Origin of the sequence: Pedobacter sp. Bi126 (assembly GCF_918698245.1) — a bacterium.
In the GTDB taxonomy this organism is placed as follows: Bacteria; Bacteroidota; Bacteroidia; order Sphingobacteriales; family Sphingobacteriaceae; genus Pedobacter.
In genome coordinates this window covers 57,672-245,673 of sequence record NZ_CAKKMS010000008.1, presented here as the reverse complement: position 1 = coordinate 245,673, position 188,002 = coordinate 57,672, and the positions used below count along the sequence as shown (strand labels likewise).

The 188,002-nt window shown below is 38.8% G+C and carries 151 protein-coding genes, 1 tRNA gene and 1 other RNA gene (1 of these 153 running past the window's edge); 84 read left to right on the top strand and 69 right to left on the bottom strand.

From position 1 onward, the window contains the following. Positions 1 to 489 precede the first annotated feature (489 nt). Together LQ201_RS23770 and LQ201_RS23765 are read left to right on the top strand one after the other, a co-directional pair. The gene (locus tag LQ201_RS23770; protein ID WP_230146153.1) at positions 490 to 7,257 is read left to right on the top strand and encodes an MBG domain-containing protein; all 6,768 of its coding nucleotides are present in this window, start codon (positions 490 to 492) and stop codon (positions 7,255 to 7,257) included. A 21-nt stretch (positions 7,258 to 7,278) separates the two neighbouring features. Continuing rightward, entirely contained in the window at positions 7,279 to 8,163 is an 885-nt protein-coding gene (locus LQ201_RS23765; protein ID WP_230146152.1) for a PorP/SprF family type IX secretion system membrane protein, read from the top strand. A gap of 152 nt (positions 8,164 to 8,315) precedes the next feature. Here LQ201_RS23765 and LQ201_RS23760 read toward each other — a convergent pair whose 3' ends face one another. Beyond that, a complete protein-coding gene (locus LQ201_RS23760) occupies positions 8,316 to 9,020 on the bottom strand; it encodes a response regulator transcription factor (RefSeq protein WP_230146151.1) in 705 nt (234 codons plus the stop codon). Positions 9,021 to 9,032: 12 nt separating this feature from the next. Next, entirely contained in the window at positions 9,033 to 10,466 is a 1,434-nt protein-coding gene (locus tag LQ201_RS23755; RefSeq protein WP_230146150.1) for a sensor histidine kinase KdpD, read from the bottom strand. A 234-nt stretch (positions 10,467 to 10,700) separates the two neighbouring features. Here LQ201_RS23755 and LQ201_RS23750 point away from each other — a divergent pair, with 234 nt between their 5' ends. Continuing rightward, positions 10,701 to 12,110 (top strand): alpha-L-fucosidase, encoded by a 1,410-nt coding sequence (locus tag LQ201_RS23750; RefSeq protein ID WP_230146149.1) that lies wholly within the window; start codon positions 10,701 to 10,703, stop codon positions 12,108 to 12,110. A gap of 138 nt (positions 12,111 to 12,248) precedes the next feature. Here LQ201_RS23750 and LQ201_RS23745 read toward each other — a convergent pair whose 3' ends face one another. After that, positions 12,249 to 13,067 carry an alpha/beta fold hydrolase gene (locus LQ201_RS23745; RefSeq protein ID WP_230146148.1) on the bottom strand — a complete coding sequence of 273 codons (819 nt, stop codon included), beginning with the start codon at positions 13,065 to 13,067 and terminating at the stop codon, positions 12,249 to 12,251. Between the two features lie 478 nt (positions 13,068 to 13,545). Here LQ201_RS23745 and LQ201_RS23740 point away from each other — a divergent pair, with 478 nt between their 5' ends. Continuing rightward, positions 13,546 to 15,159 carry a Na+/H+ antiporter gene (locus LQ201_RS23740; protein WP_230146147.1) on the top strand — a complete coding sequence of 538 codons (1,614 nt, stop codon included), beginning with the start codon at positions 13,546 to 13,548 and terminating at the stop codon, positions 15,157 to 15,159. A gap of 189 nt (positions 15,160 to 15,348) precedes the next feature. Here LQ201_RS23740 and LQ201_RS23735 read toward each other — a convergent pair whose 3' ends face one another. The 4 genes from LQ201_RS23735 to LQ201_RS23720 form a co-directional block, all read right to left on the bottom strand. Continuing rightward, on the bottom strand, positions 15,349 to 17,304 hold the full coding sequence (locus LQ201_RS23735) for a sigma 54-interacting transcriptional regulator (RefSeq protein WP_230146146.1): 1,956 nt from the start codon (positions 17,302 to 17,304) through the stop codon (positions 15,349 to 15,351). 176 nt (positions 17,305 to 17,480) lie between these two features. Then, the gene (locus tag LQ201_RS23730) at positions 17,481 to 19,400 is read right to left on the bottom strand and encodes a sigma 54-interacting transcriptional regulator (protein WP_230146145.1); all 1,920 of its coding nucleotides are present in this window, start codon (positions 19,398 to 19,400) and stop codon (positions 17,481 to 17,483) included. A gap of 6 nt (positions 19,401 to 19,406) precedes the next feature. Continuing rightward, complete coding sequence (locus LQ201_RS23725; protein ID WP_230146144.1) at positions 19,407 to 21,761, bottom strand: histidine kinase dimerization/phosphoacceptor domain -containing protein; 2,355 nt, start codon at positions 21,759 to 21,761, stop codon at positions 19,407 to 19,409. 6 nt (positions 21,762 to 21,767) lie between these two features. Beyond that, entirely contained in the window at positions 21,768 to 23,459 is a 1,692-nt protein-coding gene (locus tag LQ201_RS23720) for a sigma-54-dependent Fis family transcriptional regulator (RefSeq protein ID WP_230146143.1), read from the bottom strand. Between the two features lie 659 nt (positions 23,460 to 24,118). Here LQ201_RS23720 and LQ201_RS23715 point away from each other — a divergent pair. From LQ201_RS23715 to LQ201_RS23645, 15 genes are all read left to right on the top strand, one after another. After that, the gene (locus LQ201_RS23715) at positions 24,119 to 24,751 is read left to right on the top strand and encodes a hydrolase (RefSeq protein ID WP_215130319.1); all 633 of its coding nucleotides are present in this window, start codon (positions 24,119 to 24,121) and stop codon (positions 24,749 to 24,751) included. Between the two features lie 16 nt (positions 24,752 to 24,767). After that, positions 24,768 to 26,147: an alginate export family protein gene (locus LQ201_RS23710; protein ID WP_230146142.1), complete on the top strand. Its 1,380-nt coding sequence runs from the start codon at positions 24,768 to 24,770 to the stop codon at positions 26,145 to 26,147. Positions 26,148 to 26,158: 11 nt separating this feature from the next. Beyond that, positions 26,159 to 26,899: a M17 family peptidase N-terminal domain-containing protein gene (locus tag LQ201_RS23705; protein ID WP_230146141.1), complete on the top strand. Its 741-nt coding sequence runs from the start codon at positions 26,159 to 26,161 to the stop codon at positions 26,897 to 26,899. 26 nt (positions 26,900 to 26,925) lie between these two features. Continuing rightward, positions 26,926 to 28,818, top strand: a complete 1,893-nt coding sequence (locus LQ201_RS23700; RefSeq protein ID WP_230146140.1) for an amidohydrolase — start codon at positions 26,926 to 26,928, stop codon at positions 28,816 to 28,818. A 3-nt stretch (positions 28,819 to 28,821) separates the two neighbouring features. Further along, positions 28,822 to 29,256, top strand: a complete 435-nt coding sequence (locus LQ201_RS23695) for a DoxX family protein (protein ID WP_230146139.1) — start codon at positions 28,822 to 28,824, stop codon at positions 29,254 to 29,256. 22 nt (positions 29,257 to 29,278) lie between these two features. Then, on the top strand, positions 29,279 to 29,752 hold the full coding sequence (locus LQ201_RS23690; protein WP_131032254.1) for a Dps family protein: 474 nt from the start codon (positions 29,279 to 29,281) through the stop codon (positions 29,750 to 29,752). Positions 29,753 to 29,765: 13 nt separating this feature from the next. After that, on the top strand, positions 29,766 to 30,455 hold the full coding sequence (locus tag LQ201_RS23685) for a YoaK family protein (RefSeq protein WP_230146138.1): 690 nt from the start codon (positions 29,766 to 29,768) through the stop codon (positions 30,453 to 30,455). A gap of 2 nt (positions 30,456 to 30,457) precedes the next feature. After that, on the top strand, positions 30,458 to 32,764 hold the full coding sequence (locus tag LQ201_RS23680) for a histidine kinase dimerization/phosphoacceptor domain -containing protein (RefSeq protein ID WP_230146137.1): 2,307 nt from the start codon (positions 30,458 to 30,460) through the stop codon (positions 32,762 to 32,764). A gap of 5 nt (positions 32,765 to 32,769) precedes the next feature. Next, a complete protein-coding gene (locus LQ201_RS23675; RefSeq protein ID WP_230146136.1) occupies positions 32,770 to 33,705 on the top strand; it encodes a ring-cleaving dioxygenase in 936 nt (311 codons plus the stop codon). 4 nt (positions 33,706 to 33,709) lie between these two features. Next, positions 33,710 to 34,015: a GNAT family N-acetyltransferase gene (locus tag LQ201_RS23670; RefSeq protein ID WP_230146135.1), complete on the top strand. Its 306-nt coding sequence runs from the start codon at positions 33,710 to 33,712 to the stop codon at positions 34,013 to 34,015. Position 34,016: 1 nt separating this feature from the next. Then, entirely contained in the window at positions 34,017 to 34,631 is a 615-nt protein-coding gene (locus LQ201_RS23665; RefSeq protein ID WP_230146134.1) for an alpha/beta hydrolase, read from the top strand. Between the two features lie 8 nt (positions 34,632 to 34,639). Continuing rightward, complete coding sequence (locus LQ201_RS23660; RefSeq protein ID WP_230146133.1) at positions 34,640 to 35,257, top strand: TMEM175 family protein; 618 nt, start codon at positions 34,640 to 34,642, stop codon at positions 35,255 to 35,257. Between the two features lie 35 nt (positions 35,258 to 35,292). Further along, positions 35,293 to 36,240, top strand: coding sequence for a D-2-hydroxyacid dehydrogenase family protein (locus LQ201_RS23655; protein WP_230146132.1), 948 nt, complete (start codon positions 35,293 to 35,295; stop codon positions 36,238 to 36,240). Between the two features lie 889 nt (positions 36,241 to 37,129). Then, a complete protein-coding gene (locus LQ201_RS23650; protein ID WP_230146702.1) occupies positions 37,130 to 38,098 on the top strand; it encodes an alpha/beta fold hydrolase in 969 nt (322 codons plus the stop codon). A gap of 412 nt (positions 38,099 to 38,510) precedes the next feature. Then, complete coding sequence (locus tag LQ201_RS23645) at positions 38,511 to 40,199, top strand: sigma-54-dependent Fis family transcriptional regulator (RefSeq protein WP_230146130.1); 1,689 nt, start codon at positions 38,511 to 38,513, stop codon at positions 40,197 to 40,199. A gap of 112 nt (positions 40,200 to 40,311) precedes the next feature. Here LQ201_RS23645 and LQ201_RS23640 read toward each other — a convergent pair whose 3' ends face one another. After that, positions 40,312 to 40,491: a hypothetical protein gene (locus LQ201_RS23640; RefSeq protein WP_215130458.1), complete on the bottom strand. Its 180-nt coding sequence runs from the start codon at positions 40,489 to 40,491 to the stop codon at positions 40,312 to 40,314. A gap of 250 nt (positions 40,492 to 40,741) precedes the next feature. Between LQ201_RS23640 and LQ201_RS23635 the strand changes: the two genes are divergently transcribed. Genes LQ201_RS23635 through LQ201_RS23625 form a run of 3 tightly spaced genes read left to right on the top strand, consistent with a single transcriptional unit; the run spans position 40,742 to position 42,602 of the window. Next, positions 40,742 to 41,074, top strand: a complete 333-nt coding sequence (locus tag LQ201_RS23635) for a phosphoribosylpyrophosphate synthetase (protein ID WP_230146129.1) — start codon at positions 40,742 to 40,744, stop codon at positions 41,072 to 41,074. A gap of 8 nt (positions 41,075 to 41,082) precedes the next feature. After that, positions 41,083 to 42,327 carry an NAD(P)/FAD-dependent oxidoreductase gene (locus tag LQ201_RS23630; RefSeq protein ID WP_230146128.1) on the top strand — a complete coding sequence of 415 codons (1,245 nt, stop codon included), beginning with the start codon at positions 41,083 to 41,085 and terminating at the stop codon, positions 42,325 to 42,327. 2 nt (positions 42,328 to 42,329) lie between these two features. Next, the gene (locus tag LQ201_RS23625; RefSeq protein ID WP_215130350.1) at positions 42,330 to 42,602 is read left to right on the top strand and encodes a UBP-type zinc finger domain-containing protein; all 273 of its coding nucleotides are present in this window, start codon (positions 42,330 to 42,332) and stop codon (positions 42,600 to 42,602) included. A gap of 132 nt (positions 42,603 to 42,734) precedes the next feature. On the opposite strand, the gene LQ201_RS25750 is transcribed toward LQ201_RS23625, so the two are convergent. From LQ201_RS25750 to LQ201_RS23610, 4 genes are all read right to left on the bottom strand, one after another. Further along, on the bottom strand, positions 42,735 to 42,923 hold the full coding sequence (locus LQ201_RS25750) for a DUF5694 domain-containing protein (RefSeq protein ID WP_230146127.1): 189 nt from the start codon (positions 42,921 to 42,923) through the stop codon (positions 42,735 to 42,737). 119 nt (positions 42,924 to 43,042) lie between these two features. Continuing rightward, positions 43,043 to 43,648 (bottom strand): hypothetical protein, encoded by a 606-nt coding sequence (locus LQ201_RS23620; protein ID WP_230146701.1) that lies wholly within the window; start codon positions 43,646 to 43,648, stop codon positions 43,043 to 43,045. Between the two features lie 229 nt (positions 43,649 to 43,877). After that, positions 43,878 to 44,051: a hypothetical protein gene (locus LQ201_RS23615; RefSeq protein ID WP_230146125.1), complete on the bottom strand. Its 174-nt coding sequence runs from the start codon at positions 44,049 to 44,051 to the stop codon at positions 43,878 to 43,880. A gap of 356 nt (positions 44,052 to 44,407) precedes the next feature. Next, the gene (locus tag LQ201_RS23610; protein WP_230146124.1) at positions 44,408 to 45,004 is read right to left on the bottom strand and encodes an RNA polymerase sigma factor; all 597 of its coding nucleotides are present in this window, start codon (positions 45,002 to 45,004) and stop codon (positions 44,408 to 44,410) included. 181 nt (positions 45,005 to 45,185) lie between these two features. Here LQ201_RS23610 and LQ201_RS23605 point away from each other — a divergent pair, with 181 nt between their 5' ends. The 5 genes from LQ201_RS23605 to LQ201_RS23585 all read left to right on the top strand — a co-directional run bounded on the left by LQ201_RS23605 (position 45,186) and on the right by LQ201_RS23585 (position 52,382). Then, positions 45,186 to 46,346, top strand: a complete 1,161-nt coding sequence (locus LQ201_RS23605; protein ID WP_230146123.1) for a FecR family protein — start codon at positions 45,186 to 45,188, stop codon at positions 46,344 to 46,346. 116 nt (positions 46,347 to 46,462) lie between these two features. Next, entirely contained in the window at positions 46,463 to 49,993 is a 3,531-nt protein-coding gene (locus LQ201_RS23600; RefSeq protein WP_371823066.1) for a SusC/RagA family TonB-linked outer membrane protein, read from the top strand. Between the two features lie 19 nt (positions 49,994 to 50,012). After that, positions 50,013 to 51,446 (top strand): RagB/SusD family nutrient uptake outer membrane protein, encoded by a 1,434-nt coding sequence (locus LQ201_RS23595; protein WP_230146121.1) that lies wholly within the window; start codon positions 50,013 to 50,015, stop codon positions 51,444 to 51,446. 513 nt (positions 51,447 to 51,959) lie between these two features. Further along, on the top strand, positions 51,960 to 52,130 hold the full coding sequence (locus tag LQ201_RS23590; RefSeq protein ID WP_230146120.1) for a hypothetical protein: 171 nt from the start codon (positions 51,960 to 51,962) through the stop codon (positions 52,128 to 52,130). 6 nt (positions 52,131 to 52,136) lie between these two features. Next, positions 52,137 to 52,382, top strand: coding sequence for a hypothetical protein (locus LQ201_RS23585; protein WP_230146119.1), 246 nt, complete (start codon positions 52,137 to 52,139; stop codon positions 52,380 to 52,382). A gap of 216 nt (positions 52,383 to 52,598) precedes the next feature. Here LQ201_RS23585 and LQ201_RS23580 read toward each other — a convergent pair whose 3' ends face one another. From LQ201_RS23580 to LQ201_RS23565, 4 genes are all read right to left on the bottom strand, one after another. Continuing rightward, positions 52,599 to 55,580: an ATP-binding protein gene (locus tag LQ201_RS23580; RefSeq protein WP_230146118.1), complete on the bottom strand. Its 2,982-nt coding sequence runs from the start codon at positions 55,578 to 55,580 to the stop codon at positions 52,599 to 52,601. A 247-nt stretch (positions 55,581 to 55,827) separates the two neighbouring features. Continuing rightward, positions 55,828 to 56,193, bottom strand: a transfer-messenger RNA (tmRNA) gene (gene ssrA, locus LQ201_RS23575). Between the two features lie 135 nt (positions 56,194 to 56,328). After that, on the bottom strand, positions 56,329 to 57,528 hold the full coding sequence (locus LQ201_RS23570; protein ID WP_230146117.1) for a pyridoxal phosphate-dependent aminotransferase: 1,200 nt from the start codon (positions 57,526 to 57,528) through the stop codon (positions 56,329 to 56,331). 62 nt (positions 57,529 to 57,590) lie between these two features. Next, on the bottom strand, positions 57,591 to 57,983 hold the full coding sequence (locus LQ201_RS23565) for a DUF1573 domain-containing protein (RefSeq protein WP_057934084.1): 393 nt from the start codon (positions 57,981 to 57,983) through the stop codon (positions 57,591 to 57,593). Between the two features lie 170 nt (positions 57,984 to 58,153). On the opposite strand from LQ201_RS23565, the gene LQ201_RS23560 reads away from it, so the two are divergent. Together LQ201_RS23560 and LQ201_RS23555 are read left to right on the top strand one after the other, a co-directional pair. Next, positions 58,154 to 60,574 carry a thiamine pyrophosphate-dependent enzyme gene (locus LQ201_RS23560; RefSeq protein ID WP_230146116.1) on the top strand — a complete coding sequence of 807 codons (2,421 nt, stop codon included), beginning with the start codon at positions 58,154 to 58,156 and terminating at the stop codon, positions 60,572 to 60,574. 275 nt (positions 60,575 to 60,849) lie between these two features. After that, the gene (locus tag LQ201_RS23555) at positions 60,850 to 63,165 is read left to right on the top strand and encodes a tetratricopeptide repeat protein (RefSeq protein WP_230146115.1); all 2,316 of its coding nucleotides are present in this window, start codon (positions 60,850 to 60,852) and stop codon (positions 63,163 to 63,165) included. 1 nt (position 63,166) lies between these two features. Here LQ201_RS23555 and LQ201_RS23550 read toward each other — a convergent pair whose 3' ends face one another. The 9 genes from LQ201_RS23550 to LQ201_RS23510 all read right to left on the bottom strand — a co-directional run bounded on the left by LQ201_RS23550 (position 63,167) and on the right by LQ201_RS23510 (position 72,213). After that, entirely contained in the window at positions 63,167 to 63,922 is a 756-nt protein-coding gene (locus LQ201_RS23550) for a LytTR family DNA-binding domain-containing protein (RefSeq protein ID WP_230146114.1), read from the bottom strand. 124 nt (positions 63,923 to 64,046) lie between these two features. Continuing rightward, positions 64,047 to 64,655 (bottom strand): DUF1684 domain-containing protein, encoded by a 609-nt coding sequence (locus tag LQ201_RS23545; RefSeq protein WP_230146113.1) that lies wholly within the window; start codon positions 64,653 to 64,655, stop codon positions 64,047 to 64,049. 10 nt (positions 64,656 to 64,665) lie between these two features. Then, positions 64,666 to 65,763, bottom strand: a complete 1,098-nt coding sequence (gene aroC / locus LQ201_RS23540; RefSeq protein ID WP_029275921.1) for a chorismate synthase — start codon at positions 65,761 to 65,763, stop codon at positions 64,666 to 64,668. 95 nt (positions 65,764 to 65,858) lie between these two features. Next, positions 65,859 to 67,148: a 3-phosphoshikimate 1-carboxyvinyltransferase gene (gene aroA / locus LQ201_RS23535; RefSeq protein ID WP_230146112.1), complete on the bottom strand. Its 1,290-nt coding sequence runs from the start codon at positions 67,146 to 67,148 to the stop codon at positions 65,859 to 65,861. 179 nt (positions 67,149 to 67,327) lie between these two features. Beyond that, positions 67,328 to 68,467, bottom strand: coding sequence for a chorismate mutase (locus LQ201_RS23530; protein WP_057934078.1), 1,140 nt, complete (start codon positions 68,465 to 68,467; stop codon positions 67,328 to 67,330). A gap of 126 nt (positions 68,468 to 68,593) precedes the next feature. Continuing rightward, positions 68,594 to 69,427 carry a prephenate dehydratase gene (locus LQ201_RS23525; protein ID WP_108201601.1) on the bottom strand — a complete coding sequence of 278 codons (834 nt, stop codon included), beginning with the start codon at positions 69,425 to 69,427 and terminating at the stop codon, positions 68,594 to 68,596. A 557-nt stretch (positions 69,428 to 69,984) separates the two neighbouring features. After that, the gene (locus LQ201_RS23520) at positions 69,985 to 70,947 is read right to left on the bottom strand and encodes a sterol desaturase family protein (RefSeq protein ID WP_230146111.1); all 963 of its coding nucleotides are present in this window, start codon (positions 70,945 to 70,947) and stop codon (positions 69,985 to 69,987) included. A 1-nt stretch (position 70,948) separates the two neighbouring features. Further along, complete coding sequence (aroB, locus tag LQ201_RS23515) at positions 70,949 to 72,007, bottom strand: 3-dehydroquinate synthase (RefSeq protein ID WP_230146110.1); 1,059 nt, start codon at positions 72,005 to 72,007, stop codon at positions 70,949 to 70,951. Next, positions 72,007 to 72,213 carry an RNA-binding S4 domain-containing protein gene (locus tag LQ201_RS23510; RefSeq protein ID WP_029275915.1) on the bottom strand — a complete coding sequence of 69 codons (207 nt, stop codon included), beginning with the start codon at positions 72,211 to 72,213 and terminating at the stop codon, positions 72,007 to 72,009. Before LQ201_RS23510 ends, aroB begins: the two co-directional genes overlap by 1 nt. Before the next feature lie 93 nt (positions 72,214 to 72,306). On the opposite strand from LQ201_RS23510, the gene LQ201_RS23505 reads away from it, so the two are divergent. Next, a complete protein-coding gene (locus LQ201_RS23505) occupies positions 72,307 to 73,491 on the top strand; it encodes a proline dehydrogenase family protein (protein WP_230146109.1) in 1,185 nt (394 codons plus the stop codon). Between the two features lie 618 nt (positions 73,492 to 74,109). Here LQ201_RS23505 and LQ201_RS23500 read toward each other — a convergent pair. The 3 genes from LQ201_RS23500 to LQ201_RS23490 form a co-directional block, all read right to left on the bottom strand. Next, entirely contained in the window at positions 74,110 to 74,430 is a 321-nt protein-coding gene (locus LQ201_RS23500) for a DUF962 domain-containing protein (protein ID WP_029279495.1), read from the bottom strand. Between the two features lie 8 nt (positions 74,431 to 74,438). After that, positions 74,439 to 75,074: an HAD family phosphatase gene (locus LQ201_RS23495; protein ID WP_230146108.1), complete on the bottom strand. Its 636-nt coding sequence runs from the start codon at positions 75,072 to 75,074 to the stop codon at positions 74,439 to 74,441. A 233-nt stretch (positions 75,075 to 75,307) separates the two neighbouring features. Continuing rightward, a complete protein-coding gene (locus tag LQ201_RS23490; RefSeq protein ID WP_230146107.1) occupies positions 75,308 to 78,019 on the bottom strand; it encodes a PQQ-dependent sugar dehydrogenase in 2,712 nt (903 codons plus the stop codon). A 287-nt stretch (positions 78,020 to 78,306) separates the two neighbouring features. On the opposite strand from LQ201_RS23490, the gene LQ201_RS23485 reads away from it, so the two are divergent. The 5 genes from LQ201_RS23485 to LQ201_RS23465 all read left to right on the top strand — a co-directional run bounded on the left by LQ201_RS23485 (position 78,307) and on the right by LQ201_RS23465 (position 81,101). Further along, entirely contained in the window at positions 78,307 to 78,531 is a 225-nt protein-coding gene (locus LQ201_RS23485; protein ID WP_230146106.1) for a cold shock domain-containing protein, read from the top strand. A gap of 962 nt (positions 78,532 to 79,493) precedes the next feature. After that, positions 79,494 to 79,679, top strand: a complete 186-nt coding sequence (locus LQ201_RS23480; protein ID WP_029279505.1) for a cold-shock protein — start codon at positions 79,494 to 79,496, stop codon at positions 79,677 to 79,679. Between the two features lie 7 nt (positions 79,680 to 79,686). After that, positions 79,687 to 79,884 carry a cold-shock protein gene (locus tag LQ201_RS23475; RefSeq protein WP_215128475.1) on the top strand — a complete coding sequence of 66 codons (198 nt, stop codon included), beginning with the start codon at positions 79,687 to 79,689 and terminating at the stop codon, positions 79,882 to 79,884. Between the two features lie 117 nt (positions 79,885 to 80,001). Then, positions 80,002 to 80,196, top strand: coding sequence for a cold-shock protein (locus tag LQ201_RS23470; RefSeq protein WP_230146700.1), 195 nt, complete (start codon positions 80,002 to 80,004; stop codon positions 80,194 to 80,196). 128 nt (positions 80,197 to 80,324) lie between these two features. Continuing rightward, on the top strand, positions 80,325 to 81,101 hold the full coding sequence (locus tag LQ201_RS23465; RefSeq protein WP_230146104.1) for an AraC family transcriptional regulator: 777 nt from the start codon (positions 80,325 to 80,327) through the stop codon (positions 81,099 to 81,101). 914 nt (positions 81,102 to 82,015) lie between these two features. Here the strand turns inward: LQ201_RS23465 and LQ201_RS23460 are convergent. From LQ201_RS23460 to LQ201_RS23450, 3 genes are all read right to left on the bottom strand, one after another. Beyond that, entirely contained in the window at positions 82,016 to 82,222 is a 207-nt protein-coding gene (locus LQ201_RS23460) for a hypothetical protein (protein WP_230146699.1), read from the bottom strand. 1,005 nt (positions 82,223 to 83,227) lie between these two features. Next, positions 83,228 to 84,496, bottom strand: coding sequence for an Hsp70 family protein (locus LQ201_RS23455; RefSeq protein ID WP_230146101.1), 1,269 nt, complete (start codon positions 84,494 to 84,496; stop codon positions 83,228 to 83,230). Between the two features lie 76 nt (positions 84,497 to 84,572). After that, the gene (locus tag LQ201_RS23450; RefSeq protein WP_230146100.1) at positions 84,573 to 86,666 is read right to left on the bottom strand and encodes an HRDC domain-containing protein; all 2,094 of its coding nucleotides are present in this window, start codon (positions 86,664 to 86,666) and stop codon (positions 84,573 to 84,575) included. Positions 86,667 to 86,892: 226 nt separating this feature from the next. On the opposite strand from LQ201_RS23450, the gene LQ201_RS23445 reads away from it, so the two are divergent. Next, positions 86,893 to 86,966 (top strand) — tRNA-Ile (locus LQ201_RS23445). 26 nt (positions 86,967 to 86,992) lie between these two features. Beyond that, positions 86,993 to 87,193, top strand: a complete 201-nt coding sequence (locus LQ201_RS23440; RefSeq protein WP_230146099.1) for a hypothetical protein — start codon at positions 86,993 to 86,995, stop codon at positions 87,191 to 87,193. Between the two features lie 844 nt (positions 87,194 to 88,037). On the opposite strand, the gene LQ201_RS23435 is transcribed toward LQ201_RS23440, so the two are convergent. From LQ201_RS23435 to LQ201_RS23390, 10 genes are all read right to left on the bottom strand, one after another. Next, a complete protein-coding gene (locus LQ201_RS23435; protein WP_230146098.1) occupies positions 88,038 to 89,471 on the bottom strand; it encodes a S41 family peptidase in 1,434 nt (477 codons plus the stop codon). A gap of 301 nt (positions 89,472 to 89,772) precedes the next feature. Continuing rightward, positions 89,773 to 90,945, bottom strand: coding sequence for a CehA/McbA family metallohydrolase (locus LQ201_RS23430; RefSeq protein ID WP_230146097.1), 1,173 nt, complete (start codon positions 90,943 to 90,945; stop codon positions 89,773 to 89,775). A gap of 74 nt (positions 90,946 to 91,019) precedes the next feature. Continuing rightward, positions 91,020 to 92,423, bottom strand: a complete 1,404-nt coding sequence (locus LQ201_RS23425) for an alkaline phosphatase (protein WP_230146096.1) — start codon at positions 92,421 to 92,423, stop codon at positions 91,020 to 91,022. A gap of 3 nt (positions 92,424 to 92,426) precedes the next feature. Beyond that, positions 92,427 to 93,494, bottom strand: coding sequence for a phosphatidylinositol-specific phospholipase C1-like protein (locus LQ201_RS23420; protein ID WP_230146095.1), 1,068 nt, complete (start codon positions 93,492 to 93,494; stop codon positions 92,427 to 92,429). A gap of 15 nt (positions 93,495 to 93,509) precedes the next feature. Then, on the bottom strand, positions 93,510 to 95,099 hold the full coding sequence (locus LQ201_RS23415) for a RagB/SusD family nutrient uptake outer membrane protein (protein WP_230146094.1): 1,590 nt from the start codon (positions 95,097 to 95,099) through the stop codon (positions 93,510 to 93,512). Positions 95,100 to 95,109: 10 nt separating this feature from the next. Continuing rightward, entirely contained in the window at positions 95,110 to 98,097 is a 2,988-nt protein-coding gene (locus tag LQ201_RS23410) for a TonB-dependent receptor (RefSeq protein WP_230146093.1), read from the bottom strand. Positions 98,098 to 98,528: 431 nt separating this feature from the next. Next, complete coding sequence (locus tag LQ201_RS23405) at positions 98,529 to 99,362, bottom strand: M57 family metalloprotease (RefSeq protein ID WP_230146092.1); 834 nt, start codon at positions 99,360 to 99,362, stop codon at positions 98,529 to 98,531. Between the two features lie 180 nt (positions 99,363 to 99,542). Then, complete coding sequence (locus LQ201_RS23400) at positions 99,543 to 100,082, bottom strand: hypothetical protein (RefSeq protein WP_230146091.1); 540 nt, start codon at positions 100,080 to 100,082, stop codon at positions 99,543 to 99,545. A 9-nt stretch (positions 100,083 to 100,091) separates the two neighbouring features. Next, positions 100,092 to 101,273 (bottom strand): chromate transporter, encoded by a 1,182-nt coding sequence (locus LQ201_RS23395; RefSeq protein ID WP_230146090.1) that lies wholly within the window; start codon positions 101,271 to 101,273, stop codon positions 100,092 to 100,094. A gap of 59 nt (positions 101,274 to 101,332) precedes the next feature. Beyond that, the gene (locus LQ201_RS23390) at positions 101,333 to 102,196 is read right to left on the bottom strand and encodes a chromate resistance protein ChrB domain-containing protein (protein WP_230146089.1); all 864 of its coding nucleotides are present in this window, start codon (positions 102,194 to 102,196) and stop codon (positions 101,333 to 101,335) included. A 342-nt stretch (positions 102,197 to 102,538) separates the two neighbouring features. On the opposite strand from LQ201_RS23390, the gene LQ201_RS23385 reads away from it, so the two are divergent. Further along, entirely contained in the window at positions 102,539 to 102,988 is a 450-nt protein-coding gene (locus LQ201_RS23385) for an SRPBCC family protein (RefSeq protein WP_230146088.1), read from the top strand. Positions 102,989 to 103,152: 164 nt separating this feature from the next. Here the strand turns inward: LQ201_RS23385 and LQ201_RS23380 are convergent, their stop codons facing one another. After that, positions 103,153 to 103,542: a VOC family protein gene (locus tag LQ201_RS23380; RefSeq protein ID WP_230146087.1), complete on the bottom strand. Its 390-nt coding sequence runs from the start codon at positions 103,540 to 103,542 to the stop codon at positions 103,153 to 103,155. Between the two features lie 188 nt (positions 103,543 to 103,730). Here LQ201_RS23380 and LQ201_RS23375 point away from each other — a divergent pair, with 188 nt between their 5' ends. Beyond that, entirely contained in the window at positions 103,731 to 104,699 is a 969-nt protein-coding gene (locus LQ201_RS23375; protein ID WP_230146086.1) for a GlxA family transcriptional regulator, read from the top strand. 4 nt (positions 104,700 to 104,703) lie between these two features. Here LQ201_RS23375 and LQ201_RS23370 read toward each other — a convergent pair whose 3' ends face one another. Both LQ201_RS23370 and LQ201_RS23365 read right to left on the bottom strand, forming a co-directional pair. Further along, positions 104,704 to 106,302, bottom strand: a complete 1,599-nt coding sequence (locus tag LQ201_RS23370) for a solute:sodium symporter family transporter (RefSeq protein ID WP_230146085.1) — start codon at positions 106,300 to 106,302, stop codon at positions 104,704 to 104,706. A 10-nt stretch (positions 106,303 to 106,312) separates the two neighbouring features. After that, the gene (locus LQ201_RS23365; protein ID WP_230146084.1) at positions 106,313 to 107,329 is read right to left on the bottom strand and encodes a GntR family transcriptional regulator; all 1,017 of its coding nucleotides are present in this window, start codon (positions 107,327 to 107,329) and stop codon (positions 106,313 to 106,315) included. A gap of 336 nt (positions 107,330 to 107,665) precedes the next feature. On the opposite strand from LQ201_RS23365, the gene LQ201_RS23360 reads away from it, so the two are divergent. The 9 genes from LQ201_RS23360 (at position 107,666) to LQ201_RS23320 (ending at position 121,503) form a co-directional block, all read left to right on the top strand. Next, the gene (locus LQ201_RS23360; RefSeq protein ID WP_230146083.1) at positions 107,666 to 110,749 is read left to right on the top strand and encodes a TonB-dependent receptor; all 3,084 of its coding nucleotides are present in this window, start codon (positions 107,666 to 107,668) and stop codon (positions 110,747 to 110,749) included. Between the two features lie 11 nt (positions 110,750 to 110,760). Further along, positions 110,761 to 112,416 (top strand): RagB/SusD family nutrient uptake outer membrane protein, encoded by a 1,656-nt coding sequence (locus LQ201_RS23355; protein WP_230146082.1) that lies wholly within the window; start codon positions 110,761 to 110,763, stop codon positions 112,414 to 112,416. Between the two features lie 62 nt (positions 112,417 to 112,478). Further along, a complete protein-coding gene (locus LQ201_RS23350; protein WP_230146081.1) occupies positions 112,479 to 114,464 on the top strand; it encodes a hypothetical protein in 1,986 nt (661 codons plus the stop codon). A gap of 4 nt (positions 114,465 to 114,468) precedes the next feature. After that, positions 114,469 to 115,845, top strand: a complete 1,377-nt coding sequence (locus LQ201_RS23345) for a trehalase family glycosidase (protein ID WP_230146080.1) — start codon at positions 114,469 to 114,471, stop codon at positions 115,843 to 115,845. Between the two features lie 529 nt (positions 115,846 to 116,374). Continuing rightward, positions 116,375 to 116,938 carry a porin family protein gene (locus tag LQ201_RS23340; protein ID WP_230146079.1) on the top strand — a complete coding sequence of 188 codons (564 nt, stop codon included), beginning with the start codon at positions 116,375 to 116,377 and terminating at the stop codon, positions 116,936 to 116,938. A gap of 275 nt (positions 116,939 to 117,213) precedes the next feature. Beyond that, a complete protein-coding gene (locus LQ201_RS23335) occupies positions 117,214 to 117,924 on the top strand; it encodes an RNA ligase family protein (RefSeq protein WP_230146078.1) in 711 nt (236 codons plus the stop codon). Beyond that, entirely contained in the window at positions 117,893 to 119,014 is a 1,122-nt protein-coding gene (locus LQ201_RS23330; protein ID WP_230146077.1) for an AAA family ATPase, read from the top strand. The genes LQ201_RS23335 and LQ201_RS23330 overlap by 32 nt, the downstream gene beginning before the upstream one ends. A gap of 222 nt (positions 119,015 to 119,236) precedes the next feature. Further along, positions 119,237 to 120,163, top strand: a complete 927-nt coding sequence (locus LQ201_RS23325; protein ID WP_230146076.1) for a sugar phosphate isomerase/epimerase — start codon at positions 119,237 to 119,239, stop codon at positions 120,161 to 120,163. A gap of 398 nt (positions 120,164 to 120,561) precedes the next feature. Beyond that, positions 120,562 to 121,503: an ROK family protein gene (locus tag LQ201_RS23320; protein WP_230146075.1), complete on the top strand. Its 942-nt coding sequence runs from the start codon at positions 120,562 to 120,564 to the stop codon at positions 121,501 to 121,503. Between the two features lie 192 nt (positions 121,504 to 121,695). Here the strand turns inward: LQ201_RS23320 and LQ201_RS23315 are convergent, their stop codons facing one another. After that, positions 121,696 to 123,879, bottom strand: a complete 2,184-nt coding sequence (locus tag LQ201_RS23315) for an alpha-galactosidase (protein ID WP_230146074.1) — start codon at positions 123,877 to 123,879, stop codon at positions 121,696 to 121,698. Between the two features lie 496 nt (positions 123,880 to 124,375). On the opposite strand from LQ201_RS23315, the gene LQ201_RS23310 reads away from it, so the two are divergent. The 5 genes from LQ201_RS23310 (at position 124,376) to LQ201_RS23290 (ending at position 135,066) form a co-directional block, all read left to right on the top strand. After that, the gene (locus LQ201_RS23310) at positions 124,376 to 125,602 is read left to right on the top strand and encodes a Pycsar system effector family protein (RefSeq protein ID WP_230146073.1); all 1,227 of its coding nucleotides are present in this window, start codon (positions 124,376 to 124,378) and stop codon (positions 125,600 to 125,602) included. Further along, entirely contained in the window at positions 125,602 to 127,641 is a 2,040-nt protein-coding gene (gene ppk1, locus LQ201_RS23305) for a polyphosphate kinase 1 (protein ID WP_230146072.1), read from the top strand. Before LQ201_RS23310 ends, ppk1 begins: the two co-directional genes overlap by 1 nt. A 190-nt stretch (positions 127,642 to 127,831) precedes the next feature. After that, positions 127,832 to 128,737, top strand: coding sequence for an SdiA-regulated domain-containing protein (locus LQ201_RS23300; RefSeq protein ID WP_230146071.1), 906 nt, complete (start codon positions 127,832 to 127,834; stop codon positions 128,735 to 128,737). A gap of 158 nt (positions 128,738 to 128,895) precedes the next feature. Next, on the top strand, positions 128,896 to 132,498 hold the full coding sequence (locus tag LQ201_RS23295; protein WP_230146070.1) for a BamA/TamA family outer membrane protein: 3,603 nt from the start codon (positions 128,896 to 128,898) through the stop codon (positions 132,496 to 132,498). Positions 132,499 to 132,639: 141 nt separating this feature from the next. Next, on the top strand, positions 132,640 to 135,066 hold the full coding sequence (locus tag LQ201_RS23290; protein WP_215128405.1) for a GAF domain-containing protein: 2,427 nt from the start codon (positions 132,640 to 132,642) through the stop codon (positions 135,064 to 135,066). 256 nt (positions 135,067 to 135,322) lie between these two features. Here LQ201_RS23290 and LQ201_RS23285 read toward each other — a convergent pair whose 3' ends face one another. Then, positions 135,323 to 135,925 (bottom strand): GIN domain-containing protein, encoded by a 603-nt coding sequence (locus tag LQ201_RS23285; protein WP_230146069.1) that lies wholly within the window; start codon positions 135,923 to 135,925, stop codon positions 135,323 to 135,325. A 271-nt stretch (positions 135,926 to 136,196) separates the two neighbouring features. Between LQ201_RS23285 and LQ201_RS23280 the strand changes: the two genes are divergently transcribed. Beyond that, positions 136,197 to 136,553, top strand: coding sequence for a two-component system response regulator (locus LQ201_RS23280; protein WP_230146068.1), 357 nt, complete (start codon positions 136,197 to 136,199; stop codon positions 136,551 to 136,553). A 263-nt stretch (positions 136,554 to 136,816) separates the two neighbouring features. On the opposite strand, the gene LQ201_RS23275 is transcribed toward LQ201_RS23280, so the two are convergent. Both LQ201_RS23275 and LQ201_RS23270 read right to left on the bottom strand, forming a co-directional pair. Then, positions 136,817 to 138,121, bottom strand: coding sequence for an AarF/ABC1/UbiB kinase family protein (locus LQ201_RS23275; protein WP_230146067.1), 1,305 nt, complete (start codon positions 138,119 to 138,121; stop codon positions 136,817 to 136,819). A 7-nt stretch (positions 138,122 to 138,128) separates the two neighbouring features. Then, positions 138,129 to 138,782, bottom strand: a complete 654-nt coding sequence (locus LQ201_RS23270) for a TetR family transcriptional regulator C-terminal domain-containing protein (protein WP_230146066.1) — start codon at positions 138,780 to 138,782, stop codon at positions 138,129 to 138,131. Positions 138,783 to 139,007: 225 nt separating this feature from the next. On the opposite strand from LQ201_RS23270, the gene LQ201_RS23265 reads away from it, so the two are divergent. From LQ201_RS23265 to LQ201_RS23245, 5 genes are all read left to right on the top strand, one after another. After that, positions 139,008 to 139,862, top strand: coding sequence for an HD domain-containing protein (locus tag LQ201_RS23265; protein ID WP_230146065.1), 855 nt, complete (start codon positions 139,008 to 139,010; stop codon positions 139,860 to 139,862). Between the two features lie 168 nt (positions 139,863 to 140,030). Further along, positions 140,031 to 140,171 (top strand): twin-arginine translocase TatA/TatE family subunit, encoded by a 141-nt coding sequence (locus LQ201_RS23260; protein WP_083505447.1) that lies wholly within the window; start codon positions 140,031 to 140,033, stop codon positions 140,169 to 140,171. A 57-nt stretch (positions 140,172 to 140,228) separates the two neighbouring features. Further along, positions 140,229 to 140,441, top strand: a complete 213-nt coding sequence (locus tag LQ201_RS23255) for a hypothetical protein (RefSeq protein ID WP_230146064.1) — start codon at positions 140,229 to 140,231, stop codon at positions 140,439 to 140,441. 247 nt (positions 140,442 to 140,688) lie between these two features. Then, positions 140,689 to 144,246: a PKD domain-containing protein gene (locus LQ201_RS23250; RefSeq protein WP_230146063.1), complete on the top strand. Its 3,558-nt coding sequence runs from the start codon at positions 140,689 to 140,691 to the stop codon at positions 144,244 to 144,246. Position 144,247: 1 nt separating this feature from the next. Then, entirely contained in the window at positions 144,248 to 145,258 is a 1,011-nt protein-coding gene (locus tag LQ201_RS23245) for a type IX secretion system membrane protein PorP/SprF (RefSeq protein ID WP_230146062.1), read from the top strand. A gap of 465 nt (positions 145,259 to 145,723) precedes the next feature. Here LQ201_RS23245 and rpoN read toward each other — a convergent pair whose 3' ends face one another. After that, positions 145,724 to 147,196 carry an RNA polymerase factor sigma-54 gene (gene rpoN / locus LQ201_RS23240; RefSeq protein ID WP_230146061.1) on the bottom strand — a complete coding sequence of 491 codons (1,473 nt, stop codon included), beginning with the start codon at positions 147,194 to 147,196 and terminating at the stop codon, positions 145,724 to 145,726. A gap of 165 nt (positions 147,197 to 147,361) precedes the next feature. On the opposite strand from rpoN, the gene mscL reads away from it, so the two are divergent. After that, positions 147,362 to 147,751 (top strand): large-conductance mechanosensitive channel protein MscL, encoded by a 390-nt coding sequence (gene mscL / locus LQ201_RS23235; RefSeq protein ID WP_230146060.1) that lies wholly within the window; start codon positions 147,362 to 147,364, stop codon positions 147,749 to 147,751. 44 nt (positions 147,752 to 147,795) lie between these two features. Here mscL and LQ201_RS23230 read toward each other — a convergent pair whose 3' ends face one another. After that, entirely contained in the window at positions 147,796 to 148,668 is an 873-nt protein-coding gene (locus LQ201_RS23230) for a ChaN family lipoprotein (RefSeq protein WP_230146059.1), read from the bottom strand. 132 nt (positions 148,669 to 148,800) lie between these two features. Between LQ201_RS23230 and LQ201_RS23225 the strand changes: the two genes are divergently transcribed. The 8 genes from LQ201_RS23225 to tsaB all read left to right on the top strand — a co-directional run bounded on the left by LQ201_RS23225 (position 148,801) and on the right by tsaB (position 154,491). Beyond that, a complete protein-coding gene (locus LQ201_RS23225) occupies positions 148,801 to 149,565 on the top strand; it encodes a LiaF domain-containing protein (protein ID WP_230146058.1) in 765 nt (254 codons plus the stop codon). 23 nt (positions 149,566 to 149,588) lie between these two features. After that, positions 149,589 to 149,936: a DUF4288 domain-containing protein gene (locus LQ201_RS23220; RefSeq protein ID WP_230146057.1), complete on the top strand. Its 348-nt coding sequence runs from the start codon at positions 149,589 to 149,591 to the stop codon at positions 149,934 to 149,936. Next, positions 149,926 to 150,987 carry a sensor histidine kinase gene (locus tag LQ201_RS23215; RefSeq protein ID WP_230146056.1) on the top strand — a complete coding sequence of 354 codons (1,062 nt, stop codon included), beginning with the start codon at positions 149,926 to 149,928 and terminating at the stop codon, positions 150,985 to 150,987. The genes LQ201_RS23220 and LQ201_RS23215 overlap by 11 nt, the downstream gene beginning before the upstream one ends. Next, entirely contained in the window at positions 150,965 to 151,699 is a 735-nt protein-coding gene (locus LQ201_RS23210) for a LytTR family DNA-binding domain-containing protein (RefSeq protein WP_029280416.1), read from the top strand. Before LQ201_RS23215 ends, LQ201_RS23210 begins: the two co-directional genes overlap by 23 nt. Positions 151,700 to 152,375: 676 nt before the next feature. Continuing rightward, positions 152,376 to 152,534: a 50S ribosomal protein L34 gene (rpmH, locus tag LQ201_RS23205; protein ID WP_010601723.1), complete on the top strand. Its 159-nt coding sequence runs from the start codon at positions 152,376 to 152,378 to the stop codon at positions 152,532 to 152,534. 67 nt (positions 152,535 to 152,601) lie between these two features. Next, positions 152,602 to 153,000, top strand: coding sequence for a ribonuclease P protein component (locus LQ201_RS23200; RefSeq protein ID WP_230146055.1), 399 nt, complete (start codon positions 152,602 to 152,604; stop codon positions 152,998 to 153,000). Next, a complete protein-coding gene (gene yidD / locus LQ201_RS23195; protein ID WP_215128375.1) occupies positions 152,984 to 153,214 on the top strand; it encodes a membrane protein insertion efficiency factor YidD in 231 nt (76 codons plus the stop codon). The genes LQ201_RS23200 and yidD overlap by 17 nt, the downstream gene beginning before the upstream one ends. A 581-nt stretch (positions 153,215 to 153,795) precedes the next feature. After that, complete coding sequence (gene tsaB / locus LQ201_RS23190; RefSeq protein WP_230146054.1) at positions 153,796 to 154,491, top strand: tRNA (adenosine(37)-N6)-threonylcarbamoyltransferase complex dimerization subunit type 1 TsaB; 696 nt, start codon at positions 153,796 to 153,798, stop codon at positions 154,489 to 154,491. A gap of 5 nt (positions 154,492 to 154,496) precedes the next feature. On the opposite strand, the gene LQ201_RS23185 is transcribed toward tsaB, so the two are convergent. Then, a complete protein-coding gene (locus tag LQ201_RS23185) occupies positions 154,497 to 155,903 on the bottom strand; it encodes a DUF5723 family protein (protein ID WP_230146053.1) in 1,407 nt (468 codons plus the stop codon). 31 nt (positions 155,904 to 155,934) lie between these two features. Continuing rightward, positions 155,935 to 157,503 carry a hypothetical protein gene (locus tag LQ201_RS23180; protein WP_230146052.1) on the bottom strand — a complete coding sequence of 523 codons (1,569 nt, stop codon included), beginning with the start codon at positions 157,501 to 157,503 and terminating at the stop codon, positions 155,935 to 155,937. 90 nt (positions 157,504 to 157,593) lie between these two features. Here LQ201_RS23180 and LQ201_RS23175 point away from each other — a divergent pair, with 90 nt between their 5' ends. The 3 genes from LQ201_RS23175 to LQ201_RS23165 all read left to right on the top strand — a co-directional run bounded on the left by LQ201_RS23175 (position 157,594) and on the right by LQ201_RS23165 (position 161,319). Then, a complete protein-coding gene (locus tag LQ201_RS23175; RefSeq protein WP_029279875.1) occupies positions 157,594 to 157,980 on the top strand; it encodes a DUF423 domain-containing protein in 387 nt (128 codons plus the stop codon). After that, complete coding sequence (gene priA, locus LQ201_RS23170; RefSeq protein ID WP_230146051.1) at positions 157,980 to 160,460, top strand: primosomal protein N'; 2,481 nt, start codon at positions 157,980 to 157,982, stop codon at positions 160,458 to 160,460. Before LQ201_RS23175 ends, priA begins: the two co-directional genes overlap by 1 nt. A 202-nt stretch (positions 160,461 to 160,662) precedes the next feature. Then, positions 160,663 to 161,319, top strand: a complete 657-nt coding sequence (locus tag LQ201_RS23165) for a protein-L-isoaspartate(D-aspartate) O-methyltransferase (protein ID WP_029279871.1) — start codon at positions 160,663 to 160,665, stop codon at positions 161,317 to 161,319. A 204-nt stretch (positions 161,320 to 161,523) separates the two neighbouring features. On the opposite strand, the gene smpB is transcribed toward LQ201_RS23165, so the two are convergent. Further along, complete coding sequence (gene smpB / locus LQ201_RS23160) at positions 161,524 to 161,973, bottom strand: SsrA-binding protein (RefSeq protein ID WP_208745894.1); 450 nt, start codon at positions 161,971 to 161,973, stop codon at positions 161,524 to 161,526. A gap of 633 nt (positions 161,974 to 162,606) precedes the next feature. Here smpB and LQ201_RS23155 point away from each other — a divergent pair. Then, complete coding sequence (locus tag LQ201_RS23155) at positions 162,607 to 163,086, top strand: redoxin domain-containing protein (protein ID WP_230146050.1); 480 nt, start codon at positions 162,607 to 162,609, stop codon at positions 163,084 to 163,086. Between the two features lie 126 nt (positions 163,087 to 163,212). Here LQ201_RS23155 and LQ201_RS23150 read toward each other — a convergent pair whose 3' ends face one another. Together LQ201_RS23150 and LQ201_RS23145 are read right to left on the bottom strand one after the other, a co-directional pair. After that, positions 163,213 to 165,078 (bottom strand): Nramp family divalent metal transporter, encoded by a 1,866-nt coding sequence (locus LQ201_RS23150; protein ID WP_230146049.1) that lies wholly within the window; start codon positions 165,076 to 165,078, stop codon positions 163,213 to 163,215. Next, positions 165,065 to 165,727: a metal-dependent transcriptional regulator gene (locus LQ201_RS23145; RefSeq protein ID WP_230146048.1), complete on the bottom strand. Its 663-nt coding sequence runs from the start codon at positions 165,725 to 165,727 to the stop codon at positions 165,065 to 165,067. The genes LQ201_RS23150 and LQ201_RS23145 overlap by 14 nt, the downstream gene beginning before the upstream one ends. A gap of 127 nt (positions 165,728 to 165,854) precedes the next feature. Here LQ201_RS23145 and LQ201_RS23140 point away from each other — a divergent pair, with 127 nt between their 5' ends. Then, positions 165,855 to 166,325 carry an Lrp/AsnC family transcriptional regulator gene (locus LQ201_RS23140; RefSeq protein ID WP_025142637.1) on the top strand — a complete coding sequence of 157 codons (471 nt, stop codon included), beginning with the start codon at positions 165,855 to 165,857 and terminating at the stop codon, positions 166,323 to 166,325. A 121-nt stretch (positions 166,326 to 166,446) separates the two neighbouring features. Here LQ201_RS23140 and LQ201_RS23135 read toward each other — a convergent pair whose 3' ends face one another. From LQ201_RS23135 to LQ201_RS23120, 4 genes are all read right to left on the bottom strand, one after another. Then, a complete protein-coding gene (locus tag LQ201_RS23135; protein WP_230146047.1) occupies positions 166,447 to 166,869 on the bottom strand; it encodes a GxxExxY protein in 423 nt (140 codons plus the stop codon). 56 nt (positions 166,870 to 166,925) lie between these two features. Beyond that, the gene (locus LQ201_RS23130; RefSeq protein WP_230146046.1) at positions 166,926 to 167,573 is read right to left on the bottom strand and encodes an alpha/beta fold hydrolase; all 648 of its coding nucleotides are present in this window, start codon (positions 167,571 to 167,573) and stop codon (positions 166,926 to 166,928) included. After that, positions 167,573 to 168,253, bottom strand: coding sequence for a uracil-DNA glycosylase (ung, locus tag LQ201_RS23125; RefSeq protein ID WP_230146045.1), 681 nt, complete (start codon positions 168,251 to 168,253; stop codon positions 167,573 to 167,575). The genes LQ201_RS23130 and ung overlap by 1 nt, the downstream gene beginning before the upstream one ends. 199 nt (positions 168,254 to 168,452) lie before the next feature. Beyond that, the gene (locus LQ201_RS23120) at positions 168,453 to 168,971 is read right to left on the bottom strand and encodes a thioredoxin family protein (protein WP_230146044.1); all 519 of its coding nucleotides are present in this window, start codon (positions 168,969 to 168,971) and stop codon (positions 168,453 to 168,455) included. A gap of 114 nt (positions 168,972 to 169,085) precedes the next feature. Here LQ201_RS23120 and LQ201_RS23115 point away from each other — a divergent pair, with 114 nt between their 5' ends. Both LQ201_RS23115 and LQ201_RS23110 read left to right on the top strand, forming a co-directional pair. Next, positions 169,086 to 169,625 carry a DUF2892 domain-containing protein gene (locus tag LQ201_RS23115; protein ID WP_029280631.1) on the top strand — a complete coding sequence of 180 codons (540 nt, stop codon included), beginning with the start codon at positions 169,086 to 169,088 and terminating at the stop codon, positions 169,623 to 169,625. Positions 169,626 to 169,739: 114 nt separating this feature from the next. Next, a complete protein-coding gene (locus LQ201_RS23110; protein WP_230146043.1) occupies positions 169,740 to 171,761 on the top strand; it encodes a M3 family metallopeptidase in 2,022 nt (673 codons plus the stop codon). Positions 171,762 to 172,138: 377 nt separating this feature from the next. Here the strand turns inward: LQ201_RS23110 and LQ201_RS23105 are convergent, their stop codons facing one another. Beyond that, positions 172,139 to 172,636, bottom strand: a complete 498-nt coding sequence (locus LQ201_RS23105; RefSeq protein ID WP_230146042.1) for a YdeI/OmpD-associated family protein — start codon at positions 172,634 to 172,636, stop codon at positions 172,139 to 172,141. A gap of 164 nt (positions 172,637 to 172,800) precedes the next feature. On the opposite strand from LQ201_RS23105, the gene LQ201_RS23100 reads away from it, so the two are divergent. Continuing rightward, a complete protein-coding gene (locus LQ201_RS23100) occupies positions 172,801 to 173,355 on the top strand; it encodes a pyridoxamine 5'-phosphate oxidase family protein (RefSeq protein ID WP_230146041.1) in 555 nt (184 codons plus the stop codon). A gap of 78 nt (positions 173,356 to 173,433) precedes the next feature. Here the strand turns inward: LQ201_RS23100 and LQ201_RS23095 are convergent, their stop codons facing one another. The 3 genes from LQ201_RS23095 to LQ201_RS23085 all read right to left on the bottom strand — a co-directional run bounded on the left by LQ201_RS23095 (position 173,434) and on the right by LQ201_RS23085 (position 176,095). After that, complete coding sequence (locus LQ201_RS23095) at positions 173,434 to 173,646, bottom strand: hypothetical protein (RefSeq protein ID WP_029275714.1); 213 nt, start codon at positions 173,644 to 173,646, stop codon at positions 173,434 to 173,436. A 136-nt stretch (positions 173,647 to 173,782) separates the two neighbouring features. Then, complete coding sequence (gene lysS / locus LQ201_RS23090) at positions 173,783 to 175,492, bottom strand: lysine--tRNA ligase (protein WP_230146040.1); 1,710 nt, start codon at positions 175,490 to 175,492, stop codon at positions 173,783 to 173,785. A 276-nt stretch (positions 175,493 to 175,768) separates the two neighbouring features. Further along, complete coding sequence (locus tag LQ201_RS23085; protein ID WP_230146039.1) at positions 175,769 to 176,095, bottom strand: MGMT family protein; 327 nt, start codon at positions 176,093 to 176,095, stop codon at positions 175,769 to 175,771. Between the two features lie 231 nt (positions 176,096 to 176,326). Between LQ201_RS23085 and LQ201_RS23080 the strand changes: the two genes are divergently transcribed. Beyond that, a complete protein-coding gene (locus LQ201_RS23080; protein ID WP_230146038.1) occupies positions 176,327 to 177,016 on the top strand; it encodes a DUF2461 domain-containing protein in 690 nt (229 codons plus the stop codon). 73 nt (positions 177,017 to 177,089) lie between these two features. Here the strand turns inward: LQ201_RS23080 and LQ201_RS23075 are convergent, their stop codons facing one another. From LQ201_RS23075 to LQ201_RS23060, 4 genes are all read right to left on the bottom strand, one after another. After that, positions 177,090 to 179,006, bottom strand: a complete 1,917-nt coding sequence (locus LQ201_RS23075; RefSeq protein WP_230146037.1) for a long-chain fatty acid--CoA ligase — start codon at positions 179,004 to 179,006, stop codon at positions 177,090 to 177,092. Positions 179,007 to 179,116: 110 nt separating this feature from the next. Then, positions 179,117 to 179,443 carry an iron-sulfur cluster assembly accessory protein gene (locus tag LQ201_RS23070; RefSeq protein ID WP_025142623.1) on the bottom strand — a complete coding sequence of 109 codons (327 nt, stop codon included), beginning with the start codon at positions 179,441 to 179,443 and terminating at the stop codon, positions 179,117 to 179,119. Positions 179,444 to 179,521: 78 nt separating this feature from the next. Beyond that, on the bottom strand, positions 179,522 to 179,935 hold the full coding sequence (iscU, locus tag LQ201_RS23065) for a Fe-S cluster assembly scaffold IscU (RefSeq protein ID WP_025142622.1): 414 nt from the start codon (positions 179,933 to 179,935) through the stop codon (positions 179,522 to 179,524). Positions 179,936 to 180,048: 113 nt separating this feature from the next. Next, positions 180,049 to 181,260 carry an IscS subfamily cysteine desulfurase gene (locus LQ201_RS23060; protein WP_029275719.1) on the bottom strand — a complete coding sequence of 404 codons (1,212 nt, stop codon included), beginning with the start codon at positions 181,258 to 181,260 and terminating at the stop codon, positions 180,049 to 180,051. Positions 181,261 to 181,377: 117 nt separating this feature from the next. Between LQ201_RS23060 and mce the strand changes: the two genes are divergently transcribed. Together mce and LQ201_RS23050 are read left to right on the top strand one after the other, a co-directional pair. Continuing rightward, a complete protein-coding gene (gene mce, locus LQ201_RS23055) occupies positions 181,378 to 181,785 on the top strand; it encodes a methylmalonyl-CoA epimerase (protein WP_230146036.1) in 408 nt (135 codons plus the stop codon). Positions 181,786 to 182,117: 332 nt separating this feature from the next. Then, positions 182,118 to 182,402 (top strand): hypothetical protein, encoded by a 285-nt coding sequence (locus tag LQ201_RS23050; RefSeq protein ID WP_230146035.1) that lies wholly within the window; start codon positions 182,118 to 182,120, stop codon positions 182,400 to 182,402. Between the two features lie 10 nt (positions 182,403 to 182,412). Here LQ201_RS23050 and LQ201_RS23045 read toward each other — a convergent pair whose 3' ends face one another. Both LQ201_RS23045 and LQ201_RS23040 read right to left on the bottom strand, forming a co-directional pair. Continuing rightward, entirely contained in the window at positions 182,413 to 183,102 is a 690-nt protein-coding gene (locus LQ201_RS23045; protein ID WP_230146034.1) for a hypothetical protein, read from the bottom strand. A gap of 9 nt (positions 183,103 to 183,111) precedes the next feature. Next, positions 183,112 to 183,279 (bottom strand): hypothetical protein, encoded by a 168-nt coding sequence (locus tag LQ201_RS23040; RefSeq protein ID WP_157258143.1) that lies wholly within the window; start codon positions 183,277 to 183,279, stop codon positions 183,112 to 183,114. A 318-nt stretch (positions 183,280 to 183,597) separates the two neighbouring features. Between LQ201_RS23040 and LQ201_RS23035 the strand changes: the two genes are divergently transcribed. The 5 genes from LQ201_RS23035 to murC form a co-directional block, all read left to right on the top strand. Continuing rightward, positions 183,598 to 183,846 (top strand): type B 50S ribosomal protein L31, encoded by a 249-nt coding sequence (locus tag LQ201_RS23035; RefSeq protein ID WP_025142617.1) that lies wholly within the window; start codon positions 183,598 to 183,600, stop codon positions 183,844 to 183,846. 73 nt (positions 183,847 to 183,919) lie between these two features. Continuing rightward, the gene (locus tag LQ201_RS23030) at positions 183,920 to 185,086 is read left to right on the top strand and encodes a putative sugar nucleotidyl transferase (protein WP_230146033.1); all 1,167 of its coding nucleotides are present in this window, start codon (positions 183,920 to 183,922) and stop codon (positions 185,084 to 185,086) included. A gap of 47 nt (positions 185,087 to 185,133) precedes the next feature. Beyond that, positions 185,134 to 185,895, top strand: coding sequence for a triose-phosphate isomerase (gene tpiA, locus LQ201_RS23025; protein WP_230146032.1), 762 nt, complete (start codon positions 185,134 to 185,136; stop codon positions 185,893 to 185,895). Then, positions 185,896 to 186,735 (top strand): 50S ribosomal protein L11 methyltransferase, encoded by an 840-nt coding sequence (gene prmA, locus LQ201_RS23020; RefSeq protein ID WP_230146031.1) that lies wholly within the window; start codon positions 185,896 to 185,898, stop codon positions 186,733 to 186,735. It abuts the gene before it with no gap. Positions 186,736 to 186,823: 88 nt separating this feature from the next. Beyond that, positions 186,824 to 188,002, top strand: partial view of a UDP-N-acetylmuramate--L-alanine ligase gene (murC, locus tag LQ201_RS23015; protein ID WP_230146030.1) — the 5' portion only. The gene runs 174 nt beyond the window's last position; 1,179 of the gene's 1,353 nt are visible here — the first part of the coding sequence; it begins with the start codon at positions 186,824 to 186,826; its stop codon lies beyond the right edge, outside the window.

Sequence of the window (188,002 nt, the reverse complement as noted above, 5' to 3'; positions counted from 1 at the left end):
TTCAGATTTGTCAGGAACAGCCTAATTGAGTTAGTAATGGGATCAAAACTGAAAACAATAATTAAACAGCTAATAGAGCAAATTTCTAAAACTGTAGTTGCGGTAAAGCCAACAAGAAGCTTTCCCAAAATTAAAGTTCGGCAAAATAAAAGCAGGTTGCACCAAACATATAAATAGCTTAACTTAATAGCATTGGAGACGCTAAGACCAGGTGAGGGACAATGTGACGATTGAAATCTGTGTTTATCTGTGCGCATCTGTGGTTAAAAGGGCTTAAGTTAATGACATTTTTGTTCCGTCGACTAACGTTTTTTTGGTGCTATTTTAAGATTGTTGTATTGTATTATAAATATTACAACGCCGCAATCTCTTTCCTGTTTGATATTTTGTTTATTTGTGTCATTTATTTGCCGATACGCTCTACTTCCTTAATAAAACTGACTACCTACAGCCAACCGATCATCTACATTTTAACCAAATATTACGCTCATGAGATTATTCAATCTATTGAAGGGCTCTTTACTGATCTTTTTAGTTTTTGGCCTGTCCCTGTTTTGCCTTGCACAGACCACCTATAATTTTAATGCAGGGGCAACAATAACAACGCCTTCGGGTTCTCCCTGGGCCACACAAGCTGTTATTACTATTGCTGGCGTTAATTATAAACTTACCTCGGGAGGAAACGGAGGTTTTAGCATTAGTGCAACAGGCGGAAGCGGCAATTCTGCTTCTTTGTGGAAAACTGGTGCCGGAGGAGACACCTTCAGATTGGAGCGCGCAGATGGACAGCCTTTTAATTTTTATTCGATGTATGTTAGGCACGAAGGCTATAACAGTTACAACGGCCAGTTTGGTATCGTTATCCCGCCATGGTATATTGTTACCTATAATAAAGTTGCAGGAGCAGCCGAAACGGATCAGGATAATTCTCCTATAGTTGGAGGATCGAACGCAATTACCACTACAACCAATACTTTCACCAGAACATTGGCCGTAAATAGTGTTGATATATATTTTAAAGCAAATAATGGTTATTGGATCGATGATATAAGGGTTGGAATAGCTACCGGAACAGAAGTGGCCCCAACTGTTAGTACTACAGCGGCTACCACTATTCAGACTAATTCGGCTGTATTAGGTGGGAATGTAACTGCCGATGGAGGTGCCACTGTAACCGAAAGAGGTATTGTATGGTCAACCAGTGGTGTTCCAACAACTTCGAACAACAAGGTGCAAAACGGAAGTGGTACGGGTAGTTTTAGTGCTACGATTTCTTCCCTTCCGGCAGGTACCCTGATCAATTATAGGGCTTACGCAATTAATTCAGAAGGCACCAGTTACGGTGCGAACAGTCCATTTACCACTCTGGCTTTGCCAACCATTACTTCAGCAGCTTACAATGCATCAACAGGGACATTGACCGTAACAGGTACAGGCTTACAGGCTAAAGCAGGTGCTGCCAATGATGTCGATATTTCTACCTTAACACTTACCGCTGAGGGCGGTAGTACTTATACGCTCACAAGTCCCGATGTGGAAATTACCAGCGCAACAGCCTTTAGCGTGACTTTGAACGCCACCGACAGATCGGCCTTGGGCATGATTATAAATAAGAATGGTACAACCTCTACAGGAGGTACTGTTTATAACCTAACAGCCGCAAACGGCTGGATGGCCAACGTAAGTTTAAATGCAGATGCAACCAATGCGGTTACGGTGAGTGGGGTAGCCGTACCGGCCATTACTTCTGCAACTTACAACGGAACAACAGGGGTGATGGTAGTGAGCGGAACCGGCTTTCTTATTAGAAGTGGTGCGCTCAACGATATTGATGTCACTAAGCTGACCGTTAAAGGCCAGGGTGGCGCTACCTATACCTTAACTTCGGCCGGCGTTGAAGTCACTTCCGCACAGTTGTTTTCTGTTGCATTAAATGCAGCCGATAAAGCCGCACTTGTTCCTGTTTTAAACAAGAATGGTCTTTCGGCACAGGATGGCAATATTTATAACCTGGCTGCTGCAGACGATTGGAACAGGGGTGCGGATCCGGCATTAACTACAGCAGATCAAACTGGAAATAGTATTCAGGCCACACTTCCAATTTCACTTTTTCCAGTAACATTGCCAAATCCGGTATACGGAGCGGCTTACAGCCAGAACGTTACTGCTTCAGGCGGTACAGGGGGTTATACCTTTATGTTAAGTGCAGGCAGTCTGCCAGCAGGCATGTCCCTGAGCCCAGCGGGTGTTCTTTCAGGAACGCCTTCACAGGCCGGAATTTTTAACTTTACAGTCCAGGCTGCTGATGGCAATTCGGTAACTGGCACACGCGCATATAACATACAGATTGCTGCGCCAACGGTCGTACTCAATCCGGTTACTTTACCCGATCCGGTTCTTACGGTCGCCTATAGCCAGCAACTGTCTTCTACCGGTGGGATAGCGCCATACACCTATCTTGTTGGTGCAGGTGCACTACCTGCAGGCCTGTCGCTCAGCAGCACAGGTCTTATCTCGGGAACACCAACAGCCTCTGGTACCTTTAATTTTTCTATATTCTCAAGCGATATTTCTCCTTTTAATGGGGTAAGGGCCTATTCAGTTACTGTTGCACCGGCTGTGATCACCATCAGCCCTGCTACACTTCCTGATGCGGTGGTTGGATCGGCCTATAGCCAATCTCTGTCATCTACCGGGGGAGTATTACCTTATACTTATTCGATTACTGCCGGTGCGCTGCCTACAGGTATCACGCTGAGCGCTGCTGGAGTACTGTCGGGAAGTGCCACAGCAGCTGGAAGCTATTCCTTTACCGTAAAAAGTACAGATGCATCTTTGGGCAGTAAATCTCAGGCTTATAGCATTAATGTTGCTCAGGCCGATATTACAATAAGCCCTGCTACTTTGCCTAATCCTACTTTGGGCGCCGCATATAGCCAAACCTTCTTATCTGTGGGCGGAACAGCGCCTTATACTTATTCGATTACTGCCGGCGCGCCCCCTACAGGTATCACGCTGAGTGCTGCTGGAGTATTGTCGGGAACGGCCACTGCACCAGGAAGCTATACTTTTACGGTAAAAAGTACTGATGCGTTTTCGAGCAATAAATCAGTATCATACACCATAGCGATATCGGCGCTAACAATTTCTGCCCCTGCCAACTTTCCTGTGGGCTTAAGCACTACTTATGGAACGGCATCCGCTACAACTAGTGTAACTGTATCCGGTACCGGATTATTGGCAGGAATTACGGCTACCCCATCATCAACCACCAATTTTGAGGTGAGTGCCGATGGTACAACTTTCGGTCCTTCTGCCATCATCGGTAGTTCTGGTACGGTGTCCGGGACTGTATATGTAAGACTAAAAGCAACTGCATCCGCTGGTACAAATTTAGGAAATGTGATATTAACAAGTGCAGGTGCAAATAGTGCTACGATAAACATACCCTCGAGTACAGTTTTAAAGGCAACATTAACTTATACTTCAAATGCGATATCAAAAGTTTATGGGGCAAGTGTTCCGGTTTTAACAGGAACAGTAACCGGCTTTGTAAATTCGGAAATTATAACAACCGCAACAACCGGCACTATTAGTTGGTCAAGCTCTGCTACAATAAGTAGTGCTGTTGGTTCATATAATATTAATGGTGGAGGACTAACGGCAGCAAACTATAATTTTGTACAGGCTGCAGCTAATGCCTCAGCTTTAACCGTTACACCAAAACCATTAACTGTATCAGCAACCGGGAATAATAAACTGTACGACGGGACTGCAACTGCAACGGTAACCCTTAGCGATGACCGTGTAGCAGGCGATGTATTTACCGAAAGTTACACAGGAGCTTCATTTGCATCGGCTGCTGTAGGAATAAATAAACCGATAACGGTTACGGGCATTACCATTTCTGGTGGTGCATCGGGCAATTATACATTAGGCAATGCAACCGCATCAACAACAGCAAACATTTCGGTTAGAACAATTACAATAAACCCAACTGTAAATTCGAAAATTTACGGAAACGTAGACCCTGCGCTAAACTTTACCGCTACACCAGCTTTAGCTACCGGTGATAGCTTTAGCGGATCACTTACCCGTGCAGCGGGGGAGAATATTGGTACTTATGCCATTACCCAGGGTACGCTTTCGGCTGGAAGCAATTATGCAATAACTTTTACCGCAGGTACAAATTTTACAATCAATAAAAGAGCAATTACGGTTACGGCTACTGGACAATCAAAAGGATACGGTAATGTTGATCCCTTCCTAACCTATACGCTTGGCGGATCTGGCTTGGCTTTCGCCGATACCTTTAGCGGCAGTTTATCACGCGCACCAGGAGAAAATGTTGGCAGCTATGCCATCACCCAGGGTACCTTAGCACTAAGCACTAATTATGCGATCACCTTTACTCCTGGAATAAATTTTACAATCAATCCAAGGACGGTAACGGTTACAGCTACTGCACAATCGAAAGAATACGGTAGTGTTGATCCCTTCCTTACCTTTACGGTTGGCGGATCAGGCCTGGCCTTTGCCGATACCTTTAGCGGAAGCTTAAGCAGACTGCCAGGTGAAAATGCAGGTGATTATGCCATTATTCAGGGTACCCTTGCATTGAGCAGCAACTATGCTTTAAGCTATGTTGGTGCGGATTTTACCATCGGCAAGAAAACGATAACGGTAACCGCGGTAGCCAAAAGCAAAAGTTATGGTGATGCCGATCCGGCGTTAACTTACACTTTCGCCCCAGCATTAGTTACGGGCGACAGCTTTAGCGGGTTTCTTAGCCGTTCGGCAGGAGAAAACGTGGGCACCTATCCGATCGATCAGGGCAGCCTGGCTTTAAATGCAAATTATAACTTGAACTATGTAGGAGCTGATTTTGTGATAGGCAAAAAGATCATTACGGTAACCGCATCTGCCAAAAGCAAAACTTATGGTGATGCAGATCCGGCACTGACTTATACTTTCAGCCCGACGCTGGTAGGTACTGATACTTTTACGGGAGCATTGAGCAGATTGCCTGGTGAAAATATCGGAACCTATGCCATTAACCAGGGTACACTTACACTGAACAGCAATTATACCTTAAATTATGTGGGCGCAAATCTCACTATTGGCAAAAAAACAATAACGGTAACAGCAATAGCGAAGAGTAAAATCCAGGGCGCTGCCGATCCGGTACTGACCTATACTTTTGCCCCGGCTTTGGTAACAGGCGATAGCTTTACGGGATCCTTGAGCAGAGCAGCTGGTGAAACCACTGGTACATATGCCATTACCCAGGGTACACTGGCATTGAACGGAAACTATATGCTGACCTACATCGGGGCCAATCTGACCATCGAAGCGAAAACCGTAATAACAGTAACCGCGGTAGCGAAAAGCAAAACCTATGGTGATGCAGATCCGGCATTAACCTACACTTTTACCCCGGCATTGCAAATAGGTGATAGTTTTACGGGATCCTTAAGCAGAGCGGTTGGTGAGAATGTTGGTACCTATGCAATTGGTCAGGGTACCCTTGCCCTTGACGGGAAGTATACCATAACTTACGTTGGTGCTGACCTGACCATTGGCAAAAAAACAATAACGGTGACAGCAGCAGCGAAAAACAAAGCCTATGGTGATGCTGATCCGGCGTTGACCTATACTTTCGCTCCTGCACTGCAAACAGGTGATAGCTTTACTGGATCCTTAAGCAGGGCGGTTGGTGAGAATATTGGTACTTATGCCATCAATCAAGGTACACTTGCACTAAGCAATAACTATAGCATAGCATTTAGTAGTGCCGATTTAACTATCGCTAAGAAAACCATTATGGTAACTGCTGCTGCTAAGAATAAAAGCTATGGTGATGCCGATCCGGCCTTGACCTATACTTTTGCCCCGGCATTAGTAACGGGCGATAGCTTTAGCGGATCACTTAGCCGTGCGGCAGGCGAAAATGTGGGCAGCTATCCGATCAATCAGGGCAGCCTGACTTTAAATGCAAATTATACCCTGAACTATATAGCGGCAAATTTGGTAATTGCTAAGAAAACCATTACGGTAACCGCGGCCGCTAAGAATAAAAGCTATGGGGATGCCGATCCGGCGTTGACCTATACTTTTGCCCCGGCATTGGCAACGGGCGACAGCTTTAGCGGATCACTTAGCCGTGTGCCAGGCGAAAATGTAGGTATCTATCCGATCAACCAGGGCAGCCTGGCTTTAAATGCAAATTATATCTTGACTTATACGGGAGCCGATCTGACCATCGGAAAGAAAACCATTACGGTAACTGCCGCTGCCAAGAGCAAAACTTACGGAGATGCCGATCCGGCGCTGACCTATACTTTTGCCCCGGCATTGGGAACAGGCGACAGCTTTAGCGGATCACTTAGCCGTGTGGCTGGCGAAAATGTAGGCGTATATGCTATTGTCAGTAGTACCTTGAGCGCGGGTGCTAATTACACTATAGATTTTAAAACAGCTGACCTGACAATTAATAAGGCGGTGCTAAGCGTAACTGCAGATGCAAAGCAGATGTGCCAGGGAGCCGATCTGCCAGTATTTACTTTAAGCTACAACGGTTTTAAATTTTCTGACAATGCAAACAGTCTAGACACAAAACCATCAGTAAACAGCACCGGAAGCAGGTCTTCTGCGGCTGGAGATTATGTGCTTTCGCCAATAGGCGGCGTATCTGCCAATTATACTTTTAATTATATCAACGGTGTGTTCAAGATCAATCCCCTTCCCCTTGTCACTATCAATAGCGACAAGGGAACCAATATCAGCAGGGGAGAGACGGCTATTCTTACCGTAACAGGAGCTGCAAGTTATGTATGGGCAACCGCAAGCGGCATCTTAAGCGGTCAAAATGCTGCCAGTCTTACCGTTAGACCAAAAGAAACCACTACTTATACCGTTACCGCGACAAACAGCAGCGGATGCAGCCAGAGCCAGGCCATTACCCTGACTGTGGCCGAGAATCTTTCAAAAATCAAGGCGAACAACATTCTTACCCCAAATAATGATGGCTTTAACGATAAGTGGGTAATCGAGAATATCGACTACTATCCGAACAATGAGGTTAAGGTATTTGATAAGGCCGGAAGGATCATTTATAGTAAAAAGGCGTACGATAACAGCTGGGATGGAACAGTCAACGGAACGGCACTTTCGGAGGGTACCTATTATTATATTGTTGATTTCGGTACAGATAAGATGAGGGTAAAGGGTTTTATCACACTGGTAAGGGAAAATTAGTTAAATTAAAGAGAAGATCAAATGAAGACTTTATATAAATTATTGATGTTACTGGCCGTATGGATACCTGCAGCCAGTGTTCATGCGCAGCTGAATCCGCTTTCCTCACAGTATTATACCAACCGTTATGTGATTAATCCCGCATTTGCAGGTGCAAACAATGGCCTGCGCATAAACGGGGCCTACCGTAAACTTTGGGATAACGTTCCGGGTGCTCCGGTAACGCAGAATCTCACCGCCGACTATGGTTTCAGTAAAGTGGGTATAGGACTGAACATGAGCAATGAAAGTGCGGGGTTACAGCGGCAGACCCGCATAGTGGGCAGTTATGCCTACCACCTGCCTTTAAACGCAAACAACCAGCAGCTTCATTTTGGCCTGTCGGTAGGTTTCATGAACCAGCGTCTTGAAAACGCAGATATTTATGGCAATCCGAACGACCCGATGGTGGGGCTTTACAATGACCGGAAAACCTATCTTGATGGGGATTTCGGTATTGCCTATACTTCAGATAAACTGAGTATTGAGGGGTCGCTGCCCAACCTGAAAAGCTTTTTCAAAAAAGATGTGATCAAGCTGGCTGATGTGGCCACTTTTTATACAGCCATAAGTTATAAGATTACGCTGAGCGAAGGAATGGAGGGGATAGCGCTTGAACCAAAAGTAGCCTACCGCGGGGTGAAAGGCTTCGATAATATCTTTGATCTGAGTGCACAGGCCTGGATTGCAAACAAACAGGTGTTTTTGATGGGTGTATACCATAGCAGTGAAAATGCCACATTTGGTATTGGTGTAGACTTTAAAAGAAAATACCTGATCAGCGGGATGTACACCACACAGACCTCGGCCTTAAGTGCCTATACCAACGGCAGTTTTGAGCTGAATCTCCGGTTGAGCGTACTGTAAAATTTTGGCGGAAGGAAAATCTTGGGTATTTGAACGCATGAAGGAAATGGTGGTATCTTCTTGAAGCGTTAGCATAAACCTCTCTATTTTTACATGGAATAATGAGCATCTTTAAAGATCAGCTACACAATTTTGAAGTAATAAATGTGCTATCATTTAACTTTTAGAATGTAGCCCAGGCCATATACGTTTTCTATACTAACATGGCCAGAGGCCTTAAAGAGCCGCCTTAGCCTTGAAATAAAAACTTCAAGGCTTTTTCCATTAAAGTAATCGTCGTTTCCCCATAACGCCAATAAAATATCTTTCTTTTTAACTACCTGATTTATATTGCCAGCCAAATGGTCTAATACTTCCGATTCTCTAACGGTTAAGGAAACTTCTTTGCTGTCGGGCATCCGCAGAAACAGCTGATCTTTTTGGTACCTGATATCACCTATGTTGATAAATCCTGAACTGGATAAAGATTGTGCAGTTGGAGCGCTTGAAAACTTATTGATGATATTTCCTATTCTAAGCACCAGCTCCTCAATTTCGAATGGCTTTGAAATATAATCTATTGCACCGATCTTGAGGCCGCGAAGACGGTCCTGTTTTTCGTTATGTGCCGTTAGAAAGAAAAAAGGTTGATTGGAGTTGATCATTACCATCTCTGAGGCCAGGTCAAAGCCATTCATATCTGGTAGCTGTACATCCACAATAACCAATTTGTTATCAAGCTGGTTTGCGCTATAATATGCCAATGCTTCTGAAGCAGTTTTGAACCATAGCACACTGAATCCCCTCAATTTCAGGTACTCTGAAATTACATTGCCCAGGTCTATTTCATCTTCAATTATTACGATATCATAACTCATAAAATTCTTTGATTAATGATTTGTACTAATTAGGGTCTGCTCCTTAGGGATATGAATCAGAAACTCGGTCCCTTTTCCCAATGTTGTTCTTACATTGATTTCCCAGCTGTGAATATCAATACATTGTTTAACGTAATATAAGCCCAGTCCCAGGCCCGAAACGGTATTGTCTTTGCCCGCACGGAAAAACTTATCAAATATTTTTTCCTTCATCGCGTCTTCAATTCCTTTTCCATTATCTTTAATATGGATGGTATATCCGTCAATATGCTCGGTAATGAAGAGCACAGTCATTTTTATATCGCTATGATTGTGCTTAAAGGAGTTGTCGAGGATGTTTTGTAACATGGTGGTAAACACAAAAGGATCAATCATGATCATTATTTCCGAGCCATGAGGATCAAAAGTAAGACTATTTGGCTCTTGAACTTTTATTTTATAATCATTAACCAAAGTAAGAATGGCATAATTAAGATCTGTTTCCTCCAGGTTAATGTTGCTGTTGATTTCCGAAATTTCCAGCATCTGGTTAATGTGGGAGTGAAGTCGCCGTGCCTGTCTCTCTACAATATTTACGAGTGCATTTACGCGTGTCCTGTCATTGAGCACCTCATCTTCGTGCAGGCTTTTGCTTGCCACTAATATAGTTGTAATGGGGGTGTTAAATTCATGTTTAATACTGTTTAGGAAATCAGATTTAACATCCGTTTCTTTTTTCTGCCGCATCCAGCTGATATAGGTGTAATAATTAATGCCTACAATAATAATAATGCAAAGCGCAACCAATAAAAATGTTGGTAGCATTTGATAGGCAACTTTTAAGGTGCGGCCCGGAGGATCGACAAAAAGATTAAAGGTAACTCTATAATCGTACACCAGTTTGCCACTAACAGAGAGGTTAGTTACCCTATTCTGAACGCTCGGATTAGTCAGTGTACCATCAATGATAACGCCAAACGGTGTTTTTTGGCCTGCTTTGAACAACGTATCGGTACTGGTGTCAAATACGGTGATGTCGCCTATATTGGTGTCGAAGTTAATCTCAATTGACTGGAAAGTGAGCAGATACTGCAGATTGGAATCTAACCCATTCCTTTTAACGATCGAGCGGAAAACACTGTCCATAGTACTTTCTTTTCGCAGGTCTTTTAATAGTGTATTACTAATGCTTTGCGAGCGTTTAACAAATTCTTTCTTGTTGCTTAAGTATGCTTGTTTAAGCGCGGGCATATTTCTCGAGAGGATCGAATCGATAATCTTTCCGCCGCCCTTATAAACTTTGTCTTCGGATATACTGCGCCCATATTCATCATTAATCAGCGTTTTTTCTTTTAAACTATAGTCCCTGTCTCTCAGAACGTAAGAATTATAGGTTAACCTGAGCTGTACCAGAAGCAATATCAGAAAACTGACTAATACTACTGACTTATATATACGATCTTTCATTTTATCCTTTAAAAATAGCCGTATTATTTCATAAATACCATAACGTTAAGCTTTTGTTAGGTTTCTGTTACGTTTTCGTTCGACAAATTCTTTCAATGTCGGCTGTAGCTTTGAATAATTGAAAGCAGATCTCAATGAAAACCAGATCAATTGATCGATTGGAATTAATAAGTATCTGTAACCCAATAAGTCTTTTAAATAAATAACACAAATCACATAACCAAAAAAAGAGAAATGACCTTTAAAAGGATTTTATCATTATTGCTTATCGTTTCGGGAACGATAGCTATTTATCCGGCAATGGCTCAGCAAAAATCGGCCAATAAACCACTGACTGAACTTCAACAGGATTTTGTTGACCTTGGGTTGGGTATGTTTATCCACTATGGGATGCCAACTTTTATGGATCAGGACTGGTCTGACCCTGATGCCGATCTTTCATTGTTCCAATCGCCAAAGCTGGATGCAGACCAATGGGCAAAAGCTGCAAAATCTGCTAACATGACCTATGGTTGCCTTACCACCAAACACCATAGTGGTTTCCCGATCTGGAATACCAAAACTACAGCCTATAACGTAATGAACACGCCACTAAAGCGCGATGTAGTTAAGGAATATGCAGATGCTTTCCGCAAAAACGGATTAAAGGTAATGTTGTATTATTCCATATTGGATACCCACCATGGCATCCGCCCAAACCAGATTACTCCAGCCCACATTAAGATGATCAAAGATCAGATTACCGAACTGCTCACCAATTATGGCGAGATCACAGCGTTGATTATCGATGGATGGGACGCGCCATGGTCGAGGATTTCTTATGATCAGGTACCTTTTGAAGATATCTATTACCTGATTAAATCAATACAGCCAAACTGTTTGGTGATGGATTTAAATGCAGCAAAATATCCTACACAGGCGCTATTTTATACCGATATCAAATCTTATGAGCAGGGCGCAGGCCAGTTTATTTCTAAAGAAAACAACAAGCTTCCGGCACTTGCCTGCCTTCCTCTGCAGGCCAACTGGTTCTGGAAAACGTCTTTTCCTACCACTCCGGTAAAAAACGTACCTGAGCTGGTGAATAAATTCATCATTCCTTACAACGGTGCCTATTGCAATTTTATTCTCAATGTAGCGCCCGGTAAAAATGGTTTAATAGACGATAATGCTTTGGCAGCACTTAAAGAAATGGGCCAGATTTATAAAAAATCTACAGATCTTCCACGTATTCCTGCGCACGCTGCACCGATTATTTCGAGCAACATCGCCAAGCACATAAAAAGCAACAGCAGCTGGGGTGATGATATGAATATCATGGATTTTGCCAATGATGATGATTTTGGTTCGAGCTGGTCGTCCAATCACACCGTAAAATCGCCATGGTATGAACTGAATTTCGAAAAAGCTGTTCCCTGCAATATGGTGGTGCTAACCGCTGGCAATAACAGAAAAGCTACCTACAGTTTACAGTATTATGCAAATGGTAAATGGAATGCTTTAGCTGCCAAAAATGAGGGAGAGAAAAAGGTAAGTATTTTTAGATTCGAGCGCATCTGGTGCGAAAAAATAAAGGTAACCATTACAGACTTTGATAACCCGCCCGCTATTGCTGAACTAGGGGTGTTTAACGAAAGAAAATAAATAGGATAGCCGGATCATTTTTGGCCCGGCTAATTTATTAAACTATTCAGAAAGTATATAAATGATAGCTTGTCGAACGACCTGTTTATAAAATTACAGGCATTTCGACAAGCTTATTGTGACAGATTTATAAAAACTTTACGATTTAATAAAGGCTAAAATATCCTTGTTAATTGTTTCCGCCTCTGTTGTAGGCATACCATGAGGGAAACCTGGGTAAGAGATCAGTTTTCCATTTGGCAACAATTTTGCCGCTCTTGGTGCCTGGTTAAAAGGAACTATCTGGTCGTCTTCTCCATGCAATACCAATGCCGGAATTTCCACACTTTTTAGATCTTCAGTGAAATCTGATTCCGAAAATGCTTTAATCCCCTCATAATGTGCCAATACAGACCCCATCATGCCCTGGCGCCACCAGTTGTGTTTTATTCCTTCCTGAACGGTTTTGCCATCACGGTTCCATCCGTAAAATGCTACCGGGAAATCGTAAAAATATTGGGCTCTGGTAAAACCCGTGCCCTGACGGATTTCATCAAATATCGCCAATGGCACACCTTCCGGATTGCTTTCGTTTTGGATCATAATCGGCGTTACTGCACTGATTAGAACTGCTTTTGCAACGCGGCCTTTTCCATGTTTCGCCACGTAACGGATTACTTCACCACCACCTGTGGAGTGGCCAATGTGGATCGCATCTTTCAGGTCGAGTGCTGCTGTTAGTTCTGCAATATCGGCTACATAGGTATCCATATCATTGCCATTGGCACTTTGACCTGAGCGGCCATGCCCACGGCGGTCATGCGCAATCACCCGATATCCCTGTTTCAGGAAAAACATCATTTGTGTATCCCAGTCATCTCCAGATAATGGCCATCCATGATGAAAAACGATTGGTTGTCCCGTTCCCCAATCTTTGTAATAAATTTCAGTTCCGTCTTTTACTTTAATTGTACTCATAGCTTTTTATGATTAATTTTAATTGTTTAAAGCAGTTTTTGCGAATTACCCCAAATTAATAATTGATGTAAAGGTAATCGTTAAACTGTATATTAAGTTTCGTGCTCACTTATTACAATTTGTGATCCATTTTGTTAAGTATTTGGTTTTTAGGTGTTTGTTGTTTGTTTGTTGATTTTTCATTTGCGCTATTTCGTTAATTTACGTTAGTTGTTTGGAGAAATAAATATCGCTGAATGATTTTTGATTTGTGCTTTGGCGGTGAGATAATCGTATGGATTAAACCAACATCTGGAGCAATAGTTTCCTGCCTTATTGCATTACCCGTTTATTGTTTGCTTAGCGGATTTCAGCAATTATTCCAAGTAAAATTACGTTATATCGTTAATTTTTTTGCTGAAATAACAACCTTTTTAAAGCTCAAATAACTGGTTATTTGTTGATTATATTTGTGGTTTATTCTTTGTGAGAAAAAGCCATGCATTATACCCTTCTTCAGTTCATTATTTTACTTTCGGCAGCTTTCCTGTTGATCATGCTGGCACAAAAGGTAAAAATTTCCTATCCTATATTTTTAGTAATTGCCGGTCTGGGTATCAGCTATATTCCGGGTATCCCGCCAATGTCTATAGATCCTGAAGTTATATTTCTGATTTTTCTTCCTCCGCTGCTTTATGAGGCTGCCTGGTATACCTCATGGAATGATTTCTGGCGCTGGCGCAGGCCGATCAGTTTGCTTGCTTTTGGTCTGGTTATTATCACATCGGTAGCCGTTGCATTTTTAACCTCTTCCATGATTCCCGGTTTTACACTCGCCATGGGCTTTTTACTTGGGGGCATTGTTTCGCCACCTGATGCCATTGCGGCAACATCGGTATTGAAGAATATTAAAGTGCCAAAACGGATTAACACCATTTTGGAGGGCGAAAGTCTGGTTAACGATGCCTCAAGTTTAATTGTGCTCCGTTTTGCCTTAGCTGCGGTAATTACAGGGCAGTTTTCGCTTTCAAATGCAGCAGGTGACTTTTTCTTAAGTACTGTTATGGGCATTGTAATCGGATTGGCCGTGGCTCACGTATTATATCTTATCCATCGGTTTTTACCTACTACACCCAGCATCGATGCTGCCATCACTTTAATTTCGCCCTATTTTATGTATCTGGCTGCTGAGCAGTTCCATTTTTCGGGTGTGATGGCTGTGGTAAGCGGCGGTTTGTTTTTATCATACCGATCGCACGAAATTTTTGTAGATGGGCAAAGCCGCTTGCAGGCCATCAATGTATGGGCAACCTTAACCATGATCCTAAATGCCCTGGTATTTATTTTGATCGGACTGGAATTACCGATCATAATGGCCGGCTTAGAAGGTTATTCAATTTGGGAAGCCTTTAGTTATGGACTGATTATTAGTGCACTTGTAATTGTACTCCGTATCGCCTGGATTTATCCCGTAGCTTTTATACCAAGGTGGCTATCTGCCAGGGTAAGAAGGACTGAAGCCCACCCAGGCTGGAAAGGCCCGTTAATTATCGGCTGGGCTGGAATGAGGGGAGTAGTTTCTTTAGCCGCGGCACTCTCATTGCCCATTACTACTGCTGCCCACATTAATTTTCCACACCGTAACCTGATCATCTTCATCACGTTTGTGGTTATTTTGGTTACCCTGGTTTTTCAAGGGCTTACTTTGCCTTATATCATCAAGGCGATCAACATTTACGAAATTGATCCACTGGTACCTGATGAGCAGCAAGAGGCCAGCATTAAACAGCGACTGTTAAATGTTTCATTAAACCGCTTAAGGGAAAACTACGCACAGGAAATTGAAGGAATCGGATTGGTAAATGGTTTGAAAAATGAACTAGAGAACAGCTTAAACCATACCTCCAGAAGACTCGAATCGATGGAGTGCGAAGCAATCGAAAATGCAGAGATGGAAGTTTATAACCATATCTTAAAAGATATTTATCATATCCAGCGGCAAGAACTTCACAAAATCCGCAAGGAAAAGCAATTTAGTGATGAGATAATCAGGAAGCAGGAAATGCAGATCGATTTATCAGATACCAAAATTCCGCATAAGAAATTGCAGTAAAAAGTAATGGCTAAATGGTTTATATAGCAGTGGCGAGGCGCTGCGAAACAGAATCTTTTACATAGTTTAAAGATCTCTCCTCCAAAGGAGTTCCTTGGAGCACTAAAGTCGATATGACGATTTATCTTAACCTAAATCACAGCGCTTAATCGACTCCAGACTCAAGACTACCGACTAAAACCTAAAGCCCTACTTAACAAATTCAAATTTTATCCCTAGTTTTTTAATTTTAGAATTTAATGTCGTGGAAGGGATATTCAGGATTTCTGCCGCGCCGCCCGGGCCAAATATTTTGCCTTTACACAGCTGCAAAATGCTCATAATATGCTCTCTCTCCATTTCTTCCATGGTTTTGATTTTGAAATGATCATCTCCAGAAAAACCTGTAACGGATGTCGAATTGGGAAGTTCAACTTTAGTAATCATTTCCCCTTCAGTTAACAGCATACTTCTTTCTATCAGGTGCTCCAATTCCCTTACATTTCCAGGCCAGTGATAATCCTGCATTTCATTCAATGCATCCGTAGATATTGAAGTAACTGATGACGATCCTTTTTTGCCATATTTGTCAATAAAATAAGCAGCCAGAGCAGGTATATCTTCTTTTCGGTCTCTCAGCGCAGGTAATTCTATCGGGAAAACATTCAAGCGGTAATATAAGTCAAGGCGGAAACGGCCTTCTGCAACTTCTTTCTCCAGATTTCTGTTGGTGGCTGTAATGATCCTAACGTTTATCTTTTTGGTATAATTTCCGCCCAAACGTTCAATTTCTTTTTCTTGGAGCACCCTTAATAGTTTTACCTGGGCTTCTAAGGGAAGTTCACCTATCTCATCCAGAAAAATCGAACCTCCGTCTGCCTGTTCAAACTTGCCGATGCGTTTTTCGTTCGCGCCTGTAAAACTTCCTTTTTCATGTCCGAAAAGTTCCGATTCTATTAACGTTAAGGGTAAAGCTGCACAGTTTACGGTAATTAAAGGTTTGTTTTTACGGGGAGATAATTTATGGATGGTCTGGGCGATTTTTTCTTTTCCGGTACCACTTTCACCCAAAATAAGCACCGAAGTATCGTCGGGTGCCACCAGTTCCAGTTTCTTAAATGCGGCGTGCAGTAAAGCACTGTTACCAATAATGCCATTAAGATCCTTTTGGAATATTATAGCTTGTTCTTTTTTGATAATTGGCTTTTCAACTACAGGTAAGCCCATAGCTGGAGTTTGAGCTATGCTATCCTTACTTAAAATAATTTTAGCTATAATGAGCTCCAGGCTTTTCTTAAATTGGGCGATAATACCCGAATGAACTTTTGTGTAGATATCTGAAAGCTGGCTGAAAAAAACGAACTGAAATACATCCCCGTCTCTTTCGACTTCGGTAATCAGGGCCGATTCAAGCTTGTAATGGTCTGAAAGCGCCTGTACCGATAGACTTTCCATTCTCAGTTTCCGAAAATCATATCCGTTAAAGATTGGTTTCCCATTATGGGCAAGCGCTGTGCTGTTCCAGGTTTTAAAATCACGATCTGAAATATTGGTTTCTTTCAGTAAAGCGTCGGTGCTGAAGATATTGAACGTTCCATCGAAAGTGCGGCTGATGTAAACATCTTTTGTTGTTGTGCGTGGCTTTGATCTGGTAATCCAGAGAAAATCGAAAGGTACAACGGGGTGCATCGCCGCACTGATCTGTTTCAAACGCTGCGAAACCGGTTCCTGCTTTTGCGCAATATGTTCAATCTGTTTATGTAGTGGTGGCTCTTTATGATGGTTATATTTCAGGTTTTGTTCATGTCTGTAACGGGCAATATCCAACATTACCATCAGGTCTTTTTCGCGGAAAGGTTTAACCAAAAAGCCATAGGGCAGGGTTGCTTTTGCGGCTTCTAAAATCCCCTGATTGGTGTTTGCGGAAATATAAATAAAAGGGATTCCCATTTCGGTAAGCTGGCCAGCCAGATCAATTCCCGTTTTGTCGCCCTGCAAAAAAATATCCAACAGTATCCAGTCGGGTTCTTTCGCTGCGATCAGCTCAAGCGCCTTTACCACCGATGGTGCTATCCCACATACTGTATAGCCAGCTTTTTCGAGCATAATCCTAAGATCGTTGGCTACAATAAATTCATCTTCTACAATTAAGATTTTCTGTTTCATTTTCTATATCGGGCGAGCGTTAGATATAAATCAACGGCCAACAAAGGTCTCTTTTTGATTAATACAGTCTGTTCAAGACAAGAAAAATACCAATCCTTAAGTTTTTGTTTATCAGTGTTTTATTGTATGAGTTGGTTTTTGGAATTCATGATATATCGTCGATTTACTAAATGTCACTAACGTTTTATATCCAGTTTTTTAATTTTAGAACTCAAAGTAGTTGCCGGAATGCCCAATAATTCTGCCGCACCGCCGCTGCCTGCAACCTTACCTTTGCAGAGCTCCAAAACTCTGATGATATGGTCTCTTTCATTGTCAATAATCGTTTTTATTCCATTTTGCGAAAGCGGTTCTTCAATTTTAACTCCAAGTTCCAAATGATCGGGATTAAGTTTTCCATCCGATGAAAGCAGTACACTCCTCAACATTACATGTTCCAATTCTCTGATATTGCCAGGCCAATCATATAACATCAGCCGATCCATAAAATCAGTTGGAATTTCGGTAATGTTTTTACCTACTGCTTTTGCATGTTTCTGAACAAAGTATTCTGCCAATAGCGGGATGTCGGTCTTTCGTCGACAAAGCGGAGGAACGTGGATTGGAAAAACATTAAGACGATAGAAGAGGTCCAACCTAAACCTGCCTTTTGCAATCTCTTTCTCTAAATTGAGGTTTGTTGCAGCAATTATTCTTAAATCGACTTTAATAGGTTGTTTGCCACCAATCCGTTCAATTTCTTTCTCCTGCAACGCTCGGAGAAGCTTTGCCTGCAGATCGAAGGGCATTTCTCCGATCTCATCGAGAAAGATGGTGCCACCGTTTGCCTCTTCAAATTTTCCGATTCTGGTGTTCACAGCACCTGTAAACGAGCCTTTTTCATGACCAAATAGAATGGATTCAATTAAATCTGCAGGTAGTGCAGCACAATTTACGGCCACAATTGGCTTTGCGCTTCTATGCGATAAGCGGTGGAGGCTTTTGGCAACTTCTTCTTTTCCTGTCCCACTTTCCCCGGTTATCAATACAGATGTATCAGTTGGTGCAACAATTTTTATCTTGTCTAAAACACTGAGCAAAGCAGTACTTTTGCCAATAATATTTTCAAAATTTTTTTTCGCTACAGGATAGTTACCGCTTTCCTGATGTAAAACTGTTTCCGTTCCCGCTTTTTCAAGCTCGATAATATGGACCAACTTTTTCTCTAAAGTGCCTGATAAAAAGTTAAGCAGCTCCATGTGTGCGGGCTGGTAAATGTTTTCGGTTCTACTGTAAAACGAAAAGCTGATCTGATCGCCATTTTCCAGGTAGAATGTTTTTACCAGATTGGAATAAAGATGATAAGTGGTGGCGATTAAATTTTTCATGGGGGCAGCCTTTTTTACCCCCTCAAAATCATCACCAATGTAAATGGCGTCGGCTGTTGTTTCGGGTACCAGTTGATTGATGGTATCATATTCTGCCCTGCTTAAACCCGCGTATTTTAAGAACTCATTTGCTGTAAATAAGTCGTACTGGTCAAAATTTTTTCTGGTGATTCCAATTTCGCTATATCGTTTTCCATCTTTTGCAATACCAGAAAGTGCAATAAAATCAAAAGGAATATATGGCTGAAAGGCAGCTGCAATGGCTAAAATTTTCTTTTGCCAGGTTAACGATTTCATCGAAATATCTACAATGAAATCCTGCATAAAGCGCTCACTGCTCATCTTCATGTTATTGCTATTTTCCTTACGGTACCTGGCAATATCAATGCTTAATAAAATGTCCCGCTCACGGTAAGGTTTAACAATAAACCCGTACGGGCAGGTAGATTTTGCAGCCTCCAGCACTTTTTCATTCGAATTTGCAGAGATATAAATGAATGGGATCTGGCTTTTCATCAAATCGTAAGCCAGATCAATGCCGGTTAACCTGCCTTTAAGGTAAATATCTAAAAGAACCAGGTCTACCTGGTGTTTTTCCAGTAGGGCCTGTGCATTTTTAACAGAATCGGCAATGCCAACAACCTTGTAGCCGGCACGCTGCAAAATCATCTGCAGATCGTGCGCAACGATAAATTCATCTTCAACAATTAGAATTTTTTCTGTCCTCATCTTCAATTAATCTTTCAACAGCAATAAATCTTCACCTCTATTTATAAAAATTAAGCTTAACGAAACACCATCTTTGCTTTCCATCGTAAAAACACCATCAATTTGGGCACTCAGTCCCTTCATTAAAATAATGCCCAGTGTGTTGCATTGTTCATAATCAAAATCGGCGGGTAATCCGATGCCGTTATCTTTAATAAACAGTTTATAATGATCTGCCTGGCATTCTTTTAGGCTAATGATCACTTTTCCGCCATGACTATTAGGAAAAGCATATTTGAAAATATTGGTAATTGCCTCGTTAATAATTAAGCCAAGCGGAACAGCTTTCGAAATGTCCAGTTCGAGATTTAAAATATCCAATTCAAAGCTGATCTTTTTATCATCGTTCAGGCTTTCCTTTAAATATTCAACCAATTCTACAATATAAGGCTGAATGTTAATGGTCGCCAGATTTTCTGTTTGGTAAAGCTTTTGATGAATCAATGCAATACTTTTCAGCCGGTGCTGACTTTCTTTTATGGCCTCAATTGCCGATAAATCTTCCAGGTAATAACTTTGGCTGTTCAGTAAACTCATTGTTAACTGCAAGTTGTTTTTAACCCGATGGTGCACTTCCTTAATTAAGCTTTCCTTCTCTTCAATTAGATTATTTTTTTGTTGAATATTTAGCTCGAGTTCAGCGTAGGCAAGATCTATATCTGCTTTTTTCTTTACCAGAGTATCATGAAGTTTCTTTTTTAACCGAAACCTGCCATAGATTAAAACAAGCACGATAGTTAAAAAAGCCAGCCCGGCGATAGTGGCGTTCTTGATCCACTGAATGCGGTTAAGTTCCTGACTTTGTAATTGCGATTTCTTCCTGAGGATTTCATTTTCATTCTCTTTCTGTGAGGCCTGGAATTCAATCTTCAATCGCTCAATGGTGTTTAAATTCTCCTGGCTAAGCATCGAATCTCTAAGCTTATGAAAGGTTTGCAGATGGATAATTGCCTCCGCTGGACGACCTGTAGATAGATCTATTTTGTAAAGAATTTCATTTAAGCGGATCTGCCTTGGCAAGGTCATACTGATCTGGTTTTCCCTTGCTTTTTCTGCAAACTGTAACGCTAGTTCGTATTTGTTCTGGGCAAAGTAAAATTCGCTTACAGAGAAGAAAACTGAAGTTTGGAAAGGGTTAGAGTATGTTTGTAATGTATTGTCTTCTAGTAGTTTGTTGAAATACTTTTTAGCCAGATCGTACTTTTTTAGCGCAGCATAACATTCGCCAAATGCCAGAAACATAAAATATTCATGCCCACTTGATGGATTGTTAACCTCGCTCCAGGTTTTTTCGAGTATGGCCAATGCTTTTTTGGCTTCACCCAGTTTGATCATTTGGCTCGTAATGGAATAAGCCGTAACAAAGCGGAAAGGATCTTTTTTATCGTTAACATCAAGGGTTTTACGGTACCAGGCAATGCTTTCTTTAGCTTTACCCATGGCCTCATAGGCAGAGCCTACCCGGTTTAAATAAGTGCCGAGCACTTCCTCGTGGTTGTTTTGTGCCGTTTTTACACTCAGTAATGCGTAATTCAATGCCTTACTGAGTTCTCCTTTTCTTTCATAAACTGCCGAAAGCAGATCATAGGCCATTGGCAGATCGGGAAGTTTGAATTTTTTATCCAGCGCTATAACCTCAAAAAGCTCTTTTATGGATAAATCAAATTTTTCTTCCTCCAAATGGAAATCTGCCATTGTTTTTAGGAGCGTTGCCTCTCTGTATTTTTCCTGGAATGAGGTGCCAATTTCTTTATATAAGGCATGTGCGGTAGCTGCCCGGTTGTAAAATGTTTTGTTTTTATAATCCGAAACGGTATCGGGAACATTAATGTAATACGAATACCATGCGATGGCTTCAAAGCGCTTGTTGCCGGTTTTTTGTGCAACAGCGATTGCCTTTTCATAGGTGAGTGCCTGCTGCACTCTTAAATGCTTTTTGTTCAAAAACCGGGCGTAAGCCATAAGGGTACGGAATTCCCAGTTTGGGGATTTAAGTTGATCATTTAAAATACGGGCTTTTTGCAGATAAGGCATTGCCCTCGCTAAATTTATGCTTTGGTCTTCCTGTTGATTGATGAAATGATCGGCAATTTTTAGCAGGTATTGGATGCGGTTTGTATCGCGTTTTGAATCAGCCAAAAGTCGCTGTAGCTTTTGAAGAGAATCTGCGGGATTTAGACTGTCTACCTGATTTCTGGCTGAAGTATTGCTGCTCTTAGTGAGCATTAAACTGAAAATCGCAAATAGCATGATGAGCACGATCGTTTTATTGACGTGCTTTACTGCCGCAACTTTTTTAAACAGTTTGTTTAATTCTATCATTAAATGTTACTTATTCAGGATGTGTTCCCGTTTAATCTTAAATTTTTTAATTTTTGAGTTAAGGGTGGTAGCAGGGATATTTAATATTTCTGCAGCTCCACCGATACCGGATATTTTTCCCTTGCAATGTTTTAAAACCGACAGAATATGGTCGCGTTCGTTTTCGTGGATGCTTTTGATTTTTTGCTCATCTGTATGGTTAATTACCTCATTTCTATCTGTTTTAGGTAGGTGGATTTCTTTTAATATGTTGCCGGATGTTAATAATATGCTCCGTTCAATCAAATGCTCGAGCTCCCTCACATTTCCTGGCCAGGGGTAGAGCATGAGTTTGTTCAGCGCACTTTTAGAAATGGCGTTTACCTGCCTTCCTGTTTTTTTTGAAATGCGTTCAATGAAGAATGCCGTAAGATGGGGGATATCATCCAATCTATCCCTCAACGGGGGGATTGGAATTGGAAATACATTCAACCTGTAATATAGGTCGCTCCTGAAACTCCCTTTTTCTACCTCTTTTAGCAGGTTCCTGTTCGTGGCAGCTATAATTCTCACATTTGTTTTAATTACATCCCTGCCGCCAATCCGTTCAATTTCCTTTTCCTGTAATGCACGGAGCAGCTTTACCTGAAGTTCTAATGAAAGTTCGCCAATCTCATCCAAAAAAAGCGTCCCATTGTGTGCCAGTTCAAACTTTCCGATACGCCTGTCAGTTGCACCTGTAAAGCTGCCTTTTTCATGACCGAAAAGTTCACTTTCAGCCAAACTAGCGGGTATTGCGGCACAATTGATTTTAACCATCAATTCGTTGCTACGAAGCGAGGAATTATGTAATGCCCTTGCAATGAGCTCTTTTCCTGTTCCTGTTTCCCCGGTAATCAATACAGTACTATCGGTAGCAGCCACAGCCTCAACCAGATGGAAAATGTCTTTTAACGACTTGCTCTGCCCGATGATTTCTGTATGGTTGTATTTGTGTTGAATCTCTTCCTGCAGGTAACTTTTTTCATCCTCTAATTTTTGTTTGTATGCATTGATTTCTAAGAGCTGTTGCTCAATTTTTTCGTTTGCGCGGATGTTCGATATCGCAATTGAAATCTGCAGTGAAATGCCCTGAAGCAGATCGAAATAGATATTCGATAACGAATTCAGGTTCTTAGTGTAGAGGTAAAAGAAACCGATACATGCTGATCGGTCTACCATTTTCAGACCAATCATTTCTTTGATGCCTTTATTGTGCCAAAATGATAACCAGGCAGGTGCGTCATCCCACTTTAAAACTTCTTCAACGTTAAAAACGATTGGTTTTTCTGAAGAAATCATCGCCCTGCACATGCCATCATCGAGCGTATACTTCTTTGATGATTCTGGTGCAATACCGGCTGTTTTAAGAAAATCCTCTTTTTGATTATAGATGAAAGCACTATGGGTCTCCTGATCGTCATTAATCAAACAGATTACAAAGTCATCAAAATCAAATAATTTTTTAAGCTTCAGGTCTATAACATCGAAAAGATCAAGTTTATTCCTGATGGAAGCAATGGAGTTGCTTAACGATAACAAAACTGCATTTTCCCTTTCTTTTTGTTCGAGTTTTTTAACCAAACGTGCATTTTCGATTTCAAGTACTGTCGCTCCATTAATATTTAGGATGGCATGTTCTTGATTTTGAATTTCAGATAAATTGCCCTTGCTTTCCATGTCGCTAAAGTAGGGTTTATAAATTTAATTAATAACTTTTTGTTTTTTAAATTGGTAACGAAATTTCGTTATTAATTTGTTTTTTATATTGATTTTTAGCTAGTTAGATTGTATTTTAATGTTGATATTTTTTTATTTTTTTTCGTTAATTATTTAGGTGCTCAATTAATTTATCCCGCAGATTTGGGAGATTTCCGCAGAGGTAAATGTTTGGTTGATTGAATGTTGAAATAAATCATTAATCGCAATTCAATAGAAATGTCGTCTTTCCCGCGCAGGCGGGAACCATGAAGTGCTCAGCGAAGCTAATCTTAATACTTGAAGCATTTGTTAGGCATTAGGATTATTCATAAGCTTTCTTCTCTTCAAAGGCATTCATGAGCACTGCGTGGTTCCCAATCAAATTGGGAATGACGATCCGATGAAGGGAATCACAAGTCCCAAATTATGCGCGTTGTGCCTTCCTCCGTTTTCTCTGTGGTTAAAACACACATACTTTTCCCGCTGCGTCCTTTGTGGTAAAAAACAATATTGAAATTCGTAAATCAACGATATATGGTTAATCATATTTCGTGTGTTTTTATGTAAGACTCTCATTTATAGTTATTTGCGAGGTGGTATGTTTCTTGGAACAGTGAGGGAAACAAAAATATTTAATTATGAAACCATCACCAGACTTATTATCTCCGGAAAATCATGCATTAGTATTAATCGATTTCGAGGGACAGATGGCTTTTGCAACAAAAAGCATCTCTATTACCGAACTTCGTACAAATGTTGCCATTGTTTGTGGCGCATCTAAAATCTTTAACGTACCCACTATTGTAACCACAGTTGCCGAAGAATCGTTTGCAGGCCCTGTTTTTCCAGAAATTGAAGAATTTTATCCCCAGGCTACTTCAAATTATATCGATAGGACTTCGATGAATACCTGGGAAGATGAACCGGCTTACAAAGCAATCACGGCAACCGGGAAAAAGAAACTTGTATTGGCCGGTCTTTGGACAGGTGTTTGTATCGTTGGTCCGGCTTTATCTGCCTTATCAGAAGGTTTTGATGTTTTCGTGATCACAGATGCCTGTGGTGATGTAAGTAATGAGGCACACGAACGGGCCATTCAGCGGATGGTGCATGCAGGTGTAAAACCGGTAACTTCTGTGCAGTACATCCTCGAATTGCAAAGAGATTGGGCCAGAACCGGAACTTATGAGCCTGTAACCACACTGATGAAAAAATACGGTGCAGGTTATGGCCTTGGCATCCAGTATGCACACAAAATGGTAAAACACTAATCCTCATTTACATAAAATGAGAACTGATTATCCCCATTTGGCATTTGTTGTTGCAATCTGTTTTTGCTTATCAACAACTGTGGCTTTCGCCCAAGGCATTAAGCTTATGCGCTACGATGAGGATTATAGCAATCTGAAAGATTCGGCCAGGAACCACTACAATACCTTAAAGTTCCTGCCGCTTTCTGCAGATAAAAAAGTTTACCTCAGTTTTGGTGGCGAAATCAGGGAGGAATACGGAGGGAAAATCAATGAAGATTGGATCAAAGATCAGGGTTTCAATTATTCTTTTTTACAGCGCTACTCGCTTTATGCTGATTTAAATGTTGGAGAAAGACTGCGGATTTTTGCCCAGTTAAACAGTGCGCTCGAAAATGGCAGTAAATATGGACCATCTCCGGTTGATGAAGACCAGCTTGTAGTACAAAATCTGTTTGCAGAATACAGGATTCTTAAAGATTCACCCAATAAATTAGCCCTTAGGTTGGGTAGGCAGGAAATTAATTACGGTTCCGGGCGGTTAATTTCTGTAAGAGAGGGGACAACCGTACGGCAGTATTTTACCGGAGCAAAACTAATGTATGCAACACCACGGTTTTCACTGGATGCATTTGTTTTAGCGGCTGATGAAGTGAATTTTGGGGTATTCGATAATCGCCCCAGCCATCAGGCCAACCTTTGGGGTGCTTATTCGAATCTCAATATCCAACAAGGGGGAAACTTCGATTTCTATTATTTAGGCATCAGGCGCGACAATGCAGAATTTGAGGAAGGCGCTGAAAAAGAAATCAGGCATACCGTGGCTACCCGGTATTGGAAAAGTGGCGGTGGTTTTATCTATAATGTAGAAGCTGCCTATCAGTTTGGCAAGTTTGGAAGTGGCAACATCGATGCCTGGACGATGGCTATTGAATTGGGTTATACTTTTGAAGAAACCAAGCTTAAGCCTTCTGTAAACCTGCGGAACGATTATATCTCAGGTGACCAGAAAGCAGGCGATGGGAAACTCCAAACCTTTAATCCCTTGTATCCTAAAGGAGGTTATTTTGGATTTAACCCACTCATCGGACCTTCGAACCTAATTGATCTGCATCCTTACTTAACCCTTAGCCCAACCGATAAATTAAGCATTCAGGCTGATGTAGTTTTTAACTGGAGGTATTCTACAAACGATGGGATCTATCGCCCCAGCGGAAATTTTAATACCGCAGGTTCACTTTCTAATCATCGCTTTATCGGTACCACTTATCTGCTCAGTGCAGATTATAAATTCAATAACAACCTTTCATTCAGTTGTGGGGGGCAATATTTCAGGGTAGGCGATTTTATAAAAGATATCGTACCACGCTGGGACAATTCAAAGTTTTTTAATGCTCAGGTATCATACAAATTTTAAATAATAAGAAAATGAAAAATAACTTCACTAAACAGTCAATAGCTGCTATCCAAAACTTCAGGCTGGCCATTATCATATTCTCTGTATTTGTTACGGGAACAACATTCGCACAAACAACTACCGCAATTGGAACGGCCAAAGTTTGGGGTACGGTTGATGGGATTGCAATCGAAGGGGTAGTTCAGGGGCCATCAGCGCAGGTTAGCGATTTGCAGATTGCCTGTGTTTTTGAGTACACCGAAGGCGATATTTTTAATTCGCCACCTGCACTTCCGCCAGCATTAAATGGTTTGGTACACCTAGATCAGGATATGAAAGGTTTGATCACCGAAATCCGTAAAAGTGGGAAATTTCTTGGTCACGCCAACGAAACCATTTTAATTTCTCCACCAAAAGGTACCATAGGTGGCAAACGCCTGCTTTTAATCGGTCTTGGCGATCGGAATAAATTTACACCAGAATTCATGACCGGAGTAGGCAGCATCGCCATGAGAGAAGCGCTTAAACTTGGTGTAAACAACTTTTCTTTTGCAAGTGATTTAAAAGATGCAGGGATCGACTCGCCAACGGCATTGGTTGCTGGAAACGTTGTAAAAGGCATTTTCGAAGCCTACAGAACCCAAACCTGGTTAAAAGAAAAGAATATGGCAACCTTTAAACCAGTGGCAAAAGTGATCCTTTTGGCAGGACCTGCGTTTTTTACAACAGCCGGAGAAGGCATTCAGGAAGCAATTGCTGCCATTAAAAATTAAGATCTCAAATCTAAAAAGAAGACACCATGACTGCAGATATAATTTTATTCAATGGTAAGGTTCATACCATTGCCAAGCAAAAGGAAGAAATAACAGCCGTTGCCATTAAAGATGGCAAGTTCATCGCCGTTGGTCGTGATAGCGACATCATGAATTTTTCGGGTTCTGCAACAAGACTGATTGATCTGGGTAAAAAACGGGTTGTTCCGGGGATTAACGACTCCCACATCCATTTAATCCGTGGTGGGTTAAATTTCAATCTGGAATTACGCTGGGATGGTGTTCCGTCACTGGCTGATGCTTTACGGATGCTTAAAGAGCAGGTAGATATTACCCCATCACCACAATGGGTGCGCGTAGTTGGGGGCTGGTCTGAGTTTCAGTTTGCTGAAAGACGAATGCCAACGCTGGAAGAAATAAATGCCATTGCGCCCGAAACGCCTGTGTTTATTTTGCATTTATACGACCGTGCTTTTATGAACCGCGCTGCGCTTAAAGCCGTTGGATATACAAAAGATACGCCTGCGCCTCCGGGTGGAGAAATCCAGAGAGATGCCAATGGGGAGCCTACGGGACTGATTATCGCCAGCCCAAACGCGATGATTTTATATTCTACACTGGCAAAAGGTCCGAAACTTTCTTATGAACATCAGGTAAATTCTACCCGTCATTTTATGACCGAACTGAACCGTTTCGGGATTACCAGTGTAATTGATGCCGGTGGAGGTTTTCAAAATTTTCCTGACGATTATAAAGTTGTAAACGAATTGAATGAGCAAAAACAACTTACCGTTCGCATTGCTTATAATTTATTTACACAGCGCCCAAAGCAGGAATTTGAGGATTTTGACAACTGGACCAATACCGTAAAACTTTATCAGGGAGATGATATGTACCGCCACAACGGGGCGGGTGAAATGCTGGTTTTCTCTGCAGCAGATTTCGAAGATTTTCTTCAGCCAAGGCCAGACCTCTCCGATAATATGGAGCCCGAACTGGAACGTGTGGTGCGTTTACTGGTCGAAAAAAGATGGCCTTTCAGGCTTCATGCCACTTATAATGAAAGTATCGGTCGTTTTCTAAATGTTTTTGAAAAGGTAAATAGAGATATTCCTTTTGCTGGCCTGCCCTGGATATTCGACCATGCCGAAACCATCGACGAGCGGAACATTGAACGTGTAAAAGCCCTGGGTGGCGGCATAGCGATTCAGAGCAGAATGGCTTATCAGGGCGAATATTTTACCGAACGTTATGGTGCAAAAGCTGCCTTGCAAACACCACCGGTTAAAAAAATGCTCGAAATGGGAGTTCCTGTTGGTGGTGGTTCTGATGCCACCCGCGTAAGCAGTTACAATCCATGGGTTTCCATGTTTTGGTTAACTGCCGGTAAAACAGTTGGTGGCTTAAAAATCTACAGTGAAGAAACCGTTTTATCAAGAGAAACCGCTTTAGAACTATATACCAGGGGCAGTGCCTGGTTTTCGAACGAGCAGCAAAAAAAGGGTGATATCGAAGTAGGCATGCTTGCAGATTTAGCCGTTTTAAATCACGATTACTTCGAAGTTGCCGATGAGCAGATCAAAAGTATCGAATCTGATTTAACCCTAGTTGATGGCAAAATTGTGTATGCCAAAGGCGATTTCTCTTCTTTTTCTCCACCAAAAATCCCGATTCTGCCAGACTGGTCGCCAACAAACAGTTACAACGGATATTATTCTCCGGCGACGCACAAAACAGATCAACAGGGAAAAACAAAAGGGGCAAAGGGCGCCGGTTCGGTTTTAGCAATGGTGCACTCTTGCGTAGGTAGCTGTAATGTCCATAATCATAATCACGATGCAGTGAGGACCAGCAACCTTCCTGTAAACAATTACACCGCATTTTGGGGCGCGCTGGGCTGCTCATGCTTTGCTTTTTAATCCATGGAAAATATCATTAAATACCTGCTTTATTCTGATTTGGGATCAGACTTTAACAACTGGGCCGTACTTATTTTTAGGCTGCTGCTCATGCTCGAGCTTTTCAGGGTTCATGGCATGAAAAAGTTCCGTGTACAAAACGGAGAGAAAGAACATGTACCCAATCCCCTGGGGTTGCCAGATAAACTGAATGCCCTGGTTGCCACTTTTTCTGATACCCTTGTGCCATTTCTGGTTGCCATAGGTGTCGGAACCAGACTTTTCTTATTGCCATCTATAGGTGTAACGGCCATCGGCTATTTCGTAGTACATCGTAAAGATTCGATTGAAGTGCGTGATGTACCTTACATGTACACATTGGCCATGCTTTTTTTATGGTTAATCGGACCCGGGACTATTTCAATAGATCATTATTTATTCAATACACTTTTTAATTAAAATAAACATTAAATCACAAATTATGGAAGCTAAAATTGGAATCAGCGCAGAAAACCTCGCCGAGGTTGCACATTCATTAAGCAAAATTCTTGCAGATGAATACGTTTTATATACCAAAACAAGAAAAGCGCACTGGAACGTTGAAGGACCAGACTTTTACAACAAACACAAATTTTTTGAAGAGCAATACACCCAACTGGAAGATATTGTTGATGAAGTTGCAGAACGTATCCGCAAGCTTGGTCATTATGCGCCCGCATCGCTTAAACAGTTTCTGGAATTAACTCACTTAACTGAAGACGACCGCGGTAAAAACGATGCACCAACCTACATCAAAATGTTATTGGCAGATCACGAAAGTATCCTGATCCATTTAAGAGAAAACATCGATAATTATGCAGGGGCGCTTAAAGATGCCGGAACAAGCGATTACATCACAGGATTAATGGAAACACACGAAACCATGGCCTGGATGTTAAGGGCTCATTTATCGTAAAATCAAAAACAAAATGGAAGAAAAACAGAACAATATCTGGTTTGTAACCCTTGTATTAACCATTATAGCGGGCTATTGCGATAGTATTACCTTTGTTGCTGCCGATAAGATTTTTTCGGCACACGTTACAGGAAACTTTATCGTATTCGCTTATCAGATGATAAAAGGCTCTGATGGCGATGCATGGATCAAACTGCTAACTTTCCCAATATTTATGCTCTCTGTTATGGCTGGCGGCTGGATATCGGCGAGATTTTCGAACAGGCATTTTCTGCTTTTATGTGAGGGGCTTATTCTTTTACTTGGCGGTGCAATAGCGTATTCTTTAGGCTATATAGACAATGGTGAAGTTACATGGCCAATGTACCTGGTTACCATGATCGTGGTTTTTGCCATGGGGATACAGAATGCCTTTGGGAAACTTTATGCCAAAGAAACCTATGGACCAACCACCATGATGACGGGTAATGTAACCCAGTTTGCGCTTGATATCAGGTCGTTTTGTAATTCGGGTTTCAAAAACGCCGACTTCCTTTCAGGGATAAATAAAGGTTTAATCACATTGGGCGGCTTTTTAATTGGCTGTATCCTCGGCGCCTGGATCGGACAGCTGTTTGGCTTAGTGGGCATCGTGCTGCCTGGTGTTGCCATGTTAATCTGCTATTACAGCACAAAGGCGGATAAAAATGATGCTAAAATTTAAAGATGCCAACCATAAACAAAATAGCTAATTGTTGCTGGCCGGAATTCAGGTTCCTGTTAATTACTTTCATGCTGATCAGTCCTGTCCTTGCAAAAGGGCAGGGCATCAGGACCATCAAGGAAGTTGAGACAGCGGAAATTAAACTCCGCAGGCTTGGCCAAACCGAAAGTAAAGTCGATTTATGGATCGATCTGGGTACCTATTACCTCAATTTACCAGGCGAATTAAAAGCCGACCTTGCCCGGGCGATGCAGCTCCGCGAACAGGCTTTTGCTTTAGCCGGCAAGATCGAATATCCAAAAGGAATTGCCCGAAGTATGGTGCTCAAAGGAAATATCATCCGCGAATCGGGAGATAAGGTTTTAGGGACAAAAATTTATGAACAGGCCATTGCCTACGCCTCGAAGATGAATCTGAAAGATCAATTGGCAGAAGCATATTCGGCCATAGGGAATCTTTTTGGTAATGAAGGAGCGGATCTCGAAAAGAAAATTGCTTACAATGAAAAATCCCTGGCCCTTTACCGCCAGGCAGGAAATAAATTAGAAGAAGCCAATTCGCTTAAAAACCTGGGCGATTATTACAACATAAAAGGGCAGCCAGCCTATGCCATTCAACTAATGGATACCTCGCTTGCTGTTTACAAGGCTATTAGTTTTAAAGAGTTGCAAGGCGTGTACAATAACATGTGTATTACCAATATCAGCCTCGGCAATTTTTCGGAAGCGCTAAAATACGGTTTACTAGCAGAGAAAACTGCCGACCAGTTGGCTGATACAAGTTTGCAAAGAAGTTCTATAAACAACCATTTAGGTTTAACCTATTATTACCTGCGTAACGACCAGAAAGCGCTTGATTATTGGTTAAGGGCAAAAAACATCGCGGAGCGTTATAAAGATCCAGGTTATATGCAAACCATTATTGCCAATGTAGCTACCATTTATGTTCGCATGAAAAGGTTTGAAGAAGGAATAGCTGAGTTGAAAGAGCTGATTAAAAAATATCCGCCAACTGATACCCAGATGAAACTGCGCATACCTTATATTTTGTTCAACACCTACTACGATATTGGACAATATGACAAGGCTGAACCATTTTTCAAAACTTTAATTAAATTCCACCATGATCTGCCCAAAGATGATCCGAACCAGATTTACCTGTACCGCAGTATCATCCGGAAACTGATCCGTGAGAAGCAATTTCAAGCTGCCGACGGTTATTTAAAAGAACATGAAAAGCAAAGTTTAGCGCAGAAAAACTTACTGGCGCTGTCTCAGTTGCACAGGCTTTGGTTTGATGTAGATTCTGCATTGAACAAACCCTGGTCGGCTGTGGCGCACTATAAAACCTATAAAAGATTAACAGATTCCATCTGGAACAACGAAAAGAACAAACAGATTTCGGGATTGGAAATCGAATATCAAACCGAGAAAAAAGATAAGGATATTGCCTTGCTTCATCAGAAAAATCAGTTGCAGCAGGTCAGGATCGGGAATGAGGAACGGGTGAGGTATTTTTTTATCGCAGGACTTATTATCGCGGCGCTGTTTGCAGGCCTCATTTATAACCGTTATCGTTTAAAAAAACGTAGCAATCTTATCCTGGAACAAAAGCAGGAAGAAATCAATACGCAGAACGAACTGCTTAGGAAAATACTCGGCGAAAAAGAATGGCTCCTCCGCGAAATCCATCACCGGGTTAAAAACAACCTGCAGATTGTAATCAGCCTGCTTAATACCCAGTCGGCTTACCTCGATAATGAAGATGCTTTAGTGGCCATTAGAAATAGCCAGAACCGGATGCATGCCATGTCGCTTATTCATCAAAAGCTTTATCAGTCTGATAATCTGGCCGAAATTGATATGAAATGGTACATCAAAGAATTGGTAGAATATATGATCGAATGTTTTGGTACTGATAAGAAAATCCAGTTCACTTTAGAAACAGAGGCGATTAAATTAGATGTTGCACAGGCGGTTCCGCTTGGTTTGATCCTGAACGAGGCCATTAGTAACGTGATTAAATATGCCTTTCCGGATGATAAAAAAGGTAAAGTGCACATTTCTTTCTTGCTCACGGGAGAGGAGCGCTGCGAACTGAAAATTGCAGATACGGGGATTGGTTTGCCAGCAGGCTTCGATCCTGATCATACCGAATCACTTGGAATGAGCTTAATGACCGGCCTTACCGAACAGCTTAACGGAGAAATAAAAATGTGGAATGATGATGGCCTTGTGCTTGATGTCATCTTCAAACGCCACAACGAATTAATTACAGAAAGCTCAGCACTATTAATAAACAAAAATTAAACGATATGAATAATAACATTTTAGGCTTGCACCACATCACGGCGATTGCAGGCAATGCACAGCAAAACTTCGATTTTTATACTAAAACACTGGGTTTAAGGTTGGTGAAAAAAACGGTAAATTTTGATGACCCGGGTACTTACCATCTCTATTATGGCGATGAAAGTGGATCAGCAGGAACCATTCTTACCTTTTTTCCATGGGATGGAATTGGGCAGGGCACTGAAGGCGTGGGGATGGCAACAGAAATCGGCTATTCTGTACCTGTGGGCAGTCACCAGTTCTGGTTGGAAAGATTCGGTGCCGCAAACGTTAAAACAAAGGAGATTACCGAGCGTTTCGGCGAACAGGTACTTGCTTTTAAAGACCCAGATGGTTTATCGCTGAGTTTGATTGTACCTAAAACTACAGATGCCAGAACGCCCTGGGAAACTGCTGATATCAAAAAGGATACTGCAACCAAAGGTTTCCACAGTACCACTTTAACCCTGCAAAGTATCGATGGAACCGCAAAGGTATTAACTGATTTATTTGGTTACCGTTTACTGGGACAGGAAGAAAACCGATATCGTTTTATTACCGATACCGTAGAAAATGCGGCTATTGTAGATCTGTTGGAAGTACCATCTGGCCACAGGGGAAGAAATGCTGCCGGTACCAACCACCATGTGGCATTCCGTGTTAAAAACGAGGATATTCAAATGGAATTGAGGGAGCAGATTTTAAGTAAAAACTTACAGATTACGCCTAAAATCGATCGTGATTATTTCTACTCTTTATATTTCCGCGAACCAGGGGGTGTACTTTTCGAAATTGCAACAGAAAATCCAGGTTTTACCGTTGATGAGCCTTTAAATGAACTGGGGACACATTTAAAATTACCGCATCAGCACGAGCATTTACGCGAAGATTTAGATAAATTACTTCCAAAATTAATTTAAAAAGATGGCAGAGGTAAAATTAAACATTCAGGAAGGCGAACCAAGTTCGTTCGATATTTATGATGAAGACGGAAAAGTTGGCGAAATGATTTTCGATATTAAGGATAACGATTTAACCGTTTACCATACCGAAGTAGATCCTGCAAAAGAAGGAAAAGGATATGCTAAAATGTTGCTCGATGCAATGGTGGCCTATGTCCGCGAAAACCGATTAATGGTTATCCCAATGTGCCCTTATGTTCACATCCAGTTCAAACGGCACGAAGATCTGTATCGCGATATCTGGAACAAAATAAAAGAAGAAGAATAAAATGAAAGAAATTATAAAAGCTGGAAAAAGCCTTGATCAGGCAGGAAAAGTGCTGATCATGATCCACGGTCGTGGAGGAACTGCCCAGGATATATTATCAATGGCAGAATACCTGGAGGTTTCAAAATTTGCATTGATCGCCCCGCAGGCGGAAAATAATACCTGGTACCCTCAATCATTTTTGGCGCCACGGGCAGCTAACGAGCCTTCACTTTCCAATGCGCTAAAAACAATAAACGATATTGTAATTGATCTGGGAAAAGAAGGTTTTACAAAAGAGCAGATCTACTTTTTAGGTTTTTCTCAGGGCGCCTGTTTAACCCTTGATTTTGTTGCAAGCAATGCTGCCCGTTATGGTGGTGTGGTGGCTTTCACAGGTGGCCTTATCGGCGAACAGGTGGATCACCGCAATTATCATGGCGACTTCGACGGTACTCCTGTTTTTATCGGCAGCAGCGATCCCGATATGCACGTTCCGGTATCGAGGGTTAAAGAATCAACTGCTTTACTCGAAGGTATGGGCGCAGAGGTTACCGAGATTATTTACCAAAACATGGGGCATACCATCAGTCATTCAGAAATTGCACAGGTAAATAAGCTGATTTTTAACGGTTAACGGAGCGAATGGAAAAGGAAACAGAAAGAATAGAGGCTTTTAGCGATGGAGTTTTCGCCATATCAGTAACACTCCTGGTGCTCGAACTTCATGTGCCCGAGATAAAAAACGGCGACACTTCCATTCATTTGCTGGAGCAATTAAAACTGCAGTGGCCGGGCTATGTCGCTTTTGTCATTTCCTTTTTTAGCATTTTTATTATCTGGGTTAACCACCATAAAGTTTTTAAACAGATTTACAAACGAAACACGGGGCTGATGTTTGCCAACGGACTCATACTGTTCCTGGTTTCGCTTGTTTCTTTTCCCAGCGCACTACTGGCCAGGTTTTTTCTAACAGATTCCAAGCAGCTTTCAGTTACCATTTACACCGGACTGTTCGTTCTGATTAATCTGGCTTTCAACCTGCTTTGGCAACAGGCTACCTCGGATAAAAAACTGTTGCGTCCCGGAATAAGTGATGCTGCCATTATGCAGCTCAGAAACAACTATCTGTATGGATTCCCGACCTACTTAATCGCTTTTGTCCTTTCGTTCTTTTATCCCGATCCCGCTTTGCTGATCTGTGTTTTGCTTTGGATATTCTGGGCGGTATCATCAAAGAAAATTAACTTTATCCAAACATAGTGGTTGTAATTGCAAAGGATTTAAATTTATAAAATATGTCGAAATATAAAATTGCGGTACTTGATGATTACCAGGATGTAGCGAAATCATTTGCCGATTGGACGGTACTTGCCGAACATGCCGATATTAAGGTATTTACCGATCATCTTCATGGGGAGGATGAACTTGTAGCACGCTTAATCCCTTTTGATATCATTTGTGTCATGCGCGAGCGCACTCCATTAAGCGCTGCTTTACTCATGCAGCTGCCCAACCTGAAACTGATCGTTTCTACAGGTGCCAGAAACCGTTCCATTGATGTTGCTGCAGCTGAAAAATTACAAATTGAAGTGCGCAATACAGGTTATTTAGGTCACGGCGCTTTAGAGCTTACCTGGGCACTCTTAATGGCCATCGCGAAACACATTCCACAAGAAAATGCCAATCTGCGTGCTGGTGGCTGGCAGCATATGGTGGGTAACGATTTAAAAGGGAAAACCCTTGGCATATTAGGACTTGGGAATTTGGGTGCACAGGTTGCTGCCGTGGCAAAAGTTTTTGATATGGATACCATTGCCTGGAGTGAAAATTTAACGCCTGAAAAAGCGATAGCTGGCGGTGCCAGGTATGTAGACAAAAAAACTTTATTCCAGGAATCTGATTATCTAACCGTTCACATGGTGCTGAGTGATAGGAGTAAAGGCATTGTGGGTGCCGAAGACTTAGCACTGATGAAGTCTACTGCCTACCTGATCAATACTTCCAGAGGGCCATTGGTTGATGAAGATGCATTGATCAAAAGCCTCGAAGAAAATAAGATCGCCGGAGCGGCTTTAGATGTTTTTGATAAAGAACCACTCGATGAAGGCCATCCTTTCAGAAAATTGAACAATGTACTGGCTACGCCGCATATCGGCTTCGTTACCCAGGATACTTATAACCTTTTTTTTAATGATATTATTAAGGTTTTGCTGGACTGGATTCCTCAACATCCAAAAAATTAGTTCCATAGTTTCAGATGTTACCATCTGACACGAATAAATTAAGTGCCTCATTTGTCACTCTGAGGGGGTAATTTATTTCATAAAGATCAATATAAATGACGTTGAAATATCAGTCGGTATATAATTCCCCTCTTTTAGAGGGGTGTCCGCAGGACGGGGTGTTTTATTCGTCCTGGCCGGACAGGCCTTTTTCTTTTGGCACCAAAAGACCAGCGTAGCTAGCTTGAATGCCGTTGAAAACATAAAAGCCCGTGAAAAAACAAAAGTGTCGGCTGAAAATTTTTGTATTGAAGTTTCTGCATGGGCTTGGCCTGTGGATTCCCAAAAATTTGTTAGGCCGATTTAAGTAGAACGGGGATACCGTGCTATGGCTTAGCTGGATGGAAATGCGAAAGTAATTAAGGTGTTGATTAGTAATTATTTGTAAAATAACGTCAATGGTAGCGTAGTCGAAGACTTCTTGAATTTATAATCGCAAATAAGCCCTTCGGCTACGCTGCTATGGACGGACTCCAATAGAGTGGTCCGTCTTTCCCGCGCAGGCGGGAATCTTAAAGCGCTTGTATTACGATTATTCATAAGTTTTTCCTTTTTTTTATAGGCATTCATGAGCACTCCGCGGTTCCCAATCAAGTTGGGAATGACGGCCCCCGTAATCTAACATTTGCAAAAAAAATCAGTTATTTAATTGGCTTTTATACAATAAATTAACCCTCAGGGTCACATCTTCTTGAGATTTATTTCCTAACCACAAAAAATAACCGAATCATAAATTAACGAAATAAGGTAAGCTTGAAATGTGTATTATTTTGTTATTTATTTAATAATCAGGTAATTGCATGGTGGCTTTTGTTTTGAATGATAAGAGATGACCACTAAAAATAGTGGCATGATCAATTATTTAAAATACAAACAAATTATGATGAAGTACAATCAACTCATTGCGGTCACTTTATTCGTTTCAGCAATTGGTTTAGGCTCATGTAAGGAACAGTCTAAAGAAAGCAAAGAAGAAAAACAAACAACAGCAGCTACCGAAGGAAGAAAAGAATACTATGAGGTTGCGCCAAATGTAAAACTGCATGTAACTGATTTAGGCAATGGTCCGGCAGTGGTGCTGATCCATGGTTACCCATTAAGCGATGCATCCTGGGAGTATCAGTACCATGCCTTGGTTAAGGCCGGTTATCGGGCAATTGGGATTACTTTAAGAGGCTTTGGTCAGTCTGATAAGCCATTTGGTAAATATGACTATGATCAGTTTGCGGATGATATTAAAAGTGTTTTAGATCAAATGGACATTAAGGACGCTGTAATCGGCGGACATTCCATGGGTGGCGCAATAGTGTTACATTATGTAGCCAAATACAAAGGTGCACATATTAAAAAACTTGGTCTGTTCTCGGCAGCAGCCCCCCGTCACACTAAAACCGCCGATTATCCTTACCCATTGTTTACCAAAGATGATATCAGCCAATGGGTAGCACTTAATAATTCAGATCGCCCGGCATTATTAGCTGCTGTAGGGGCTAAATTTGCGCTAACGCCTAGTTCACTGTCGCCAGGCATTGGCCAGTGGTTATATTCTATTGAACTTCAATCATCAGCCTATGCAATGGAGCAGGCACTTATTTCGCTGAGAGATGAAGATTTGAGGGCTGATCTGGCAAAAATCAAAGTCCCAACTTTAATCATGCATGCAAAAGACGATCACATTGTAGCCTATGCCTTAGCGCAACAAATGAATAAAGGAATCGTGGGTTCTAAACTCGTAACCTTTGATAAAAGCGGTCATGCCTCTTTTCTCGAAGAAAAAGATAAGTTCAGTGAAGAACTGATCAAATTCATTAAAGAATAACCAATTGGTGGATATCTGCACATAACTTTGCGGATATCCACTATTAACACCGTTGGTTTAGCGTCTGGGTAAAAATAACCAAATATAATACTGCCTTGTGGTAATCTTCATCCCATCATCTTCTCACTCATTCTCTCTACTATATTTCGTTTCCAAAATCGCCTTTTAGCGAAATATCGTGAGTCATTTATGGTCATGATATTGATTGCAGTGCATTAACGCCATATTCTTGCCTTTGGCATATTCTTTGAATTCGCGGGTTTGAACATTAACAAAAAAGTCCTTATCGGATCAATCCTCAAACGCTCAGTGATGATGAATAATCATCCGGGTGTTGTTCGTTTTGCGATTGCGTTAAAGTTCATTCATCCAATTCCCGGATAAATATTTTGGGAAAGGTCAATTATAAAAAATGAGAAAGCAGGAATCAGATTATCGCTCCGTAGCCAATGTTTATGGCAATGATGTTCAGCCTCACGCCAATTCTTATTTTGCAGCGCGGGCAGAAATTGTAGGGGAACAAGAAAAGGACTTTAGTTTAAAGGAACTATTTCAAGGTATATTTTCTAAACTAAATCCATTATTTTCTATTGATTGTGCTGCATTGATTCTTTATAACGATGAAATGGACCACATTACAAGAGCATATCTCACAGAGGCTATTTTAGGCAAAATATCCTGTACAGAAATTATTTCCGATCCGACCAGTCTTTCGCTTGTTACAAAAGAAATTTCGGGATTTGATTTTCCGGTGCTTAAGTCGAGGCAAGACTGGATCGCTGATTTTGGCGAGAACCATTGCTTAGCTAACCATCCTACAGAATATCATTTTCATTGTTATATACCTTTAACGCACAACGGCCGCATACTGGGTACTTTCGAACTTCATAATCAAAAACGCGAATTAAGTGCGGAAGGATTGACTTTTTGCTGTAACATTGCCGATTTCATAGCGGGACTGCTCGCTACAATTGAAGAAAAAAATGTAAACGGCCCTGGTTTTGCAAGGTCAGATGCCTCTCAAATTATAAATGGGTCTGAAATATCAGCCTTTGCTGAGGAGAAAATTAAACAGTTAGAAAAGGAAATTGAAAAACTAAGTGCGCAGCTTGCTGAATACCTGATTTTTGAGCCAAAAGAATCATCTGAAATCCTCGCACATCCTGAAATTATTGGCTGTAGCCCTGAAATGAAAGATGTTTACAGACTGCTCAACCGGATTTCTGCTACCGAAACTACAGTTTTAATTTTGGGCGAAACCGGAACGGGGAAAGAGCTGATCGCCAAAGCCGTTCACGATGGGTCTTCAAGAAGCAAAAAAACAATGGTTAAGGTCAACTGTGCCGCCATTCCACCTAATTTAATCGAATCTGAACTTTTTGGTCATGAGAAAGGAAGCTTTACGGGCGCTACAGAAAGACGGATCGGGAAGTTTGAACAAGCGCATAAGGGTACAATCTTTCTGGATGAAATTGGGGAGTTACCACTCGATTTACAAGTTAAATTGCTTCGTGTTTTACAGGAAAAAGAAATAGAACGTGTTGGGGGCAAAACAACTATTGTGACTGATGTGCGCATCATCTCGGCCACCAACAGAAATCTTTTAGAAGAAGTGGAGGCGGGGCGGTTTAGGCGTGATTTATATTACAGGTTAAATGTTTTTCCGGTTTCATTGCCTCCACTTCGAAATCGAAAACCGGATATACCTTTGTTGGCTACTTTTTTCCTGGCGAAATTCGCCAAAAAGTCGAATCGAAATCTTCATGGATTTTCAAAAAAGGCAATTTCCACGATGATGGCTTACAGCTGGCCTGGGAATGTAAGAGAATTGGAGCACCTCATCGAAAGGCAGGTGGTAATGGCAGAGGGTAATGTGATTAAGGATATCGAAATTCCGGAGAATAACAAACAATCCATATCGTCAGCCAGGTCTGTTAAAACCATATTTGAAAATGAACGCGAGCATATATTCACTGTATTAGCGTTATGTAACGGGCGGATTTCCGGTCAGCATGGCGCTGCAAAATTATTGGGTGTTCCGGCAACTACGTTAAATTCGAAAATCAAAAAGCTTGGCCTGGCCAAAAAACACATTTATTGATCATCTTGAAACAATAGTGTTCGTGCTTATTCTTTTGAGCATACTTACTGAAATGGCGATATCTCCTGGAATTTCCAAAGATATCGCCATTTTTCCTGTTATAACGATTGGCCTAAATATCCAATTCGAAAGATGAGCGGGAGGCCTTGTCTGCCTGATCCAACAGATCCGAGTCGTGTTCGGCGGCCCTTTCATCACTAATAATTGTACTTTGATTTAACGCATCTTCCTCGCTGGTTAATGCATCTTCCTTATCGTCAGAAAGTTCTTCTTTATTTGGGTCTATTATCATGGCTTTTTTATTTAAAGATAACCATTTAAATTAGCTTAAGCCGCTCTTTTTTGCTTTTTTATACATTGAATAGCTTATCTTTTGTTCATCTATATTTTAAAAAAAATAAATATGCCGAATTTTATCATAAATTCACTTTATATCGTAAATATTTATTGTTGATTTGTTTTTAAAGTTTTGTTTTACAGTGTGTTGTGTGTTGGTTTGTTTTTTGGTAAATTAACACGTCATTTAAAAAGAACAAATAATTATGGATAACGATTATTTAAAACATATCGGAGAAATGACTTCACTTTCAGAAGTTGTAAATGCCCTCGTTAAACAGGGTTATATTGTCGACTTCAATTTAAAAAGTAGCCAGTTAAGTAGCGGAGAAAACCCAATTCAGGCGTCTCCCGAGCAATTTTTGATCGATAAACATTATCGTTTTGAAGGAGAGTCTGACCCCGATGATGAGGCGATTGTTTATGCCATTTCCTCTATTGATGGTAAAATAAAAGGAATCTTTGTAAACGGTTACGGAACTTCATCTGAAAGCGTCGGTGATGAAGTGATTAAACAATTAAAAACCCGAACTGATTAGGACTGCCCATGAACAAACTTAAACTATATGGTAAACCAGATTCTCCTGAAATTTACCCCATCAGAGATTTTTTAAAACGAAGTGTTATCGATTTCGAATGGTTCGACATTACGCATGATGATTTGGGCTGGGGCCAGGGAATTACCTCATTTAATAATCCGGATAAGCAACCTGTAATAGAGTTCCCTGATGGCAAAGTGATCGTAAATCCAAGCTTAGAACAGATTGCCTGTAACCTGGGCTGGATCACCGAACCCAAATATGCAGAATACGATCTGTCGATTTACGGTGCTGGTCCTGCGGGATTAAGTGCTGCGGTTTATGCTGCATCAGAGGGACTGAAAACTATCTTGATTGAACGTGAAGCCATTGGTGGACAGGCTGGTACCAGCTCGCTGATCGAAAATTATCTGGGTTTTCCTGAAGGAATATCCGGGGCAAACCTTGCTGAAAGGGCCAGGCAGCAAGCGCTAAAATTCGGTGTCGAGATTTTGCTTTTAAAGGAGGGGATCAAAGGCTCGTTTTATGATAATAGAATCCATGTAGATTTTGCTACCGGCGAAAAGCTGGTCGCTAAAACAAATATTTGTGCAACAGGAGTGGAGTATGCCAGATTGAATCTCCCTGATGAGGACCGGTTTTTTCATAAAGGAGTTTATTATGGTGCTGGTGCAAGTGAGGCTTTTTTCTGTCAGGATAAAGACCTTTATATTGTTGGCGGCGGAAACTCTGCCGGACAGGCTGCGACCTATTTTTCTGGCTTTGCCAAACGCGTTTTCATGGTGATCCGAAAAGGTAATCTTGCAGATACCCTATCTGAATACCTGATTCAGCGGATAGCATCGATTAAGAATATTCATGTCCTGTATTATGCTGAAGTAGCGGCACTGGAAGGTGATGATTATTTACAGCGCATCAAAATTGTAAACAGTCAGGATGGAACAGAGGCATGGCACGATACCTCAAAATTATTCATCTGTATAGGTGGGAAACCCAATACCGAATGGGCTGTTGAAACTGCAATCTGCAGGGATAGAAATGGATACCTTTATACAGGTAACGATCTGCTTAGTTTGGATCAATATAAGATGTGTTGGGAGCTGGAACGGCCGCCTTATCATTTAGAAACCAGTGTTCCGGGCTCTTTTGCTGCTGGTGATGTCAGGTTTAATTCGGTAAAGCGGGTTGCATCAGCGGTAGGCGAAGGTGCCATGGCAGTAACTCAGGTTCATCAATATTTATCAAAATTGTAATTATGGAAAACAACAGCATCTGCAGCCACATTGAGGCTGTAAAAGAATTAAAAACTGCAAAAGAACGTGTTTGTGAAACCTGTATAAAACAAGGTACAGATTGGGTGCATCTTCGTACCTGCCAAACTTGTGGCATTACCTTATGCTGTGATTCATCGCCAATGCAACACATGTCTCATCATTGCCGGGCAGAAAAACATCCTGTTATCATCTCATCAGAACCTGGAGAACGGTGGATGTACTGCTTTCTGGATAATGAAATGGTTGAATACTGATTGAATATTATAAAAAAGGCTTTTGGTTAAAGCGTATGGAATTAATGGTAACCTGGCCAGATATAAATAATTAAGAAAAGAAATGCTTTCCGTGGTGACATGGTACATTCGTCCCACTGTTTTCCGGTAAAACTATTTGACCTCATTAATGTTTCTGACAATTACCCCGGGCATCTTTTCGAAAATGTCCTGCATATATTTGCGATGGTTTGCTCCGGCCATTACAACAACCCGCTTAACTCCTTTCTCTTTTGAACGGTTCAGTACGTTGTTGCACATCCCTTCATTTCTCATTAGCCACCAATGTATCTTGGAAAGCATTTCTAACTTATTGATTAAGTGTTAAGATTCAGTTTCATTTTTCATTTCTGCGTAGATTAGTCAACGGAGCCACCTTGAGCCGAATAAAATAATATCGGTGAACAGCAGATCGTAATCAATCAGAATATAATCTGTTTTTTGATAACGCTGGTGCGGAATTTACCGTGACCGCTGTAGGTGAGGGTATCACCAATTTCATTCCGTTCCATGGCTTTAAAATCAATATAACCATAAAGGCTGTCCCCGATGTTATAACTGGATTTGTCAAGGCTAAGTTTTTGATAAACTACCCAATGTAATGGCTCATCCACTTTTCCCTGATAGACCATATCAGAATAGCGGTAGCCTTCAGTATAAAAGCGGTTGTTGTGGTATTTGATTCTGAATCCAGATCCGCCCAAAAGTCCGTTAAGGCCAATGTGGATGTGCAGGGTATCTGTGCCCATAAAGAAGGCTTCGCAGTTATTGTCCTTGGTACCTGGTGGATCTTGCCGGCTCGGGCCTTCCCTGACCAAAAAAGCTACTTCGCTGCTGCGCTTTAGTGTGCTGTCCTGCCCGGGATAAGGCATTATCTCCGGCTGTAAGCCCATTTGAGCAAAGGTTTTATCCTTGGAAAGCGAATGATTAACGGTTACCTCGTCCCATTGCTCGGCAATTTTGTTATTGCAATTGACAAGAATGATGGTGATAAAGAAGAGTGAGCAAGGTAACCTGAAAATGTTCATACGCATTTTTAAAACTGGATGCGGTTTGGGGACCGATTCCAGATTTCTGGTTTTCTATAGGCCTGGCTTTTTGATATCGAAAATACTGATTATTTTTTTTGCAAAATGATGTTTTATTTGTGGCGTTAGTCACTAGTGCCAAATCGATCAACTGAGCATTAGATCCGTTTGCCAATAAGTTAAACGTTTAACATTTTCATCTCAGATTGCCTTTATTTTAGTTGGATCTTTACCTGGAGAGACAACGGTTATTTTTTCTACTTGTAGATATGATCCAAAGGCAGCCAGTCCAGGTTAGTAATGCCGTAGAAATACCCAGCTCTGGATCAGCTAGTTTAAAAGAAGAAAAAATAGCAATAATGGAGATCGCTGTAGCCAGAATATATGGGAATGCCTTTTTCATAATAGGAGTAATCTTCGAATAATAAGTTACCTAAGTCTAGGCAAAAACTAATCCAATGATACTGGAAACATTACTGATGACACTATTATTTCTTTTAACTGACATTTCTACTAAAAAAGTCAGGTTTATATAATTTGACTTTACGCAAAAGCAACTTTAAGATTCAGATCTAAATAATTTATTATATTGATTTCTTGAATATAGGACAATGAAAGATAAAATATTCACTAGGAATCAGTAAGTTTTTTTCCAGAACAGCCTTGGCTGTTCTGGATTCTTCTTTGCACCAAATTAGCTCATCTGTGAATAAAGTGAAGAAACACTCTTAATCAATATATAGCCAGAGCGCCATGCGTCTATCTTTGCATCAGAATCAAAAGAATCCCTGAATATTTGAGGTATTGCCTCAGGTGTTTTAAGGCAGTAGTAAGTTGGTTCTCCACTGTGCGTTTTGAAATATTCAGTTTCACGGCAATCTCAATGATACTCAGGTTTTCCTTTCTGCTCAGCAGGTAAATCTCCCGGCACCTTTTTGGCAGTTCGTTGAGCATTAACATAATCTTTTCATCGAATTCTTCTTGCCCAATTTTTTCTTCTCCTTTATTGGTGGTTGAAAGATTACCCAGCGCAAAAGTATGTTCATTCTGGCTGTAATCCTCGATATAATTTATGGGCACTGCTTTTAGCTCCTGTTTTTTTCTGATCCCACGGTAACTGGCACTGGTGAGTACATAGTTCTTAAATGAGCCGATATTCAACTCATGCCTTCTCTTCCAGATGTTAAGGAATATATCATGGGTAATCTCAAGCGCCGCTTCCTCGTCTTTGACATACCGGTAACACACTGCATACACTTTCGACCAATAGCGATCAAACAGGGCGTTGAATGCTTTTTCATCATCTAAAAGTATAAGCTGCAATAATTCGGGGTCCGTATGATCGCTGGTTGGCATAAGTTTGTTTCAAATAAAGCTATGATTTAAAATCGAAATAAAAAATCGCTGCACACTATGATATTCGACTCTGAACAGCTTGTTTTATTAAACTTTAATTTTTTTATTTTTTTTATGTGTGTGGCAATCACAATCCGTGTCTATATATTAAAGGACCAAATTTAAACCCTACTTGCCCGGTATGACAGAAGACCAATATCTTTCCCTTTGTGAGAAATACCTGAACGGAACAATTACGCCCGAAGAAGAAACTACGCTTTTGGCTTATCAAGATGCTCAAGGGCTTTCAGGCCTTTCCGTTACAGCAGGAGAAGAGGAGCGTTTAGGTAAAATCTTAAGAACAAGGCTTCATCACAGTATCAGCGCGCAGTCACCGGCAAAAACCTTCTTTGGCATCAGAGGCCTAAGCTGGCAGGCTGCAGCAGCATTAGCAGCATCGCTCTTACTGGTAATTTATTTGGGGAGGGGTGTTTTTAAAACAGAAAAATCTAAACAAGGTACCGTACTTGTCAAAAAGAAGGAAGCCAAGGACAAAGATATATTACCAGGTTCGGCAAATGCAGTATTAACGTTGTCGACCGGTGAAAGCATTAAACTCGATGGCTCTGCAAACGGTGTGATCAGCAAGCATGGAAATACTGCGATCTCCAAATCAGGCAATGGACTCATCGTTTCTTCCAATGGCGTAAACCAAAAAAATGGTGTTCTGAACAAGATTACCATTCCGCGGGGCGGTAAATATGATATCACCCTTCCCGATGGTACCCGGGTATGGCTGAATTCTTCCTCATCGTTAAGCTTTCCCACAGTATTTGCTGGTGGGGAGCGTAAGGTTCTTCTTACCGGGGAAGCCTATTTTGAAGTAGCAAAGAACAGAGAAATGCCTTTCAAGGTTGATGTGAATGGAAAACAGGTAGTAGAGGTTCTAGGTACACATTTCAATATTACTGCTTTCAGCGGTGAGGGGGATATTATGACCACCCTACTTGAAGGGTCTGTAAAAATTAATTACAAAAAGTCATCAATTCTGATCAAACCTGGACAGATGGCTGTCAATGACCTGCAGAATAACTTAAAGGTTGTGCCTGCGGACCTGGAAGAGGTAATGGCCTGGAAAAATGATATGTTTATTTTCAATAATGAAAACATCAGCTCGATCATGAAAAAGATATCACGGTGGTATGATGTAGATGTTGAATATAAAGGTGATGTATCGGGAGTTAATTTTGATGGAAATTATTCGCGCTCAAAAGGTCTTAAAAGCCTTCTTAGAAATATTGAATTAACAGATAAAGTTCGGTTTGTAACTGAAGAAAGGAGGATCATCGTTATAGTAAGATAAATACTTTAGCAGATCCAAAAACCGGAAGTGCTTGAGACCACTCCCGGAATTGATTAGTGTAAAACTAATTTGGATCGCAACAATCATTCAAACAACAACTATTTAATCCTAACCAAATGTATAAAATTTTTACTGCACTTCAGTGCGGGGATATCTCTTGCTATACGCAAAAAATCCTTCGAGTTATGAGACTTACAGTCATTTTGATAATGGTCGCCTTTTTACACGCCAGTGCCGGGAGTTTTGCCCAGCAGGTGAGCATAAATGTTAAAGACGCCCCGCTACGGGAAGTTCTGAATCAATTGACCAGGCAGACCGGATACAATTTTATCTGTGATGCAAATGTGATCAGTGGTTCTGCCCCGGTTACTGTAAGATTCAAAAAAACACCGCTTCAACAGGTTTTGGAAGCCTGTTTTTCCAGCCAGTCCGTAGAAATGGTATTTGGCGATAATTCAACTATTGTAATTAAGAAAAAGATCCAGGTTGTGAAACGCCCACTACAGGTTATTTTGGTAAGTGGCATGATTACCGATGCGAAGGGAGTAGGTTTGCCAGGTGTTAGCGTACTGGTAAAGGGGACCAAGACCGGGGTGGTTTCTGATAATGGCGGGGCCTATTCCATTAAAGTAGCTGATCAGAAATCCGTCTTGGTGTTTTCCTTTATCGGGATGGTAAGCCAGGAAATAAGTGTAGGTAGCAGAACAATAATTAATGTGACCATGGCCGATACGCCGCAATCACTCGGTGATGTAGTTGTGGTAGGTTACGGAACACAGTCGCGCACTACTGTTACCTCATCAATTACAAAGGTAGAAGGTAAGAATATAGGAAACCAACCGGTCAGTACTCCGGGTGAAGCTTTGGCAGGACTTGCTGCCGGTGTGCAGGTACAATCTGATCAGGGTGGCAAACCAGGTGCGGCCCCAACCATCAGGGTACGTGGGGTAAGTTCACTTAGCTCATCGAATGATCCGCTTTATGTCGTAGATGGTTATCCACTGGAGACTGCTGCAAACTTTAACCTGATCAATCCCAGTGATATAGAATCGGTGGAAGTACTAAAAGATGCCGCATCGGCTGCTATTTATGGTTCAAGGGCGGCAAATGGAGTTGTTATTGTTACAACCAAAAGAGGAAAGGCAGGGAAAACGGTGTTTTCGGTTTCAGCCTATTCGGGTATACAAGAAGTAAATAAGTATATTGATGTTTTAGGCAAAGAGCAGTATGTGCAACAGGTAAAAGCCTTAAGTCGGATTAAAAATTTGCAGTATCCGGCAATTTTGGATGGTGACATCTCAGCACTCCCTGATGTAGATTGGCAAAAAGAAATCTTCAGAACTGCGCCAATACGCAGCTTCGAATTTAATGCATCCGGTGGTAGCGAAAAAGTTCGTTTTAGTGCTTCTGCAGGGGTGTTTAAACAAAAGGGTGTTTTAATCGGTACTGAGTATACAAGATACAATACCCGTTTAAATCTTGATGCAGACATTGTTAAAAACGTAAAGTTTGGCTTTTCAGTTTCTCCGTCATTTTCAGAGCAGTACAGACAGCCATCTTCAGGTCAGGCCAGTGGTGCGGGAGCAAATCCAAATGATTTTATTATTGGTGTACCGGGACTGCTTGCAGATCTGAATTTGCCCAGCCCGCTTAACCAGGCCTTAACTTTTCAACCAATTGTGCCGGTATATCGGGCCAATGGTGATTTTGCGCAACCCTACGACAGGGAATTAAACTATAATCTTTCTCCAACAGCTGTATTCTCAGCATCCAATTTCTATAATCCGGTGGGCATTCTTAGCCTATCTGTTAACCGGTCGAGAGCTTTTAGGACTTTAAGCAATGCTTTTTTAGAATATACACCGATTACGGGTTTAAAAGTTAAAACATACATTGGTGCAACTTTGGAAAACGAACAGGTTCATGGTTATATTCCGGGTACAATGGCATACAGTTCTGCACCTACAGCATCAGGAGCGAATCCCCAGTTGGCCGGTATTTTTGCCTCAGATAATGTACGAAATAGTTTCGATTGGGTTTGGGAGAACACGGCAACTTATGATAAACAGATCGGGAAGCATCATTTTAACCTATTAGGATTGTTTTCCGCTCAGAAATATGAATCGCAAATCAATTATACTGCGGGTTTGCCGGGTACTTTTATCACTACTTCTGTTCAGAGTCCCTTAGCTTCACCAAATACGGTTGGTACCGAGCTTTTTGATGCTAATACCTTTGTTTCATACGCAGGCAGGTTTACTTACGATTACAATAAGAAATACCTGTTCACCGCTGCGGTACGCCAGGATGGTTCATCCCGTTTTGGTTCAAATAATAAGTTTGCCGTTTTTCCATCTTTCTCAATGGGCTGGAGGCTTGCCGAAGAACCTTTTTTGAAGGAATCGTTACTGAAAATAGGTATCAATGAGTTTAAATTAAGGGGTGGTTATGGCCGTACGGGCAATGCCAATATCGGTAGTTTTACTTACATAAATTCAATCGCCTTAAACCGTAACTATGCCTCGGGTAATTCAAGGATTTTTGGTACACAGCAAACTGGCTTTGCCAATCCTGATTTAACCTGGGAGAAAAATGACCAGACCAGTATTGGAACTGACATCGGCCTATTGCAGAATAAAATCGTTTTAACTTTCGATTATTTTGTCCGTAACTCTAACGGAATGTTGCTTAACAAAGCCTTGCCCTTAGCTATTGGTTATACATCATCATTGCAATCGAGTGTTTACAACTCAACTTACCAGGCCAACTTGGGTAAGCTTCAAAATAAAGGTTTTGAGTTTACGGCCAATACCAACTTTAAGCTTGGGCCGGTAACCTGGACTGCCAACGCCAATTTTTCTACTTACAAAACAAAAGTACTGGATCTAGGTGGGCCTAGCGCATTGCCTGCGGTAAGGGCTATCAATGGCTGGAACAATGTGTATCAGGTTAAAGTTGGTGATCCTTTGGGTATTATGTATGGCTATGAGATTGTTGGTGTGTTCAAAAATGCCGCCGATCTGGCCAATAATGCAAAAGCTACCTCGGGTAATAATATCGGAGATCCAATTATCAAAGATCAGAATGGAGATGGAAAGGTTGATGCCAGTGATGTAACTGAATTAGGGCATGGATTACCGGATTTTACCTATGGACTGACCAATAGTTTCCAATATAAAAACTTCGATCTGAGTATTTTAGTTCAGGGTGTGCAAGAGGTGAATATTATTAATGGTAACAACAGGCAAACCATTACGGGTAATCACAACCAGAACTCATTGGCTAAATATTTTAATAATTATTATGATCCTGCATTTCCTGACAGGGACGTGCTTTATGCCAGTCCTATAGCTACCGGAGCATTGCCAGGACCTGCATTGACCAATTTAGCTGTCGAAAACGGTTCATACTTACGTGTTAGAAACATTACCTTGGGTTACAGGCTTAGTGATAATTTATTGCGTAAGCTATCTATCCAGTCTGCAAGGTTTTATGTAACTGCTCAAAACCCATTTCTGATAACTAAATATTCTGGTTATAACCCTGAGGCGAACATTATGGGGGGAGATCCTACAACACCTGGCGTAGATCAGGGTACATATCCTACTGCACGCACATTTATTTTAGGTATCAATTTTGGCTTTTAACCGCACTAATAAAATGATCATGAAAATTAATAAAATCATCATATGCAGTATATCCGTGCTTATCTTAAGCATGGCCATTACTTCCTGCAAAAAATCCTTTGTAGAATTAACACCTAAAGGAATAGTTCCTGTAAATACTTTTTACACCACCGAGATTGATATAAAATCGGCCCTTACGGGGGCTTACAGTAGTCTGCGCCCTATTTATAATGAACAATATGGTTTTGGCGAACTTCCTTCAGATAATGCCCAGACTTATGGAGAGAGCGAAGTGCTTTACGGTGAACAGGATAAGCTAACCTGGACTGCCAATTCTACCAATTTACAAAATGCATGGGGCAGGTTCTATGCAACCATCGCTTATGCCAATATTGTTCTTGACCATGTTGCTGCACCACCGATGACTACCGCTAACCGTAATGCCTATATTGGGCAGGCAAAGTTTCTTCGTGCTTTGATGTATTTTAATTTAGTTAGGATGTTTGGTGGGGTTCCGTTGGTATTGAATGAGATTACCTCAGAACAACAGGCCTATACCTACAACAGGGCAACTGCTGATGCTGTTTATGCCCAGATAGAAAAGGATTTAACGGAAGCTGCTGCATTACTGCCTGCAAATTATACCGGTACTGATATTGGCCGCGCTACAAGTATTGCCGCCAATGGACTGCTGGGTAAAGTTTATATGTTCCAAAGTAAATTTACCCAAGCTGAAAGCATTTTGGCAACGGTGGCTGCAAGTGCAGGTACTTTATTGCCTTACGATCAGATTTTCGGATTGGGAAAAGATAATAACAGAGATATACTTTTCTCCGTTCAATATCTTGGCGGCGGTTTTGGCGAGGGAAATACTTTTGCAAGAAGCTTCGTGCCGCAACCATCGGGCACAACAATTACTGCTGTAACCGGTAACAGTAACAACAGTGGGACAAAAGATTTATATGATAGTTTTGAAGCAGGGGACAATCGCTTAAATACGGCAATTGGCGTATATAGTGCAGGGACTTTGGTGTATTATTATGCTAAAAAGTTTGTATACCAGAGCGTTGGTGCCAATAGTGAAGGAGATAATGACTGGCCGGTTTTACGCTACAGCGATATCGTTTTATTATATGCCGAAGCTTTAAACGAAAATGGTAAAACCCCGCAGGCACTTACGCAACTAAACCTGGTCCGTACGCGCGCTAACCTAACTGCTAAATCTGGACTATCCCTGGCTGATGCAAGAATTGCTATCCAGCATGAAAGAAGGGTAGAGCTTTGCTTTGAAGGGGAGAGATGGTTCGATTTGATCAGATGGGGGATAATGGTCAATGTAATGCAGGCCCATAAAACCAATTATGTATCGGCAAACGGTTTAATTGGAAATGTAGTGCCAACATTAGCATTATATCCTATACCCACCAGAGAAATTCAGCTCAACCCGAATTTAAGACAGAACCCAGGTTATTGAGCGGGTCGATACACCAATCTCTTATAGATTGAGACCGTTATTTCATATCACAAGGCTGCAATGGATCATTGTAGCCTTGTTGTTTTTTGTGTTTTTCTTTGGCGTTTCGCACATAGACGTCCCCTGCATGACCACTATTGGTAACTGATCAATGCCTTCTATAGGTCACCCAGTTGATCAAATGGTGTATTTACATTCGCTGGAAAACGCATCACGCTGAAAAACATACCGTCAGGCTTGAACATGGTTCGCTGCTCCTGATGAAAGGAGATCTACAGACCATGCGGGACCATAGGATTGCAAAAATCAACCAGACCGATGGGGTCAAGGCTCAATTTGACTTTTAGAAAAATCATTGAGACTTAAAATTCATATGTAATTGCATGATTATCTTTATATCGCCATACATTATAAATACCCAAACCAAAGCACACTGATCTCCTAATAGCAAAATATAAATCAGCGCTGCCCCGAACCTTTCGCAGAATAAATTGTTGAACCATAAAAAGCACTATGGAAACCACAGGAGATCGTGAACAGCCGAAAAAAGAAACGGGAGAGCAAAAGGTTCTCCTGGATCCTGCCATCACCGCAGAGACCGACGAACTGGACCCCAGATTCCAGCAGGATCAGACAATTAATGACAAGCCGGCAGAAGAAAGCAATAATATACCTAATCAATAACAGAAAATGGAACAGTTCAGAATAGAAGTGGCAGTAGAGGATAAGGGTAGGTTTTACGACATCCGCCCTTTGGGAAATGCCCGGTATGAAATATCAGAAAACGGCCAGGTAATCGGCACTATTCAATTGGATGAGAGAGATCATGCCCGATGCGAAAGCCAGGGCTGTGAACTGGATCTTCCGGCATTGCATGCAGTCCGCGAAGGCATACAGGCTCATGAAGGCTGGGATGAGGCTATAGGGCACGCCTAGCAAAGCTTAGCCGTTAAGGTAAAGTGGCTGTGCAACTCTGGGTTAGCTTTCCAAGTTGACTTGCCTAAATAATTTCTTGGTAATGAGTTTCATATTTTCACCAAGCTGGTCTAGTGTGCAGTTCAGTACAGATTTATGAATAAGATTTCATAAATCCTTTTCGGTCAAAATGACTTTCTGATTTTTCCATTCTGTAATCTTCCTATATCTTTCCCATTAGGACAGTTTAGCTGACAGGTAATCAAAGTTATTACAGCTTTGCCACAAGGTCTTGTTGCCGATGACGTAGAAGTGTTTTTTTGCTCTGGTGAGCGCCACGTTAAGCATATTGGGTTTAGCTGATGCCCACCTTCTCGCGCCTTCGCTTTTAGGGTCGCTACCGAGTACGAGGAAGACAGTGTCGGTTTCTTTGCCCTGAAAGGTGTGTATGGTTCCGCACTTTACTTTGGGGTACTTTTTGTTGAGTTCCATACGGCATTTATCGGCTACGGATTTGAATGGGGAGATGACGAAGATATTGTCTGTATCTTGGATGATGGCTAGTTTTTCTTTTAACAGTTCGATTTCTTCCCTGATGACCTGTTTATTTTCAATGGTTTTTCCCGCAATATGGAACCAGGTGGATGGGCCGAGTGCTGTGCTGTTTTTATCATCATGAGTTGCTTTGACCATTTGATCTGAGTAAGCGATATGATTAGCGATGGAGAACATGGGGTCAGCGCATCTGCGGTGCGTACGAAGTGGGAATCCTGTCCAGATTTTCTGTTCGTCGCTCTGTTTCATCTCTGTGCCATAAAGGCTGATGCGATCGGCGAGCTGCTGGGCGGAAGATAGCTGTGGGAACCAGATAGGTTCATTTTTATAGGGACGGTTGAGTATTTCAATGAGCTTTGCCGGACTGGTTACTACAGGTTCGATCTGTAGCGGATCTCCAATAATGATGGATCTTTTTGATCTGTTTATGATTCCTGCTGCCGATTGTACAGTAGCCTGTCCGGCCTCGTCCAAAAGGAGCCAGCCTATGCTGTCCTCTTCGAGGTTTTTAAACAGGCGGCTGACTGAGGCAAGCGATGTGGATACAACAGGAACCAGAAAGAAAAAGGTTTTCCATACACTGGAAGCAATTGTTTTGGAAACAGCGGCTTTGCCATCAAGCATTTCAAGTAGTATATTGATGTTGTTGCGAAACTGTTTGGCATTGCTAAGTACAGCATACTCATGGATCTTGAGGCTTGTTAAGAATATATTGGACCTTAGGGTATTGAGTTTCTCTGATGACCATGGATTACTTTTATGAAAAGCAGATCTGTCTTCGGTATAGGCTTTGTACAGGTTTTCATCAGGTAGGTTGTTAGATGCTATTCCGTAGTCCTGTTGAAGTGTCTCTTTTTTTGTTGTATATGCTTTAATCCTGCTTTCAATTAAAGCAAGTTCTTTCTTAATATCTTTTTGCCCTGCCTCATTTTTATCCAGGTTGGTTCTTAATTGCTGCTCTTCTTTCCCGGTTTCCGAAATGCTTCTACTAACTTTATTGAGATCGTTTAGATACTGTTGTAAAGGCGGGTTCCATCGTTTAAAGGACTTGGTATTGAAAAGCTTTTGAAAGAAGAAAAAGGAAGGCTTGCCTAGCTGGTGAAGGGCGATAAGTTCTTTGGTCTCTTTTAGCGCTGCCTTTAACCTGTTCAAGACTTCTTTTAGATCTTTGATCTGGTTTTCGAAGGTTATGGCTTTTTGCTTTAGATCATTGAGATTGCGTTGTAGTTTCGTTTCTTCCTTTATGTCAGCTAACTGTTTTGGTAGCGCGGCATGGAATGCGCTGGCTAATTTGCGGAAGGCCTCGAATTCCTGGATTAACCCTGTAAGTTCTGTTTTGGTCTGTTCAAATTTTCCACGGTAGCCAAGGGTATGATCGATATCTTCTGGATTATTGTATAAAGAACCCAGGTAATGGCTGAATCTTTTCTCTTCTTTGGAATTGAACCAGAAGTTTGATTTGAAAAATCCTCTGTTCTCTGAATTGCCCAGTGCTACGGCCAGCAGTCCCCAGCTTTCCTTTTCGATCATGGACTTTGTATGGGCGATGAAATATCCAGCCTCGGTAAAGCTAGGGTCTATCTTGTTCCTTTGTGGAAGTTCTTTGGATATATTCTCCACGGCTGCATTGTTGTTGCTGGCCACAACGATCCCTGTGTCCTCAAATAGTGGGGTTTTGATAGGGAAATGGGTAAGGAAATCTGATTCGCGTTGGATGCGTTCACCAGGCATAAACATCAGGATATTGTTTGCTTTGATGAGTTTTTGCGCGCGCTGTACAATAACATCTGCTATTATATCACTAAGCAATGTTGTCTTACCTGTACCTGGAGGACCGTTAATGCCCATGATCCCACCGTCTTTTAAATCTTCAAGAGCGATGTTCATCGCACCTAATTGGGCAGCGTACGCGCCAAATTGCGGATTAGAAGGCCATCTTCCCATCGGCATCTTATTGGGATCTATTGTTTTAAAGAATGCACCGGCTTCTTTTAGAAGATCGGTTCTTTGCTTGGGATTGAGCTCCGGGATCAGGTAGTTGCTCAGTCCTTTGTTCCATTTTTTTGGATGGTTGATAAGCTGGTTTAGATCATCCAGATAAAAGCTGTTGAGGAAACTGGTGTCCGCATTTTTGATCTTTTTCGATATGATAATGCGCTGGCAATAAATGGTAGCTTCACATTCGAGGTCTTGGATGTTTAAACTGTTCAGTACACTGACCTCTCTTTTCAGCTCCTTCCAGCCGATAAAATGCTGTTGCACAGGTTTATCTGGTTCGTCAGAAAATGGCTTTATGGTATGTCTCTCTGTAAAAGCTTCCTGTACTTTTTCCAGCTTTTCTACTACTGTTTCCATTTCTTGACCATTCTGGAGGCATTTTAATCCATGAAGGTAAGAAGCCTGTAGGTATGCGCCCTCCTCGCTCAAGGTTCCCTCTTCTTCTATTACGAGTACAGCCATGCAGGTATCACCGGTAATTTTTTCCATCCAGTCCGGTTTTTCATCGCTTTCGCCAGTAAACTTTTCGATCAGTCCGGTAACATGCAGTTTTTTCTGCTTTCCAAAATATAGGATATACCTTCGTTTGGCATCTTCCAGAGATTCCTGGGGAATTGTCCATGGTAGGGGCGAACCGGCTTCTAGATAATTTAGCTTATCTGGCATGTCTGGGAGATTGAAAATTTCAATGTCCCTCCAGAACTGGAGAATGTTTTTCTGTTTTTCCAAGAGCATAATCTTTATGTGCTTAAAATAACCAAATTTTTCAGACAATTAAATTTTAATACCGCTTGACGCACCTGGCATATGCGTTATTTGGTCAAAAAAGCCACTAAATACCAAAAACAAAAGCCTGCAAATTATTGATTTGCAGGCTTTTATTGTTTTTTTTGGTGAATTTTGTTACTGATTCCAGTGGAGCCGAAGGGAGTCGAACCCTTGTCCAGTTGTGAGATAAATTATACCTTCTACATGCTTATTTTTCAATTGATTTTCGGGAAATAAACGGGCTGAAAACCGACCTTATTTAAATCCTTAGATACTTTATCTCACTTTAAGTCGTATCTCCTTAAAGCCAGCTTTGTTGTTTCGATGCCCCAGATTCTAACCCAACAATGCAGCAGTTAGAGGGACAAAAGCTAATTAGTTCTAAACTAAGCAGCTAAGGCGTAAGTATTTTCGCCAACTAAAATGTGAACGTTCACTTTAAGTGCTCTCCGTACAACGCACTGCATGCTAACATAACCTTCGCCACCCTGTCAAATCCAAGAACGGCCCCTTTTCAGTTTACAGTTTTGAATAATCAATTTGTAAACCGGATACAAATATACAAATAAAATGCCAAATAATAGCTTTAAACTGTTATTTGGCATTTAAAACCGTGAACTGAAAACTGTAAATTGAAAACTGTAAACTATACTGTTCTTCCCGGATATTGTTGCAAGGCTACTTCCAAACAGTCCATAGCTGCATTTAAATCCGAAATATTTAATACATATGCCATTCGTACTTCATTTTTACCAGAACCGGGAGTAGAATAGAAGCCCGTTGCAGGCGCCATCATCACCGTTTGGTTATTATGGGCAAAATCTTCTAAAATCCACTGACAGAATTTGTCAGCATCATCAATCGGGAATTTTGCTACCACGTAAAATGCACCGCCCGGATTAGGACAGAAAACACCTTCGATGTTATTTAACCGATTAACCAAAGTATCACGACGTAAAGTATATTCGGTATTTACTTTTTCAAAATAGCTATCGGGTGTATCTACAGCCGCTGCACCAGCAATTTGTTCAACCATACCCGGACTTAATCTTGCTTGTGCAAATTTTAATCCTGATGCAATAACTTCTTTGTTTTTGGTAATTAAACAACCTAAACGTGCACCGCAAGCACTATACCGTTTAGAAACAGTATCCATAACCACCACATTTTCATCCAAACCATCTAAATGCATTGGAGAAATAAACTCTCTTCCATCATAACAGAATTCGCGATAAGCTTCGTCAGAGAATAAAAATAGATCGTATTTAACACAAAGTGTTTTTAATGCCTCTAATTCTGCCCTTGAATATAAATAACCAGTTGGGTTATTAGGGTTACAAATGATGATTGCCTTCGTTTTTTCTGTTATCAGTTTTTCGAATTCGGCAATCGGAGGCAAAGCAAAACCATTTTCAATGTAAGAAAGGATGGGTTTTACCACTACGTTGCTCATGCAGGCAAAGCCATTGTAATTGGCATAAAAAGGCTCTGGAATGATAATTTCATCGCCCTCGTTTACGCAGGTTTGCATGGCAATGGTGATGGCCTCAGAACCACCAACTGTTACCAATATATTTTCGGGTGTAATATTATAACCCAGTTTATTGTAGTATTCGGTAAGTTTTAAGCGGTATGCAAGTGTACCTTCTGATGGAGTATAGGCCCAAACATTAAAATCAATGTTTTTGATGGCGTTTAACATTCCTTCAGGTGTTTCGATATCTGGTTGACCAATATTTAAATGGAAAACTTTTTTACCATCTTTTTTAGCTTGATCTGCAAATGGAGTTAACTTTCTGATTGGCGATGCAGGCATCTGCACACCTTTTTGTGAAATTTTTGGCATGGCACAAAAATAAAAAAGTCCCGATGAAAATCGGGACTTTTTAAATATTATCGTTTAAATAATTATTTCGAAGCTGCAGCAACCGTTTCACCTTTAATGTAAAGCACTTTAATTGGTGTTTTAGCATTTGACGTAATGGTTACAGCTTTTGAAAAAGTTGATGGACCAGCAGCAGCGTTAAAGGTTACTGAAATTACACCAGTTTCTCCTTTTTTCAATGGGGTAGAAGTGTATTTAGGTACTGTACATCCACAACTTGCTTCAGCTTTGGTAATAATTAATGGCTCTTCGCCAATATTGGTGTATTTGAAATCGTAAGTTACTGGTTTGTTTAAAACGATTTTACCGAAATCGTGAGTTTCCGATTCAAATTTAAACTCTGCAGGTTTAGTTTGTGCATTTACAGCAATACCTAAACCTAAAACAAAAGCGAATAATACTAAGATCTTTTTCATGTTATGTGGTTGTAATTATTTTTTTTAATTCTAAAACAAATTTAATGTTTTCATATTAAAACAAAAACTATTCCAAATATATTTTACAAATCCATATATAATTTTACAATCTAGGATAAAGGCAAACTTTTAATTTTGTATATATTTGCCGCAACCAATCTTTGATTACTATGCCGAATGAAAAATTGATGACCAACACTATTGATGCTTCCGAACTCAGTTTTAATGATTTTAAATCTATCGTTATAAATGACTATAAAATAGCCTTTGAAAGTAGGCAGGCCAGTGTTTTAGGCCGTAGAGAAGTATTAACAGGGAAGGCTAAATTTGGTATTTTTGGCGATGGAAAAGAGGTACCCCAGGTGGCTATGGCGAAAGCTTTTAAAAACGGCGATTGGCGCTCGGGCTATTACCGCGATCAAACTTTTGCCTTTGCAACGGGAATTTCTACCATTAAAGAATTCTTCGCACAGCTTTATGCCAATCCAACTGACGGGGCCGATCCATTTTCAGGTGGAAGGCAAATGAACTGCCATTTTGCAACAAAATCAGTTAATGAAGATGGAAGCTGGAACGACTTAACGCAGATTAAAAACTGTTCGTCAGATATTTCTCCTACCGGTGGCCAAATGGCCCGTTTGGTAGGCTTAGCTTATGCTTCTAAATTATTTAGGCAAAATAAGGAACTGGATTATTTAAAACACTTTTCGGTTAACGGAAATGAAGTTGCTTTTGGTACCATTGGTAATGCCTCGACTTCTGAAGGCGTGTTTTTTGAAGCCATTAATGCCGCAGGTGTATTGCAGATACCCATGGCCATCTCAATTTGGGATGATGCTTATGGCATTTCAGTTCCGGCAAAATATCAAACTACAAAAGAAGATATTTCTGAAGTTTTAAAAGGTTTTCAGCGTGAGCCTGATCAACCAGGATATGAAATTTATAAAGTAAAGGGCTGGGATTATCCAGCTTTATGCGAGGTGTATGAAAAAGCAATAAATGTATGTAGAGATGAACATGTACCTGTTTTAATTCATGTTACCGAACTTACTCAGCCTCAGGGGCACTCTACCTCTGGCTCGCACGAAAGGTATAAATCAAAGGACCGTTTAGCTTGGGAAACCGAACACGATTGCATCCTGAAAATGCGTGCCTGGATGCTCGATTCGGCAGTAGCAACCGAAGAGGAAATTGCAGCGGTTGAAAAAGACGCAAAGGTTTTTGTACGCAATGCACAAAAAGAAGCTTGGAATGAGTTTTTGGATAGCATTAAACCCGAACAAAAACAAGTGGTTGATTTAATTGGTGGTGTAGCTAAACATCAACCGGAACTGGCTAGAATCGCTGCAAATCTAGCCTCAACTGCCGATGCACAACGCAGGGAAGTGTTCACGGCTGTGCGAAAAGCCATCCGTTTATCGGCTAGTTTTAATTCTCCCGAACGCAATGAACTGTTAGCCTGGTATAAACAGCAGGCTAAGGCTAATCACGACCGTTATAACTCTAAACTGCATACTGATGGCAAAGAAAGTCCGGATATGATTGCAGTCGTTAACGCGGCATATGATGAACAATCAAAAATGGTCGACGGTAGGGAAGTGCTTAATGCCTGCTTTAACGAAAACTTTGCCCGCGATCCACGGTTAGTGGCTTTCGGAGAAGATTTAGGAAATATTGGCGATGTAAATCAAGGTTTTGCAGGTTTACAGGCCAAATATGGTGAGTTGAGGATTACCGATACTGGAATTAGAGAAATGACCATTATGGGGCAAGGCATTGGTTTGGCCATGAGGGGCTTAAAACCAATTGCCGAAATACAGTATCTTGATTATTTAATTTTTGCACTAAATGTACTCAGCGACGATTTAGCATCACTATCATACCGAACCAAAGGAATTCAAAAAGCACCTGTTATTGTGCGTACCCGTGGCCATCGATTAGAAGGAATCTGGCATTCAGGTTCACCAATCAGCATGATTTTAGGTGCTTTAAGGGGGATGCATTTATGCGTACCAAGAAATATGACTCAAGCTGCAGGCATGTACAACACCCTTTTTAGGGCTGATGAGCCTGCTGTAGTAATTGAGTGCTTAAATGGTTACCGACTTAAAGAAAAACTACCAACTAATGTTGGCGATTTTACGGTTCCATTAGGTAAAGCAGAGGTTTTAGAAGAAGGAACGGATATAACAGTAGTATCTTACGGGTCTTCGTTAAGAATTGTTCAGGAAGCCGCAGAAGAATTGAGCTTATTGGGCATTTCTGTAGAAATTATTGATCCACAAACATTATTACCTTTCGATACCACTCAGGTTTGTGTAAACTCCCTTGCCAAAACCAATAAATTACTGGTTGTAGATGAAGATGTTCCTGGAGGTGCATCTGCATATATCCTGCAAAAAGTACTCGAAGAGCAAAAAGGTTATTTCCATTTAGATGGTCAGCCGAAAACATTATCGGCTAAAGCACACCGCCCGCCATTTGGATCTGATGGTGATTATTTCAGTAAACCATCGGTTGATGATGTAATTGAAACTATTTATCAGATGATGCACGATGCAAATCCAACTAAATACCCCGCATTTTTTTAATAAAGCAATCGCTGAGGCATAAGATTTAACTGTCTGGATAATTTAAAGGTTTACAAATCAGTTTCTTATTTTGTTTATGCTTAGATGATTGGGATTCTTGATGAAAAGGTAAAAAACTGGTTACCTATTGATCAGTTTTTTAACTACTTTTATAAACCAAATTCTATTTTGTTATTTCAGTATGTTTTATCTCAGCCCGGACATGAAACGCTGTAATTTTCAAGATTTTTTATGCGTATTATATAGAAGAAACAAATCATTGGTTTGATCTGAAAATGAAGCGCTATCTTGTAAATGCTCAGTTCGTTAGTAAAGCGTGTTTTTCTAAAAAAGGCATGCTGTTTCTCTTTTTCTCATTTTTATGCATGGCTAGTTTTAGCCAGGTGAGTGCGCCGCAGAAAAAACTGGATAGCCTTTTAAGTTTAAATCAAAAGAATTTAAAAACAGATTCCACCAAAATCAAAATATTGACGGAAGTTTACCGCCAATACATGAGGATGAAAAATGTAGATAAAGCGGAAGAATATGTGGATAAAACCATTCAGCTTTCGCAAGAGAAAAATCTAAAAAAATTCTCTGCAATGGCTTACTATCGTAGGGGTTTAATGTATCACGGTAGGTCTAATTATCAAAAGGCAGAAGAGAATTATAATCACGCAGCTGCTGAGTTCTCTTCAGTGGGTAATTTAGATATGGTTGCGGGAACTTATCTCAATTTAGGGGCTTTATATGGCAGCATTCCCGATTATGTAAAATCTTTAGAAGTTAACCAAAAGGCAATAAGTATTTACGAAAAAATGGGCAACGAAACCGACATGGCAAGTTGTTATACCAATATTTCTACTATTTACCAAAGTTTGGGTAATCAAAGTCAGGCCTTGGTTTACATGAACATGGCGCTGAAAGTATTTGCTAAAGGAGGCGAAAATACAAGAGGCGTAGCCGTTGTTTACGGCTTGATCGGTACCAATTATTTCGAGGCTTCAGATCGTGAATTAAAGGAGATGGATGTATTGCCTAACCAGAAAATAAAACTGGCCTTAGCGTATTATAACAAATCTTTGCGGGTATCAGAAGCCATTGGAGACATAGGTTTAATAGCCACTGTTAAACGAGATCTTGCCGATTTATACAGTTCAATAGGACAGAAGGATGCGGCGTTAAAATCGTATCAAAAATCAGTTGAGTTAAATAAGTCGGGAGAAGATAAAGAAGCCTATGCCTCAAGTTTATATGCCTTGGGAAACTTTTACCAAAAAGAGAACGATTTTGAAAACGCCACCCTATTACTCAATAATAGTTTAAAAATTGCCGAAGAAAACAGCTTATTGGATATAGAAAAACAAGCTAGTTTAGGGTTGAGTACGGTATATGAAAAACTAAAAGACTATAATAAATCGTTAGCCTATTACAGGCAATATATTACCGTTAGAGATAAGATTTTCGATCAGGAAAAGGAAAAGGAAATTACCCGAAGGCAGATGCAGCTCGATTTTGGTATTAAGGAACGCGACTATTTATTGAAGCAAAAACTTACAGAAGGCGAGTTAAAAAGACAACAACAAGAACTTGAGCTAAAAAGGCAACAATTAGTGTTGAGTGATAAAGAAAAAGCATTGGATCTCCTAACTTTTCAAAAGGCAAAAGCTGATCTCGATATTCAGCGTTTCGCTCAGGATAGTAAATTTGCTAATGCCAAATTTGAGGCAAAGTTGGCCGCCGAGATAAAGGATAAGCAGATTAGTAAACAGGTACAACAGATTAAATTTGATGAACGTGTAAAATTATTCCTCACCATAGCCACCACACTGATTCTGATTATTGCCGTGGTTATATTTTTTAATCAGCGGAAAACAACCAGGTTAAATAAGATTATCAATAGTCAGAAACGGGAGTTGGAGCAGTTAAGTAAGGTTAAAGACCGTATTTTTAGTGTGGTAAGTCACGATATGCGTACCCCTGTAAATTCATTAATTTCCTTTATGCAGTTGTTAGAGGGCGGTAACATAGAACAGGAAAAATTAAACAGATATGCTGCATCACTAAAAAACAACCTCACCTATACCTCTACAATGATGGAGAATCTCCTTAATTGGGCCGCCAGCCAGATGCAGGGGTTTAACCCGTATTTAGAATCGTTGGATATTCATGAGCTGATTAATGAAGTTATACTTTCTTTGCGGGATAACGCCAACGAAAAAAACTTAACTATTCAGAATTTAGTGCCAGCCAAAACATTTTGCAAAGCAGATTCTAATATGTTTATGCTGGTTATTAGAAATATCATCAGTAATGCCATTAAATTTACGCCGAATGGAGGTACAATCATAACTAGTGCCGTTCATAGCAGAAACGTGCTTGAGATTAAAATTTCAGATACAGGGATCGGTTTAACACCTGTACAGGTCGAGCATTTTAATAAGCCAGGCTATTTAGGCGCGGGTGTGAGTACATTAGGAACCAATAAAGAAAAAGGTACAGGTTTAGGTTTATTGCTCTGCAGAACCTTTATTAGCTTGATGGATGGTAAAATTAGCGCCGATATTAATCCTACAGGAGGAAGTTATTTTAAAATAATTCTGAAAAAATAACTTATTTTAAAAATCTCGACAGAATTTTCTTGTCAATTGATTTTTCCAATAATTCCTGCCTGTTAGAAGCACTTATCGGAACAAGAAAGTTATGATCTAAATGAACCTCATGGTTGGTTAAGGTTACAATGTGGTTTATATTAATAATGTACTGTTTGTGTACCCTGGAGAAAATTTTTGAAGGCAACTGCTTTTCTAGATTTTTTAGGCTTACTAAAATAACATGTTTATCGACACTGGTAAACAGCTTTGAAAAATCGCCCATACTTTCAATATAAATTACATCATTATATTTCAGTTTGGTTATGCCTTTGGTCTCTCTAAAAAAGAAATAATCGTCGGCTTTTTTATCGTCGTTGTTTAAGTTTTCGACAGGAAGTTTATTTACCTGTTTCCTTAATTCAATATACTCGATTGCTTTATTTGTGGCTTTTAATATACGTTCGAACGTTGCGGGCTTAACAATAAAATCCAATGCATCCAGATTAAAGCTCTCTGCCGCGTACTCACTAAATGAAGTGATAAAGATAAATAGCGGTTGTTTTTTCAGGCTTTTTAATAAATCCATACCAGAAAGCTCTGGCATATCAATATCAGAATAAACAATATCTACAGAAGTAGTTGATAAAATTTGCGAAGCTTCTATACCGTTACTACAGACAGCGATAATATTTAATGATGGGATTTTTTTTAGATGCATTTCTATGGCATCTCTTTCAATTTCATTATCATCAACAATTAAACAGCTGTACGTCATTTAGGAATAGGTTATATAATTTAGTTAGAGAACACGTATTTTTACTTAATGTTTGTAATTTACGTTAAAATGTGGATTATAATACAATCAGGTATCATTTTGTGGATAAACGTACCATTAACTTTTATTTCTGGTGTTTCTTTTCGCCAGTGTATAATTTCTCGCCAGCTTTTACAGCCAATTGCAGGTCGTTTTCTTCTGGAGGAACTGGGCAACGGTACCCGTCACTGTAGGCACAGTAAGGATTGTAGGCTTTATTAAAATCGATTTCGATGTGATTATCTACAATTTCTTTTGCATCCATATCAATGTACCTGCCACCGCCATAAGTTTCCTTATTGTTGGTTTCATCAGTAAAGGGCAGAAAGAGGTGATCTTTATACACAGGGTTCGTTGATAAAGAAACACTTTTATATAAAGTCATTTGGATTTTTTTGCCATCAAGAACGAAGTTTACATGTGCATATTTATAGTAATCGCTGCTAGAGCCATTAAAAGTAGGCATTTTGAAAACTTTTTCATTCTTCAGTATTTCTACATCGGCCGAGATTTTATAAGCACTGTCTGCCTCATAAAAATGGAGATTTTGCAGGTCGCTCTTCTTAAGTGGTGAGCGTTCATCTTTAATAAAATCCTCTTTATAGGTTTCACGATGTTTGGCGATCTGATCAGCATAACTTTGTGCAAAGCTATTCATGCTGATCAATAGAAATAAGAAGGTGATGATTCTCATTAACAAAAAATTATATAATACTTGCTTTGTTTCTTAGAAACTGATCAGCTAAAACCAATGCAGCCATGGCCTCAACAATTACTACTGCTCTGGGCACTACACAAGGATCATGTCGGCCCTTGCCTTTAATCTCCGAAGCTTCACCAGCAGCATTGATGGTTTGTTGGTTATGCATAATGGTTGCAACAGGCTTAAAAGCTACTTTGAAAGTAATGTCCATTCCGTTAGAAATGCCACCTAAAATACCACCGGCATAATTGGTTGTGGTTTTAAAAACTTTCGAATCGGCTGCTTTTGGCTGAGGAATATCATTGTGTTGCGATCCTCTTAATTCACTTCCGGCAAAACCAGAGCCATATTCGAAACCATGAACAGCATTAATACTGAGCATAGCTTTACCTAAATCGGCATGTAATTTATCAAAAACAGGCTCACCTAAACCTGCAGGGCAGCCTTTTACTACACAACCTATTTTTCCGCCAACGGTATCGCCATCTTTACGAACGGCATCAATAAACTCAATCATTTCGTGTGCAGTTGCAGGATCAGCACAACGCACAATATTTTCTTCCCTAATTTGCAATAAAGCTGATAAATCATTGCTTTCTAAATTAGGGGCTTCTATTGTACCTACCGAAGTTACGTGTGCGAAAATTTCAATGCCCTGTTGTTTTAAAAACAGCTTTGCAATAGCACCAGCAGCTACACGGGCAGCAGTTTCGCGGGCAGAAGAGCGACCTCCGCCACGGTGATCGCGGATGCCATATTTTGCATCATAAACATAATCGGCATGGCTGGGACGGTAAACATCAACATTATGACCGTAATCTTTTGATCGTTGATCCTCGTTTGGAATTAAAAGTGCAATTGGCGTACCCGTACTTTTTCCTTCAAATACACCCGATAAAATCTGAACGGTATCGCTTTCTTTTCTTTGAGTGGTGATTTTGGATTGACCAGGTTTACGTTTGTCAAGTTCTGATTGGATAAAATCCATATCGATATCCAATTGCGCCGGACAGCCATCAATAATTACCCCAATGGCTACGCCATGAGATTCGCCAAAGGTTGTGATGCGAAATAGTTGTCCGAATGAGTTGCCTGCCATTATTTTTGATTGAATTATAGATTGATTAAATTATTGAATGGATTTTAACATCCAATCTTTATACTTGGTTCTTTAAACTTGGTTCTTGATACTTTTTACTTGATACTAATATCAAATCCCGCTTTTTTCAAATCTTCCCAATAATACGGATAAGATTTTTCTACTACCTGCATTTCTTCAATTTCAACTTCGTTAATCAATAAAGCAAGTGGTGCAAAAGCCATCGCCATACGGTGGTCCTCGTAGGTTGCAAAAGTAACTTTATCCGGAAAATGAAGGTTGTCTGTATTTAAGGTATAAACCAGATTATCTTCTGTAAAAGTAACGCCTATTTTAGCCAATTCATTCTGAAGCGCTGCAATACGGTCTGTTTCTTTAATTTTTAAGGTTTCTAAGCCTGTAAAAGACATATTTTTGCCCAATGCGGCTGCAATAACTACAATAGTTTGTGCTAAATCCGGACAGGTTTTTAAATCTAAAACTTCTTTAGTCTCTAAAGAAAGGCCTAAGTTGCTAATAGCGATTCCTTTATCAGTTTTGCTGGTAGCGATGCCAAAAATCTTCATGATATTTTTGATCTGGCTATCACCCTGCAAACTTTTCTCTTTTAATGCAGGTAAACTAATTTCTGCTTCAACAGCTAAAGCTGCAATGCTATACCAATATGATGCTGCACTCCAGTCGGGCTCAACAACCAAAGTACCAGGTTTAAATACCTGTGGTTTGATGGAAATTGAATTTCCGTTCCAGGAATGTGCAATGCCAACTTCAGCCAACATATCTAAAGTCATATCTACATATGGTTTAGAGGTAAGCTCACCTTCAATTTCTAAAGTTAAACCCTGAGGTAGGATAGGAGCAATCATCAGCAAGGCCGAAATATATTGACTGCTGATATCGCCTTTAATTTTAACTTCAGCAGTTTTTTGATTTAAAGGGCCAACAATATTCAATGGAGGGAAACCTTCAGCTTCTGCATAAGAAATATCGGCGCCGATGGTTTTTAAAGCCTCTGCCAAGATACCAATGGGGCGCTGTTTCATCCGTTCGGTTCCGGTAAGTAAGAAATTGCCGTTTTTAGCCGAAAGATAAGCCGATAAGAAACGCATAGCGGTTCCTGCAGGACCAACGTCAACCAGTTCGGAGTTTGCAGCTTTCAGTTTAGAGTCTGCTCCCAACTCACTAGTCTCAACTCCCAACTTGTTTAGGATGCCATTTAAGGTTACCGTATCGGCAGCATTGGAAAGGTTTTCAACTTTAACCAGTTTCTTGCTTAAAGCACTAATAATTAAAGCCCTGTTGCATTCGCTTTTCGAGCCTGTTAATTGGATTTCCGTATTAATATTCTTGGTTCCTTTAAAAGAAACTAAGGCGTTTTTCGACATTTTATTCTGTTTTTATTCTTAAATGTAAGTGTCAGATGGAAACACCTGACACTACATTATATTTGTTTTTAATATCATATTGAGTTAGTCGAAAACTATCGTAAGTCCTTCGACAGGCTCAGGATGACACCACTGTTAAACTTAGCTTTCAGCTTTAGTCTTTCAGCTTATAACCTCAATTACGCTTTAACCTCAGTATGTTGCTCAGCAGCAATACCTTGTTCAGCTTTGCCAGCATTCATAATTTCAGTTTGTTTACGGATTGATTCCCCGTGCATCAATTCTAAGAATTTCTCAGTAAAGTTTAAGTCTAATTTTAAAGCTTTTGCAAAAGCATGACCTTTTTTAATGATGGCATCCCAACGGTTAACCTGTAAAATAGTTACCTGGTTATCGCGTTTAAACTCACCAATTTTCTCTACAATAGCCATACGCTCGCCTAATTTCTGTAATAAGATATCGTCAATTTTATCGATTGATTTACGCAGGTCGGCTAATTTATCAGCGAAAGCTTCATTTGGTGCTTCTGGTTCACGTACAGTTAAACGGTCAACCAATTCAGCTAAAGCAGCAGGAGTAACTTGTTGTTTAGCATCTGTCCAGGCAACTGAAGGATCTACGTGAGATTCGATCATTAAACCTTGCATATCTAAATCTAATGCTTTTTGAGAAATGTAAGGGATTAACTCACGGTTACCGCAAATATGGCTTGGATCGTTGATGATCGGTAATTCAGGGCAAAGTGTTTTTAATTGAATAGCAAGTTCCCACATTGGTTCGTTACGGAAAGAACTTTTCTCGAATGATGAGAAACCGCGGTGAATAGCACCGATTTTAGTAATTCCAGCGCCATTGATACGCTCAATTGCACCGATCCATAACTGTAAATCTGGGTTAACTGGGTTTTTGATCAATACCGGAACATCATGGCCTTTTAAAGCATCAGCAATTTCCTGAACAGTGAAGGGGTTTACAGTAGAACGTGCACCAATCCAAAGGATATCTACACCAGCTGCTAAAGCCTCTTCAACGTGTTTTGCATTTGCAACCTCTACAGCCGTTGGTAAACCAGTTTCTGCTTTAGCACGTTTTAACCACTCTAAACCGATACTTCCGATACCTTCAAATTCTCCCGGACGGGTACGTGGTTTCCAGATACCGGCTCTCAATACCGATACTTTACCGGTAGCAGCCAATAAATGTGCTGTAGTTAATAATTGTTCTTCAGTTTCTGCGCTACAAGGACCAGAAATGATTAATGGTTCGTTGTTTACGTTTAACCAGGTGTTTAATGGTTGGATGTTTAAATTAAGTTTCATGATGATGGGGTGTTTAAATTCCGTAGTTCTTTTTGGAAGTCCGGAGTTATATTTTAATTATTTTATATTATGAGTTGATTTGTTCTCTTATTTGTCTTCGGACTCCCGACTTAGGACTCCCGACTTTTATACTTTATCGTTCTTCTGGTACTCTCCCAGAATATTAAAGTTCGAGGTGTATTTTAATGCCTTTCTAATGGCCTTATCATATTTTTCTGTACTTGGCCATTCTAAGTCGACGTAAAAGTAATACTCGTTTCTTTTACCTAAAACCGGCATAGATTGTATTTTTGTTAAGCTTACATCCTGTTCGGCGAAAATATTTAACACAGTTGCCAATGAGCCTGCTTTGTGCCCAACCTGAAAACAGATTGATGCTTTGTTTATTTTCTTTCCTTCGTCTGTTTTATCCTTTTTAAGGATCAGAAAACGGGTATAGTTTTTCTTGTTCGATTCTACACGGCGTTCTAAAATGTTTAAGCCATAAAGTTCTGCAGCTAAACTGTTTGCAATGGCCATGGTATCCGTTAATTGCTCTTCCTGGATACGTTTTGCACAAGCAGCAGTATCGTTGCTCTCCACGATTTTAATGTGTGGATAATCGTAAAAGAAATCGATACACTGGCGGATGGCGATAGGATGTGAAGTAACCACTTTAATATCTTCAAACTTTACGCCTGGTAGCGCCATCAAGTGCAACTGGATAGGTAAATAAACCTCGCCTACAACCGAAAAACCAAAATCTCTGATCAGTGTGTAGTTTGGCAATAAACTGCCTGCAATAGAGTTTTCGATAGCCATTACTACGAAATCGGCATCGTTTTTCTCTAGCTTGTCGCAGGTTTCTTTAAAAGAATTACACTCAACAGTTTCAATGTCTTTACCAAAGAATTTGTAGGCGGCCTCCTCGTGGAAAGATGCTTTAATACCCTGGATTGCTACTCGTTTTGTCGTTTCCATTTTTGCGTTAAAACAAAAAAGTCCCGGCTGTTTGCCGGGACTTTTTTATACATTTTAATATTGTTATATATCTTTTTGCATATTAGCCCCGGCTCTCACTAAAATAGTAAAAGTAACCAAAGTAATATGTGTTAAAATTTTTCATCCTTTTTTTGTTGAGCCAAATGTAGCAACAAAATTTAATTTGTCAATAGGAAATTGAAAATATTTTTAATAAAATTTAATTTTGTTTAAAATGGACTAATTTCTTGATAGGTCTTTTTGTTTCTGGAAATAGCTTAAAAACGGATTTTTATATGGTTTAGGTATTGTTAACCACAGATGAAAAGGATAAACACAGATAAGTTGTCATGCTGAGGTACGAAGCATCTGCAGGCGAAGAAATACCAGTTTACTGCAGTCAGGGATTCTTCGCTGTGCTCAGAATGACAGAATTTTTTCGAATAAAACATCATCTGTGTTTATCTGTGCACATCTGTGGCTAAAAACAATAGAAAAAGTATATCAAAAAAGGTCTGTGGAGACACAGACCTTTAGATTAAACAAATTAATATTTTTTATCCTGTAGAACTTAATTCCCCCCGGTCGTTAAGCCCTTTTACTTTGTCCTGTTGTAAGACTTCGTATCTTTTCTTTTCCTCCTCACGCAATTCCTGTTGCATAATTTTAGCAATTTTGGTGCTTCCATCATGGCTCCATCCCGGCGGGTTAAAAATGTATTTCACTTTATCTATAAAAGTTGGTGCTTTTTTAACATCAGCACTCAATGCAATAAACTCATGGAAAATAATGTTAACCGCACCAGTATCTTCAGGCTGAGTAGTTAAACCATATTTAACCACATCTTCTGGTAATTCCTCCTGAAAGGTACCGAACCATCTATCCCAAAGAATTAAAACCATACCCATATTTTTGTCTAGGTAACGTACATTGCTGGCATGGTGCACGCGGTGGTGTGATGGCGTTACGAAAATATACCCGTACCATTTTGGAAGCTTAATATTGTACTGTGTGTGCACCAGGTTGCCATAAATTTGGGTTACCAGGTAGGCAAAAAGAATATCAACAGCCGTGAAACCCATAAATGCTAAGGGCAAATAAAAGAAAACACGGTACAAAGGTTCGAAAACGGTTGAACGGAAACCTGTGGTTAGGTTAAAGTGTTCAGACGAGTGATGTGTAACGTGCATCGCCCAGAAAAAGCGTACGTAATGGCCAACTGTATGCAAAAACCAATACAGAAAATCCTGCGCTAAAATCAAAACAAACCAATAAAGCCAAATATTAGGGATTTGGAACAAACGGAATTGATAACAGTACTGCAGTAGAAAAAAAGTACCTGTTTTTGTTGCTAAATTAATCACAATAGCAGCCGTCATCAGATAGATATTGGTCCACGTATCGCGTTTGGTATATAATTTTCTGTCGTGGGCATAGCTGAAATACATTTCAACCAAGGTTAAAACAATTACGAAACCAAATAGGCCAACAACAGAAATATCACTTCCGGTAAAATTCATTTTATAAACTGTTATAGTAATCTAAACTGCTCAAAATATCGGCGGTACTTACACGGCAGTTGAACGTGCATTTACCTGTTGTTTCTAAAAGTGAAAAGAGAATGTTTCCATCTTCATTCTTTTTATCACTTTGCATCAGTTCTAAAAGTGTGTCGAAACTTTCTTTTTTAATGTGGTATTTAGGGTATAAGGATAAAATATATCCACTAATATCCTTTAATTCCTCCTGAGTTAACGTACTGTTTTTGATCGATAGTGCAGCCTCACAAACAAAACCTATGGCAATGGCTTCACCATGTGTTAATGGGTTTTCGTCATTTGCCAAAGAGTAACCCTCTACAGCATGTCCAATGGTATGCCCGAAGTTTAAAATCTTACGCAGGTTTTTTTCATGCGGATCGATGGTTACTACTTCATTTTTAATTTCTACAGATCTGTAAATATCTTGTGCCGAAGGACTTAAGTAATTGCTTTCTTTTAATTTTTCGTAATATGGCTTATCATAAATCAGGCCATGTTTAATCATTTCGGCAAAGCCCGATAAAAGCTCACGTTGTGGTAAAGTTTTTAGAAAGGCTGTTTCGATAAAAACCATTTGTGGTAAGGTAAAGGTACCTACCATGTTTTTTACATTGTCGATATCGATCCCTGTTTTGCCACCTACCGAAGCATCAACCTGCGATAAAAGGGTAGTAGGTACATTGATAAAATCGATTCCTCTTTTATAGGTAGAGGCAATAAATCCGCCCATATCGGTAATTACACCACCACCTAAATTGATCATTAGACTTTTGCGGTCTGCTTCAAAATCCAAAAGCGTCTTCCAGATTCCGATACAAAAATCGATGTTTTTGTTTTCTTCACCTGCCGAAGTTTCGATCAGGTCAAATTCGGCATAATCATCTAAAAGTGATTGAAATAGGGGCAAGCAGATTTCGCTGGTATGTTCATCAGCAAGTACAAAAACTTTGCTGTATTTGTTACTTTCCAAAAGTGTTTTTAGCGCTGCTAAATTACTTTCGAAATATAGGGTGTGACCTGCACTGGTTAGTGGTTCCATTAAATAACTTCTATTTTGTTTTCTCCAAAAGTAATAATATCGCCAACCCTAACCTTATAACGTTTACGGAATTCGACCTCACCGTTAGTTTTTACTAAACCATCTTCTACCACGGTTTGGGCATCGCCGCCGCTCCCAACCAATCCGCTTGCTTTTAACAGTTGGATTAATGGAATAAATTCGCCCTCTAATTTGAATTGTATCATTTTGTGCAAAAATACGATTATTTAAAGGTTTTTAGTTTTAACAACCAATGCTTTTTATAATTTTGCACCAATCTGACTTATTAATAGATAAAAATGGATTTATCCCCCAACAAACAACCAAATTTCGACAATACGGAAATTGCTTTCCGTCAAAAATCTAACAATGAATTAAAAAAAGCATATTGGCTTTTTAAAATGATAGGGAGTAATTTCCTTACCAAAGTTGGTCCTGCCATTACCAATTTCTTTTTAAATATTGGTTTACCAATCCAGGGTGCAATAAAAGCCACTATATTTCAACAATTTTGTGGGGGCGAAACCATTGCAGAATGTGATAAAGCCATTGAACAATTACATAAAGGTGGTGTAGGTACCATTTTAGACTATTCGGTTGAGGGGGAAGAGGAAGAACAGGTTTTTGATGAAACCTGTGCAGAGATTATCCGTACGATTGTTCGCGCGGATGGTGATGCCAAAATTCCGATCACGGTTTTCAAAATTACCGGTATTGGCCGTTTTGCCTTATTGCAGAAGCTTGATGCTAAAGAAACCTTAAATGATGCAGAAAAGGCAGAATACGAAAAAGTAAAACTGCGTTGCGAAATGATCTGTAAAACGGCTTTCGATAAAGATGTGCCGATTATGATCGATGCAGAAGAAACCTGGATCCAGAATACCATTGATGAACTGGCTTTGGATATGATGCGTAAATTTAACCGCGAGCGTATTATTGTTTACAATACCTACCAAATGTACCGCCATGATAAACTGGCCGATATGAAAGCCGACCATTTAATCGCCAAAGCTGATGGTTTTATTCTGGGTGTGAAAATGGTTCGCGGTGCCTATATGGAAAAAGAACGTAAACGTGCAGTAGAAATGGGTTATCCTTCGCCAATTCAACCGGATAAAGCAGCATCTGACCGTGATTATAACGAATCTTTACGGTATTGTGTAGATCATATTGAAGAAATTGCCATCGTTGCAGGAACGCACAATGAAGATAGCAGCCGTTTATTGACTTATCTTTTAGAAGAAAAAAATATTTCCCACAATCACCCTCATGTATATTTTGCCCAGTTGTTAGGGATGAGTGATAACTTGAGTTTTAACCTTGCCGATTCAAATTATAATGTAGCAAAGTATGTTCCTTACGGGCCTATTAAAGCAGTAATGCCTTATCTGTTCAGAAGAGCACAGGAAAATACATCAGTTGCTGGGCAAACAGGTCGTGAGCTGGGTTTGATTGAAAGAGAATTAAAAAGAAGAAAACTGTAGTTCAGCTTTCGGTTAACAGTTGGTGGTTTTCAGTTTTGGGTGGTAATAAATACTGTTAACTGAAAATTGCCAACTGTTTTTGTTTTCGTATCGTCATGCTGAATTTAGTTCAGCATCTCATGTTTTATAGTTTTTTTCATTGTTTTTTGAAATGAACATGCAGCAGTTCTTCGGGGCATGCAGCCTCGCTTTGCGCTGTATCTTTTTGGCTGCCCTTCGACTACGCTACCATTGACGTTATTCTGTAAATAACTATTAATCAATATTTTAGCCGCCGTCGAATTTCCATCCAGCTAGGCCATAGCACGGTATCCCCGTTCTACTTAAATCCGGCCTAACAAATTTTTCGGGCTCCACCGACCCAGCCTACACACTAGCTTTGAAAGAAAAATTTTCAGCCGGTGTTTTTTGTTTCTTTTTGACAGCAAAAAGAAAGAGCCCCATCGGCGGCGGCGAGCCGAGGCAAGGATGAGCCTCTGGGCAAAAAAAGATATGCGTCATTCATATTGATTTTTATACAATAAATTACCCCTCAGGGTGACAGCCAAAAAGGATGCCGCTTCATCCGATAGCTATCGATCGAGTTTAGGCCCAGTGGTCGTTTTTAATTACGCCGAATTATTTCTTCACTACAAAAGATTGTTTCCCGGTCAAGAGATCATAGAACAATATAAAATCGCTTACTAAACTATAACCCGGATATTGAAAAGTAGCGGGTTTGTTTTTTTCGAAGAAAAAGTGACCAACCCACGCAAAGCCGTATCCAAGTACAGGAATAGCCAAAAAGAAATGCCAGTTGTGGAAAAGAAAGCCTGTAAAAAAAGCGAGGCAAACCAATCCGGTACCAATAAAATGTAAAATACGTGATGTAGTATTGGTATGTTCTGACAAGTAAAAAGGGTAGAACTCTTTTAGCGACTTAAACTTTTTTTCTGACATACACTAATTTACAAAATTCCGTTTGCTTTTAAAAAAGTTTCCAGTTGAGCTGGTTTTTCGGTCATTAATAAGGCATTTAAACCTACTTTTTTTGCGCCTTCAATATGCTGTGGACTATCATCAATAAATAAAGTTTCGGCAGGGTCTAAATTATTGTCTTTTAATACCTGTTCGAAAATATTGGTGTTGGGTTTACGCAGTTTCATGTGTTGAGAAAAATAGGCTTTCTCAAAATAAGCATCGTAATTATTGATTTCGAAAGTGGTTTTCAGGTAATTGATAATCCAGTCGTAATGGATTTCGTTATTGTTGCTCAGCAAAAATGTACGGTATTTTTCTTTTACCCGAAGTAATAAATCGTGATTTTCCTGGATGGTACCGATCAATAAGCTGTTCCAGGCATCATCAATCTGTTTATCGGTTAAGTCTGGTTTGCGCGCTGCCTTTCTAATTCCTGTCCTAAATTCGGCAGGAGAAATTGCTCCGGTTTCAAAGTCATCAAATAATTGATTGTGTGCTTTATGGGCAAAGAAATTTTCGATGTCGGTAATGCCCAACTTTTGAAAAGATGCTTGCGCAATTCTGAAATCGATATCAAATATTACGTTTCCGTAATCAAAAATAATGTTTTTAATGTTTTGCATGGAAATCCTTTAGCATTTGTTGCAAAGATATTATTGCTGATTTAATGGAGGGTATTAAACGGCAATTTTTTACAATAAAAAACCCGAAGTACTTAATTGGAGAGTAATATTTTATAGATGCGTCATTCCCAACTTGATTGGGAATCTTAATGCTTTAGTGGTATTTTCTATTCGCATTAAGATTCCCGCCTTCGCGGGAATGACGCAACATCAAAATAATTTTATTTATAGACCTATTTAGGTTCTACCGTAATTGATTGAATAATCGGTCTGTTCTTTTTGTCGCCGGTTTTTAGTTCTTTAAACACAAAATAAATTGAATGGAATTTTCCATCTGAAAGCATGTTGATCGGGATACTTTTCCTAAAGGTAGATTTGCCAATCATAATGCCTTTGCTATCATCTAACCTGATCTCGATTTCACCATCTGATCCGGGATCAAGATTTAAAAATGAAAAACCAAATCCTGAAATGCCAGTTAAATCAACATTTTTAATGGCTATCCAACCATTTTCTTTAGTCAGTATAAGTTTTTCGCCACCATAGATATCTTTTCGCTCAAAACCGCCAAAATCTTTGATATCATCCGCATCAATTACATTACTTTTCAGGTTGATCACCTTTGTTGTGGTTAACGGTTTTTTAAATGCCGTACTTCCTGCATCTGTATAAGTTGCCTTTAAAGTTAAAACTGATTTCTTCTTATCAGCAGCAGCTGGTGGAATGATTTTGCCTGCAGTTGGGAGTGATGCTTTAACTGCTTCTTTATTGCCTAAAGTCATAATCCACTCCGTAATTTTTTTCACTTCAGCTTCTTTCATCGCAGTATGCGCAGGCATGGGTACTTCTCCCCAAACACCCTGACTGCCGCCAATTACCTTCGAAGCCAGATAATCAACAGCTTTACTATCGTTTTTATATTTTGCTGCGATTTTATTAAACGCAGGACCAATGGAAACAGCAGCCTCTTTGTGGCAAGTGCTACAATCAGATTTTAACATAATCGTTTTACCCACAAGGGTTTGTGCTGCTTGTTGGTGGCCCAGTTCTGCTCCAGCTAAATCTGTTCCTTCTGTATAAGTATTTGAAATGTATATGCGATTATTATTCACTTTAGCACCTTTATCGCTTACTAAAACTTTATAATCAACTGGTTTATTCGGAAAATAAAAGCTTTTGTTTCCAGCTAAATCAATAGCTACAGTTGGGTGCTCGTTCCCTGCATATACCGGTACAACCTGGCTTTTTGCAGAAGCTTTACTTTTATCAATTACGGTAACGCTAACCGGATATTCGCCCGCTTTAGTAAAGGTATACTGTAAACTTGGCGTGGTAGTAGTTTTGGTAACTCCTTTTCCCAGGTTCCAAATGTAAGTTAAAGCATCTCCGTCTGGATCTTTAGCCTTAACCGTTGCGGTTAATTTGTAAGGAAGTAATCCACTTGTTTTAGCAATATTTAAACTTTCAACTGATGGTGGTCGGTTACCTTTTAAATAATCGATCCTCGTAATTGCTGCGTCAGGGTTTTTGGTAAACCAGCCTTTGCCATACTCCAGAATGTATAATTTTCCATCAGGCCCCAATTCCATATCAATAGGTGCAGCTAAAGAAACATTAGACATAAAAGGTTCCATGCTCAGGTAATCACCCTGTGCATTCATCGTAACGGCTTTAACCCATCCACGTACCCATTCGTAAATAATCAGTTTTCCATTATAGTAAGCGGGGTATGGTGAGTTTGCAGTTGCATAATAAACTGGTCCGGCCATTGCGGTACGACCGCCCGAACCTACCTGTGGAAATTCTTTCGATTCGCCATACGGATACCAGATATAGGCAGGTTGCGCAGGTGGCAGTTGTTCTAAACCTGTATTGTTTGGCGAATTGTTAATTGGCTTTTCAGGATCAAAAGCGTTGCCATTGGCTCCATTCGTGTAATCGTAAGCTTTATATGGGTAGTTATTGCCTATAAATAAGGGCCAGCCAAAGTTACCAGCCTTTCTTGCCTGGTTTACTTCATCATATCCTCTGGGGCCTCTTAAAGCGTCGTCATTGGAAGCATCCGGACCAACTTCTCCCCAATATAAAAAATTAGTTTTTTGATCTACTGAAATCCTGTAAGGATTTCGATCACCCATTACATAAATTTCCGGTTTAGATTTTGGATCATTTTTCGGGAAAAGGTTACCCTCCGGGATGCTGTAAGTACCATCTTCATTTACCTTGATCCTTAAGATTTTACCTCTCAAATCGTTTGTGTTTCCAGCCGATCTTCTGGCATCGTATTGTTCAAAACCTTTTCTGTTATCAAGCGGCGCATAACCTTTATTTACATATTTCTGTTTTGGGGCATCAAAAGGAGTAGAATTATCACCAGTAGATACATAAAGTAAATTGTCTGAACCAAAAGCAATAGATCCTCCGGTATGGCAGCAGATTTCGCGCTGAGAATAGAATTCTAAAACGATCTTTTCTGATTCTTTTACAATCTGATCGTTTACCAGTTTAAACCTTGATAATCGGTTTACAGATTTATCAAAAGGGCTATAAAAAAGATAAACATAATTGTTTATGGCAAATTTTGGGTCGGCAGCCATGCCCAATAAACCTTCTTCCGCATTAACATTAGGGGTGTTGGTTTTAAAATAAACATCAAGTTTACCAGCTTCTTTGATTTTTTTGGTCTGGTTTTTATAAATCAATACTTCACCTCTGCGTTGTGCTACCAAAATATCCAGGTTAGGGAGGATGGTCATTTCTGTAGGTTCTGTAAATTCTCCTTGAGCAAGGGTCACTTTTACAAAACGATCCTGATCTGGTGTGTCTATTTTATATTTTGGGAAAAAATCGAAAGCCCTGCTTTCGTAAATGTTTTTGTTCAGTGTTGTTGCCGATATTAATACAAATGCAATGGCAGATAACAGTAGCGTAAAAGTTGTTTTCATTTATTTGATTAAGGTATTTTGAATAAATATAGGATATAGTTTTATAGCCTGAAGTATTGTATCAAAATTTATGCGAATAATGTTAAAATAGAATTATTTATTTATAGGGCGGTTGAATTGTATATTGAATGGATCCAAAATGAAATTATAAAACGTTTTTGGTCAAAATACATACATCAACAGATTTATTAAGGTTATCTATTTTTTTGTTAATAATCTCTACTGTTTAATAGGTATTGTACTGGTAATGTTAGCTTTATGTAGGTATGCACGCTAACAATACTACGATGACTGGAGTAATAACAGCTTACAATAAAGAAAGAGGTTTCGGTTTAATCTCTCAATATTTGGTTTTAGAAAGCATCTATTTTGATATAGTAGATTGCAAAGCTAAAGGTTTGTATGTTGGAAGTACAGTCGAATTTGATACTGCTATTACGAAAAGAGGAATAGTTGCTAAAAACATAATGGGTATAGTTAAACTTAAGGCGAGGCCCAAAATTTTAATATAAAGATTTCGATTTTAAAATTCTGCTTAATCTCTTCTAAGAGTGTCCCGTTTAGGCGATTTAAAATCAGTTATGATAAAATAATTGATTTCATACGCATGGCAAAGGGAACCATAGTCGCATTTCATAAGGATAGGCCTATCTGTTTTTTAGAAGATGATCAGCTTAAAAAGCGGGTTCTGGTTCTTAGGCTCAAAGGACTAAAAATTGGTGATCGGGTCAGTTATCAGCTTATCTCATCATCAACCGGACTCATCGGAATTAGTGTGAAAAAGCTATAAAAATTGAAAATCATACAACTTTAAGTTGTTTTTTTAATTATTTTGTGTCAGCCTATTGTCATTCTGATTTTAATCTGTAACTTACAGAATGGGCGATAAAGTAAATTTGATTCTTGGAATAGTTTTCCTTTTGGGTGGTTTTAGTGTTTTCTTTGTGATTTTTAGCGGAAAAAAGGGTTAGTTTCAACTTTCAAATACTTTTTTCAAGAGAAATTTTTCTCTTCGAATGGTTTATTTTGATGATGCGGCAAAAGTCGGTATCCGGATAAAAAAAGAATTCATTTTCTGGTATTCACAACAGCCTTGTAGCATTTAGGGTTGTTTTGCAATGCGCAATAATAATGTAAGGTGAGCGCTTATTAATAGGAGCAGTTTTTACAAATTTCTCTATTAAGGACTTGTATTCCTTATATTATGTCAATCGTAATATCAATTCTGGTAAAGCGTGTCTGTTTTTGTTGGTTTTTTGATCCAAATTCGCTTAGTCAATACTTAGTGTAACGGAATAAAATAGCTAAGTTGCTGATTCAGTCTACGACTTTTTTTTGTTTATATGTGCTTTGTTTGTCTGAATATTAAAATCATCATTAATTGTCGCTTGATCTATAGATTTGGTATAGAAATCTATTTAATTGCTAAAACTTTTTGAGTTTTTGTATGTTTATTGTATTAAATCTAAATTAAATGCAAGGAACAGTAAAATTTTACAATGAATCTAAAGGTTTTGGCTTCATTATAACAGAAGACGGAGAAGAAGTTTTTGTTCATGTAACAGGCTTGGTTGATAAAATAAGCCAGAATGATCGGGTAGAGTTCGAAATAGCACAAGGGAAAAAAGGCCCCAATGCGGTTGATGTAAAACTGATTTAATGGTGCAATGAGATTAGGTACCGTAAAGTTTTATAACCCTAAAGAAGGTGTTGGCAGTATTACTCCGTCAAATGGTGGGCGCGAAGTGAGTGTTTTTGCCCGCGGCGTAATCGATCCGATAAAGCCCAATAATATTGTTCAGTTTGAAATCGAATTTACACAAAGTGGTATCGAGGCCATTAAAGTGATGGTGCTATCTGCATAGGTAGGCCTTACAGTCGGTTCTTTTTATATTATATTACGGTCTATTTATTATTTGGCACAGTTTTTTGGGTTAACTATGTATTAGTTAACGCAAAAGTTCGAAATGGTGACAAAAGAAATGGGAACAATAGATTATTATAATGAAACTGAAGGCTTTGGGAAAATCAGGAACGATATTGGAGAAGAAGTTCTGTTTTATCAAAGCGGCCCAATAAATGGATTTAATCTAAAAAAGGGTTTAAAGGTTTCTTTCGAATTGCATCAAACATTATCAATCGCAATAAATTTGTTAATTATTGAGCCGAAGGAATAATGATTGGTTGATGCTTCGATTCTTATAGCCTGTATTACAGATGGAATTTAATCGTTATAATAGATTATTTTAGCAACTTGTAACCAAATCTGATAACTTTGGTCTTACTGTTGTTTATCCTTAAGTTTATGATACAGCTAGAGCCAATTACCGGTTTTTTTAAAAGAGAACGTGCGTTGCAGGCAATATACCCTATGCGTATGTTGATTGTACGTGAGGGGAAAGGCTTTTTGTGCATGAATTCTGGCGATTACCCCTTGTTAAACGGCAGGATATTTTTTATTCCGGAGGAGGGCCTGGTTAGGCTCGAAGGAGAAGTTACCTCAGGTTATTGGCTCAGTTTTAGCAGTTTATTATATGCAGAATTTTTACTTCAGCACTTGGATCCACAGGCTAAGAATCTCTTCTTAAATTTGTCTTTAAGGGATCTCGATCCGCATAAATCAACTAAAACTTATAGTTTGCTCGATCAGCTAAAAAAAGAAATCAATATTAAAAAAGATATGTCCTTTTTAGCGCAATACTTATCATTATTTCTGGGTTTTACGGCTGGTTTAGACGGTTATCTCGCTGCTTTAACCTTAGATGATTTACAGCAGGTATTGCGGTTTAGGGCTATTTTGGAGCAATTTTATAAGCAAGAAAGGTCAATTCAGTTTTATGCGGAAGGTATGGGGATGAGCCCTGGCAAATTGAATAAATTTTTAGACCGTGTACTTGGGAAAAGCTTAACAGTGCTCATCAAAGATCGGATAATGCGCGAAGCGGAAGAATTGTTGCTTCATAGTGATTATACGGTTGATGAAATAGCTGAATTATTGGGTTTTGAACAAACCACTAATTTTAGCACGAGTTTTAGGCGGCATAAAGGCATATCGGTACTTCAATTTAGCCGCCTGACTTAAATTGAATGAAAAATTGGTGCGTCTGCCAAAGAAATGTTCGGCAGTTCGATTTCATCTCTTCTAGAAAACAGGTTTTCCAGACCTCACTACATTAATTGCTTTCACGCCTAACGCGTAAAGTTTTGCTTACTGCATCTATTTTATCAGCCGCACCAATTTTGCCTCGGCTAAATTATAAAATCTTAGCTTAAAGAAAAAAAATATTCCTAATAATGTTACGAAGTTGTATTTTAGTATTTACAAGCAAGCGTCTGCGATAATCTCGGGCAGGTAAAATAAAAAGTCAAGTAAGTTTAGCAGCTAAAGAACATGAATATTTCTATTGGCAGTTTAACGAAGACGGCCTAAAAGAAGCTGTAACCAAAGGCGACTGGAAGTCGATCCGTTTTAAAAACAAAGGAACTGCCGAAAAGCTGGAACTGTATAATTTAAGAAGCGATATCGGTGAAAAGAATGATATTGCGGCAAAAAATCCTGAAACTGTTAAAGCGCTTTATGCTTTAATGAAGCAGGCCAAAACACCCTCAGAAAATCCACGTTTTGATTGGTGGGAAGTAGAAAAATAAATGAAGATGATTAAGCCAATTCTAATTTTGAGCTGCACTTTGCTTTTTGCCTGTAAAAATGATACGGTAAAGCGCAATATTCAGGTGAAAGTGAAATATAAGCCTGCAGCTTGTTGTTCATCTAACCTGCCATCAAGGTTTGGTATAAAAGCGACTGGTAATGTTCGCCCATTCGGCAATAAGCGGACTAAAAAATCATTATAAAATTAATTTCAAGGTTAGTGTCTCACCAACTTTTTTTTTTGAATTTGATATTGTAGCATAGCGAGGAGATAATTTTTTTATTAATATTAGAAAATGAACGCGCAGTTCTTTTGGCGGATTGCAGCCCCGCTTTACGCTTTATACCTATGAAGAATCGGTATGTCCGCTCCAATCGGGTTTAGGAACAAGGGTTTGTGCGCATCCTGCAACCACAAAAATGAAATACTGTTTTGGCCCAATAGCCCCGGTTGAAGCGTTACCCTGCAGCAACGAGGTACGAGGCAGCGAAGCGTAAAAGCGGAAAACGGGAAGAGACTGAGTGTTTTGCACAGGCGCTGCGCTCCAATCCAAATCAGCATTTCTTCTCCTTAGCCTATGACCTATGCAGACAGTGCTGCTATGTTGCAGATTTATCTTTAATCCTCAAATAAATAACCGCTATATGCCAATCGTTTTATGCTATCGGTTGGTGTCTCACCGACCGAAATAGAAAACTCTTTATTAGGTTTTGGAATTGGGAAATGAATGACTTGTGGTTCTTGGCGGCTGTCAGCCCCGCTTTACGCTTTATACCGATGAAGAATCGGTATGTTCGCTCCAATCTGGTTTAGGAACAAGGGTTTGTGCATCCTGCAACCCTAAAAATGAAATACTGTTTTGGCCCATTAGCCCCGGTTGAAGCGTTACCCTGCAGCAACGAGGTAGGAGGCAGCGAAGCGTAAAAGCGGAAAACGGGAAGGAACTGGGTGGTTTGCACAGATCCTGCGCTCCAAATCCAAATCAGCATTCTTCTCCTCGGCCTATGACCTATGCAGACAGTGCTGCTATGTTGCAGATTTATCTTTAATCCTCAAATAAATAACCGCTATACGCCAATCCTTTTATGCTATCGGTTGGTGTCTCACCGACCGAAATAGAAAACTCTTTATTAGGTTTTGGAATTGGGAAATGAATGACTTGTGGTTCTTAGCGGCTGTCAGCCCCGCTTTACGCTTTATACCGATGAAGAATCGGTATGTTCGCTCCAATCTGGTTTAGGAACAAGGGGGAGTGGAAACCTTAAAAATGAAGGGCTATGGGCTAAACAATTTAATCGTTGTAAACGATTGACTATTCAACGCTCGTTAGAAACGAGCGTTAGCATAAAATAAAGTCATTTAGGTTTATAGGTTTTGATCTGTTAAGATAAAGACCAAAGTGTAATAAAATTAATTCAGATAAACAAAGCGAAAATTGGCACCCAGCTCTGTTCTCTCTGCGCTTTATTCTTTGTGCCCTCTGTGGTTAAAAACCAGTCGGTAGCAAATTTGAACTTGGCTGCTGCAGATTCTTCATTACATTCAGAATGACAAAATGCTAATTTTCAAATAAATAACCGCTATACGCCAATCCTTTAGCCACACTTTTAAAATTATCGCCAGAGTTTAATGGAATGTGCGGGAATTTGGTTTTAAACAAGTTTTGTACGGCCGAAACCATCGATGTTCCTCCGGTTAAAAACAAGCAGTCAATGTCTTCTGGCTTGATTTTGTATGTTTCCATAAACTGATCCAGATAAGCATCGATTTTGTTGATGTCTTTTTCGATAATCGAATTATACTGTTCGAGTGAAATATTTTCATCAATCTCAATTTCCATATTGTTATAGGCAAAGGTAGAAACAGGCTGGCCGGAAAGTTCGATTTTCGTTTTCTCAATCGATCTGAACAAAGAATAACCGAGGTTATTTTCGATCAAGGTGATCAGGTTTTTAAATTTCGGATCGTTGCCTGAGTAATAATAATATTCCTCAATCTCTTTCTGGATTTTTAAACCGTTAAAAAAGTTCATTTTATCCCAGGTGCAGATATTGGCAAAAAGCGATTTCGGCACATTTAAAATTTTGCCGGGTGTAGCCTCATACATCGTGTTTTTTCCAAAGTAAGGAGTGCCTTTATCCCACATAAAAGCAGAATCCAGACTATCGCCACCAATGTAGATACCACCAGAGGCAATCATATCGTTTTTACGGTCTTTGCTGCCAACTTTATCCGGATCGAGAATCAGGTAGGTGAAATCTGTTGTACCCCCACCTAAATCGGCCACTAAAACACGTTCTTTTTTCTTAATTGTTTTTTCGTAGGCAAAGGCGGCCCCAATAGGTTCGAATTGAAAACGCACATCAGTAAAACCCGCGCTTTCGGCAGCTTTTTTTAACCTGGTCTGCGCCAGGGTATCTTTCATCGTATTATCATCATCAAAGAAAACTGGCCGGCCGATAATGGCTTTGTGGCAATCTTCGCCCGTAATCAGATCGGCTTTTTCTTTCAGGTCTTTAAGAATGAGTGTAACCAGATCGGAAGCTGTATATCGTTTATTGTGAATGCGGGTTTCAGTAAAAGTAGTTCTCGAAAGGATCTGTTTAATGGATTTGATAAAACGGCCTTTCATACCATCGTTCAGGTAAGCGTCGATTGCTTTTTCGCCAACAATATGACTTTCACCATCAATAACGCTTTTTACTTCTGTAAAATAGATTAATGAGGGGATAGAAATCGTATCTACAATTTCTTTCTTTTCTTCATCATAAATAGAAAGTGCCGAATTGGTTGTTCCAAAATCGATTCCGTATAAAAACTTACTCATGGCTTGGTATGCTGTGTTTGGCGACTAAAATGGGGTTGCGAAAGTATTAAAAAAAGAGCTATTGAACTAAACTTTTTTAAAATAACTCACTTGTACCCAAATGGGCGTTTACAATGCGTGTAATTTGCTGGCCAAGTTCTTTTGCATTGCCAATTCCTACGCTTTTAAGTGCTGCCAGTTGATCGGTAGTTCTGGGCATTTTTTCGGCAATGGAAAGTAGTGCTAAGTCTGAAAGTACCGCATAATCTTGAGTACCCCGTTGCAGCGCGATTGTTTTGCGCCATTCGACCAGATTTTTATAAACCTGTGGATTGGAAACCTCTTTCGGCTTGATGCTCGATTTAACTGGTTTTTTCTCTGGCTGTTTATTGCCTGCCGCATGTAAAGTATCGATATAATCTTTGATCGAAAATGGATTCCACGAAATTTTAAATAAAGCCAGTTTTATCTGGAGTGCATCTTTACAGTCGTTTAATACCGTAAGGAGTTTGTCAGAGTGGGTATCATTATAAAAATTGATGGCTACAATTCTTGCCATTAAGGTAATGAGCTGTTCAAGTTTTGGAACGAAATAATCAGATGCCTTCTGCAAACGTTCCATAAAAGCACTTTCATTTGCCGGATTTTCATCGGTACTTATTTTAGAAAATTCTTTTGCGATAAAATTCCTGGCCACTTTAAAGATTTCGTGCTGAAGGATCTGGCAGCCTTGTTCGTAAATTGATAAAAAGGCATTTTTCTCGTCCTTGTCGATCAGTTTGGAACGCCCGAGTTTCTCCCAGTCTTTGGCAACCAGTGAAAAATCCAGCAATTCATGGATCAATCCCCAGGCGTATCGCTGCGTATAACGTGCCAGCAGCTCTGGCGTAGGTTTATCCTGGTGAGCGGCCTTTGTGAAACTGATTACCTTGGCATCGGTAATGATGTTTTCGGCAACCACAGGTGATTTTAAGATAAGCCCTTCCAAACTTCTGCAGCGACTGAGTGCTACGTAGGCCTGTCCGTGGGTAAATGCGGTGCTTACATCAACTATCGCCTGATCAAAGGTTAATCCCTGGCTTTTATGTACGGTAATGGCCCAGGCTAATTTAAACGGGTATTGCGAGAATGATCCAGTGCTGGTTTCGTCGATTTTATTTTCTTCGTCACTCAGGCTATATTTAACATTTTGCCAGATTTCTTTTTCTACTTCGATTTCCCTGCCACCGTTGGTAAAGGTTACTTTTATCGAATCTTGACTGATAGCCGTTATTTTTGCCGCTTTTCCATTGTAAAACTGCTTTTTGCCCGAAGAATCGTTTTTAATAAAAATAACCTGCGCACCCAGTTTTAACTGAAGTTTTTCATCGGTAGGGTAGGCATCTTTAGGGAAATCGCCACTTACCTCCGCATTAAATTCGAAAATTTCTCCTGGTAGTTTTTCTAAACAGCCCTGGTTGATTTCGTTAACCAGCTGGTTGTGTGTGGTTAAAGTAATGTAATCATCTTTCCATTCCTGATCTAAAGATGGATCGTAACGCTCATTCAGCTTCGCTAGTAAGCCAGCATCAAGACTGTTTTCGCGCATGCCGTTCAAAATATCCAGAAATATGGGGTCTGATTGGCGGTAAACTTTATCTAAGGTAAACGTAAGCATTGGCGTAGACCTGAAAATCAGACTATCGAAAAAGTAGGGGCTGGAATAATAACTGCCCAGGATATGCCAGGCATCGTGAAAAATAGGAGAGAGCTGGTAAAGATCGCCGATCATTAACACCTGAACACCACCAAAGGGACGGTTAGAGCCTTTAACACGTTTTAAAGTACGGTCGATAAAATCAATTAAATCAACCCTTACCATACTTATCTCATCAATAATCAATAAATCAAGGCAGCGTAATAACCTTGTTTTTTCGTCTGAATATTTGAAATTCGTTTCCGCATTTTCATCAACAACAGGAACCAAAGGACCGAAAGGAATCTGAAAAAAGGAGTGAAGTGTTACGCCACCAGCATTTATTGCGGCCACAGCAGTAGGTGCAACAATGGCAAAATTCTTTTTGGTGGTATCTCTAATCTTGCGTAGCAGCGTAGTTTTGCCCGTTCCAGCTTTACCTGTTAAAAAAACAGGCTGGTTGGTGGTGGCTAAAAAATCTAAAAGAAGTTGGTTGTCCGGGTCGGGCGTATTCATATCAATTACAAAATTAACCTATTCGAAATGGATTTGAGGATAGATTAATCGGCGTTTTATCCACAATTTTTAGTTAGAAAAGACGGCCCGTAAAATGAAAAGTAAAATTAAGCACTTGAAAATGAGTTTATATTCTTTCTTTTTATGAAAAAATGCCGAAAACATTTTCGAAAATTCAATTCAAATTTGTAACATTGCACTCGCAAAAAAGGATAACCTTTTTTCCGGGCCTATAGCTCAGCTGGTTAGAGTAGAAGACTCATAATCTTTTGGTCCCTGGTTCGAGCCCAGGTGGGCCCACTGCTTTAAACCCCTTTAAGGATGACTTGAAGGGGTTTTTTGTTGCTCAAAAAAAATATGCTATAGGTGGTTTAAAGGCTGTTTTCTGTAATAGTAGCAAACTGCTGCAGTTTCAAAATCTAACCAATTCCAGTTACAAACGTAAGGTAAAAGACGGCACAGTCAAATCTGTAAAACTACCTGGTGGCGATCGTTTTTACCTGAAAGATTTACTGACTGCCTACTAAAAAAGCCGGCGAAATGGCCGTATTTGACTACCCCTGCTATACCTGTTCTGTACCCTTTGTTGCTACCAGGTTAACCCCAAGTTAACCCCAGGGTTACCCCGGCTTTACCTTTTCTTTACCTAAAAGGTAAAGCCAGCGCCTGCTTTCGCAGAATGGCACCACCGCTTACGGTTATGCTGCCCTTAAGCAGGCCGCCACCCAATGTCATTATTTAAGCGTTTTTAACCACAAATGCGCACAGATAAACACAGATTTTTATATCTGTGTGCATTCTTTTCTATCTGTGGTTAAATTATTTTTTGTGCCGAATGGTTCAACTTAATGATATTGGGCTGCCATAATGCCTTGGCTTTTGCACCGCCGCCCAAACAGTAACGGTCCATTTTAGCTCAATAACGGTCTAAATTAGCTCAATTTAGCTCATTTTAGCTCAAAATGACATGGCAATGCAGCTAAACCGCTAGGTTTGAGCATGGATTTAAAATATACCGGTATAAACAGAAATCCTTTTATAGAAACATTCTTTCAATAAAAAACAAAAATTATGGCAATGTATTCAAAAGGCGCAAATGACGCATTTTCGGGCAAAGTAGGTAGTGTAATCGGGAGTAAATGGCTGAGTAACACCCAACCAAAGAGGCTACCCTTTTTTTGAGATAGCCTCTTTTTTTTAATTAAGTATCTAAAAAAACAGAATTTTAAAAGATGTATCCGGGTTGAAATGATTTTTTTATCGATGCCGTATTAAAATTGATCACACGACTTCAGGAAAGACGGGGTTACTTGCGAAAAAATTCGTATAAAGCTTACTCCCTAAAGGAATTGCGGAAAAGGGTTATTCATCTTAATTCAGTTTTTCCTTTTTGAGGTCTTTGATAATGTATTCAACCCACTGATCGGCTGATATGTTGAGCTTAACATCTGGACGGAATCCTGTTGCATCAATTGGCTTTTTATCGGTCCAGCTCGATTTCGATACTGGCATCATAAGTATCAGCATTTTGCACGGAAGTGGCGTTTGTGATGTTGGCCCTTCGTAATCCATCATGCCTACACTATTCCTACCATATCGTGTTGTCTTTTTGCTCTGTTTCATTAAATGAAAAAAGTATTCTGTAGAGCTACCGCAAAGTTCATCAGTAATTAGTGCAACTTTAGCAGGACTGCCAAGAACAGAATCAAGAGGGATCGTCAATCCGGGGATCTGATAAAACGTGCTTTTGGCAGATGGGAGTTCTTCGTAGATTTTTTTGAGCTTAGCCACATATTGATCCGGATAGTATTTTTTTAGATCTACAGGTACTGGATTTTTGACGAAATACTCAAGCTCTGATCTTTTGAGCCGGACATTGTCCTGGGAAATCCGAAGTAAAGGGCTGTCCTGTTTGATGGGGTTGGTCATCACGTAGGGTAAGAGAAAGTTCCAACCGGAATTGCCCCCTCCGTTCCCACGCAGATCTATGATCAGGTACTTACTATTCCTGATGGTTTTATCATGGGCTGCAACTAATTTCTCGATTTTACTGTCGTTATTAAAGAAGGTCGGAATTTTGATATAGCTGGTTTCCTTGTCCAATTGATAATAATCGAGTCCATTGTTGCTGTTTTTCCATGTACCTAACTCCTTTTTTTCTTTGGCAGTCATTTCATTCGGAAAAACCCTTCCAAAAAGTGAAAAATTCCACAGTTGTAGCAGGCCACCTCTTTGCTGGGCATAAAAATCTATACTGTTAAATACATTATACTGGTTTAGGAGATAGCCTTTTTGATGCGGTTTTAGTGTGAAATAGACAAGCCCCTTATGGAGCATGCTATCTTTTGCACTAAGTACAATAGCCTTGTATTCATTGCCCGGGAATTTTTTTATGCCCAGCTTAATTGAACTGTCTGCGTTTATCCAAATGCCTTCAGTGCCAATACCTGGTTTCAGTGTTTTAAAATAAGATTCGTCTATAGTTATGGTCTCTTTTTCGTAATCATCTTTGTTGAGGTATGTCAATGAAAAATGTTTGTCTGCAAAAAAACGAACATAATCTTTAATAAGATAATAGCAGTTTTTAGGATTGCTTTCATTCTCTGCCTTTGCGCGGAGACTGGTTACCAGATTTTCATAGGCCGGTTTTGTCTTAGCATATACTTTTTGTGGAAATCCGGCATAGTTGAGCTCAGTTTTAACAATTGCCTCATTTAAATTCTGCAGGCAGTTACATGGTATCTGTTGTGCTATAAGGAAAAAGGGAAAAATAGCGGTAATAAGGAGGATACATAGTCTTTTCATCACAGTAATTTGATTGAACACTAATATATTAAAGTTCTCAGTTTTTTGATAGTATGGCTCCCGATTTAATAGCATAATCAAAATTGCAGCAAATTTATGATTGGCAGGGCAGTATATTATAATGTAAGGTTGGACTTGGCCAGACAGCTATTATTGTGTTGAGGTAAATGTTACCTTGAAGAATCCTTATGTTTTGATTAGCAGATTCTTCAATTGACTTAATATAATTGCATGTTTAACGTTTAATGCATCCATGCTTTTGACAGACTTTAAATAGTCTTTTTAATAATTTTAAAGAAATCTAAAATTTTGGATCGAAGTTAAAATAAATCGGATTTGATAAAGCAACCATATTTTCACTTAAAGCCATAGATTTTGGTACCTGTGGATACGGTGTATTTATGCCCTCAACAGTTACCCGATAATAGCTTCTCCCTTTTGTTTCTGGTGTATCTTCAAATTGAACCATTGGTATTTCGCCTTTAGCATGGTAAGTATTCAATTTCTTTCCATTTTTAATGATGGTAATAGTGTAATCTACATCAGGCAAAGTATTACCAATTAACTGAACCAAAAATTTTACAGGTTTACCTTTCGAAATGGCATTGTCGCCCATCATCATCTCAAATTTCCCATCTTCATTTGCATCTGCATAAAATTCTACTCTTGGTGCAAAAGGATTTGAACTCACAGAAACCTTTCCATGAGTTAGCGCATCAACAATTGCCGTTAAACTTTTTTCCTTTGCAAAAACCCAGGTTGTTGGCGTACCAACATAATTATATTCAGCTTGATAGGTGTTTGCACTTGGTTTTTCAGCTCCTGTAGGTACGCCGTGATGTGTATCACTTCCTCCTCTTCCCGTCATCATCCTTCCTGATGAAAGCATATCATCCCAGATCATAATTGCATTTGCATTTTTTGACCAAACTGACGAATTCCAAACTTCAATCGATTGAACCAGATCATAAGAAAAACCAAAATTGTCTTTTCCGCTTGGATGGTTTGCCGATAAGTGAATATTAAGAGATTTCTTCACTTTACCAATATTAATATCACGTTCATCTCGAACATCAAATAAGCGTTTATGATGATACGGTTTATCAGAAAATACATTTCCATGCCCTCTCGTTGTCGTCCATTCTGCACCATATAACAATAGAAGCGAGTCTGATTTAAATTCTGGATCTGCCCAGGTATGGTGTTCCATATCACCGTCTACATGATTATCGTGATCTGTAATGCACACATAATCCATTTTAACAGATTTAGAAAAATTAATGATTTTTGCTATCGGATTATTCGATGATTCTGTACTATGCCGTGAGTGCACATGTAAGTCGCCTTTTAGCCAAACACCATTTTTATTTATGATTGCCGGAGGATTAATAGTTTCCTGTGCCTGGAGATAGCCTGCATTGAGCATTAAAATGAGGCAAAATGAAAAACGAAAATATTTTAATTGAATAGTCATAACCTAATTTAAAATAGAATTAAAAAGCACCTGCAATGCAGGTGCCTGATTATTTATTTGCCCTGTAATTAAGATTAAGCTTTTACTAAAAACGCTTCAGGCATTTCTGCTGCCTTGAGCATAAAGTTATGCAGCTCGTAGTTTTTAACGAAAGGCTTCAAATTTTCCGAACCCGGGCCAAACATAGTTAGTTCCACGTAGTCACCGGTATGGTTCATTCCGGCCCATTGTACATCGGTATATTTGCCCAAAATTTTACCATACTCGTAAAATGGCAGGTTCGATTCGTTGTAAAGCTGACCAGGAACAATATCCTTGAAATGCACTAATAAGGATTTTACATCTTCAGATTTCATTTCGAAACCTTGGTTTTCTTTTATCAGATCAATTATTTTCTGTTCGCTAAAGGATTGGTTCAATTGCGCCAACAACCAGGTGTTGCTATGCTTGAAATTCTGTAAACTATCAAATTTTTTATCAGCTTCATCAGCATAAAATAAACCAGGATTTGAATTCCCGTGATCAGTAGTGATGATAACCAGCGTTTCTCCATCCTTTCCTGCAAATTCAATAACCTTACCAACCGCTTCATCAAAAGCAAGCTGGTCGAATATTAATCCACTTACATCATTAGAATGTGCGGCCCAATCTACTTTTCCACCTTCTACCTGCAAAGCAAACCCGTCTTTATTATCTTTCATCAAATCGATAGCCTTCATCGTCATTTCTGCTAATGATGGGGTAGATTTCATTAGGTTTTTATCGTACTTTCTGTCTACTTCATAAGGCAATCCATCTTCGGCAAATAAACCTAAAACGGGCTTATAATTATTCAAAGCCAGCATTTCGTCTCTATTTTCAGCTACTTTATAACCTTGGGTTAAATATTTAGGAATCAGGTTTCCTCCGGCACGTTTTTCTCCAAAATACTTTTGTCCGCCACCCATCATTACATCAAATTTTAAGCCCAGGTAGAGCTCTGCAATAATATCCTGCCCCCCACGGTTATCTATGTTTATACAAAAACCAGCAGGTGTTGCATGTGTTATGGGTACAGTGGTTACACAACCTACCTTTTTACCTTTTTCTTTAAATTTCTGAAGGATCGGTTGTGGTTTTTCGCCTTTCATGCCTACATTAAGTGAACCGTTTCGAACCCGCATACCACCACCCCAAGATGAACTTGCCGCGGCAGAATCGGTAACCAAAGAACTTGCGGAAGCCGTATCCATTAATGCCCTAACAGCCTTGTTATCTCTATAAAGCCCCAGCCACTTACTGCTTTTGTCAAATATGCGATTGGAATAGATATCAGCCATATTCAGCGTTCCTATACTCATGCCATCACTTACCATCATAATGATGTTTTTAGCTTTCTTTGAACCGCCAATAGGTTTAGCGATAACATCACTTACACCTGTAAATGGAATAGTTAAACCTGCTAACAATCCACCTTTTAACAATGACCTTCTATTCATATTCTATTTACTTTTAAATAAGGGATTAGCTCTGTAATATTTGCCACCAGCAAAGCTGACAGCGTAATCGGAATTAAAGTGTGTACTTTTTAAATAATAATCTGTTGTGATAACCTGTGCGCCAGAATTACAAGCCGCATTAAAATCACCCTTATCGTTTTTACGGGCCTGTTGCGTATCGTTATCGGCCCGTGTTCTAACGATGTAACCTTTTTTTACCATTTCAGAAATCTGTTTGTCTTTCGGGTTATTTCTAATCATAAAAGCAGCCTCAGGTGTGCCGGGATCTGAATTCGTAAACATTACACGGCCTTTTAGTGATGGATGATTTAGAATATAAGTTTCTCTTTTTTTGCCGGTAGCATCCAGTACAAAAATAAATTTGCCTTTCGCCTGGCTCAATTTTGGCCAGTTCTGATGAAGTACAGCACCTTCAAGCGAACTATATTTACCTCTTACTAAATCAGGAAGAATGATATGTTCTTTACCTAAATGCTCTAAAATCACTTTATCCAATTCATCAAAAACCTTTGGCGTAAATAATTCCGGTGACGTAAATCCAGGTTTTTTTATCGAATCATCTTTAGCCTCAAGTGTAATAAAAACCGGTGTATGATCTGCATGTGCTTCTGACCAGGTACGCAACACTTTTAAAGCTTCGACAAAAGTTGGTGTAGAACTTCTAAAATCGAGTTCGGGGATGTGTAAAACCTTAAAACCAGGTTTTCTCATTTCTCCGGAAGCATCAAAAGCAGGTTGATCTTTCGCCCAATCTAAACCTTTTGGATGCGCATAACGACCACCAGCAGAATCAGCATAAACATCAATCTCCAGGTTTCTTAATCCCATATTTAATTGTTCGGGAATAGAAATGTGCTCATAATCAATCTTACTCGCAGATATCGAATCCGTTTTCTTAAACATCGTAAATAATGCCGGATCGATGGCTTGCTTATAACTGTTGTGCGAACCAATTACCTGAATCTGATTGATGGTTGGATCTTCGTGAACCGTAATAAACGCTATTGCTGGCAATACCAGCAATAGACTAATGCAACTGATGATTCTCATACACCTTTTTGATTGTTAATACCCAGGGTTTTGTTTCAGGTTTGTATTAAGCTTTAACTCGTTTGCTGGAATAGGATAAATTCTTCTGGTTATATCCTTATTCATGAAAAGTACATCGTTTGGTAACGGATATTCAGTTTCAAATTGTCCGAAACGGATTAAGTCATTTCTTCTCCAAGCTTCCCAGCTAAATTCACGGGCTCTTTCATCTAATAAATTCGTTAATGTTGCGGAACTTGCCAATTCTGCACCTGCACGGCTTCTTATTTTATTTAAAAGCACCAATGGAGTTTGCAGCTCGCCATTAACAGTAGTAGCAGTTGCTCCTCTTAATATCGCTTCTGCTTTCATGAGCATTACATCTGCCAAACGGAGTAGGGGCATATCGTTGCCATTTAAACGTGTCGCCTGAATTGCATTTACATCAGGCCAGTACTTCACCGATCGAACACCTTTAGCCTGATCTGCAACGGTATTACCTAAGTCCATTGGCTTGCCTGGTTTCAAGATTAAATCTGGCGTAATTTCTATTTGTGTAGTTGTTCCTGCAACAAAAACAGGTTTAGTTAGATCAGGCTTACGATTAGCATCTGGCGCATATTGTTTGCCAATTAACCAGAAACTGTTTCGGATATCATTGTTTAAATTAAAACGATTATAATATTCGGGAGTAGTGCTCATTGCAATACTGAAACCTACGTTAATTCCATAAGCTGCCGCTAAAGCAGGGTAGAAACCAAATCTTGTCATCTGGTTACCCGGAATCTGCTGGTCGTAAGGAATAGCGAATATAGTTTCATTAATCAAAGGACCGTTGTTTACATCAAAAATATCTGAATATTTGTTATCCAAAGCGTAGTTGGTGTTTTTTAGAATATTATCAGCCATAATTACGGCATCTGCATATCTCGGTTTGCCAGTATAGACTTCAGCATTAAGGTACATTTTTTCTAATAAAGCATAAGCCATTGCCTGGGTTGGTCGGCCATAAACCAATACACGGTTATTATTATCTTTTATTGGTAATTGCGGAATAACGGCTAAAAGTTCTTTCTCAATAAATTCAAATACTTTATCTCTGGTTTGGTTTCCAGGCAGCGTACTTACCGGGAAAGTATCGATAATCGGTACATTACCATATAAATCCATCATAAAGTAATAGTATAAGGCCCTCATTGCTTTTACTTCTGCTAAACTGCTGCTTTTTACTGTAGCAGAAACTGAAGATTCACTAGTTAGGTTGATTAAGCGGTTGCAGTTATTGATTCCGCCAAATCCCCACTGCCAGATATCTCTCACATTCGGGTGATCAATCGTCCAGGTATGGTAATGGAGCTGTCGGTATTGACCGCCATCATCAAAGTTTCCATCACGTGCCGGAATAATTGCGGCGTCTGTAGAAAGCTCTTGCATTCTCCAATATGGAACGCCATACTGGGAAGAAAGATTTGAATACATGGTGCCATAAAGTGCCGCATAATCTGAATTGGTAAAAGGAAAATTATCTTTAACATATTGCGATTCAACATCGACATCTAGCTTACTGCACGATTCTAATACCATCAGGCAAGCAAGGATATTAAATAGGATTATAATCTTTTTCATTTTTATTTTTTTAGAATGATGCACTTGCACCGAAACTGAAGGTTCTTGTTTTTGGATAATAATTATTGTTATCAATTCCCGGTGTTAATCCACCGATGTTGATTTCTGGGTCTAAACCACTGTATTTAGTGATTACAAAAAGGTTATTTGCCGTAACATATAATCTAATGGCTTTGATGGCCGGTGCTTTAGGCTTTAGCGTATAGCCAAGTGTAGCGTTATCCAAACGCAAGTATGAGCCACTTTCAAGGAAACGGTCTGAAATCAGATATGCATTAATATCATTGAACGATTCGCCCAGAGTAAAGGTCGGGATGTTTTGGAGTTTTGCATCGGCAGGATTATTTAAAGATGCCTTTGTAGCATTCAAAATCTTATTGCCCAAAACGCCTCTAATTAAAAAGTTAAAATCCCAGTTTTTATAGCTGAAACTATTTACCCATCCGTAAATTAATTTAGGCTGGGCGTTGCCAGCAATTTTTGCATCAGTGGTTAAAGGCTGTGTGGCAATAGTTTGACCGGCAGCATTGATGTATGTACTTACACCTGCAGCATTTTTACCTGCATAATTCCAAAGGTTAAAAGTACCTAATGCATAACCTGGCTGAACTAACTGACTGAAATTGCCCGACTGGCCTTTACCACCAAGCTGAGCTGTTTGAATGGCTGCGATTTTATAGAAATCATCAGATAAGGTTTCTACTACGTTTTTATTGTGCGCAACATTTGGCGAGGTTGTCCATCTGAAACTAGCTGTTTGGAAAACTGTAGCATTTAATGAAAATTCTACTCCTGTATTTTTGATTTTACCAACGTTGGCTGTAATGGTTGGTAAGAAAAACTGTGTTGTAGATACTTCGTAGCGGTCGTAAATCAAATCTGATGTTTGTTTCACGTAGAAATCTACTGAACCTGTAATTCTACCTTTAAATAAACCAAAATCTAAACCTATATTGGTTGTTGCTGTACTTTCCCATTTTAAATCTGGATTCGGGTTTCTAACCGGACCAATCGCATTACTGATAGAACCGTTGTTTAGAAATTTATTACTTCCGGAAAGTGTCCCATAAATTAATAAAGAAGAGAAGGCATTGAAACCTAAGCTGTTACCGGATACACCATAACCGGCGCGAAGTTTTAGATCACTAATCACCGGAACCGACTGCATAAAATCTTCGTTAATAATTCTCCAGCCCGCAGAAACAGCAGGGAATAAGCCCCAGCGATTATTTTTTCCAAATGCGGAAGAACCATCATCTCTTAAAGATGCCTGAAATAAATATTTCTCATTATAGTTGTACTGAACTCTACCGTAATATGAAATTAACCTTAAAGTAGATATTGGCGCATCGTTAAAGGTGATTTGGGAGAGTAAACTTGGGTTAGATAAAAACAGGTTGTTATAGCCTAAATTATCATTTGAAAAATTTTGTGTAGTTACGCCGAAACCATCATTGGTTCTATCTTCTTGCCATGAATAACCACCAAGCAATTTTAAACTGTGTTTTCCAAAAGTTTTATCATAGTTAAAGTAGCCCTCTAAAACCTGGCTTTTGTTTAGGACATCAATTTTTTGCGCTTGCCCGTTAACGCCTCTGGCTAATCCGGATTGGCTATTTAAATAAGTACTGTAGTTATTTTGGTCTCTTTGAGATGAAACGCTGGCTGTAAACTTTAGCCCATCAATAATATTTACCTGAGCCATACCATTAATCAACGTTTTATTATTCAGGTTATCGATAACGTTATTATCAACAATTGATAATGGATTTCTTGTTCCGCTTCCGGTGCGGTTGTAGTTCTCTTTATAGCTGCCATCAGTATTAAAAGGATTTACTGTTGGTAAATAGAAAAGCATATTGGGAAGTGCCTGTGATTGATATACATCAGAACTTTTTGAATTACTATTAGTTATGGTTAAACCCAGTTTAAGCCTATCATTAAAAAACTTCTCGTTAAGGAAAGCGCGAACAATTGTTCTTTTTAGCGATGTATTTTTAAGAATCCCTTTATTATCGAGGTAATTCACACTTGCACCATAATCTGATGTTTGACCAGCGCCGCCGTAAGAAAGATTATGATTTTGAGAATAACCTGTTCTTTCCAAAAGTGATTGCCAGTTTGTGTCCGAACCATCATCATCTACAGCGTTTAAAGTTTGCTTATTCTCTGCAAGGTATTGTCTCAACTCAGGAGCTGAAAGCATATCATATTTTTTAGAAACTTTCTCTACGGCAGCATAACCGCTATAATTTAAGCGAGATTGGCCGCTTTTAGAACGTTTTGTGGTTACAATGATTACGCCGTTTGCGGCTCTTGACCCATAAATCGCAGTAGAAGATGCATCTTTTAAAATGTCGATATTTTCTATATCGGCCGGAGCCAATAAATCAATTGAAGCTCCAGGAACACCGTCGATAACGTAAAATGGCTCTTGTGCAGCACCTTCTCTTAAAGTAGATGGACCACGTAAAATAGTAGAGGGTTTAGCGTTGGGATCGCCACTTTTAGTAACGTTTAAACCCGCAACTTTACCTTGTAAAAGTTGTGCTGGGTTAACTAAAACGCCTTGATTAAATTCTTCTGACTTTACAGAAGTTACCGCACCTGTTAAATCTTTTTTGTTAGCGGTACCATAGCCAATAACCACAACATCTTTCAGGTTTTGATTATCCGAAATAAGGACTACATTTATTTTAGATTGGTTATTAACCAGAATTTCTTTGGTTAAGCTTCCAAGTAGAGAGAATGTTAGTATATCAGATGGTTTTGCCTGAATGGTATAAACGCCATTGGTATCTGTTGATGTTCCTAAATTGCTGCCTTTTATTTTAACTGTTACGCCTGGTAATGGCTGGTTGGTTTCATCAACAACTTTACCTGTTATTGTTTTACTGCTCTGAGCATGGGCGTTTAATGAAATGAAAAGCAGCATTGCAACAAGACATTGCCATCTGCCAATCAAAGACAAGTACGTCTTTTTGTAGTTTTGTTTCATGAATGATTGGTTATGATTGTTTTGGATCATTCACAGAAACAAACGATTGTTCTTGCCCTGTGAATTTCCCACAAAGATGCCTTAACCCGATTATAGATTTTGTCAGTTAGAATTAAGAAATTATTAAGAATTGTAGGGCCAACTGAAAATAATGTTAAGGATTTTTAATTAATAGGTTCAGAATTAAGGATTAGATTTAACACAATGAAGTGAGCCATATGTTATTATTTAAAAAATGGCTATTTTTTTTCTGAATTACATTGTTTTTTGTTGTTTGCTCCGTGTTTGTGTTTTTTTAAAGGGCTATTTTGTTAAAAGCGAAAAAAAATATATTCTTCCAGTCTTTTCAGTTCAAAAAAAAAAGAGGAAGACTTTTCAGTTCCCTCTTTTTTTATCTGATCTATAACTTTTTTATTTGATCTGTATTTGGTTTATTTATAAAGGTAATTCATTGCAATTACATCATTTGCATTAAATGTACGGTCGCCTCCGTTAGAGCAAGCCAGCATAAATGATTCTGCATCAGCTTTTGATGGTGTGCCTGGGATTTGTATTGCGCCAACTCCTGCTGCCCCTTCATTAGAACGTCTTCCTCCACAGCTATATGCTCTGTTCATATAGTCTGTATGACGGAATCCTATACAATGCCCAACTTCATGTTGCAGCACTGAGGCTACATATAATAAGTTAGGATTAGTTCCGTAGGCATTAACATTCGTATTCATTTTAACTTGATTAAATGGTTCGCCGCTTGAAGTAGGAAAACCAGATGAGCCTAAAGTGATGTAACCACCACTTGGTCCTTCGTTAAATCCAAATACATCAATGTTACCTGTAGTGCCAGTACTTGCCCTTTGAAAAGTCATGCGAAGGCCCAATGAGTTGTATCTTGAAATCATCAGGTCAACCGCATCGCTATACACCTGTGGTAAATTTGTAACTGAAATTGTAATCACACGTGGTAGTGCTTTAACAACATTTGTTGTGCGGTACTGCTCGGTTTCAGCAATATTTAAATTAGGACTTAAAGACTTTTCATTTAAGTTGGCATCTGTTAGAACGATGTCGCCTTCTACCAGGTAACCGTTATCAACTTTACGTGCATTTTCGACGCTAAATCCTAAGCTTTTTATTTGTTGTAAAGTACTTGCTGATATTTCGGCTTTGTTGTCAGTTTCTTCAGAAGTTTTGTTTTTCTTACAAGAAGATATGCAGAAAAATAAAGCGCATACCATGGTTAGTGATAAAAATTTTGTGTTTTTCATGTTTAAGTTAGTTTAGGTTAATCGTGTTGATCAGACGAATCTAATATATAAACAAATTCTATGTAATCAAATAGTTACAATGTTTTTTCTGAATATTTATGTTTTATTAATACAAAGCGGGTTGCTTTAAACCTTAAATGACTTCGCTTAATATCTAATACCATTTGTACCATTACTTATTTAAAAACTAACACCCACCTGTAAACCCGTAGATAATGATGCTGGTAAATTGTTGCCGAATCTTACAGGGAAAGGCAATGCAAAATACAGGCTAACATCTTTTCCTTTTTTTACAACCTGGTTCAAAACCGGTGTAAAGCCATAACGGCCATTGGTTTCAAATGCTGCACGACCTATAAAAGTAAAGCCATGTTTGAACCTGAACATTGCCCCCGGATGAAATAATACTGAACTGACCTTAGAAATATTATTTTCGGTACGGATACCCGGGGCAATCTCGAAACTGACCCCGAATTTATCACTCTTTAAAATGTTTATTCCAAATGGAAATATAAGTGTATATGCATTCGAAAAGTTATCGTGGAATCCATTTTTATCCCAGGAACCGATGGGGTGAAGCAAGCTGAAATAACCGGTTATCTTTGGATAAGTCTGGTTTTGACCTGTTTGTTGCGCTTTTGTTGATAAATTTAGTAAAGTGGTGAAAACAAGTAGAAATATACTGTGCTTAATAGGCGGTTTTGTAGAAATTTTATACATAATGAGAAGTTAGAAGAATTTAATGAGTAGTCCTATCGCAGCCGCTACACCAATGATGTAGGGCTCTTGTAATTTTTTGATGTAGATAAGTGAAAGTATAGCTGCTACTGCGATTAATGCTGTTGGAATGTCTTTTATAGAACGCATACCGATCACAATTACTGAACCAACGAGTGCGCCAATCACAGCCGCAGTAATTCCTTCAACGAATGTTTTAACACTATTATTTTTTGCAACCTTTTTGAAAGAGGGTGCTAAAGCTACTGTGAAAATGTAGCAGGGCAGAAAAGTAGCTAGCGCCGCAACACAGGCCCCTGGAAACCCTGCGACAAGATAACCGATAAATCCTACTGTAATTACTACGGGTCCAGGTGTGATCATGGCAACTGCCACCGAGTCTACGAACTGAGCCTCCGTTAACCAACCAAATTCCTTTACCACACCACCATGCAGGAAAGGTACAATGGCCAGTCCGCTACCAAATACAAATGCTCCTGCCTTAACGAAAAACCAGCCAATATCTTGTAAGGTCTTGCTGTCATAGTGCCAAAAACCAGTACTGAACAATATTCCTGCGTGTAGATTTGAAGGCTTTTTAACCCATTGTGGTGGGGCCTTAATAAGCATATATAAGATGCCGCAAGCTAGAAAAAGTAAGATTTCCTCTTTTTCGGTAACAACGGTGATCACGATTCCAATGATATAGAACACCCATAAAAGCCATTTGGATTTGATGGCAGCAAGTTCCAATTTGCTGATTGATTTAATGGTTAATTTATAAGCACTCATGGTAATGATACCGATTACGGCAGCGCCTACACCATAAAATACTGCTTGCATCCATGCCAGCCCACCATATTGTTGGTAGGCCATACCAAGCAAAACCACCATGATGAAGGATGGCAGCACAAAGGCTAAACCTGTTAAAGTAGCGCCAATTAAGCCATAGTGTACAAAGCCGATATAGATCCCCAACTGCGCGGCAAGCGGCCCGGGCGCCAATTGCGCAAGCGCTAGCCCTTCTTTATATTCTTCCTCGCTCAGCCAGCCTTTCTGTTCAACCAGATCACGCTGCATATAGCCCACCAGCGCAACGGGACCGCCAAAGCCCCAAGTGCCCAATTTTAGGAAATACGTTGTAATTTCGGTTAGTGAGTATAGCGGTTTGGCTTTATCTGTTTGTTCTTTCATCAGCAAATTGTATTTTATTACAATATTGCTTATTCGTAAGGCGCTATAATTGTACGGATTTAACTATTTGTATCCGTTTTACCTTTTTGGTGTTTTTTTCTGTAAAACGACGGGTTTTCTCCGGTCTGTTTCTTAAAGATTCGATTAAAGTGGCTCTGGTCTGAAAATCCGGTAAGATAGGCAATCTCGGTTAATGAGTATGTTGTTGTTTCTATCAACAGCATAGCCTTTTCAATCCTCATCTTCCGTATATAATCTCCAAAAGACAGATCATCAAAATACTTGGAAAACTCGCGGGATAAATAAGCTGGATTAATTTCCAATTCATCTGAAGCCTGCTGGAGACTCAAAGACATATTCGTATCCATCTGATCCTGTATCATTTCCCGTAATTCATTCGCCCAGGCCGGTGCTTTCTTTCCTTTATTTTCCCGAAGGTACCTGGTGTATATGTCGAGTAACATTTGTTCAACTGGTCCGGCCTGTGTATGTGTTTTGTGGTAAAGGTGTTTTGCCCAACTATACAGGCCATCATAAATCTGCATACCTAAAGCCAGTAACTCCTGATCATTTGAACTGTGGTAAGCTAAACCCGAAAATACAGCTTCTAGCCCTGCTGCCTGTGGTGCAAAGTCATGGCGATCAGTATCTGCACCGCGAACGATAGCCGCAATGCGGTCAAGAGCTGTATCCTTTAACTGATGTTTTTTGATGAAATAATCAAAAGTGCATTGATCATTGTAATGTGTATATTCTACATCTGGCATGTCGAATGGTATGGCTCCTAATTCCCGGGCTTTAATCATCACCTGATCTGAGGGGACATAAATAATTTCTGCATCGGGATCGATAAAACGCCTGATTAGCCAAGGGCAGGCAATCCGGTCAATTTTTGGATGTTCACGGGTAATCCATTTTGTCATTTTAATAGGGAAGTAGTATGCAAAGTTAACTATCGTACCTGATTTTAATAACAATAATTCGGTGAAGTGAAACTTTTGTTTATTACATCAAAAAAATGGTTGGTTCACCTATAATAAAACAGCTAGGTTTTTAAGTGACCATATAGCATGGTGCAGGACAAGTTAGGCCGTAAAGCCCCTTCAACATTGTCGCATATCACCACTGGCAAACTCGAATTTACATGCCATCTTTGTATAGTCAGGAATTGATATTAAAAAAAAGACTAATTAATGGAGCAGCTACCATTCCAAAAACGGGCGAAACCGAAAAGCCTTAAGAGTAGGAAATTAAAAAATGATTTTATGTCGAACAACACCGTTTCATTGCACAGAGTTTTAAAAGCATCGCCAGAAAAAGTATATCGCGCATTTACTGAACCTTTGGCAATCGCTTCATGGTTACCTCCATATGGCTACCTTTGTACTGTTCACGAAATGACAGTAGCATTAGGAGGTTCTTTTAAAATGTCATTTCATAATTTTTCTACCGGTAATGGTCATTCGTTCGGCGGAAAATACCTTGAAGTAACACCAAACGAGTTTTTAAAGTATACCGATCAGTTTGATGATCCAAACCTGCCTGGTGAAATGATTACTTCGGTTTGGTTGAAAAAGACTTTAGTGGGTACCGAAATTAAAATTACTCAGGAAGGAATTCCCTCAGCCATCCCTGTAGAGATGTGCTACCTGGGTTGGCAGGAATCGCTTGAAAAGTTAGCTAAGCTGGTCGAACCAGAAATACCAGATGCTTAATTAAAGGGATTATATTTTTGAAATACATAACTCCAGCTAATCTCACGGCTTAAATAAGGTGAGACATGGATATGAAGTAAAAGAAACGCGGGGGAATTATTTATAGTGTTCCTAGGTCAGATCAATTAGAAAGCGGCCTGTATTATCGCAGACCGCTTGTATACTTATTTCCATTTTAATATATTAAACTTATGCCCATCAGGGTCGGCGAAAGCGCAGCCGTACATGCCTTGAAATTCCTCTGGTGGCGAGAATACTGAACCGCCGGCATCTTTTACTTTTACGGCCCAGTCATCTACTTCTTCCTTTGTTTCGGCTGAAATGGTAAATATAACTTCATTGCCCTTGCTCAAATCGGCTAACTCGCCTTTCATGCCCTTTTTTAAACTATCTTCCTTAAAAAAGTGTATCACAAAATTATCCTCGCCAAATAAAAAGCTGGCCAGCTCATCGCTCTCGAGTCCTGCATTTTTTTCAAAACCTAGTTTGGTGTAAAAGGCTCTGCTTTTCTCTACATTTTTAACGCCTAAATTGGCCCAGATTTTTGTTTTCATAATTATAGTATTTAGATATTGATTCTTAATTATAATGCCTCATCACTCAATAATACGTCTGTTGTTTTATCTGTTACAAATCTCTATAGATTATCGATATCATTTAGGCGGCATAAATGACAACTTAAGGGCGTGAAAGTGACAACTAAAATGCTTAATTTAGTTAGGATTAAAATAACGATTTGAGCATGTTAAAAGTTTGCCTTTATATTTTCGACGAGGCTGTCCCTTCATCGGTTACCGGAGTAGTAGATTTATTAAGTGGTGCCAACCGTTATATGGAGCGTGCTGGTAAAAAGCCTGTATTTGCGTTAAGTTTGGTTGCAGAGAAAGGTCACGAAATTCCCTTTCACTTTAATAACGTCAATATTGAGCAGTTAAATTATGAGGATATTCAACAAGCTGATCTGATTATTATTCCATCATTTAGTGTTGGTAACGATGGCGTGTTGGGCCGAAACCAAGCGGCTGTTAAATGGATCAAAGAAATGTACGCCAGTCGGACAGAAGTGGCCAGTTTATGCGTAGGCAGCTACTTTTTGGCAGAAGCGGGTTTGCTTGATGGTAAGGAAGTAACCTCACACTGGGCTGTAGCAGCCGATATGCAGAAACGTTACCCTAAAATAAGAATGAAAAGCGATTTGGTAACCACTGATCAAGACGGGGTTTATACCAGTGGCGGAGCATTCTCTTCTCTTAAATTGATCCTCTACCTGATCGAGAAATTTTGCGGTCGCGAAGCTGCGCTGTGGATCAGTAAAATGTTTGCCATTGAAATGGATCGAACCAGTCAGGCGCATTTTAAGGTATTTACCGGCCAGCATCAGCATGATGATAAAGACATTTTGAAAGCCCAGCAGTATATTGAAGAAAACTATAAGAACGAAATCGCTATGGACGAGGTATCCGGGCTGGTTAACATGAGTAAGCGTAATTTTATCCGTCGGTTTAAGGCCGCTACCCATAATACACCATTCGAATATCTGCAAAGGGTACGAATAGAATCAGCAAAAAAAGCCATCGAAATGAACCATAAAGATTTGCCATTTATTATGGAAGATACAGGCTATAACGATTTGAAAGCATTCAGGAAAATCTTTAAGCGCATTACGGGGCTTTCGCCTATGGAGTACAAACGAAAATATGCGAGGGCTTAAATCATCATTTAGCGAGATATGCAGGGGAGAAAAATAAAAACAATAAAACCATAATCAATAATAAGAGTCCATTAACCCAATAACGGTTTTTCCAGGGCTTTAAATCAACAACCTGTTTGTTCTGGGCTACATAGGCAGTTTCCAATGGGTATAATCTTCCTATAATGAGCATAATGGCGGTGGTAACAACAAAAAGAATAGCCAGTACATGCAGGAAGTGGATGCCGGTATCAAATACCATTTGTGTAAGTATATAGGCTACAAAGCAAAATCCCAGGCCTATTTTTGCGGCAATTGGCGGAACTTTTTTGGTTGCAAAGCCAACAAACATAATGGTAAAGATGGGGATACTGAATGCCGCATTTATCTTTTGCATGAAGGTATAAAAGCTATCATTTGAAAATATAAATAAGGGCGCTATGAACATGGCCAATAAGGAGGCAAACATTTCAAATCTTTTCGAGGTTTTTAACATTTTGGCCTCGGTAACCACAATTCCTTTCTTTTCTTTGGCTGGTTTGTAAATGTTGAGGATAAACAATGTACTGGCGCTGTTCAGTCCCGGAGAAAATGAGGTAATGGCAGCGCCAAAAATAACGGCAGCAATAAAACCGCTGAGTATGGGGGGCGATACATCGCTTACCACCCTCGAAAAAACTTCAGTCGTATTTTGCATGTTGCTGTACATATGAACAGCAATAATTCCCGGCAGCATAAATAATAAGGGGCCAAGAAGTTTGCCCGCACAGGCCAGTGCAATTCCCTTCTGGCTGGTTTTAAGATCAGAAGAAGCCAATGCCTGTTGTACAATTACCTGTTCCGTACCCCAGTAAAAGAGGTTCATTAAAATCATACCGGTAAAAATGGTCGAAAACGGAATGGCATCACCTGTTTTTCCTATTGAATTAAAGTGTTCGGTTTTTGAGGTAAGAATAGTATGCATACCCTGTTGCAGATCTCCATTTCCTACATGCCTCACCCCAAAATAAGCCAGCAACAATGCTCCGGTAAACATACAGGCACCCAATACGAGATCAGAAATAACGATGGCTTTTAAGCCGCCCAATATAGAATATAAGCTGCCCACAAGTCCGATGCACCAAACCAAAATCCAGATGCTGCTGCCATAACTGATGTTCCAGATATCAGAAAAATGAAACAGGCCATTTAGCGCAACTGCACCACTATACAATACAATAGGCAAGAGGTTAACGAGGTAGCTGATCAGAAAAAGGAAGGAGACGAGTTTTTTGGTTTGCGGATCGTACCGGCTTTCCAGAAAATCGGGTGTGGTAGACATAGCGCCCTTCAAATAAACCGGGATCACAAATTCTGAAACCAATAACATGGCAAATACAGAACTTACACCCCAGGCCATTACCGTCATATTGTTGATGTATACCGATTCGCTGCTGCCTACAAATTCGGCGGCGCTGATGTTGGTGAAGAATAATGCGCTTCCCACAGCAGTAAAACTTAAGGTGCGATTGGCCAGAAAAAGCCCGGCTGAAGTCGTGATTTTATGCTTTCGGGTTTTGATCCAGGAAATCAATGCAACCAGAAAGGTTACCACTATAAAAGTAACGAGCGCCGTAGTATTCATGTGCTTTAGCTTATAAAGAATTTCTTCTGATGAGTACTGTTGGAATAATTTCCTGGATTTTTTCTTTTTTCAGCACTGCCTGTGCAACTTTTTTGCCCATTAACGAAAAATCGGCCGAGTAAGTGGTAATGCCTCCACCTATAAGTTCTTTTACAACCTCATCATTATGCGAAAGGATTCCGATATCTTTTCCTACCTGAAGCTGCTTTGCTTCGCAGTCCTTCAGGATTTTCCAGATTTCGGAATTGTTCAGTGTAAAGTAAACCTTGCCTTTTTCTACACTTCCAGGCTCATATTCATTTATTATCCGGGTATTTATGGCAAAATCTTTCGAGAATTTTTTAAAGGCCCTGATAATTTCGACAGGATCTAACGAACCGGGGACATGAAAGAAAATCATTTCATCGAACTTTTTTATGGTATCGGCAAGTTCGGCCAAAACTTGGTAGGTAGATTGCTCAAATTCCTGCGTTACATAATTAAATTCGCCTTTTAAGGCTTCGTAGCGGTCGAACATGATGAGTTTATTGTTTGGCAGGCTATCTAACAGGTGTTTGGTTTTAGGATGTGGAATTGGCGAAATGACGTAAACTCCATACTTTCCTTTGATCATATCCAGCATGGTTTCGAAGATGGTGATATTGCCGTGATGAAAAAAAACATCGATATGTACATTTGGGCCAAGTTCATTCCTGAAATTACGGTAAAACTGCTCCTGGAAAGAATCGATCAGGTACATCAGCAACGCTACCTTTAAGGTTTGTTCGGTATCATCGTTAGCCACAAAATACCCTAAACGCTTTTTCGATTCCACTATGCCACGGCTAATCAACTCGCGATAACCTTTCATTACCGTTTCGCGGGCAAAACCAAGTTCTTTAATCAACACATTGATAGAAGGAAGCGCTTCTCCTTTAGAAATAATTCTTTCATCAATAGCATTAATAAAGCCCTGAACGAACTGCTCATGTTTTGAATAGGAGGGTATTTCTTCTAGTTCCCGTATTTTTTCGAAAATAGTTATCATAAAGTAGATTGGGCTACACTAGTCTATAGGTTTGTAATATGAGTTGCCTTTTAATTTACAAGGTAATAAAATTCAGTTAATCAACAATTGAAAAAAAAATATTCCACATCTCATTTTTCGCGTAGTGATTTGTAAAGATAGTTTTTGTAACAATAAAGGCACAAAATCGACTTTTTTTTGTTGGGGGCAGCCAGGTGCTGAACATGTTTTTTACAAAAAGCAGAAAATAAGTTTTGCAATTCTAATAAAAGATCGTTTATATTTACAACATAATAGAACAGAATAGACTAGATTAACTTGACTATCTTTTTTATTTCCAACCAAAATAAACCAAATATGAACTTAAAACTTACTTTTCAAAAGTTAGGCTATTCCGATCTGCTCTGGAAAAAGCTTATTTTATTACTGCTCTTTTTTGCTGTTTGTGTTCCCTCGTTTGCTCAGCAAATGGTTTCGGGCAGGGTAACAGACAATGGACTGGGATTGCCAGGGGCTTCGGTTAGGGTAAAAGGAACCCAGCAAGGCACAAAAACAGATACCGATGGACGATTTAAATTAAGCGTTCCGGCTAATGCCATTTTAATATTTAGTTATGTGGGCTATACCGATCAGGAAATTACTGTAGGTGATAAAACCAACATTGATGTACAGCTGGCAGAAACATCAGGTTCTGGCTTAAATGACGTAGTGGTGGTAGGTTATGGTACCAAGAAGCGGGCAAATTTAACGGGTGCCGTTGCCACAATAAGTGGGGCTGAACTGGCAAAATCACCTTCAACCAATCTTACCAATTCTATTGCCGGCCAGGTTCCGGGGCTTATTGTAAATACCAGAAGCGGTGAACCGGGCAATGATAATGCCGATGTGTTTGTTCGTGGAAAAAGTACTTTAGGAAGCACGGGCGCCCTGGTCGTAATTGATGGGATTCCAGACAGATCAGGCGGCTTCGCCAGGCTAAACCCAGCTGATATCGAATCTTTTACGGTGATCAAAGATGCAAGTGCTGCAATTTATGGTGCACGATCGGCAAATGGGGTTATCCTCATTACCACAAAAAGAGGTAAATCTGGTCGGCCAGTATTTTCGATTGGAACCAACTGGGCTACAACACAGCCTACGCGTGTACCAGAAATGCTCAACGCTTACCAATATGCACAGGCTACCAATGAATACGATGCTTTAGTTGGTCAGCAATTAACGTGGAAAGCAGAGGATATTGAAAAATTCCGTAGTGGATCTGACCCACTCGCGTATCCAAGCAGCAACTGGTGGGATGCGGTAATGAAAAAACGTGCATTACAACAAAACCACATTCTTTCGCTTAGCGGCGGAACAGATAAAGTGAGTTATTTCTTTTCAGGTCAGCACCAGAAACAAGATGGTATTTATAAACGTGATGCCGCTTATTATACACAAGACCAAGCGAGAGCAAATATAGATGTGAATGTGACCGATAATTTTAAAATGGGTGTAGATGTGAGTTATCGCAACGAATTTCGCAATGCAGCCAAACGTGGCTATGATGCTGGTGGAATTTTTAGAGAGTTGTGGCTGGCCTATCCTTACCTTACTCCAATATACGACAATGATCTTGTTGGTGTGGGTATTGGAGGCGGTCCGGATAACAGTATGGTTTACATTACTTCTGGAGAGGCCGGATACCAAAAATTCACCACTGATTATTTGCAAACTAAGGCATCTTTTAGCTGGAAGCTGGATAAGGTGACCAAGGGTCTTTTTGTAGATGGATATTATGCGTTTGACAAAACCATATCGAAAACAAAATCGTTTACCAAAACACCACCTCCGGCATACCGTTATAATCCTGCAACAAAGGGATACACCCAGGTGCTTTCTTCGATTACGCCATCGCTATTTGAGCAACGCGGCGATATTAACCAAGGTTTATTAAACTTAAAACTAGGCTATTCAAAAACAATCAGCGATCATACTTTTGATGCTTTTGTCGCTTTCGAAAGCTTTAAAGGCAATACTGATATCATTAATGCCAACAGGTCAAATTTCCTCAGCAATAGTCTAGATCAGCTTTTTGCAGGAAGCCTTATTGGTCAACAGAACAATTCGAGCGCTGCAAAGGCCGCACGTGTGAATTACATCAGCCGGTTTTCTTACAATTATAAAGGTAAGTACCTGTTAGATTATACCATGCGTTATGATGGTTCTCAGAATTTTCCGCAGGGAAAACGTTATGGTTTTTTTCCGGGAGTATCAGGAGGGTGGCGTATTTCGCAGGAAGATTTTTTCAAATCGGATGTGATCAACGAGCTGAAATTGAGGGCATCGTGGGGTAAGACTGGTAATGATGCCGTTTCTGCCTTTAACTATTTGCAAACCTATTTGCTTGGTAGCGGCTATGGCTATTCTTTGGGTTCTGGCGCTTCGCAGGTTTCTTCACTGGTATTGGGCCCAACCCCAAATCCGAACATTACCTGGGAGCTGGCCAATACTACCGATATTGGTTTGGAAACACAGTTTTTTAAAGGGAAATTAGGTGTTAATATTGATGTATTCAGATCGCTGCGCTCTAATATTCTAATCACCAGAAGTGAATCTGTTCCAGGATACACAGGTTTAACGCTGCCGAGTGAAAACCTGGGGAAAGTATTAAACCGTGGAATAGAAATGGAGGTTTTATACCACAACACTATTGGCGATTCTTTTAAATACAACGTTAGGGGTAATATCACTTTCGCAAGGAACAAGGTCATCTTTATGGATGAAGCCGCGAATATTCCGGATTATCAACGCAAAACCAATATCCCGATTGATTCGTGGTTCCTGTATCAGAGTGATGGTATTTATCAAAATCAACAGGAAATTAACAATACGCCGCATCCGGCAGGTACGGGTATTGGCGATATCAGATATAAGGATATAAACAATGATGGTGCAATTAATGATTTGGATAAAGTGAGAACGCCACTTACCCGTACACCGGAGATTATGTTTGGTACTTCTTTTGGCGCCAGCTGGAAAAACATAGATTTTACGGTTTTCTTTCAAGGACAGGCAAGGGCCAAATCTTACCTGGCGCCAGCGGGTTTAAATATGGTTCAGGAATTTTTTGAAGAAAGATGGCAAAACCCAGGAGATAATAAATATCCAAGAAACTTTAGCGGTCCAACTGGCAGAACATTCGGCGTAAATACCCTTGAATCGGATCTGTGGTTACGGAATGCGGCTTTTGCAAGGTTGAAGAACATGGAGCTGGGTTATACCTTTTCAAAAACATTGATTGAAAAGATAAAAATGCAAAATGTAAGACTTTATATCAGCGGAACAAATCTATTTTCTATCGATCGTTTCGGGCCATCGTTCGATCCAGAAACCCCAAGTAATTCAGGACAGTATTATCCACAACAGCGTGTGATCAATGTTGGCGCAAACATTACCTTCTAAAAAAGTATATCATGAAATTGAACATCAATAATTTAAAAATAAACAGCACAGTTTTACTCATCTGTACACTGCTGCTAATCGGAGGATGTAAAAAGGCGCTCGAGTTACAGCCTTTAAACGCTTACTCAGAAAAGGATGTATGGACCGATCCAAAACTGGTTCAGGTTTTTGTAAACAGTATTTACGATCAGACGGTGCTGGCTTACCAGGATGGTGGGCTAGGCTGGGGCGCGCAAACTGATGAGCTTTATGGAAACTTTAACTGGACAAATGAAAACCTGTATGTACGAGGCGAGGCCACGCCTGATAACCAAAGTTCAGGATCGCTGAACCATTGGAACAAAATGTATGCTTCTATCCGCTATAGTAATATATTCTTCACAAATATTGATCAGGTAACAGCAGGAGGCGATGCGGTTAAAACGATGAAAGGTGAGGTGCATTTTTTACGCGCTTTGGCTTATTTCGAACTGTTAAAAAGGTTTGGTGGCGTACCGCTTATTGTTAAGGTTTACGATGTGAACGACAAAAGTTTTAACGAGAAAAGAGCCACATGGACCGAAACTAAGGATTTTATACTTGCCGAGATAACGGAGGCTTTAAAAACCCTGCCAACAGTTTATGCAAGTGCAAATGATAAAGGTCGCGCTACTGCAGGCGCAGCTTTGGCTTTAAAATCGAGACTTTTACTATACGCAGCCAGCCCTTATTTTAACAAAAGCAATGATAAAAAGTTATGGGAAGATGCAAAACTGGCAGCCAAGGCTGTAATAGATTTTGCTACGCCTAAATATGCTTTATATGGCAATGCGGCCAATGGCACCTATAACAAAACTTATCTCGATTTTTTCAATTCTGAAATTATTTTTTCGAGGGTATACAGCGGCTTGGTAAGAGCAGATCGTTATAATACCGTGAGCAGAGATTTAAGCCCAAATGGTTATAATGGTTATAGTGCTTATAACGTTGTTCAACAAATGGTCGATGATTTTGAAATGGCCGATGGTACAAAATTTAGCTGGAGCAATCCTCAACAGGCAAAAGATCCGTATCTGAATAGAGAACCAAGATTTTATGCGACAATTTTGGCCAATAATCAGCAGTTTAAAGGGCGTTTAACCAGCTTTTTTGAAGGTGGTGACGACTCTCCCCAAAGCCCTTATTCTCCGTGGAATGCTTCGAAAACCAGATACTGTGTGAAAAAAATGGTAAATGAGGCTTTCGATTGGAACGTTCAGGATTACGATGCCAGCCAGTGGGTGGTTTTCAGGTTATCGGAAATCTATTTGAATTATGCCGAAGCCTGTGCTGCACTTGGCGAAGAGGGAGAGGCCCTAAATTACCTGAATAAAATAAGAACTGAAAAAGCGGGTATGCCGGCCGTAAGTGGGTCTGGAGCATTACTAATGGATCAGATAAGACATGAACGCAGGATAGAACTTTGCTTTGAAGGACACCGTTATTTTGATATCAGAAGATGGGGAATAGCAGAAACAGGTTCAGAAGATGCAAAAGGTGTAACGATTACCAAACAGGCAAACGGTACTTTTACCTATGCATTAATGACCGTTCAGGAGCGTACTTGGGTACCAAGTTTTTATTTCTACCCAATACCAAGAAGTGAAATACAAAAGAACCCTGCCATTGTGCAAAATCCAAATTATTAATTAAATGCTGTTTTTAATGAAGTGTGGACAAAAGGCTCATACTTCATTTTTCCCTTTTTGATATGAAATCTTTCCCAATAAAATGTATACCGTTCATCTTAATTTTGCTGCATTGTTTTGATGTAAACGCTCAGGATTTACGCTGGCACCTGCAAAAGAACGGGGGCATCGAATGGACTGTTAAAAAAAACACCAAACATACCGATCAGATAGAAATGAGCGGGAAACAAATTTCCGCCATAATTACCTATGGTGTAAACGATAAAAATAACCTGGTCATAAAAAGAAAACTCGTATTCCCGATGCTGCGGATTATCCCAAACGATACCCGTGGAAGCCTGATTAAAGATTTTGATCAGTTAATACCTCCTGTTTTGATCGACGGAGCAGCCTTGAACGAACAGCCCATGGCTTTTTCTATCAATGGTTCGGTAAAGGTCAGGTCTGAAATTGGAAATGTGAACGTACTTCGCGAGCTCTTCCCATCAACCGATAAACCGGCATTTATTGAGCACACGACATTTAAAAATAGGGGATTGAAACCAGTGGAAATTGTTGTTCCGGAGTTTGATCAAACAGATAGTACCGCACGCAGTAAAGGCGTTTATGGTACTTACCTGCTCAATACAAAAATATTTGGGACGGGTAAGTTTATTTTAAAAGCAGGAGAAGAGCAAATCTATGCAATCGTTTATTCGGCACGGAAAACAGCCGACCAGCCTTATACTTTTTCTTCAGTATACGAATCGTTAAAACGACGGAATTTCGTAAGCGAAATTACGCAGCAACTGGTACTGAAAACACCAGATGATACCCTGAACCAGATGTTTGCTTTTTCCAAAATCAGAGCTTCTGAAAGTATTTTTGATACGAAAAATGGTTTAATGCATGGTCCGGGTGGTGGATCTTATTACGCTGCAATCTGGGCAAACGATCAGGCCGAATACATGGACCCGTTTTTCCCTTTTTTGGGCAATGCTGCAGGGAATGAAAGTGCTAAAAACAGTTTCCGGCTGTTTGCCAAATACATGAATCCCGAATACAAACCGATTCCTAGTTCGATTATAGCAGAAGGAACTGATAAATGGAATGGAGCGGGCGATCGCGGTGATATGGCTATGATTGCTTATGGTGCATCGAGGTTTGCACTGGCTTATGCAGATACAGCCGAGGCCCGACAATTGTGGCCACTGATAACATGGTGCCTGGAATTTTCAAGAAGGAAAAAAAGTGCAGATGGGGTAATTGCTTCCGATTCGGATGAGCTGGAAGGAAGGTTTCCGGCGGGTAAAATTAACCTATCAACCAATACGCTGGTTTACGGCGCATTGATTAGTGCTGCAGACCTGTCAGCAAGTCTTGGCGATAAAACAACTTCAACAAATTTGCTTAAAGAAGCATCAGTACTAAAAATAGCCATAGAGAAATATTTTGGAGCAAAGGTGCAAGGATTCGATACTTACCGTTACTACGATGGAAACGATAAGCTTAGATCATGGATAGGAATGCCACTGGTAATGGGTATTTACGACAGAAAAGAGCAGACTGCCAAGGCGCTTTTGTCTGATTACCTGTGGACAAAGGACGGGATGTTGAGCGAATCGGGATCAAAAGTATTCTGGGACCGTTCGCTTTTGTACGCTGTGCGTGGCTTGTTCAACGCGGGTATGACCGATACCACCATGAAATACCTGAAATACTATACTGCCAAACGTTTGCTGGGCGAACATGTGCCTTATGCTGTTGAAGCCTGGCCAGAAGGAGATCAGCGACATCTTTCGGCTGAGAGTGGATTATATTGTCGTGCCATAACCGAAGGATTGTTTGGGATACAACCAACCGGTTTTAAATCATTCCGGTTGTGCCCTTATCTTCCTGCAGGCTGGAAACAAATGTCGCTTAAACACATAAGGGCATTTAATAGCGATTTCGGTATCACGGTTTTCGAGATTGAAGGAAAGATCAAAATTTTGGTAGAACAGGAAAGTGGCAAAAAACAAGAAATCAACTGGGAAGGAAAACAGGCTGTAGAAATTAACTTATATTAAACACATGAAAAGAATCCTTTTTGTAAACATTTTTATTTGCCTATGCTGTGGCGTTTATGCCCAGGGCGGAGTAACTTTCAAATCAACCGATGCCGCTTTGCAAACCGCATTTGTTAGGGCCAAAGAAATGGCACTAAGTTATAAAGGCAAGCCTTCTGATCCGGTTGGCCCCTGGTACGAATCTGCTTTACCGCCACGATCGGCGTTCTGTATGCGCGATGTTGCCCATCAGAGCATTGGTGGCGAGATATTGGGCTTGAATAAGGAAAATAAAAATATGTTCAGACTATTTGTTAACAAAATATCCGAATCTAAAGACTGGTGTTCTTATTGGGAAATAAATCATTTAGGTAAACCCGCTAAAGATGATTATCGCAATGATACAGCATTTTGGTATAACCTGAATGCGAATTTTGATGTGCTTAATGCCAGTTGGAAATTATATTTATGGACAGGCGACCTTGAATACGTCAACGGCGCAGGTTTTAAAAACTTTCACGAAAAATCAGTAACCGAATACATTAACCGTTGGGTGTTGCAGGCCGATTCTTTGCTTAAAAGGCCAACGCATCCAAATGCTCCAGTGCCTTTTAATAACAACGATTCATTTCATCGGTGCCGTGGTTTACCTTCTTATTCGGAGGGAGTGCCCAATATTAAAATGGGGGTCGATCTTGTGGCCGCAATCTATAGGGGACTAATGTCGTATGCAGCAATGCTCGACCTAAAAGGGCAGCACGATAAAGCAAAACAGTTTAAAGAAAAGGCTGAAGCTTATCAGAAAAGTATCGATGCTTTGTGGTGGAACGACAGCGCTTCGCAATACCATACTTTTTATTCGAACGACCATAAATTTGGTATGGATGAAGGGGAAACTTTTCTACTTTGGTTCGATGCTTTAAAAGCCGGTGAACGCAAAGAAAAAACCATTCAACATCTATTATCGAAAAACTGGAATGTAGAAAACCTGTCGTATTTTCCTTTAATTATGTACCAGAACGGGCAGTCAGAAAAAGCCTACGGTTATTTATTGCACTTAACCGATCCTGCAACAGCCAGGAGAGAATATCCTGAAGTTTCTTTCGGTGTAATTAAAGGTTTTACAGAAGGATTAATGGGGATAGAAGCAGATGCCCGGTTTGATCAGATCACAACTTTGTACCGTGGTAAAAAAACAACAAGTTCCGAATTAAAAGATTTACCAGTTTTAATGACTTCTGTTACGGTAAAACACGAGGGTAATATTGCTACGACGCTAAGTAACAATGGTCAAAAGAAAATTCTTTGGCAGCCTAAATTTTTAGATGATAAGGGAAAAACCATTGTGAAGAAAGCAGTTTGGGTAAAACCGGGAAGCTCAGTTAAATTTAAAAGAGCCTAACAACATCTAGCTTTTTCCACCATAAGTTTAATTTGTTTTTTTAATGGCGTGGCAATGTGATTAAGTTAAGTGCTATGCCGTTGTCAGTCTGAGCTTGTCGAAGACCTTTCTATGGTCAAAAACCCAAAAAAATGTTCTTCGACAGGCTATCATTGACAGATCTTTTAAGAAGGGTCGTCATTGCGATTCACGAAGACAACCGAACGAAGCGAGCTCATGAATACCTTTAAAAAACAACTGCAAAAATGAATAATCTTAAAGCGCTCGCTACTAGCGATCGTTGTAAGATTGCTTCGTCGGCTGAAAAAGCCTTCTCGCAATGACGATAATCTGAGGGGATTTAATTTTTTAAATTCTCCTGTCATTAATATTGATTTTTATACAATAAATTATCCCTCAGGATGACAAATGTTTTTTGTTTTCTCCTAAAAAAGAAATGACATTGGGCGTAGGGGTAAATACAAATGTTGTTGTCATACTTTCAAAACACAATAAATATTCAATTATTTAAAAACAAAAAAGTATGAAAATGAACAAGTTTTATTTATTATTTGCTGTCATGGTTATTACAGCGGGAGTGGCAAAAGCACAAGATGCTGACGTTGTATTTGGTGTAAAAGCTGGTGTAAACTATGGAACATTGCCAACAAGTTTAAATGCCATAACAGATAAAAAAGGAAAGGTAGGTTATAATTTTGGGGTATTTGCACGGGTTGGGAAATCGCTATATTTTCAACCAGAATTGAACTATGTTAGCTTTAAGAGTTCATATGTTTATGCAGCTAACACTTATACACCAAAATTTAACCAACTTAATTTACCACTTATGGTGGGCTACAAACTGATCGATACCGAAGCCTTAAATTTCAGGGTTTCTGCTGGGCCTGATGTTAATTATACCCTTAACGAAGCAAAAGGGCCAGTTGGCTTTGAATATAAAAAGCTTAATTTCGGTGGAGTGATCAATGCAGGCGTAGATATTGGAAACATCAGTATTGATGCCAGATACAGCAGGGGCCTTACAAAAATTAATAAAGGACTAGGTGAAAAAAGCGGTTTGTTTAATTTATCTGTCGGATTTAAATTGTTTTAAGGCACTTCTAAACTTCTGTATTCTTCTTACTGGTAAGTTTGAATACCGCAAGAATATAAATCCATTTTTCGCTAAAGAAAAATGGATTTTTTTTTGTTAACTTCTTAAATAACATTCCGTTAATTTAAGAAACTAAATTAGTTTTATTACTTTTGTTGCCAAACGAACTATTTAAGTCTTGTGTCATGTAATATCATTTGCATATAATGTTGAATGACCTTTCCCACCCGGGGAGGGAGTAATTACTATTTATTTTTTATTTTACTTATTACAATATGGCTATTTCACAAAAATATGGTCGTACTTATCACTATCCTTTTTCGCCGGGAACAACCAGCGATGACAGGATACAGCACGATTATTGGGGATATTTACAAAAAATCCCTACACTTATACACACCGAAAAACTTGATGGCGAGAATAATTGCCTGTCTAAACACGGCGTGTTTGCCCGCTCGCATGCGGCTCCAACAACATCACCATGGACCGAAAGTCTTAGGCGTTTTTGGCAACTTGCGAAACATGATTTGGGAGACTTAGAAATCTTCGTAGAAAACTTATATGCCATCCATTCTATTGAATACCGTAAGCTGGAACATCATTTTTATGTATTCGGTATCCGCGAATGCGACCATTGGCTCAGTTGGGAAGAAACGCAGTTTTATGCAAATATGTTAGATCTGCCAACTGTTCCTGTAATTAAAATAGAACAAAAACCAGAAAATCAACAACAGTTCGAAAAAGAAATACTCGAGTTGGTGAAGGCACCAGGTAAATTTGATACCTATGATGTTTACAATAAAACACAGGCTACTATGGAAGGAATCGTTAGCAGGAATGCTGATGGGTACGCTGTTGATGATTTTGCCCAAAATGTGTTCAAATACGTACGCAAGGGGCATGTTAAAACTGATGAGCATTGGACCAGAAGCTGGAAACGCGCATCACTGATAAATGAAGGAGGTAAGCATGTGGACATTAAGTGAAAATAAACAATGGGCGGATCTTGAAATTCGCTTTGACTGGATAAAACGCATGGCAGATGTTCAACAAGATTCACGCTATCATGCAGAAGGCAATGTGGCCATACATACGCAAATGGTATTAACAGCTTTGCAAAATGAACCTGCTTTTAAAGATTTATCTGAACAGGATCAGGAAATTTTATGGGCAGCTGCTTTATTGCACGATGTTGAAAAAAACAGCACTACTGTTTTTGAAACAGACGGAAGCATTACCTCAAAAGGACATGCGCGTAAAGGAGCTCAATTTGCAAGGCAATTACTATATCAGGTTGAACCTACGCCTTTTGCCATTCGTGAACAAATTGTAGGGCTGGTAAGGCACCATGGTTTGCCAATTTGGTTATTCGAAAAAACTGATCCTGTGAAAGCTTTAGTTAAGGCAAGCATGGAAGTTAATTTGCAATGGTTATGTTTATTGGCAAAAGCAGATATGCTTGGCCGTATCTGTGATGATCAGGAAGAGATGTTATATCGTATAGCTTGCTTCGAAGAATTTTGCAAGGAAAACGAATGCTGGGGAAATCCGTATAGGTTTAAATCAAATGCTGCGCAAATGTATTTTATGCAACATGAAGATGCTTATTTAGATTACATCCCGTTTGATGAGCCAGTAACGGAAGTTATTATGATGAGTGGTTTGCCTGGTGCCGGAAAAGACACCTATATTAAAACACATTACGCAGATTGGCCGATAATCTCTTTAGACGGTATCCGTAAGGAAAAGGGAATATCTCCAACGGATAAAGCAGGTAATGGGAGGGTAATACAAGAAGCAAAAGAGCAAGCCAGGGTTTATCTGCGAAAACAGCAATCGTTTGTTTGGAATGCTACCAATACAACAAGCCAGATGCGCATGCAATTAATTGATCTGTTTGGTATTTATAAGGCAAAAGTAAGTATTGTCTATATTGAAGTGCCTTATCAACATTTGCACGTTCAGAATAAAAATAGAACTTCGATTGTCCCTGCGGGCATACTTAATAAATTGGCGAACAAACTTGAAGTACCTGCACAGTGGGAGGCACATCAAGTCGTTTATCAGATTCGATAACAAGGTTTTTTAAATTCGTAATTAATCGAGCTAAACTAAAAATCATTGGAAAAACATCCAATTAAGGTAGCCCTTCAGTGTATTCTGAAGGGCTTTTTTGTGCTTTTAAAAGTATTTTGAATTGTTATTTCCATTGATTTATAAATGAAATCACCTTTTAATATGAACTAAATTCTTTAAAAACTAAAAATGTGTAACTTGAATCCGTAAAACATATATCAAATGAAATATAACCGGCGCGATTTTATTGGTGGTAGCATGGCACTCACATCAGCTTTATTTTTAAAACCAATGGAAACATATGCTACACCTTCTTCCGGATCTGAAAAATGGACAAATGGTTTCGCCCTAAAAATCATGGCGCCCTATTGGGGGTTTAATGGCTCGGTAACTGATTTTTGCAAAAAGGCAAAAGATTCAGGCTATGATGGAATAGAAATCTTATGGTCGCCAGAAATTGCAGAAGAGTTATTTAGCGCGTTAAAAAAATATCAATTAGAAGTTGGTTTCCTTTGTCGTGGAGATGAAGCCTTTCCGGTGCCGCACTTTGCAACTTTTAAAAAAGTACTTAAAGAAGCTATTGAACATCGGTATCAAAAACCTTTGTATATAAATGTTCACTCCGGAAAGGATTTTTTTCAATACCAGGACAATAAAAAATTCATTGATTTTACTGTTCAGTATGCCAAAGAAACAGGAGTTCCAATTTATCATGAAACCCATCGGTCGCGTATGCTTTATTCAGCTCCGGCATCATTACAATATTTAGAGAAAAACCCTGATTTAAGGTTAACCCTCGATATTTCTCATTGGTGCAATGTGAGCGAAAGTTTACTCGAAGATCAACCAGAAACTGTGGCACTTGCCATTTCACGTACCGATCATGTTCACTCCAGGGTTGGCCACGCAGAAGGACCACAGGTAAGCGATCCGAGAGCGCTGGAATGGAGGCAAGCGGTTGATGCACATTTTGCCTGGTGGGACAAAGTTGTTGCCATTAAAAAACAACAAGGTAAAATCCTCACTATGTTAACCGAATTTGGCCCGCCCAGTTATATGCCAACCATTCCGTTTACCAACCTCCCAGTTGCCGATCAATGGGAAATAAATGTATTTATGATGCAGGTTTGGAGAAAAAGATATTTGTAGTTTTTCTAAAAAAGGAGACTGCTTATAGCTAGCTCGGTGGGTTATTTTTAAGCGAAATATGTAATATAGTAGGAAAAAACTGCTTAGTGATGAAGATTTAGTAGCCGTGTGCCCCAAACTGAATAAGGGTTTAGCTATTCGCTGCATTCCTCACGCTTAAAAGTATTACGTTTATGGCTGTGTTGCCTAAAAATGATTACTGTTAAGTGTATATTTCTCTTTTTAATCAATATTGAAAGGTTTTGAGATGAAATCTAACAGGCTAAGGCTTATCGGATTCTATTTTTAGCTTATATTAGATTCGAATATAAAATGATATTGAAAAAACATGTCCAAAAAAGAAATGCAAAAAAGATTTAAACTAGGTTCTATATATGATTATTTTAAATAATTTCAACATGGAACAATCGTATGCTATCGGAATTGATGTAGGTGGATCTTCACTCAAATGTGGAGTAGTAAACCAAAAAGGCAAAATTTTATATTCCATTATTGTATCGCTAAAGAATGCAAAAACTCAGGGTGCAATTATTGCAGTTATTGTGGAAGCGATCAATACCTGTGCTAAAAAATTTAAAAACCCTATTCTGGGGGTAGGTATAGGTTTTCCGGGGACTATTTATAACAACAAGATTATTGCCGGTGCCGACAATTTACCCGGGTTTAAGCAATTGGCTTTAGGCGAAATTCTGCAAGAAGTAACACGTTATAATATTGTAATGGATAATGATGCCAATTTAATGGGGTTAGGAGAGATGACTTACGGGGCGGCCAAAGATTGTAGCGATGTGGTTTTTCTTACCGTTGGCACGGGAGTTGGAGGCGCCGTGATGATTGATAACAAGCTTTATGGAGGATTTAGAAATAGAGGTACAGAGTTAGGGCATATTGTTGTACAACATCGTGGGGTTGCATGTGCCTGCGGGGGTCGCGGTTGTTTAGAAGCTTATGCGTCGGTATCTGCCCTGCTTAACCATTATCAGTCTATCAACCCTAATTCACCAGAAGAGATTGATGGTAAATATATGGTAGAAAAATACCTAGCTAGAGAAGAATATGCCGTTGAAGCTATGGAATCGCATTTCGATTACCTGGCTACGGGCATTATTAGTTTTATAAATGTGTTTAGTCCGCAAAAAATTGTAATTGGTGGCGGCATAAGCGAATCAGGTGCCTTCTATGTCCGGGAGATAGAAAGAAGAATAAAAACATTAGCGGTCCCTATTACACCTGGAAATGAATTGGTAGTTGCGGCCAAGCTGGGCAACAAGGCTGGTTTGTTAGGCTGTGCAGCAAATGTTTTCCAAAAGTTTAAGGCATTTGATTATGCAACGGAATAATTTTTCAGAAAAAATAGCACTAGTTCGAATGCTTTTCAGCGGATCAGTAGGAAACTAAAAATATTGAATTTAAGAAAAAAGGATATTCTAAAAAATAGAATATTCTTTTTTCTTAAAAATGTATTATGGGCCTATAAAAAAAAGAAGGCGAAAAGCTACCCTTAATACCATAAGTTTATGTTTTTAAACAGTTTATATCGCCTGTACCTTTAAAACCACGCTGGTTCTGTAAGCATTGGCTTCTGGATTAAAACCTACCTTCATTAAAAAGTCGCCAGAGTAAACTTTAGTGCTGTCAATTGGCGATTTAGCACCAGGGTACAGATTAATTTCTTCTATTTTATACTTTTTGGTGGGATCCAATCCTTTTAGTTTAATCGGTAATATTACACCATTGGTGAAAAGGGTGGCCACATAATAATTAAAAACGATAGCCTGGTCTTTTGCTTCGTTTACGTAGGCAATTGAAGCTATTTTATTTTCATAAGGATCCTGCAAACGGTACTGCTGGCCATGCCAGATAATATCTTTAAAGTTATTATAGGTTTTAACGGCATTCTGACTAAAAAGTAAATCATTTTTACTGAGCTCATTTACACGTACATCATAACCGAGTTTTCCCATCATGGCCACATCTGTTTTAAATTTAATAGGCTGTTTACCCATGTCGGTAATGTGGTTATCTACAGCAATAGAAGGGAAATAATACGAATATTCCCACTGAATAAAGATGCGGTCGTAGGGATTGGTATTATCGCTAGGCCAAAATTCGGTGAAATGTTGTAGTGCAGCATAATCTACTCTCGAACCACCTCCGGCACACAGCATCATTGGTGTTTTAGGGTATTTTTTTCTAATCCGCTCCAATACGCTATTTAATCCCCTGATATATTCAAGATAAAAATGATCCTGATTTTTTAAAGTAGGAGAGTTGGCGTTGTATATTAAGGAGTTACAATCCCATTTAATGAAAGCAACTTCTGGCACTTCCTTAAAAATATCGTCAACGGTTTTGTAAATAAAATCCTGAACCTTGCGGTTGGTTAAATCCAACACCAACTGGTTGCGCATGTAATATTCTTTTCTTTCAGGCTGTCTGATAATCCAATCGGGATGGTTTTCGTATAACTCACTTTTAGGATTCACCATTTCGGGCTCGATCCAGATACCAAATTTTACACCGCTTGCTGTGGCTTCTTTACCTAATGAACTGATTCCATTTTTTAGCTTTTGCTTGTTATACTGCCAATCTCCCAGGCCAGAAGTAGAACCGTTACGTGGGTATTTGTTGCCGAACCAACCATCGTCCAATAAAAAAACATCAACCCCTAGCTTTTTGGTATCTTTTGTTAATTCGTTTAATTTTTCATCATTAAAATCGAAATAAGTAGTCTCCCAGTTGTTTAAGATGGTAGATCTTTCGCCTTTTCCATCTAATATTTGATAGTTTCTGGCCCAATCATGTAAATTTCTGCTGGCTAAACCTTTTCCTGCCGATGAATAGGTATAAATAAAGCGGGGAGTAATGAAGTTTTCGCCAGCCTTTAAAGTATAGTTCGAAGAAAAATTATTAATCCCGGCCGTTATCCTGAGGTAATACTCATCAAAAGTTTCAAAATCTAACTTAAAGTTCCCTGTCCATGCTAACGATCCGGCAATTACTTCGCCCGTATCCTCAGTTGCAGGCTGATCTATCGAAACCATAAACGAAGAAGAATGAAGCAGGTTTGTTCTGGTTCCTAGTTTAGAATCGATGGTTTTTATGCCATGCAGCAATTGCTGTTCTTCCGATCGCATTTCGCGTGTAGCACCACTATATTGGTTTTTAAGGAAGAATTTTTTTCCACTCAGGGTAAGATTTGCCGAAGCATATTTGTTTAATACTATTGTGCCTTTTTCTTTATGTTCAATTTCGGCCCATTGCTCAATTACATTTTCATTAAAATAGGCCAGGTATTTTAAAGTAACCTGAAAGTTGTATTTTAAGTCTTTAAGAATAATACTGGTTAATTTTCTGTTCTGATCCAGCTGTTCAGTTTTTACATCCGAAAATGTTAATACAGTAGATTTGTTTCCATCAGCATGGGTTACGGTTAATGCCGGTTCTAATAAATTAAGCGAGCCGGAAGCAATGTAAGCTTCACGTTTATTTAAAAGGTCATCAGAGCCGGGTTTGTATTTATCTAATGCTTGTATACTTGGGTATTCGCTTGCATTATCTAATTTTTTGCCCAGGTATGTCGATAATAAAGTGTTATCACGATCTGTTTCTAAAATCAGTACATTGTTTTTTGTAGCAATTTCTATCGTTTTTTGCGCTAAGCTGTTTAAGCCGATTGTCATTGAGAGTAAAAAAAAAGTAGTTTTTCTTTTCATTATTTATTCAGGAAATTTTGAGTAGTATATGGTGTTTGTATCTTTTATATTTGGTTTTGTAAAATCGAGGCTAGTTTTTAGAATAAGCAAATCAACTTTTAAGCGCTAAGATGTATTAACAATTATAAATACCATAATTGCTATCATTCAGGCTATTAGTGCCAACTCAAAATACTATTGCTTATCAACTACAAGCTAATAAGCGCAAATTAGAATTTTCCGGAGTTAATAAATGTGCTGTTTATATCAGATTATAATCTTTTTTTAACAAGAAATAACCTGGTCGCGGGAGATTATAGTGCTAAATTTAATCATTTCTAAATCTAATTGTAAAATAAACAAGGCATTATTATTGTTAAGGGGAGATCAGCGTTGTTTTTAAAAAATTAGCGTAATTTTATAATCATAAAAAAAATAGTACAATTTTCAGCTTTAAACATTTTCAAGAAATGCATTTCCATCGTCATAATAAATTACCGCAACCCCGAATACACTCATGAACTATAAAAAATTGCAGGAAGATGTAGAAAAGCACGTTGGCGATTACTTCCATACCCATAACGATCCACGCTTGGTTTATCATAACCTGGAACATACACAAGAAGTGGTAAATGCTGCACAGCAAATTGCCAATCATTATCAGCTTAATGAACAGGATTTTTTCTCTGTAACTGTTGCGGCCTATTTTCACGATACGGGATATTTTGAAGATGCACTAAACCACGAAGCAAAAGGAGCAGAACTGGCTGATAATTTTTTAGCGAAACATCAGGTCAGTCAAGAAATCCGTGACCATGTTAAAAGTGCAATATTGGCCACTAAAATTCCTCAGAACCCTAAAAATGAAATTGATAAAATCATTTGCGATGCAGATCTGTTCCATTTAGGTTTGCCCGATTTCCGCGCAAAGGGGAAATTGATGCACAAGGAAAATGAACTGATCTATAAAAAAGATATCAGTAAGCTTGATTGGCGTAAAAAAGATATCCAGTTTATGGAATCGCATCACTACCATACCGATTATGCCAACCTGTTGCTGAGCGATCAGAAACAGAAGAATATCAACAAACTGAAAAGTAAATTAACACCGCAGGAAGAAATTAGCACCGAATTGGCAGAACCCGTAAACTTTGCCCCTGTCATCGAGAAAGAGAAAGAGAAAGATAAAAAGAAAAAGGATAAAGACGATCGGCCGGATAAAGGGATCGAAACGATGTTTAGGATTACCTCAGCCAATAACCAACGCCTGAGTGACATGGCCGATAACAAGGCTCATATCCTGATCACCGTAAATTCGATCATGCTTTCCCTGATCGTGAGTTTATTGTTAAGGCGATTGGAAGACCATGGCAACCTGATTATTCCCACATTTATTTTGTTAATAGTGAGTTTAACCTGTGTGGTGGTTTCCATTTTATCAACCCGTCCGGCTATCCCTAAGGGAGAATTCACTCAGGAAGATATGGATAATAAAAAGGTAAACTTATTGTTTTTTGGTAACTTTTATAAAATGAGCCTACCCAGTTATACCGATGGTATGATTAAGGTGATGAACGATAAAGACTTTTTATATGGTACCTTGATCACCGATGTATACTCACAAGGTGTAGTTTTGGGCAGAAAGTATAAACTGATCCGCCTGGCTTACAATATTTTCATGTTTGGTTTAATTGCAGCAGTATTTGCATTTGTAATTGCTTACGCAGCTTACGGTAAACTTTAATGGAACAGATAGTTGAAACCTCTTTTTTTAATAGAGATTTAAGCTGGTTAAAGTTTAACGAGCGTATTTTAATGGAAGCCGAGCGAAGTACTGTTCCACTTTTAGAACGCATTAAGTTTTTGTCGATATTCTCTTCCAACCTTGATGAGTTTTATCGTGTAAGAATGCCCGTGTTACTCGCTTTAGAGAAATTGAGCAATAAGGAAGATAATGATATCCAGATTGACGATAATTTGCTCAATACGGCCAATTTGCTTATTTCAGAACAGCAGCAGCGTTACGGTAAGGTACTTAAATCAGACCTTATTCCCTTGCTTAAAGAGAATAAGATAAACTTAATTTATGGACAACCATTCCCTGCAGAAATTCAGAAAAATATAACCCGATATTTTTTGAGTCAGGTAATGGCCTTTTTGCAGCCTGTTTACATTAATGCTGATACCAACTTCTTTCCCTCAAATAATGAACTGTACTTTCTGATTACGCTAAAAAAGAAAGAAGATGCTGAAGTTGTTATTTTAAATATTCCTTCCAACCAGTTACCCCGTTTTTATAAGGTAGAATCAGGTGATGAAACCTTTATTGTTTTTCTGGATGATATCGTGCGTTTTCATTTAGACCGTATTTTTCCGGAAGCTGAAGTTACAGGATGTTATAGCTTCAAAATTACCAGAGATGCCGAAATTGATTTGAAAGATGAATATTCGGGCAGTTTATCCGAACAATTGGAGAAGCAGTTGCTCAAACGCGATTCGGGCTTGGCTACACGTTTTCTTCACCAGCCAGGCATACCGGCCAACGTTTTCGAATTGCTCAAAAAGCTTTTCAATTTAAAAAAAGCCAATAGGATGGAAGGCGGACAATACCATAACCTGAAAGATTTTATGGGTTTTCCAATTAATTCGCCAAAATTATCCAACCAAAACTGGCCAAAAATCTGCAATACCGACCTCATAGATGGATCTTTAACCGAGGCCATTTATAAAAACGATATTATAGTGCATACACCTTACCAGAGTTACGATAGTGTATTGCGTTTTTTTAACGAAGCGGCTATTGATGCTGAGGTTCGGGAAATCTATGTTACGCTTTATCGTGTAGCCAGCGATTCGAAAATTGTTAACGCTTTAATCAGCGCTGCAAAAAACGGTAAAAAAGTAACTGTTTTGGTAGAGCTTAAAGCCCGTTTTGATGAGGCCAACAACATCAAATGGGCCAAGAAAATGAAGGAGGTTGGCGTTGATATTATTTACAGTGTAACCGCTTTAAAAGTTCATGCCAAAGTAGCTTTGGTAAAACGCCAGACAGGTGACCGCATGCGTTATTCTGGTTTGTTTTCTACCGGAAACTTTAATGAAAGCACAGCAGCTTTTTATACCGATCATATTTTAATGACGGCCAATAAAGAAATGCTGCGCGAGGTAGAACTGCTTTTTATCTTTCTGGCAAAAAGGGTTAAACCTACTTCTGCGGACCTGATTAAATTTAATCATTTATTGGTAGCACAGTTTAATTTACAGCAAGTTTTTCTTGACTTGATAGATCGCGAAATTGAACATGCCAAACAAGGCAAACCATCGGGTATTACCATTAAAATGAATAATCTCGAAGAAAAAGTATTGATCAACAAACTTTACGAGGCTTCGCAGGCAGGGGTAAAGATCGAACTGATTGTCCGGAGTATTTGTCGCTTAATTCCAGGCGTAACAGGAATGAGCGAAAATATTAAGGTTACCCGTATTGTAGATCGTTATTTAGAGCACGGACGTGTTTTTATTTTTCATAATCTAGGCAAAAACGATGTATACCTAGGCTCTGCCGATTGGATGAACCGTAATATCTATCGAAGAATTGAAGTTTGCTTTCCGATTCATAACGAGCAGATTAAGCAAGAAATGATAGATATTATCGAAATCCAAAAACAAGATAACGTACAGGCGGTTTGTATAGATGAAAACATGAACAATATTCCTGTTAAAGGTAGTGGGGCTCTTGTCGAGTCTCAATACGATATTTATCAATTATTAAAAAATAAATAGTGCCGTGGTCTGTGTCCTCACCGTACGATCGTTATTTCGACTGGAGTGCAACGGAATGGAGAAATCTATAGAAAATGATCTTTGATAGATCTCTCCTCCAAATGAGTTCCTTTGTAACGCTACGGTCGAGATGACGGCTATGCTGTTGAGATAACGATTAATAAATAAACAAGCATTAAATTTTACCCTTATGAAATACAATAAAACTTTCCTCGCCTCTAGCTTGCTAATTTCAGTTGCCTTTTTGGGCATTTCGTGCGTAAATGGTAATCGCGATGATAAAAAAGGTGATTCTACGGAAACCGTTTCCAATGGTGGAGCAGAAAAATCAAACCTTCCTTACGATTTAGCCAATCCTGTAAAATATAACATGCCGCAAAATTTATTCGAAATTTCCGGAATTGTATTTCATAATGGTGATCCTAAAGAAGTATTTGCAATTCAGGATGAAGATGGAGATTTGTTTCATCTGGGTTTAACCGATAAAGAATCGAAATTTACCAAATTTGGTGGCAAAGGCGATTATGAAGATCTGGCTATCTTAAATAACACTGTAATTGTGTTAAAAAGTAATGGCGAACTGCATAGCTTTCCCATTAGCGAGATCAATAAACCTGAAGTTGCAGATGTGGTTAAAACCAAAGACCTGGTTCCCAAAGCCGAATATGAAGGCTTGGCCGCAGACGAAAAAACGGGCCTAGTGTATGTATTAACTAAAGAAATTAAGAAAAATAAAAGCGATCAGACGGATATTTATGCCTTTAAATATGCTGATGGTAAATTTACCGAAAGTGGAACTTTTGCCTTGTCTTATAAAGAAATAGCTGACCTATCAGGCGAAGCCAAAATTAAGTTCCGTCCTTCTGCTTTGGCTAAAAACCCATCAACTAACGAGTGGTATGTGCTTTCATCAATGAATAAACTATTGGTTGTTACTGATGCAAACTTTAAAATTAAAGCAACATATCCGCTAAAAGGAGATTTTTTTAATCAACCAGAAGGTATTGCATTTGATCGCGATCAGAACCTTTACATCTCTAACGAAGGTGGTACATTATCGGCAGGAAACATTTTAATGTTTAAATTGAAAAAGTAAATCCTGTTTTCATTTGGCGACCGTCATCCTGAACTTGTTTCAGGATCTTTCCTGCTATATAGATGCTGAAATAAATTCAGCATGACGGTGCAATGGGAAAAATCCTCAAGAAATAAAATAAATTTTAAAATACCTATCTTTATACAAACGCTGAGTCTATGATTAAAAGATTTACCCTTTTTACCATCTTATTTTTAATCAACTTCATTGCCCTTGCGCAGGATGATGTGAAATATCGTGTAATTCTTTTTGGCGATGCTGGCGAAATGAACCCTGCGCAGATGCAGGATTTAAAAAATGCTGCCAAACAAATACTTCCCAAAAAAACAACCGTTGTATATTTGGGTGATAATATTTATCCAACAGGGATGGGCCTGCCAGGTAGCGTTGAAGAGGAAGAAACCAAGAAAATCCTCCGTTCCCAATTCGAGCCTATGCGTAAAATGGGTGCTGCGGTTTATTTTGTTCCCGGCAACCACGATTGGGATAAATCTGGCCCCAAAGGTTTAGCCAAAATCAAAGCGCAGGATGATTTCCTTAAAGCACAGAACGATCCATTACTGAGGCTAATACCAGAAAACGGATGCCCTGATCCTGTGGCCATTAAATTAACCGATAAATTAACCATCATTGCTTACGATAGTGAATGGTGGGTTTTTCCATACAATAAATCAAACCCTAACGGCGAATGCGAATGCCGTACCAAAGATGAGGTTTTAGTGAAAATGGAACAGTTACTCGAAGAGAACAAAGACAAGGTTATTCTTTTAGCCTCACATCATCCATTTCAGAGTTACGGCCCACATGGCGGTTATTTCAATTTGAGGAACCACATTTTTCCGCTCACCTCGCTGGATAAAAATCTATATATCCCATTGCCTGTTTTGGGCTCTATTTACCCGATGTTGCGTTCCACTTTATTAAGTCCTGAAGATTTAAATCACCCTGCTTATAAGGATATGATTAAATCAGTAACAGGTGTATTTGGCGATTATCCAAATGTAACCTATGTAGCGGGGCATGAGCATGGTTTACAGTTGATTAAAGGCAAACAATTGCAGGTTATAAGCGGTTCGGGTTCAAAGGTGTCGCCAAATAAAGAGGGTAAAACTTCTTTGTTTCACGAAATGCAGCAGGGCTACGTGGTTGCCGATCAGTTGAAAAACAATGATATGCGCTACGAATATTACATTTATTCGGATACGAGCGTTAAAAGAGTTTACAGTTACATTAAAAAGTTCGAAACCATCCCTAAAATAATAAGGAATAGAGATAAACCGATTACCGCTGATAGTATTTTTGTACGTATTAAGCCCGAATATGATAGCGTTGGGCGTTTTCATCGTACTATTTTTGGCGAAAATTACCGTAAAGAATATGCTGCAAAAACAAAGGTTCCTGTGTTACGGGTTTCTCAAATGATGGGTGGTTTAAAAGCGACTCAGCGCGGTGGAGGCAATCAATCGCGTTCTCTACGATTAGAAGATAAAAACGGTAAAGAATATGTATTGCGTAGTGTGGAGAAATACCCTGAAGTACTTTTGCCTGCCGCACTGCGCGAAACTTTTGCTAAAGATGTTATAAAGGATAACATGTCGGCGCAGCATCCCTTTTCGGCACTGGTAGTTCCCGAACTTGCTAAGGCTGGCGGTATTGCGCATAGCAACCCGATTATTGGCTGGGTTTCTCCTGATGATAATCTTGGAGAGTTTGAATCTGCATTTGCCAATACTTTGTGTTTGTTCGAAGAAAGAGAACCCACAGGAGAATCAGACAGTTCTCCGAAAATGGATAAAAAACTAACCGAAGATAACGACAATAGATTAGACGGGCCTGCCTGGGTAAAAGCCAGGGCGTTTGATGTGTTATTGGGCGATTGGGACAGACATGAAGACCAATGGCGCTGGAAAGAAACCAAAACTAAAGATGGTTCGCTTTATTCGCCGGTACCAAGAGATCGCGATCAGGTATTTTTCAGATCTGACGGCCTTTTACAGCGATACACACAATCTTCGTCATTATTACCCATGATGCAGGGTTATGAACGTGGTATAAAAAATATCAATTGGTTTTTATGGGAAGGAAGAGAAATCAGCAGCCGCTGGACCGCTAATATTGATGAAGAAGAGTTTGATAAAATTGTGAAAGATTTCTGCGCAAACTATAACGATGCCGTTTTCGAAAAAGCACTAAAAAAACTCCCTGAACCAAGTTATTCATTACATCACGATGCCTTTTTAGCACAGATGCGTAACCGGATAGCCACTTTGCCAAAGTTAATGAACCAATATTATCATTTCTTTAACCGCATTGTAGATATCGAAGTAAGCAATAAAAATGAACTGATTCAGATTACCGATGCTGAAAACGATGGGTTACGCGTTAAAATCAATAAAATTTCTAAAGAAGGTAATATCAAAGATGAACTCTTCGATCGGAAATTCGATCCCAAAGTAACCAAAGAAATCAGGGTGTACATGCACAATGGTAATGACAGCTTGATTCTAAACAATAAAAATTCAAATATTAAATTGCGGATTATCGGGGGCAAGGGCGCTAAAGTTTACAATTTTGCAAACAGCAACGGATCTGTAAAGTTATACGGTAGAACCGATAAAGCAACTTACAATGGAGAGGATGCCAATAAAATAAGGAAAATTATTTCTAATGATACCTCGAACTTCAGTTACATACCAAAAGATATGTACCGCCGGAGTTCGTGGTTGTTAAATGCAGGTTACAATCAAGATGATGGCCTTTTATTGGGTTTGATCTACAAACAAACTAATCCTGGTTTCAGAAAACAGCCTTATGGCAATTCGCAGACTATTTCTTTTTTACATTCATTCTCTACAAAAGCTTTTAGGTTTAACTATAAAGGCGAATGGCTAAAAGCTTTAGGTAAGGGCGATTTTGTTTTAAAAGCCGATGCTTTTGCACCAAATAACACACAAAATTTCTTTGGCTTGGGCAACGAAACACCTTTCAATGATGGAGACAACATTAGGTACTACCGCGCACGTTTCAACCTTTATCAGGTTGATGCTTCAATCAGGTGGCGCCGCCCGAAATCTACCTTTAGCGTTGGCCCGTCATATCAATATTATAAATATAATCAGGAAGATAACGATGGCCGTTTTATCGAAAATCCATCACGCTTACATTCATCTGATTCAATAACGGTACGAAACGAAAAGATGTTTGCAGGTGCATTTGTAAATTTCACCAACAATACCCGCGATAATGATTTGTTACCAACCTTGGGCAGTTATGTTGATTTTAAAATTTTGGGTTATAAAGGCGTTAACAGATATTCAAATTCTTACGGACAGTTTACGGCCAGTATAGCCTTGTACAAAAACCTTGATGGCAGGAAAAACTTCATTCTGGCAGATCGTTTTGGCGGAGGGGTAACCATTGGTAAACCAGCTTTTTATCAGGCTTTATATCTGGGCGGGCAAGGTAATCTCTTAGGTTACCGCCAGTTTAGGTTTGCCGGCGAACATACTTTTTATAACAACTTGGAGCTTAGGGCCAAACTTGGCGACCTGGTTAGTTATGTTTTACCCGGACAAGTTGGCCTGCTTGGTTTTTATGATGTAGGGCGGGTTTGGAAACGTGACGAAACTTCTACATTATGGCACCACGGTGTAGGAGGGGGCGTTTACTTCGCTCCGGCATCACTTACAGTTGTGCGTTTTGTGATGGGACACTCGTCTGATGGCTGGTATCCATACGTATCGCTTAATTTTAGGTACTAAATTTGTGTAACATATTAATAGATGTAATATCCAAGTATTACGTTCAGCAGACGAACATTGCTTTAACGAGTATGTATCTTTGCAATGAATTAATAATTAAATAGATAACTATAAAATTTACACTATAGCAAAACTTATACAATGAATACCAATGTAATACAACTACATAAAAACGAATGTATACATTGCCAGGTAGAATCATCTCTGTCTTTCCGCCCACTTGTGGAATATTTAAAAGGCAGATTGAAAACAGAAAAATCGGTAAAATCTGAATTTTACAGGTTTTTACTTCAAAAAATTGAAAAAGACGATGTGCTGCTTGGCAACATCAGTGCAGAAGATTTATCCCAATATAAAGATACCTTAGAATTAATTTTTACAATCCTAACCCCTTTAATGGATAATGAAGATGATTTGTTTTGGGCTTTAAGTACGCCAATTCCAGATCAGATTTTCTTTAGCACCAATGCATTCTATAAATTTTTTAAGGATCATGATCCTAAAAATAAGGTAACGAAAGACAACGAGCCTATTGAGAAAAAACAACTAAAGTTTATCTACAATGTTATTTTAGGCCGTTTTTATAACTTTACTTCAGTGCTGAAAAATGAGATCATTTATGCTCATATTAATCAGGAAACAAAACTGACACAATACTACAATATCCAAACCGATACGAAGTTTGTAGATATTATGCATAAGGGCGATTTACCTGAACTTAATTTTGAAGAACTGGGCAAGCATTTTCAAGACGAAACCGAACTGGAATACCTGGTAAAGCACCTGCCTTTACAAGATTTTCACTTTGAAGGATTCAGCATCATCTCAATAACAGATGTGACCTTGCAACATGCTATAGATGGTATCCGCGATGCGCTTGTTAATCACAATTATCAAACCGAAGCCTATACACATGTAATCCATGCCTTAAAAACCCTTAGTGGAAACGGAAAACTCGAATTTGGTTTAATGCCTTTTTTAACCGTTAACAATAAGTTGGTTTTCGATAACCAGGAGTTTTCACAAAGTATGCTGATTAATTCGGCAAAATCATCCAATCTGGAAGAAGAAGTTTTCTATTCGTTGGTTGATAAGTATAAAGAAAACCCAAGGGCCATTTTTGTAAGCTCAATTAACGACGATCAGATCGATAAAGATCCTTTTTTGAGGGTTTTAAAAGCTGCCGGTGTTTGTTCTTACTCCGTACTGCCTGTTTACTACAATACGCAGTTGGCTGGTGTTTTAGAAGTTTATTCTAGCGAGGAAGTATTGGTTGATGATAAACTTTTATCGAGGTTACGTCCGGCGATGCCTTTAATCGGTCAGCTTTTCCAATACAGTATCGAAGAATTTGATGCTAAAATGGACGAAGTGTTGATGGATAAGTTTACCGCCTTGCAACCATCGGTACAATGGAAGTTTAACGAAGCTGTTTGGCATTTTCTTCAGCAGAATAACAGTTACCATAAATTAAAGGAAATCGAAACGATCACCTTTAAACATATGTATCCGCTGTTTGGCGCGATTGATATCCGTAATTCTACCATAGAGCGGAATAAAGCTTTAAAAGATGATATGGAAGTACAGTTAAACAGTTTAATTGATACTTTAAAGGCTATCCGCAAGCATGTTTCTCTAGAACTTACCGATAAACTATTGTTCAATTGTAAAGATTGGATTAAACGCATCGGCGATTTTGCTTCATCAAACGAAGAAAATAAACTGAACGAGTTTTTAGAAATCGAAGTTTACCCTTTCTTATCAATTATAAAAGGAAACTACCCGATAACAGCTGAGTTTGTAGATCGTTATTTCGAAGTTATTGTTCCGGAAACCGGTGCTGCATTTGCAAATCGCAGGCAGTTGGAAATTTCGATGCAGCTGATCAATACCGAAGTGAGTCAGTACCTGGAGAAATCGCAGGCTAATTTACAGGCTTCGTACCCTTGTTATTTTGCCAAATTCAGGACTGATGGCGTGGAGTACGATATTTACATCGGACAGGAAATTGCACCAGATCGCCCATTTGATTTGTTGTATCTCAAAAATATTCGTTTATGGCAGTTAACTTCAATGGTCGATATCGCGCGTTTATCGAAAGGATTAATTGGTGAAATGCCCCGTGCATTAGAAACCACACAGCTGATCTTTATCCACTCTAATGCAATTGATATTAGCTTTAGGAACGATGAACGCCGTTTTGATGTAGAAGGTGCTTACAACATCCGTTACGAAGTAGTTAAAAAACGTATCGATAAAGTATTGGTTAAAGGTACAACCGAACGTTTAACACAGCCCCATAAAATCGCAATGGTTTATTTCAATCCTGAAGAAGCCAAAGAATATATGGAGTACATTAAATATATGCAGGTTCAAGGCTATTTAAACGACGATTTAGAGCAGCTTGAACTAGATGAACTTCAAGGTGTTTCTGGGTTAAAAGCTTTAAGGGTAGGCGTAAAATATCTGGAAAGTAAAGTAGCAGGTAAAACAGATGCTGCTAAAAAACTTAAACCTAAAGAGATCAAATCCATCGAGAAGGAAATTGCGAAAGTGTTACAGCACTAAAACTACAGGTCAGCGACGCTACAAGTTAAAGGCAGTATCATATTGATTCCATTCGAACTTGTCACGTTGAGCTTTCGAAACGCCTTGCGGAGCATTTAAACAGGTCCTTCGACAGGTTCTCCGTAGGAGTCCTTTGGACAGGATGGCAACCTATATTTATGATAAAGCCTCCTTAGAAGTTTGTACTATATTATGTTTAATAACAAAAGGCTTTCTGATCAGATCAGAAAGCCTTATTTCATTTGTGTGTTTTATATTATTTGATTGCAGCAATTTCTTTTTCAATTGCAAAAGTTTCTACAGAGCTGACGTTCGTTTTTAAAGCAGCAAATCTATCGATGGTTAATTTTTGTGATTTACCCATAACCAAAGTATGTTGATCAGTTGAACCACTTAATTTTAAATCTGCATTATCGGCAATTACAGTGTACAAACCCTCTGAGCTGGTATTGATTTCGGCATGTGCATTTCCTTTTAAAAAGATCTGAAGATATTTAGTTTTTAGTTTTCCTTCAGTTTTAACAATTGCATTTTCTGATGCTTCTATTCTGTAAAAATCGTTTACATAAACAGTTAGTTTTGCTTTTTCAGTACTGGTTGAAGTGATTTTTAAATTATCACCATCCTGCATCACTTTTGCTGTTCCTGTATTATCATCAGTATAAGAAATGCCTGGGTTACTCCGCTGGATAATGGTTACTTCTACATTTCCTTTTACAGAAATTCTTTTAAAAGCTGATATTTTTAAAATTGCATCCGGCTCTTTTTCTGTTGCAGAAACGCTTGTAGTAAACAGAGCTGATGATAGAACGATTGCGGTTAATGAAGTGGCGATTAGGGTTTTGATTGAGGTTTTCATAATATTTTTATTTAATAATTAAATGTTAATTAATTGTTATTTAAATGTTTAAGTCTTTTTTGTTATAGTTTTGATGATAAGACGCAGTGAAATGAAAAACGTTGCAGGCAATGTTGCGTTTTTATACAATCGATAGTTAATACTCGACGAACAGGCATTAATTCAAGACGAAAACTTGAAACTTTTACCAAGCATTTGTAAAATATTTTAAGATCTTTTATTGATCTAGTCTTTTTCTTTATATTTAATGAGAATTTTAGTCTGTTTATTTATGAAGAAAAAGGTTGTGCTTGTTCAGGATAATAAAGATATCCTTGATATAATGGACCATGTATTGGAAGAGGAGGGATTTGATGTTACGGCATCATTGACAACCGAGCCTATAGATAAAATAGATGAAATTGAACCTGATGTAGTGATTGTAGATGATCACATTAAGGGAAAAAAGAGAGGATCACAGGTGATTAAAGAACTTAAATCTGACCCTGAAACAGAAGATGTATCGGCTGTGTTAACTTCTACATCAAATAATTTACCTCAGCAGGCAGAAGAATGCAAAGCCGATGACTATATCGAAAAACCGTTTGATCTCGATCATATGGTTGAAGTAGTGAAGAAAAACAGCTAGATTTTCTTATACAATCGAACAGTCGTCATTTCGACTGGAGTGCAACGGAATGGAGAAATCATTAAAATTATTTTATAACAACTATCAGATTTCTCGGCTACGCTCGAAATGACGGATTTTTCTTGAGGGATCACTTCCTCTACAGCATCATAGATAAAATCTTAATGTTCTTAATTTCTTAATGGTCAGTATTGATCACGCAATGAGGAACCAATATTCAAATAACTTATAGATTATTCCTCTGCGCTGTAGAAATGATGTGTTTACACATTGATATTAGGCTTAAATGTATCTGTTTTAACCGTTGCTTTTAATTCATGTAATATCGTATACAGCCCAAAATTAGTCCGGTTAACATAAATAAAATGTTTTACGCCGCGGGCCTGTTTAAATTCTGGCATTTTAGAAATTTTTTCGCCATAGACATACAGTTGCTCAAAAAAATCAGGTTTACTAAAATCGAAAAATTTACTGGTATAGGGTTTGGCAAACAGACTGATCATCTCCCTATACGATTTATGGTAAAACTCAATCTGCTCAGGAGAATCGTCGGCATGGATCATATCCAGTTTTCTAAATGCATCTATCGTTTTATTTTTATCATTAATTACATCAGTAGAAATTAAGGCGAAAAACGGGTAATAGAAATCATCAGGCATTTCTTTAATACAGCCAAAATCTATTACGCCAAGGTTTTCATCAGGCGTAATCATAAAATTTCCAGGATGTGGATCTGCATGCACAGCCCTTAGCTCATGCTGTTGGAAATTATAGAAATCCCACAGCGCCTGTCCGATTTTATTACGTAATTCCTGAGAAGGATTCGTTTGTAAAAATTCTTTTAAATGCAAACCATCAATCCAGTCCATGGTAATGATCCGCTTTCCTGATAATTCTGGATAGTACTTTGGAAATACAACATGATCGAGGTTTTTACAGGCTTCTGAAAATTCGATAGAACGTTTAACTTCCAGTTCGTAATCTGTTTCTTCGAGCAAACGTTCTTCAACTTCTTTAATATAGATATTCAATTCTCTTTCCGACATGCCCAATAAACGGAAAGCGAAAGGTTTTACCAGTTTCAGATCAGAAGAAATACTGTCTCCAACACCAGGGTATTGAATTTTAATGGCGAGTTTTTTACCATTAAGCATCGCTTGATGCACCTGTCCAATAGAAGCTGCATTGCTGGAGCTTAAGTTAAAACTATCGAAAATATTTTCAGGTGTTTTACCGAAATTTTTGGTGAAAGTTCTAACAATTAACGGACCTGAAAGGGGTGGAGCATTGTATTGAGATTGGGTAAATTTATCAACGTAAGATTTAGGCAGGATATTCTTATCCATACTTAACATCTGTGCGATTTTTAAGGCACTGCCCTTTAATTCGCTCAGCGATTTATAGATGTCGGTTGCATTGTCCTCGTTAAGCTGTTCTCGGTCCATTTCAGGGTTAAACAGTTTTTTCGAATAATGTTTAATGTAATTGCCCCCGATCTGAATACCTGTTTTAACAAATTTTGCCGAACGTTCTACCTTTGTTGTTGGAATACTTTTTTGTGTCTTCATCTGGTATTTAAAACCTCATCTTTTCTGCAAACTTCCCATTCCTGGTTAAAAACTTCCCGTATTCCAATAAATTATCAATTGGCGAATGCTGAAAAAGATCGAAAGTTACATTAATGCCTTTTTCGATGGCCTCATCGCTTTTTTCGAAACCTTCACTATCATCGTTGATCCAAAAATTAACAATAAATGCAAACTGGATCCATAAGGCATCTTTGTATCTTTTACTTAGAAAGCGGCGCTCGGCAAGCTCCCCGCTATCTAAACCTTCTTCAATAATTTCTTGTGCAAAGTTTTCGAAAATAGGTTTTACGCCAGCAAGTACATCAGGAGTGGAAAATTTACCACGGTGATTCTTTAAGCTGTAAATTACAAAACTGCGTTCGTTCTTCAGGTTTTCGAGGTAACTGTAAAAGAAAGAAAGCATTTTTTCCCTAGCTGTGTACTGGGGCCAAACTTCCTGCTCTTTAATTTTGTTAATGGTTTCGAAAGTAAGTTCGAACCAGATTGTTTTTTCAATGCTTTCAAAAGAAGAGAAAAACTGATAAAAATCGGCTTCCGCAATTTTAAGCTTTTTCACAAAAACATAAACCGATTTTGGTTTTTCATTGTTTGTTAAAACATAATCTAAATATGCTTTTCTAATTTGCTGAGCAGTTGCCATATACCTGTTTTTTACAAGTATAACGTTTAATTTATTGGCTTGTTTTTATAGTTGGTTTTTTGTTGATCATGAAATTGTAATAATAGCTTTCAAAATATTTGAAAGTTGGTTTTTGACTAATTATTTTAGTTTTTTCCAAATTATATTGTTGATATTTTTTTATTAAAAAACTAAAATAATTAGTATTTTTGTTTTTAATTATTCCTTATAACTAAATAAAGCAAGATGATCCAGGTAAACGATTTTTTATATGGCAAAATGGAACTGCCAATGGTATTTTCTGATCTGTTAAATACCGATGCTTTAAAAAGGTTAGGCGGAATTCATCAAAGCGGTGCTATATTTTTGGTCAATCCAGATATCTGCCATTCGCGGTTGGAGCATGCCATAGGAGTTACCATGTTGATCAGGATGCTTGGTGGTTCGGAACTGGAACAAATTGCGGGGTTGCTACACGATATTTCGCATACCGCTTTTTCTCATGTGGGCGATTATGTTTTCGACAATACAGATGAAGACTATCATGAAAAGGTTTTCGCTGAAGTTTTATGCAGATCGGAAGTGCCTGATGTGCTGTTGAATTATGGATACAATGTTAACCAGATTCTGTATGGTACGTTTGATATTTTAGAACAGCCACTGCCAGGGCTCTGTGCCGATCGTTTGGACTACACTTTGCGTGACGGTATTCATGGTGGGGTAATTTCCCGTCAGCGTGCCCGCGAGTTTTTGACTTCCATTGTGTTGAAGGATGGGAAAATAGCGGTGAATGCAGAAACTGAGGTGGCTTGGATTAATGAAGCTTTTGAAAAACTGAATAATGACGTGTTTAAACTACCGCTTCACCTTTACGCCAACGGCAAAATGGCCGAATTAATTAAGAAATTTCTGAATAAAGGGGTGTTGGTTGAAAGTGATATGTTTAAAACAGATACCATGTTGCTAAACAAAATCAGAACTTCTTATGAAGGATATGAAGCCATTAAATCAATCAAACAGTTAAAAGGTTTCGCCGAATTTATGCGTCATGGAGCGGTGCCAAAGATAAAAACAAGAACTTTGAATGCTTTGTTGGTGTAACAGTAGGCAGTTGATGTTAAGGGGATGGCGGCAAGCATTAGTATCTTTAGTTCCGTCTTCCTGTCCCGAATATTTGGGGTCAGAATCTTCTTGCGCACATAAAGAACTAATGAACAATGAACAAATTAACCGATAAAACTATTCGTATATTGTGAAAAATATAAAGATATGTCTGCAATAGAAATTATTTTAATAGGAGTGGTTATTCTGCTTATTTTTGGTGGCAAAAAATTACCTGAATTGATGAGGGGAATAGGGAGAAGTGTGAAAGAATTTAAAGATGCCAAAGACGAACCTCCGGTTAAATAATTGCAACAAACAAAACTTTCTGTTAGTGGCGCTGTTTTAACTAAAATAAACGCCAACATGGAAAATCAAAAACAAGATCTGGCTAAATCAAAATCCGATTTTACAGCAAAAAATGCAAAACATCCGGTTAAAGGAATAAATGATTGGAATGACCGATTAGATGAAAACCTGGAGCCTGAAGAGCATAACGATAATGCTGCAGACGAAAAAGCCAAAGATTTCTCCGCAAAATACGGTAGCGGTGATCAGTCAGATCAGGGTAGTAACTGAATTTTTATCATTTAGCCACTTTTAATAGTGGCTTTTTGGTTTTATCTTATTAATTCTTCTCATAAGAATTATACATTTATGTAAAACTTTTTTACACCACTGCCGTGGTTTATTACACGAAAGGTGATTTTTTCCGCTTAAATTGTTAAAATTCTACCAATTGTTTTTTCTTGTGATTTGATTAATAGTATATTGCATATCTAATCAAACAAACATGTATAACGTTTTCAAATTAAACTGATAGGTAATGAGCAGGCATTGGTTATTGGTTTTGCTTATCTTGCTTTTTGCAACATCTTTATCTTTTGCTCAAAACACATCAAATAAGGGAAAAGATTTTTATGTTCCTTATGCCGGCCATATCGATGGGGATAGGTCAAGGTTAACCTTATTTTTATCTGCAGATCAGGCTACTGAATATAAAGTTTATGTCGGTAATACTTTAATTTCTCCGGCAGGCGCTACAGTACCTGCCAATACCTGTTTACCATTTGTGATCAATCCAAATGATTATGCAGTATTAATGAGTAGCTCCAATTTAATAGAATCCAATAAAGCCATTCACGTGGTTACCACTAAAGCAATATCATTGTATAGCATTATTTCTAATAATGCCCGTACGGGAGGTACTTTAGTATTGCCTACCAATACTTTAGGACAAGAATATTATGCTTTTAGCTATGAAAACCATGGAAATCAACAAGGCTTTTCACAATTTACAATTGTGGCGACGGTTGATAATACAGATGTCGAAATTACCCCTAAACAAAACGAGAGATATGGGGGAAGGGCGGCAAATACGACATTTACCATTAAGTTGGATAGTGGGGATGTTTATCAATATCAATCAGTTGGTGATTTAACAGGAAGCCACATTAAAGCCTTAAACTGTAATCCTGTAGCCGTATTTACAGGTAATACCTGGGCAGCATTTTGCAATGAAGGTAATAGCCGCAATCCGGGTGGTGGCGATAACCTGTATCAGCAGGTTTTTCCAGTTTCTGCATGGGGAAAAAATTTTGTAACTGCACCTTTTTATAATACACTTCATGGTAATACCGATATTGTGAGGATAATTGTAGCTGACGATAATACTATATTAACCGTTAATGGGAGTACTACTAGCGCCAATGGAACCCCGCTTTCTAATCCATATAATAAGGGAGTGGTAGTTACCTTTTTCTCTACTTCAGCAAATGTAATTTCTGGTTCTAAACCAATTGCTGTGGCACAATACCAGACTTCTCAAACTTGTAATCTAAACAATGGCAGCAATACCAACCAATATCAATTTCCGGGTGACCCTGAAATAACGGTGCTTAATCCTGTAGAGCAGACACTAAATAATATTACGGTTTTCTCGGATTTGGGATCAGTAGGAGTGCCTACCCAGATCTTGAAATACTACCTGAATGTAATTATTAAAACAGCAGATATAGCTTCGTTCAGACTGGATGGGAATCCGGTGAATAATTTTATAGCTATTGATAACACTTTTAGTTATGCTGTAATTGATGTAACCAATACGCAGCCCCAGCACAGATTATCTGCAGCAGGTGGTTTTTCGGCGATTTCATACGGTTATGGGCCGGTAGAATCTTATGCGTACTTAGCTGGTGCAAATATTCAGAACTTTACTTTTCAGCCTACCAGTATGGTTACGGGACAACCCATTAGCAGCGGTTGTTTAGGGGAGCCCATCAGTTTAACTATAAACTTGCCCTATCAGGCCATTAAAATAGATTGGGTGATTGAGGGAGCGGCAAACTTTACGGATGATAATCCGGTGGCAATAAAGACCTTTACGAGGCCAAATGATAATAATACGTATTACACTTATAAGTATCCTAACGACCTGAATTATCCCAATCCTGGCGATTATCAGTTTAAAGTAATTGCCACTAAGCCCAACGCAGATAATTGTGGTAATACAGAAGAATTGATCATTGATTTTTCAGTTGATAATCAACCTACAGCGGCATTCGAATTACCAGCCACTGGTTGCCAATCCAATGGTGTTCAATTTACCGACACAAGTGCATCCAATTCAAATTCGAGGAGCATTACACAATGGTTATGGGATTTTGGTGACGAAAAAACATCTACTGAACAGAACCCTATTCATGTTTACGATCGCCCAGGTGCTTATAATGTAGTTTTAACCGCTACAACAGATTCGAAATGTTCAGGAACATCTTCCGCATTTCCAATCGTGATTAATCCTCAGCCTGTATCCGATTTTGATGTGAAAGGTTTATGTGTAGGCAGACCGATAATTTTAACCGAAAAATCAACGATTGAAAGCCCCGGAACTATTGTGAAGTGGACCTGGGATTTTGGGGATGGAAGTACGCCTTCTACTGAACAGCACCCCATCCATCAATACGGTGCTATTGGTTCTTATACCATTACACTAACGACAGAAAGTGATAAAGGATGTGTAAGTTTAGTGAAAAGTAAAATTGTAACCGTAATTGATCCACAATCTGCTGATTTCGAACTTCCTGATTTTTGTTTAGCCGATGGCGTGGCCAGATTTAAAAATACCTCCAAGAATGCAGACGGAAGTACAACCGGTTTAACTTTTGTATGGCAATACATGGATAATAACAATAATGTAATAGCCACTACAACGGGTGTCGATGGTGCTTTTACGCCGACAGCCACAGGAAATTATAATGTAACGCTGATTGTGAAGAACCCGGATGGTTGCGAAAGCTTTAGGCCAAAACAGTTTACCGTTAACGGTGATGTTAAAACAGCAGATTTTGAAATTATTAACGACCATAGCTGTGTGAGCGAGGATATCATGATCAAAAATATGTCTACTGTATTTACAGGCAACATTACAAAAATCGAGATTTACAGAGATTTTGGTAGGGAAACTTCCATTTATAAAACAATCCCTTATCCGGATAATAACGAAGTTTTTGTTCTTAAGTACGACAGTTTTGGTGGCACCGCAGATCGTACATTCAACATCAGGCTTGTGGCTTATTCAGGAGAAAATTGTTCTAAATTTTCGGATAAAACACTTATCTTAAAACCAGTACCACAATTGGTGTTTGATGATATGGCTCCGGTTTGCGAGGCCGATGGCACCGTTTTAATTACACAGGCAAAACAGAAAGCTGAAGAAGAGGTGACCGGAGGTGATGGCAAATATTCTGGAGATGGCATAAAGGAAGATGGTACTTTTAATCCGAAAATTGCAGGGCTTGGGCCGCATACCATCACTTATACATTTACGGGGAGTAATGGTTGTCCTAGTTCCATTGCCAATACAATTGAGGTATATAAATCTCCTGTGGCCAATGCAGGTACATTAATTTATATCCTGGCAGGCGGACAGATCGAGATCCCCGCCACTGCAGAAGGTACTAATTTGAAATATAATTGGTCGCCTGCAACAGGTTTGAATAAAACGGATGTATTAAATCCAATTGCATCACCAGATAACGATACTGAGTATACGCTTACAGCAACCACACAGCCTGACGGATGCGCCACAACATCGACGGTATTGGTAAAAGTTTTGCAAGTATTAAATCCACCTAATACCTTTACGCCAAATGGCGATAATGTAAACGATACCTGGATCATTAAATATTTAGACTCTTATCCAAATGCTACCGTCGAAATTTTTAACAGAAATGGAAACAGGGTATTTTTTAGCACTGGATATAAAATTCCTTTTGATGGGAATTACCGAAATGAACCGCTTCCGGTAGGTGTTTATTATTATATTATCAACCCGCGTAACGGACGAAAAACAATAACTGGCCCGCTCACTATAATCAGATAAATTGAAGAAGCTCATCATCATATTTGCACTTTTTGCAACATTTAAGGGGTTTGCACAACAAAAGCCACAGTATACCCAATACATTTTTAATCAGTATCTGCTAAATCCGGCGCTCTCAGGAATTGAAAATTACGTTGATTTTAAAGCCGGTTACCGTAAACAATGGTCAGGTATTACCGATGCGCCTCAAACTTCATTTGTATCGGCACATTGGGCATTGGGCGATAATCAATTGTGGAGTAATGCGCTAACTTCTTTCCCCGAGCAAACAGGTAATCCGATGGACCGTAATTATATGCAAAACTACATGTCGTCGCCATCGCATCATGGAATGGGGGTAACGGCCGTGTTGGATAAAACTGGCCCAATAAAAAGACTGGACGCAAACGTTACTTACGCTTACCATCTTCAATTGAGTAATAATTTTAATCTTTCGGCAGGTGTTGCTGCGGGCATTTCGAGTATTTCGTTAGATGTAAATGCACTTACTTTCGACACACCAATAGATCCGATTATGAACAGGGCGCTGATTAACCAGGTGAAACCCGATTTGAGTATTGGTTTATGGTTATATGGCGCAAGGTTGTTTGCCGGTTTATCGGTACAGCAGATTTTACCACAAAAATTAAGCTTCACCGGCGATAATAGTTATAATTTAGGCAAAGAGGCACCACATTATTTTGCTACGGCAGGATATAAGTTTTTCTTTGATGATGAAATTGCTGCAATACCATCGGTGATGGTAAAATACGTATCACCTGCACCGGTTTCTGTTGATTTAAACCTTAAACTGGCTTTTAAAGACAAAATATGGTTAGGAGGGAGTTATCGTAAAGATGATTCGTTTGCAGCAATGGCAGGTTTCAATGTTGGGAAAATGGTTAATTTAACTTATTCGTACGATTTTACCACTTCACAATTAAATCAGGTGAGTAACGGCAGCCATGAAATTGTATTGGGCCTATTGTTGAATAATATCTATAAGGTGCCATCGTATATTAAAATGTGGTAACATGCTGGTGTTTAGGCTTCTGCAAAATATTCAGCTTGTAAATCGGAGCGCAAAACCTGTATAGAACAGGAAGTTTCCTCCCGTCTTTCGCTTTTACGCTTCGCTTCGTCGTACCTCCTCGCTGCAGGGTAGCGCTGCAACCGGGGCTAAATGGCTAGGGCAGTTTTTCATTTTTGAGGTTGCAGGGTGCACCAACTTTGTGTTTAAACCTGACAGCAGCGGCAGCTCCCGATTTAAGCACTATTTTTCGCTTTTTATGGTGTGCTTGCTTGTTTCACAGGTTTCATCGGGACTATAGCGAATGGCAGGACTGCAGACGGCCAAGCACACAGAACTGTTCATTTCCCAGTCACAATAAATACACTAGTTATATTTGGCTCGCAACGCTTTCTTTGGCAATTTACAATTCAATAATTTAAATAAGTAACTGTAAACTTGAATTGTAAACAGATAACTGCCAACTGGCTAAAGTTCTTTTCTTAGCCTTGCTACCGGAATATTCATTTGTTCACGATATTTTGCAACGGTTCTTCGGGCAATGTTATAACCTCTATCTTTTAAAATTTCGGTTAATTTTTCATCAGCCAAAGGTTTGCGTTTATCTTCGTTCCCAATACAGTCTTCCAATATTTTTTTAACCTCTTTATTCGAAACTTCTTCACCATTTTCGGTTTGTATTGCTTCTGAGAAGAATGATTTTAATAAGAAAGTACCAAATTCAGTCTGCACGTATTTAGAATTTGCCACCCTTGATACGGTTGAAATATCCATATCAATTTTATCGGCAATATCTTTTAAGATCATTGGGCGCATTTTACGCTCATCGGCTGTTAAAAAATATTCATATTGGTAGTGCATAATGGCATTCATGGTTTTTAACAAAGTTTGTTGTCTTTGTTTAATCGCATCGATAAACCATCGGGCGGAGTCTAATTTTTGCTTCACAAACTGCACGGCCTCTTTCAGCTTTTTATCTTTTGATGAAGCTTTGTCGTAATGCTCAAACATCTCCTGGTAAGATCTGCTTACCTTTAGTTCTGGTGCATTTTTCGAATTTAGCGTCAAAATCAATACGCCATCATTATTACTGATATGGAAATCAGGAATAATCTGCATTTGTTTGGTGGTAACCTGATTGGCATCACCTGGTTTTGGGTTTAAACGCAAAATTTCGTTTACAACCTCTTTAAGTTCTTCACTATCTAAACCTAAGCTTTTTTCTAATTTATCGTAATGTTTACGCGTAAACTCATCCAGATAGTTTTCTACAACATTCATTGCTTTTACTATAATCGGATTGTTCGGGTCTTTCCTTTTTAACTGGATCAACAAACATTCTTTCAGGTCTCTTGCACCAATGCCTGGAGGGTCGAAACTTTGAATCAGTTTTAACATTTCCAGTACATCCTCTTCCTCAACCATAACATTCTGAGAAAAGGCAAGGTCATCAATCATGGAGCCCAGCGGACGGCGTAAATAACCATCATCATCTAAACTCCCGATAATCTGTTTACCAATAATGAAATCCTGATCGGATAATGGAATAAGGTCTAATTGCTCCTGTAAACTTTCAAAAAAAGTACTTTCAATGGCAATTGGAGTTTCTTTTTTCTCTTCATCGTCATCGCCATTATTATAGTTGGTGCTATAATCGTTGGTAGAATCGTCCTGTAAATAATCATCTACATTAAATTCATCCATGCTGGTATCTTCTGATGATTGTTCGTAATCTTCGGGCCCGTCATTCAGATCATCATATTCACTCTTTGGCTCATCCTGAGTCATTAAGCTTGGGTCTTCAAGCGCTGGGTTTTCTTCAAGTTCTTCTTTTACACGGGTATCTAAAGCAACGGTTGGCACCTGCAACAGTTTAATAAACTGTATTTGTTGCGGTGATAACTTTTGTAATAATTTTTGTTGTAAGTGTTGCTTAAGCATAGTAAATATAAAAGGATGGGGCAAAAATAAACAATAGATTTCAGATATTCTGCTGAATTGACTTAAATGCTATCGATATGTTTGGTTTTAAAATTATTTGCTAAACGTTTGTATTGAGTTTAATGTTTGCTACTTTAGTAATAAAAAACTAAAACTTAATGAAATATGGGCATTATTAAAGAATTTAAAGAATTTGCAGTTAAGGGAAATGTACTCGATTTAGCTGTGGGTGTAATCATTGGTGCTGCATTTGGCAAAATTGTTAGTTCTCTGGTTGAAGATATAATAACTCCAGCGGTTTTGGGGCCGGCACTAAAAGCAGCAGGACTGGAAGACTTAAGCAAACTTACCATTGCAGGTACCGCGATAAAATATGGGAATTTCCTTTCGCAGGTAATCACCTTTATTATTGTTGCATTCGTTCTTTTCCTTATTATTAAAGGTGCCAATAATTTAAAAAAGAAAGAAGAAGCTGCGCCTTCGGCTCCTCCCGTACCTACAAAAGAAGAAGTGCTTTTAACCGAAATCAGAGATTTATTAAAAGCAAAAGCATAATATCAATAGCCGTCCCAGATGTAAAAAGGGGCGGCTTTTTTGCTTTAATAACTTCTTTTTACACTTGGATCGGTTATAATGATATAATCGCCAAGATTTTTAAATTTTTCCCAATTGGGATTGGCAAAGCTTTCGTCAGAAAATGACGAAATGTTCAGGATTTTTAATTTTGGATTTGATTGTGCAAGTTTTGCTAATGTTCCCAGTTTTTCATCGCTATGGAAACGGCCATTAAGCTGAAAAACCTTAAAGCCTCTGTTTGCCTTAAGAAACTTATTTATAGACCATGCCATGGTCGCATCCCATAAATTTTGCGTTTGGTAAATCTTCATCGAGCCCATGCTGTGGCCACCCAGAGTTTCTGTAAATTTTTCATAATACCTACCCTGAGCCGTATCAATGGGTAAGGGTGGTAAAAAATTAAATGATGTTTTTGGGAAATTTTCTAAAACTTTAAGCCCTCCCATGGTAACGGCATTGCTGTAACGCGCAGCGGCATTTGCAGCAATAACTTTTAGCTTATTTTGTTTGGCGTACTCCATTAAAGGTTTATAATCTTTGTAATTGCCCCAGGCCCTGCCTTCTTTGATAAAGTTCTTTTCTGAAATTAATCCTGCCAGGTATTCGTCTACCTCAGGTTGTACATCGGTATGGAACATTTCTAAAGACAGTACCGTTTTTAATGGATATTTTGAATGAAGTCTTTTAAAAAGCGCTGCTTCCAGATAATGACCTATAGAATCATTATGATCTTCGCCAAAGAATAAAACATCAGCCTTGTCCATATCAGTAACAATATCGTTCATTGAAATGGATTTCTGTTTTTTTACATCGTAAATCTTATAATGGTTACTTATTTCCTGTGCATATAAGCTGGTAGAAATAGCAAAAACAAACATTAATAGTGAAAATTTCATACCATCAAAATAACAAAATAATTTTCACCGATAAAATAAGGGCACTTACCGTCTTTTACCGAGTTCTTGCACCTTGTGTATATTATGATGTATTGTTTATCAATACTTTTGGATTATTAAATATGAACACACATGGATAATCTTAATAAAAACGATAACAACCACATTAAAAACTCAGGACGAGTTTGGAGTGGTTTCATCATAGTCATCATCGGATTTGCATTTCTATTGAACAACATGGGACTAAATATTCCGAGATGGATATTCAGCTGGTCTAATTTTTTAATTGCACTTGGTGTATTTATCGGCGTTCGTCGTAACTTTAAAGGAATAGCCTGGCTAATTTTGATTTTGATCGGCGCTTACAATACCTTAAGTAATATACCTGGGTTAGATCTTGATTTATCTAAATACGCTTTAGGTATTGGTTTGGTTATAGTAGGTGGGTTTTTAATCTTCAGACCAAAGGATGCTTTTGTGTTTAAGAAAAAACCTAAAGATAAGCATAAAGCCGATTTCGATTTTGATACAGCTGCCGATCAGAAGACCACAAATAATAATGATCTTATTGATGTAATGGCCGTTTTTGGGGGAAGTAACCAAACGGTCTACTCTAAAAACTTTCAGGGCGGCGATATTACGGCTGTATTTGGAGGAGCAGATATTGTAATGACTCAGGCTGATTTCCCTGAAACGGTGTCGCTTGATGTAACGGCAGTTTTTGGAGGAATCAAATTAATTGTACCACAAAACTGGGCAATAAAATCGAACGTAACGGCATTATTTGGTAGCGTTGAAGATAAAAGATCGCATGTAATGCCGGTTGCAGAGATGAAAAAAACATTGATTTTAGATGGGACGGCTTTATTTGGAGGGATCGAAATTAAAAGTTTCTAAACATTTATTATAAAACATCGCCTATGAAATGGTTTGCAGTAAATTGTATCTATCAGGTAATTTGTGGTGAGGGAAAACATACGCCCCAGTTTAATGAACAAACGCGTTTAATCCAGGCAGAGGGGATTGCGCAGGCTTTAGATAAAGCCAAATTAAATGCTGTACATTTTAACCCATCTTTTAATAATTGTAATGGTGATAAAGTGGTATGGAAGTTTTTAGGTGTAGGTGGAATATCGGCAGTGGAAGAACTTGCTGATGGTGTAGAAGTAAGTTCCAGGATTGTTGAGCCAAAATCGGTTGCGCAATACCTGGAAAAGCTAGCGCACCGCAATAAATCATTAACTAATCAAAACCATTTTGACAACTAGACCTTTATCCGTTCCGCAAATACAGAAAATATCGCTTACCATAGCAATAGTGTGGACTGTTTTGTGTGGTGCAGGATTGCATTATGTAGTTAATTTTTCCTGGTGGATATCAATAACCGATAGCTTAACCAATAATTTTTTATTGGCTTTGGCCTGCATTGGCATCAGTAACATGCTTGGGTATTACCAGCCAAAAAATGAGCGGATACTGTACGTACTGATCATCACGCTTGCGCTTACTTTTGTGATTATTTTCGCTTCAAAATATGTGGTGCTCTATATTTTTTCTGATTATAAGGAATATAAAGATTTTTACAATTTCTCTTTTGCCTTTAGGGGTTTAATTTCTTTTATGTGTTTAGCCTGGTGTGCTTTGGCTAATATTTTATGGTATAGATTAGAAGAGCAATCAGAAACACACGAAAGACTATCGGCAGCTAAAAGTTTAGCCAAAGAGGCCGAGTTAAATAAGTTAAGACACCAATTACAGCCGCATTTTCTTTTCAATAGCTTAAACTCGGTATTTGCACTTACCATGGTTAATCCGAAAGAGGCAGGCGTAATGATAATGAAATTAGCTTCTTTTCTTCGTGGAACCCTAAAACGTGATGACGAATTGTGGGTTTCGGTAGAAGAGGAAATGGAGTACATCCAATTGTATCTTGATATTGAGAAGGTGAGGTTTAGCCACAGGTTAAATATCGAAGTTAATGTGGCTGAAGATACTTTAAACCTTTGTTTGCCAGGTACACTATTGCAGCCCATTGTAGAGAATGCTATTAAATTCGGACTTTATAACACTTCCGCAGGCATTACCATCAAGATAGATGTTACCGTTGAGTATAATATTTTGCAGATCCGGGTACAAAATCCTTTTGATCCAGAAATGAAGGCTGCCGGAGGAACAGGATTTGGTTTAAGTGCCATTAAACGCAGGTTATATCTGTTATTTGCGAATACCCATCTGTTGCAAACCGATATTGAGGCAAATAATTTATATATTACCACCCTAAAAATTCCACAAAAAAATGATCAGAACAATACTAATTGACGATGAGCCTTTAGCAAGAGATATTGTAAAATATTACCTTTCAGATCATGCAGAAATAGAGATTGTAGCCGAATGTGGTGATGGGTTCGAAGGTTTAAAAGCCATTACCCTGCATAAGCCTGATTTAATTTTTCTGGATATCCAAATGCCTAAAATAAGCGGTTTCGAAATGCTCGAGCTCGTTGAAGATAAACCTGCAGTAATTTTTACTACAGCTTTTGATGAATATGCCATTAAAGCTTTTGAGGTTAATGCAGTAGATTATTTGCTTAAACCCATCGATAAATCGCGCTTTGATGCGGCCATTAAAAAACTGCCGAACAAATTAAATCAAACCGAAAATACGGAGGCTGTTTTGGATGCAGCGGCTTTAAGTCCGGCACAAAACAATAGGGTAGTGGTTAAAAAAGATGGTGTAATTAAAATTATTCCTGTTGCCGATATCAACTATTTAGAGGCTGATGATGATTATGTGAAATTAAGTACTGTTGACGGTGCTTTCTATAAGAATAAAACGATGGCTTATTTCGAACAAACGCTCGATGTGAGCCAGTTTATCCGTATCCATAGGTCATACATCATTAACCTGGCCCAGGTGACCAAAATAGAGCTAAAAGAGAAAGATAGTTATGTTGTGTTATTAAAGTCTGATATATGGCTGCCTGTAAGCAAAACCGGCTACGTGAAATTGAAAGCCGCGTTGGGCTTGTAATTTACCCTTCGAATGAATCTATCGGTTGGTGTCTCACCGACCGAAATGATATTACTGAGTTTTTTGTTGGTTGATGAGATGGCAACTGATAGGGAAAATGAAGATCTTTTTTGGAAAGCAATTGAGTGCTAAAATTATTGTTGGCCCTGCTTTCCGTTACAATCTTTTTGCCCTTCGACTACGCTACCATTGACAGACCTCCCTAGAAAGGTCGTCATTGCGAGGCACGAAGATAACCGAACAGAGTGAGCTCATGAATGCCTTTAAAAGCAACTGCAAAAATGAATAATCTTAATGCGCACGCTAGTAGCGATCGTTGTAAGATTGCTTCGTCGGCTGAAAAAGCCTTCTCGCAATGACGATACTTGGAGGGGATTTAATCTCTTAAATTCTCCTGTCATTAATATTGATTTTATAAAATAAATTAACCCTCAGGATGACATTGCATCGGATAGATCATGGGTGGAAAAAAAATATTTATATTTCGTTCTGTAGGAGGTTTGGTGAAATAATAAAACATACAAGCACATATTTTAAGTACCCACTGGGCATCTTTTTCAAAAGAATTATTACATTTGCACTTAAATAGAAAAAATAATAATTAATCACTCTTGCATTTGTAGAGAAATCGCTTTATATTTGCACCTCTTAATTTTACAATAGATAATATACAGTCATGAAAAGAACATACCAACCTTCGCAAAGAAAGAGAAGAAACAAACACGGCTTCCGCGAAAGAATGGCAACAGCTAACGGCAGACGAGTATTAGCATCACGTCGTGCTAAAGGAAGAAAAAGATTAACGGTTTCTGACGAACGCAAGCATAAAGCATAATTTTTGATTGCTTTTCCGTTAATTCGGGATCGGCAGATCAAAATCTGCAGTTATCAATCAAAAATATATGTACACATTCAGGAAAGAAGAACGGTTATGCAGCAGGAAACATTTAGACCTGTTGTTTAAAAACGGTTCTTCTTTTTTATTATACCCCTTCCGGATTTCTTATCTTTTTGTCGATCAACCGGCTGATGTGCAAGCGCAGGTGGTAATCAACGTTCCTAAAAAAAGATATAAACGGGCAGTAGATCGCAATCTGCTCAAGCGCCGCATACGCGAAGCTTATCGCCTAAATAAACAAGATAAATTATATTTGCCTTTACCTAATGATAGGGGATTGCTTTTGATTTCTATTCAGTTTGTGGGTAAAGAAAAATATGATTTTGCCTTTATCGAGAAAAAACTGATTGCTACTTTTAAACGTTTTCAAAATTTAATCCAGCCAAATGAAATTCATCAATAAAATTTTCGGATGGTTTTTTTTAGGTTTAATCAAGGTGTATCAATATGCCATTTCGCCAATGCTGGGTGCAAATTGCAGGTTTACGCCAACTTGCTCGCAGTATGGGATAGAAGCCATTAAAAAGCACGGCCCATTTAAAGGTGGCTGGATGGCACTGAAGCGCATTGGTCGTTGTCATCCATGGGGCAAACATGGTCACGATCCTGTTCCTTAGATGGGTTTATTAGTTCAGTTGTTCATTAGTCATTAGTTCATACTACATTCGTCGTTTCGAGGCAGGGGATATGAGCGAGCTGAAGAATCTTTTAGATTGTAAGTTGGTTAAATTGAGTCGAAATTCGAGTAAAGATCCTTCGACTACGCTACCATTGACGTTATTTTACAAGACTTTATTAATCAATCTTTTAACTGATTTTGTATTTCCGCCCAACTAGACCGCAGCACCGTATCCCCGTTCTACTTAAACCCGGCCTAACAAATTTTTCGGGCCGCACTCCTCAAGCCAACCCACTAGCTTCGAAAGAAAAATTTTCAGCCGGCATTTTTTGTTTCTTTTTGATGCCAAAAAGAAAGAGCCCTTCGGCGGCGGTGAGCCGAGGCAAGATCGTGACGTATGGCAAAAGACATCAATTGTACGTCACTCATGTTGATTTTAAACAATTAATTAACCCTCAGGATGACACACCACGATGGATAATTGCCCCAGTTAATTGTTTAAATCGGTTAATTGACTCCAAACGCCAAACTCTCAACTCTAAACTTATCTTCTCTTTCATTTTTACTTATCTTTGCGCAATGGCTAAAATACTTCAAATAGAAACGGCTACTGCAATTTGTTCTGTAGCGCTATCTATCAACGGCGAAACGATTTCATTTAAAGAAGAAAAAGGACAAAACCTGCATGCTGCTAATTTAACCCTGTTTATTGATGAGGTGCTTAAAACGGCAGGCGTAAGCTATCAGGAATTGGATGCTGTTGCGGTAAGTAAAGGCCCAGGGTCTTACACAGGGCTTCGAATTGGTGTTTCTACGGCAAAAGGACTCTGTTATGCGCTAGATAAGCCATTAATCGCTATTGAAACGCTAGAGATGATGGCTGCAGGTTTCTTAATGGAAAATCCTGATTATTTTGGTTTAATCTGTCCAATGATCGATGCCCGCAGAATGGAAGTGTATACCTCAATTTTCGACCGTTCTCTAAACGTAATCACGCCAACTGAAGCAAAAATTATTGATGAAACAAGTTTCACTGATTATCTTTCACCGCAAACTGTTACTTTTTTAGGCGATGGAGCAGCCAAGTGCGCTGAAGTTTTAACACACCAAAATGCAAAGTTTGATGAGGCTAATTTCAATGCTGCAACATACATGTCGCGGTTAGCTAACAAAGCTTTCAGCAACGGTAAATTTGAAGATGTAGCCTATTTCGAACCTTTTTACCTGAAAGATTTTGTCGTTACGCAATCTAAAAAACAACAAGCACAGGGCTAAGTCGGTTATCTTCTTTTAAAGATCGAAAACAAACTTTTAAAAAAACTTCCGCCTTCATTATCATTTATGCCAGGTATTACGTCGGCAAACTGCGGATGGTTAACCACGTTACCGAATTTGATGCCCACACCCATATAAAAAGAAGCGCCATTTGGACCGCTGCCTACCGTAGCATCATTTTTAATCATGCCCATGGTTTGGAAACTGGTAGCCATTAAATTGTCGGTGCCTATAAATAATTCGAAATTCGGAGTTTGGTATTTTGCCTGCAGTCCAACCATAAAAACACCGTTTAAGTTATACAATGGGGTAATACTTCCCGAAAAATCATTAGCAATAAAAGTATTTACAAAAGCAATATCTCCACCTTTGTAAAACAGATTTTTCGAAACGGCCAACCCTGGTTTGTAAAATCCATAGCGTTTAGATAGATAAATATCCAGTTTGGCATTGGTAGGTGCTAAAAACTTTTTGCTCTGTTCAGAAAGCAGAAAAATGTCCTTTATTTCCTGGTTGGTATTAGATTGATCCTCTAGATTTTCAATTATTTTAGATTGATTTATCGTAGTGCGCTGTGTGTTGCTCCGCCACCAGATAAAACCTAAATCTTTAATATTGGCCATTAAAAACAAGCCTTTTTTAGTGGTATAATTCGTTCCAAAACTTAATGATACGCCAGGATTTTTAAAATTGGGAAAGAAGTTTTTCTTGTTTACCTCGTCAAAATCAGAAAAATTGCTCGAGTAGTTACCATTCAGTCCGATCAATAATGCAGAAGCAGCTGGATCAATAAATAAATAAGAATCAGCTATATCGAGTTTGTTGTATAAAATTCCGCTCAATAAACTCGCCTTTAGCCCAAAAGCAAGCCTCTTGTCCCAGTTTTCCCTGTAGGTAAAGCTAAACTGATGGTAACTTTGTTCATACCCTTTAGAATCGAATATTCCGGTATATTGCTGTCCTTTGTTAAATCTTTCAAAAGAATCGAAAATAGCAAGACTTTCATTTGTGTAATCTATATGTGCATCAGACCTGATCTGCCACGAAAAACCCATCTCCTTTTGATACTTATAAGATTTGAAAAGTCTGAATGCAGCTACATAAATATTGCTGTTTTCGAAAAAATGGTTCACTTCTCCGGTACCAATCGGTAAACTTCTTGTATCAAAAACACCTTCCTGTGTTAATTTTCTTATCGCAAATTTAGAGCTTCCTTTGTTAATGGCATTTGTTCCAAAATAGGGCAGGAAAAAATTGGAAGAAAATCTTCGCGATGAATCCAGGGTGAAAGATTTTTGAGATGGGTTTTCGAAGGCATCAAACATTGTTTTGGTGCCAAAAAGTGCATATTGTTGTGCATTTGCAACCCCGAAGCTGGCTAATGCCAGTAACGCAAGTAAAAGTTTCTTCATGTAAAATAGTTTTTCTGGGCTTGTTTCCTTATTAACGGTTACTTAACGAATCTGGTATTTCTGGCTTTAAATATTTGTTTAAAAGCAAGTTAGTGATAAACTTGTTTTTGTCTGCACTCATTTGGTAATAAAAAGTATCGAAATTTTTTAAACCGCTATCGGCCCTCAAATGTTTATAAAATGGAAGCTGAATATTGTTCCTGAAAATATCTGCCGAATTTTTGGTGTTGATGTAATAACTCACATTCGAAGTAGTTGAAATCTGGTTTACTGCATCTAAATATTGTGGGGTCTGTATTAAGAGCCTGTTATGCTTATAATCATTTAAAAATGATTGAACTGTACTCGCATTATTGGCCACAACCAAGTTATTATCTACAATAGTATAATATGGCCTGCTGAATTTTTTAAATGGTTCGCCAAAGTAACTATATAGGATATCAGACGATTTAAAGAGCTTAATCTCTTCATTGTAATCTGCACTTACATCAAGCAACAACTGTTTTACTTTTTCCCCATCTGATAATATAATTGCACCCAGTTTTTCGCTGGTGCTTAACTGAAAAAGAATAAATTGATTTTTAGTATAAGTAGTAAAAATCAGATTTAAATCTGTTCTGTATTCATCTTTTACCTTTTTTATTACCGCATTGGTTTTGGGAAGTATTTTCGTTTGTTCCTGCCAACCATTCAACTTTTTGAGCCATTTACCGTAATCATCATAGGCATAAAGTGCATAGTTTGCTGTATTATCAGGCAGGATATTTTGGATAGATGTATTTTGTGCAGTGGTATTTTCGAATAGTTTAAGGTAGTTATACTGATCTTTTAACTCTGTATTGCCGCTGAAAAGGATTTTTTCTTTACTGAAATTATAATTAAGCACGGCAAAACTGTTCTGTTTATTAAAAATTGAAATTTCTCCATTAATGTTGCCGGCTATAATATTTTTGAGTAGTAAGGGCGCCTGGTTAAAATTGATATAAACATGGGTGAGCACATTTTTAATTTGACGGTTATTCTGCTTAATATATTCGGTAAAGGGATTTTCTGTTAAACGTACATTGGCATCATTGATCAGTTTGAGCGATGTTGAAGCTGTTAATACCTGGTCATGAACGCCTAAATAAACCGATAAGCTGTCATTGAGCTTCACCGTGTATAGGTCTTTAGCCTTTTCGCTAATCGCTTTTTTTAATTTTAACTGTTCGTAAAATTTTTTGATGTCATTATCACGTTGTATCTGTACGGTGATTAAGAAGTTCAGGGTTTTGTTCGAGTCGGGCAGTACACTAATATAAACCTGCTGATCTTTCAGGTATCTGTTTAGCAGATTATCGTCGATGATACTTGTTTTTAGCTGTTTTAACAGGTTCATTTTATCCTTCCCTAAAACCTGTTGGATAAGCTGTTGCCCTTCAATGATGTCGTAAAAACCTTTATCGTTCTGAAAAGAAAATACCAATGCGGCATTATTGGTTGCCGATTGCAGCGCCAGATCTTTCGCATCATTATCAATTCCCAATTTCGAAAAATAGACGTAGGCCATAAAGGCTACACCTAAAAATAATGCACTTATTAGAATTACGATTTTTTTCATCTGCTGTGCAACAAATTTAATTTATTACATTGATTAGTGAGAAGTTCTTTGTCAATTTATTAATTTAGCGATTGCTACTAGCAAATAACTATGAATAAACGAATAATCCTTACTGCTTCTTTTTTTGGTGCTGTTGCTGTTCTGCTGGGTGCATTTGGTGCTCATGGCCTAAAGGCCCTAATTGATGGGCCATCATTAGAAATTTGGCAAAAAGGTGTTGATTATCAGTTCTATCATACATTTGCACTATTGTACCTTTCTACCTTTGCACGTTACAGAAACAAGCTCATTAATATCGCTTATTTCTGCTTCACGTTTGGGATTATCCTTTTTTCAGGGTCGTTATATTTATTGGCTACCCGAAGCATATCGCATTTAGGATTTACTGAATTTATTGGTCCAATAACGCCAATTGGTGGGCTTTTATTTGTATTGGGATGGATAATGCTCTTTTTTGCAGCATTTAAAGATAAATAATGAATACTTTCGAAAATGATATTTTTGCAGAAAGAGAAACACTTTTTGTTGAAGTTATTTTGCCATTATCTTTGGCGAAAAACTATACTTATCGGGTACCTTTCGATTTAAACGATCAGGTTGCCGTCGGAAAACGTGTGGTTGTTCAGTTTGGAAAGCATAAAATTTATACCGCTTTAATTAGCGGCATCAGCACTGTACCCCCAACGGTTTATGAGGCAAAATATATTATCGATGTAGTAGATACTGAGCCTGTAATTACACCCATGCAGCTTAAATTCTGGACATGGATGACCAATTATTACATGTGCAATGAAGGTGATGTAATGGCGGCTGCTTTGCCAGCAAGTTTAAAACTGGCCAGCGAAACGATCTTGATTCTTCGCGAAGATTACAATGAAGATACCGAACTTACCGATAAGGAAGAAATCATTATCAATGCACTGAAACAGCAACAGAAACTTACTGTTAATGATGTTTCCAAGCTCCTTGGACAGAAAACAGTATATCCGATCATCAATCATTTGCTCGATAAAGAATTGATTCTCGTAGCTGAGGAGGTGGTGCAAAAATATAAACCTTTACTTAAATCGTTCATCATATTAAATGATTTTTATAGTGATGAAGAAAATCTGAAACAGCTTTTTAATGTTTTGGATAGGGCACCTAAACAATTAGACGCTTTATTGGCTTACCTGAAACTGCAAAAATCAAATCTTCCGATCTCTAAAGAGCAGCTTTTAGAGGAAAGTAATTGTGGACCAACAGCATTAAAAGCTTTAACCGACAAAGATATTTTTGTGGTGATGAAAAGGCCGGTTAGTCGCCTGGCCGCTAACGATGAAGAATTCAGTGTGAATTTCGAACTGAACGAAGGGCAACAGAAGGCATTGAGTCAGATTAATCAATATTTTGAAGAGAAGGAGGTGGTTTTGCTGCATGGTGTTACCGCATCTGGAAAAACACAGGTTTATATCAAGCTGATTGAAAAGATTATTCAAGATACAGATGGTCAGGTATTGTTCCTGTTGCCCGAAATTGCCTTAACGACACAGATTGTAGAACGGATTAAGCGTTATTTTGGAAATTCGATCGGGGTGTACCATTCTAAATTCAATAATAGCGAAAGGGTAGAAATCTGGAATAAAGTGCGGACAGGCGCCTACAAGGTAATTCTTGGTGCTCGCTCAGCCGTTTTTCTTCCTTTTCAACACCTTAAATTAATTGTTGTTGATGAGGAACACGAACCATCTTACAAACAATACGATCCTGCACCACGCTACCAGGCAAGAGATGCGGCCATTTATTTAGGTTATCTGCATCAGGCCAAAGTGGTTTTAGGCTCTGCCACACCATCACTTGAGAGCTATTATAATGCTTTACAAGGTAAATATGGACTTGTAGAGATGAAAGAACGTTTCGGTGGTGTTCAGCTTCCAAACCAGCAGGTGGTAAGTATTTCGGAAGAAACGAAGAAAAAAACAATGAGCTCGTATTTTTCGAGTGTATTGATAAAAGATATCGATCTGGCGCTTTCTAAAAAGGAACAGATTGTGTTATTTCAGAACAGAAGAGGATATGCTACTATCCTGATCTGTGCTACCTGTGGTTATACTCCAAAATGTGTAAACTGCGATGTAAGTTTAACCTATCATAAAAGCAGTGGTAAATTACATTGCCATTATTGTGGCTATCAACAAAGTAGCGTAAATATCTGTCCGGCCTGTGGTTCGGTGCATGTAGAGCAAAAAGGATTTGGTACTGAGCGTATTGAAGAAGAACTCAGGTTGCTTTACCCTGAAGTTACCATTGCCCGGTTGGACATGGATAGTACAAGGACAAAAAATGGGCTCCAACAGATCTTAAACGATTTTCAAGAAAAGAAAACCGACATTTTAATCGGCACACAAATGGTAGCTAAAGGGCTGGACTTCGATAACCTGAACCTTATTGGGGTAATTAATGCCGATACGCTTTTAGGTTATCCTGATTTCCGTGCCTACGAAAGGAGTTTCCAGTTATTGGCGCAGGTTGCAGGTAGGGCAGGGAGAAGGGCTGATCAAGGGAATGTCTGTATTCAGACTTACGATGCCGAAAACCGTATTATCAAGCAAGTGGTAAACAACGATTATGAAGGCATGTACAACGACGAAATCGTAGAACGGGAAAAATTTTTATATCCGCCTTTTTCCAGAATGATATTCTTGTATGTAAAACATAAAGATTCTCATGTACTGGATCATGCGGCATTCACGCTTGCAAATATCCTTAAAGGAAAATTTGGCAAACGGGTTTTAGGTCCAGAGCAACCTCTGGTAAGTCGTGTTCGCAATCTTTATATCAAACAGATCATTATCAAGGCTGATAAGCATACTGCCATTCAAAAAGTTAAAGATGCATTGAGAGAAACCCTGACTCAATTTAACGCTACCAAAGAATTTAAAGGCATTTTTACTCAAATAGATGTGGATCCGTATTAGAAATGAGTGAATGACTGAATTTTGAATGATTGGATGGGTTTGTTCAATCTCTCATTCAATAATTCGCTCATTCAATCCTTCTCAGATGTGGATAATGTATCATTCTCTAACTCAGGTAATCATTATTTAATAACCCAATAATTGAAACAATCTCTCATTTAATCATTGTATCCCCCGTTAAAAAAAGCTAATTTTGAAGCTCATGGCGTATAAATTTGTTGATAATTACCGGGAACGTGGAGCGAGAAAAAAACTGGTTGAGTTGTTAAAATCTCGCGGAATTGAAGATGAAAATGTGTTAACAGCCATAGGTAAAGTTCCACGTCATTTCTTTTTTGATGAAACTTTTTGGAACCAAGCCTACAAAGATATTGCTTTTCCAATAGGTGATGGGCAAACTATATCCCAGCCTTATACGGTTGCTTACCAAAGTGAACTGCTACACATTAAAAAAGGAGATAAGGTACTCGAGATCGGAACGGGTTCAGGCTATCAAACCTGTATTTTAATGGAACTGGGCGCAAATGTTTTTACCATCGAAAGACAAGAGAATATCTACAACAGAACCATTCAGGTTTTACCTGGAATGGGCTACCGGCCTACTTTTTACTGTGGTGATGGCTCGAAAGGAATTGCTGCTCATGCACCGTACGACAAAATAATCGTTACCGCTGGTGCTCCTTTGGTTCCAGAAATCTTATTAAAGCAATTAAAAATAGGTGGCATTCTGGTCATTCCGGTAGGAGATGAGAAAACCCAGAAAATGGTTACTGTCATCCGCGTAAGTGAAACCGACTACGAAAAAATTGTGTTGGATACCTTTAGGTTTGTGCCTTTAGTGGGCGACCAAGCGTGGTAAACAAGTTTGGAGATAGGAGTTTAAGTAAAAATTAAACTCCTAATTTTAAATGTGCAGTCAGATGTTACCATCTGACTAATAAGTATATTAAGAAACGATTGACTATTAGGTGAATAAAGCGCAAAAATAGATTTAGTGTCAGATAAGAATATCTGACACCACGAAAAATAGCTCCAAACTCTAAACCCTCAACTCCAAACTAACCTATCTCTTCATCGCTCTATCTAACTCACGTTTGGTATCTCTATCTTTAATGCTATCGCGTTTGTCGAATTCTTTTTTACCTTGAGCCAGTGCAATTTCTATTTTAGCGAAACCTCTTTCGTTGATAAAAATGCGCAATGGAACTATGGTATAACCTTTTTCTTCGCCTTTAAGCTTTAATTTTCTAATTTCTTTCTTCTGCAGTAATAAGGCGCGGTCGCGTTTAATATCGTGATGATAGAAAGAACTGTGTGAGTATTCCGAAACATGAAGGTTGCGTACATAAAGGTTCCCCCCAATAAACATGCAAAATGCATCGGTCATATTGGCTTTACCTTGTCTGATTGCTTTTATTTCAGTTCCTAAAAGGGCAATCCCTGCTACGTATTTATCTAAAAGATTGTAGTCGAAATATGCTCTTTTATTCTTTATGTTGATGTCGTTTTTCAAAATTGTAATAAAGTATATGTTGTTGTAATATTCGGCAATGGCATAAAATATATATGCCGGATTGCAAATATCCTAAAAATTGATGTGATAATTTAGTTTTAATCACATTAAGTTAAGGCTTGTAGCGGTCACAGTTTATTTTTTACGCAAACTGCAATATTTTTTAGGGTCTTATGATTTGGAAATGTATGGACAGTTCTTTTGGCAGCCTCAGTCCTGCTTTTGCTCCAACAAAAGCAGAAAAAGCTTTTGGTTTCCGCGTCAATCAGGTTTATTTAAGATGGGCCCGTGCAAGAGACTCAAGCCCTTCATCCCGCCCATAGATAAGAATGGCCCCTGCTTAGCCCTTTCATCCGCCAACCAGGCTCTTGTTTTATGGGAGAAGTGGTAAGAGGTCGTCATTTCGAGCGAAGTGCAACGCAGTCGAGAACCCGAAGGCTCAGCGAAGCTAAATCTGTCTCGATAGATCTCTCTCCCGAAAGTTCGGGACTGCGCTTCAGTCGAGATGACGACGATTTTTAAACTAAAACCCCAGGTTAGGAATCAATAAAAATGTTCATCTGTTTGTAAAAGCTAAGGATATATTATTATGTTCGTATTTATTCGTTTAAGTTTGGACTTTAAATCTCAAAAATGAAATTCAGGAACCTACTTTTAATCTTATTGTTAACCGTTACTTTTCAGGTAAAAGCACAGCAACCTACTTTATTGCCACAATTCACTTTTTACAAACTGGATGGAAAACCATTTTCAAATAATGATATTAAACAGGGAAAAAAGAACCTTTTTATCTTATTTGATTGTACTTGTGAGCATTGCCAGAGGGAAAGTAAAAACCTGAACACCAATTACGCCAAGTTTAAAGATGTTAATATTTACATGATTACCATGGATGAGGGCTATATCATTCCGCAGTTTTTCAATTCTTACGCCAAAGGTTTAAACACCAAGCCCAATGTATTGGTATTGCAGGACAAAAAACGCATGTTTATCCCAACCTTTTTGCCAAAACAATACCCATCAATGTACTTATATTCTTCAACTGGTAAATTGCTGATGTACCAATCGGGAGATGGTGGCGTAAAAAAGCTAATGACGGTAGTAGGTAAATAATCTTATTTTTTAGCCACAGATTATACTGATAAGCACGGATTTTGATATCAGTGTTTATCCTTTTGATCTGTGGTTAATTATATTACAACAATGAGTAAGTTATAAGCTAAAGGACAAGTCTAAATTTTACCGGATAATCAAAACCGGAATATTTACCTTATGCCGTACAGAATCAACCGTAGTGCCGAAAATAAGGTCTTTTAAGCCTTTATGACCATGCGCACCCATTACCAATAGCTCCATCTCATTTCTGTTGCTGATATCGGCTATGGCTTTACCGGTACTTCCAAAACCAATAAAAGGCGTAGAATCATATCCAAGATCTTCCAGATTAGCCCTGTATTTCTCCAGGTTTGCAGCATCACTCTGCGTTTCATGGTCCATTACTTCATTGCCAAGATAGCGGGCTGCAGCAGTTTCTACGATATGGATAAGGTAATAGTGTGCCTCTTTACCACCCTGAATTAAAGCATGCCTGATGGTGTTTCGATCGTTTTTAGAGAAATCTACAGCAATTCCAATCCGCTTATAACTGATTTTGTCTATTTTTCCAATATCCAAAGCATTTCCATGTGGTACAAGCTGTTTTGAAGCATTCCTTTTCTCTTCTAATAATGGGTGGAAGAAAACATAAAGCAGGAGTAAAACGATTAGGATTAATGCCGGTATTACAATCACATAAATCCACCAGGTGTTAGCCTCTTTTGCCCAGCCACTTATCTCTTCAATTACCAGTTTAACATTCAATGCGATAATAGCTAAAGCACTTGCCCATGCCAATACTTTAACCCAGGGTTTAATTGCAAAATCTTTCATCAGTTTTTTATCTGATGTAAAATGAATTAATGGAATAATGGCAAAACCCAATTGCAAACTTAATACCACCTGACTCAATACCAACAAGCCACCAAGTGCATTTTCGCCATAATGTAATATAGTGAAAAATGCAGGAATAATAGCCAAAAGACGTGTAATCATGCGCCGTAACCAAGGTTGAATCCTTAAGTTAATGTGACCTTCCATAATAATCTGTCCAGCTAAAGTTCCGGTAACAGTAGAGCTTTGTCCGGCGGCGATTAACGCTATCGCAAATAGGGTTGGGGCAACATCGCCGAAAATATTGGAAAGAAGTTTATGTGCATCCTGAATTTCGGCTACCTCGTGCAATCCATTTTTATAAAAAGCAGCTGCAGCAAGAATCAGTATGGCGGCATTAACAAAAAAAGCAAGGTTTAATGCAACCGTTGTGTCAATGAGGTTAAATTTTAAGGCCTCCTTAATTCCTTTATTGCTGCGCTCAATCTTCCTGGTTTGTACTAAAGATGAATGCAGATATAGGTTATGTGGCATCACCGTAGCACCAATAATCCCAATAGCAATATAAAGCGCATCACCATTTAGTATAGAGGGTTCAAAACCTTTGGCCACTTCTTTAAGCGAGGGTTCTACAATAAACATTTCAACCAGAAAGGAAATTCCGACAATAAAAACCATCGAAACGATAAAACCTTCCATGGCGCGCATACCTTTATTGAGTAAAAAGAGCAATAAAATGGTGTCGAAAATGGTAATTGAAATACCCCAGATTAATGGCAATCCAAAAAGGAGCTGTAAACCAATGGCCATCCCGATAATTTCGGCTAAATCGCAGGCTATAATTGCGGTTTGTGCTAAGCCAAATAATGGAATATTGGCCCAGCGCGGATAAGCTTGTTTAGAAGCCTGTGCTAAATCCAGTCCCCTTACTATCCCCAAGCGGGCACTTAACGATTGTAAAAGTAACGCAATGAGATTCGACATCAGTAAAACCCAAATTAATTGGTAACCGAATTTACTGCCACCTGCTAAATCGGTTGCCCAGTTGCCTGGATCCATGTAGCCAACACTAATTAAATAAGCAGGACCAATGAAAGCTAAAATTCTTCTCCAGCCTTTTCTTTTATCTGTATTTACACTTTGATGTACTTCACTTAACGATTCAGTTTTTGCCATTACTGCTGATTAAAATATGTTTTGCAACTTCTCTACTAATATTAATTTGTTTACCGGATAACAGGATTTCTACTGAACCATCGAAATCGGTCACATCGCTGATCTGGATTTTTTTACCTAAGGTTAAGCCTAGTTTCTCCAAATGTTTTAAAAATGCCGAGCTATGTTGGGTAACACCGGTAATGGTGCCATGATCACCTATTTTTAGTTCGATTAATTTAATAAACTGGGTTTTGGCAAATCTTCCGTTTTTATCGGGAATGGGGTCGCCATGAGGATCGGCTTTCGGAAAGCCTAAAAACTCGTCTAATCTTTCAATCAGTTCAATTGATTTAATATGTTCCAACTCTTCAGCCACATCATGTACCTCATCCCACTTAAAGTTTAATTTATCAACCAGAAAAACTTCCCATAAGCGATGTTTACGTACAATATCTATCGCTGTATTTTTTCCTGTTTCGGTTAAAGTAACGCCTTGGTATTTAATATAATCAACTAAGCCCTTCTCAGCTAATTTCTTAATCATGTCGGTTACAGATGCCGGTTTGGTTTGCATTTGCTCGGCAATGGCATTGGTTTGAACGTTTGTAGTTTTCTCTGCCAGATGGTAAATAGTCTTTAGATAGTTCTCTTCCGTGTAACTTTGCATTTATGTTTATCTAATTTTATTTTTAGGTAAATCTAAAAATTTTTATTTAAAATATATATGATAAATTATGTTAAAATTTAGAATATAATTTGGTTATGTTTGTATTCTCAAATACCTTTAACACCATATGGCATCTGAATTAGATAAAATTGACTTTAAAATTTTAAGAATTCTTCAAGAGAATGGAAGAATTACCAACTTGCTTTTATCCCAAGAAATTGGTTTATCACCTGCACCAACTTTAGAGCGTGTACGCAAGCTTGAAATGGCTGGATATATTAAAAGTTATCATGCCTTGGTAGATGAAGAAAAACTGGGTTTAGGTATAAAAACCTTTATTCAGATTCAACTCGATTTTCATAAAAATAACACCATTCAGATCTTTTTGGATGAAGTAAATCAAATCAAGGAAATCACGGAGTGTCACCACGTTACTGGTCAGGCCGATTTTTTGTTAAAGGTTTATGTGAAAGACATTAAAGCGTACGAACGTTTAATCATGGATAAAATCAGTAAGATTTCTGTGGTTAAAACTTTCCAAACGATGATGATTATGTCGACCACGAAAAAAGAACCAATTGTGCCTTTGGAGTATTAACACTAAGTAATTACGGCAACCTAAAATGCTAAGGTGTCCTGAGGTGACTAAGGTGGTCCACTATTTTTTTTCCACCTAAGCCACCTGAGATCATCTAAGTTGGGCGTTCATGCTTTTATGTTTAAGGGTTTATATCGTACATAAATTCATTAACAAAACTCTTTTTTCCGTTATGAACTATATTGGTCGAATTGAAATTGATCAATAATCCTTTTGGTATTTTTAGTAATTTCATATAGGTTAAAATCTGTGCTTCATGAATGGGTAATATACGCTCAACTGCTTTTAGTTTTAATACCAGGCAGTTTTCAATCACCAAATCTACCTTGAGCTCTGTGTTTAGTAGCACATCCTTATAAGAAAGTATAATAGGATGTTCAGTAGTAAAATTTATGTTTTGTAGCTGTAGTTCTCTCATTAAGCACTTCTGGTAAACACTTTCGAGAAGGCCAGGGCCGAGAATTCTATTTACTTCTATACAAGCACCTGTAACCTTGTATTCTAATTGGTCGAGAAAAGTTTTATTGATCACAATAAAATCCATTAATTAGTTAATAATGTTTTTAGGATGATTTTTAAGTAATTCGTTAGTTGGTAGAATTACAAGAGCAATTTATCAATAATTCCAGAAATTTCATCAGCATTTTGATAAACCATAAAGTGTGTTCCGTTTTTAATCACAAAATCTGGCTGAGCAATTTTCGAATACAAAATTTTATCATTGGTACCGTGGATATGGTAGATGTTTTTAGGTCTGATTTTATTTTTCCAGCTTAAAATACTCCCTATTGCCCATTTCAAAAAATAAGGATCGGTATCTTTTATAATTTTGCTCAACAAAGTTTTCTCGCTACTGGAACGCGTACCGAAATAATAATTTTGAGTGAGCTTGTTCGATGATTTTAAAAACTGAGCGGGGATAAATTTCAGTAGACCTAGCTTGCCTGCGAAACGGTATAATGCTGGCAGATGAGTGCTTAACATGGTGCTCGAAATGATAATCGTTGTTGCAGGTTTTAGTAATTTGGCCATTTCCACTGCAATCATCCCTCCAAAAGAAACGCCAACCAAAGCAAATGGTTGGCTTAAGTCAATCACCTTACTTAATCGTTCGGCGTAAGAAGCTAATGATTCGTTTTTATTCGGACTAATCCAATCGATATGAATCATATTGATGTTTTCATTAAGCTTTAGCTTAGAAAAAATCCTTTTATCGGCACCTAAACCGCTGATAAAGTAAGTATTCATTAGGCTGGTAAGTTCCAGTCGATAGGGCTTAAGTTGTTCTGTACTAAAAGCTGATTTGCTTTAGAGAAGTGTTTCGATCCAAAGAAGCCATTGTAGGCCGAAAATGGTGATGGATGGGCAGCCGTAAGTACATAATGTTTTTTCTGATCAATTAAAGCCGCTTTTTGTTGCGCATATTTACCCCACAACAGAAATACGATATGTTCGCGTTTTTGAGATAGAGCTTTAATAATTTCATCAGTGAAAATTTCCCAGCCACGGTTTTGATGCGAGCCTGCTTCCGAAGCACGAACGGTTAAAGTTGCATTTAACAACAATACGCCTTGTTCTGCCCAATGCGTTAAGTTCCCATGGTTTGGTGTTTTAAAATCTTCAATATCAGTTTCCAGCTCTTTGTAAATGTTTTTTAACGAGGGTGGAACGGCTACACCGCGTTGTACTGAAAATGACAGGCCATGCGCCTGGCCAGCACCATGATAGGGGTCTTGACCTAAAATCACGATCTTTACCTGGTCAAATGGTGTGGTATTTAATGCGTTGAAAATATCAGTACCTTTTGGGTAAACCGTGGCTCCTTTGTTTTTCTCCTCCTGTAAAAAAGATTTAAGGCTTTTCATGTAGTCTTTTTCAAATTCTTCCTCTAAAACGGCTAACCAACCTGGTTCTAATGCTGCAGACATGTTTTTTATGTAAGATGTTTATGTAATATGGTTGATGGTTTGATAGTTTATGGTCAATGGTTTGGGTGTTCAGTTTAGACCATGGGCCGTTATCTATAAATTATTAAACTGAGTCCGTAAGTATTAAGCTATTAGGTCTGAACTCCTTGGCCATCGACCATGGACCATTAAACTATGAACCAAAATCTTCTTAAAAAGTTTAAGATTTCTTCTTATATATCGCCAGTAAATCACCCTCGAGCGTTGTTTTTGGTCCCTCTATAATCCGTCCCAGTTCTTTTCCTTTTTTATCAAGAACAATAAATGTTGGTACCCTTACAATATCCAGGCCGTCTAGGATGCCGTTTTCAGCCTTTTTATTTCCATCTACTGCAATAATTTCTACGTTTTTCCCTTTAAAGTGTAAGGCATCTAAAATTTTAAGAAAGTTTGGTACGTTTGCTTTGCTATCGCCGCACCAGGTGCCCAAAACAATTTTTATTTTTTCGTTTTTAACCAGTTTTTTCAGTTCGATCATGGTTGCTGCATCCGGTACATACGCCGCATAAAGTGGATCATACATTTCTTTAAACTCAGGAAAAGCGGTAATTCCTTCACGCGTACAGGCGTTAATCAGAATATCTTTATTGTGGACTTGATCGTGGATTTTTTTATTAACTTCCTGTGCAGAAACATTCATTGCAAGTACGATTAGGGTGATGGATAATAGGATTTTCATATTTAAGAGACGGTTTTTGTGAGCTTTTAAATTTTTAATGAAATTATTGTTTTAAAATCTAATTTCTGCCATTTAAACACGATATTTGCAAAAAAAATAATTAGAATAAAATTTATGCCAAATATTATCAGATTAATTGCGGGGTTTGCTTTACTGGGTGGCGCAGTAGCTTTATTTATCTTCGGCTTTTGGCCATGGGGCATTGTTGCCATTTTATTGGGAATAATTGTACTTGTAACTTATTTCTTTAATGAGAACATGCTTTTAGCACAATGGTTTCTTAGAAAAGATAACATGCCTAAAGCAAAAATGTTTTTAGATCGGATTACCAATTACGAAACGCAGTTGATCAAAGTTCAACATGGTTATTATAATTTATTGATCGGATTAATTGAAAGCAGAACAGCGCCGATGCAAAGTGAGAAGTATTTCAAAAAGTCGCTTGCATTAGGTATGCAAATGGATCATAACATTGCTTTAGCAAAATTAAGTTTAGCGGGTATTGCAATGGCTAAGCGTAACAAACGCGAAGCAACCATGTATCTTGCTGAAGCGAAAAAAGCGGATAAAAATAAATTACTGGCCGATCAGATTAAACAAATGAAGGATCAGATGGGCATGATGGACAAGCAGCAGCAAGTTCGTTACAGATAAAATTTTAAAGCCATTTCTTAACCGGAATGGCTTTTTTGTTTCAGCTCAATTTTGTTTGTTGAAAATTACACTGTATAAATTACTATTTTTATGGATAACTAACTTTAAATATTCATGAAAAAAGTATCTTATTTACCGATGCTGGCCTTCTTTGCCATTCTAGGTGCTTGCAATAACAAAAAAGATGCTGAAGAAAGCAATGAAAGCTTCTCATCGGCTAATCCTTTTTTTAAAGCAAGCGAACTTGCCTTTCAGGCGCCTGCCTTCGGCAAAATTAAAAACGGCGATTTTAAACCCGCACTGGAGGAAGGGATGAAACAGCAGATGAATGAAATCCAGAAAATTGCTGATCAGACTGATGCACCCAGCTTTGAAAATACCATTCTGGCCATCGAAAAAAGCGGACAACTGCTGAACCGGACAAGTATGGTTTTTAACCTGCTTACAGGAGCCAATACCAATCCCGAATTGCAAAAGGTTAAAGAAGAGGAAGCCCCTAAATTAACTGCAAATACCGATGCCATCTATTTAAATACCAAACTTTTTAACCGCGTAGAAACCCTTTACAAACAGAAGAATCAGCTGAAACTGGATGCCGAATCCTTGCGCTTACTGGAGTATTATTGCCAAAAATTTGAACTGGCAGGAGCAAAGCTATCTGATGCTGACAAAGGCAAGCTTAAAGAACTGAACAAAGAAGAAGCTACCTTGAGCGCAAAGTTTACCGCACAATTGCAGGCAGCAGGCAAAGGTTTAAAAAATACTACCCAACAACCCGAATTGCAATCAATGGCTGATCGTGCCAAGCGAGAAGAACTTTTTAATAAATCATGGAACAGGGCTGAAAAAGGTGATGCAAATGATACCCGTAAAATAATTTCAAGAATTGCGCAGATCCGTTCTGCTCAGGCTGCATTGCTTGGCTTTAAAAATTATGCGTCTTGGAAATTACAAAATCAGATGGCTAAAACACCCGAAGCAGTTGAAGATTTTTTTAGTAAAGTTATTCCGGCTGCTACCGCTAAAGCAAAAAGTGAAGCGGCGGATATACAAGCCGTAATTGATCAGCAAAAAGGTGGCTTTAAATTAGCCCCCTGGGATTGGGACTATTATGCCGAGCAAGTTCGCAAAGCAAAATTCGATTTAGATGAAAACGAGGTTAAACCCTATTTCGAGTTAAATAAAGTACTCATTAACGGTGTTTTTTATGCTGCAACACAACTTTACGGCATTACTTTTAAAGAACGTAAAGATTTACCTGTTTACCAGGAAGATGTTCGTGTTTTTGATGTGATAGACAAAGACGGAAAACAGCTAGGTTTGTTTTATTGTGATTACTATAAGCGTGATAATAAAGATGGTGGTGCCTGGATGGATAACCTTGTTCCCCAATCTAAGCTATTCGGCACGATACCGGTTATTTATAATGTCTGCAATTTTACCAAACCCGAGACCGGAAAACCAGCATTAATTAGTTTTGATGATGTTACAACCATGTTCCATGAATTTGGGCACGGTTTACATGGTCTGTTTGCCAACCAGCAATATCCCAGTCTTTCGGGTGCAAACGTAGCCCGCGATTATGTAGAATTTCCTTCACAGTTTAATGAGCATTGGGCTTCCGATCCAAAAATATTAAAGAATTATGCCCTTCACTATCAAACCGGAGCACAGATGCCACAAGCTTTATTAGATAAAATTAAAAAGGCGAGTTCGTTTAACCAAGGGTATATTTTTACTGAAGCATTGGCAGCAGCCGATCTGGATATGCAGTGGCACACGATTTCTCCGGGTTCACCATTACAGGATGTCGACAAATTTGAAGCCGAAGCTTTAAAGAAAACCAATTTAAACTTATCGTATGTACCGCCACGTTACCGCTCCAGCTATTTTCTGCATATCTGGAGTAATGGCTACGCCGCAGGTTATTACGCCTATAGCTGGACTTCTATGCTTGAAAATGATGCCTTTTCTTGGTTTCAGGAAAATGGGGGACTGACCAGGGCAAATGGTCAGCGTTTTAGGGACATGATTCTGTCCAAAGGAAATACCGAAGATCTTGGCAAAATGTTCTTTAATTTCAGGGGGCATAATCCTGATATTAAACCAATGCTTAAAAAACGCGGATTGTTGTAAAACAAAATTATAGTACAAAGGACAGTTACCAATTGACCTTTGTACTATAATCAATAAGGGCTAACATTGACGTTATTCTGTATATCAATGAGTGCCTTGAAGTGCCCATATATTTCCGCATAGCTAGGCCGTAGTACTGTATCTCCGTTTTACTCAAGTCCGGCCTAACAAATTTTTCGGGCTATACTGTCCTAGCCCTACCACTGGCTTCGAAAGAAAAATTTTCAGCCGGTGGTTTTTGTTTCTTTTTGGCAGCAAAAAGAAAGAGCCCTTCGGCGGCGGCAAGCCGAGGCAAGACTGTGCTGATGGATAAAAGCAAAATCAGTAGTTCGTTCAAACTTAGGTTGGTAACGTTGTAACTATGGTACTATTTTCCATTAAAGTCCATCTCTGCCGATGAATCTTTCTTTACCCAAAAGAAACTGAATCGCCTTTTTTACATTGCGGTTTACCGATTCTTCCGTTTTGAGGTTGGCAATGTAACGTATAATTTCCTTCTGTAAATGGGGGGCAAGGCCGTCAAATACATCCCTAGCCTGTTTATTTTCTACTAAAGCCAGTTCCAACTTAGGGTTTATCCTTATTGTTCGTTCTTCAGTATCAAATTCAATTTCGAAGCTTGCGGTATCTCCAATAGCTTTGCCTGCGGCTTTTCGCATCGGCGTATTCAGGTACAAACGCCAATCGCCCGCATATTTTACCAAAGTTTGTTTAAACTCATGCCCATCAATTTTCATTGTAATTGGAAGCTGACCTTTGTCTTTCCCAGCTTGATGGAAAACATAGTTTAATGCTTCTTCCGGTACAAATACAAAAGGATTGATGCCAATAATCTTGATTTCAGCAGTAAAGGGTTTCGGTTTTTTTGTGTCCATTGGCTTTCTATTAAATAAAGATATTGGCTTTGATTAAAACTCCATAATTTTTAGTCAATAAATCATACACTATGCGCCCTACTTAACGCCATTCGCCAACCGCTCTCGCAAAAAATCAAAACCAAACGCTATTTTCCATTGTAGTTTATATAAAATCTAATACTATGGCAACATCACAAGAAGGGAGTACCAACAATACTCAGGAAGAAAATAACATTAAAGATTTAGGCGGCAAAGAAGCTATAGAAAAACTTAGGAGTTTAGCCGAAAAGGCTGAAAGCTGTTTTTTCTGTACCAATATTAAAACTGGTGTACCCTTGTCGGTAAGGCCAATGGCTATTCAGCAGGTCGATGATGAGGGGAATATATGGTTCATGAGCATGAAAGACAGTCATAAAAATGATGAGATTTCAACTGATCCGTTTACTCATTTGCTGTTTCAGGCCGGAGCACACTCGGGTTTTGTAAATATTTATGGAATTTCAGAAATCAGCAGGGATCAGGCTAAAATCGACAAGCTTTGGAGCCCGTTTATCAAAACCTGGTTTCAAGGAGGGAAAGAGGATCCTGATATTACCTTGATTAAGGTTATCCCTTCAGAGGGATACTATTGGGACACCAAACACGGCACTGCCGTTGCATTTTTAAAGATGGCAGCGTCGGTAATTACAGGAAAAACAATGGATGATTCGGTAGAGGGAACTTTGGAGGTGGATTAGTGAGGTTAATTGTTTTAGTTGGTTAACTGGTTAATTGTTAAATTAACTGTTAAGTGGGAATTACCAACTGAAAACTGACTACTTATCTCCTAAATAATCAAATCCTTCAAATTCTTCTCTTTGAGCTCTTTTGCTTAAGATATCTTCTTCTTCGGCTTGTACTCTTGAGAAGAATAAGGCCTCGGCCTGAATTCTTTTTATTAACTGACGTACCAGCGTTAAATCAAAAGCATCTTTGCTTAATTTAATGCAGTATTCTCTTTCGTTGATTTCTAAACTTGACGTATTCATATCGCAATGATTTTAATTATCGATTGCCGTAAATATAGAAAAGGCTTGCTAAATAATTGTTAGCAAGCCTTTTAAGTTTATGTTATGTTTTTGTTAAAATCAAATCCAGAATTCCCTTTTTCGGGGCTCAGATTGATTATTTATGAGATAAGAATAAGCCGTCGTCTGTTTTGGCAACTTTTAAAATTCCTTTTCCTGTTAAAGCTTTTAAGGTTGTATCCCATTTTTTGTTACTCCAATCGACCAGTTTTCCTTTTACTTCAGTTAACAGATATTGTTCGCCTTCTGAAACCAATGAATATAATTCTGTTTCTTCAGGTGTCATTTCTATTTTCTTTTTCTCCGGGCGCATCTGCGGGAAGAATAAAACTTCCTGGATGGTACTTTGGTTGGTCATTAACATCACCAAACGATCAATACCAATGCCCAAACCTGAAGTAGGCGGCATACCATATTCTAATGCACGTACGAAATCATCATCCATGGCCATGGCCTCGTCATCACCGCGGGCAGCTAACTTTAACTGATCTTCTAAACGCTCTTTTTGGTCAATAGGATCGTTCAATTCTGAATAAGCATTTGCAATCTCTTTACCATTAACAAATAGCTCAAAACGCTCTACCAAACCTTCTGCCGTACGGTGCTTTTTAGCAAGCGGTGTCATTTCGATCGGGTAATCGGTAATGTAGGTTGGCTGAATTAAATTCGCTTCAACCTTTGCACCGAAAATTTCATCAATTAATTTACCGCGGCCCATTGTATCATCGGTTTCGATGCCTAAATCTTTACAAGTCTGCGCAATTTCTTCCTCCGTCATTGCCGAAACATCAATTCCGGTATATTTTTGGATCGACTCGTACATGGTTAATTTTTCGTACGGTCCTTCAAAGTTAATTTCGTTAGCCCCAACTTTAACTACACTTGCACCAGTTGTCGCAATAGCCACTTTTTCTAAACATTCTTCAACCATTGCCATCATCCAGATATAATCTTTATAGGCAACATAAATTTCCATTGAAGTAAATTCAGGATTATGCGTACGGTCCATCCCTTCATTACGGAACATTTTACCGAATTCATATACACCATCAAAACCTGCAACGATTAATCTTTTTAAATATAACTCATTTGCAATACGCAAATAAAGCGGCATATCTAAAGTATTGTGGTGTGTGGCAAAAGGACGCGCAGCAGCACCGCCATGAATAGGCTGGAGGATAGGCGTTTCTACTTCCATCCAACCCTGGTTATCAAAATAATTGCGCATGGTGTTAATCACCTTGCTACGTTTAATGAAGATCTGTTTAAAATCAGGGTTTACTGTTAAATCTACATAACGCATGCGGTAACGCAATTCCGGATTGGTAAATCCATCATAAACATTGCCTTCATCATCGCGTTTTACGATTGGTAGCGGGCGCAGTGACTTAGAAAGCACCTTAAATTCAGTAACATGTACAGAAATTTCTCCTGTTTGCGTAGTGAATACATATCCTTTAACTCCAATGAAATCGCCAATATCTAAAAGTTTTTTAAATACTGTGTTATATAAGGTTTTATCATCACCAGGACAAAGTTCGTCGCGCTTTAAGTAGATCTGAATTCTGCCGGTAGAATCCTGTAACTCCGTAAAAGACGCAGCACCCATAATATTGCGGCTCATAATTCTACCTGCTAATACTACGGTCTTGTACGCTGTCTTATCTACTTCATAATTAGCTAATATATCTGCAGCATATGCATTTACTTCATAAGCTTCTGCAGGATAAGGCTCAATGCCTAACGCGCGTAATTGTTTTAGCGACTCACGTCGTAATACTTCTTGTTCTGATAATCCTATACTCATTTCAGGTATTTTTTGCAAAAGTAATGCTCTTGCATTTTTTGTTATTGTTAAATTTTGGCGCTTTAATGAAAAAGAAATAATTAGCTGATTAAATTTTGAATTAATATTGGAAAAAATTCAATTTTCAGTACCAATTAGCTATCCACTTAAAACAGATGGTTGCAAAGATAAGAAAGCTATTGTAATTACTAAATGCTTTATAGATATAACATCGCATTTTAGCATGTTAAAAGCAATTGGATAAAAATTGATGCGCAGAAACTTTACCAATAGTATTTATTCCAAATCAATTAATGGATCCCAGAATACCTTTTTAAGGTTTTGAACTTTCAGGTTTTTAATTTCAACGCCTTCGTTTTCGAGGAGTTCCTGTCTTTTAGCTGTGGATGATGGATCGCCGCTGAGCAAGACGTTGCTGCTGATTACCCTATAATAAGGAACAGGAGGCTGTGCTGATCCGCAGGCACCAATGGCTCTGGCAACCATTCTCGATAGATTAGGCGTGCCAATGGCTTTTGCAATTGCTCCGTATGACGTTACCTTTCCTTTGGGTATTTCTCTGGTTAAATCCCAAACCTGTTCAAAAAATAAATCGTGTTTCATCGTTCTGGCAAATGATACATAAAGCTATTAAATATATCTGTTTCATAATTCGTCATTGGAAATTTATTTTATCAAGGACTTCCTGTAAATTCTTGGGTCTAATTAACAACTCCATGGTCAGACCCTTTCTGAAGTTTTTAAGTAATTCATTGAGTAAATTTTTCAGCGATATGAATTTAGTGTTTTACAGATGTTATATTTGTTTGGATGTGAATAGCCATTTAAAAAACGATGCCCGATATAAAACAAATACCACCTTCTAGTTTTGAGTTTTTAAGGTTGTTAAAAAATAACAACGAACGTGAGTGGTTTAATGACCATAAAACAGCTTACCAGAAAGAACTGACATACATAGAATCTTTTGCCCAGGATTTATTAGATCTCATGAATACCCATGATGTAATTGAAACACCATCGGGAAAGAAAAGTTTATACCGGATTTACAGGGACACGCGTTTTTCAAATGATAAAACGCCTTATAAAACACATTGGAGCGGAAGTTTTAAACGGGCAGGTAAACAAAGAAGGGGTGGCTACTATTTTCATATCGAACCAGGCAATAGTTTTGTAGCTGGTGGCTTTTTCGGTCCTTCTCCACAAGATTTGAAATTGATAAGGGAAAATATAGCTTTTGATGCCGAACCCTTGAGAGCAATATTAAGTGATAAAACTTTTATTGCTTCCTTCGGAACTTTGAAAGGCGAGCAATTAAAGACTGCTCCAAAGGGTTTTGATGGAGATCATCAGGATATCGATCTGTTACGTTATAAGCAATTTTTGTTAGTTCATCGATTTACCGATGAGGAAGTTTTAAGTAAAGATTACTTAGGATATTGTAATCGGGAATTTAAAAACATGCGACCTTTCTTTGATTATATGAGCGAAATATTGACAACCGATGCAAATGGAATGGATCTGTAGTTGATTTTTAGGATTGCCGGAAAAAAATTAAAGGGTCATCATACTTATTTTGTAATGATGACCCTTTGTTTAATTATGATTCAGCTTCTATACCTTCCTCATACATTTCGTTAATGGCTTCGGCATATTTCTTTTCTACAATCCGGCGTTTAACTTTCATGGTAGGGGTAATTTCTCCTTCATCTATATTGAAAGGATTACGCTTGATTTTAAAGTTTTTAATGCGCTCAAATTTGGCCAGCTCGTTTGATATTTTTTTAATATCCTGTTCCATCCAATCTATAATTTCCTGATCGCGGATAAAAGGATCAGCCTCTTCAAAAAATGATGGTTTGAGTTTGAAGGTTTCTTCTAAAGTTTCTTTGTTCGGGATAATAATTGCTGTAATAAACTCACGTTTATCTCCGATTAAGAAAAGCTGATCAATTTTTGGGCTTTTCAGGTAAATGTTTTCTACCGGGGTAGGGTAAACATTCTTGCCATAGGCATTTACGATCATGTTTTTTAAACGGTCTGTAATCTGCAGATTACCTTTATAAAAACGGCCAATATCTCCGGTATGGAACCACATGTCTTTATCTATCGCTTCGGCTGTTTCTGCTGGCTTGTTAAAATAACCTTTCATTACGCAGTGACCGCGTACAATTACTTCCCCTTCAGCGCATTCAAATTCTTCATTAAAAGTATTGTGCGTTTGGATACTGAGCATTTCTTTAGTTTCGACATCTTGTATACCCACTTCAATACCAGGGATTACGCGACCAACAGTGCCATAAACCTGCCTGTGGTATTCGGTAACCGACATTACGGGCGAAGTTTCTGTTAAGCCAAATCCCTCCAATATTTTAATGCCCAGATCGCCAAAAAATTCACCCACATTTTTAGGCAGGGCGGCACCGCCTGAAATCATAAACTTTAAACGTCCACCGGTTTTCTCTTTAATTTTACTGAAAACCAGTTTCTCTGCTATTCCTTTTTTAGCTGATAAAATGAAGCCTGGGTTTTTTCCGGCCTCTTTTGCTAAACGGTATTTGTTACCCGTTTCTAAAGCCCAGGTAAATATTTTTGCTTTTGTGCCCCCACCAGCTGTTCCTCCTTTTATGGCTTTATCGTGTATCCGCTCCAATAAACGTGGAACGCAGCTCATTACCGTAGGACGAACTTCTCCCATATTTTTGGCCAATAATTCTAAACTCTGCGCGAAGGCAATTTTACAGCCTTGTGCGCAACAAACATGGTAGGTTGCTGTACGCTCGAATACGTGGGATAGCGGTAGAAAAGAAAGAAAAGTTTCCGTTTGATCGATCACAGGGATCTGTTGCAAGCAAACCTCCACATTCTTAACAAAGTTAAAATGGGTAAGCATTACACCTTTTGGAGTTCCTGTTGTTCCCGATGTATAAATTAAAGAGGAAACATCGTCAGGTAAAACCAAACTTCTGCATTGGTCAATGTCAGCCCTTTCGGCGGCCGTAACCTGATGTTTAAGTGCCAGAATATCAGAAAAGGCAATAACTTCTACATGTACGTCCTCTGGAATAACAACTTTTTCAAAATCTTTAAAGGCAGGAATAATATATTTTAACTGTTTGCAATTGGCTGCAACCTTTAATACTTTACGGAATAGAAAGTTATTCCCAATAAGAATAGCTTTTATGCCAGAATCGTTAATGATATAAGCTACTTCCTGTTCAGAAAGTGTAGGGTAAATGGAAACATTAATTACACCAATCTGCTGGATTCCCTGATCATAATATACGTATTCAGGAGAATTCTCGATCATTAATCCTAATCGGTCACCTTTTTTTATTCCTTTCTCTAAAAAGAAGGCAGAAACAGCGTCGGCTCTTTTTAAAGTATCTTCATAAGAAATTTCAGTCCATTCTGCACCTTGTTTATGAATCAAAAAGGTTTCTTGAGGTTTATGGATGTTTTTTACAACATTCCGCAACAAGGTAGGAACGGTTGAAAATTCGTTTATTAATGGCATGCTCGTATTGGTTCGCTAATTATAATTAACAATTATAAGGCTTTTTGGTTTAAAAATGCAAAAGGGCCCCGAAAATTTCGGGGCCCCTTAAATATACGTTTTATAAGATTTTAAACAGAGAAGCTTTCGCCACAGCCACAGCTACGGCTGGCATTTGGGTTTATAAAGTTAAAACCTTTTCCATTTAAACCGTCAGTGAAGTCGAGTTCAGTTCCGGCTAAATAAAGGAATGATTTCATATCCAAAGCAATTTTGATTCCCCTGTCTTCAAAAAACTGATCGCCTTTTTGTTCTTCGTTATCAAAATCTAAATTGTATGATAAGCCAGAACAGCCACCACCTTTTACCGAAACGCGTAAAAAGTAATCAGAACCCATTTCCGAATCCTGCATTAAGTGGGTGATTTTTTCTTTTGCTTTATCTGTTATTGTGATCATAGTATCGAGTATTTAGTATCTAGTATCAAGATTGAATTATTATAGTCTTGATACTAGATACTTATGTCTTGTTACCTATTAATGGTGCGATTTTTCTAACACAATTGCTTCTAAACCATTTTTAACGCGATAATCGTTAATGGCCGATTTAATTGCATCTTCTGCCAAAACCGAGCAGTGAATTTTTACTGGAGGTAAAGCCAATTCTTCAACAATATCCATGTTGTCGATAGACAAAGCCTCATCAATTGTTTTTCCTTTTAACCATTCTGTAGCTAAAGAAGAAGAAGCAATAGCCGAACCACAACCAAATGTTTTAAATTTAGCATCAGTGATTACGTTATCTTCTCCAACTTCAATCTGTAAACGCATTACATCGCCGCACTCAGGTGCACCAACTAATCCTGTTCCTACAAATTTGCTGTCTTTATTTAAAGTACCTACGTTACGTGGGTTATTGTAATGGTCAATTACTTTTTCTGAATATGCCATGATTTTATTTTTTAATCTCCTTTACGGAGCAATTTTATTTTTAGTTTTCAATTACCAATTTTCAATTGCCAGTTCGCGTACTCCAAACTGTTAACTGCCAACTCCAAACTGGCTTAGTGTTCCGCCCACTCAATTTTACTCAAGTCAATTCCTTCTTTAAACATTTCCCAAAGTGGAGAAAGTTCTCTTAAGTGATTAACCGCTTTTTGAGTCACTTCAATAGCCTGATCGATTTCTGCTTCAGTTGTAAACCTTCCTAAACCGTAACGGATAGAAGAGTGCGCTAAATCATCAGATAAACCTAAGCTTTTTAAAACGTATGATGGTTCTAAAGATGCTGAAGTACAAGCTGATCCCGAAGATACTGCTAAATCACTCATCGCCATCATTAAACCTTCACCCTCAACATATTTGAAAGAGATATTGGCTACGTGTGGTAAACGGTGTTGTGTATTACCATTAACATAACTCTCTTCCATTTTGTTCAAAGTAGTTTCTAACTTATCACGTAAAGCAGCTAAACGAACTGATTCGCTTTCCATTTCTAAACGGCAAAGTTCGCAGGCTTTACCTAAACCAACAATACCTGGAACGTTTAATGTACCAGAACGCATTCCGCGCTCGTGGCCACCACCGTCCATTTGTGCAGTAACTTTAACTCTTGGGTTTTTACGGCGAACGTAAAGTACACCAACACCTTTCGGACCGTACATTTTATGTGCCGAGAAAGCCATTAAGTCAATACCATCAGCATTTACATCAACCGGAATTTTGCCAACTGCCTGCGTAGCATCAGTCATGAATAAAGCACCATGTTTGTGTGCAATAGCTGCAATTTCTTTAACTGGTTGGATTACGCCAATTTCGTTGTTGCCATACATAATCGAAACTAAAATAGTTTCAGGAGTCATGGCAGCTTCTAATTCAGCTAAATCAATTAAACCGTCTTCTTTAACACCTAAATAAGTTACACGTGCTCCGTTTTTCTCTAAGTGTTTGCAGGTATCTAAAACTGCTTTATGTTCAGTAACCGCAGTTATAATGTGGTTACCTTTTTCTTTGTACATTTCAAATACACCTTTAATAGCCAGGTTATCGGCCTCAGTTGCACCTGATGTAAAAATGATTTCTTTTTCAGTACAGCCGATTAGTTTGGCTACCTGCTCACGGGCATAATCTACACCCTCTTCAGCCACCCAGCCAAACGCGTGATTACGACTTGCGGCATTTCCAAATTTCTCTGTAAAGTAAGGTAGCATTGCTTCCAACACCCTTGGATCTAACGGGGTAGTAGCATTATTATCTAAATATATCGGCTGTTTCATCTCTATTCTGTTAATTATAACACAAAGATACGAAAAAACTTATTTAACAATTATAAATAATAGCTATGACCTTATAGAGAAAAGCCGCATTTTTACATTCACATAACCTTATAATCTATGAATAAGATAGAACACATCGGCATCGCGGTAAAAGACCTTAACAGTTCTATAGATATTTATCAGAAACTATTGAATACCGATTGCTATAAAACTGAGCAAGTTGCATCCGAGTTTGTAAATACGGCTTTCTTTAAAACTGGCGAAAACAAGATCGAACTGCTGCAGGCTACGGCTCCAGATAGTGCAATTGCTAAATTTATCGAAAAAAAAGGAGAGGGGATTCATCATGTCGCTTTTCTGGTTGATGATATCCTGGCAGAAATGGAACGGCTGCATAAGGAAGGTTTTGTATTGCTCAGCGAGTCGCCAAAAAAGGGTGCAGACAATAAAATGGTGTGTTTTGTACATCCAAAAGATACCAATGGCGTACTGATTGAGATCTGCCAGGAAATTAAATGGATATAATAGATTAAACGGAAGATGAATTTAGTTTTCGATACCGTCATCCTCGCGCATGCAGGGATCTTAAAGCGGTTAGTAACTCCATTATAATTTTGAAAACGAAAGATCCCTATTCCATGGCCTCTTCAGTCCTGCTAACCGCTATAGTCCCGATGAAACCTGTGAAACAAGCAAGCACACCATAAATAAAAGACAAAATATAGTACTTAAATCGGGACCTGCCGCTATTATCAGGTTTATTTAATTTTGGCCTGTGGTTCTTGGTTAAGCGCATAAAAAAGGTAATCTTAAAGCCCTGATCCTAAAATCCTATAATCCCAAAAAATCCTAATTCTATGTCATTAATTAGTATCATCAACAAAGATTTCGATATACCAGATCATCTTTCTGATAATCAGTTGCGCGATGCATTGGTTGATGCCTTTGCTTATTTAATTGATAACGACTTTCCAAAACTGATCCAGATCTTATATAAGGCAGATGTAGATCAGTATAAATTAAAGGAACTGCTGGAAACGGTTGAAGGCTCGAGTTCGGCTGAAGTAATTGCTGATGCCTATATTGCCCGTCAGAAGGCCAAAATAGAAACCTGGAAAAAATACAGTCAGAAGAAGGATTAGGAGTAAAAGCTTATCCTTGCGAAGGATTAAAACGGTTGTACATATCCATATCAAAAAACGAAACGGAATTGATCTTATCCGCTTTTAGTACGAGGTCGGTTTTTAACTCATCTGTATTTGCAACCGAGCCATCTTCAATATAACTGGCATAAACCGTTAAATATTGAGTGGTAAAAACCAGTTCTTTATCGTCAGCCTTGCGGTAGCCGCTAAAGGCAGGGGTAATGCGGATATAACTGGTGGTAAAGGGTTTTGGCAGCTCTTTAACCCAGCCAATGTAAAATTTGCCGCTATCCAAGGTAAACTGTAAGAGATGGGCATCAAAAAAAGAAGAACTCAGTAAAAGCTCAAATTCATTTCCTGAAGTAGCTATCGCTCTTTTAATAGCCTTAAGCCTGTTAATGAAAAGATTTGCGATTTCTGTTGCACCTACAGCCACAAATAACGACATGCTCGTGGTTCCGAAATAAGGAGTATGGATAGGGAGTAGTTTACTTAACTGTTCAACGGTTTCAGGAAAAATGGCAATGAATAATCCTCTTAATAAAAAGCATACACCTAAAAGCAGGATGCCTGCAAAAGCAGAATTTAACAGTACACGTTGGTTTTCTAGCCGATATTGTACGTATCTAAGGTATCTGAACCTAATAAGAATGTAATAGCCGCCTACAAGAGGGAATAAGAGCAGGTTAAAAGGCATCTATATCGGCTATTTCTTGTTTTTATCCTTTTCTATCTTTTTGAAAATACTCGATTCCATTAAAGCACCCACCATTTGTCTGATCCTTGGCTGCGCAAAGAAATCGGGGCTTTTAATGTAGAGCTTTCCGCTACTGCTAGAATGGATAATTCCATCAAACTCGCTATCTTTTCTCATATATCAAATTTACATATATTTTTTAAATATCTGAAAAACAATATTCAGTCCAAAAATTTTAGATTTGTTGCATTATATGTGGATGGAGCAATCGTTTTACAATAAACATTGTTTAAATCAGTTTTACTAAAACAGATGCCTGGAAATCTTATAATTAAAATTTTAATTTAGGCTTGTAAATCAAAAATAAAATTAGGATATTTGCATCCTCTAAAATAGAGGTAGAAAGACTAATAGGAAATGTCATAAGCGTTGTTGCCAGCAAATTGCAAAAATGTTCTTGATGCTTTCACACAAATAACTTAAAATAATATTCAAATGAAAAAAGATTTGCACCCAACAAGCTACAGACCAGTTGTTTTTAAAGACATGTCTAACGAATATGCTTTCTTAACAAAATCTTGCGTAGATACTAAAGAAACAATTAAATGGGAAGATGGTAATGAGTATCCTCTTTATAAATTAGAGATTTCTCACACTTCACACCCTTTTTATACTGGTAAAATGAAATTGGTTGATACAGCAGGACGTATCGATAAATTCAAAAACCGTTACGCTAAGAAATAATTTTAGCAACAAAAAAGCATTTTTTGAAGTCCCTTTGCCAAAAGCATCGGGACTTTTTTTATTTTTGTTGCTTATGACAATCAATCTTTTTGATGATGCTTCTTGGATGTCCCTACGTCCGCTTACGTTTACCAGGCCTGTGGCCGATTTACGCATAGGAATTTTAACCATTGCCGAGAAATGGGCTAAATATTTAAAAGCCGATTTTGGCTTTCATACCCAAGATTACCTTTCTGTAAAGTTTGCGCCAAAACCCAATGCCGATTTGTTTATAAACGGTTCTGTTTGTCCGGATGAGGCTTTGCTAAACGCTGTAAATAAACTTAAAGCAGGTGAAGTGCTTTACAAAAGAGATGTCATAATCGCATATATCGCAGATCAGCACGACTTAGAATCGGTTAAATCGCTAAAGCCGATAGAATACACAGCTGATTTTATACAGATTGTTTATCCTGAACATATTTTTGGTAATAATCCCGGCGAGATCAGAAAAGATTTTAAATTATTGACCGAAGGACGCAGTTCGGCAAGGTTAAGTGGTACCAATCAGCTACTCGGAGATGATATTTTTTTAGAGGAGGGGGCAAAAGCCGAATGCAGCGTATTTAATAGTACTTACGGACCGATTTATATCGGTAAGAATGCTGAGGTTTGGGAAGGCTCTTTAATAAGAGGATCCTTTGCACTTTGCGAAAATTCATCTATAAAAATGGGTGCTAAAATATATTCAGGTACTACCATAGGTCCGAATAGCCGTGCAGGAGGTGAAATTAACAATTCGGTAATTTGGGGCAACTCTGCTAAAGGCCATGAGGGTTATTTGGGCAATTCGGTAATGGGCGAGTGGTGTAATATAGGTGCCGATACCAATAATTCGAATTTAAAAAATAATTATGCCGAAGTAAAACTTTACGATTACGAAAGCAAAAAAATGCGAAACACCAATTTGCAGTTTTGTGGTTTAATTATGGCCGATCATGCTAAATCTGGCATAAATACCATGTTTAACACCGGTAGTGTGGTTGGTATTGGAGCCAATGTTTTTGGTGCAGGTTTTCCTCCAAATCATATTCCTGATTTTAGTTGGGGAGGCACCAGCGGTTTTGATACCTATAAACTGAATAAAATGTTCGAAACAACAGAAAAGGTATTTGCCCGAAAAAATATAGCTTTCGATGAGGTAGAAAAAGATATCATTACTAAAGTATTTGAATTAACTGAATCGTATAGACGATTTTAATATAAAACCCGATCTGGAAAGATCAACCAAGCATTAAATAATACAAAATGAGAAAAAAGATTGTTGCCGGTAACTGGAAAATGAACTTAGATTATAACGAAGGTGTTTCGTTGTTCAGCGAAATCGTAAATATGGTTAAAGATGAGCGCAAAGGCGATCAACTGGCTATTATTTGCTCACCGTTTATTCACTTAAACAGCTTGGCAAAATTGGGGGGTAACGATGTTAAAATTGGCGCTCAAAATATTAGCGATAAAGAAAGCGGAGCATATACAGGCGAAACTTCAGCTAAAATGGTGAAATCTGTTGGTGCAGAATACGTTATTTTAGGCCACTCAGAACGCAGACAATATTTCGCTGAAAGCGATGCTTTATTAGCTGAAAAAACTAAAGTTGCCTTGGCGAATGGCTTAACACCAATTTTCTGTATTGGCGAAACTTTAGACGAACGTAACAACGGTAGTTATTATGAAGTATTAAAAAAACAGTTGGTAGAAGGTATTTTTAGTTTAACTGAAGAAGACTTCAAAAAATTGGTTATTGCTTACGAGCCAGTTTGGGCTATTGGCACAGGTTTAACTGCTTCTCCAGAGCAAGCGCAAGATATTCATGCTTTTATCCGTAGTGAAATTCAAGCTAACTATGGTTTTAATGTGGCTGATGATACAACCATTTTATACGGTGGTAGCTGTAACCCGGGCAACGCTGCAAGTTTATTTTCTCAGAATGATATTGACGGCGGCCTAATTGGTGGTGCATCGTTAAAATCACGCGATTTTATAGATATTATTAAAGCATTAAATAGCTAAATGCAATACACAAAAGCAATATTTACATTCAAAAGTATCGAAGATTATCAACAGGATCTGCTCATCAGCGATCTTGCCGATCTAGGCTTCGATACTTTCGAAGATAGTGAGGGTGGTTTTACGGCTTTCGTAATCAAAGACAACTTTAACGAGCAGGAATTAAAAGATCTCTTGGCAAATTATAGCGAAGAATTTGCAACCGATTATACTTTAGAAGATGTTGCCGACGAAAACTGGAATGCTGAATGGGAGAAAAATTTTAGTCCGCTGATTATTGATGATGTATGTTATGTAAGGGCAACCTTTCATGAACCTCAGCCATCATATCCGTATGAGATTGTAATCGATCCTAAAATGGCTTTCGGTACTGGTCATCATCAAACGACCACAATGGTAATGCAGTATATTTTAGCGGCTGATTTAAAGGATAAAAATATTCTGGATATGGGCTGTGGTACCGGGATTTTAGCAATTCTGGCTGCAAAACTTGGTGCTAAAAGCTTAATGGCCATTGATTATGATGATATCTGTTACGAAAGTACCATCGAAAATGCTGCGCTTAACAATGTCGACAATCTAAAGGCGCTTTGTGGTAGTAAGGAGGTGATTCCTAACGAGGAATACGATGTTATTTTTGCCAATATCAATAGAAATATACTTCTGGATCAGATTCACCGTTACGCCGAGGTATTGAAAGCTGGAGGCAAAATTTTCTTCAGTGGATTTTATTTAGATCCTGATTTAGGAATGATTACCGCTGAGTGTGCTAAATATGGCATCAAATACGTCGATCATAAACAAAATGGCGATTGGGTTGCGGCTCAGTTTGAGAAAAAATAATGATTGAATGTTGAATGAGAAAATGATTGAGTTTAAGACAATACCCATTCTTTCATTCAACCCTTCTCTCATTCAATAATTAACTTATATGCACATACATTTTATTGCGATTGGTGGAAGTGCAATGCACAATCTGGCCATCGCCTTACATAAAAAAGGGTATCAAATTTCGGGATCTGATGATGTGATTTTCGAGCCTGCAAAATCCCGTTTAGATAAATACGGACTCTTGCCTGCTGAAATGGGTTGGGATGAAAATCGCATCTCAAGCGACCTGGATGCTGTAATTTTAGGCATGCACGCCCGTATCGATAACCCAGAGTTATTGAAAGCACAAGAATTAGGTGTTAAAATCTATTCTTATCCTGAATATATTTACGAGCAAAGCAAAAATAAGTTACGCGTAGTAATTGGCGGCAGTCATGGTAAAACAACCATTACCAGTATGATTTTACATGTGCTAAATTACTATAAACGCGATTTCGATTATTTGGTAGGTGCACAGCTGGCCGGCTTCGAAACCATGGTAAAGGTTACCGAAGAAGCACCGGTGATGATTATTGAAGGAGATGAGTATTTAGCTTCACCGATTGATAGAAGACCTAAATTTCATCTTTACAAGGCAAATGTGGCTGTAATTAGCGGTATTGCATGGGATCACATCAATGTTTTTCCAACCTATGCCGATTATACTTCGCAGTTTGATAAATTTATCGATACGATTGAAGATAACGGAACTTTAATTTATTGTGAAGCAGATGCTGATTTAAATGAAATTGTAACACAATCAAAAGCCAACGTTACAAAGATTGCTTATGCTATTCCAGCGCATGAAATCAGAAATGGAATAACCTATCTGCTTCCAGAAGAAACAGCTTTAAAGATTTTTGGCGATCACAACCTGATGAACCTGAATGCAGCTAAATTGGTGTGCAAACAATTGGAAATCAATGCGAAAGAATTTGATGTCGCCATTTCTTCATTTACTGGTGCAGCTAAACGTTTAGAAGTGATCTCAGCTGATGAATCAACCAACGTTTACAAAGATTTTGCACATTCGCCGTCAAAGTTAAAAGCTACTATCGATGCTGTTAAAGCGCAGTTTACCAATCGGAAATTAGTAGCCTGTATCGAATTGCATACTTTCAGTAGCCTGAATAAAGATTTTTTAAAAGAATATACAGGAGCAATGGATAAAGCCGATGAGGCAATTGTTTTTATAGATATTAAATCTTTTGAACAAAAACGGATGGAGCCTTTTTCTGAA

Excerpts from the sequence above, each read along its gene's own strand:
- LQ201_RS23770 (WP_230146153.1), top strand. The coding sequence starts at position 490 with ATGAGATTATTCAATCTATTGAAGGGCTCTTTACTGATCTTTTTAGTT.
- LQ201_RS23765 (WP_230146152.1), top strand. The coding sequence starts at position 7,279 with ATGAAGACTTTATATAAATTATTGATGTTACTGGCCGTATGGATACCT.
- LQ201_RS23760 (WP_230146151.1), bottom strand. The coding sequence starts at position 9,020 with ATGAGTTATGATATCGTAATAATTGAAGATGAAATAGACCTGGGCAAT.
- LQ201_RS23755 (WP_230146150.1), bottom strand. The coding sequence starts at position 10,466 with ATGAAAGATCGTATATATAAGTCAGTAGTATTAGTCAGTTTTCTGATA.
- LQ201_RS23750 (WP_230146149.1), top strand. The coding sequence starts at position 10,701 with ATGACCTTTAAAAGGATTTTATCATTATTGCTTATCGTTTCGGGAACG.
- LQ201_RS23745 (WP_230146148.1), bottom strand. The coding sequence starts at position 13,067 with ATGAGTACAATTAAAGTAAAAGACGGAACTGAAATTTATTACAAAGAT.
- LQ201_RS23740 (WP_230146147.1), top strand. The coding sequence starts at position 13,546 with ATGCATTATACCCTTCTTCAGTTCATTATTTTACTTTCGGCAGCTTTC.
- LQ201_RS23735 (WP_230146146.1), bottom strand. The coding sequence starts at position 17,304 with ATGAAACAGAAAATCTTAATTGTAGAAGATGAATTTATTGTAGCCAAC.
- LQ201_RS23730 (WP_230146145.1), bottom strand. The coding sequence starts at position 19,400 with ATGAGGACAGAAAAAATTCTAATTGTTGAAGATGAATTTATCGTTGCG.
- LQ201_RS23725 (WP_230146144.1), bottom strand. The coding sequence starts at position 21,761 with ATGATAGAATTAAACAAACTGTTTAAAAAAGTTGCGGCAGTAAAGCAC.
- LQ201_RS23720 (WP_230146143.1), bottom strand. The coding sequence starts at position 23,459 with ATGGAAAGCAAGGGCAATTTATCTGAAATTCAAAATCAAGAACATGCC.
- LQ201_RS23715 (WP_215130319.1), top strand. The coding sequence starts at position 24,119 with ATGAAACCATCACCAGACTTATTATCTCCGGAAAATCATGCATTAGTA.
- LQ201_RS23710 (WP_230146142.1), top strand. The coding sequence starts at position 24,768 with ATGAGAACTGATTATCCCCATTTGGCATTTGTTGTTGCAATCTGTTTT.
- LQ201_RS23705 (WP_230146141.1), top strand. The coding sequence starts at position 26,159 with ATGAAAAATAACTTCACTAAACAGTCAATAGCTGCTATCCAAAACTTC.
- LQ201_RS23700 (WP_230146140.1), top strand. The coding sequence starts at position 26,926 with ATGACTGCAGATATAATTTTATTCAATGGTAAGGTTCATACCATTGCC.
- LQ201_RS23695 (WP_230146139.1), top strand. The coding sequence starts at position 28,822 with ATGGAAAATATCATTAAATACCTGCTTTATTCTGATTTGGGATCAGAC.
- LQ201_RS23690 (WP_131032254.1), top strand. The coding sequence starts at position 29,279 with ATGGAAGCTAAAATTGGAATCAGCGCAGAAAACCTCGCCGAGGTTGCA.
- LQ201_RS23685 (WP_230146138.1), top strand. The coding sequence starts at position 29,766 with ATGGAAGAAAAACAGAACAATATCTGGTTTGTAACCCTTGTATTAACC.
- LQ201_RS23680 (WP_230146137.1), top strand. The coding sequence starts at position 30,458 with ATGCCAACCATAAACAAAATAGCTAATTGTTGCTGGCCGGAATTCAGG.
- LQ201_RS23675 (WP_230146136.1), top strand. The coding sequence starts at position 32,770 with ATGAATAATAACATTTTAGGCTTGCACCACATCACGGCGATTGCAGGC.
- LQ201_RS23670 (WP_230146135.1), top strand. The coding sequence starts at position 33,710 with ATGGCAGAGGTAAAATTAAACATTCAGGAAGGCGAACCAAGTTCGTTC.
- LQ201_RS23665 (WP_230146134.1), top strand. The coding sequence starts at position 34,017 with ATGAAAGAAATTATAAAAGCTGGAAAAAGCCTTGATCAGGCAGGAAAA.
- LQ201_RS23660 (WP_230146133.1), top strand. The coding sequence starts at position 34,640 with ATGGAAAAGGAAACAGAAAGAATAGAGGCTTTTAGCGATGGAGTTTTC.
- LQ201_RS23655 (WP_230146132.1), top strand. The coding sequence starts at position 35,293 with ATGTCGAAATATAAAATTGCGGTACTTGATGATTACCAGGATGTAGCG.
- LQ201_RS23650 (WP_230146702.1), top strand. The coding sequence starts at position 37,130 with ATGATCAATTATTTAAAATACAAACAAATTATGATGAAGTACAATCAA.
- LQ201_RS23645 (WP_230146130.1), top strand. The coding sequence starts at position 38,511 with ATGAGAAAGCAGGAATCAGATTATCGCTCCGTAGCCAATGTTTATGGC.
- LQ201_RS23640 (WP_215130458.1), bottom strand. The coding sequence starts at position 40,491 with ATGATAATAGACCCAAATAAAGAAGAACTTTCTGACGATAAGGAAGAT.
- LQ201_RS23635 (WP_230146129.1), top strand. The coding sequence starts at position 40,742 with ATGGATAACGATTATTTAAAACATATCGGAGAAATGACTTCACTTTCA.
- LQ201_RS23630 (WP_230146128.1), top strand. The coding sequence starts at position 41,083 with ATGAACAAACTTAAACTATATGGTAAACCAGATTCTCCTGAAATTTAC.
- LQ201_RS23625 (WP_215130350.1), top strand. The coding sequence starts at position 42,330 with ATGGAAAACAACAGCATCTGCAGCCACATTGAGGCTGTAAAAGAATTA.
- LQ201_RS25750 (WP_230146127.1), bottom strand. The coding sequence starts at position 42,923 with ATGCTTTCCAAGATACATTGGTGGCTAATGAGAAATGAAGGGATGTGC.
- LQ201_RS23620 (WP_230146701.1), bottom strand. The coding sequence starts at position 43,648 with ATGAACATTTTCAGGTTACCTTGCTCACTCTTCTTTATCACCATCATT.
- LQ201_RS23615 (WP_230146125.1), bottom strand. The coding sequence starts at position 44,051 with ATGAAAAAGGCATTCCCATATATTCTGGCTACAGCGATCTCCATTATT.
- LQ201_RS23610 (WP_230146124.1), bottom strand. The coding sequence starts at position 45,004 with ATGCCAACCAGCGATCATACGGACCCCGAATTATTGCAGCTTATACTT.
- LQ201_RS23605 (WP_230146123.1), top strand. The coding sequence starts at position 45,186 with ATGACAGAAGACCAATATCTTTCCCTTTGTGAGAAATACCTGAACGGA.
- LQ201_RS23600 (WP_371823066.1), top strand. The coding sequence starts at position 46,463 with ATGTATAAAATTTTTACTGCACTTCAGTGCGGGGATATCTCTTGCTAT.
- LQ201_RS23595 (WP_230146121.1), top strand. The coding sequence starts at position 50,013 with ATGAAAATTAATAAAATCATCATATGCAGTATATCCGTGCTTATCTTA.
- LQ201_RS23590 (WP_230146120.1), top strand. The coding sequence starts at position 51,960 with ATGGAAACCACAGGAGATCGTGAACAGCCGAAAAAAGAAACGGGAGAG.
- LQ201_RS23585 (WP_230146119.1), top strand. The coding sequence starts at position 52,137 with ATGGAACAGTTCAGAATAGAAGTGGCAGTAGAGGATAAGGGTAGGTTT.
- LQ201_RS23580 (WP_230146118.1), bottom strand. The coding sequence starts at position 55,580 with ATGCCAGATAAGCTAAATTATCTAGAAGCCGGTTCGCCCCTACCATGG.
- LQ201_RS23570 (WP_230146117.1), bottom strand. The coding sequence starts at position 57,528 with ATGCCAAAAATTTCACAAAAAGGTGTGCAGATGCCTGCATCGCCAATC.
- LQ201_RS23565 (WP_057934084.1), bottom strand. The coding sequence starts at position 57,983 with ATGAAAAAGATCTTAGTATTATTCGCTTTTGTTTTAGGTTTAGGTATT.
- LQ201_RS23560 (WP_230146116.1), top strand. The coding sequence starts at position 58,154 with ATGCCGAATGAAAAATTGATGACCAACACTATTGATGCTTCCGAACTC.
- LQ201_RS23555 (WP_230146115.1), top strand. The coding sequence starts at position 60,850 with ATGAAGCGCTATCTTGTAAATGCTCAGTTCGTTAGTAAAGCGTGTTTT.
- LQ201_RS23550 (WP_230146114.1), bottom strand. The coding sequence starts at position 63,922 with ATGACGTACAGCTGTTTAATTGTTGATGATAATGAAATTGAAAGAGAT.
- LQ201_RS23545 (WP_230146113.1), bottom strand. The coding sequence starts at position 64,655 with ATGAGAATCATCACCTTCTTATTTCTATTGATCAGCATGAATAGCTTT.
- aroC (WP_029275921.1), bottom strand. The coding sequence starts at position 65,763 with ATGGCAGGCAACTCATTCGGACAACTATTTCGCATCACAACCTTTGGC.
- aroA (WP_230146112.1), bottom strand. The coding sequence starts at position 67,148 with ATGTCGAAAAACGCCTTAGTTTCTTTTAAAGGAACCAAGAATATTAAT.
- LQ201_RS23530 (WP_057934078.1), bottom strand. The coding sequence starts at position 68,467 with ATGAAACTTAATTTAAACATCCAACCATTAAACACCTGGTTAAACGTA.
- LQ201_RS23525 (WP_108201601.1), bottom strand. The coding sequence starts at position 69,427 with ATGGAAACGACAAAACGAGTAGCAATCCAGGGTATTAAAGCATCTTTC.
- LQ201_RS23520 (WP_230146111.1), bottom strand. The coding sequence starts at position 70,947 with ATGAATTTTACCGGAAGTGATATTTCTGTTGTTGGCCTATTTGGTTTC.
- aroB (WP_230146110.1), bottom strand. The coding sequence starts at position 72,007 with ATGGAACCACTAACCAGTGCAGGTCACACCCTATATTTCGAAAGTAAT.
- LQ201_RS23510 (WP_029275915.1), bottom strand. The coding sequence starts at position 72,213 with ATGATACAATTCAAATTAGAGGGCGAATTTATTCCATTAATCCAACTG.
- LQ201_RS23505 (WP_230146109.1), top strand. The coding sequence starts at position 72,307 with ATGGATTTATCCCCCAACAAACAACCAAATTTCGACAATACGGAAATT.
- LQ201_RS23500 (WP_029279495.1), bottom strand. The coding sequence starts at position 74,430 with ATGTCAGAAAAAAAGTTTAAGTCGCTAAAAGAGTTCTACCCTTTTTAC.
- LQ201_RS23495 (WP_230146108.1), bottom strand. The coding sequence starts at position 75,074 with ATGCAAAACATTAAAAACATTATTTTTGATTACGGAAACGTAATATTT.
- LQ201_RS23490 (WP_230146107.1), bottom strand. The coding sequence starts at position 78,019 with ATGAAAACAACTTTTACGCTACTGTTATCTGCCATTGCATTTGTATTA.
- LQ201_RS23485 (WP_230146106.1), top strand. The coding sequence starts at position 78,307 with ATGACTGGAGTAATAACAGCTTACAATAAAGAAAGAGGTTTCGGTTTA.
- LQ201_RS23480 (WP_029279505.1), top strand. The coding sequence starts at position 79,494 with ATGCAAGGAACAGTAAAATTTTACAATGAATCTAAAGGTTTTGGCTTC.
- LQ201_RS23475 (WP_215128475.1), top strand. The coding sequence starts at position 79,687 with ATGAGATTAGGTACCGTAAAGTTTTATAACCCTAAAGAAGGTGTTGGC.
- LQ201_RS23470 (WP_230146700.1), top strand. The coding sequence starts at position 80,002 with ATGGGAACAATAGATTATTATAATGAAACTGAAGGCTTTGGGAAAATC.
- LQ201_RS23465 (WP_230146104.1), top strand. The coding sequence starts at position 80,325 with ATGATACAGCTAGAGCCAATTACCGGTTTTTTTAAAAGAGAACGTGCG.
- LQ201_RS23455 (WP_230146101.1), bottom strand. The coding sequence starts at position 84,496 with ATGAGTAAGTTTTTATACGGAATCGATTTTGGAACAACCAATTCGGCA.
- LQ201_RS23450 (WP_230146100.1), bottom strand. The coding sequence starts at position 86,666 with ATGAATACGCCCGACCCGGACAACCAACTTCTTTTAGATTTTTTAGCC.
- LQ201_RS23435 (WP_230146098.1), bottom strand. The coding sequence starts at position 89,471 with ATGAAAAGACTATGTATCCTCCTTATTACCGCTATTTTTCCCTTTTTC.
- LQ201_RS23430 (WP_230146097.1), bottom strand. The coding sequence starts at position 90,945 with ATGACTATTCAATTAAAATATTTTCGTTTTTCATTTTGCCTCATTTTA.
- LQ201_RS23425 (WP_230146096.1), bottom strand. The coding sequence starts at position 92,423 with ATGAATAGAAGGTCATTGTTAAAAGGTGGATTGTTAGCAGGTTTAACT.
- LQ201_RS23420 (WP_230146095.1), bottom strand. The coding sequence starts at position 93,494 with ATGAGAATCATCAGTTGCATTAGTCTATTGCTGGTATTGCCAGCAATA.
- LQ201_RS23415 (WP_230146094.1), bottom strand. The coding sequence starts at position 95,099 with ATGAAAAAGATTATAATCCTATTTAATATCCTTGCTTGCCTGATGGTA.
- LQ201_RS23410 (WP_230146093.1), bottom strand. The coding sequence starts at position 98,097 with ATGAAACAAAACTACAAAAAGACGTACTTGTCTTTGATTGGCAGATGG.
- LQ201_RS23405 (WP_230146092.1), bottom strand. The coding sequence starts at position 99,362 with ATGAAAAACACAAAATTTTTATCACTAACCATGGTATGCGCTTTATTT.
- LQ201_RS23400 (WP_230146091.1), bottom strand. The coding sequence starts at position 100,082 with ATGTATAAAATTTCTACAAAACCGCCTATTAAGCACAGTATATTTCTA.
- LQ201_RS23395 (WP_230146090.1), bottom strand. The coding sequence starts at position 101,273 with ATGAAAGAACAAACAGATAAAGCCAAACCGCTATACTCACTAACCGAA.
- LQ201_RS23390 (WP_230146089.1), bottom strand. The coding sequence starts at position 102,196 with ATGACAAAATGGATTACCCGTGAACATCCAAAAATTGACCGGATTGCC.
- LQ201_RS23385 (WP_230146088.1), top strand. The coding sequence starts at position 102,539 with ATGTCGAACAACACCGTTTCATTGCACAGAGTTTTAAAAGCATCGCCA.
- LQ201_RS23380 (WP_230146087.1), bottom strand. The coding sequence starts at position 103,542 with ATGAAAACAAAAATCTGGGCCAATTTAGGCGTTAAAAATGTAGAGAAA.
- LQ201_RS23375 (WP_230146086.1), top strand. The coding sequence starts at position 103,731 with ATGTTAAAAGTTTGCCTTTATATTTTCGACGAGGCTGTCCCTTCATCG.
- LQ201_RS23370 (WP_230146085.1), bottom strand. The coding sequence starts at position 106,302 with ATGAATACTACGGCGCTCGTTACTTTTATAGTGGTAACCTTTCTGGTT.
- LQ201_RS23365 (WP_230146084.1), bottom strand. The coding sequence starts at position 107,329 with ATGATAACTATTTTCGAAAAAATACGGGAACTAGAAGAAATACCCTCC.
- LQ201_RS23360 (WP_230146083.1), top strand. The coding sequence starts at position 107,666 with ATGAACTTAAAACTTACTTTTCAAAAGTTAGGCTATTCCGATCTGCTC.
- LQ201_RS23355 (WP_230146082.1), top strand. The coding sequence starts at position 110,761 with ATGAAATTGAACATCAATAATTTAAAAATAAACAGCACAGTTTTACTC.
- LQ201_RS23350 (WP_230146081.1), top strand. The coding sequence starts at position 112,479 with ATGAAATCTTTCCCAATAAAATGTATACCGTTCATCTTAATTTTGCTG.
- LQ201_RS23345 (WP_230146080.1), top strand. The coding sequence starts at position 114,469 with ATGAAAAGAATCCTTTTTGTAAACATTTTTATTTGCCTATGCTGTGGC.
- LQ201_RS23340 (WP_230146079.1), top strand. The coding sequence starts at position 116,375 with ATGAACAAGTTTTATTTATTATTTGCTGTCATGGTTATTACAGCGGGA.
- LQ201_RS23335 (WP_230146078.1), top strand. The coding sequence starts at position 117,214 with ATGGCTATTTCACAAAAATATGGTCGTACTTATCACTATCCTTTTTCG.
- LQ201_RS23330 (WP_230146077.1), top strand. The coding sequence starts at position 117,893 with ATGAAGGAGGTAAGCATGTGGACATTAAGTGAAAATAAACAATGGGCG.
- LQ201_RS23325 (WP_230146076.1), top strand. The coding sequence starts at position 119,237 with ATGAAATATAACCGGCGCGATTTTATTGGTGGTAGCATGGCACTCACA.
- LQ201_RS23320 (WP_230146075.1), top strand. The coding sequence starts at position 120,562 with ATGGAACAATCGTATGCTATCGGAATTGATGTAGGTGGATCTTCACTC.
- LQ201_RS23315 (WP_230146074.1), bottom strand. The coding sequence starts at position 123,879 with ATGAAAAGAAAAACTACTTTTTTTTTACTCTCAATGACAATCGGCTTA.
- LQ201_RS23310 (WP_230146073.1), top strand. The coding sequence starts at position 124,376 with ATGAACTATAAAAAATTGCAGGAAGATGTAGAAAAGCACGTTGGCGAT.
- ppk1 (WP_230146072.1), top strand. The coding sequence starts at position 125,602 with ATGGAACAGATAGTTGAAACCTCTTTTTTTAATAGAGATTTAAGCTGG.
- LQ201_RS23300 (WP_230146071.1), top strand. The coding sequence starts at position 127,832 with ATGAAATACAATAAAACTTTCCTCGCCTCTAGCTTGCTAATTTCAGTT.
- LQ201_RS23295 (WP_230146070.1), top strand. The coding sequence starts at position 128,896 with ATGATTAAAAGATTTACCCTTTTTACCATCTTATTTTTAATCAACTTC.
- LQ201_RS23290 (WP_215128405.1), top strand. The coding sequence starts at position 132,640 with ATGAATACCAATGTAATACAACTACATAAAAACGAATGTATACATTGC.
- LQ201_RS23285 (WP_230146069.1), bottom strand. The coding sequence starts at position 135,925 with ATGAAAACCTCAATCAAAACCCTAATCGCCACTTCATTAACCGCAATC.
- LQ201_RS23280 (WP_230146068.1), top strand. The coding sequence starts at position 136,197 with ATGAAGAAAAAGGTTGTGCTTGTTCAGGATAATAAAGATATCCTTGAT.
- LQ201_RS23275 (WP_230146067.1), bottom strand. The coding sequence starts at position 138,121 with ATGAAGACACAAAAAAGTATTCCAACAACAAAGGTAGAACGTTCGGCA.
- LQ201_RS23270 (WP_230146066.1), bottom strand. The coding sequence starts at position 138,782 with ATGGCAACTGCTCAGCAAATTAGAAAAGCATATTTAGATTATGTTTTA.
- LQ201_RS23265 (WP_230146065.1), top strand. The coding sequence starts at position 139,008 with ATGATCCAGGTAAACGATTTTTTATATGGCAAAATGGAACTGCCAATG.
- LQ201_RS23260 (WP_083505447.1), top strand. The coding sequence starts at position 140,031 with ATGTCTGCAATAGAAATTATTTTAATAGGAGTGGTTATTCTGCTTATT.
- LQ201_RS23255 (WP_230146064.1), top strand. The coding sequence starts at position 140,229 with ATGGAAAATCAAAAACAAGATCTGGCTAAATCAAAATCCGATTTTACA.
- LQ201_RS23250 (WP_230146063.1), top strand. The coding sequence starts at position 140,689 with ATGAGCAGGCATTGGTTATTGGTTTTGCTTATCTTGCTTTTTGCAACA.
- rpoN (WP_230146061.1), bottom strand. The coding sequence starts at position 147,196 with ATGCTTAAGCAACACTTACAACAAAAATTATTACAAAAGTTATCACCG.
- mscL (WP_230146060.1), top strand. The coding sequence starts at position 147,362 with ATGGGCATTATTAAAGAATTTAAAGAATTTGCAGTTAAGGGAAATGTA.
- LQ201_RS23230 (WP_230146059.1), bottom strand. The coding sequence starts at position 148,668 with ATGAAATTTTCACTATTAATGTTTGTTTTTGCTATTTCTACCAGCTTA.
- LQ201_RS23225 (WP_230146058.1), top strand. The coding sequence starts at position 148,801 with ATGGATAATCTTAATAAAAACGATAACAACCACATTAAAAACTCAGGA.
- LQ201_RS23220 (WP_230146057.1), top strand. The coding sequence starts at position 149,589 with ATGAAATGGTTTGCAGTAAATTGTATCTATCAGGTAATTTGTGGTGAG.
- LQ201_RS23210 (WP_029280416.1), top strand. The coding sequence starts at position 150,965 with ATGATCAGAACAATACTAATTGACGATGAGCCTTTAGCAAGAGATATT.
- rpmH (WP_010601723.1), top strand. The coding sequence starts at position 152,376 with ATGAAAAGAACATACCAACCTTCGCAAAGAAAGAGAAGAAACAAACAC.
- LQ201_RS23200 (WP_230146055.1), top strand. The coding sequence starts at position 152,602 with ATGTACACATTCAGGAAAGAAGAACGGTTATGCAGCAGGAAACATTTA.
- yidD (WP_215128375.1), top strand. The coding sequence starts at position 152,984 with ATGAAATTCATCAATAAAATTTTCGGATGGTTTTTTTTAGGTTTAATC.
- tsaB (WP_230146054.1), top strand. The coding sequence starts at position 153,796 with ATGGCTAAAATACTTCAAATAGAAACGGCTACTGCAATTTGTTCTGTA.
- LQ201_RS23185 (WP_230146053.1), bottom strand. The coding sequence starts at position 155,903 with ATGAAGAAACTTTTACTTGCGTTACTGGCATTAGCCAGCTTCGGGGTT.
- LQ201_RS23180 (WP_230146052.1), bottom strand. The coding sequence starts at position 157,503 with ATGAAAAAAATCGTAATTCTAATAAGTGCATTATTTTTAGGTGTAGCC.
- LQ201_RS23175 (WP_029279875.1), top strand. The coding sequence starts at position 157,594 with ATGAATAAACGAATAATCCTTACTGCTTCTTTTTTTGGTGCTGTTGCT.
- priA (WP_230146051.1), top strand. The coding sequence starts at position 157,980 with ATGAATACTTTCGAAAATGATATTTTTGCAGAAAGAGAAACACTTTTT.
- LQ201_RS23165 (WP_029279871.1), top strand. The coding sequence starts at position 160,663 with ATGGCGTATAAATTTGTTGATAATTACCGGGAACGTGGAGCGAGAAAA.
- LQ201_RS23155 (WP_230146050.1), top strand. The coding sequence starts at position 162,607 with ATGAAATTCAGGAACCTACTTTTAATCTTATTGTTAACCGTTACTTTT.
- LQ201_RS23150 (WP_230146049.1), bottom strand. The coding sequence starts at position 165,078 with ATGGCAAAAACTGAATCGTTAAGTGAAGTACATCAAAGTGTAAATACA.
- LQ201_RS23145 (WP_230146048.1), bottom strand. The coding sequence starts at position 165,727 with ATGCAAAGTTACACGGAAGAGAACTATCTAAAGACTATTTACCATCTG.
- LQ201_RS23140 (WP_025142637.1), top strand. The coding sequence starts at position 165,855 with ATGGCATCTGAATTAGATAAAATTGACTTTAAAATTTTAAGAATTCTT.
- LQ201_RS23135 (WP_230146047.1), bottom strand. The coding sequence starts at position 166,869 with ATGGATTTTATTGTGATCAATAAAACTTTTCTCGACCAATTAGAATAC.
- LQ201_RS23130 (WP_230146046.1), bottom strand. The coding sequence starts at position 167,573 with ATGAATACTTACTTTATCAGCGGTTTAGGTGCCGATAAAAGGATTTTT.
- ung (WP_230146045.1), bottom strand. The coding sequence starts at position 168,253 with ATGTCTGCAGCATTAGAACCAGGTTGGTTAGCCGTTTTAGAGGAAGAA.
- LQ201_RS23120 (WP_230146044.1), bottom strand. The coding sequence starts at position 168,971 with ATGAAAATCCTATTATCCATCACCCTAATCGTACTTGCAATGAATGTT.
- LQ201_RS23115 (WP_029280631.1), top strand. The coding sequence starts at position 169,086 with ATGCCAAATATTATCAGATTAATTGCGGGGTTTGCTTTACTGGGTGGC.
- LQ201_RS23110 (WP_230146043.1), top strand. The coding sequence starts at position 169,740 with ATGAAAAAAGTATCTTATTTACCGATGCTGGCCTTCTTTGCCATTCTA.
- LQ201_RS23105 (WP_230146042.1), bottom strand. The coding sequence starts at position 172,636 with ATGGACACAAAAAAACCGAAACCCTTTACTGCTGAAATCAAGATTATT.
- LQ201_RS23100 (WP_230146041.1), top strand. The coding sequence starts at position 172,801 with ATGGCAACATCACAAGAAGGGAGTACCAACAATACTCAGGAAGAAAAT.
- LQ201_RS23095 (WP_029275714.1), bottom strand. The coding sequence starts at position 173,646 with ATGAATACGTCAAGTTTAGAAATCAACGAAAGAGAATACTGCATTAAA.
- lysS (WP_230146040.1), bottom strand. The coding sequence starts at position 175,492 with ATGAGTATAGGATTATCAGAACAAGAAGTATTACGACGTGAGTCGCTA.
- LQ201_RS23085 (WP_230146039.1), bottom strand. The coding sequence starts at position 176,095 with ATGAAACACGATTTATTTTTTGAACAGGTTTGGGATTTAACCAGAGAA.
- LQ201_RS23080 (WP_230146038.1), top strand. The coding sequence starts at position 176,327 with ATGCCCGATATAAAACAAATACCACCTTCTAGTTTTGAGTTTTTAAGG.
- LQ201_RS23075 (WP_230146037.1), bottom strand. The coding sequence starts at position 179,006 with ATGCCATTAATAAACGAATTTTCAACCGTTCCTACCTTGTTGCGGAAT.
- LQ201_RS23070 (WP_025142623.1), bottom strand. The coding sequence starts at position 179,443 with ATGATCACAATAACAGATAAAGCAAAAGAAAAAATCACCCACTTAATG.
- iscU (WP_025142622.1), bottom strand. The coding sequence starts at position 179,935 with ATGGCATATTCAGAAAAAGTAATTGACCATTACAATAACCCACGTAAC.
- LQ201_RS23060 (WP_029275719.1), bottom strand. The coding sequence starts at position 181,260 with ATGAAACAGCCGATATATTTAGATAATAATGCTACTACCCCGTTAGAT.
- mce (WP_230146036.1), top strand. The coding sequence starts at position 181,378 with ATGAATAAGATAGAACACATCGGCATCGCGGTAAAAGACCTTAACAGT.
- LQ201_RS23050 (WP_230146035.1), top strand. The coding sequence starts at position 182,118 with ATGTCATTAATTAGTATCATCAACAAAGATTTCGATATACCAGATCAT.
- LQ201_RS23045 (WP_230146034.1), bottom strand. The coding sequence starts at position 183,102 with ATGCCTTTTAACCTGCTCTTATTCCCTCTTGTAGGCGGCTATTACATT.
- LQ201_RS23040 (WP_157258143.1), bottom strand. The coding sequence starts at position 183,279 with ATGAGAAAAGATAGCGAGTTTGATGGAATTATCCATTCTAGCAGTAGC.
- LQ201_RS23035 (WP_025142617.1), top strand. The coding sequence starts at position 183,598 with ATGAAAAAAGATTTGCACCCAACAAGCTACAGACCAGTTGTTTTTAAA.
- LQ201_RS23030 (WP_230146033.1), top strand. The coding sequence starts at position 183,920 with ATGACAATCAATCTTTTTGATGATGCTTCTTGGATGTCCCTACGTCCG.
- tpiA (WP_230146032.1), top strand. The coding sequence starts at position 185,134 with ATGAGAAAAAAGATTGTTGCCGGTAACTGGAAAATGAACTTAGATTAT.
- prmA (WP_230146031.1), top strand. The coding sequence starts at position 185,896 with ATGCAATACACAAAAGCAATATTTACATTCAAAAGTATCGAAGATTAT.